This window comes from Burkholderia sp. AW49-1 (assembly GCF_053427845.1).
This window is the reverse complement of the sequence record NZ_JBSAXF010000005.1, coordinates 57,672-283,324: the sequence shown is the minus strand read 5'-3', so window position 1 is coordinate 283,324 and position 225,653 is coordinate 57,672. Positions and strand designations below refer to the sequence as shown.

The 225,653-nt window shown below is 66.0% G+C and carries 217 protein-coding genes, 5 tRNA genes, 3 pseudogenes and 2 riboswitches (2 of these 227 cut by a window edge); of the genes and pseudogenes, 71 read left to right on the top strand and 154 right to left on the bottom strand.

The features are described 5' to 3' along the window. Positions 1–307, top strand: the final stretch of a protein-coding gene (locus tag ACV22W_RS11375) for a chitinase (protein WP_448019218.1). 1,049 nt of this gene lie to the left of the window's left edge; 307 of the gene's 1,356 nt are visible here — the last part of the coding sequence; the start codon falls outside the window, past its left edge; the stop codon is at positions 305–307. Positions 308–414: 107 nt separating this feature from the next. Here ACV22W_RS11375 and ACV22W_RS11370 read toward each other — a convergent pair whose 3' ends face one another. From ACV22W_RS11370 to ACV22W_RS11360, 3 genes are all read right to left on the bottom strand, one after another. Next, positions 415–1,158, bottom strand: coding sequence for an IclR family transcriptional regulator (locus ACV22W_RS11370; protein WP_448019217.1), 744 nt, complete (start codon positions 1,156–1,158; stop codon positions 415–417). Positions 1,159–1,211: 53 nt separating this feature from the next. Then, positions 1,212–2,378: an acyl-CoA dehydrogenase family protein gene (locus ACV22W_RS11365; RefSeq protein WP_448019216.1), complete on the bottom strand. Its 1,167-nt coding sequence runs from the start codon at positions 2,376–2,378 to the stop codon at positions 1,212–1,214. Positions 2,379–2,516: 138 nt separating this feature from the next. Then, positions 2,517–3,671, bottom strand: a complete 1,155-nt coding sequence (locus ACV22W_RS11360) for a CaiB/BaiF CoA transferase family protein (protein WP_448019215.1) — start codon at positions 3,669–3,671, stop codon at positions 2,517–2,519. Positions 3,672–3,943: 272 nt separating this feature from the next. On the opposite strand from ACV22W_RS11360, the gene ACV22W_RS11355 reads away from it, so the two are divergent. Then, complete coding sequence (locus tag ACV22W_RS11355; protein ID WP_448019214.1) at positions 3,944–4,189, top strand: hypothetical protein; 246 nt, start codon at positions 3,944–3,946, stop codon at positions 4,187–4,189. Between the two features lie 168 nt (positions 4,190–4,357). Then, positions 4,358–4,786: an NUDIX hydrolase gene (locus ACV22W_RS11350; protein ID WP_448019213.1), complete on the top strand. Its 429-nt coding sequence runs from the start codon at positions 4,358–4,360 to the stop codon at positions 4,784–4,786. 15 nt (positions 4,787–4,801) lie between these two features. Here the strand turns inward: ACV22W_RS11350 and ACV22W_RS11345 are convergent, their stop codons facing one another. The 8 genes from ACV22W_RS11345 to ACV22W_RS11310 form a co-directional block, all read right to left on the bottom strand. Continuing rightward, a complete protein-coding gene (locus tag ACV22W_RS11345) occupies positions 4,802–5,128 on the bottom strand; it encodes a low molecular weight protein tyrosine phosphatase family protein (protein WP_448019212.1) in 327 nt (108 codons plus the stop codon). Positions 5,129–5,164: 36 nt separating this feature from the next. After that, complete coding sequence (locus tag ACV22W_RS11340; protein WP_448019211.1) at positions 5,165–5,737, bottom strand: DUF1993 domain-containing protein; 573 nt, start codon at positions 5,735–5,737, stop codon at positions 5,165–5,167. A gap of 132 nt (positions 5,738–5,869) precedes the next feature. After that, complete coding sequence (locus tag ACV22W_RS11335) at positions 5,870–6,322, bottom strand: YaiI/YqxD family protein (RefSeq protein ID WP_448019209.1); 453 nt, start codon at positions 6,320–6,322, stop codon at positions 5,870–5,872. A gap of 76 nt (positions 6,323–6,398) precedes the next feature. Beyond that, a complete protein-coding gene (locus tag ACV22W_RS11330) occupies positions 6,399–7,007 on the bottom strand; it encodes a vWA domain-containing protein (RefSeq protein WP_448019207.1) in 609 nt (202 codons plus the stop codon). Positions 7,008–7,075: 68 nt separating this feature from the next. After that, the gene (locus ACV22W_RS11325) at positions 7,076–8,173 is read right to left on the bottom strand and encodes an ATP-binding protein (RefSeq protein WP_448019205.1); all 1,098 of its coding nucleotides are present in this window, start codon (positions 8,171–8,173) and stop codon (positions 7,076–7,078) included. Next, entirely contained in the window at positions 8,170–11,985 is a 3,816-nt protein-coding gene (gene cobN / locus ACV22W_RS11320; RefSeq protein ID WP_448019204.1) for a cobaltochelatase subunit CobN, read from the bottom strand. Before cobN ends, ACV22W_RS11325 begins: the two co-directional genes overlap by 4 nt. Before the next feature lie 6 nt (positions 11,986–11,991). After that, positions 11,992–13,080 (bottom strand): cobalamin biosynthesis protein CobW, encoded by a 1,089-nt coding sequence (gene cobW / locus ACV22W_RS11315; protein ID WP_448019203.1) that lies wholly within the window; start codon positions 13,078–13,080, stop codon positions 11,992–11,994. A gap of 25 nt (positions 13,081–13,105) precedes the next feature. Next, positions 13,106–14,164, bottom strand: coding sequence for a HoxN/HupN/NixA family nickel/cobalt transporter (locus tag ACV22W_RS11310; protein ID WP_448019202.1), 1,059 nt, complete (start codon positions 14,162–14,164; stop codon positions 13,106–13,108). A gap of 187 nt (positions 14,165–14,351) precedes the next feature. After that, a riboswitch (cobalamin riboswitch) is annotated at positions 14,352–14,614 on the bottom strand. 124 nt (positions 14,615–14,738) lie between these two features. Continuing rightward, positions 14,739–14,975: riboswitch (cobalamin riboswitch) on the top strand. 110 nt (positions 14,976–15,085) lie between these two features. On the opposite strand from ACV22W_RS11310, the gene cobA reads away from it, so the two are divergent. The 4 genes from cobA to ACV22W_RS11290 are packed head-to-tail and all read left to right on the top strand — an operon-like array spanning position 15,086 to position 18,214. Beyond that, positions 15,086–15,895: a uroporphyrinogen-III C-methyltransferase gene (gene cobA, locus ACV22W_RS11305; protein WP_448019200.1), complete on the top strand. Its 810-nt coding sequence runs from the start codon at positions 15,086–15,088 to the stop codon at positions 15,893–15,895. After that, positions 15,892–16,269, top strand: a complete 378-nt coding sequence (locus ACV22W_RS11300) for a cobalamin biosynthesis protein (RefSeq protein WP_448019199.1) — start codon at positions 15,892–15,894, stop codon at positions 16,267–16,269. Before cobA ends, ACV22W_RS11300 begins: the two co-directional genes overlap by 4 nt. 34 nt (positions 16,270–16,303) lie before the next feature. Continuing rightward, complete coding sequence (gene cobO / locus ACV22W_RS11295) at positions 16,304–16,906, top strand: cob(I)yrinic acid a,c-diamide adenosyltransferase (RefSeq protein WP_448019198.1); 603 nt, start codon at positions 16,304–16,306, stop codon at positions 16,904–16,906. Between the two features lie 3 nt (positions 16,907–16,909). Next, entirely contained in the window at positions 16,910–18,214 is a 1,305-nt protein-coding gene (locus ACV22W_RS11290; RefSeq protein WP_448019197.1) for a cobyrinate a,c-diamide synthase, read from the top strand. A gap of 24 nt (positions 18,215–18,238) precedes the next feature. Here ACV22W_RS11290 and ACV22W_RS11285 read toward each other — a convergent pair whose 3' ends face one another. Beyond that, positions 18,239–18,367: a hypothetical protein gene (locus tag ACV22W_RS11285; protein ID WP_448019196.1), complete on the bottom strand. Its 129-nt coding sequence runs from the start codon at positions 18,365–18,367 to the stop codon at positions 18,239–18,241. Between the two features lie 39 nt (positions 18,368–18,406). After that, positions 18,407–19,570, bottom strand: a complete 1,164-nt coding sequence (locus tag ACV22W_RS11280; protein ID WP_448019195.1) for a M20 aminoacylase family protein — start codon at positions 19,568–19,570, stop codon at positions 18,407–18,409. Positions 19,571–19,925: 355 nt separating this feature from the next. Here ACV22W_RS11280 and ACV22W_RS11275 point away from each other — a divergent pair, with 355 nt between their 5' ends. Both ACV22W_RS11275 and ACV22W_RS11270 read left to right on the top strand, forming a co-directional pair. Beyond that, the gene (locus ACV22W_RS11275) at positions 19,926–20,993 is read left to right on the top strand and encodes a type IV toxin-antitoxin system AbiEi family antitoxin (protein WP_448019194.1); all 1,068 of its coding nucleotides are present in this window, start codon (positions 19,926–19,928) and stop codon (positions 20,991–20,993) included. Then, positions 20,962–21,867 (top strand): nucleotidyl transferase AbiEii/AbiGii toxin family protein, encoded by a 906-nt coding sequence (locus tag ACV22W_RS11270; protein WP_448019192.1) that lies wholly within the window; start codon positions 20,962–20,964, stop codon positions 21,865–21,867. The genes ACV22W_RS11275 and ACV22W_RS11270 overlap by 32 nt, the downstream gene beginning before the upstream one ends. A 293-nt stretch (positions 21,868–22,160) precedes the next feature. On the opposite strand, the gene ACV22W_RS11265 is transcribed toward ACV22W_RS11270, so the two are convergent. The 7 genes from ACV22W_RS11265 to ACV22W_RS11235 form a co-directional block, all read right to left on the bottom strand. Then, a complete protein-coding gene (locus ACV22W_RS11265; protein ID WP_448019190.1) occupies positions 22,161–23,180 on the bottom strand; it encodes a GNAT family N-acetyltransferase in 1,020 nt (339 codons plus the stop codon). Beyond that, positions 23,180–24,019, bottom strand: a complete 840-nt coding sequence (locus ACV22W_RS11260) for a formyltransferase family protein (protein ID WP_448019188.1) — start codon at positions 24,017–24,019, stop codon at positions 23,180–23,182. The genes ACV22W_RS11265 and ACV22W_RS11260 overlap by 1 nt, the downstream gene beginning before the upstream one ends. A gap of 86 nt (positions 24,020–24,105) precedes the next feature. Next, entirely contained in the window at positions 24,106–26,370 is a 2,265-nt protein-coding gene (locus ACV22W_RS11255; protein WP_448019186.1) for a TonB-dependent siderophore receptor, read from the bottom strand. 46 nt (positions 26,371–26,416) lie between these two features. Next, positions 26,417–27,793 carry a lysine N(6)-hydroxylase/L-ornithine N(5)-oxygenase family protein gene (locus ACV22W_RS11250; RefSeq protein ID WP_448019184.1) on the bottom strand — a complete coding sequence of 459 codons (1,377 nt, stop codon included), beginning with the start codon at positions 27,791–27,793 and terminating at the stop codon, positions 26,417–26,419. A 34-nt stretch (positions 27,794–27,827) separates the two neighbouring features. After that, complete coding sequence (locus ACV22W_RS11245; RefSeq protein WP_448019182.1) at positions 27,828–28,853, bottom strand: GNAT family N-acetyltransferase; 1,026 nt, start codon at positions 28,851–28,853, stop codon at positions 27,828–27,830. Beyond that, positions 28,843–33,837, bottom strand: a complete 4,995-nt coding sequence (locus ACV22W_RS11240) for an amino acid adenylation domain-containing protein (protein WP_448019180.1) — start codon at positions 33,835–33,837, stop codon at positions 28,843–28,845. Before ACV22W_RS11240 ends, ACV22W_RS11245 begins: the two co-directional genes overlap by 11 nt. A gap of 9 nt (positions 33,838–33,846) precedes the next feature. Next, positions 33,847–43,536 (bottom strand): amino acid adenylation domain-containing protein, encoded by a 9,690-nt coding sequence (locus tag ACV22W_RS11235; protein ID WP_448019178.1) that lies wholly within the window; start codon positions 43,534–43,536, stop codon positions 33,847–33,849. 273 nt (positions 43,537–43,809) lie between these two features. Here ACV22W_RS11235 and ACV22W_RS11230 point away from each other — a divergent pair, with 273 nt between their 5' ends. After that, entirely contained in the window at positions 43,810–45,555 is a 1,746-nt protein-coding gene (locus tag ACV22W_RS11230) for a cyclic peptide export ABC transporter (RefSeq protein WP_448019176.1), read from the top strand. Positions 45,556–45,718: 163 nt separating this feature from the next. On the opposite strand, the gene ACV22W_RS11225 is transcribed toward ACV22W_RS11230, so the two are convergent. The 15 genes from ACV22W_RS11225 to ACV22W_RS11155 form a co-directional block, all read right to left on the bottom strand. Then, positions 45,719–46,762: an ABC transporter substrate-binding protein gene (locus tag ACV22W_RS11225; protein ID WP_448019174.1), complete on the bottom strand. Its 1,044-nt coding sequence runs from the start codon at positions 46,760–46,762 to the stop codon at positions 45,719–45,721. Next, a complete protein-coding gene (gene fhuF / locus ACV22W_RS11220; RefSeq protein ID WP_448019173.1) occupies positions 46,759–47,559 on the bottom strand; it encodes a siderophore-iron reductase FhuF in 801 nt (266 codons plus the stop codon). Before fhuF ends, ACV22W_RS11225 begins: the two co-directional genes overlap by 4 nt. Beyond that, on the bottom strand, positions 47,556–49,649 hold the full coding sequence (fhuB, locus tag ACV22W_RS11215) for a Fe(3+)-hydroxamate ABC transporter permease FhuB (protein ID WP_448019172.1): 2,094 nt from the start codon (positions 49,647–49,649) through the stop codon (positions 47,556–47,558). Before fhuB ends, fhuF begins: the two co-directional genes overlap by 4 nt. Beyond that, positions 49,646–50,497, bottom strand: a complete 852-nt coding sequence (locus tag ACV22W_RS11210; RefSeq protein ID WP_448019170.1) for an ABC transporter ATP-binding protein — start codon at positions 50,495–50,497, stop codon at positions 49,646–49,648. The genes fhuB and ACV22W_RS11210 overlap by 4 nt, the downstream gene beginning before the upstream one ends. Then, positions 50,487–51,506: a TauD/TfdA family dioxygenase gene (locus tag ACV22W_RS11205; RefSeq protein ID WP_448019168.1), complete on the bottom strand. Its 1,020-nt coding sequence runs from the start codon at positions 51,504–51,506 to the stop codon at positions 50,487–50,489. The genes ACV22W_RS11210 and ACV22W_RS11205 overlap by 11 nt, the downstream gene beginning before the upstream one ends. Positions 51,507–51,551: 45 nt before the next feature. Next, complete coding sequence (locus ACV22W_RS11200; protein WP_059510746.1) at positions 51,552–51,794, bottom strand: MbtH family protein; 243 nt, start codon at positions 51,792–51,794, stop codon at positions 51,552–51,554. 94 nt (positions 51,795–51,888) lie between these two features. After that, on the bottom strand, positions 51,889–52,557 hold the full coding sequence (locus tag ACV22W_RS11195) for an RNA polymerase factor sigma-70 (protein WP_448019166.1): 669 nt from the start codon (positions 52,555–52,557) through the stop codon (positions 51,889–51,891). A gap of 321 nt (positions 52,558–52,878) precedes the next feature. Continuing rightward, entirely contained in the window at positions 52,879–53,901 is a 1,023-nt protein-coding gene (locus ACV22W_RS11190; RefSeq protein WP_448019165.1) for a fimbrial protein, read from the bottom strand. After that, positions 53,898–54,644: a fimbrial biogenesis chaperone gene (locus ACV22W_RS11185; protein WP_448019163.1), complete on the bottom strand. Its 747-nt coding sequence runs from the start codon at positions 54,642–54,644 to the stop codon at positions 53,898–53,900. The genes ACV22W_RS11190 and ACV22W_RS11185 overlap by 4 nt, the downstream gene beginning before the upstream one ends. Before the next feature lie 17 nt (positions 54,645–54,661). Beyond that, a complete protein-coding gene (locus tag ACV22W_RS11180) occupies positions 54,662–57,112 on the bottom strand; it encodes a fimbria/pilus outer membrane usher protein (protein ID WP_448019303.1) in 2,451 nt (816 codons plus the stop codon). A 122-nt stretch (positions 57,113–57,234) separates the two neighbouring features. Beyond that, positions 57,235–57,747, bottom strand: a complete 513-nt coding sequence (locus ACV22W_RS11175) for a fimbrial protein (protein WP_448019161.1) — start codon at positions 57,745–57,747, stop codon at positions 57,235–57,237. A gap of 223 nt (positions 57,748–57,970) precedes the next feature. Next, positions 57,971–58,132: a hypothetical protein gene (locus ACV22W_RS11170; RefSeq protein WP_448019159.1), complete on the bottom strand. Its 162-nt coding sequence runs from the start codon at positions 58,130–58,132 to the stop codon at positions 57,971–57,973. Between the two features lie 437 nt (positions 58,133–58,569). Continuing rightward, positions 58,570–60,036, bottom strand: coding sequence for an efflux transporter outer membrane subunit (locus ACV22W_RS11165; protein ID WP_448019157.1), 1,467 nt, complete (start codon positions 60,034–60,036; stop codon positions 58,570–58,572). Next, complete coding sequence (locus ACV22W_RS11160; RefSeq protein ID WP_448019156.1) at positions 60,033–63,170, bottom strand: multidrug efflux RND transporter permease subunit; 3,138 nt, start codon at positions 63,168–63,170, stop codon at positions 60,033–60,035. The genes ACV22W_RS11165 and ACV22W_RS11160 overlap by 4 nt, the downstream gene beginning before the upstream one ends. Before the next feature lie 19 nt (positions 63,171–63,189). Continuing rightward, on the bottom strand, positions 63,190–64,377 hold the full coding sequence (locus tag ACV22W_RS11155; protein ID WP_448019154.1) for a MexX/AxyX family multidrug efflux RND transporter periplasmic adaptor subunit: 1,188 nt from the start codon (positions 64,375–64,377) through the stop codon (positions 63,190–63,192). Between the two features lie 150 nt (positions 64,378–64,527). Between ACV22W_RS11155 and ACV22W_RS11150 the strand changes: the two genes are divergently transcribed. Both ACV22W_RS11150 and ACV22W_RS11145 read left to right on the top strand, forming a co-directional pair. Next, on the top strand, positions 64,528–65,175 hold the full coding sequence (locus ACV22W_RS11150) for a TetR family transcriptional regulator (RefSeq protein WP_448019152.1): 648 nt from the start codon (positions 64,528–64,530) through the stop codon (positions 65,173–65,175). Between the two features lie 329 nt (positions 65,176–65,504). Next, complete coding sequence (locus ACV22W_RS11145) at positions 65,505–66,782, top strand: M23 family metallopeptidase (RefSeq protein ID WP_448019150.1); 1,278 nt, start codon at positions 65,505–65,507, stop codon at positions 66,780–66,782. Positions 66,783–66,918: 136 nt separating this feature from the next. On the opposite strand, the gene ACV22W_RS11140 is transcribed toward ACV22W_RS11145, so the two are convergent. The 18 genes from ACV22W_RS11140 to ACV22W_RS11055 all read right to left on the bottom strand — a co-directional run bounded on the left by ACV22W_RS11140 (position 66,919) and on the right by ACV22W_RS11055 (position 89,978). Further along, the gene (locus ACV22W_RS11140) at positions 66,919–67,641 is read right to left on the bottom strand and encodes an amino acid ABC transporter permease (protein ID WP_448019148.1); all 723 of its coding nucleotides are present in this window, start codon (positions 67,639–67,641) and stop codon (positions 66,919–66,921) included. 2 nt (positions 67,642–67,643) lie between these two features. Further along, complete coding sequence (locus tag ACV22W_RS11135; protein ID WP_448019146.1) at positions 67,644–68,366, bottom strand: amino acid ABC transporter permease; 723 nt, start codon at positions 68,364–68,366, stop codon at positions 67,644–67,646. Positions 68,367–68,460: 94 nt separating this feature from the next. After that, the gene (locus tag ACV22W_RS11130) at positions 68,461–69,276 is read right to left on the bottom strand and encodes an ABC transporter substrate-binding protein (RefSeq protein WP_448019144.1); all 816 of its coding nucleotides are present in this window, start codon (positions 69,274–69,276) and stop codon (positions 68,461–68,463) included. 456 nt (positions 69,277–69,732) lie between these two features. Next, positions 69,733–71,037, bottom strand: coding sequence for an MFS family transporter (locus ACV22W_RS11125; RefSeq protein WP_448019142.1), 1,305 nt, complete (start codon positions 71,035–71,037; stop codon positions 69,733–69,735). 232 nt (positions 71,038–71,269) lie between these two features. Continuing rightward, positions 71,270–72,949: a SpoVR family protein gene (locus tag ACV22W_RS11120; RefSeq protein WP_448019140.1), complete on the bottom strand. Its 1,680-nt coding sequence runs from the start codon at positions 72,947–72,949 to the stop codon at positions 71,270–71,272. After that, positions 72,946–74,214: a YeaH/YhbH family protein gene (locus ACV22W_RS11115; protein ID WP_448019138.1), complete on the bottom strand. Its 1,269-nt coding sequence runs from the start codon at positions 74,212–74,214 to the stop codon at positions 72,946–72,948. Before ACV22W_RS11115 ends, ACV22W_RS11120 begins: the two co-directional genes overlap by 4 nt. Positions 74,215–74,339: 125 nt before the next feature. Beyond that, positions 74,340–76,262: a PrkA family serine protein kinase gene (locus tag ACV22W_RS11110; protein ID WP_059606682.1), complete on the bottom strand. Its 1,923-nt coding sequence runs from the start codon at positions 76,260–76,262 to the stop codon at positions 74,340–74,342. 507 nt (positions 76,263–76,769) lie between these two features. After that, positions 76,770–78,530: a methyl-accepting chemotaxis protein gene (locus tag ACV22W_RS11105; protein WP_448019137.1), complete on the bottom strand. Its 1,761-nt coding sequence runs from the start codon at positions 78,528–78,530 to the stop codon at positions 76,770–76,772. 274 nt (positions 78,531–78,804) lie between these two features. Next, positions 78,805–79,734, bottom strand: a complete 930-nt coding sequence (gene rbsK / locus ACV22W_RS11100; RefSeq protein ID WP_448019135.1) for a ribokinase — start codon at positions 79,732–79,734, stop codon at positions 78,805–78,807. Continuing rightward, a complete protein-coding gene (locus ACV22W_RS11095) occupies positions 79,731–80,762 on the bottom strand; it encodes a LacI family DNA-binding transcriptional regulator (protein WP_448019133.1) in 1,032 nt (343 codons plus the stop codon). The genes rbsK and ACV22W_RS11095 overlap by 4 nt, the downstream gene beginning before the upstream one ends. A 38-nt stretch (positions 80,763–80,800) precedes the next feature. Continuing rightward, positions 80,801–81,820: an ABC transporter permease gene (locus ACV22W_RS11090; RefSeq protein ID WP_063549327.1), complete on the bottom strand. Its 1,020-nt coding sequence runs from the start codon at positions 81,818–81,820 to the stop codon at positions 80,801–80,803. After that, the gene (locus tag ACV22W_RS11085; RefSeq protein ID WP_448019132.1) at positions 81,817–83,430 is read right to left on the bottom strand and encodes a sugar ABC transporter ATP-binding protein; all 1,614 of its coding nucleotides are present in this window, start codon (positions 83,428–83,430) and stop codon (positions 81,817–81,819) included. Before ACV22W_RS11085 ends, ACV22W_RS11090 begins: the two co-directional genes overlap by 4 nt. 139 nt (positions 83,431–83,569) lie before the next feature. Continuing rightward, positions 83,570–84,520 carry a sugar ABC transporter substrate-binding protein gene (locus tag ACV22W_RS11080; RefSeq protein ID WP_059818165.1) on the bottom strand — a complete coding sequence of 317 codons (951 nt, stop codon included), beginning with the start codon at positions 84,518–84,520 and terminating at the stop codon, positions 83,570–83,572. 364 nt (positions 84,521–84,884) lie between these two features. Beyond that, positions 84,885–85,811 (bottom strand): CysB family HTH-type transcriptional regulator, encoded by a 927-nt coding sequence (locus ACV22W_RS11075; RefSeq protein ID WP_448019131.1) that lies wholly within the window; start codon positions 85,809–85,811, stop codon positions 84,885–84,887. Between the two features lie 80 nt (positions 85,812–85,891). Continuing rightward, positions 85,892–86,950 carry a sulfate/molybdate ABC transporter ATP-binding protein gene (locus ACV22W_RS11070; protein WP_448019130.1) on the bottom strand — a complete coding sequence of 353 codons (1,059 nt, stop codon included), beginning with the start codon at positions 86,948–86,950 and terminating at the stop codon, positions 85,892–85,894. Between the two features lie 13 nt (positions 86,951–86,963). After that, entirely contained in the window at positions 86,964–87,911 is a 948-nt protein-coding gene (gene cysW, locus ACV22W_RS11065) for a sulfate ABC transporter permease subunit CysW (protein WP_448019128.1), read from the bottom strand. Further along, complete coding sequence (gene cysT / locus ACV22W_RS11060) at positions 87,908–88,804, bottom strand: sulfate ABC transporter permease subunit CysT (protein ID WP_448019127.1); 897 nt, start codon at positions 88,802–88,804, stop codon at positions 87,908–87,910. Before cysT ends, cysW begins: the two co-directional genes overlap by 4 nt. A gap of 136 nt (positions 88,805–88,940) precedes the next feature. After that, positions 88,941–89,978, bottom strand: coding sequence for a sulfate ABC transporter substrate-binding protein (locus ACV22W_RS11055; protein WP_448019125.1), 1,038 nt, complete (start codon positions 89,976–89,978; stop codon positions 88,941–88,943). Between the two features lie 264 nt (positions 89,979–90,242). Here ACV22W_RS11055 and lexA point away from each other — a divergent pair, with 264 nt between their 5' ends. From lexA to ACV22W_RS11040, 3 genes are read left to right on the top strand one after another with little or no spacing between them, the layout of a single operon-like run. Further along, the gene (lexA, locus tag ACV22W_RS11050; protein ID WP_006754655.1) at positions 90,243–90,890 is read left to right on the top strand and encodes a transcriptional repressor LexA; all 648 of its coding nucleotides are present in this window, start codon (positions 90,243–90,245) and stop codon (positions 90,888–90,890) included. 26 nt (positions 90,891–90,916) lie between these two features. Beyond that, positions 90,917–91,255 carry a hypothetical protein gene (locus ACV22W_RS11045; RefSeq protein WP_124906104.1) on the top strand — a complete coding sequence of 113 codons (339 nt, stop codon included), beginning with the start codon at positions 90,917–90,919 and terminating at the stop codon, positions 91,253–91,255. Between the two features lie 29 nt (positions 91,256–91,284). After that, positions 91,285–91,983, top strand: a complete 699-nt coding sequence (locus ACV22W_RS11040; RefSeq protein ID WP_448019124.1) for a DUF2939 domain-containing protein — start codon at positions 91,285–91,287, stop codon at positions 91,981–91,983. Positions 91,984–92,059: 76 nt separating this feature from the next. Here ACV22W_RS11040 and ACV22W_RS11035 read toward each other — a convergent pair whose 3' ends face one another. Next, a complete protein-coding gene (locus ACV22W_RS11035; protein WP_044843612.1) occupies positions 92,060–92,557 on the bottom strand; it encodes a universal stress protein in 498 nt (165 codons plus the stop codon). Positions 92,558–92,884: 327 nt separating this feature from the next. Between ACV22W_RS11035 and nodI the strand changes: the two genes are divergently transcribed. Further along, positions 92,885–93,799 (top strand): nodulation factor ABC transporter ATP-binding protein NodI, encoded by a 915-nt coding sequence (nodI, locus tag ACV22W_RS11030; protein ID WP_448019123.1) that lies wholly within the window; start codon positions 92,885–92,887, stop codon positions 93,797–93,799. 6 nt (positions 93,800–93,805) lie between these two features. Beyond that, positions 93,806–94,639 carry an ABC transporter permease gene (locus ACV22W_RS11025; protein ID WP_448019122.1) on the top strand — a complete coding sequence of 278 codons (834 nt, stop codon included), beginning with the start codon at positions 93,806–93,808 and terminating at the stop codon, positions 94,637–94,639. A gap of 51 nt (positions 94,640–94,690) precedes the next feature. On the opposite strand, the gene ACV22W_RS11020 is transcribed toward ACV22W_RS11025, so the two are convergent. The 4 genes from ACV22W_RS11020 to ACV22W_RS11005 all read right to left on the bottom strand — a co-directional run bounded on the left by ACV22W_RS11020 (position 94,691) and on the right by ACV22W_RS11005 (position 98,513). Continuing rightward, positions 94,691–95,113 (bottom strand): hypothetical protein, encoded by a 423-nt coding sequence (locus ACV22W_RS11020; protein ID WP_448019120.1) that lies wholly within the window; start codon positions 95,111–95,113, stop codon positions 94,691–94,693. A gap of 199 nt (positions 95,114–95,312) precedes the next feature. Then, positions 95,313–96,371 (bottom strand): permease, encoded by a 1,059-nt coding sequence (locus tag ACV22W_RS11015; protein WP_059818156.1) that lies wholly within the window; start codon positions 96,369–96,371, stop codon positions 95,313–95,315. Continuing rightward, positions 96,368–97,495: a tRNA 2-selenouridine(34) synthase MnmH gene (gene mnmH, locus ACV22W_RS11010; protein WP_448019118.1), complete on the bottom strand. Its 1,128-nt coding sequence runs from the start codon at positions 97,493–97,495 to the stop codon at positions 96,368–96,370. Before mnmH ends, ACV22W_RS11015 begins: the two co-directional genes overlap by 4 nt. A 64-nt stretch (positions 97,496–97,559) precedes the next feature. Continuing rightward, positions 97,560–98,513 (bottom strand): LysR substrate-binding domain-containing protein, encoded by a 954-nt coding sequence (locus tag ACV22W_RS11005; RefSeq protein WP_448019117.1) that lies wholly within the window; start codon positions 98,511–98,513, stop codon positions 97,560–97,562. Positions 98,514–98,679: 166 nt separating this feature from the next. Between ACV22W_RS11005 and ACV22W_RS11000 the strand changes: the two genes are divergently transcribed. Beyond that, positions 98,680–100,101 (top strand): M20 family metallopeptidase, encoded by a 1,422-nt coding sequence (locus tag ACV22W_RS11000; protein ID WP_448019116.1) that lies wholly within the window; start codon positions 98,680–98,682, stop codon positions 100,099–100,101. Between the two features lie 35 nt (positions 100,102–100,136). Beyond that, positions 100,137–101,423, top strand: coding sequence for an MFS transporter (locus tag ACV22W_RS10995; protein ID WP_448019115.1), 1,287 nt, complete (start codon positions 100,137–100,139; stop codon positions 101,421–101,423). Positions 101,424–101,487: 64 nt separating this feature from the next. Here the strand turns inward: ACV22W_RS10995 and ACV22W_RS10990 are convergent, their stop codons facing one another. Continuing rightward, positions 101,488–102,540: an NADP(H)-dependent aldo-keto reductase gene (locus ACV22W_RS10990; protein WP_448019113.1), complete on the bottom strand. Its 1,053-nt coding sequence runs from the start codon at positions 102,538–102,540 to the stop codon at positions 101,488–101,490. A gap of 196 nt (positions 102,541–102,736) precedes the next feature. Beyond that, positions 102,737–103,174 carry a PaaI family thioesterase gene (locus ACV22W_RS10985; protein WP_448019112.1) on the bottom strand — a complete coding sequence of 146 codons (438 nt, stop codon included), beginning with the start codon at positions 103,172–103,174 and terminating at the stop codon, positions 102,737–102,739. Positions 103,175–103,343: 169 nt separating this feature from the next. Here ACV22W_RS10985 and ACV22W_RS10980 point away from each other — a divergent pair, with 169 nt between their 5' ends. Both ACV22W_RS10980 and ACV22W_RS10975 read left to right on the top strand, forming a co-directional pair. Then, positions 103,344–103,826: a winged helix-turn-helix transcriptional regulator gene (locus tag ACV22W_RS10980; protein ID WP_448019111.1), complete on the top strand. Its 483-nt coding sequence runs from the start codon at positions 103,344–103,346 to the stop codon at positions 103,824–103,826. A gap of 201 nt (positions 103,827–104,027) precedes the next feature. After that, positions 104,028–104,651 carry a phospholipase D family nuclease gene (locus ACV22W_RS10975; protein WP_448019302.1) on the top strand — a complete coding sequence of 208 codons (624 nt, stop codon included), beginning with the start codon at positions 104,028–104,030 and terminating at the stop codon, positions 104,649–104,651. Positions 104,652–104,833: 182 nt separating this feature from the next. Here ACV22W_RS10975 and ACV22W_RS10970 read toward each other — a convergent pair whose 3' ends face one another. Then, complete coding sequence (locus ACV22W_RS10970; protein WP_448019110.1) at positions 104,834–105,052, bottom strand: hypothetical protein; 219 nt, start codon at positions 105,050–105,052, stop codon at positions 104,834–104,836. Positions 105,053–105,341: 289 nt separating this feature from the next. On the opposite strand from ACV22W_RS10970, the gene ACV22W_RS10965 reads away from it, so the two are divergent. Further along, on the top strand, positions 105,342–106,313 hold the full coding sequence (locus tag ACV22W_RS10965; RefSeq protein ID WP_448019109.1) for a diguanylate cyclase domain-containing protein: 972 nt from the start codon (positions 105,342–105,344) through the stop codon (positions 106,311–106,313). Positions 106,314–106,384: 71 nt separating this feature from the next. Here ACV22W_RS10965 and ACV22W_RS10960 read toward each other — a convergent pair whose 3' ends face one another. Both ACV22W_RS10960 and ACV22W_RS10955 read right to left on the bottom strand, forming a co-directional pair. After that, positions 106,385–106,864 carry a VOC family protein gene (locus ACV22W_RS10960; RefSeq protein ID WP_448019108.1) on the bottom strand — a complete coding sequence of 160 codons (480 nt, stop codon included), beginning with the start codon at positions 106,862–106,864 and terminating at the stop codon, positions 106,385–106,387. A gap of 121 nt (positions 106,865–106,985) precedes the next feature. After that, on the bottom strand, positions 106,986–107,294 hold the full coding sequence (locus ACV22W_RS10955) for a phosphatidylserine/phosphatidylglycerophosphate/cardiolipin synthase (protein WP_448019107.1): 309 nt from the start codon (positions 107,292–107,294) through the stop codon (positions 106,986–106,988). 203 nt (positions 107,295–107,497) lie between these two features. Between ACV22W_RS10955 and ACV22W_RS10950 the strand changes: the two genes are divergently transcribed. Next, positions 107,498–108,241, top strand: a complete 744-nt coding sequence (locus ACV22W_RS10950; RefSeq protein WP_448019106.1) for a DUF695 domain-containing protein — start codon at positions 107,498–107,500, stop codon at positions 108,239–108,241. Between the two features lie 660 nt (positions 108,242–108,901). On the opposite strand, the gene ACV22W_RS10945 is transcribed toward ACV22W_RS10950, so the two are convergent. Continuing rightward, a complete protein-coding gene (locus tag ACV22W_RS10945; protein ID WP_448019104.1) occupies positions 108,902–109,309 on the bottom strand; it encodes a hypothetical protein in 408 nt (135 codons plus the stop codon). 255 nt (positions 109,310–109,564) lie between these two features. On the opposite strand from ACV22W_RS10945, the gene ACV22W_RS10940 reads away from it, so the two are divergent. Further along, a complete protein-coding gene (locus ACV22W_RS10940; protein ID WP_448019103.1) occupies positions 109,565–110,029 on the top strand; it encodes a plasmid fertility inhibition factor family protein in 465 nt (154 codons plus the stop codon). Positions 110,030–110,879: 850 nt separating this feature from the next. Here the strand turns inward: ACV22W_RS10940 and ACV22W_RS10935 are convergent. The 4 genes and pseudogenes from ACV22W_RS10935 to ACV22W_RS10920 form a co-directional block, all read right to left on the bottom strand. Beyond that, positions 110,880–111,617, bottom strand: a complete 738-nt coding sequence (locus tag ACV22W_RS10935; RefSeq protein WP_448019102.1) for a class I SAM-dependent methyltransferase — start codon at positions 111,615–111,617, stop codon at positions 110,880–110,882. Positions 111,618–111,862: 245 nt separating this feature from the next. Continuing rightward, a pseudogene (locus ACV22W_RS10930) lies at positions 111,863–111,958 on the bottom strand (IS3 family transposase); the annotation flags it as partial. Between the two features lie 98 nt (positions 111,959–112,056). Further along, positions 112,057–112,346: pseudogene (locus ACV22W_RS10925) on the bottom strand (transposase); the annotation flags it as partial. A gap of 193 nt (positions 112,347–112,539) precedes the next feature. Beyond that, positions 112,540–112,839, bottom strand: coding sequence for an H-NS histone family protein (locus ACV22W_RS10920; protein ID WP_448019101.1), 300 nt, complete (start codon positions 112,837–112,839; stop codon positions 112,540–112,542). Between the two features lie 493 nt (positions 112,840–113,332). On the opposite strand from ACV22W_RS10920, the gene ACV22W_RS10915 reads away from it, so the two are divergent. Both ACV22W_RS10915 and ACV22W_RS10910 read left to right on the top strand, forming a co-directional pair. Then, positions 113,333–114,673, top strand: coding sequence for a cytochrome C (locus tag ACV22W_RS10915; protein WP_448019100.1), 1,341 nt, complete (start codon positions 113,333–113,335; stop codon positions 114,671–114,673). 54 nt (positions 114,674–114,727) lie between these two features. Continuing rightward, positions 114,728–115,342 carry a c-type cytochrome gene (locus ACV22W_RS10910; protein WP_448019301.1) on the top strand — a complete coding sequence of 205 codons (615 nt, stop codon included), beginning with the start codon at positions 114,728–114,730 and terminating at the stop codon, positions 115,340–115,342. Between the two features lie 109 nt (positions 115,343–115,451). Here ACV22W_RS10910 and ACV22W_RS10905 read toward each other — a convergent pair whose 3' ends face one another. Together ACV22W_RS10905 and ACV22W_RS10900 are read right to left on the bottom strand one after the other, a co-directional pair. Further along, complete coding sequence (locus ACV22W_RS10905) at positions 115,452–115,799, bottom strand: hypothetical protein (protein WP_448019099.1); 348 nt, start codon at positions 115,797–115,799, stop codon at positions 115,452–115,454. An 80-nt stretch (positions 115,800–115,879) separates the two neighbouring features. Then, complete coding sequence (locus ACV22W_RS10900; protein WP_448019098.1) at positions 115,880–116,503, bottom strand: hemerythrin domain-containing protein; 624 nt, start codon at positions 116,501–116,503, stop codon at positions 115,880–115,882. Between the two features lie 562 nt (positions 116,504–117,065). On the opposite strand from ACV22W_RS10900, the gene ACV22W_RS10895 reads away from it, so the two are divergent. From ACV22W_RS10895 to ACV22W_RS10870, 6 genes are all read left to right on the top strand, one after another. Next, on the top strand, positions 117,066–118,634 hold the full coding sequence (locus ACV22W_RS10895; RefSeq protein WP_448019097.1) for a methyl-accepting chemotaxis protein: 1,569 nt from the start codon (positions 117,066–117,068) through the stop codon (positions 118,632–118,634). 303 nt (positions 118,635–118,937) lie between these two features. Continuing rightward, positions 118,938–119,504, top strand: coding sequence for a hypothetical protein (locus ACV22W_RS10890; protein WP_448019096.1), 567 nt, complete (start codon positions 118,938–118,940; stop codon positions 119,502–119,504). A gap of 1 nt (position 119,505) precedes the next feature. Then, the gene (locus ACV22W_RS10885) at positions 119,506–119,931 is read left to right on the top strand and encodes a hypothetical protein (protein WP_448019095.1); all 426 of its coding nucleotides are present in this window, start codon (positions 119,506–119,508) and stop codon (positions 119,929–119,931) included. 267 nt (positions 119,932–120,198) lie between these two features. Continuing rightward, entirely contained in the window at positions 120,199–120,459 is a 261-nt protein-coding gene (locus tag ACV22W_RS10880; RefSeq protein ID WP_448019094.1) for a hypothetical protein, read from the top strand. Positions 120,460–120,464: 5 nt separating this feature from the next. After that, a complete protein-coding gene (locus ACV22W_RS10875; RefSeq protein WP_448019093.1) occupies positions 120,465–120,749 on the top strand; it encodes a hypothetical protein in 285 nt (94 codons plus the stop codon). Further along, positions 120,734–120,988: a hypothetical protein gene (locus tag ACV22W_RS10870; protein WP_448019092.1), complete on the top strand. Its 255-nt coding sequence runs from the start codon at positions 120,734–120,736 to the stop codon at positions 120,986–120,988. The genes ACV22W_RS10875 and ACV22W_RS10870 overlap by 16 nt, the downstream gene beginning before the upstream one ends. Before the next feature lie 981 nt (positions 120,989–121,969). On the opposite strand, the gene ACV22W_RS10865 is transcribed toward ACV22W_RS10870, so the two are convergent. From ACV22W_RS10865 to ACV22W_RS10630, 48 genes are all read right to left on the bottom strand, one after another. Further along, positions 121,970–122,641, bottom strand: a complete 672-nt coding sequence (locus ACV22W_RS10865) for an SOS response-associated peptidase family protein (protein WP_448019090.1) — start codon at positions 122,639–122,641, stop codon at positions 121,970–121,972. Positions 122,642–122,937: 296 nt separating this feature from the next. Further along, a complete protein-coding gene (locus ACV22W_RS10860; protein ID WP_406806020.1) occupies positions 122,938–123,762 on the bottom strand; it encodes a patatin-like phospholipase family protein in 825 nt (274 codons plus the stop codon). Further along, on the bottom strand, positions 123,759–124,205 hold the full coding sequence (locus ACV22W_RS10855) for a hypothetical protein (RefSeq protein WP_406806019.1): 447 nt from the start codon (positions 124,203–124,205) through the stop codon (positions 123,759–123,761). Before ACV22W_RS10855 ends, ACV22W_RS10860 begins: the two co-directional genes overlap by 4 nt. A gap of 9 nt (positions 124,206–124,214) precedes the next feature. Then, positions 124,215–124,547 carry a hypothetical protein gene (locus ACV22W_RS10850; RefSeq protein ID WP_406806018.1) on the bottom strand — a complete coding sequence of 111 codons (333 nt, stop codon included), beginning with the start codon at positions 124,545–124,547 and terminating at the stop codon, positions 124,215–124,217. Continuing rightward, entirely contained in the window at positions 124,544–124,864 is a 321-nt protein-coding gene (locus tag ACV22W_RS10845; protein ID WP_406806017.1) for a hypothetical protein, read from the bottom strand. Before ACV22W_RS10845 ends, ACV22W_RS10850 begins: the two co-directional genes overlap by 4 nt. Positions 124,865–124,901: 37 nt before the next feature. After that, positions 124,902–125,471, bottom strand: coding sequence for a glycoside hydrolase family 19 protein (locus tag ACV22W_RS10840; protein WP_448019089.1), 570 nt, complete (start codon positions 125,469–125,471; stop codon positions 124,902–124,904). Between the two features lie 9 nt (positions 125,472–125,480). Further along, on the bottom strand, positions 125,481–125,663 hold the full coding sequence (locus ACV22W_RS10835) for a hypothetical protein (RefSeq protein WP_406806015.1): 183 nt from the start codon (positions 125,661–125,663) through the stop codon (positions 125,481–125,483). 93 nt (positions 125,664–125,756) lie between these two features. Then, positions 125,757–126,527 carry a methyltransferase domain-containing protein gene (locus ACV22W_RS10830; RefSeq protein WP_406806014.1) on the bottom strand — a complete coding sequence of 257 codons (771 nt, stop codon included), beginning with the start codon at positions 126,525–126,527 and terminating at the stop codon, positions 125,757–125,759. A gap of 69 nt (positions 126,528–126,596) precedes the next feature. After that, entirely contained in the window at positions 126,597–127,808 is a 1,212-nt protein-coding gene (locus ACV22W_RS10825) for a hypothetical protein (protein WP_406806013.1), read from the bottom strand. Positions 127,809–127,816: 8 nt separating this feature from the next. Beyond that, entirely contained in the window at positions 127,817–129,469 is a 1,653-nt protein-coding gene (locus ACV22W_RS10820; RefSeq protein ID WP_448019088.1) for a hypothetical protein, read from the bottom strand. A gap of 91 nt (positions 129,470–129,560) precedes the next feature. After that, positions 129,561–130,214, bottom strand: coding sequence for a C1q-like domain-containing protein (locus tag ACV22W_RS10815; RefSeq protein ID WP_448019086.1), 654 nt, complete (start codon positions 130,212–130,214; stop codon positions 129,561–129,563). Between the two features lie 14 nt (positions 130,215–130,228). After that, on the bottom strand, positions 130,229–130,867 hold the full coding sequence (locus tag ACV22W_RS10810) for a YmfQ family protein (RefSeq protein WP_448019085.1): 639 nt from the start codon (positions 130,865–130,867) through the stop codon (positions 130,229–130,231). 42 nt (positions 130,868–130,909) lie between these two features. Next, positions 130,910–132,070: a baseplate J/gp47 family protein gene (locus tag ACV22W_RS10805; protein ID WP_448019084.1), complete on the bottom strand. Its 1,161-nt coding sequence runs from the start codon at positions 132,068–132,070 to the stop codon at positions 130,910–130,912. Further along, positions 132,070–132,510 (bottom strand): phage GP46 family protein, encoded by a 441-nt coding sequence (locus ACV22W_RS10800; protein WP_226186483.1) that lies wholly within the window; start codon positions 132,508–132,510, stop codon positions 132,070–132,072. The genes ACV22W_RS10805 and ACV22W_RS10800 overlap by 1 nt, the downstream gene beginning before the upstream one ends. Positions 132,511–132,569: 59 nt before the next feature. Beyond that, a complete protein-coding gene (locus ACV22W_RS10795) occupies positions 132,570–133,184 on the bottom strand; it encodes a phage baseplate assembly protein V (RefSeq protein ID WP_448019083.1) in 615 nt (204 codons plus the stop codon). Between the two features lie 5 nt (positions 133,185–133,189). Continuing rightward, entirely contained in the window at positions 133,190–134,344 is a 1,155-nt protein-coding gene (locus ACV22W_RS10790; RefSeq protein WP_448019082.1) for a phage baseplate assembly protein, read from the bottom strand. Continuing rightward, on the bottom strand, positions 134,341–135,771 hold the full coding sequence (locus ACV22W_RS10785) for a DNA circularization protein (protein WP_448019081.1): 1,431 nt from the start codon (positions 135,769–135,771) through the stop codon (positions 134,341–134,343). The genes ACV22W_RS10790 and ACV22W_RS10785 overlap by 4 nt, the downstream gene beginning before the upstream one ends. Positions 135,772–135,782: 11 nt before the next feature. Continuing rightward, entirely contained in the window at positions 135,783–137,678 is a 1,896-nt protein-coding gene (locus ACV22W_RS10780; protein ID WP_301739207.1) for a phage tail tip lysozyme, read from the bottom strand. A gap of 135 nt (positions 137,679–137,813) precedes the next feature. Further along, on the bottom strand, positions 137,814–138,158 hold the full coding sequence (locus ACV22W_RS10775) for a phage tail assembly protein (protein WP_301739204.1): 345 nt from the start codon (positions 138,156–138,158) through the stop codon (positions 137,814–137,816). Between the two features lie 8 nt (positions 138,159–138,166). Beyond that, the gene (locus ACV22W_RS10770; protein WP_301739203.1) at positions 138,167–138,538 is read right to left on the bottom strand and encodes a phage tail tube protein; all 372 of its coding nucleotides are present in this window, start codon (positions 138,536–138,538) and stop codon (positions 138,167–138,169) included. Positions 138,539–138,599: 61 nt separating this feature from the next. After that, positions 138,600–140,084, bottom strand: a complete 1,485-nt coding sequence (locus ACV22W_RS10765) for a phage tail sheath subtilisin-like domain-containing protein (protein ID WP_448019080.1) — start codon at positions 140,082–140,084, stop codon at positions 138,600–138,602. Next, positions 140,081–140,281: a DUF2635 domain-containing protein gene (locus ACV22W_RS10760; RefSeq protein WP_060163162.1), complete on the bottom strand. Its 201-nt coding sequence runs from the start codon at positions 140,279–140,281 to the stop codon at positions 140,081–140,083. The genes ACV22W_RS10765 and ACV22W_RS10760 overlap by 4 nt, the downstream gene beginning before the upstream one ends. 9 nt (positions 140,282–140,290) lie before the next feature. Next, the gene (locus ACV22W_RS10755; protein WP_448019079.1) at positions 140,291–140,854 is read right to left on the bottom strand and encodes a hypothetical protein; all 564 of its coding nucleotides are present in this window, start codon (positions 140,852–140,854) and stop codon (positions 140,291–140,293) included. Next, on the bottom strand, positions 140,851–141,174 hold the full coding sequence (locus tag ACV22W_RS10750) for a head-tail joining protein (protein ID WP_105825446.1): 324 nt from the start codon (positions 141,172–141,174) through the stop codon (positions 140,851–140,853). Before ACV22W_RS10750 ends, ACV22W_RS10755 begins: the two co-directional genes overlap by 4 nt. A 1-nt stretch (position 141,175) precedes the next feature. Next, positions 141,176–141,442, bottom strand: a complete 267-nt coding sequence (locus ACV22W_RS10745; protein ID WP_448019078.1) for a hypothetical protein — start codon at positions 141,440–141,442, stop codon at positions 141,176–141,178. Further along, on the bottom strand, positions 141,442–142,512 hold the full coding sequence (locus tag ACV22W_RS10740; protein WP_060163168.1) for a major capsid protein: 1,071 nt from the start codon (positions 142,510–142,512) through the stop codon (positions 141,442–141,444). The genes ACV22W_RS10745 and ACV22W_RS10740 overlap by 1 nt, the downstream gene beginning before the upstream one ends. An 81-nt stretch (positions 142,513–142,593) precedes the next feature. Continuing rightward, positions 142,594–143,271 (bottom strand): head decoration protein, encoded by a 678-nt coding sequence (locus ACV22W_RS10735; protein WP_060163170.1) that lies wholly within the window; start codon positions 143,269–143,271, stop codon positions 142,594–142,596. Between the two features lie 35 nt (positions 143,272–143,306). Next, positions 143,307–143,927 carry a hypothetical protein gene (locus tag ACV22W_RS10730; protein WP_059486286.1) on the bottom strand — a complete coding sequence of 207 codons (621 nt, stop codon included), beginning with the start codon at positions 143,925–143,927 and terminating at the stop codon, positions 143,307–143,309. Between the two features lie 20 nt (positions 143,928–143,947). Further along, the gene (locus ACV22W_RS10725) at positions 143,948–144,802 is read right to left on the bottom strand and encodes a S49 family peptidase (protein ID WP_448019077.1); all 855 of its coding nucleotides are present in this window, start codon (positions 144,800–144,802) and stop codon (positions 143,948–143,950) included. A gap of 35 nt (positions 144,803–144,837) precedes the next feature. Next, positions 144,838–146,460: a phage portal protein gene (locus tag ACV22W_RS10720; RefSeq protein ID WP_301739197.1), complete on the bottom strand. Its 1,623-nt coding sequence runs from the start codon at positions 146,458–146,460 to the stop codon at positions 144,838–144,840. An 11-nt stretch (positions 146,461–146,471) separates the two neighbouring features. Further along, positions 146,472–146,720 (bottom strand): gpW family head-tail joining protein, encoded by a 249-nt coding sequence (gene gpW, locus ACV22W_RS10715; RefSeq protein WP_017918055.1) that lies wholly within the window; start codon positions 146,718–146,720, stop codon positions 146,472–146,474. A gap of 10 nt (positions 146,721–146,730) precedes the next feature. Then, positions 146,731–148,812: a phage terminase large subunit family protein gene (locus tag ACV22W_RS10710; RefSeq protein ID WP_406805996.1), complete on the bottom strand. Its 2,082-nt coding sequence runs from the start codon at positions 148,810–148,812 to the stop codon at positions 146,731–146,733. A 52-nt stretch (positions 148,813–148,864) separates the two neighbouring features. Next, complete coding sequence (locus ACV22W_RS10705) at positions 148,865–149,542, bottom strand: hypothetical protein (RefSeq protein ID WP_448019076.1); 678 nt, start codon at positions 149,540–149,542, stop codon at positions 148,865–148,867. A 114-nt stretch (positions 149,543–149,656) separates the two neighbouring features. After that, positions 149,657–150,277: a hypothetical protein gene (locus ACV22W_RS10700; RefSeq protein ID WP_301739194.1), complete on the bottom strand. Its 621-nt coding sequence runs from the start codon at positions 150,275–150,277 to the stop codon at positions 149,657–149,659. A 137-nt stretch (positions 150,278–150,414) separates the two neighbouring features. Further along, a complete protein-coding gene (locus tag ACV22W_RS10695; RefSeq protein ID WP_301739193.1) occupies positions 150,415–150,798 on the bottom strand; it encodes a phage protein NinX family protein in 384 nt (127 codons plus the stop codon). Continuing rightward, positions 150,795–151,223: a hypothetical protein gene (locus ACV22W_RS10690; RefSeq protein WP_301739192.1), complete on the bottom strand. Its 429-nt coding sequence runs from the start codon at positions 151,221–151,223 to the stop codon at positions 150,795–150,797. The genes ACV22W_RS10695 and ACV22W_RS10690 overlap by 4 nt, the downstream gene beginning before the upstream one ends. Continuing rightward, entirely contained in the window at positions 151,220–151,480 is a 261-nt protein-coding gene (locus ACV22W_RS10685) for a hypothetical protein (RefSeq protein WP_060163188.1), read from the bottom strand. The genes ACV22W_RS10690 and ACV22W_RS10685 overlap by 4 nt, the downstream gene beginning before the upstream one ends. Beyond that, complete coding sequence (locus ACV22W_RS10680) at positions 151,480–151,719, bottom strand: hypothetical protein (RefSeq protein WP_406805991.1); 240 nt, start codon at positions 151,717–151,719, stop codon at positions 151,480–151,482. Before ACV22W_RS10680 ends, ACV22W_RS10685 begins: the two co-directional genes overlap by 1 nt. Next, a complete protein-coding gene (locus ACV22W_RS10675; RefSeq protein ID WP_448019075.1) occupies positions 151,716–152,204 on the bottom strand; it encodes a hypothetical protein in 489 nt (162 codons plus the stop codon). Before ACV22W_RS10675 ends, ACV22W_RS10680 begins: the two co-directional genes overlap by 4 nt. Then, a complete protein-coding gene (locus ACV22W_RS10670) occupies positions 152,201–152,533 on the bottom strand; it encodes a hypothetical protein (protein ID WP_448019300.1) in 333 nt (110 codons plus the stop codon). The genes ACV22W_RS10675 and ACV22W_RS10670 overlap by 4 nt, the downstream gene beginning before the upstream one ends. A gap of 2 nt (positions 152,534–152,535) precedes the next feature. Then, the gene (locus ACV22W_RS10665) at positions 152,536–152,979 is read right to left on the bottom strand and encodes a nuclease domain-containing protein (protein WP_448019074.1); all 444 of its coding nucleotides are present in this window, start codon (positions 152,977–152,979) and stop codon (positions 152,536–152,538) included. Beyond that, entirely contained in the window at positions 152,976–153,368 is a 393-nt protein-coding gene (locus ACV22W_RS10660) for a winged helix-turn-helix transcriptional regulator (protein ID WP_448019073.1), read from the bottom strand. The genes ACV22W_RS10665 and ACV22W_RS10660 overlap by 4 nt, the downstream gene beginning before the upstream one ends. Continuing rightward, positions 153,368–153,931 (bottom strand): hypothetical protein, encoded by a 564-nt coding sequence (locus tag ACV22W_RS10655; RefSeq protein WP_046548192.1) that lies wholly within the window; start codon positions 153,929–153,931, stop codon positions 153,368–153,370. Before ACV22W_RS10655 ends, ACV22W_RS10660 begins: the two co-directional genes overlap by 1 nt. Continuing rightward, on the bottom strand, positions 153,928–154,935 hold the full coding sequence (locus tag ACV22W_RS10650) for a helix-turn-helix domain-containing protein (protein ID WP_448019072.1): 1,008 nt from the start codon (positions 154,933–154,935) through the stop codon (positions 153,928–153,930). Before ACV22W_RS10650 ends, ACV22W_RS10655 begins: the two co-directional genes overlap by 4 nt. After that, positions 154,932–155,783 carry a ParB/RepB/Spo0J family partition protein gene (locus ACV22W_RS10645; RefSeq protein WP_406805985.1) on the bottom strand — a complete coding sequence of 284 codons (852 nt, stop codon included), beginning with the start codon at positions 155,781–155,783 and terminating at the stop codon, positions 154,932–154,934. The genes ACV22W_RS10650 and ACV22W_RS10645 overlap by 4 nt, the downstream gene beginning before the upstream one ends. Before the next feature lie 62 nt (positions 155,784–155,845). Continuing rightward, positions 155,846–156,145: a hypothetical protein gene (locus ACV22W_RS10640; RefSeq protein WP_448019071.1), complete on the bottom strand. Its 300-nt coding sequence runs from the start codon at positions 156,143–156,145 to the stop codon at positions 155,846–155,848. Positions 156,146–156,241: 96 nt separating this feature from the next. Beyond that, positions 156,242–156,559, bottom strand: a complete 318-nt coding sequence (locus ACV22W_RS10635) for a DNA-binding protein (protein WP_406805983.1) — start codon at positions 156,557–156,559, stop codon at positions 156,242–156,244. 83 nt (positions 156,560–156,642) lie between these two features. Further along, positions 156,643–156,861 (bottom strand): helix-turn-helix transcriptional regulator, encoded by a 219-nt coding sequence (locus ACV22W_RS10630; protein ID WP_406805982.1) that lies wholly within the window; start codon positions 156,859–156,861, stop codon positions 156,643–156,645. Positions 156,862–156,954: 93 nt separating this feature from the next. Between ACV22W_RS10630 and ACV22W_RS10625 the strand changes: the two genes are divergently transcribed. The 14 genes from ACV22W_RS10625 to ACV22W_RS10560 all read left to right on the top strand — a co-directional run bounded on the left by ACV22W_RS10625 (position 156,955) and on the right by ACV22W_RS10560 (position 166,580). Beyond that, the gene (locus ACV22W_RS10625) at positions 156,955–157,386 is read left to right on the top strand and encodes a hypothetical protein (protein ID WP_406805981.1); all 432 of its coding nucleotides are present in this window, start codon (positions 156,955–156,957) and stop codon (positions 157,384–157,386) included. 581 nt (positions 157,387–157,967) lie between these two features. Further along, the gene (locus ACV22W_RS10620) at positions 157,968–158,144 is read left to right on the top strand and encodes a hypothetical protein (protein WP_301739179.1); all 177 of its coding nucleotides are present in this window, start codon (positions 157,968–157,970) and stop codon (positions 158,142–158,144) included. 527 nt (positions 158,145–158,671) lie between these two features. Then, positions 158,672–158,827: a hypothetical protein gene (locus tag ACV22W_RS10615; RefSeq protein ID WP_406805980.1), complete on the top strand. Its 156-nt coding sequence runs from the start codon at positions 158,672–158,674 to the stop codon at positions 158,825–158,827. Next, a complete protein-coding gene (locus tag ACV22W_RS10610; RefSeq protein ID WP_155772598.1) occupies positions 158,824–158,961 on the top strand; it encodes a hypothetical protein in 138 nt (45 codons plus the stop codon). The genes ACV22W_RS10615 and ACV22W_RS10610 overlap by 4 nt, the downstream gene beginning before the upstream one ends. 1 nt (position 158,962) lies before the next feature. Continuing rightward, positions 158,963–159,133, top strand: coding sequence for a hypothetical protein (locus ACV22W_RS10605; protein WP_155772597.1), 171 nt, complete (start codon positions 158,963–158,965; stop codon positions 159,131–159,133). A gap of 118 nt (positions 159,134–159,251) precedes the next feature. After that, positions 159,252–159,473, top strand: a complete 222-nt coding sequence (locus tag ACV22W_RS10600; RefSeq protein ID WP_176332697.1) for a hypothetical protein — start codon at positions 159,252–159,254, stop codon at positions 159,471–159,473. Positions 159,474–159,497: 24 nt separating this feature from the next. Beyond that, complete coding sequence (locus tag ACV22W_RS10595) at positions 159,498–159,842, top strand: hypothetical protein (protein WP_059568110.1); 345 nt, start codon at positions 159,498–159,500, stop codon at positions 159,840–159,842. A gap of 33 nt (positions 159,843–159,875) precedes the next feature. Beyond that, positions 159,876–160,733 (top strand): DUF2303 family protein, encoded by an 858-nt coding sequence (locus tag ACV22W_RS10590; protein WP_069264104.1) that lies wholly within the window; start codon positions 159,876–159,878, stop codon positions 160,731–160,733. A gap of 73 nt (positions 160,734–160,806) precedes the next feature. Then, positions 160,807–162,498 carry a DNA cytosine methyltransferase gene (locus tag ACV22W_RS10585; protein WP_406805979.1) on the top strand — a complete coding sequence of 564 codons (1,692 nt, stop codon included), beginning with the start codon at positions 160,807–160,809 and terminating at the stop codon, positions 162,496–162,498. 14 nt (positions 162,499–162,512) lie between these two features. Then, positions 162,513–162,866 carry a hypothetical protein gene (locus tag ACV22W_RS10580; RefSeq protein WP_448019070.1) on the top strand — a complete coding sequence of 118 codons (354 nt, stop codon included), beginning with the start codon at positions 162,513–162,515 and terminating at the stop codon, positions 162,864–162,866. Continuing rightward, positions 162,863–163,993, top strand: a complete 1,131-nt coding sequence (locus ACV22W_RS10575) for a hypothetical protein (protein ID WP_448019069.1) — start codon at positions 162,863–162,865, stop codon at positions 163,991–163,993. The genes ACV22W_RS10580 and ACV22W_RS10575 overlap by 4 nt, the downstream gene beginning before the upstream one ends. A gap of 516 nt (positions 163,994–164,509) precedes the next feature. Then, complete coding sequence (locus tag ACV22W_RS10570; RefSeq protein WP_448019298.1) at positions 164,510–165,208, top strand: hypothetical protein; 699 nt, start codon at positions 164,510–164,512, stop codon at positions 165,206–165,208. Further along, a complete protein-coding gene (locus ACV22W_RS10565; RefSeq protein ID WP_448019068.1) occupies positions 165,205–165,462 on the top strand; it encodes a DUF4224 domain-containing protein in 258 nt (85 codons plus the stop codon). Before ACV22W_RS10570 ends, ACV22W_RS10565 begins: the two co-directional genes overlap by 4 nt. Beyond that, a complete protein-coding gene (locus ACV22W_RS10560) occupies positions 165,459–166,580 on the top strand; it encodes a hypothetical protein (RefSeq protein WP_448019067.1) in 1,122 nt (373 codons plus the stop codon). The genes ACV22W_RS10565 and ACV22W_RS10560 overlap by 4 nt, the downstream gene beginning before the upstream one ends. Before the next feature lie 39 nt (positions 166,581–166,619). On the opposite strand, the gene ACV22W_RS10555 is transcribed toward ACV22W_RS10560, so the two are convergent. From ACV22W_RS10555 to ssuD, 9 genes are all read right to left on the bottom strand, one after another. Continuing rightward, positions 166,620–167,372 carry a DUF4145 domain-containing protein gene (locus tag ACV22W_RS10555; protein WP_448019066.1) on the bottom strand — a complete coding sequence of 251 codons (753 nt, stop codon included), beginning with the start codon at positions 167,370–167,372 and terminating at the stop codon, positions 166,620–166,622. A 154-nt stretch (positions 167,373–167,526) separates the two neighbouring features. Next, positions 167,527–167,602: transfer RNA gene (locus ACV22W_RS10550), tRNA-His, on the bottom strand. 64 nt (positions 167,603–167,666) lie between these two features. Beyond that, entirely contained in the window at positions 167,667–168,653 is a 987-nt protein-coding gene (gene dusA, locus ACV22W_RS10545) for a tRNA dihydrouridine(20/20a) synthase DusA (protein ID WP_448019065.1), read from the bottom strand. A 126-nt stretch (positions 168,654–168,779) separates the two neighbouring features. Further along, positions 168,780–169,034: a hypothetical protein gene (locus ACV22W_RS10540; protein ID WP_059524526.1), complete on the bottom strand. Its 255-nt coding sequence runs from the start codon at positions 169,032–169,034 to the stop codon at positions 168,780–168,782. 54 nt (positions 169,035–169,088) lie between these two features. Next, entirely contained in the window at positions 169,089–169,286 is a 198-nt protein-coding gene (locus ACV22W_RS10535) for a hypothetical protein (protein WP_059467585.1), read from the bottom strand. A gap of 140 nt (positions 169,287–169,426) precedes the next feature. Next, on the bottom strand, positions 169,427–169,642 hold the full coding sequence (locus ACV22W_RS10530) for a TOBE domain-containing protein (protein ID WP_006400187.1): 216 nt from the start codon (positions 169,640–169,642) through the stop codon (positions 169,427–169,429). Between the two features lie 57 nt (positions 169,643–169,699). Next, positions 169,700–170,659: an ATP-binding cassette domain-containing protein gene (locus ACV22W_RS10525; protein WP_448019064.1), complete on the bottom strand. Its 960-nt coding sequence runs from the start codon at positions 170,657–170,659 to the stop codon at positions 169,700–169,702. Beyond that, a complete protein-coding gene (gene ssuC, locus ACV22W_RS10520) occupies positions 170,656–171,468 on the bottom strand; it encodes an aliphatic sulfonate ABC transporter permease SsuC (RefSeq protein WP_448019063.1) in 813 nt (270 codons plus the stop codon). The genes ACV22W_RS10525 and ssuC overlap by 4 nt, the downstream gene beginning before the upstream one ends. A gap of 16 nt (positions 171,469–171,484) precedes the next feature. Continuing rightward, positions 171,485–172,642 carry an FMNH2-dependent alkanesulfonate monooxygenase gene (ssuD, locus tag ACV22W_RS10515; protein ID WP_448019062.1) on the bottom strand — a complete coding sequence of 386 codons (1,158 nt, stop codon included), beginning with the start codon at positions 172,640–172,642 and terminating at the stop codon, positions 171,485–171,487. Positions 172,643–172,983: 341 nt separating this feature from the next. On the opposite strand from ssuD, the gene ACV22W_RS10510 reads away from it, so the two are divergent. After that, positions 172,984–173,412, top strand: coding sequence for a hypothetical protein (locus ACV22W_RS10510; RefSeq protein WP_448019061.1), 429 nt, complete (start codon positions 172,984–172,986; stop codon positions 173,410–173,412). Positions 173,413–173,537: 125 nt separating this feature from the next. On the opposite strand, the gene ACV22W_RS10505 is transcribed toward ACV22W_RS10510, so the two are convergent. From ACV22W_RS10505 to ACV22W_RS10495, 3 genes are read right to left on the bottom strand one after another with little or no spacing between them, the layout of a single operon-like run. Then, positions 173,538–174,686, bottom strand: coding sequence for an enoyl-CoA hydratase/isomerase family protein (locus ACV22W_RS10505; protein ID WP_448019060.1), 1,149 nt, complete (start codon positions 174,684–174,686; stop codon positions 173,538–173,540). Between the two features lie 31 nt (positions 174,687–174,717). After that, on the bottom strand, positions 174,718–175,056 hold the full coding sequence (locus ACV22W_RS10500) for a DMT family transporter (protein ID WP_034186989.1): 339 nt from the start codon (positions 175,054–175,056) through the stop codon (positions 174,718–174,720). A gap of 3 nt (positions 175,057–175,059) precedes the next feature. Then, a complete protein-coding gene (locus ACV22W_RS10495; RefSeq protein ID WP_448019059.1) occupies positions 175,060–175,557 on the bottom strand; it encodes a heme-degrading domain-containing protein in 498 nt (165 codons plus the stop codon). Between the two features lie 215 nt (positions 175,558–175,772). Between ACV22W_RS10495 and ACV22W_RS10490 the strand changes: the two genes are divergently transcribed. The 7 genes from ACV22W_RS10490 to ACV22W_RS10460 all read left to right on the top strand — a co-directional run bounded on the left by ACV22W_RS10490 (position 175,773) and on the right by ACV22W_RS10460 (position 181,136). Continuing rightward, a tRNA-Met gene (locus ACV22W_RS10490) sits at positions 175,773–175,849 on the top strand. A gap of 172 nt (positions 175,850–176,021) precedes the next feature. Beyond that, positions 176,022–176,567 (top strand): NUDIX hydrolase, encoded by a 546-nt coding sequence (locus tag ACV22W_RS10485; RefSeq protein WP_059447221.1) that lies wholly within the window; start codon positions 176,022–176,024, stop codon positions 176,565–176,567. A gap of 11 nt (positions 176,568–176,578) precedes the next feature. Beyond that, positions 176,579–177,343 (top strand): leucyl/phenylalanyl-tRNA--protein transferase, encoded by a 765-nt coding sequence (gene aat, locus ACV22W_RS10480; protein ID WP_448019058.1) that lies wholly within the window; start codon positions 176,579–176,581, stop codon positions 177,341–177,343. A gap of 33 nt (positions 177,344–177,376) precedes the next feature. After that, complete coding sequence (locus tag ACV22W_RS10475) at positions 177,377–178,207, top strand: arginyltransferase (RefSeq protein ID WP_448019057.1); 831 nt, start codon at positions 177,377–177,379, stop codon at positions 178,205–178,207. A 179-nt stretch (positions 178,208–178,386) separates the two neighbouring features. After that, positions 178,387–179,424 (top strand): quinone-dependent dihydroorotate dehydrogenase, encoded by a 1,038-nt coding sequence (locus ACV22W_RS10470; RefSeq protein ID WP_059532916.1) that lies wholly within the window; start codon positions 178,387–178,389, stop codon positions 179,422–179,424. Positions 179,425–179,526: 102 nt separating this feature from the next. Continuing rightward, a complete protein-coding gene (locus ACV22W_RS10465) occupies positions 179,527–180,321 on the top strand; it encodes a cystine ABC transporter substrate-binding protein (RefSeq protein ID WP_448019056.1) in 795 nt (264 codons plus the stop codon). Between the two features lie 122 nt (positions 180,322–180,443). Further along, positions 180,444–181,136, top strand: coding sequence for an amino acid ABC transporter permease (locus ACV22W_RS10460; RefSeq protein ID WP_059818112.1), 693 nt, complete (start codon positions 180,444–180,446; stop codon positions 181,134–181,136). A gap of 62 nt (positions 181,137–181,198) precedes the next feature. Here ACV22W_RS10460 and ACV22W_RS10455 read toward each other — a convergent pair whose 3' ends face one another. The 6 genes from ACV22W_RS10455 to rnr form a co-directional block, all read right to left on the bottom strand. Then, the gene (locus ACV22W_RS10455) at positions 181,199–182,185 is read right to left on the bottom strand and encodes a Gfo/Idh/MocA family protein (protein WP_448019055.1); all 987 of its coding nucleotides are present in this window, start codon (positions 182,183–182,185) and stop codon (positions 181,199–181,201) included. Positions 182,186–182,285: 100 nt separating this feature from the next. Further along, a complete protein-coding gene (locus ACV22W_RS10450) occupies positions 182,286–183,002 on the bottom strand; it encodes a FadR/GntR family transcriptional regulator (RefSeq protein WP_059691784.1) in 717 nt (238 codons plus the stop codon). A 283-nt stretch (positions 183,003–183,285) separates the two neighbouring features. After that, on the bottom strand, positions 183,286–183,978 hold the full coding sequence (gene rpiA / locus ACV22W_RS10445; RefSeq protein ID WP_448019054.1) for a ribose-5-phosphate isomerase RpiA: 693 nt from the start codon (positions 183,976–183,978) through the stop codon (positions 183,286–183,288). 107 nt (positions 183,979–184,085) lie between these two features. Next, a complete protein-coding gene (locus ACV22W_RS10440) occupies positions 184,086–184,958 on the bottom strand; it encodes an N-acetylmuramoyl-L-alanine amidase (RefSeq protein ID WP_448019053.1) in 873 nt (290 codons plus the stop codon). A 103-nt stretch (positions 184,959–185,061) separates the two neighbouring features. Next, positions 185,062–185,805: a 23S rRNA (guanosine(2251)-2'-O)-methyltransferase RlmB gene (rlmB, locus tag ACV22W_RS10435; protein WP_059818106.1), complete on the bottom strand. Its 744-nt coding sequence runs from the start codon at positions 185,803–185,805 to the stop codon at positions 185,062–185,064. A gap of 151 nt (positions 185,806–185,956) precedes the next feature. After that, a complete protein-coding gene (gene rnr / locus ACV22W_RS10430) occupies positions 185,957–188,419 on the bottom strand; it encodes a ribonuclease R (protein ID WP_448019052.1) in 2,463 nt (820 codons plus the stop codon). A 249-nt stretch (positions 188,420–188,668) separates the two neighbouring features. On the opposite strand from rnr, the gene ACV22W_RS10425 reads away from it, so the two are divergent. The 9 genes and pseudogenes from ACV22W_RS10425 (at position 188,669) to ACV22W_RS10385 (ending at position 196,687) form a co-directional block, all read left to right on the top strand. Then, positions 188,669–188,755, top strand: a tRNA-Leu gene (locus ACV22W_RS10425). Positions 188,756–189,296: 541 nt separating this feature from the next. Next, positions 189,297–189,383: transfer RNA gene (locus ACV22W_RS10420), tRNA-Leu, on the top strand. Between the two features lie 98 nt (positions 189,384–189,481). Continuing rightward, positions 189,482–190,091, top strand: a pseudogene (locus tag ACV22W_RS10415) (IS3 family transposase); the annotation flags it as partial. 199 nt (positions 190,092–190,290) lie between these two features. Continuing rightward, positions 190,291–190,377: transfer RNA gene (locus ACV22W_RS10410), tRNA-Leu, on the top strand. Positions 190,378–190,697: 320 nt separating this feature from the next. Further along, the gene (locus ACV22W_RS10405) at positions 190,698–191,945 is read left to right on the top strand and encodes an ROK family protein (protein ID WP_448019051.1); all 1,248 of its coding nucleotides are present in this window, start codon (positions 190,698–190,700) and stop codon (positions 191,943–191,945) included. Continuing rightward, entirely contained in the window at positions 191,932–193,485 is a 1,554-nt protein-coding gene (locus ACV22W_RS10400) for a sugar ABC transporter ATP-binding protein (protein ID WP_448019050.1), read from the top strand. Before ACV22W_RS10405 ends, ACV22W_RS10400 begins: the two co-directional genes overlap by 14 nt. A gap of 40 nt (positions 193,486–193,525) precedes the next feature. After that, the gene (locus tag ACV22W_RS10395) at positions 193,526–194,563 is read left to right on the top strand and encodes an ABC transporter permease subunit (RefSeq protein ID WP_059532942.1); all 1,038 of its coding nucleotides are present in this window, start codon (positions 193,526–193,528) and stop codon (positions 194,561–194,563) included. A gap of 100 nt (positions 194,564–194,663) precedes the next feature. Next, complete coding sequence (locus ACV22W_RS10390) at positions 194,664–195,608, top strand: ABC transporter substrate-binding protein (RefSeq protein ID WP_448019049.1); 945 nt, start codon at positions 194,664–194,666, stop codon at positions 195,606–195,608. A 128-nt stretch (positions 195,609–195,736) separates the two neighbouring features. Continuing rightward, complete coding sequence (locus ACV22W_RS10385) at positions 195,737–196,687, top strand: carbohydrate kinase family protein (protein ID WP_448019048.1); 951 nt, start codon at positions 195,737–195,739, stop codon at positions 196,685–196,687. 32 nt (positions 196,688–196,719) lie between these two features. Here ACV22W_RS10385 and ACV22W_RS10380 read toward each other — a convergent pair whose 3' ends face one another. The 3 genes from ACV22W_RS10380 to ACV22W_RS10370 form a co-directional block, all read right to left on the bottom strand. After that, on the bottom strand, positions 196,720–198,447 hold the full coding sequence (locus tag ACV22W_RS10380) for a SulP family inorganic anion transporter (RefSeq protein WP_448019047.1): 1,728 nt from the start codon (positions 198,445–198,447) through the stop codon (positions 196,720–196,722). 24 nt (positions 198,448–198,471) lie between these two features. Beyond that, the gene (locus tag ACV22W_RS10375) at positions 198,472–199,098 is read right to left on the bottom strand and encodes a ParB-like protein (RefSeq protein WP_448019046.1); all 627 of its coding nucleotides are present in this window, start codon (positions 199,096–199,098) and stop codon (positions 198,472–198,474) included. 115 nt (positions 199,099–199,213) lie between these two features. Then, the gene (locus ACV22W_RS10370) at positions 199,214–199,756 is read right to left on the bottom strand and encodes a GNAT family N-acetyltransferase (RefSeq protein ID WP_448019045.1); all 543 of its coding nucleotides are present in this window, start codon (positions 199,754–199,756) and stop codon (positions 199,214–199,216) included. Between the two features lie 281 nt (positions 199,757–200,037). Between ACV22W_RS10370 and ACV22W_RS10365 the strand changes: the two genes are divergently transcribed. The 4 genes from ACV22W_RS10365 to ACV22W_RS10350 all read left to right on the top strand — a co-directional run bounded on the left by ACV22W_RS10365 (position 200,038) and on the right by ACV22W_RS10350 (position 205,272). Beyond that, a complete protein-coding gene (locus ACV22W_RS10365; RefSeq protein ID WP_448019044.1) occupies positions 200,038–201,258 on the top strand; it encodes an MFS transporter in 1,221 nt (406 codons plus the stop codon). A gap of 216 nt (positions 201,259–201,474) precedes the next feature. Next, on the top strand, positions 201,475–202,293 hold the full coding sequence (locus ACV22W_RS10360; RefSeq protein WP_448019043.1) for a TetR/AcrR family transcriptional regulator: 819 nt from the start codon (positions 201,475–201,477) through the stop codon (positions 202,291–202,293). A 280-nt stretch (positions 202,294–202,573) separates the two neighbouring features. Continuing rightward, positions 202,574–204,328 (top strand): AMP-binding protein, encoded by a 1,755-nt coding sequence (locus ACV22W_RS10355; protein WP_448019042.1) that lies wholly within the window; start codon positions 202,574–202,576, stop codon positions 204,326–204,328. A gap of 29 nt (positions 204,329–204,357) precedes the next feature. After that, entirely contained in the window at positions 204,358–205,272 is a 915-nt protein-coding gene (locus ACV22W_RS10350; protein ID WP_448019041.1) for a DUF1571 domain-containing protein, read from the top strand. Between the two features lie 27 nt (positions 205,273–205,299). Here the strand turns inward: ACV22W_RS10350 and ACV22W_RS10345 are convergent, their stop codons facing one another. Continuing rightward, positions 205,300–205,581: a PXPV repeat protein gene (locus ACV22W_RS10345; RefSeq protein WP_448019040.1), complete on the bottom strand. Its 282-nt coding sequence runs from the start codon at positions 205,579–205,581 to the stop codon at positions 205,300–205,302. Between the two features lie 293 nt (positions 205,582–205,874). On the opposite strand from ACV22W_RS10345, the gene hfq reads away from it, so the two are divergent. Continuing rightward, positions 205,875–206,468, top strand: coding sequence for an RNA chaperone Hfq (gene hfq, locus ACV22W_RS10340; protein WP_448019296.1), 594 nt, complete (start codon positions 205,875–205,877; stop codon positions 206,466–206,468). Between the two features lie 83 nt (positions 206,469–206,551). On the opposite strand, the gene ACV22W_RS10335 is transcribed toward hfq, so the two are convergent. The 14 genes from ACV22W_RS10335 to ACV22W_RS10270 all read right to left on the bottom strand — a co-directional run bounded on the left by ACV22W_RS10335 (position 206,552) and on the right by ACV22W_RS10270 (position 220,426). After that, positions 206,552–207,259 carry a DUF2968 domain-containing protein gene (locus ACV22W_RS10335; protein ID WP_059701437.1) on the bottom strand — a complete coding sequence of 236 codons (708 nt, stop codon included), beginning with the start codon at positions 207,257–207,259 and terminating at the stop codon, positions 206,552–206,554. A 55-nt stretch (positions 207,260–207,314) separates the two neighbouring features. After that, positions 207,315–208,706 carry a sigma 54-interacting transcriptional regulator gene (locus tag ACV22W_RS10330; RefSeq protein ID WP_059818091.1) on the bottom strand — a complete coding sequence of 464 codons (1,392 nt, stop codon included), beginning with the start codon at positions 208,704–208,706 and terminating at the stop codon, positions 207,315–207,317. A 110-nt stretch (positions 208,707–208,816) separates the two neighbouring features. After that, complete coding sequence (locus tag ACV22W_RS10325; RefSeq protein ID WP_448019039.1) at positions 208,817–210,856, bottom strand: pilus assembly protein TadG-related protein; 2,040 nt, start codon at positions 210,854–210,856, stop codon at positions 208,817–208,819. An 11-nt stretch (positions 210,857–210,867) separates the two neighbouring features. Continuing rightward, positions 210,868–211,194, bottom strand: a complete 327-nt coding sequence (locus tag ACV22W_RS10320) for a DUF3613 domain-containing protein (RefSeq protein ID WP_448019038.1) — start codon at positions 211,192–211,194, stop codon at positions 210,868–210,870. A gap of 25 nt (positions 211,195–211,219) precedes the next feature. After that, positions 211,220–212,062, bottom strand: a complete 843-nt coding sequence (locus ACV22W_RS10315) for a pilus assembly protein (protein WP_448019037.1) — start codon at positions 212,060–212,062, stop codon at positions 211,220–211,222. A gap of 18 nt (positions 212,063–212,080) precedes the next feature. Further along, positions 212,081–213,076 (bottom strand): type II secretion system F family protein, encoded by a 996-nt coding sequence (locus ACV22W_RS10310; protein ID WP_448019036.1) that lies wholly within the window; start codon positions 213,074–213,076, stop codon positions 212,081–212,083. A gap of 4 nt (positions 213,077–213,080) precedes the next feature. Further along, a complete protein-coding gene (locus ACV22W_RS10305; RefSeq protein WP_448019035.1) occupies positions 213,081–214,073 on the bottom strand; it encodes a type II secretion system F family protein in 993 nt (330 codons plus the stop codon). Then, positions 214,066–215,433 carry a CpaF family protein gene (locus ACV22W_RS10300; protein WP_059818084.1) on the bottom strand — a complete coding sequence of 456 codons (1,368 nt, stop codon included), beginning with the start codon at positions 215,431–215,433 and terminating at the stop codon, positions 214,066–214,068. Before ACV22W_RS10300 ends, ACV22W_RS10305 begins: the two co-directional genes overlap by 8 nt. A gap of 3 nt (positions 215,434–215,436) precedes the next feature. Further along, positions 215,437–216,711, bottom strand: coding sequence for a fimbrial protein (locus ACV22W_RS10295; RefSeq protein WP_448019034.1), 1,275 nt, complete (start codon positions 216,709–216,711; stop codon positions 215,437–215,439). Positions 216,712–216,771: 60 nt separating this feature from the next. Further along, entirely contained in the window at positions 216,772–218,103 is a 1,332-nt protein-coding gene (locus tag ACV22W_RS10290) for a type II and III secretion system protein family protein (protein WP_448019033.1), read from the bottom strand. Positions 218,104–218,167: 64 nt separating this feature from the next. Next, on the bottom strand, positions 218,168–219,103 hold the full coding sequence (cpaB, locus tag ACV22W_RS10285; protein WP_448019032.1) for a Flp pilus assembly protein CpaB: 936 nt from the start codon (positions 219,101–219,103) through the stop codon (positions 218,168–218,170). Positions 219,104–219,191: 88 nt separating this feature from the next. Then, positions 219,192–219,635 carry a TadE/TadG family type IV pilus assembly protein gene (locus tag ACV22W_RS10280; RefSeq protein ID WP_448019031.1) on the bottom strand — a complete coding sequence of 148 codons (444 nt, stop codon included), beginning with the start codon at positions 219,633–219,635 and terminating at the stop codon, positions 219,192–219,194. Beyond that, on the bottom strand, positions 219,632–220,132 hold the full coding sequence (locus ACV22W_RS10275) for an A24 family peptidase (protein WP_448019030.1): 501 nt from the start codon (positions 220,130–220,132) through the stop codon (positions 219,632–219,634). Before ACV22W_RS10275 ends, ACV22W_RS10280 begins: the two co-directional genes overlap by 4 nt. 87 nt (positions 220,133–220,219) lie before the next feature. After that, the gene (locus tag ACV22W_RS10270; protein WP_448019029.1) at positions 220,220–220,426 is read right to left on the bottom strand and encodes a Flp family type IVb pilin; all 207 of its coding nucleotides are present in this window, start codon (positions 220,424–220,426) and stop codon (positions 220,220–220,222) included. A 667-nt stretch (positions 220,427–221,093) separates the two neighbouring features. Between ACV22W_RS10270 and ACV22W_RS10265 the strand changes: the two genes are divergently transcribed. The 3 genes from ACV22W_RS10265 to ACV22W_RS10255 form a co-directional block, all read left to right on the top strand. Next, positions 221,094–222,770 (top strand): collagen-like triple helix repeat-containing protein, encoded by a 1,677-nt coding sequence (locus ACV22W_RS10265; RefSeq protein ID WP_448019028.1) that lies wholly within the window; start codon positions 221,094–221,096, stop codon positions 222,768–222,770. Between the two features lie 40 nt (positions 222,771–222,810). Further along, the gene (locus ACV22W_RS10260; protein ID WP_448019027.1) at positions 222,811–224,160 is read left to right on the top strand and encodes a collagen-like triple helix repeat-containing protein; all 1,350 of its coding nucleotides are present in this window, start codon (positions 222,811–222,813) and stop codon (positions 224,158–224,160) included. 144 nt (positions 224,161–224,304) lie between these two features. Continuing rightward, on the top strand, positions 224,305–225,653 hold the 5' portion of the coding sequence (locus ACV22W_RS10255; RefSeq protein ID WP_059818075.1) for a ShlB/FhaC/HecB family hemolysin secretion/activation protein. Its footprint extends 337 nt past the window's final position; 1,349 of the gene's 1,686 nt are visible here — the first part of the coding sequence; its start codon is at positions 224,305–224,307; its stop codon lies beyond the right edge, outside the window.

Below are 225,653 nucleotides of genomic sequence, written 5' to 3'. Positions count from 1 at the left end.
CTACGGCGGCGGCTCGAACGGCGGAACGCCGCAACCCGGCGCGCCCTGGTCGGCCGGCCAGGTCTATACGGCCGGCGCGACGGTGACCTACCAGGGCACGACGTACCAGGCGCAATGGTGGACACAGGGCGACGTGCCCGGCCAGGCAGCGGTATGGAAGCCGGTCGGCGGCGGCACGCCCGTGTGGTCGGCAACGACCGCGTACCAGGGCGGCACGTGCGTCACGTACCAGGGCGCGAAATACTGCGCGAAATGGTGGACGCAGGGCGACAACCCGAGCGCGGGCGGCGTGTGGGTGAAGTCGTGAAGGCGCGGCGCACCGGCGCGTGACGCGCCACGGCCGTTCCCGGATGCCGCCCGGCATCGCGGCGAACGGCCGCCGAGGCAGCCCTCCGCCCTGCTTCGCGCTTCTTGCTAGCCACGCCCCTGCTCGGCCAGCAGCCGCGCCTTGGCGTCGACCAGCAGCGCCGCATGCGTGTCGCGCTGCTGGCGGATCCGCTCGGTCGGCCCGACGACCGACAGCCCGTACCAGTCGCCGTCGAGCGTCAGCGCGACCGCGATCGCCGACAGCTCGGGCGCGCTCTCGCCGAGGTTCTCGGCCCAGCCGAGTTCGCGAAACCGCGCGGTTTGCGCGACGAGCGCCGGCAGGTCGGCCACCGTCGCGTCGGTGAAGCGTTCGAACGACAACTGCGCGCCGAGCGCCTGCTGTGCGTCGCTCGCGAGCGACGCGAAGATCGCCTTGCCGATCGAGTTCGCATGCAGCGGCCGCAGCTCGCCCGGCTGGCGCGTGTAGCGGATCGCCTGCTCGGATTCGACGACGTCGAGATACGTGACCGACGCGCCCTGGATCTTGCCGAGTACGGCCGTCTCGTGGCTCGCGTCGCGCAGCGCGACGAGATGCGGATGCACGATGTCGACGACGGGATCGGTCGCGTCGATCGCGGCGGCGATCGTCTGCAGGCGCCGCGTGGGATAGTAGCCGCCGCGCTTGCGCACCTCGTACAGATAGCCGCGGCTCACGAGCGTGCGCGCCATCGCCAGGCAGCTCGACGCGGGCACGTTGAGCAGGCGCGCGAGTTCGGTGAGCGGCAGCGGCCGCCGTTCGGCGGCGAACAGCTCGAACAGGTCGAGCGTGCGGGCAACGAGTTTGACGTCCATGACGAGCGCTTGATTCGGAACGGGAAACCGCGCGCCGGGCGGGCCGCCGCGCGTCAGTACGACTTCGGCAGCCCGAGCACCTTCTCCGCGATGTAGCACAGGATCAGTTGCGGACTCACGGGCGCGAGCCTCGGAATCATACACTCGCGCAGATAGCGCTCGACGTGGTATTCCTTCGCATAGCCCATCCCGCCGTGCGTCGCGATCGCCGTCTGGCACGCCTGGAACGCGGCTTCCGCGCCGAGGTACTTCGCAGCGTTCGCCTCCGCGCCGCACGGCTGCCCCGCGTCGTAGCGCGTCGCGGCCTTCATCACCATCAGCCACGCGGCTTCGAGCTGCATCCAGGCCTGCGCGAGCGGATGCTGGATCGACTGGTTCTGCCCGATCGGCCGGCCGAATACGACGCGTTCGCACGCATACTGCGTCGCGCGCCGCAGCGCGGCCTGCCCGAGGCCGATCGCCTCGGCGGCGATCAGGATCCGCTCGGGGTTCAGCCCGTGCAGCAGGTAGCGGAAGCCGTCGCCCTCGTTGCCGATCAGGTCGTCGCGCGGCACGCGCAGGTCGTCGATGAACAGCAGGTTCGAATCGACCGCCTTGCGGCCCATTTTCTCGATCTCGCGCACCTCGACGCGCGAACGGTCGAGGTCGGTGTAGAACAGGCTCAAGCCATCGGTCGGCTTCGCGACCCGGTCGAGCGGCGTCGTGCGCGCGATGATCAGCATCTTGTTCGCGACCTGCGCGGTCGAGATCCAGATCTTGCGGCCGCTCAGCACGTAGTGGTCGCCGTCGCGACGCGCCTGCGTAGTGAGGTGCGTCGTGTCGAGGCCGGCATCGGGCTCGGTCACCGCGAAGCAGGCCTTGTCGCGGCCGGCGATCAGCGGCGGCAGGAAGCGCGCTTTCTGCGCATCGTTGCCGAACACCTGTACCGGGTTCAGCCCGAAGATGTTCATGTGGACGGCCGATGCGCCCGACAGGCCCGCGCCCGACGCGCTGATCGTGCGCATCATCAGCGCGGCCTCGGTCATCCCGAGCCCGGCGCCGCCGTGGGCCGGGTCCATCGCGATGCCGAGCCAGCCGGCCTCGGCGAGCGCCGCGTGAAAGTCGGACGGAAACCCGCCCGCGCGGTCGCGTTCCAGCCAGTAGTCGTCGCCGAAGCGTTCGCAGATTTTCTCGATCGCGCTCTCGATCGCGCGCTGGTCGTCGGTCAGGTCGAACTGCATCGATTGCCCTCCAGGAAAACGTGAACGGCCGCGCCGATCCATGCGGGCATGAGGTGTCTGCTCTTGCAGCGGCGCGTGTCGGGTGCGGCGCGGCGTGATGTGCGAAGGGGGCGCGGGCGGCGCCGGCCGCGAGGCGGGTCAGTCGCGACGCGGGACGTCGTCGTCGGCGAACACCTGCGCCGCGTGTTCGTTCAGCGCGGGCGGCGGCCGCCGGTACGTGGCCGGCGTGCGGCCGAGCTTGATCGGCGACGCGATGCCGCGATGCCGGCCCAGTTCGACCTTCATCCGCCGGTGCGCGACGTGCGGATGGTCGAGCGCCGCATCGAGCCCGAGCACGGGCGCGCACGGCACGCCGCGGCGCATCAGCTGCTCGGCGAGTGCCGCGCCGTCGTGCGCAACCAGCGCCGTTTCGAGCAGCGCGCGCAGTGCGGCGCGGTTCGCGCTGCGCGCGCGGTTGTCGATGAAGCGCGGATCGTCGGGCCAGTCGCGCGTGCCGAGCACGTCGCACAGCGCGGCGAACTGCCCGTTGTTGCCGACCGCGAGAAAGATGTCGACGCTCGCGGTCGGAAAGCTGTCGTAAGGCGTGATGTTCGGATGCGCGTTGCCGGTGCGCGCCGGCGCCCTGCCCGAATGGAAGAAGGTCGGCGTATGCGGATGCAGGATCGACAGCGCGCAGTCGAACAGCGTCGATTCGACGAATTGGCCGCGCCCGCTCGCATCGCGTTCGCGCAGCGCCATCAGCACGCCGAGCGCCGCGTTCAGCCCGGTGACGAGATCGACGATCGGCACGCCGACGCGCAGCGGCGCGCCGCCCGCCTCGCCGTTCACGCTCATCAGCCCGGCCAGCGCCTGGACGGCCGCGTCGTAGCCGGGCAGCCCGCCGAGCGGGCCGTCCGCGCCGAAGCCCGACACGCGGCAATGGACGAGACGCGGAAAACGCGCGTGCAGCGTCTCGAAGCCGAGGCCCCAGCGCTCCATCGTGCCGATCTTGAAGTTTTCGACCAGCGCGTCGGCGTGCTCGAGCAGGCCGAGCAGGCGCTCGCGATCCTCCGGCTTCGTCAGGTCGAGCGCGATGCCGAGCTTGTTGCGGTTCACGCCGAGGAAATACGACGCGGTGTCGCCGTCGAACGGCGGCCCCCAGGTGCGCGTCTCGTCGCCCGACGGCGGTTCGACCTTGATGACATCCGCGCCGTGATCGGCGAGGATCTGCGTCGCGTACGGGCCGCCCAGCACCCGCGACAGATCGATGATGCGCAACCCTGCCAACGCACCCTGCTGCTCCAGCTCCGCCATGCGTCTCGCTCCTGCTCCCGGTTGATCGGACCGCCGGTTCCGTCGTGCCGACAGCGGCAACACGGTTTCCCGGGTTCGAATGATAATTCGTGCGTGTGAATTTATATTCACACTCGGGAATTTTGTTGTCAAGGCGGGTATGCCCCGGCATGGCGGGCGGAGAACGCGGTCGCCTGCAAGTGGGGACGACACCGAACGCAGGCCGGTTGCGGCGCCGTGCCGTGGTTCGCTAAGCTGGCGGAAGGTGCTCACTGAACAAAGGCGAACCTTTCATGAAACACATGCTGCTCGCGGCCGTCGTGCTGGCGTCGATGCTGGGCGTCGCCCGCGCGCAAACCCAGACTTTCCAGTTTGGCGAAGGACAATCACAGCCGCGGGCCACCGCGCCGACGGCACGGCCCGCGCCCACGCGCCCGCACGTGACGCCGCCACCCCATCAGCACCGGCGTGCCATCCACAAGCGCCGCCGCGGGCGCTCCGGGAAACCGGCGCGCACGGGGTTCTACACGCACGTGTAACGCAATGCGCGTTGCGCGTTGCGCGCGACAACGCACGGAACTGTCACGAACGCCCGGTATGATCGGCGCGGCGGCTTGCATGCCGTCGTGCCCGACCATCGGGCGACAGGCCGGCAACGCCGGTCGACGACCATTTCCCTCCACGATTCAGCACCTGTTTTGCCGAACATGAACACCGGGCCGGATACCGTCGCCTGCATCAAGGAACGCGCCACGATCGTGTGCCGCCGGCGCAGCAGCGTGCTGCTGGTCGCCCGTACCGCGGCGCGCTGGTCGCTGCCGGGCGGCACGATCCGGCGCGGCGAGACGCCGCTGGAGGCCGCGCAGCGGGAGTTGGCGGAGGAAACGCGGCTGGAGGGGCTCGCGCTCGACTATGCGGTGCAGTTCGGCGGCCTCACGAAACTTCATCACGTATTCGTGGCCGACGTGCCGAAACACCTGACGCCGCGCGCGAGCAACGAGATCGCGCGCTGCAAGTGGTTCGACGTCCAACGGCTCGAGACGCTGCGCGCGAGCGTGCCGACCCGCAAGATCATCGAACTGCTGCACCTCGACCGCTTTCCCGCGCACGCGGACGGGCCGCTCCGCTCGCGCTGATACGGCCCGCGCGGGTCACCTGCGCAACAACGGACCCGCCTTGCGCTCGAGCAGCGCGACCAGTTCGGGCTGCATGTACGCGTAGCGGTCGGGAATGTCGAGGCAGACGATCTTCTTGTGCTTCAGACGGATGCCGAATCGGCCGGACAGCTTCGCCTTGTGCGCCCGCTCCATCACGAACACGATCTCGGCCCATTCGAGTTGCTCGGCGGACAAGCGCGTCTGCGCGTCGGGCGCGAGGCCAGCGGAATCGGTTTCGACTCCCGGCCACGCGGCGAACACCGCCTCGGCCGTCGGGCTGCGCAGCCGGTTGCGGCTGCAGATGAACAGGGCCCGTGTCATGCCGGCGCGCGGCGGCCGGATGGTCCGCTCAACCGTTCAACCCTGCGGAATCGTGCCGGGCCGCACATAGGCCAGCATGTGCGGCACGTAGTCGGCCTTGCCGAGCTCGACGCCGTGATGGCGCAGGATCGCGTACGCGGCGACCGCGTGAAAGTAGAACTGCGGCAGCGCCCAGTCGCGCGCGTACTGTTCGCCCGTCATGTCGAACGCGATGCCGTTCGGCAGTTCGAGCGTGATCGGCAGCGCGGCGCCGCCGTCGAGTGCGTCCGGCGCGAGTTCGCCGAGGAATGCAATCGTGCCGGCGACGATCCCTTGCGCGTCGCTCAGCGTGCCGGGCTGGGCGTCGGCATGCCAGCCGGCTTCCCGCAACGCCAGCAACGCGTCCGGCAGCGGTTCGCCGCGCAGACGGTAGACCGGTTCCATCGCCTGGAAACACGAAAACCGCACCTGGGCGGCGAGCGGATACATGTCGGGCGCCAGCTTCAGCGTCAGCAACGCATCGGGCGCGTCACCCTCGGCCTGCCGATGCGCGGCGGCCTTGTCGAGCCACGCGGACTGCGCGCGCAGCATCTGGGTGAAGGTCGGAACGAGAAGTTGGGTCAGTGACATTCATGCTCTCCGATGAAGCGTTCGCGCCACGATGTCAATGTCGGGGCAGAATCCGTATTCTGCCGCAGCCGACGTTTCGACGCGAAATCGGCGACGTATCGCACGACCGGCGCACCACCGACGCCCGATGTGTCACGGTTTGCCGTGGCGCGCCAGGAACCGATCGAATTGCGACGCGAACGCCTTGCCGTCGCGTGCGCTGAACGGGGCCGGGCCGCCCGTATCGATGCCCGTGCTGCGCAGTTGTTCCATCATCGCGCGCGTCGACAGCCGTTCCTCGATATTCTCGCGGCTGAACCAGTTGCCACGCGGGTCGAGCGCATGCGCGCCCTTGTCGAGAACGGCGGCCGCCAGCGGGATGTCGGCGGTGATCACGAGATCGCCGGCTTCCGCGAGTTCGACGATCCGCGCATCGGCCACGTCGAAGCCGGCCGGCACCTGCAGCGCCTTGATGAACGGCGACGGCGGCGTGCGCAGGAACTGGTTCGCGACCAGCGTCACGCAGATCTCGGCACGACGCGCGGCGCGAAACAGCATGTCCTTGATGACGGCGGGACACGCGTCGGCATCGACGAGTACTTGCATGGCGGGGATTCCGATGGATAGAAACGGCGATCATAGCGCAGCGCCGGCGCGTCGCCACGCGCTGCCGACCACGCGATCAGCGAGCCAGCCCGGGGCACAGCGACGCGGCCGTCATCCATTGCGCGCCCCAGGCATCGGCGAGCCGCCTGCCCTGCCCGATTCGCACGGCCGCGTCGTCGAAGTCGACGAACACGACGTGATCGGCGGCCGCCGGTCTCGTCGGCGTTTCGCGCGTGCGGCCGTCGGACAGCACCCATAACCAGCGCTGCTCGTCCGGCGTACGCCGTGCGGCGCCCGCGAGCAATTGCGCGGCGGCCGCGATGCCGTCGGCAAGCGGCGTGCCGCCGCCGCCGTCCACCGGTTCGAGCCAGCGCGCATTCCACCAGCGCGGCACGGCAGGACCGAAGCGCCGCGCGGCGCCGTTGCCGCCGAAGCAGATCAGCGCGGTTTCCACGCGATCGCGCGCGGCCTGATCGAAGTACGCGACGATCAGGCCTTTCGCGAGCGCGAGCCGATCGTGCGCCAGCATCGACGCCGAACAGTCGAGCGCGAAGCAATGGAGTGCGCGCGGTGTGCCGGCCCGCCTGCGGAAACGCAGATGGTCGGCATGCAGCGGGCCGCCGCGCTTCGCGGCGAGCGTCGCCGGCCAGGCAACGGCCGTGCCGGCACGCACCGTACCCGGCACGCGCGCGACAGCGCCTGGTTGCCATCGAGGACCGCGAACGGCATTCGCGGCGGCGTCGGCTCGATGGCTCAGGTTTTTTTTAGCGGCAGCGGCACCACGCTCTTCACGTCACGCAGTCCGGCCGGCTCGGGCGGCAGGTAGCCCCAGTCGCCTTGCGATGCGGTCGCGTCGTTTCGTGCCGCGCCCGATGGATGGTTGGGCTGCCGGTGTGTGTCCGGCGACGGACGGTCGTCGCGATCGTCGCGGTTGCTGCCGGCCTCCGCATTCGACTGCGTCGCGCCCGACGACGGCGGCGTACTCGCATGGCGCCGATGCCGCAGCACCGCGTCGGCCACGCGTTCGACGTGCGACACCGTCACCGCGCCGGCCTGCTCCAGCGCCGCGAGCGCGCGCGCGGCGCGCAGCATCACGAGGTCGGCGCGCAGGCCGTCGACGGCCGCGTCGATGCACAGTGCGCTGACGCGTGCATGCACCGCGTCGTCGAAATCCAGCGCCGGCAACCGTGCCCGCGCCGCGTGGATCCGCTCGCCGAGTTCGCGCTGTAAGGCCGCGTGACGTGCGCGAAATGCATCCGGGTCGAGATCGAATGCGAGGCGCGCCTTCACGATCTGCTCGCGCTGCGCGGCGTCGAAGCAGTTCTCGAGTTCGACCATCAGGCCGAAGCGGTCGAGCAGTTGCGGTCGCAGTTCGCCTTCTTCGGGATTCATCGTGCCGATCAGCACGAAGCGCGCGTCGTGCGCATGCGACACGCCATCGCGCTCGACCACGTTCACGCCGCTCGCGGCGACGTCGAGCAGCGTATCGACGAGCCCGTCGGCAAGCAGGTTCACCTCGTCGACGTACAGCACGCCGTGATGCGCGCGTGCGAGCAGGCCCGGCCGGAAGCGCACGCCGTTTTCGGCGAGCGCATGGGCGAGATCGAGCGTGCCCGTGACCTGTTCGTCGCTCGCCGACAGCGGCAGCGTGACGAATGCCCCTTCGGGCAGCAGTTCGGCGAGCGCGCGTGCGGCGGTCGATTTCGCGGTGCCGCGCGGCCCGCTGACGAGCACGCCGCCGAGCGACGGGTCGATCGCCGCGAGCAGCAGCGCCTGCTGCAGCGGTTGCTGCGCGACCAGCGCCGCGAACGGAAATATCGCGCGGGCGCGATGCGTCGTCGAATCGGTCATCGCCGTCCTCCTTCCTGACATTGTTCGCTGTCGAGCCAGACCGCTTCGATCCGCTCGCGATAATCGCCCGGCTCCTGCCACAGCCCGCGCTGCATCGCTTCGACGAAGCGTTCGCAGATGCCGTGCAGCGCCTTCGGGTTGTGGCGTTCGAGGAACGCGCGCGTGTCGTCGTCAAACAGGTACGCGTCGGCGACGAGCGCGTACTGGTGGTCCGACAGCACGCGCGCGGTCGCGTCATAGCCGTACAGGTAATCGACGGTCGCGGCCATTTCGGCCGCGCCCTTGTAGCCGTGGCGCTTCACGCCGTCGAGCCATTTCGGATTGACGACGCGCGAACGGATCACGCGCGCGATTTCCTCGCGCAGCGTGCGCATCTTCGGCGCGACCGGGTTCGCATGGTCGCCGTGGTAGATGCTCGGCTGCTGCCCCGACAAGTGCCGCACGGCTGCCGTCATCCCGCCCTGGAACTGGTAGTAGTCGTTCGAATCGAGGATGTCGTGTTCGCGGCTGTCCTGATTCTGCACGACGACGTCGATCGTCGCGAGCCGTTCGCCGAACACGTCGGGCGCCGCGTCGCCTGCGCTGTTCTGCGCGTACGCATGGCCGCCCCACCGGCGGTACGCATCGGCGAGATCGGCGTCGGCCTGCCAGCGGCGCTGGTCGATCAGATCCTGCAGGCCCGCGCCGTAGCTGCCCGGCCGCGCGCCGAACACGCGCCAGCCGGCACGCCGCCGCGCTTCGTCCGGCGCCACGCCCTGTTCGATCCATTTCGCGCGTTCGCGCTCGACGCGCGCGCGGATCGGGTTCAGTGCCTCGGGCTCGTCGAGCGCGGCAACGGCCTGCACGGCCGCGTCGAACAGGTGCATCAGGTTCGGGAACGCGTCGCGGAAGAAGCCCGACACGCGCAGCGTCACGTCGATGCGCGGCCGGTCGAAGATCTCGATCGGCAGGATCTCGAAATCGGTCACGCGATGGCTGCCGTGCGCCCATTTCGGCCGCACGCCGAGGAGCGCGAACGCCTGCGCGATGTCGTCGCCGCCGGTGCGCATCGTGGCCGTCCCCCAGACCGACAGGCCGATCGCGCGCGGATAGTCGCCGTGATCCTGCAGATGGCGTTCGATCAGCTGCTGCGCGGACTTCAGCCCGAGCGTCCACGCGGCCTGCGTCGGCACCGCGCGCGTATCGACCGAATAGAAGTTGCGGCCCGTCGGCAGCACGTCGGGCCTGCCGCGCGACGGCGAGCCGCTCGGCCCCGGCGGCACGAAGCGGCCGTCGAGGCCGCGCAGCAGCTGGCGCAGTTCCTCGCCGCCGCATGCGTCGAGGGCGGGCAGCAGCGTCGAGCGCACGCGCTCGAGCACGGCGAGCGTGCTCGGCCAGTCGCCGGGCGGCGTGGGGGCGGCATCGGCGCCGGTCTTGCCGGAAACAGCCGCGCACAGCCCGTCGAGCCAATGCTGCGCGAGCCGTTCGAGCCGCTCGCGCGTGTCGCCGGCATGGCGCCACGGCGACGCGTCGAGCGCTTGCAGAACGGCCGGCCGCGGGCCCGTCCACGGCGCGGCCCAGTCGGCCGCGAGCGGATCGAAATCGTCGCCGAGCGCGAGATCGCGCGCGAGCGCGCCGATCAGCCCCGCGCGTTCGCCCTTGCCGTCACCGACCGGAAAACGCGCGAGCGCGAGCAGCGTGTCGCGTCGCTGACGGTCGGCGGGCGACACGCCGAACACGTGCAGCCCGTCGCGAATCTGCGCTTCCTTCAGTTCGCACAGCCACGCGTCGACGCGCGTCAGCAGCGCATCCTCGTCGCCCGCATCGCGCGGCGGCGAAACGCTCAGTTCGTCGTGCAGACGGTGTTCGGCGATCGTCGCGAGAATCGTCTTGCGCAGCAGCTTCGCGCGCCGCGCATCGACCATCAGCGCCTCGTAGTATTCGTCGACCTGCCGTTCGAGATCCTGCAGCGGGCCGTAGTTTTCCGCGCGCGTAAGCGGCGGCATCAGGTGATCGACGATCACCGCCTGCGCGCGGCGCTTCGCCTGGCTGCCCTCGCCCGGATCGTTGACGATGAACGGATACAGATGCGGCAGCGGCCCGAGCGTCAGGTCGGGCCAGCACGCGTCGGACAGCGCGACGCTCTTGCCCGGCAGCCATTCGAGGTTGCCGTGCTTGCCGAGGTGGATGACCGCGTCGATGCCGAACGCATCGCGCAGCCAGAAATAGAACGCGAGATACGCGTGCGGCGGCACGAGATCCGCATCGTGGTAGCTCGCATAGTCGTTCTCGCCGCGCGAGCGCGACGGCTGGATGCCGACGAACACGTTGCCCGCGCGCCAGCCGGCGATCGTGAAGCGCCCCTGACGCAGCGTCGGGTCCGCTTCGGGCAGGCCCCAGCGCGCGTTCAGCGCGTCGCGCACCGCGGCCGGCAGCCGCGCGAAATGCGCGACGTAATCGGCCAGCGCGAAGCTCTGGAACGCGGGGCGCAAGGCGCGCACGGCCGGGTCGTTGGTCACGCCTTCGGTGAGTCGCGCGATCAGCGCGTCGCCATCGGCCGGCAGGTCGGCCACGGCATAGCCCGCATCGCGCAGCGCCGCCAGCACGCGCAGTGCGGACGCCGGCGTGTCGAGCCCGACGCCATTGCCGATCCGCCCTTCGCTTTGCGGATAGTTCGCGAGGATCAGCGCGATGCGCTTGTCGGCGTTGTCGAGCGTGCGCAGCCGGCACCAGCCGCGCGCGAGCGCCGCGACGAACGCGACGCGTTCGGCGTCCGGCTGGTAGCGCACGACGTCGACTTCGGTGTGCGGACAACGATACGCCAGCCCCTTGAAGCTCACCGCGCGCGTGACGATGCGCCCGTCGACCTCGGGCAACGCGATGTGCATCGCGATGTCGCGCGCATGCAGCCCCTGGTTGTCGGCCACCCACGCGTCGCGGTTGCCGCCGGACAGGATCACCTGCAGCACCGGCGCATCGCCGGCGAGCACGTCGGGCTCGGGGCTGTCGATCGCGCCGGCCGCGAAGGCGGTGGTGTTCAGCACGAGCGCGACGCCGTGCGTGTCGCACAGCTGCGTGACGACCTCGCGGCTCACCGCATCCTTCAATGACGTGACCGCGATCGGCAGCGGATTGAGCCCCTCGCGCACGAGCGCATCGGCCAGCGCGTCGAACACGGCGGTGTTCGCGGCCTGCCAGTGCGCGCGATAGAACAGGATCGCGACGACGGGCGCGCCGGGCGTCCAGCGCGCACGCCAGTCGTCGACGCTCGCCGGGTCGCGCGCCGGGTGATACAGCGCGGCGGCCGGCAGCGGGCGCGGCAGCTCGGGTTCGTCACCGAAACCGAGCGTATGGAACGCGATGCTGCGCAGCAACGCTTCGGCGTTGTGCATGCCGCCTTCGCGCAGATACCGCCACCACATCCGGCACAGCTCGGGCGCGACCGTGCTCTTCGCGACGAGGTTCGGGTCTTCCTGCAGGTCGCCCGAGAACATCGCGAGCTGCTGCTTCCGTTTCGACGCGAGCGACACGGCCTGCTCGATCCCGTACGGCCAGTATGCTTCGCCGCCCAGATGATCGATCACGACCGTCTTCGCGTGGCGCAGCACGTCGTCGACATAGAAATCGACCGACGCCGGCTGCCGCAGGAACGTGACGTTCGCGAGCCGCACGCTCGGAAAGCCGGCGGGCAGTTTCGGCACGACGCTGGCCAGCAGCGACAGCGTCGTGTCGGCCGAGCTCAGGATCACGATGTCGGCCGGCTGCTGGTCGATCCGCACGACGCCCTGCGTATCGTCGACGAAGCCGCCCGGCGTGGTGCGCAGCAGATGCATCGCGCGTTACGCCTGTTGCAGGTCGGCCGCGCATGCGGCGTCGAACGCGCGCTGCAGCGCGGCCGCGTCGAGATCCTCGCCGATCAGCACGAAGCGGCTCGCCCGCGTTTCGCCGTCCTGCCAGCGACGGTCGAAGTAGCTGTCGAAGCGGCGGCCGACGCCCTGGATCACGAGCCGCATCGGCGCATCGGGCAGCGCGGCGAAGCCTTTCGCGCGGTAGATCGTGTGCGTCTCGACGACACGCTGCAGCGCGGCGATCGTCGCCTCGCGCGTGCCCGCATCGCCCGACACCACCACCGAATCGAAATCGTCGTGATGGTGGTCGTGATCGCCGTCGTCGGCCGAGCCGTGATGGTCGTGCCGCAGGTGGATCGTTTCCTCCGACGCCGATTCGAGTCCAAGCAGCATCGCGACGTCCAGTTCGCCACGCGTCGCGCGAACGATCTTCACCTGCGGCGGGATTTCCTCGCGGATCGCGGCCTCGACCTCGGCGAACCGCGCGTCGGCGACGAGGTCGGCCTTGTTCACGATCACGAGGTCGGCGGACGACAGCTGATCGGCGAACAGTTCGTGCAGCGGCGATTCGTGGTCGAGGTTCGGATCGGCGCGGCGCTGCGCGTCGACGGCCTGCGGGTTCTCGGCGAACTGGCCGCTCGCGGCGGCCGGACCGTCGACCACGGTCACGACCGCGTCGACCGTGAAGCTGTTGCGGATCGTCGGCCAGTTGAAGGCCTGCACGAGCGGCTTGGGCAGCGCGAGGCCCGACGTCTCGATCAGCACGTGATCGATGTCGGCGCGGCGCTCGACGAGCGCTTCCATCACCGGATAGAACTCCTCCTGCACGGTGCAGCACAGGCAGCCGTTCGCGAGTTCGTACAGCTGGCCCGACGCTTCGCCCTGCGCGCTGTCAGCGTCCTCGCAGCCGATGCCGCAGCCCTTGAGGATTTCGCCGTCGATGCCGAGCTCGCCGAATTCATTGACGATCACCGCGATGCGGCGGCCTTCGGCGTGCTGCAGGATGTGGCGCATCAGCGTGGTCTTGCCGCTGCCGAGAAAGCCCGTGACGATCGTGACGGGAAGCTTGCGTAAGGTCATGGTGGATCCTGTGTCGAAAAGGGAGTCAGGCCGAGAGCGTCACGTCGATCTCGTCGTAGCGTTTGAGGCGGTAGATCGCGGCCGACACGATCCAGCACGCAAGGAACAGGCCGATCACGACGTAGCCGAGCATCCCGAAATGCGATGCGACCATCGTCGAGAAATCCCACACGGGCCCCTCCAGCGACAGTTTATCCGCGAGCAGCGCGAGCACCTCGATGCCGCCGATCAGCGCGGCGACCAGCACCGACACGAACGTGATCGTCATGTTGTAGTAGATCTTGCGGATCGGCCGCACGTACGCCCAGCGGTACGCGCCCATCATCAGGATGCCGTCGGTCGTGTCGACGAGCGTCATGCCCGCGGTGAACAGCACCGGCAGCACCATCACCGACCAGAACGACAGGCCGCCCTGCACCTGCGTGGCCGAAATGCCGAACAGCGCGATTTCGGTCGCGGTGTCGAAGCCGAAGCCGAACAGGAAACCGACCGGATACAGGTGCCAGCTGCGCGACACGAGGCGGAACAGCGGCCGGAACAGGCGGGCCAGCACGCCGCGCTGGTTCATCAGCATGTCGAGGTCGGCGTCGACGATCGTCTCGCCGCGGCGGGCCGCGCGAAACGTCCGGTAGACGGAGATCAGGATCAGCAGGTTGGCGGCCGCGAGCACCAGCAGGAAGAACGCCGACACGCTCGTGCTGATCACGCCGCCCCAGGTCTTCATGCTCTCGAAACGCGCGAGCGACGCCGCGGTCAGCGCGACCGCGACCGACATCACGATCACCACCGTCGAATGGCCGAGCGAGAAGAACAGGCCCGCGCCGAGCGGGCTGCGGCCCTCCTGCATCAGCTTGCGCGTGACGTTGTCGATCGCGGCGATATGGTCGGCGTCGACCGCGTGGCGCAGCCCGAACACGTAGGCGAGCAGCGCGGTACCCAGCAGCACGGGCTGGTCGCGAAACGCGACGAAGGCCCAGATCCACGCGCCGACGTTGAAGGCGACGAGCAATGAATAGATCGCGACGATTTTGCCGCGCAGCCCGGATGAGCTGTCGTTGAACAGGCGGAAGAACGAGTCGAGCATGATGCTCCTTTGCGAACGGTCGACATGATGAATGCCAACACGGCCGTCGTCGGCCCCGCCTGCGCCGCCGGCCGTTCTTCGCCCCGGCCCGCGCGCGTGCTGCGGCTGACGGATCGGCAAAGGAAGCGGGCAACGTTCGGGCGTCGGGCGTGCTGCGGCCGTGGACGATGCGCCGCCTCCCCGCGGCGCTGAACCCCACGTTCTGGCCGGTATCCGGGCTGACGAACACGCCGCTTCGCCTTCCCGGATGCGCGGCATCCAGTGGCGGTCGTCCGCATGCGGCAGGCATGCGGCGAAGCGGCGCTGCATCGCGCTGGGCGCGATGCGTTCGCTTACCGTTGCGGGGGCAGCACAGGTTGGCTCGGCTGCGGCGCAGCCAGGCTCCCTGTTTCCCGTTTAACTGCGCGCGCCGGAGGAGCACGCGCGAGCACCAAAACGCGTGCGAGTGTAGGCGGCGGTGCGGGGAGCGTCAAGGCGGAACGGGCCGCCGCGGCGCGTTCGGCACGGCCACTGCATCGTGCCGGGGGCGCTCGCGGCGCCCGCGGGGCGGGTTCGCGCGGGCCGATCGCTGTGCTATCGTATGCGCCGCGTTCGGTGCTCGCATGCGCATTCCGCGCACGCAGTTAAACGGGAAACAGGAGGCGGAAGTCCGCCCGGCCTGTGCTGTCCCCGCAACGGTACGCCGCCCGCGCGCCGCGGTTCCCCCCGCACGCGCCCAGGCCGCCCGCGATGCCACTGCCCTTCAGCGGGCGGGAAGGCTGCGGCCTGGCAAGCGGCCAGCCCGGATACCGGCCGACGCAAGGGGCGAGCCCGCTGCTCGCCGAACGCCCGATCCGCGGGGGACGGATGGGGTGCGCTTCCCGCCCGCGTTCGCGCGGGCTTCGCCCGATCCATCATGCCTTGCCTGTCCGCCGGCCGCCGATGTGCCGTTCGCCGTCCCCTTTCCACTGCCACGACACGGTGTGCGCCGTGCCGCGTCCGATGAGCCGCGCGTGGCTCGTCGGCGCCGGCCCCGGCGACGCCGATCTGCTGACGCTGAAGGCCGTGCGCGCGATCGCCGCGGCCGACGTGCTGCTCGTCGACGACCTCGTGAACCCCGACGTATTGCGCCATGCACGCGCCGACGCGCGCATCGAGCACGTCGGCAAGCGCGGCGGCCATGCGTCGACGCCGCAGGAGGCGATCGTCGCCGCGATGCTCGCGCACCTGCGCGCGGGCCGCAGCGTCGCGCGGCTCAAGGGCGGCGATCCGTTCGTATTCGGCCGGGGCGGCGAGGAGCTGCTCGCGCTCGGCGCGGCGGGTTTCCCGGTCGAGGTCGTGAACGGCATCACGGCCGGTATCGCGGCCCCGTCCGCGCTCGGCATTCCGGTCACGCATCGCGGCGACGCGCAGGGCGTGATCTTCGTCACGGGCCACGGCGCGGGTGCCGACGAGCCCGACTGGCGCGCGCTGGCCGCGACGCGCATGACGATCGTGATCTACATGGGCATACGCCGGCTCGACGCGATCGTGGCCGCGCTGCGCGACGGCGGCGTGCCCGGCGACATGCCGTGCGCGGCGATCGAGAACGCGACGCGTGACGGGCAGCGGCACGTGCTCGCGACGCTCGACGCCGTCGTCGAACGTGTGGGTGCGACCGGTATCGGTTCGCCCGCGATCGTCGTGATCGGCCGCGTCGCGGCGCTTGCCGACGATCCCGCCGTGCGCGCGGCGCTCGGCGGCCGCGCATGATGCGCGTCGCGCTCGGCGTCGGGTTTCGCGCGGACGTGACGGCCGCGCAACTCGATGCTGCGATCCGCGCGGCGCTGAAGCACTACCCTGATGCCGAGCCGGCCGTCGTCGCGACACTCGTCGACAAGGCGCGCGCGCGGCCGCTGCGCATGCTGTGCGCACGCCGCGGCTGGCCGCTCGTCGCGTTCGACGCGGCGCAGCTCGCGCAGTGCCCCGGACCGGCATTGAGCGGCCCGTCGGCGGCCGCGCTCGCGCGTTTCGGCGTCGCGGGCGTGGCCGAGCCGTGCGCGCGGCTCGCGGCGCCGCGTGGCCGGCTGCTCGGCCCCAAATCCATCTTGGGCGGCGTGACGGTCGCGCTCGCCGGCCCGCTCTGAACCCTTTGTTTCGCTTTCGACAGGACGATTCCCGATGAAGACCGATGCCGAATCCCATCAGCGGATGACCGAACGCCGCCGCGCCGGCCATGAAAAGAAGCAGGCCGCCGCCACCCAGGAAAAGGGCCTGCTGATCGTCAACACCGGCAACGGCAAGGGCAAGAGCACGGCCGCGTTCGGCATGGCCGTGCGCGTGCTCGGCCACGGCATGCGGCTCGGCGTCGTGCAGTTCATCAAGGGCGCGCTGCACACGTCCGAGCGCGACTTCCTCGGCGCGGTCGCGCAATGCGACTTCGTGACGATGGGCGACGGCTATACGTGGAACACGCAGAACCGCGACGCCGATATCGCGACCGCGCGCAAGGGCTGGGACGAGGCGCGCCGGATGATCGAAAGTGGCGATTACCGGATGGTGATCCTCGACGAGCTGAACACCGTGCTGAAGTACGAATATCTGCCGCTCGACGAAGTGCTCGCGACGCTCGTCGGGCGGCCGGATTCGGTGCACGTCGTCGTCACGGGCCGGCATGCGCCCGATGCACTGATCGATGCGGCCGACCTCGTCACCGAAATGCGGCTCGTCAAGCATCCGTACAAGGAGCAAGGCGTGAAGGCGCAGCCCGGCGTGGAGTTCTGAGCGATGCCGGCCTGCCCCGCGCTGTTCGTCAGCGCGCCCGCGTCTGGCCAGGGCAAGACGTCGGTGACGGCCGGCCTTGCGCGGCTGCACCGGCGGCTCGGCCGGCGCGTGCGCGTGTTCAAGACCGGGCCGGATTTTCTCGATCCGATGTTGCTCGAACGCGCGAGCGGCTTCCCCGTGCATGCGCTCGACCTCGGCATGGTCGGGGAAACCGGCTGCCGTGCGCTGCTCGCCGATGCCGCGCGCGACGCGGACCTGATCCTGATCGAAGGCGTGATGGGATTGTTCGACGGCACGCCGAGCAGCGCCGATCTCGCGGTCGCGTTCGGCGTGCCGGTCGTCGCGGTGATCGCCGCGAAGTCGATGGCGCAGACGTTCGCGGCGATCGCGTTCGGGCTCGCGCGGTTCCGCCCCGAGGTGCCGTTTCACGGTGTGCTGGCGAACCGCGTCGGGTCGCCGCGGCACGCGGAACTGCTGCGGCAGGCGTTACCCGACGACTTGCGCTGGCTCGGCCACGTGCCGGCCGATGCGGGCATCGCGCTGCCGGAGCGGCATCTCGGCCTGCACCAGCCGGCCGACATCGACGACCTCGATGCGCGGCTCGAGCGCGCGGCCGACGTGCTCGCGCAGACGGCGCTCGCCGAATTGCCGCCCGCCCTTTCGTTCGCGGCACCGGACGTCCGCGCCCCGCTGCCGCGTGCGCTCGCCGGCACGCGGATCGCGATCGCGCGCGATGCGGCGTTCTCGTTCATTTATCCGGCGAATCTGGCGCTGCTCGATGCGCTCGGCGCGCAGCTTCGGTTCTTTTCGCCGCTGGCCGACGAACCCGTGCCCGCCGATTGCGATGCGCTGTTCCTGCCGGGCGGCTATCCGGAACTGCATGCGGCGACGCTTGCGGCGAATGCCGTGACCGCGCGGACGATTCGCGCGCACGCGGCGGCCGGCCGGCCGATCGTCGCGGAATGCGGCGGGATGGTGTATCTGTGCGAATCGCTGACGGACGTGGACGGCGCGACGACGCCGATGCTCGGGCTGCTGTCGGGCCATGCGACGATGCAGCGCCGCTTCGCGGCGCTCGGGATGCAGCAGCTGGACACGCGCACCGGGCCGATGCGCGGTCATACGTTTCATTATTCGCGGCTCGATACGCCGCTGGCGCCGCTGGCGACCGCTGCGCGGCCCGACGGCGCGCCCGGCAGCGGCGAAGCCGTTTATCGCGCGGGCCCGATCGTCGCGACGTACATGCACATGTACTGGCCGTCGAATCCGGAAATGGCGGCCGCGCTGTTCGGCGGCACGGCATTCTGACGCAAACCGTGAAAGGTCGCGATGTCAGTGCTTTTCGCGGCCCGGCGCTTCCGAGCGTGAAGTCCGGATCACGGTGCCGTCGGGCGAGAAATGCGCGTTGAACATCGCGTCGGCCGATACGCCGCCCTCGGCCAGCGCTTTCCAATGGAACATGAGCCTGGGCGGCGGCGCCCGCGTCGATGCGCCGCGGCGTCACACCAGGAACGTCTCGGCCAGCTTGACCCAGTACGATGCGCCGGTCGGCAGCGCGGCGTCGTTGAAGTCGTAGCCGGGGTTGTGCACCATGCAGCCGCCCTCCCCGTCGCCGTTGCCGATGATCAGGTAGCAGCCCGGCCGCTTCTCGAGCAGGAACGCGAAATCCTCGCTGCCGGTGAGCGGCACCATCCCGTCGATCAGGTTCGCCTCGCCGACCCACTCGCGCGCGACGCCGCGTGCGAACTCCGTCATCTGCGCATCGTTGACGAGCACCGGGTAGCGGCGCTGGTAGTCGATCGTCGCGGTCGCGCCGAACACCGCAGCCTGCGCATGAACGACTTCCTTGATGCGCGTCTCGAGCAGGTCGCGCACTTCCGGCTTCAGCGCGCGCACGGACAGGCGCATCTGCGCGCGGTCGGGAATCACGTTCGGCGCCTCGCCCGCGTGAATCGCGCCCACCGTGACGATCGCCATGTCGAGCGGCGACACGTTGCGCGACACGATCGTCTGCAGCGCGACGACGATCTGCGCGCACACGACGACCGGGTCGATCGCCCTGTGCGGCACCGCGCCGTGGCCGCCGCGCCCCTGCACGTCGACGATCACGGTATCCGACGACGCCATGAACGGCCCCGGCAGGAAGCCGAACTTGCCCGTCGGGAAGCCCGGCATGTTGTGCATCGCGAAGATCGCGTCGCACGGAAACTGCTCGAACAGCCCGTCGTCGAGCATTTTCTTCGCGCCGCCGAGCCCTTCCTCGGCCGGCTGGAAAATCAGGTTCAGCGTGCCGGAAAAGCGGCGCTCGCGCGCCAGGTGCTTCGCGGCCGCGAGCAGCATCGCCGTGTGGCCGTCATGGCCGCACGCGTGCATCTTGCCGGGGATCGTGCTCTGGTATGGCAGGCCGGTCGATTCGTGGATCGGCAGCGCGTCCATGTCGGCGCGCAGGCCGAGGCGCTGCGTGCCGTTGCCGACCTTCAGCTGCGCGACGACGCCGGTGCCGCCGAGCCCGCGATGCACCGTGTAGCCCCACGCCTGCAACTGCCCGGCGACGAGGTCGCTCGTCGCGAATTCCTCGAAACCCAGCTCGGGGTGGGCATGAATGCGGTGCCGGATCTCGATCATTTCGTCGGCGAGGCCTGCGGGGATCACGCTGTGCGTCACGGTGTCGTCTCCTGGGTTCCGTGGGGAAGGTGCAGGCAAGGATAGCCGGTCGAGCGGCAACCGGACAGACAGAAAGTCGTCACGGCAGCAACCAGGAGTTGCCTGCCGATCGTCGTGGCGCGCGACGAATCCTGCGACGGAAGGAAACTGGCCATTCGGGCGACTGCCGCCTGCGATCGGGATTCGCGACATTACGTGTTCCGTCTCGATTTTGCAGGTGGGAGGGCGTGTTGATTGCCGCCGGTCATTCCGGAATAATTCCGTCACATCAACGGGTTGAGCATCTTTGTTCATTTTTTGACGGCTGTACATTTTTTGTGTACGCTCGTGAAAAAGTGAACAGGCGATCCGCCCGATGCCCAAGAAAGCCACCCTGCCGATCTCGGAACAGCACGTGCTCGACGAAGCCTGTGCCGCGTTCGGACGCGCGACCCGGCGCTTCAACGCCCGGCCCGTGCGCGTGCCGGCCGCATACAATGCGCATGCCGACGCGATGATCCGCTTCGGCATTGCCGGGCAAACATTCGAGATGCCGGTGGCGGTGAGCGTCGGCGTCGAATCGCTGCACGGCGCGCTCGCCGCGTTACGCCGCCGCGCGCCTCCAACGTCCGTCGAGCGGCCGCTGATGCTGGTCGCGCCGTATTTTTCGGACGACCTGGCCGCCCGCCTGATCGAGCACGACATCCCCTTTATCGATACCGCCGGCAACGCATGCCTGATCCAGCCGGAGGCGACCGTGATGATCTCCGGCCGGCCGAAACCTGCACGCACGCCACGCCGGCAGGCATCGCGCGCGACGACGCCCAAGGGGCTCGCCGTGATGTTCGCGCTCGCGACGCAGCCGAGCCTCGTCACGCAACCGCTCCGGGCGATCGCCGCCGCGTCGGGCGTTGCGCTCGGCACGGTCAATCTCGCGATGGACGATCTGATCGCACGCGGCCTCATCGCGCAGCGGCGCAACGGCGAGCGCGCGTTTACCGACTGGCCGCGCTTCGTGCAGGAATGGGTCGCGCTGTACCCGAGCCGCCTGCGCGCGAAATTGCCGAGCCGGCGGTTTGCCGCGCTCGCGCCCGACTGGTGGCGCGGTTTCGATTTCGCGGCATTCGACGCGCGGCTCGGCGGCGAACCCGCGGCCGACCTGCTGACGCACGACCTGAAGCCGGCCGCGGTCACCGTCTATACGCACGGCGCCGTGTCGAACCGCCTGCTGCTCCGGGCGCGCCTGCGCCCGGACGAGCGCGGCGACGTCGAGCTGCTCGAAGCATTCTGGCCGCCGTCACCGGCGCTCGACTGGCGCGAGCAGGACGTGCCGCTCGTGCCGCCGCTGCTGATCTACGCGGATCTCGTCTCGTCCGGAGACAGCCGCAATCTTGCCGCCGCCGAACACATCCATGACCGATACCTCGCCCACCCGCCCGCTTGAAGTCGATGCGCGCCGGCCGCTCGAACCGGCGGCGGTCGCGTTGCTGCAGGCGGTCCGTACGGCTTGCGCGCAGCTCGACGCGGCATTCGTCGTCGCCGGCGCAACCGCGCGCGACATCCTGATGTGGCATGTCCACGGCATCCGCCCGGTGCGTGCGACGCGGGACGTCGACGTCGCGGTGTGCGCGGTGAGCTGGCCGTTTCACGAACGGCTCGTCGATGCGCTCGTCGCGACGGAGCAATTCGTACGCGCGCCGAAGCATCAGCAGAAACTGCTGTTCGACAATGGGACGCAAGGCTTTCGCACGGAGCTCGATCTCGTGCCGTTCGGGCCGATCGAGGCACCGCCCGGCGAAATCGCGTGGCCACCGGGCGGCGATTTCGTGCTGAACGTGCTGGGCTTTCAGGAGGCGGTCGATACGGCGCTGGTCGTGTCGATCGCGGCCGACATCGCGGTGCCGGTGGCGAACTTGCCGGCCCTTGCGCTGTTGAAGTTGCTCGCGTGGAAGGACCGGCGCGCACGCCAGAACAGCGATGCGTACGACCTGCTGTTCCTGCTCACGCATTTTCACGACGCGGGTAATCGCGAGCGTATCTGGGACGTCGCGCCCGACTTGCTCGAGCAGCACGGTTTCCAGCCTGAGCTGGCCGCGGCCGCGCTGCTGGCGCGCGATGCAAGGCGGATTGCTTCGCCGCAAACGCACGATGCGATCCGCGCGCTGTTATCCGACGCAGCGATCTACGCGACGCTCGGGCAGGATCTGCAGGCCCGCGCGTTCGCGCTGCTGCCGGGCGAATTCAACGATGACGCCGACCGGTATCTCGACGCGTTCCGCGATGCTTTTCTCGCCGATTCGCCCGTTCCCCGGACGTGACGTGCGGCCGCGCGACCGCAACGCCATCGCGCATTCACTGCCCTGGGCCGGGGCCGTCCGGTCTCCGAGCGACAACCCCGCGACGCGGCTGAATTCGCGACCATGGTTCGTGACGAGCACGGCGCCGGCCGCGATTGCATGACCGGCGATCGATGCATCGTTCGCGCCGATCGGCGTCCCGCGTGCGGCAACGTCGCCGCGAATCGCGGCCGTCGCATCGACCGCCGCGGTATCCCGCGACAGCACACCGTCCAGCCGTGCGACAACCGCAGTCACGCGTTCCGCCTGCTTCGTCACGGCAACCGGAACGTGTCGAAGAATGTTTCGCGCTCCATCACGGTGAGCGCCGCGCGCTTGTGCGGGAAGTCGAACTCCTTCAGCGTGTAGAACCCGAGCCGGTGCATGTACGCGATATGCCGCACGTGATCGACGCGCGGCTCGCCGACCAGCCGCTGCGTGCGCGGTTCGTCGACGAACATGTAGTGCAGCACCCCGCTCCACCACGCATGCAGCTTGCCCGCGCTCTGGAAGCGTGAATCGCCGATCAGCAAGTGCAGCCCGCGATCGTGGTCGTGCGCGTCGTAGAACGGCGCGAGGCGATCCTCCTTCGCCCAGTAGAACTCGAAATAGCCGAACGGCGTATCGTCGAAATAGCCGATCATCGGATGCATGTGCGGATCGGCGAGCCGCTCCGCGAGATAAGCGGCGTGCTCGTCGAGCGTGCCGCGCTGGTCCCAGAAATGCGCGACGCGATCGAGGTTCATCCAGTCGCTGAACAACTGCGCATGCGCATCGATGTCGACGGTGCGCAGGCTGAACGTCATCCCGACCTGCGGCATGTGGCGCGCATAGATCTCGCCGGCCGGCGACGGCGGCCGCACCGGATGCCGGTGGCCGTTCGTGATCGTGTAGCGCAGCGGCATCCCGCCCGACGCGGGCGCCTTCAGCCACGGCCGCGGGTTTTGCCAGAACGTCGCGCGCGATGCGGTGAGGCGCAGGCGGTCGCCCACGATCCGTGCGCCGTCGATCACGCCGTCGCGCACCGCGCGCGCGACGTACGACGCGATAGCCGCCGGATCGGCGCCGCCGTGCGGCACCGACACCGTCGCCGCATCGTGCCGCGTGTCCGTATTGAACAGCGCGACGAACTCCGCCAGCAGCGCGGCCGGCGCATCGTCGGGCCGCCACGCGTCGAGCGTGCGCTCGGCGGCGGGCGGCTCCTGCCCGTGCGCGGCGCCGTCGAGTGCCGCGGCCACCTCGCCTTCGACGGCGTCCGCTTCCTTGTCGGCCGGTTTCGTCAGCGTGTCTTCCATCACAGTGCTCCCGCGTCGTGGCGATCGGCGAGGATGTGCAGCCCCCGCTCGAGCGCCGGAAACAGGCTGCGCTGGAAGTTGTTCCAGCGCAGTTCGAGAATCGTGTCGTCCGGCGCGATCGGCGTGTCGAGCACGTCGCAGATCACTTCACCGGAATCGATGCCGTTGTCGACGTAGTGAAACGATGCGCCCGTCATCGTCACGGGTTCGACGTGCGAGGTCGTGCCGCTCGCCCAGTCGACCCGTTCGCCGCGCGCGCCGTGCAGCGCGTCGAGCGTCGCCCACGCGCCGCGCCGCTGGTACGGCGAATCGTCGGCCGTGATGCCGGGGTGGATGTTCGCGATGCGGCGATGAAAGCGCGCGCCGGGACGCACGAGCTCGTCGAGGATCACGAGCAGCCCGTCGAGCACGACCACGTCGGCGTCGAGTTCGAGCAGGCGTTCGAGCAGGCGGCGCTCGAACGCCTGCTTGCCCGTCACGCGCTCGCGCGCATCGCGCGGCAGCCGGCGGTACGTCGACGCAATCGTGCAGAACAGTTCGTCGACCGGCCTGCCCTGCACGGTCAGCCCGTCGGGCAGGATCCACGGGCGGCCGGGCGTGCGTGCGAAGCCGTAGTCGGCGACCTTCGCGCGGTCGGCCGGCGAGCCTTCGTCGTCATCGACGATCACGCCCTGGAGCGCATAGCGTTCGCCGAGCGGCGAGTCGTTCAGACGCTCGACGAGGAATTCGAGCGGCGCCTTCATGTAGCGCGTGCCGCCCTGGTAAGCGACCGGCTGGCCGGCGCGATCGGCCGCGCCGTTGCGCAGCGACTGGATGTAGACGAGATTTTTCTTCGGCATGGAGGCGTCGTGGAAAAAGCGGACGACGGCGCCGCAGCCCGCCCGCGCCGGCCCGAAGGCCGGCCGGCGCGCCACGGCGCGCGGCGTCACCAGTTGTATTTCGCGGTGGCGATCACCGTGCGGTCGGTCCCGAAAACGCAGACGCTCGTCGACTGGCAACCGCTGATGTAGTGGCGGTTGAACAGGTTCGTCCCGTTCACGGCAAAGCGCCAGTTGCGCGTGTCGTAATGCACGCCCGCGTCGAACAGCGTGTAGCTCGATACCGTCAGCGAGTTGTCCGCCGCACCGGCCGACGCACTCTGGTAGCGCACGCCGCCGCCCAGGCCGAAGCCCGTGAGCGGCCCCGTGTGCCACGTCCAGTCCGCCCACAGCGACGCCATCTGGCGCGGCCGCGGAATGTCGACCGGCCAGTTGTTCAGCGACGCGTCGTTGGCCTTCACGTTCTTCACGTCCTGGTAGACGTAGGACGCGATCAGCGACAGGTTCCGCGTGAGCTTGCCGGTCGCGTTCAGCTCGATCCCGCGCGAACGCACTTCACCGGTCTGGACCGACGTCGTGCCGGACGGATCGAGATTGAGCGGCGTCGCCGTGAGCACGTTGGTCTGGTTGATCTGGTAGATCGCCGCGCTCAGCATCAGGTTCTTGCCGGGCGGCTGCCAGCGCAGGCCGGCCTCGATCTGCTTGCCGCGCGTCGACTGCGGCAGCCCGCCGCCGTACAGGTTCACGCCGATCAGCGGGTTGAACGACGTCGCGTAGCTGACGTACGGCGATAGCCCGTAGTCGCCCTGGTACGTGAGGCCCACGCGGCCGGTGAACGCCGTGATGTCGGCCTTCGACTGCGTGCCGCCCGCGCGGTCGTCCATCCGCTGGTTGACCCAGTCCTCGCGGCCGCCGAGCGTCAGCGTCCAGCGGTTCCACTTGACCTGGTCCTGCACGTACAGCCCGAACGTGTTCATCGTCGTGTACGTGTTGGTGCGATACGTGGTGTTCGGCGGCGAGAACACGGACAGCGTCACCGGCGTGTAGACCGGGTTGTAGATGTTCAGCGTCGACGCGGCGGCCAGCCATTCGCTGTCGGTCGCGGTCTGCCGGTTGTACTGGAAACCGAGCAGCAGCGTGTGCACGAGCGGCCCCGTGCCGAAGCGGCCCTGCAGGTTGTTGTCGATGTCGAAGCGGCTGTAGTTCGTCTGGAACACGCCGGCCCAGCGGTTGATGTCGGTCAGGCTGCCGTCGGCGAAGCCCGCGCCGAATACCGACCCGTTGTCGAGCGACAGGTGCATCCAGCGCACGTTCTGGCGGAACGTCCACATCGGGCTCAGGTTCCGCTCGAACTGGTAGCCGAGCGACCACTGCTTCTTGCGGTAGTAGTTGAAGTTCGGGTCGCCGCCGTAGACATCCTTGTCGAGCTGGCCGTTCGGGTTCGGCAGCACCGTGCCTTGCGCCGGCAGGAAGTTCGACGAGATGTCGCCCCAGTCCTGCAGGTACGTGGCGGACAGCGTCAGCGACGTATCCGCGTCCGGGCGCCAGCGGAACGACGGTGCGAGCGCGACGCGCTGGTCGTTGTTCGGGCCGGTCAGCGCGTTGCCGTCGCGGGCGACGCCGACGAACCGGTACGCGTACTTGCCGTCCGCGTCGAGCTTGTCGCCGACGTCGATCATGAACTGCTTGCGCGCGTAGTTGCCGAACTGCACGCCGGCTTCGCGCACGCGCTCGCCGTCGGCCGTCTTGGTCTGCACGTCGATGATCGCGCCCGGGTCGCCGGCGCCGTACAGCACCGACGTCGGCCCGCGCAGCACGGTGATGCTGTCGATCATGTACGGATCGACGCGCCAGCTCGACAGGTTCAGCGTGTTCGGCACCTGCAGGCCGTTCACGTATGCGGTCGGCGTGAAGCCGCGCAGCGCCGCGTACCAGTCGGAGCGGTTGTCCGAGCCGTACGACGAGAAGCCCGGCACGTAGCGCAGCGCCGCGTTCACGTCGGTCGCGCCGGTCATTTCGATCTGCTGCGCGGTGACGACGTTGATCGTCTGCGGAATCTCGTTGAGCGCGGTATCGGTCTTGGTGCCGGTCCTGCTGCGCTTCGCGACGAGCCCGACCGTGCCGTCGCCCTCCGAGCCCGCGTTGACGTTGATCGCCGGCAGCGTGCCGGACGTCGAGCCGTTCTGCGCGCCGGCCGATGCGCTGGCCGATGCGCTGGCCGCCGCACCGTTCTGCGCATTGCCGCCCGACGCCGCGGCGCCTGCGTTCACGGACGGCGCCGTCTGGGCGGTTGCGTGCCCTGCCGCCATCCCGAACGCCACGCTCGCCGCGGCTGCGATCGCACGCACACGCGTGCCTGTTGCCCACTCCATCTTTCTCTGCTCCACTTTTTTGATGCGGTCTCCGACCGCGCCTTTGTCAAAGAGCGAAAGCCATGCGGCCCGCGCTCGCCCCGTCTTGATGTCGTTGTTCATGCAGTGCCCGGGCCGCGCCATCGTCATGGGCGGGCGCGATCCCTTCCTCGAGCGACGCGCAGATCTCGTCCGCGCGGCGCGCCAGGACCGACAGCAGCGTGTCGGACAGGCCGTGGCTGTCTTCGCAGCAGCCTTGCAGGTAGATGCGCGGCGCGAAGTGCGCGGGCGTCGCGAGCAGGTAGTCGCGCGTGACGTCGCCGCGCGTGAGCGCATCGCCCAGATGCGGCGCGAGCCCTTCGAGCAGCGCCGAATGCGTATCGCGCCGGTAGCCGGTCGCGAGCACGAGCGCGTCGAACCGTTCGACGCGCGTCGCGCCGTTCATCCGGTCGCGCAGCGTCAGCTCGATGCGGCCGTCGCCGGCGCACACCGCGGCCTCGATCGCGCTGTTCGCGAGCAGCGCGTGGCGCCGCGTGCCGTCGATGCGCTGCAGGTACAGCATTTCGTAGATCTGCTCGATCAGCGGCCGATCGACCACCGCGTAGTTGGTGTCGCGATAGCGCTCGAGCAGCGCGCGGCGCGCGTCGTGCGGCTGCGCGTAGACGACGTCGGTGAATTCGGGGCTGAAGATCTCGTTGACGAAGGGGCTGTCGTCGGCCGGTTTCAATGCGCCCGCGCGCATCACGAGGCTCGCGTCGACGTGCGGGAAACGGCGCGTGAGGTCGATGAACACCTCGGCCGCGCTCTGCCCCGCGCCGATCACCGCGACGCGGCGGCGCTCGCCGTCCGGCGCGGCGACCAGCCGGTCGATGCCGGTCAGGTAAGACGACGAATGGATCACGCGATCGCGGCCGAGTGCGGCGAACGCATCCGGCACCGCCGGCGTGCCGCCGACGCCGACCGACAGCGCACGCGTCACGCGCTGGCGCTCACGGCCGGCCGCGTCGCGCGACAGCACGCGCAGTGCGTCGATCCGCGCGCCGTCGCCGCGCACGGGCTCGATCGCCGTGACGGTTTCGCTGTAATGGACGTGCCCGTCGAATGCGTCGGCGACCCAGCTCAGGTAGTCGTGGAATTCGACGCGGGTCGGATAGAAGTTCTTCAGGTTGACGAATTCGTTCAGCCGGCCGCGTTCGAACAGGTAGTTGATGAACGTGTAGCGGCTTTTCGGATCGCGCATCGTGACGAGATCCTTCAGAAACGAGATCTGCATCCGGCAGTCGTCGAGCAGCATGCCGCGATGCCAGCCGAATTCCGGCTGGCGTTCGACGAAGCAATGCGCGAACGGACGCGTGCCGTTGCGTTCCGCGAGGCGCACGGCCAGCGCCAGGTTCGACGGCCCGAAGCCGACGCCGATCAGGTCGAATACGGTTTCTCTCTGCATGTCTCTCAGCTCCCTTGTCGGTGAATCCGGCCCGTCAGACGTGACGGCCGGAGAAGAAGGTCTCGCGCAGCGTGCGCATCCACAGCGGCTGCCCGTCGGCGAGCGCCAGGCGGCGCTGCCGCGCGAAGCCGTGCCGCGCGAGGGTGTCGACGACCCGCGCGCGGCCGGCCGGGACCGCGCAGCCGACCGCTTCGGTGCGCGAATCGTCGAGAAACAGGTAATGCACGACCGACGGCAGCCAGCCCGCCACGCAATGCGGGCCGCGCCAGCGCGATACGCCGACCAGCATCCGCAGCCCGCGGTCGTAATCGCGCGCGCCGACGTGCGGCGCGAGCGGGTCTTCCTTCAGCCAGAACGCCTCGACGTACGCGAACGGTTCGCCGTCGAAGCAGCAGACGAGCGGGCTCACGTGCGGATCGGCATCGGGCGCCGTGCCGTCCACGCCGGGTTGCGTGCCCGGCCAGCCGTCGCGCACGCGCGGCTCGTCGAACCAGTGCGCGAGGCGCGCGGCGTCCTCGCCCGGCTGCCAGCCGCGCAGCGTGAAGCGCACGCCGAGTGCAGGCAGGTCGCGCGCATACACGTCGCCGCGCGGCGCGGGCGGCCGGCGCGGATGCCGCCGGCCGTCGGTCAGCATCGGCAGCGTCGCGCATGGCAGCGGCGTGCCGACGCGCCACAGATCGGCCTGCTGCGCCCAGCCTTCGCGCATGCACAGGCCGCCGTCGGCGAGCACGCCGCTCGCGCGCAGCGCGTCGAGCGCGACCGCCGGCCACGCGGCCGGGTCGAGCCGGATCGCTGCACGGCGCGTGTCGTCGGAAAACGCGGCGGCGAGCGCGGCCAGCAACGCGCGGCGCTGGTCGCCGGGCGCCGCACGATGGTTGTACGCGACGAGGCGCAGCGTGCCGTCGTCCGCGAGCTGCGCGCGCAGCAGCTGCGCGCCGATGCCGTCGCCCTGCGCGACGCGGATCTCCGCATCGTCGCGCGCGGCGAACAGGCCGTCCGCGAACGCGAGACGGCACGTGTCCGGCATCGTGAATCCGTCCGGACGCACTTCAGCCAGCATCGCGCACCTCCTGCTCCGTTTCGGCCGACGCATCGAGATGCGCGCCGAGCGCCGCGAGCGTCGGCGACGCGAATACGTCGGCCACCGTCAGCGCGTGCCCGGCGCGGCCGGCCGCGTCGACGAAGCGCACGACGTCGAATGACGTCGCGCCGGCTTCGAACAGATCGGCATCGGGTGCGGGCGCGGCCGCCGCGAACGTGTTCGACCACAGCGCGGCGAGCGCGGCTGCGGCGTCCGGCGCGCGCGATGCCGCCGTGACGCGCGTCGCCGCGCTGCCGGCCGGTGCGACTGCAACCGCCGCCGACGCGGCGAACTGCGCGTCGGGCGCGCCGAGCGCCGCTTCCGGCGCACCGGCGAAACGCGCGACTTCGTCGTGATAGAGGTCGACGAGCGCGTCGACGAAAGCGCCGTCGAGCAGTTCGTCCGCGTACGAGAACGCGGCGCTCACGCGGCCGTCCGGATGCTCGACGACGTCCAGCTCGAGCGTGAACACGACGCGATGACGCACGTCGTCGAACCCGGCGAGCGACAGGCCGGCCCAGTCGCGGGCGGCGACGCCGGCCGGACGCAGGTAGTTGAACATCACCTGGAACAGCGGATTGGCGTTTGCGGCACGCGGCGCGCGCAGCGCGGCGACGACGTCGGCGAACGGCACGTCGGCATGCGCATACGCGGCGAGCGCCGTATCGCGCACCTGCGCGAGCACGTCCGAGCGGCAGGCTGACGTGTCGAGCCGCGTGCGCACGACCACGGAATTGATGAAGAGACCGAGCGCATCGCGCGCGGCATCGCCCGTCAGCTCGCGCGTCGACGCCAGCACGCCGACCGGCTGATCGGCCGCACCGGTCACGCGGAACAGCGCGGTGTTGAGCGCCGCGTGCAGCAGCATCGGCAGCGTCGCGTGCGCGGCGGACGCGGCGGCGCGCGCGGCTCGGATCAGCGATGCATCGAATTCGAACGCGACGCGCGCCGCACGCCATTGCGGGACGGCCGGCGCGTTTGCGCGCTGTGGCAGTATGGGCGGCGGCAGATCGGCCAGCGCGTCGCGCCAGTACGCGACGCGGGCCGGGTGGCACGGCGCGGGCAGCACCAGCGACGTGTCTCGAGGCGGTGTCGATGCCGATTCCGCTTCGCCGCGCACGAACGCGACATAGCCCGCGCGCACCGCGTCGAGCCACAGCTCGATTGATTCGCCATCCGAAACGATGTGATGGATCGTCACCGACAGCACGTGATCGTCCGCGCCGAGCCGCAGCACGCGTGCGCGCCACAGCGGCGCATCGGCCGCGAGATCGAACGGCGCGAGCGCGTCGGCATCGGTCAGCGCCGCCGCGCGAGCGAGCGCGTCGGATTGCGCCGACAGATCGATGACCGGCATTTCGACGAAAACGTCAGCATCGATCCGCTGGCCGGGCAGCATGCCGTCGCGCGCGACGAGCCGCATGCGCAGCGCCGGATGAGCGGCCGCCGCAGCCGAGAACGCCGCGTGCAGTGCATCGACGTCGAGCGGACCGCGCACGCGCAGCGCGACCGGAATGTTGTACGCGGCGCTGTCCGGCTGCGCGCGCCACAGGAACCACAGGCCGAGCTGCGCGGGCGACAGCGGCCATACGCCGTGCGCATCGGGTTTGACCACCGCGACGCCCGGCGCAGCGGCACCGGCGTGCGCGGCGCGCGGCGCGTCGGCCATCTGGCGCGCGTATTGCGCGAGCACTGGCGCTTCGAACAGCGCGCGCACCGGCACGTCGCGGCCGAGCCGCTCGGCCACACGCGTCGCGACGCGCACCGCCGCCAGCGAATGGCCGCCGAGTTCGAAGAAGTGATCGCCGCGACCGACGCGCTCGACGTTCAGCACGTCGCGCCAGATCGCCGCGAGTGCGGCTTCGTCGCCGTCGTGCGGCACTTCGTATGCGCGTTCGACGCGCACCGGCGCCGGCAACCGTGCACGGTCGACCTTGCTGTTCGCGTTGCGCGGCAGCGCGTCGAGCACGATCAGTTGAGCGGGCACCATGTAGTCAGGCAGCGTGCGGCGCAGATGCGCGTCGAGCGTCGCCGCCTCGACCGGTTGCGCGGCCGCCTGCGCGTCGGCGGTCAGTTCGACGTAGGCGACGAGCTGCGCCTGCGCGCCCTGCCCGTGCACGACCGCGCACGCTTCGCGCACCGCGTCGTGCGCGGCCAGCTGCGCCTCGATCTCGCCGAGTTCGATGCGCAGCCCGCGCAGCTTCACTTGATGATCGACACGGCCGATGAAGTCGAACACGCCGTCCGCGCGACGCCGCACGAGGTCGCCCGTGCGGTACAGGCGCGCGCCCGGCGCGCCGTACGGATCGGGCACGAAGCGCTCGGCCGTCAGCGCGGGACGATCGAGGTAGCCGCGCGCGACGCCGATCCCCTCGCCGCCCAGGTACAGCTCGCCGATCACGCCGACCGGCAGCGGATGCAGCCGCGCGTCGAGCACGTGCGCGGTGCGCGCGCCGACCAGCGTGCCGATCGGCAGATACGCGGCGTCGCCCAGCTTCACGAGATCGTCGCCGGGTCGGAACATCCACAGCGTCGGCGTGATCACGGTTTCGGTCGGGCCGTAGCCGTTGACCACGCGCACGTTCGGCATCGCGCGGCGCAGCATCGCGAACGCTTCGCGCGACGTGGCTTCGCCGCCGACGGTCAGCGAGCGCAGCGTCGGCGGCGCGCCGTGCGCGAGCGCCCATTCGGCGAGCTGCGCGGCGCAGCCGGGCGGCACGTAGGTCATCGTCACGCCGTCGCGAATCATCATCGCGCAGGTCTGCGCGGGCGGCCACAGCACGTCGGCCGTCACCGACACGGCGGCGCCCGACAGGTATTGCGAAAACCAGCCTTCGTGCGCGCCGTCGAAGTTGACCGACTGGAACAGCAGGAATACGTCGTTCTCGCCCGCGCCGTAGCGCTCGGCGATCGCCACGCAATGCCGCGCGAACGCCGCGTGATCGACGATCACGCCCTTCGGCTTGCCGGTCGAGCCCGACGTGTAGATCGCGTAGGCCGCATGGCCGGGCAGCACGTCCGGCAGCGCGACGTCCGCGGCTTCGTCGAGTGCGTCGACTTCGTCCGCGCGCCAGACGCGCAGCGCCGGCAGCTCGGGCAGCGATGCGGCGCTCGCGCCGTCGGTCAGCACGTGCGCGATGCCCGCATCGCCGACGATCTGCGCGAGGCGTTCGCGCGGATGGGCCGGATCGAGCGGCACGAACGCGGCGCCCGACTTCAGCACCGCGATCAGCGCGACCAGCAGGTCGACCGAGCGCTGCAGCGCGACGCCGACGCGCATTTCAGGCCGCACGCCGGCCGCGACGAGGTTGCGCGCGATGCGCGCCGCGCGCGCGTCGACCTCGCCGCGCGTCAGCGCGCGATCGACGTCGGCGACACCGCGTGCGTCGGGCCGTGCCCGCGCATGCGCGGCGATGCGTGCGTGCACGGGGACGAACGGTTCGGCTTCGGCCGCACCCGCCGGCGCGTTCCACGCGAACAGTTGCGCGCGTTCGTCGGCAGGCAGCCAGTCGAGATCGCCGACCGGCACGTCGGGGCGCGCGAGCGCATCGGCGAGCAGCGTGACGAAGCGCGCGGCCAGCCGCGCGATCGCGTCGCCGTCGAACAGGTCGAGCGCATGGATGAACGCGGCGTCGAACGTGCCGTCGGGCGTCGCCTCGATGGAAAGCGTCAGGTCGAATTTCGCGGACGGCGTGCCGGACGGCAGCAACGTTGCCGATGCCGCGCCCAGCGCCGGCAGCGCGCGGCGCTCGCCGTACGCGGCCATCACCTGGAACAGCGGATGGTGGCTCGCGCTGCGCGGCACGCCGAGCGCGTCGACGACCTGCTCGAACGGCACGTCCTGGTGCATCTGCGCATCGACGAGCGCGCGCTGCGTGCGTGCGACCAGCGACGAGAAATCGCCGTGCGCGGGCACGTCGACATCGATCGCGAGCGTGTTGACGAAGAAGCCGATCAGGCCCGCCGTTTCCGCGCGTTCGCGGTTCGCGGCCGGCACGCCGACGCAGATCCGCGCATCGCCGGTCGCACGCGCGAGCAGCGCGTCGAGCGCTGCAAGCAACACCGCGAACGGCGTCGCGCCCGACGCGGCCGCGAACGCGCGCAGCCGCGCACCGATGCGCGCGTCGAGCGAAAACACGTGACGTGCACCGCGCGCGCTGCGGCGCGCGGGCCGCGCGGCCGCGCCGGGCAGCGTCAGCACGCCGCGCTGCGGGTCGAGCCGCTCGCGCCAGAACGCCAGCTGCCGATCGCGCTCGCCGGCATCGAGCCAGCGGCGCTGCCACAGCGCATAGTCCGCGTACTGGATCGGCAGCGGCGCGAGCGGCACCGGTTCCCCCGACGCATACGCGCGATAGAACGCCGCGAGTTCGAACAGCATCACGTCCGACGACCAGCCATCCGACACGATGTGATGAACGGTCAGCGCGAGCCAGTGACGCGTCGCGTCGAAGCGGATCAGGTGTGCACGCACGAGCGGTGCCGCGCCGAGATCGAACGCGTCGGCTTCATCGGCCATTGCGACGCTTTCGGCGCGCGCGACGCGCTGCGCGTCGGGCAACGCTTCGAGATCGGTCTCGCGCCACGGGCAGCGCAGCGGCGGATGGATCGTCTGCGCGACGCCGTCCTCCGTTTCGTCGAAGGTCGTGCGCAGCGCTTCATGGCGCGCGATCAGCGCATCGCACGCGAGCCGCAGCGCATGCGCGTCGAGCGGGCCCGTCAGCGCGAGCCGTTCGGTGATGTGATAGGCGTCCGGCGCGTCGATCAAGCGCGCGTGCAGCCACAGCCGCATCTGCGCGAACGATGCCGGCACGCGCTCGGAGCGCGGCGTGCGCGGCGGGATCGGCAGCGTGCGGAAATCGATGCCGGCCGCGCCGAGCTTGTCGATGAACACCGCGCGCTGCGCGTCGGGCAATTGCGCGAAGCGCGTCGCGAGCGCGAGCCAGTCGGGTTGAGCCTTCGTCATCCGTCGTCCTTATTGGGTTTCCAGTTCGCCGAGCAGCGCATCGATCGCGCTCGCCGCGTCGGTCTCGCCGCGTGCCGCGCAGGCCGCGTCGATCGCGTCCGCGCAGCGTGCGAGCGTGCGGGTGTCGAACAGCGTGCGCAGCGGCAGCGCGAGGCCCCAGTGCAGGTTCGCTTGCGCATGCGCTTGCGTCGCGAGCAGCGAGTGGCCGCCGAGCTGGAAGAAATCGTCGTCGCGGCCGATCGCGTCCACGTGCAGCACGCGCTGCCAGATCGCCGCGAGCGCGCGCTGCGTGTCGGTCGCGAGTTCGACGGCCGCGGCCGCTTCGCGCACCGGCGCGGGCAGCGCATGGCGGTCGCACTTGCCGTTCGGCGTGACCGGCAGCGCGTCGAGTTCGATCAACTGCGACGGCACCATGTAGGCCGGCAACTGTGCGCGCAGCGAATCCAGCAAGGCGGCACGGTCGAGCGGCCCCGCGTCGCCACGTGCGACATAGCCGATCAGCTGCGCGTCGCGCACGATCACGACCGCGTCGTGCACGCCGGGCGCCGCGCGCAGCAGCGCCTCGATCTCGCCCGGCTCGATCCGCTGGCCGCGCAGCTTCACCTGCGTATCGACGCGGCCGAGGTAGTCGAGCGCGCCATCTGCGCGATGCCGTGCGAGGTCGCCGGTGCGATACATGCGGGCGCCCGGCACGAACGGATCGGGCACGAAACGCTCGGCCGTCAGCCCCGGGCGGCCGAGATAGCCGCGCGCGAGGCCCGCACCCGCCAGATACAGTTCGCCGGTCGCGCCGGCCGGCACGGGCTGCCAGGCCGCATCGAGCACGTGCAGCTGCAGGTTCGCGATCGGATGGCCGATCGGCACCGCGACGGCGCCGGCGTCGTCCGGGCCGCAGGTCCAGTGCGACACGTCGATGGCGGCTTCCGTCGGCCCGTACAGGTTCACGAGCGTCGCGTTCGGCACGAGGCGCGCGACCTTCGCGACGAGTTCGGGCGCGAGCGCCTCGCCGCTCGCGACGATCAGGCGCACGCTGTCGCATTGCGTGGCGGCCGAAAAGTCGTCGAGATACGCGACGAACGCGGCCAGCATCGACGGCACGAAGTGCTGCACCGTCACGCCGTGCGCGTGGATCGCCGCCGCGAGGCGGGCCGGATCGCGATGGTCGCCGGGCGCGGCGATCGCGAGCTTCGCGCCAATCGCGAGCGGCCACACGAATTCCCACACCGACACGTCGAAGCCGAACGGCGTCTTGTGCAGCACGACGTCGTCGCGCGTCAGCCGGTACGCGTGCTGCATCCACGCGATGCGGTTCGCGAGCGCGCCGTGCGAGTTGCCGGCGCCCTTCGGCTTGCCGGTCGAGCCGGACGTATAGATCAGGTAGGCGAGCTGTGCATCGTCGATGTCGGTAGCAAAGTCGGCGGCGGCGTCCACTTCGCCTGCCTCGTCCGCGAGCAGATCGGTCACCGTCAGCAGTTGCGTCGTCGCGTCGTCGCCGAGCGCGGCCTCGACCTGCTCGCGCAGATGCGCCTGCGTGATCGCGACCGCGGGCCGCGCGTCGCGCAGCAGGTACGCGATGCGCTCGGCCGGATAGTCGGGATCGACCGGCAGGTACGCGGCGCCGGCCTTCAGCACGCCGACGAGCGCCGTCACCATGTCGAACGAACGCTCGACGCACAGCGCAACCGGCGTGTCGGGCCGCACGCCGCGCCGGCGCAATGCGGCGGCGACGCGCGTCGTGTTCAGGTCGAGCTCGCGATAGGTCGCGCGCTGCACGCCACCGTCGGGATCCGCGTATTCGAGCGCGATCGCGTCGGGCGTCGCCCGTGCGGCGGCCGCGAATTGCAGATGCAGCGGCTGCCGTTGCGCATCCGGCCACGTGCGTGCGGTGTCCTGCGCGCGCGCCAGTGCGTCGCGCGTCGCGTCGTCGGCGATCGACAACGTGCCGAGCAGCGCGTCCGGCGTGCGGGCCAGCGCATCGAGCGCGCACGCGAACGCGCGGTGCCAGCGTTCGACCTGGTGCGTATCCACGCGCGCGGTGTCGTAGCCGTAGTCGATCGTCAGTTCGGCGCCGCTCTCGATCACGAGCGTCAGCGCGAAGTCGGTCGACTCGATGCTGCGCACGCCGCTCAGGGCGAGCGCGCGCGGATCGGCATCGTGCGCCGTGTCGTCGACGGGATAGTTCTCGAATACGACCAGCGTGTCGAACAGTGCGCCGCCGGCGCCGCGTGCCCAGCGCTGGATGTCGGCGAGCGGCGTGTGCGCATGCTCGGCCGCAGCCGCGTTTTCGCGCTGCAGCGCCTGCAGCCAGTCGGCCGCGCATTGCTGCGGCGCGGGTGCGGTGATGACGGGCAGCGTGTTGATGAAGAGGCCGAGCACCGTGTCGACGTCCGCGAGCGCATCGGGACGGCCCGCGACGGTCGCGCCGAACGCGACGGCCGGCTGGTGCGTCATGCGCTGCAACGCGAGTGCCCAGGCGCCCTGCACCAGCGTGTTGACGGTCAGCTTCAGCGCACGCGCCGTTTGCGCGACACGCGTCGTCGCAGCCGCGTCGATCGTCGCGCGCCACGTGACCATCTGCGCATCCGCGCGGTCGGCCACGCGCTCGGCGATCAGCGTCGGTGCGTCGAGACGCGCGAGCCGCCCGGTCCAGAAGCGCTCGTCGGCCTCGCGGTCGCGTGTGCCGAGCCACGCGATGAAGTCGCGATAGCGCAGCGCCGGGCGGCTCGCGAATGGCGACACCGCGTCGGGGTCGCGATAGTCGCGCAGCACGTCGGCAAGCAGGCGCGCCGTGCTCCATCCGTCGAGCAGCACGTGGTGGCGCGTCCATACGACGCGCCACGCGTCGTCCGTCACGCGGATCAGCGTGAGGCGCATCAGCGGCGGCTCGCGCCAGTCGAAGCCGCGTGCGCGGTCGGCCGCGAGCCACGCGTCGAAGTCGGTGTCCAGCGTGTCGCCGCGCATGCGCCAGTCGAGCTGTTCGACCGGCATCCGTGCATGGCGATGCACGCATTGCAGCGGTGCGGCCTCGTCGGGCATCACGCTGGTGCGCAGGATGTCGTGGCGTGCGATGGACGCGGCGAACGCGGCCGCGAGCCGGTCGGCATCGAGCGCCGTCGCGGTCGCGACGAGCTGGTTCACGTAGCTTGCATGACCCGGCGCGAACAGCGCATGGAACAGGATCCCCTGCTGCATCGGCGACAGCGGATACACGTCGTCGATCGTGCGCCAGTCGAGCGGCGCGCGCTCGATCGCGGCCTGCGTGAGGCCGGCGGCCCGGGCGAGCGGAAAATCGCCCGGCGTCGCACCGCCGCCGCGATGCGCGACACGCGCTGCGCATGCGTCGGCGAGTTCGCGCAGCGCGGCGGCAAAGCGATCCGCGAATGCGTCGATCGTCGCGCGCGCGAACTGCGGCGCACCGTATACCCAGTGAACCTTCAGCGTGCGTGCGCCGTCGCGGTCGGTATCGAGGTATGCGTGAATCGCGAGCGTGTTGCCGAGCGGCCCTTGCGGGTCGCGCTCGATGCCGGTGCCGCCGAAGCGCGGCACCAGCGTCGCGTCGCGCGGTGCGTCGAACTGGCCGAGATAGTTGAAGGTTACGCGCGGACGCGGCACGGCGGCCAGCGCCGCACGCGTCGCCGCGTCGCCGTAGTGCGCGAGCACGCCGAAGCCGAGCCCTCTGTGCGGCACCGCGCGCAGCGTGTCCTTGACGGCGCACAGCGTGTCGCGCGCGGTGGCTTCGACGGGCAGCGTGACCGGATAGTGGCTCGTCAGCCAGCCGATCGTGCGGCTCGCGTCCGCGTCGTCGAACAGCGCCTCGCGGCCATGCCCCTCGAATTCGACGCGGCACGACGCGGCGCCGGCCAGCGCCAGCGCGAGCGCCGCGCCCAGCAGTTCGATCGTCTGCGTGCGATACGCGGCGTGCGCGTCGGTCAGCGCGGCGCGGGTCAGCGCCGCGTCGATCGTCTGCACGACGACGGCCGCGTCGGCGTTCGTCGCCGGTGCGTCGGGATGATCCGGCACGAGATCGTCGCCCGCTGCCATGCCGGCCCAGTAAGCCGTTTCGGCGGCGAACGGCGACGCCGGCTCCGTCGCGGCACGTGCGAGGCGCGCGGCCCAGGCATCCGCACGCAAGCCCGGCTGGGAAAGGCGAACCGGCGTGCGCTCGCATGCGGCGCGATACGCGGCGTCCAGGTCGTCGAGCAGGATGCGCCACGACACGCCGTCGACGATCGCGTGATGAATCGCCAGATACAGCCGCGTCGCGCCGTCCGGCAGCCGCGCCGCACATGCGCACGCGAGCGGCCCGCGGCCGAGATCGAGGCGGCGCTGCAGCGCGTCGAAGCGTGTCAGCGCGTCGGCTTCGTCGCGCGCGGAGACGTCGACGAACGGAAGCGCGTCGTACGGTTTCGCCGCATCGCTCGCGTGCCAGCGGCCATCCGCGTCGCGTGCGAAGCGCTGGCGGAACGCGTCGTGATGCATCAGCAGCGCGTCGAATGCACGTGCGAACGCATCGGCATCGAACGGGCCGCGCACGTCGAACGCGACCGACTGGTTCCAGTGGCCCGGATGCGGCACGCCGAGCGCGAAGAAGCGCTGCTGTGCCGGCGTCAGGATCGCCGCTGCGGCAGCCGTTGCGGCCTGAGCCGGCGCCGATGTCGATGTCGATGCCGATGCCGACGGCGCGGCGGCAACGTCCCCGGTTTTCGCGATGCGCGCGAGTTCGGCAACCGTCGGGCCGTCGAACAGCTGCTTCGGCGTGAAGCGCACGCCGCGCTTGCGGGCGCGTGCGATCACCTGCAGCACCAGAATCGAATCGCCGCCGAGCTCGAAGAAGTTGTCGTCGCGGCCGACGTGCGGCGCCTTCAACACCGCCTGCCAGACTTCGGCGAGCGCCGTTTCGACCGGGCCCTGCGGCGCGTCGCCGGCTGCAGCCGCCACCGGCGCGGCGGCCAGTTCGCGCAGCGCCGCGCGATCGATCTTGCCGTTCGTGGTCACCGGCAGGCGCGCCAGCGCGACGAATTGCGCGGGCACCATGTAGTCGGGCAGCGTCGCGCCGAGTGCTGCGCGCAGGGCGGGCTCGTCGAATGCCGCGCCGTCGCGCATCACGACGAACGTCGCGAGCCGCAGGCGGGCGTCGTGCTCGATCGCGAGCGTCTCGGCCTGCGCGATCGGGCCGGCCGCGCGTACCGCCGCGCTCACCTCGCCCGGTTCCACGCGATAGCCGCGAATCTTCACCTGGTCGTCGATGCGGCCGAGGAACGCGAGACGGCCGTCCGCGCGCAGGCGCACGCGGTCGCCGGTGCGATACAGGCGCGCACCGGGCGTGAACGGATCGGGCACGAAGCGCTCGGCCGTCTGCGCCGGCCGGTTCAGGTAGCCGCGCGCCACGCCCGGCCCGCCCAGATACAGCTCGCCCGTTGCACCGGCCGGCACGCACGCGCCGAACGCGTCGAGCACCAGCGCGCGCGCATTCGGCAGCGGCAGGCCGAGCGGCACGCCGCTCGCGCGATCGCGCGCATCGGCGCCGATCGACGCGGTGTCGCACGCGATTGCGCCGACGGTCGCTTCGGTCGGCCCGTAGTGGTTGATCACGCGGCAGGCCGGCGCGAGCGCGGCCAGGCGCTCGACGAGCGCCCACGTCAGCGTTTCGCCGCCGGTCACGAGCGCGTGGCGCGGCAGCACGTCGGCCGGCACGCGCGCGTCGAGCAGCGCTTGCAGGTGGCTCGGCACGATCTTCAGCACGCCGACGTCACGGCGGCGCATCTCGTGTGCGAACAGGTCCGGATCGAACGCGCACGCGGCCGGCAGCAGGTGCAGCGTGCGGCCCGCGCACAGCGCGCCGAACAGCGTCGTGTGGCCGAGGTCGGCGGCGACGGTCGACACCATCGCGAACGATGCTTCCGGTGCGAATGCAAGTTCGTCGAGCATCCCCTGCACGTAGTCGGCCAGTGCGCCGTGCGACACGACGACGCCCTTCGGCGTGCCGGTCGAACCCGACGTATAGATCAGATAGGCGCCCTGCCCGGGATGCGGCGCGACGCGTACGCCGGCCGCATGCGCGAGCGTCGCGTCCTGTGCGAGCGCGTCGACATCGAGCGGCTGCGCGTCGTTGCCGGCCGGCCACGCGGCGACATCCCGCCCCTGCGCGACGAGCGCCCAGCGTGCACCGCAATCGGCGGCCGCGGCTGCGACGCGTGCGGCCGGCTGGGCCGGGTCGAGCAGCACGGCCAGCGCGCCGGCCTTCAGCGCGCCGAGCAGGCCGACGACGAAGCGGACGGAACGCTCGATGCAGACGATGACGGGGGCTTCGGCCGTCGCGCCGCGCAGCTTCAGCGCATGCGCGATGCGGTTCGACGCATCGTCGAGTTCGGCGAACGTCAGCAACGCCGACGCATCGGCGAGCGCGATGCGATGCGGATACGCGGCAGCCTGCCGCGCGAAGGCGGCGACGATGTCGGCATGTTCGACGTTCAGCGCACGGCCGTCGCGCGGCTGGCGCGACACCGGCGACGCATCGCACGGCAGCGCGGCCGTCGCGCGGTGCGGTTCATGCGCGGCGGACGCGACGAGCGCCGCATAGCTGTCGAGCCACGCGCGCGCGGTGCCGGCATCGATGCAGTCGGTCGCATAGGCGGCGACCAGTTCGATGCCGTGCGCGTCGTCCGTGAAATCCAGCGCGAAGTCGAAGCGCGCGGCGAGATCGGGCCCCGGCGTCGCAACCGCGGTGGCACCCGGCAGCACGCTGTCGTGCCGTGCATCGAACTGCTGCGCGAATTTCACGCGCAGCCATTCGTCGCCGCGCTTGACGGGCGGCTTCACCGCATCGACGACGCGCTCGAACGGCACGTCCTGGTGCGCGACCGCATCGAGCGCCGCCGTGCGTGCCGCGTCGACCAGCGCGCGGAACGGCAGCGTCGGCGCCACCCGCACGCGCAGCGCGACCGTATTGAGGAAAAGCCCGAGCAGCGCACGCGTTTCCGGGCGCTGGCGATGCGCGACCGGCACCGCGACGACCACGTCGGTCTCGCCGGTCACGCGCGACAGCCATGCGTCGAGCGCGGCCAGCAGCACCGTGAAGACCGTGGCCTGCGCGTCGCGCGCGAGACGCCGGACGTCGGCAGCGACCGCGTCTGGCAGGCGGACCGACACGCGTGCGCCCTGCAGCGTGCGCGCCGCGCCCGGCTGGCGGTCGACCGGCAGTGCGAGCGGGCCCGGCACGTCGCGCAACACGCCGCGCCAGTAGTCGAGCTGACGCTCGCCTTCGCCGCCGGCGAGCAAGTCGCGCTGCCAGTCCGCATAGTCGGCGTACTGGATCGGCAATGCCGGCAACGACGGTTCGCGGCCTTCCGCATACGCGCGGTACGCAGCCGACAGCTCGTCGAATGCGCAGCGCGAGCTCCAGCCGTCGGTGATCGCATGGTGCGCGGTCAGCAGCAGCCGGTGGCGGTCGTCGGCGAGCGCGACGAGCGTCGCGCGCAGCAGCGGCCCGTTCGACAGATCGAACGGCGTGCCGGCGTCGCGCTCGGCGAGGCGCGCGGCTTGCGCGTCGCGCGCGGCCGGCGGCTGGCCGCGCAAGTCGAGCGTCGCGATCGTGACAGGCAAGCGGGCATGGATGCGCTGCATCACGATGCCGTCGTCGTTGTCGACGAGGGTCGTGCGCCATGCGTCGTGCCGCTCGATCACGTGATCGAGCGCGCGCTGCAATGCGGCGCGGTCGAGCACGCCGTCGATCGTCCAGTGCGCGGCGATGTGATACGCGGCGCTGGCGTCGCGCGTTTGCGCGAGCACCCAGAAGCGCTGCTGTGCGAGCGATGCGGCGCGATCGACGTACGGGGCACCCGATGAGGCGGCATCGGCCGGCGCGCGGCGTGCGGCAATCGGGGCCAGCGGCGCGCCCGTTTCGCGTTCCGCGCGATCGACGTGCGCGGCCAGCTCCGCCAGCGCCGGATCGGCGAACAGCGTGTCGAGCCGCAGGTTCACGCGCAACGCGGCGCGGATCGCGGCCTGAAGTTGCATCGCGGCGAGCGAATCGGCGCCCAGCACGAAGAAGCGGTCGTCGCGCGACGGCGTCGCATCGAGTCCGAGCAGCGTTTGCCAGAGGCCGGCGATCTGCTGCTCGGTCGGCGTGCGCGGGGCGTCGCCCGCGGGCCGTTCGGTGTCGCGGGCGGCAGCGATGCGCTCGCGTAGCGCGGCACGGTCGATCTTGCCGTTCAGCGTGTACGGCAGCGCGTCGCAGCGCACGAACCGGTGCGGCTGCCACGCGGCGGGCAACTGCGCGCCCACGTGCGCCTTCAGCGCCGCATCGTCTGCGGCCGCGCGCAGCGCGACGCACGCGATCAGCCGCGTCGGCCCGTTGCCGGTTTCGGCGATCACGGCCGCGTCGGCCACCGCCGGATGCGCGCGCAGGCACGCGGCGATTTCCGCGGGCTCCACACGCACGCCGCGCACCTGGACCTGGTCGTCGAGACGGCCGAGATAATCGAACGCGCCATCGGCGCGCAGACGTGCGAGGTCGCCGGTGCGGTACACGCGGGCACCGGGTTCGCCGTGCGCATCGGGAATGAAGCGTTCGGCCGTCAGCGCCGGGCGGCCGTGATAGCCGCGCGCGAGACATACGCCGCCGATCAGCAGCTCGCCACCCTCGCCCGGTTCGCCGGACTCGCCGCCATCGATGCGCGCGACGCGCGGGCCGATCGCGCGACCGATCGGCAGCGACGCATACGCATCGTCGTCGGCCAGCACCGGCATTTCACCCGGCTCGACCGGCCACAGCATCGGGGAGATCACGGCCTCGGTCGGCCCGTAGCCGTTGATCAGGCGAACCGACGGGAACGTGCGGCGCACGAATTCGAATGCCTGTTGCGGCAGCGCCTCGCCGCCGAACGCGAGCACGCGCAACGCCGGCGGCACGCCGTCGCGCGCGGCGACGGCCGCGAATTCGCGCAGATACGCGGGCGGAAACGCGGCGACACTGATGGATTCGCTCATCATCAGCGCATGGGCGGCGTCCGGCGCGAACGGCTGCGGCGGCGCAATCGCCACGCTCGCGCCGACGGCGAGCGGCGCGAGCCAGCATTCGTGCGCGGCATCGAAATTGACCGACGCGAAATGCAGCAGGCGGTCTCCGCCCTCGATCGGCAGCGTGGCCGCGAGCGCGTCGCAATGCGCGGCGAGCGGACCGTGCTCGACGACCACCGCCTTCGGCGTGCCGGTCGAGCCCGACGTATAGATCATGTAGGCCGCCGCGCGCGGATGCACCGGCACATCCTCGTCGTCGGCGAAGGCGGCTGGCCCCGCATCCGCGGACATCGCGTCGAACGCGTGTTCGAATGGCGCGCCGAGCGCCGCGCGGCCCGCCGCATCGACGATCCCGTGGCGCAATTGCGCATCGCGGACGATCCAGTCCAGACGCGCGGCCGGATGACGCGGATCGAGCGGCACGAATACGCCGCCCGCCTTCAGCACGGCAAGCAGCGCGACGAACAGCTCGCACGAGCGTTCGACGCAGACGCCCACCCGCACTTCCGCGCCGACACCGGCCGCGCGCAACCGGCGGGCAAGGTGCGACGCACGCGCGTCGAGCGCGCCGCGCGACAGGCGCAGGTCGTTCTGGAAAGGCGCGGCGAGCGCGGGCGCGTCGGGCGCACGGCGCGCCAGTTCGCGAATTCGGTGATGCAGCGCAGTCGGGAAACTCGTCATGTGCGTGAAGTCCTTCGGTCCGGCCGCTTCGGCCAAGTCTCGGGGCCGCATGGGGCGGCTTCACTGGTGTGACGAACGGCGCGGCCGATTTTTTACCGTTTTGCGCGTAAAACCCGAACGGATGCATTTTTTGAAGGCACGGCTAAATATTTGCGCGGCCCGTTCGTCTATCAGGGAGGAACGCCGCGACCGGGCCCGTGCCGCGCGCTGCGTTCGCATCGATCTTGCCGTTTTCCGCATGATTTGCCCGCCCTTCATTTACCGACGTTGCCGATGACTGCCGCCCACGAGCCCGCTTCCCCGCCGCCCCTCGACGCCTCCCCCGGCCGCCCCGCGGCCCGCCTCATCCTTGCGCTGCTGCGCGAAAGCCGCGCGTCGCTCGCGCTGGCGCTCGTCGCCTGCGTGCTCAACGGCGTCGCGAGCGTGCTGCTCGTCGCGACGCTGAACCGCGCGCTCGCGACGCCCGGCGCGGCCGACGCGTCGCTCGCGTGGCGCTTCGCGCTGTGCGCGGTGATCGCGCTCGTCACGCGCATCGTGTCGGGCACGCTGTTCGCCCGGCTGTCGCAGGACACGATGGCGCGGCTGCGCGTGCATCTCGCGCGGCGCGTCGGCGCGGCCGAGCTGCGCGACATCGAGCGGATCGGCGCGGCGCCCGTGCAGTCGGTGCTGACCGACGACGCGACCAACGTGTCGATGCTGTTCTTCGCGCTGCCGAACCTGGTGATGCACGGCTCGATCGTGTTCGGCTGCCTCGGCTATCTCGCGTGGCTGTCGTGGCCCGTGTGCCTGCTCGCGCTGACCGCGATCGTCGCGGGCTCGCTCGGCTATCACACCGGCGATCGCCGCGCGATCGCGTCGCTCGAGGCGGCCGGCCAGGCGCAGGATCGCCTGTTCGGCTATCTCGGCTCGCTGTTCTCCGGCGCGAAGGAACTGAAGCTGCACGACGCGCGCGCGCGCCAGTTCGTCGACGGCCAGCTCGGCGCGGCGATCGGCGAGGTGCGCGACCATCGCCGCCGCGCGTTCAGCGCGTATGCGGTCGGCGTCGGCTGGATCATCTTCCTGTTCTACGTGTTCCTCGGCGCGGCCGCGTTCTGGCCGCAGCTCGGCGTGCATGCCGATGCCGGCACGGCGGCCGGCTACGTCGTCGTGTTCCTGTTCATGCTGGTGCCGCTCGACGGGCTGCTGAACAACCTGCCGACCGTCAATGCGGCGCGCGTGTCGCTCGGGCGCATCGAGGGCGTGATGGCCGAGTTCGGCGCGCTGCGCACGGTGCCGCCCGCCAGCGACGCCCCCGACGTGCCGCCGGCCGGCGCCGTCACGCTGCGCGGCGTCACGCACGCGTATTTCCACGAGCGCGACGAACGGATGTTCCGGATCGGGCCGATCGACCTGACGATCCGGCCGGGCGAGCTCGTATTCATCGTCGGCGGCAACGGCAGCGGCAAGACGACGCTCGCGAAGGTCCTGACGGGGCTCTACGAGCCGGAGGAAGGCGCGATCGAGGTCGACGGCCGCACGATCGGCTGGCGCGAGCGTGCGGCGTACCGGCAGCGCTTCAGCGCGGTGTTCAACGACTTCCACCTGTTCGATGCGCTGCTCGGTATCGTCGATCCCGACGATCCGGCGCGTGCGCAGGCCGATGCGCGCGCGAACGCGCTGGTCGCGAAGCTCGCGCTCGATCACAAGGTGAAGGTCGTCGACGGCGCGTTCTCGAACCGCGCGCTGTCGACCGGGCAGCGCAAGCGGCTCGCGCTCGTCGTCGCGTATCTGGAGGACCGGCCGTTCTACCTGTTCGACGAATGGGCGGCCGACCAGGATCCGTCGTTCAAGGCGGTGTTCTACGAGCAGCTGCTGCCCGAACTGCGCGCGCGCGGCAAGGCCGTGATCGTGATCACGCACGACGATCGCTATTTCGATCTCGCCGACCGCCTGCTGAAGCTCGACAACGGACAGATCGTCAGCGACACGACGCCCGCGCGGTCACGCGCACGGGATGGCGCCGATGCGCTCAGCGCGTAAGCACGCGTGAGCACCGGCCGCCTGCGTGCCGCGATTGCGGCACGCAGGCGGCCGGTGTTCGGAAAATATCGTTCGGTGTACTGGTATTGGATCGTTCGGCAAGCGAATGCCTGCGCGACTTTCGTTCACGCGCTGCCCTGCCCGCGAGCGACAAGCCGCGCGTTCAGCGCACGGCCGGCAGCTTCAGCAGCGTATCGGTCATCACGTCGGCCAGCTTCAGCGCCGACATCGGGCCGCCGAACCCCCAGATGTTCCGTTCGACGAGCGCGATCCTGCGTTCACGCAGCGCCGGCACGAAACGCCACACCGGCGAATCGAGTTTCGACGACAGCGGCACGTCCATCCCCGTCGCGGTGACGAACAGCACGGCGAGATCGCGTTGCCGGAGCAGATCGGCGGACGTCACGTAAAGCGTGCCTTCCCGCGTCGGCTTCTTCGGCCACGGGTCGAGCCCGAGCGCGCGCGCGAGGCCCGCCGACGTGCTGTTGCCGGTATACGCCCAGTAGCGATCGGGCAGCCCGAGATCCTGCAGCAGTGCGATACGTTCGCCGCCGCGTCCCGCCGCCCTGAGCCGCGATGCGTTGCGCGCGATCCCCGCGTCGAGTTGTGCTTCGACCGCGTTCGCGCGCGCATCACGCCCGGTCACGGTGCCGATCGTCCGGAAGATCTGGCGCATCCAGTCGAGCTGCGTGACGGGCACGCCGTCTTCCGACACGTTCGGGCTGAACTGGAACAGGATCGTCGGCGCGATCCGGTCGAGCGCGGCAAAGATCGGCGCATGCCGGAAGCCGACGCCGATGATGAGGTCGGGCTTCACCGCGGCGATCGCCTCGAGCCCCGGCTCCTGACGCGAGCCGATGTCGGTCACGTGCGCGAGCCGGTCGCTCTCGTAGCCGAGCCAACCCGGATAGAACGCGGTATCGGCCATGCCGACCGGCACGATGTCGAGCGCGATCGCGCTTTCGGCGAACATGAAGTCGAGCGCGACCACGCGTTGCGGCCGCACCGGCATCGTCGCGCTCGCCTGCGATACGACGGGGTTGCCGGCGAGCGAGCGGCCCGATTGCGAAGGCATGCCGCCCTGCCCGCCGCGCGCGTCGTTCGCGACCGCGGCGGCCGGCGCGGCCAGCGCGCCGCAGCATGCGGCGCCGAGCGCGGCCAGTGCGCCGAGCGCATGGCGACGGCCGGCATGCGGTGCCGGCGTCACCGGATCGCGTCCTGCTCGGCCAGCGTCGCGTCGTCCATCGTCAATAGCAGCGGGCAGCTTCCACACAGTTGCGTTTCTCCAGGAATTTCGTAGCGCAGGCAGCACACGCGTCGCGCGCGAAACGGCGTCGGCAGCAGCGGCGAGCGCGGCACGGCGTCGCGCACCGGCAGGCGCAGCGGATTCGGCTCGCCCTCGACGCAGGACGCGCCGAACAGCCAGTCGGCATCGCGAGCGGGATCGGCCGCGCATGGCAGCGAACGGTACGTGTCGAGCAGATAGTCGAGCAGGTTGCCCGCGTTGCTCCACAGCACGCGCGGCGTAACGCGGCCCATCGCCGCGAGCAGGTCGATCACCGCGCCGAGATGCGCGACGAGCCCCGCATAGCGCGGCGCGGGCGCGACGCACGGCGCGCCGAGCGCGTCCGGCGCGAAATACAGCGCGGCCGGCATCCCGTCGTCGAGCGCGACGAACGTGCGCTCCGGCGCCATGTCGAGCGGCCGGCCCAGCGTCAGCGCGGCGACCACGCCGGCAGGCGCCGCGCGGCCAAAGTAGTACTTGCTCCATTGCGACATCAGCGCGCGCGCGTGCAGCGCCGGATCGCCGCCGTAGTGGCGGACCATCGCGTCGAGCAGCGCATCGCGATGATCGGGCAGCGCGCCGACGGGCACGACGATCCGGCCCGGCGCGTGCGCGTCGTCGGGCATCCCGAGCCGCACCGCGTCGAGATGCTCGGCGAACGGTTCGGGCGCGAACGCGGAAAAGCGCGTGGCGCGTGCACAGTCGAGCGCCGGCGTCATCGCCCCGCGCGCCGGGCGCGGCGCCCCTCGAGGATCAGCAGACCGAGCAGATACGGCGCGCCGATCAGCGCGGTCAGCACGCCGGCGGGCACTTCGCGCGGCGCGACGACCGTGCGGGCGGCCAGGTCGGCGCACCCGAGGATCAGCGCGCCGCATGCGGCCGCGAGCCACAGCCGCGTGCGGTGCCGGCGTGCGCCGAGCATCGTCGCGACGTGCGGCGCCATCAGCCCGATGAAGCCGATCGGCCCGACCGCCGCGACGGCCGCGCAGGCGGCGAGCGTCGCGATCGTCAGCGCGAGCGGCCGCAACGCGGCGACCGGCAGGCCGAGCGCGGCCGCCTGGTCGTCGCCGAGCGCGAGCATGTCGAGCGGCCGCGCGAGCCATGCGAATACGGGGACCGCGAGCACGCACCACGGCAGCAGCATCGACACCTCGCCCCAGCCGCGGCCATAGGTGCCGCCGACGAGCCACACGACGAAGCGCGCGGGCTGCACGCTTTCCTGCGTGATCAGCCATTGCGCAAGCGTCGTCCACAACGCGCCGATCACGATGCCGGTCAGCGCGACCGCGAGCGGTGCGTAACGATGCCGGTGATTCAGCACGAGCGTGATCGCGAGCGACAGTGCACCGCCGGTCAACGCGGCCAAGGCGAGCGTCACGTGCCCCATCAGCGGCCACGTCGACAGCGCGAACAGCGTGACGAGCCCCGCGCCCTGCGTGACGCCGAGCACTTCGGGCCCCGCGAGCGGGTTGCGCACGACGCTCTGCATCGCGACCCCGCTCACGGCCAGCAGCGCACCCGCGAAGAGCGCGCACAGGAGCCGCGGCATGCGCAGGTCGATCAGCATCCGCGCGACGGCATCGTGGCCCGACAGCGCAGCGGACCAGCATGCCGGCGACAGCCATTCGGAACCGGCCGACACGCCGACGAACACGACGAGCACGCCGGCCGCGACGAACAGCACGGTGCGCAGCGGCCAGCCGAGCCGTTCGAGCCAGGCGACCATCCGCGTCGACCCGCCGCCGGCCGCGCGTTCGGCTTGTGCGTGCAGCACGCCCGACCATGCGGCGCCGCGCCGGATCATCGCGAGCATCAGCGGCGTGCCGACGAGCGCGATCGCGACGCCGGTCGACAGCGTCGCGTCGAGGCCCGACGCGAGCACCGCGCTGTCGGTGACGAGCACGAGCGCGCCGCCCGCGAGCGCCGACAGCGGCACCAGCACGCCGAGCCGGGCCGCGCGTGCGCCGCGCACCTGGCGCAGCAGGTTCGGCGCGACGAGCCCGACGTACGACAGCGGGCCGGCGATGCTGACGGCCACGCTCGTGAACGCGACCGCGACGATCGTCGCGGCGAGCCGCGCCGCGTCGACGCGCACGCCGGCCGCGGCCGCCGCCTCGTCGCCGAGCGCGAGCGGATTCAGCGGCCGGATCACGAACGGCAGCGCCAGCAGCGGCACGACGAGCCAGCGCGCGGCGAGCGCGAGCCCGGTCGCGCCGGGTTGATAGAGACTGCCGTTGGTCCACAGCGCCGCGCCCGCGATGTTCTGCTCGAAGAACGCGAGCACGAGCGTCGACAGCGCCGCGAACAGCAGCATGCACACGCTGCCCGCGAGCACGAGCCGCAGCGGTGTCGCGCGCCAGCCGCCCGCCGCGACGATCGCGCACGCGGCGGCGATCAGGCCGCACACGAACAGCAGCGGCACCGACGCGACGCCGGCGAGCGCCGGCACCAGCATCGCTGCGAGCAGGCCGAGCTGGGCGCCGCCCGTCACGCCGAGCAGGTCGGGCGACGCGAGCGGGTTGCGCGTGAGCGACTGGAACAGCGCGCCCGCGATACCGAGGCAGCCGCCCGCGACGAGCGCGGCCGCGACACGCGGCAGGTTGAGGTCGAACAGGAACACGCCCGCGAGCGCGGCGGCGTCGCTGCCCGGCACCGCGTTCCACCACACGCGCAGGTCCGGTGCAACGCGCAGCACGGCCAGCGCCGCGATCAACCCGACGAGGCCGAGCGCGAGCGCGCCGGCACGGCGGCCGGATGCCGCGCCCCGCCCGCTCGCCGCGAGCCGCTTGCGCATCGCGAACGTCGTCATACGGCGATATCCCGTTGAACCGCGCGATCGAACGCGTCCGCCGTGCCGGATGCCGGCGGCCCGTAGGCCGGCACGCACATCGGCGCGCCCGTCTGCGGATGCGCGAGCTTCAGCATGTCGACGCCGAACGCCGCGCGCAGCCGCGCCGGCTCCAGCATCGCGTCGGGCGAGCCCTGCGCGACGAGGCGGCCGGCACGCATCAGCACGATGTCGTCGCTGTACGCGGCCGCCTGGTTCAGGTCGTGCAGAACCCACACGATCGTCAGCCCGCGCGCGCGGTTCAGCGCGCGCAGCGCGTCGAGGATGTCGAGCTGATGATGGATGTCGAGATAGGTCGTCGGCTCGTCGAGCAGCACGATCGGCGCCTGCTGCGCGAGCGCCATCGCGATCCACGCGCGCTGCCGCTCGCCGCCCGACAGGGCGCCGACGTCACGCTCGGCGTCACCGGCGAGGCCGCTCGTGTCGAGTGCCTCGTCGATCGCCGCATGATCGGCGCGCGACAGCCCGCGCAGGAAACCGCCATACGCGTAGCGGCCGTACGCGACCAGTTCGCGCACGGTCAGCCCCGACGGAATCTGGTTGAACTGCGCGAGCATCGTGAGCTCGCGCGCGAGCGCGCGACGGTGAAACGACGCGAGCGGCTTGCCGTTCACGTCGACGTGGCCCGCACGCGCGGGCTGCAGGCCCGCGAGCGTGCGCAGCAGCGTGCTCTTGCCGCAGCCGTTCGGGCCGCACAGCGCCGTCACGCGGCCGGCCGCGATCGACAGGTCCAGCCCGTCGATCACGACATGGTCGCGATAACCCACCGTCAATCCGCGCGCGGCGAGCGCGGCGGGACTACGCGTCATCGGTCCTCCGTTCGGCCGCGCGCGGGACCGTGTAACTTTGCGCCATCGCGACGACCACCTTGCGCGGCCCGTCGAACGGGTCGCGTGCGTGCGCGGTCAGCATGTTGTCGAGCATCAGCACGTCGCCCGTCCGCCACGGGAACACGATGCGCTGGCGATCGAGCACGTCGCGGATTTCCGCGAGCGCGTCGGCCTCGAGCGGCGCGCCGTCGCCGTAATACACGTTGCGCGGCACGTTCTCGAGCCCGACCGCATCGACGAGCGCTTCCTGCATGTCGTCGTCGAGCGCGGACAGGTGAAACAGGTTCGCCTGGTTGAACCACACGCGCTCGCCGGTGCGCGGATGGCGCGAGACGGCCTGGCAGCGTTCGCGCGTGCGCAACAGCAGTTCGCCGTCGTCATCGGTGCGCCATGCGCATTCGATTCCACGCGCCGCGCACATCCGCTCGACCTCGGCCGGCTCGTTCGTGCCGAACGACTGCTGCCACGGCAGGTCGAGCCCCTGGCCGAAATTGCGCACGTACAGCAGCTCGCGCTGCTCGAAGCGCGCGACCAGCGCCGGATCGAGCGCGCGATAGACGGCGCGGCTGTCCGCGATCGGCGTCGCACCGCCTGTCGGCGCCGCGAGCGCGCAATGGAACCAGATCCGCAGCGGCCACTCTCGCGTGTACGACTGCTCGTTGTGCAGAGGAATCGCGCGATGCGGCGGGTATTCGGTCGACGTGTAGACGGCGCCTTCGACCTGGCTGCGCGGCGTCGACGCGTATTCGTAGCCGATCAGCGGATCGCCGAACGACGCCGCGAACTGCTGGAACGCATCGATCGACGGCACGTGAAAGCCCGTGAACAGCACACCGCCCGCCCGTTCGAGCGCGTCGGCCGCGATCGCATGCGCGAGCGGCGCGATCTCGTCGATCGACAAGCCGTCGGCGCTGCGCGGTGACACGACGGTGGGCAGCCCCGGCTCGATACGCAGGTCGTCGAGCGTCGGCAACGAAAGCAGGGTCATGCAACGTCCTCTTCAGGTGGCGCGCCGCGCACGCGGCGCAGCGGGTCACGACGCGCGCGTCGCGCGATCGCCATCCATCGCGCGGCGCAGGCTCGCGGGGCGCATGTCGGTCCAGACGGTCTCGATGTGCGCGAGGCAGTCGGCCTTGGGGCCGCGCACGCCGACCTCGCGCCAGCCGGCCGGCACGGGCCGGAACGTCGGCCAGATCGAATACTGTTCCTCGTCGTTGATGACGACCGTGTAGACGAGGTCGTCGGTGTCTGCGGAAGGCGTCGTGGCTTGCGTCATGATCGAAAAAAGCGGGAGGCGGTTGAGGGAGGCGAAGCGGCGAATCATCGGATCGGCCGCTCCTGTCTTGAAGACGATTGGCCGGCGCGATTTTTTACCGGCGCTGCGCGCGGCCGCCGAGGAACGCCGGGCACGCGTCGCCGCGATGGCACGCGTCGAGGCATTCCGCGCAGTGCCGTTCCGCGTCGCGCACCATGAAATGCACGAGCGTTTGCGACACGTTCAGCGCGCGCGCCGCGGTCTGCAGCGTCTCCTCGCGCAGCCGCACCATCTCGAACGCCGCGCGGCTGCGCGCCGGCAGGTCGTCGAGCGCGGCCCACACGCGGCGCAGCGTGTCGCGCGTCATCAGCGCGGCTTCGGGCGTCGGTTCCGGCGACGGCACGTCGAAGCCGTCGTCCTCTTCCGTGTGATAGACGTTCTCGAGGCTTTGCCGGCGGCATGCGTCGATCGATGCGTTGCGCACCATCCGCGTCACGTACGCGACCGGCTGGCGCACCGCGTCCTGGTTCGGGAATTCGACGAGCTTCACGAACACGTCGTGCACGACGTCCTCGGCGCGGCTCGCACAACCGACGAAGCCGCGCGCGACGTTGACGAGCATCGCGCGATGGGAGATCAGCACGTCGAGCAGCGCGCCCTGCGCATGCGGCTCGGCGGTACGGCGCGCACGCGGCGCGGGGCACGACGGCCGGTCGGGACAACTGCCGAGGAACGGGTTCGCCGTTACCGCTGCCGGTCGTTCGAGCACTTCCGCCATAGCCATCGATCTGCTCCGTCAGATTTCGAGATAGCGCAATTTAACGTAAACGCAAATCATTCTCAATCCGATTACCGAATGCCCCTTCCGGTTATCGGGATTTGTCTGATCAATTGGCGGATTCCGTGTTTTGGCGAACTGGACGGCGGAACGACAGGATTTCGACCAAGACGCGACTGGAATCCCCCGGCCCCGCCGAAGCGCATCCGCATCGGGTGTGCCGCCGAGTGCTTTGAGCAGCGCGTCGCGAGCCTCAAAGAAGCGCCGGCAAGCCGGCGTTTCTTTGAGGTGCGTGCCGTGCGTCGAGCCGCGCTCGCGCGGCTCGCGTCAATAGATGAACAGCCGGATCGTCGCCGTCGCATCGAACCGCCCGATCTTCGGCGGCCCGAACGACTTCAGCACCGCGTCCATCAACACGCTCTGGTTCATGACGTTGGACGGAAACTGCGCGAGGTTGAACTGTTGGTTGAACGGAATGGCCTTGCCCTGGCTGTCCTCGATGCCGATCCCGAAATTGCTGTCCTTCGCCGGCACCAGCAAGCCGTTCTGAACCGGAAAGCTCGTTTCGAAGTATCCGTCGACGCGTACCGCGACGTTGCATTTCTTGGTCAGCGACAACGAGAACCGTTTGCGCGGCACCGCCGGCATGAAGCCATTGCCGACGGCCTGCACCTGTCCGAAATTGACGATGCCGGGTTCAGGCGTCACGAGCACGTCGACGAAGCACGGCGTCGGCTTGAGGTTGCGCAGGCCGCTCAGGCGGTACTGGAAGCTCGGGTTGTACGCATTCAGCCCGAACTCGCCGTCGAACTGGAACACCGTGTAGATATCGCTCGGCGGCTGGACCCAGTTGCCCTTCTTGCGCACGACGACCTGGTAGTCGATGCTGATGCGGGTCTGCTGGCAACGCCCGCGATCGAAGTCGTACCTGCTGCACGGCGGCACCGAATAGCCAGTGAACACCCCGCCGCCGCGGTTGCTCGTCTTGTCGAAGTAGTCGATGCCCTTGTAGCGGATGCCGATTTCCAGCCCCCACGCGGCCGGATTCGTGCGATTCGGGTTCGCGTAGAAATAGATGTTGTCGACGACTTTCAGGCTGCCCGAATCGCCGAGGTCCTTGTAGCAATAACCCGACGTGGTGCGGACCGGCGACACCCAGATCACGTATCCGTCCGGCGCGTCGGTCGGATACGACGCGACGCCGCCGATCGGCTCGGTCAGCGAGGTCGCGCCGCTGTTCGTCAGGCATCGCAATGCCCACGCCGGCTGCGCCGCCGCGACCAGCAATGCGAGCACGAGCCAGCGCAGCCACGCCGCCGGCAACCGTCGTTCGCGCATCGCGCCGCTCATTTCTTCACGCTCTTGCACGCACCGGCGTCGCACGCATACTCGACCGCCACCTGGCCGCCGTAATCGTCGATGTGCGTGACGAACAGCGTCGACGGCGTCGCCGCCTTGAACGCCACGTCGGCCGTGCTCATCGGGCTCACCATCACCGGCTCGATCGGCACCGGCGTCTTCTGCGCGCCCGCCGTCACCTCGACCACGGTCACGTGGTACGGCGTCGGGTTGTCGAACACGAGCTTGTGCGCCCCCGCGTCGACGCGCAGCGTCATCGGCAACGTCCAGTCCTCGTCGCGCGGCGGCTGCACGGCCTTCGGCCGATAGAACAGCTTCATCTGCGTATGCAGCGCGATCTGCAGCGTATTCGGCGTATCGGACTTCGGCGGCACTTCGCGGATGTTCAGGTAGAAGACGGATTCGCGATCGGCCGGCAGCTCGGTGCCCGGCAGCCTGGCGATCCGCAGCACGTTGCGCTCGTTCGCCTCGACGCGCTGCAGCGGCGGCACGACCATCAGCGGCGACGTGATCTTGTTGCCCTTCACGTCCTCCAGCCACGACTGCACGAGATACGGATACGTCGTGCTCTTGTTCGTGATGGTGACGATCGCGGCCTGTTCGCCTTCGTTGAAGATCACGCGTGTGCGGTCCGGCACGATCGCCGCGTGCGCGACACCGGCGACCAGCGCGCCGGCCGCGGCCAGCATGCACGACGCGCGTCGCAGGAAGGAAAGAGAGAAAGCAGGGTTCATCGCTGGATCCGTGAAAATCATCGTTCGGCCCGTGCGGCCGCATGCGACTCGCCGGGCGTCTGGCACGTCACCGGAATCGGCGTGCCTTCGAGTTGAAGCTGGTTGGGCAGTGCGTCCACCGTGCACAGCGTGCGCTCGCCCGCGCGCACCGCGAGCGCGGATTTCGGCTGAACCTGCGTCAGGAACGCCGCGCCGCCCTCGCCGACGATGCCGAGCTCCTTGCCGTTCGCCGCGTCCTGCACCGACGCGCCGAACGGCAGCGGCTTGCCGGCCGCGTCGGTCAGCGTCAGGTACAGGTTGCTGCCGCGCGCGACGGAGAACTTCGCGAAGCCGATCGCGCCGTCGGTCAGCACCATGCGCTGGATCGGGTTCGACACCTGCACTTCGAGCGGAAGCTTCTCGACGTTGACGGTCGCGTCGTACACGTTGTACGGCGAGATCCCGTCGAGCACCGCATAGCCGCGCGAGTCGGTATGCGTGAGCGTGCCGGACAGCGGCACGTCGGGCACGCCGTCGGTCGATACCAGGAGGCGCGTATCGCCGGCGTTGCCGTTCGCGTGCGCGGACACGCCGTACCGGGTCGCGACGAACGAGCCGTCGACTTCGAGCGACGCGGCCGCATACGCGTTGGCGAGCGTCGACGCCTGCGCGGTCAGCTGATACGTCGACGTGCGCTGGCGGAAGCTCGCGTTCGCCGCCGCGCGGCCGTCGGTCGCGCCTGCGTTGACCTGGTAGGTGCGACCGTCCGGGTCGTCGTAGATGTAACCCGCGTTCACGCTCGTGCTGCCGCCGCCCGTCGTCAGGTTCGACGTGACGGTGTGGCGGCCGCCGATCGGCAGCGTCGCGGTCACCGAAAACTGATTGCCGCTCGCGCCCGCGCTCTGCGTGCGGTAGGCCGACACGCTGACGTTCAGGTTGCGCAGCGCGCCGACCGAAAACGCGCGCGTCAGCGTGAGGCCCACGCGCTGCTCGGACGAGCGCGCCCAGTAGGTCGTCTGGTCGTACGAGAAATAGGTCGACGTGTCGCCGAAGCGCTTCGACATCGTCGCCGAGTAGCGCTGCTTGCTGTTGGCGAGGCCGTACGCGGTCGGGTCGCCGGAGAACTGCGCGAAGTTGGTGTACTCGCGCTCGGAGAAGCGATAGCCGAAGAAGCGCACGTCCGCATCGAGCCCGTCGAAGTGCTTCGAATAGTTGATGCGGTACGAGTTGCCGTTGCGCGTCGCGCCATTCCACCACAGCCGCGCGCGCGCGCGCGTGACGTCGGCCGATACCGCCCCGAACGTGCCGAAATCGCGGCCGACGCCGAGCGCGATCGACGTATAGCCCGATGCCGCGATGAAGCCGCCGTACACCGTGACGTCGAGCGGCAGGCCGTACGCGATTTCGCCGAAGCCGAAAAACGGCGTGATGCCTGCGCCGCCGAACTGCCGCGGCTTGCCGACGGCGGCCTTGTAGCGCAGTTGTCCAGTGCGCGCGAGGAACGGCACGGCGGCCGTCGTCACCTGGAAGCGCTGCACGCTGCCGTCCTCTTCCTCGACCGCGACGTCGAGCGTACCCTGCACGCTCGTGTTGATGTTCTGCAGCACGAACGCGCCCGGCGACACGCGCGTCACGTAGAGCACGCGACCCGCCTGCGACACGGTCACGGTCGCATTGGTGCGCGCGACACCCGAGATCAGCGGCGCATAGCCGCGCAGCGAAGGCGGCAGCATGCGGTCGTCGCTGCGGATCGACGCGCCGGTCAGCGCGAACGTGTCGAAGATGTCGGAACTCAGGTAGTCGTCGCCGAACGTCACCGTCGACTGGATCGACGGCAGCGCGCGAAATGCGTAAAGCCGACTGAAGCGGAACGTGCGGTCCGCGTATGCCGTGTTGCCCACGTTCGACTGCGCCTGGTAGTCGCCGCGAAAACGCCACGCATCCCAGTTCGCGCCGATCGTGCCGTAGGCCTGGATCGAATTCGTCTGCGCGCCGCCCGCACCGAAGCTGCGGTTCGTGTTCGCGATCACGCGATAGTCGAGCATCGCGCCCGGAATCCCCTCGGACCAGCGCTCCGGCGGCAGATAGGTCGAATCGGTGAACTCGAGCGCGGCCTGCGGAATCGTGATCTTGAGGCGCCCGTCGCTCTTCAAGTAGCGCACGGTTGCCCCCTCGATCGCGCCGAGATCGACGCAACGGCCGCCCTGGAAGCGCGGCAGATCCTTCGCGAGCGACGGCTTCAGTCCGAACTGCGCGACGAGTTCCGGCGGCAGGCACGGCTTGCCGGCGCCGGACGCATCGAGCGCGATGAACTGGATCGCCTGCAACCCGTAGAACAGGTCGTTGACCTGCACGTCGAGCATGTATTCGCCCGGCAGCGTGAAGTCGGCCTGGGAGAACTGCGACAGGTCGACGTTGTTCGTGCCGTCGATGTCGAGGAACGACGAATTGAATTCCGTCGCATGGCTCTGGCTGCCGACCACCAGCACGGAGACGCAAAGGAAGGAATGTCTGATTCGCACGCGGCGCTACCGGAAGTCCGAGGAAGAAGAAACGGGAAGGAAACGAGGAGGGAGAAAGGATGCGGGCACCCCTTCTCCGGTATGGACGCTTACTGGTAGCGAACCGTGAAGTTCGCCACGCCGTCGGCGGTACCCGGCGTCACGGCGGCTGCCGTTGCTTCGTACATCGCCGCGAAGCGTGCGACGTTCGTGCCGTTCTGCAGCACGGTCGGCGCCTTTTGCTCCGCGCCGTTGTCGAGGTATTCACCCGACGCAGACTGCAGGCGGATGCCGACGTTGGTTGCCGAGCCGATCGTGGCGAGCAGCTTCGGCTGGCCCGCGCTCGACGTGCCCGTGAACGTGAAGTACGCGTTCCGCGCGATGCTCGTGTCGCAGTCGGTCAGCTTGATGTCGAAGTTGGTCGGCGTCGACTTGTCGCCGGCCTGCTTGAACGTGTGGGTCGGCACCTTGCCGAGGTTCACGGTCTGGTTGACCGAGCCCGAATCGATGCCGCATGCGCCTGCGACGATCTCGCCCGTGAAGTTGATCGTGCCGGTGCCCTCTGCGAAAGCCGAGGTGGACAGGGCTGCGAGTGCGACAGCGGTCAGGAGGGATTTTTTCATGACGTTTTCCGTGTGAATTGCAAAGGGAATGGACGACGTGACGGATACAAAAAGCAGCGCGTGGTTGGCTCCCGTCCGTCACGAGGCGGCATTATCGAGATAGGCATGAAAGAATTCTGTAAATCATTGTTAAATCGTCCATGACAATTGACGATTTACACACTTTCAAACGCACTCCTTCCTTGTAATTCTCAATCCGGCGATTTTTCTTCCGAAGTCCTTTTCAATTTTCCGGAACCGACTGAAAACTAAAGACATTTCTTTTTTCGAATTGCCGCCACCCCGCCTCGCCTTGCTGGCCGAGGCTTCCCCACATCACCGACTTCGAAAGACAAAATTCTGTCCAATCCAGCCATCGTTGTCCTGCCGCGACGATGACAGTCATCTATTTTCAACTGACAGGAAATGAACGGTCCATTTTTCGCCGGCTGAAATTTTCACGCAAACGATTGCGCAATCCGCACAAACGTTTTACCGCGACACATTGCCGCCCCGCATTATTCGCAATACTTGAATTAATCGAATCGTCAATCGCGGATTTAAAGCTGTGTCGCATGCCGTGCGCCACCACGATATTTGGCGCACGTGCGCGACGATGCGCACACGACGTTGCAGCGGATTGGTCGGGATCGGAAAGAAGGCAGCCGGGATGCGTGTCGGGTCGAAGGCGGCCCTTCGGCTCGACAGCCAGGAGAAAAACGTGGAAGACGACGCGCGGGTATCACGCGTCGCCGATCTCTGCCGGTACGTCGGCAGAGGCGATGCCAACCGGGGACGACGGCACCTCGCGATGCGTCGTCGCCACCCGGCACGGCCGGGGAATCACACGGCAGCAGCCCCCGCCGATGCCGGCGCCCACCCGCCGCCCAATGCGCGATACAACGCGATCGCATTCGCGAGCCTGCGCTCCTTGAGCCGGATCAGCTCCTGCCCCGACTCGTACGTGCTGCGCTGCGCGTCGAGCAGTTCGAGATACGTCGCGACGCCGCCCGCGTAGCGGCGCTCGGCGAGCTTCAGCCGCGCGCCGTCGGCCGCGTAGACGTCCTGCTGCGCGGCGAGCTGGCGATCGATCCAGTCGCGCGCTGTGAACGCGTCGGCCACCTCGCGGAATGCGGTCTGCACGGTCTTCTCGTATTCGGCGACCGCGATGTGCTTGCGTGCGTTCGCGACGTCGAGATTCGCGCGATTGCGGCCGCCCGCGAAGATCGGCAGCGTGATGCGCGGCGCGAACGCCCACACGCTCGTGCCGCCCGCGAACAGGCTCGAGAACGCATCGCTGACCGAACCGTAATCGGTCGTCAGCGCGATGCGCGGGAAGAACGCCGCGCGCGCGGCGCCGATCTGCGCGTTCGCGGCCTTGAGCCGCGACTCGGCCTGCCGGATGTCCGGCCGCCGTTCGAGCAGCGCGCTCGGCGCGCCGGGCGCCACCGGCGCGATCGCGAGCGTGTCGAACGCGGTGCCATCGGCCGGCACGGTGCGCGCAAAATCGCCGGCGAGCAATTGCAGCGCGCGCACCGACTGCGCGTGTTCGCGCTGCAGCGCGGCCTGCGACGCACGCGCGGACGCGACCAGCATCTCGGCCGAGCGCAACTCGATCGCGTCGCTCGTGCCGGCCGCGTAGCGGCGCTGCGTGAGCGCGGCGATGCGCTCGCGCGCGTCGAGCGTACGCTGCGCCAGCGCCAGTTGCTCGCGCAACGACCGTTCGGAAACGTACGCGCCGGCGACTTCGGCAATCACGCCGATACGCACCGTGCGCTGCGCATCGGCCGTCGCGAAATACTCGGCGAGCGCCGCGTCGGACAGGTTGCGCACGCGGCCGAACAGGTCGAGCTCGTACGCGCTGATGCCGACGCCCGCACGATACAGCCCGCTCACCGCGCTCTGGCGCACGACCGGGTCGTACTGGCGCGTGCGTTCGTAGCCGAGGTTCGCGTCGACCGACGGCATCAGGTCCGCGCGCTGCACGCCGTACAGCGCGCGCGCTTCGTCGAGCCGGCCGGCCGCGATCCGCAGGTCGCGGTTGTTCGCGAGCGCCGCGTCGATCCACGCCTGCAGTGCAGGATCGGTGAAATATGCGCGCCAGTCGTCGAGCAGCGCGGCATCGGCGGACGCAGCCGCCTCGACCGCCTGCGGCGTGTCGCCATCGACCGGCGTATAGCTGGCCGGCACCGGCGCCGCGGGCCGCTCGTAGCGCGGCGCGAGCGAGCAGCCGGCGAGCGCGAACGCGAGTGCGGCGGCCAGCGCGACCCGCGCCCGCGAAGTCGTGCACGCCTTCAGGTAAAACGTCATTGCGAACCCTCCATCGTCGCCGGTTGCGATCCGCCGCGCCGGCGCGGGCCGACGTCGAACAGGCGGCCGACGCTCACGAAAAACAGCGGGACGAGAAACACCGCGAGCACCGTCGCCGTGATCACGCCGCCGAGTACGCCGGTGCCGATCGCCATCTGCGCGCCGGACGCGGCGCCCGATGCGAACGCGAGCGGCAGCACGCCGACGCCGAACGCGAGCGACGTCATCACAATCGGCCGCAGCCGCAGGCGCGCGGCCTCGAGCGCGGCGTCGACGAGCGACATGCGCTGCGCGACCAGATCCTTCGCGACTTCGACGATCAGGATCGCGTTCTTCGCGGACAACCCGATCGTCGCGATCAGTCCCACCTTGAAATAGATGTCGTTCGGCATCGCGCGCAGCGTGACGCCGAGCACCGCGCCGATCACGCCGAGCGGCACGACCAGCATCACCGCGAACGGGATCGACCAGCTTTCGTACAGCGCCGCGAGCGCGAGGAACACGACGAGCACCGACAGCGCGAACAGCATCGGCGCCTGCGTGCCCGACAGCCGCTCCTCGAACGACTGCCCCGACCACGCGTGGCCGATGCCGGCCGGCAGCTTCGCGGCGAGCCGCTCGATCGCGGCCATCGCCTCGCCGCTGCTGTGCCCCGGCGCGGCCGAACCGTTGATCGTGAACGACGGATAGCCGTTGTAGCGCGTGAGCTGCGGCGGCCCGAGCGTCCAGTGCAGCGTCGCGAACGCCGCGAGCGGCACCATCTCGCCGCGCGCGTTGCGCACGCGCAGCTTCTTCACGTCCTCCGGATCGAGCCGGTGCAGCCCGTCGGCCTGCACGATCACGCGGCGCACCTGCGTGCCGTGCATGAAGTCCCCGATATAGTCGGAGCCGAACATCACCGCGAGCGTCGTGTTGATCTCTTCCATCGACACGCCGAGCGCCGACGCCTTCGCGCGATCGATGTCGAGTTTGAGCTGCGGCGCGTCCTGCGTGCCGGCGAACATCAGGTCGGTGAGCGCCGGATCCTTGCCGCCCGCTGCGAGCAGTTGCTCGCGCGCAGCACTGAACGTCGCGTAGTCGAGCCCGCTGCGATTCTGCAGCCGGAAGTCGAAGCCGCTCGTCGAACCGAGATCGGGCAGCGCCGGCGAGTTCATCGCGAACACCGTGGTGTTCGCCGCACCCGCGAAGCGCTCGTTGATGCGCGCGACGATCGCCTGCACGTGATCGCGCCCGGCCTTGCGTTCCTTCCAGTTCTTCAGCGTGACGAAGATCATCCCGCCGTTCGGCCCCTCGCCGTACAGGTTGAAGCCGCCGAGCGCGAACGTGTACGCGGCCGGCTCGTTGTGGCGAACATACGACTCGACCTCGCGCACGCTCTGCATGGTTTCCGCGAGCGGCGTGCCCTGCGGCCGGATCACCATCACCATGAAGTTGCCCTGGTCCTCGTCGGGCAGGAACGCGGTCGGCAATTGCGTGAGCATCAGCGCGGCCGCCGCGGTCAGCGCGCCGTACACGACGAGCCAGCGCACCGGCTTCTTCAGCATCGTGCCGACGCGCGCCGCATAACGCTGCGTCGCGCGTGCGACCAGGCGGTTGAACCAGCCGAAGAAGCCGCGCTTCTCGTGATGGTCGCCGGACACCGGCTTGAGCAGCGTCGCGCACAACGCGGGCGTCAGCGACAGCGCGAGAAACGCCGAGAAGCCGATCGATACCGCGAGCGCGAGCGCGAACTGCCGGTAGATGTTGCCCACCGCGCCGCCGAAGAACGCCATCGGCACGAACACCGACGTCAGCACGACCGTGATGCCGACGATCGCGCCGCTGATCTGCGTCATCGCCTTGACGGTTGCGTCGTACGGCCCGAGCCCCTCCTCGACCATCAGCCGCTCGACGTTCTCGACGACGACGATCGCATCGTCGACGAGAATGCCGATCGCGAGCACCATCCCGAACATCGTCAGCACGTTGATCGAGAAACCGGCCGCATACATCACGCCGAACGTGCCCGCGAGCGCGACCGGCACGACGAGCGTCGGAATCAGCGTCGCGCGCAGGTTCTGCATGAACAGGAACATCACGAGGAACACCAGCACGCCGGCCTCGATCAGCGTCGTGACGACCTTGTTCATCGACACGCGCACGAACGACGACGTCTCGTACGGAATCTGGTATTTCACGCCCGGCGGGAAGTACGCGGACAGCGCGTCCATCGTCGCGCGCACGCGCTTCTCGGTGGCCACCGCGTTCGAGCCCGGCGCGAGCTTGATGCCCATCCCGGTCGCGACCTTGCCGTTCACGTACGACGGATAGTTGTAGTCGTTGCCGCCGAATTCGATGCGCGCGACGTCGCGCAGGTAGAGCGCGGAGCCGTCCGGCAGCGTGCGCAGCGCGATCGCGCCGAAGTCGGCCGGCGTCTTCAGCGGCGCGTCTGCGAACACCGTCGCGGCGATCGGCGCGCTGTTCGGCACCGCGCTGCGGCCGATGTCGCCGATCGTCACGCGTGCGTTGTGCGCGCGCACGGCCGACGAGATATCGGACGCGGTGAGGCCGTGCCCGGCCATCTTCACCGGGTCGGGCCAGATCCGCATCGCATATTCGGCGCCCCAGAACTGCACGCGGCCGACGCCGTCGACGCGTCGCAGCGCCTGCACGACGTTCGCCGACGCGTATTCACCGAGCTGCACGTCGGTCATCCGGCCGTCGTCCGACGTCAGCGATACGACGAGCTGGATGTTGTCGGCGGCCTTCTCGACCTGGATGCCGTCGCGCCGCACGGGTTCGGGCAGCCGCGCCTCGACGGTCTTCAGCCGGTTCTGCACCTCGACGGCCGCGAGATCGGCGTTGACGCCCTGCTTGAACGTCAGGTACAGCGACGCCGCGCCGGCGCTGCTCGTCGCGGACGTATAGAGCAGCCCCGGCGCGCCGTTCATCTCGCGCTCGATCAGCGCGGTCACCGATTCCTCGACGACCTGCGCGGACGCGCCCGGGTACGTCGCATAAATGCTGACGACGGGCGGTGCGATGTCCGGGTACTGCGCGACGGGCAGCGCGCGTATCGCGAACGCGCCGCCGAGCATGATGAAGAGTGCGATCACCCACGCGAAGACGGGGCGATCGATGAAGAAACGTGCCATGTTGGTCTCGGTGAACCGGTCAGGTTTGACGGGCGGCCGCCTGGGACGCGGCCTTCGTCGGCGTTGCCTGCTCGACGGGCTTGACGGCGGTATCGGGCGCGAACTGCGCGGCGTTGTCGACGATCACGCGCTCGCCGCCCGCGAGGCCGCGCGTGATGCGCCAATCGCGTCCGCTCATCCGGTCGGCGACGACCTCGACGTCCTTCACCTTGCCGTTCGCATCGACCACGCGCACCGACGTGCGATCGGCCGTGCGCAGCAGCGCATCGCGCGGCACGAGGATCGCGCGCTGATCGACGGCCGCGTCGAGCGCGATCCGCACGTACGCGCCCGGCAGCAGTTCGCGCTCGGGATTCGGGAACAGCGCGCGCATCGCGACGGTATCGGTGGTCGGGTCGACCGCGAGATCGCTGAACAGCAGCTTGCCCTTCAGCGGATACGCGGTGCCGTCGGCGCGCAGCAGCGTCACCGTGACGTCGTGCTGCGCGATGCCCGTCGCGCGCCCGCTCTTCACCGCGCGGCGCAACGCATCGACGTCGGCCGCCGGCTGCGAGAAATTCACGTAGATCGGATCGAGCTGCTCGACGGTCGTGAGCGGCGTTGCCTGGTCCTGGCCGACGAGCGCGCCTTCGGTGACGAGCGCGCGCCGCGCGCGGCCCGAAATCGGCGCGGTGACGGTCGCGTAGTCGAGCTGCAGTTGCGCGCGGGCGAGCTCGGCCTTCGCCGAAGCGACGCCGGCCTTCGCCTGTGTGTCGTCGGCCACGGCCTCCGTGTGATCGCGCTCGCTGACCGCGCGGTCGCGCACCAGGTCGTCGTAACGGCGCCGCTTGTCGCTCGCCGCGAGCGCGGCGGCCTGCGCCTTCGCGAGCGCGCCCTGTGCGGCGTCGCGCGCGGCCTTCAGCGGCGCGGGGTCGATGCGGAACAGCACCGCGCCCTGCTTCACTTCCTGGCCTTCTTCGTAAGTCCGCGCGGTGACGATGCCCGCGACCCGCGCGCGCACTTGCGCTTGCCGATACGCGTCGAGCCGGCCGGGCAATTCGACGGTCATCGGCACGGCCGTCGGACGCACCGTGACGACGGTCGCGCGCTGAATGGCCTCCGGCGCCTTGTCCTGTTCGCCCTTTCCGCATCCGGTCACGAGCAGCATGGCCGCGAGCGCGAACGGCGCCAGCCGAAGGCGGCGCCCCAGGGAGCGTTTGTTATTCATGTATGACCTCGGATCGTTCGCCGCCGATACAATGCGGCGGCTCAGGGTGGCCGATTATAATCAGTCACGACTGATTAAATACAGGCGGTTGTAATCCGGCCGCCACACTGTCTCAAGAAAACGACAGCGAACTGTAAGGAAATTCACGACATGGCCCGCAAGACCCGGGAAGAATCGCTCGCCATCAAGCACCGGATCCTCGACGCCGCCGAGCTCGTCCTGCTCGAAAAAGGCGTCGCGCAAACCGCGATGGCGGACCTCGCCGAGGCCGCCGGAATGTCGCGGGGCGCCGTGTACGGCCACTACCGCAACAAGATGGAAGTGTGTCTCGCGATGTGCGACCGCGCGTTCGCGCGCACCTCGGAAGGCTTCGACGCGGCCGACAGCCTGCCCGCGTTCGCCACGCTGCGCCGCGCGGCGTCGCACTACCTGCAGCAATGCGGCGAGCCGGGCGCGATGCAGCGCGTGCTCGTGATCCTCTATACGAAGTGCGAGCAGAGTGAAGAGAACGGCGCGCTGCAGCGACGCCGCATGCTGCTCGAGCTGCAGATGCTGCGCATCACCAAGGCTCTGCTGCGCCGCGCGATCGCGGCCGGCGAACTCGCCGCCGATCTCGACGTGCATCTCGCGGCCGTCTATCTCGTGTCGCTGCTCGAAGGCGTGTTCGCGTCGATGATCTGGACCAACCGATTGCGCGGCAATCTGTGGGCCGACGCGGAAGCGATGCTCGACGCGGGCTTCGACGCGGTCCGGACATCAGCCGCGCTGCGCGTGCGCGCGCAAAAATTGCCAGCTTGACGAAAAGCCGCGCAATAAATGCTGATTTAACCCGATTTACCGCACTGCGAAACGAATGAGCTGACCCTCTTTAAAATTTTTAACGTTTCGCGGAACATCGGTAGACTGACGCTGTCATCTTTCTTTAGCGTCTTCGTGATAATCCGGGTTCGACCCGGAAAGTTCACGCCGCCGTTCGAAGCGGGCCTGCCCGCGAGTTGGGTCGAACGGAAACGACACAGGCCCCTGGCGGGGCCTGTTTTGTTGCACGCCCGTCGCCCGCCCCGTCGTCACCCGACGGACATGCCGCCGATGGCTCCCGCCCACACCTCTTTGAACCGATTTCCTGGATGTGGACACCCTTGGTCAAGCCTGCTGCAACCCCTGATGCTTTCGCGCCCGGCCGCGCGCAGCGCCTCGTGCGCGCGCTCGTGCCGACCGCCGTGCTCGGCGCCCTCGCCGCCTTCGGTCTCGCCGCCGCGCTGCCGGCCGTCTCGCAACTGCCGAGCGCTGTCGACTCGGGCACGGCCGCGCTGCCGCAGCGCGTGCTGTCCGACACGCCGTTTCCCACCGCTCAGCATTTCGTGACGAGCGAACTCGCGCGCACGATCGGCGAGCGCAACGAACTCGATGAACGCGGCGAGCGCAGCCTGCAGCCGGGCCTGTTCGCGCCGCTCAGCGCGCACCGCAACGACATGCTCGGCTATACGAACCTGTTCCAGTTCGCGCCGCCCGAACAGCAACACGGGATGCGCGCGGGCGACATCGAACTCACGCTGTCCGATACGCTGAACCGTCTCGACGTGCCGCCCGAGGTGCGCATCCAGCTCGGCGATCTCGTGACCGGCAAGGTCGCGATGCGCGCCAGCGCACAGCGCGGCGACTACTACCGCGTCGCGTACGACACCAACAACGGCACGCCGCACCTCACCGCGCTCGAGCTGCGCGTCGCGGGCCGCACGTTCGGCGCGATCTGGTTCCGCGCGCCCGGCGCCGACCACGGCGCGTACTACACGCTCGACGGCGCGCCGCTCGAAGCAGCCGCGTTCACGATGCCCGTCAAGTGGACGCGCATCAGCTCGTTCTTCGGCGAACGCATCCACCCGCTGTCGCAGGCGATGGCGTTCCATACCGGCGTCGACCTCGCCGCGCCATCCGGCACGCCCGTCAATGCGGCGGCCGACGGCGTCGTGTCGTTCGTCGGCACCGATCCGGGCGGCTATGGCCACTACGTGATCGTCGATCACGCGGACGGTTATTCGACCTACTACGCGCATTTGTCCGCATACGCGCGCGGGCTGAAGACCGGCGAAACCGTGAAGCAGGGCCAGCGCCTCGGCTCGGTCGGGATGACCGGCGCCGCGACCGGCCCGCACCTGCACTTCGAGGTGCGCGTCGCGAACGATCCGGTCGATCCGCTCGTCACGCTCGCCAGCGCGCAGACGGGGCTGTCCGACATGCAGCTCACCGCGTTCCGCCAGGAAGCGGCGCAATGGCGCTTCCGCCTCGCGTCGATCAGTACGAAGCCGTTCGCATTCGCGCAGACCGACGGCCCGCTGTGGGGAGACTTCGCGACCGGTCCGTCGACGCTGCGCGCGGTCTTCGATACGCACTACAGCGCGTCCTGACGCAGGCGCGCCGAAGCACCGGCACCATCACACCCGTCGCCGCTCGAGCAGCGGCGACGGGGCCCGCAGCGGGTGGCCACAGGCGACCACGCGTCATCACCGCGCGTGCGTCGCATTCATCGCATGCGGCCCACCTTCACCGCGCCGGTTCCGTGCGCTCGGCCGCCCGTGCGATGCGCTCCGCGCGCGGACGACGCGACAGCAGCCAGCGCGCCGCGCCGTCGAGCGACGTGCACAACACGAAATAGATTGCCGCGACGAACAGGAAGATCGGCGCCGGATACACCATCAGCCGGTTGTTCACCTGCGTCGCGACGAACGACAGTTCCGGCACGCCGACGATATACGCGAGCGACGTGTCCTTCACGAGCGCGACCCACTGGTTGACGAACGACGGCGTCATGATCCGGATCGCCTGCGGCAGCAGCACGTAGCGCACGGTCTGCCAGCGCGTGAGCCCGAGCGACAGCCCCGCCTGCCACTGCCCGTCGCCGGTCGCGACGATGCCCGCATGCACCGCATGCGCGAGATAGGCACCGCCGATCAGCGCCAGCGCGCACACGACCGTCGCGGGCCCCGGCACGTCCATGTGCAGCAGCATCGGCATCAGGAAATACGTCCAGAAGATCAGCATCAGCACCGGAATCGCGCGGAAGAAGCCGATGAACGCGAGCAGCAGCACGCGCAGCGGGCCGCGCGCGAGCGCCATCGCGACGCCGAGCGCCACGCCCAGCACCGCGGACGCCATCGCCGACGCGATCGCGAGCACGAGCGACAGCGCGGCACCGCCGAGCGGGCCGTCCGGGAACGCGCCGACGAGCAGGTACGGCAGGTTGTCGAGCAGCAGCGAGACGTCCATCGTCAGCGCCCCGCCCCGAGCCGGTCACGCCATTGCGTGGCCGCATATGCGCAGGCCTCGATCGCGGCCACCGCGACCATGTACAGCACGGTCGCGACACCGAACGCAGCGAAGGTCCTGAACGTCTCCGTCTCGACCTGCCGCGACGCATACGACAGCTCGGCGACGCCGATCGCCATCGCGAGCGACGAGTTCTTCACGAGATTCATGTATTGGCCGAACAATGGCGGCAGCGCGATGCGCACGGCCTGCGGCAGCACCACGTAGCGCAGCGACTGCATCGGCGTGAGGCCGAGCGCCGCGGCCGCGTCATGCTGCGCGCGGCGCACGCCGCGCAGCCCGGCTTCGCATTCCTCGGCGACGAACGCGGCCGTGTATGCGCTCAACCCGAACCAGCCCGCGACGAACTCGAACGACGGCCACGCGAGCGTGAGCGGGCTCGCGTTGAGTTGATGGCGCGCGTTCAACCACGCGATCCACGTATCGGGCAGCAACGACGCCACGCCGAAATACCAGAACAACAACTGCACGAGCAGCGGCGTGTTGCGGAACGCGACGACATAACCGGCTGCCAGCGTGCGCGGCACCGTGCCGCGCGCATGCCGCATGACGGCGAGCAGCAGCCCGCCGATGGTCGCGGCGAGCGCCGACGCGGCCGCGAGGCCGAGCGTCAGCAGAAAGCCCTGCCAGAGCCAGGACAAGTATTTGGGAGCCAACCCGAGCATGCCGTGGTGCGGGCGCGAAACGCGCGATCGGAAGAAAACGGAAAGCGCCGCGCGGCCGATGGTCAGGCCGATCGCAGCGCGCGTGCGATGCGACTCAGGTCTTGTCGCCGATGCGGAAGATGCGCGTGAGCGGCGTCTTCGTCGTCGGCCCGAACCACGCGTCATGGATCTGCGTGGCGCGGCCGTTTGCCTCGAGGCCCTTCAGCGTGTCGTTGACGAAGCCGAGCAGGCGCGTCTCGCCCTTCGGCACGCCAACGCCCATGTAGTCGTTCGAGATCGTGAACGCCGGGATCTCGTAGTTCTGCTTGTCTGGCACGTTCGCGAGCAGGCCGATCAGCTTCGGGCCGTCCTGCGTGATCGCCTGCACGTTGCCGGCGCGCAGCGCGGCGAATGCGAACGGCGTGTCGTCGTATGCGACGATCGTCGCCTTCGGAAATTTCTCGCGCAGCGTGATTTCGTTGGTCGTGCCCTTGTCCGCGCCGACGCGCAGGCTGTTCAGCTGGTCGGCCGATTTCAGCACGCCCTTCTTCGCGAGAAACTGCTGGCCCGACGAGAAGTACGGGATGCTGAAGTCGACCTGCTTCGCGCGCTCGTCGGTGATCGTGAAGTTCGCGAGCACGAGGTCGACCTTGCCGGATGTCAGGAACGGAATGCGGTTCGCGGGGTTGGTCGGCTGGAGCTGCAGCGTCACGCCGAGCTTGTCGGCCAGCGCCTTCGCATAGTCGACGTCGAGGCCGACGATGTGATTGCGTTTGCCGTCGACATAGCCGAACGGCGGATTGCTGTCGAAGGTCGCGACGCGCAACACGCCGGCTTTCCTGATGTCGTCGAGGCGGTCCGCGTGCGCGACCGTGCCGGCCGTGACGAGCGCGGCCCCGACGAGCCACGTAGCGAGAGTGTGGAGTTTCATGAGCACGACCTGATTTGTCATGGAGGCCGCCGCGGATCGCGCGACGGCCGGTTCGAGGAACATCGCGACGGAGTGTGTCGTCGCGAAGCCGCTAACGTATCAGCGCGTGCGGAAATTCCGAACCAACAATTGGTGCTTTGCTCTGCGGGTTTCGTGATGACGCTCGAGACGGCGTGTGCCACGGCGCGCTTCGAAAAAAAGACGCCCGCTGCACGCAGCGGGCGCGAATCCCAGTCAAGGAGGTGTCACACGAACTACGGGTTCAGAATAAAAGCATCGCCCTCGGCGGACAACGAAGCGATTCCGATATCGATATCGCGCGTCCCGCGATGCGCTTGCGCGTGTCCATGCGAAGACGGCGCGCATGAAAAAACGGCGCGCCGCCTGTATGGCGGAGCGCCGTCCTGATGCACGTTGCCGGTCGGCGCGGGCAGCCTCGCGAGGCTGCCCCGCCGATCACGGTTCGTGACGCAGATACCCCTCCTTGCTCGGATCGCGCATCCGCCACGACACGATCAGCGAGATCGCGCACAGCACGGTCACGTACCAGTAGAAGGTTTCCTCGCTGCCGACCGACTTGAACCACAGCGCGACGTACTCGGCCGAGCCGCCGAAGATCGCGTTCGCGACCGCATACGACAGGCCGACGCCCATCGCGCGCACTTCGGGCGGGAACATCTCGGCCTTGATGAGGCCGCTGATCGACGTGTAGAAGCTGACGATCGCGAGCGCGACCGTGATCAGCACGAACGCGGCTGTCGGGCTCGTCACGGTCTTCAGCGCGTGCATCAACGGCACCGTGCCGATCACCGCGAACGCGCCGAACAGGATCATCGACGTGCGACGGCCGATCTTGTCGGACAGCGCGCCGAACACCGGCTGCATCAGCATGTAGACGAGCAGCGCGACGGTCATCACGTTGCTGGCCGTCTTCGCATGCATGCCGGCCGTGTTCACCAGGTACTTCTGCATGTACGTGGTGAACGTGTAGAAGATCAGCGAGCCGCCAGCCGTGAAGCCGACCACCGTGAAGAAGGCGCCCTTGTGCTGCCATACGCCGCGGATCGTGCCCGCATCCTTCTTGTCACGCGATGCGCTCGTCGACGTCTCGTCGAGCGATTTGCGCAGGTACAGCGAGATCAGCGCGGCCGCCGCGCCGACCACGAACGGAATACGCCAGCCCCATGCCTTCAGCTCGTCGCCCGACAGCGTCTGCTGCAGAACCACGAGCACGAGCAGCGCGCACAGCTGGCCACCGATCAGCGTCACATACTGGAACGACGCGAAGAAGCCGCGGCGGCCCTTCAGCGCCACCTCGCTCATGTAGGTCGCGCTCGTGCCGTATTCGCCGCCCACCGACAGGCCCTGGAACAGACGCGCGACCAGCAGCAGCGCCGGGGCGAGCGCGCCGATCTGCGCATAGGTCGGCAGCACCGCGATGACGAGTGAACCGCCGCACATCATCAACACCGAAATCATCATCGCGTTACGGCGGCCGTGGCGGTCGGCGATGCGGCCGAAGAGCCAGCCGCCGATCGGACGCATCAGGAAACCGGCCGCGAACACGCCGGCCGTGTTCAGCAGCTGCGTAGTCGTGTTGCCGCTCGGGAAGAACGCCGGTGCGAAATACAGCGCGCAGAACGAGTAGATGTAGAAGTCGAACCACTCGACAAGGTTGCCCGACGAGGCGCCGACGATGGCGAACACGCGCCGCCGGGTGTCATGCGCGGACAGCGCAGCTTGGTCGGTCTGGACGTCCATGGGTTGGTCTGTTCCTTATAGTGCTTTCTGGGCGAGACGGCCGGGGCCGCCGCGTGCGATCGAACGTGGCACCGGTTCCGGCGCACGGCGCTACGGGATTTTAGCGAAATGTAAAGTAACAGGCTCTCCGGGTTCGTCCGGATGTAGAAAATTTTTCTCGCGCCGCACGTTCGTCATATGAAAACGCCAGCCCGCAGGCTGGCGTCGGATGCAAACTTTCCGCAGGCAGTATTCAGATACGTACCTCCGGCGGCACGTAGCGACACTCGTAGCGCTTGCGCACGGTACCGGCCTCGTCGACGCTTTCCAGGAATACGTCGAACTGCCAGAGCCGCGCCATGTGCTTGAGCACCTCCTCGCTGTCGTTCGACAGATGGCGGTTGTCGGTCATGAAGTGGCGCAGCGTGAGGCTGCGGTCGCCGCGCGTGTTCACCGCCCACACCTGGATGTTCGGCTCGCGGTGATGGATGTCGTACTGCCGCGACAGCGCCTGCCGCACGTACTGGTAGCCGGACTCGTCGTGGATCGCCGATACCTCTAGCGAATCGCGCATGTCGTCGTCGAGCACCGAGAACAGCCGCATTTCGCGGATCAGGTTCGGCGACAGGTACTGCGCGATGAAGCTCTCGTCCTTGAAGTTGCGCATCGCGTAGTGCATCGCCGGCAGCCACGGCGTGCCCGCGATCTCCGGAAACCACTTGTAGTCCTCTTCCGTCGGCGCCTCGCAGATCCGCCGGATGTCGCTCATCATCGAGAAGCCGAGCGCATACGGGTTGATCCCGCTGTAGTACGGTTTCGTGACGGGCGGCTGATAGACCACGTTGCTGTGCGAATGCAGGAACTCCATCATGAAGCCGTCTTCCAGCTTGCCCTGGTTGTACAGCGTATTGAGCAACGTGTAGTGCCAGAAGGTCGCCCAGCCTTCATTCATCACCTGCGTCTGCCGCTGCGGATAGAAGTACTGACCGATCTTGCGCACGATGCGGATGACTTCGCGCTCCCACGGCTCGAGCAGCGGCGCGTTCTTCTCCGCGAAATACAGCAGGTTCTCCTGCGGCTCCGGCGGATAGCGTTCCTCCTGCTCCTCCATCTGCTCGGGCTTCTTGCCCGGCAGCGTGCGCCACAGCTCGTTGACCTGCGACTGCAGATACGCCTCGCGCTCGCGCCGCAGCGCGGCCTCCTTCGACAGCGACGGCTTCTGCGGCCGCTTGTAGCGGTCGACGCCGTAGTTCATCAGCGCATGGCACGAATCGAGCAGTTCCTCGACGCGATCGAGGCCGTAGCGCTCCTCGCATTCGGCGACGTAGTTCTTCGCGTACACGAGATAGTCGATGATCGCGTGCGCGTCGGTCCACAGCCGGAACAGGTAGTTGCCCTTGAAGAACGAGTTGTGCCCGTAAGCCGCGTGCGCGATGACGAGCGCCTGCATCGTCATCGTGTTCTCTTCCATCAGATACGCGATGCACGGGTTCGAGTTGATGACGATCTCGTAGGCAAGCCCCATCTGGCCGCGACGATAGCTTTTCTCGGTCGCGAGGAAGTGCTTGCCGAACGACCAGTGGCGATAGTTGACCGGCATCCCGACCGACGCGTACGCATCCATCATCTGCTCGGCGCTGATCAGTTCGAGCTGGATCGGATAGATATCGAGCTCGTACTGCTCGGCGACCTGCGAGATGTGCGTGTCGTATTCCTCGAGCAGTTCGAAGGTCCAGTCGGACGGGCACGGCAGCGGCTTGCGTTCGGCCACGTTCATACGCGCTTCCTTCTGCCCTGCAGCGGGCAAGTCGGCGGCTGGCGCCGCCGGCTCGGTCCGGCCGCTTTGCTGCGATGCGGCAGGGCCGGCCGTGTCGTCGCCGGAAGGGCGCGGCGCGTAGCCGCGCGACTCGTTGTGCAGATGGCGGGTCGTCATGACGTTTCCACCTGCTTTTCGAACAATTCGCGAAACACCGGGTAAATGTCCGCAGCCGATTCGACTTTCTTCATCGCGAGATGCGGTTGCGACAACGCCAGCTGCGCGTACTCCAGCCACAGGTTCTGCTCTTCGGGCGCGACCTGGATATACGCGAAGTAACGCGTCTTGGTGAGGATATCCTCTTCCAGGATTTTGCGACACTTCGGCGAATCGTCGGTCCAGTTGTCGCCGTCGGACGCCTGCGCGCCGTAGATGTTCCATTCCGTCGGCGAGTAGCGCTCGTTCATCACCTTGCGCATCAACTCGAGCGCGCTCGACACGACGGTGCCGCCGCTTTCGGTCGAATGGAAGAAGGTGTCCTCGTCGACCTCCTCGGCACGCGTGTGGTGACGGATGAACACGACCTCGATGCGCTCGTAGTTGCGCTTCAGGAACAGGTACAGGAGGATGAAGAAGCGCTTCGCGAGATCCTTGCGCTGCTCGTCCATCGAGCCCGACACGTCCATCAGGCAGAACATCACGGCCTGGCTCGACGGTTGCGGCTGCTTCACGCGGTTGATGTAGCGCAGATCGAACGGATCGATGAACGGGATCCGCCAGATGCGCCCCTTCAGGTGATGGATCTCGGCCTCGAGCGTCGCGATTTCCGCGCGACGGTCTTCCGGGTCGATCTTCAGCGCCTCGAGCTGCGCCTCCAGTTCGCGCAACTCGTTGACGAGCGGCGAGCCGAGCGCGATGCGCCGGCCGAGCGCACTGCGCAGCGAGCGCACGACGTCGATGTTGTTCGGCGTGCCTTCCGCCGACCAGCCCGCGCGCACGTTCTTCCAGCTCGGCACCGTCAGCAGGTGCGTCTTCACGAGGCGAGGCAGTTCGAGATCGTCGAAGAAATACTGCATGAATTCGTCGCGCGACAGCTCGAACACGAAGTCGTCCTGCCCTTCGCCCTCGTTGCTCGCCTGACTGCCGCCGCCGCCCGAGCCGCCCTGCGGACGCGGAATCTTGTCGCCGCGCACGTAGTCTTCGTTGCCCGGGTGCACGTATTCGCGACGTCCGCCAGGCGCGTGCCGGAAATTCGGCTCGGCGATGTCCTTGCGCGGAATCGTGATGCTTTGCGTGCTCTGGATATCCTTGATGCTACGGTCGCGCACCGCGTCGGACACGGCACGACGAATGTAGTTCTTGACGCGACGCAGAAAGCGTTCGCGGTTGGCGATGCTCTTGTTCTTGCCGGCCAGCCTGCGGTCGATGATTTGATGAAGCACTCCCGGTCTCCCGCTCGAAAGTCGATCTGCCGGGGCACTCGCCGCGCATGCCGTCTGCCGTCATGCGGGCGGCGCCTCTGAAGGTGCCCGTACGGACTCGCCGTACGGGCGCGGTACCGCGCGCGTCATGACGACTTGCGCACGCGCAGGTACCAGTCGCAAAGCAGCCTCACCTGCTTCGGCGTATAGCCCTTCGCGACCATCCGGTTCACAAAGTCCTCATGCTTGCGTTGCTCCTCCGCCGACCCCTTCGCGTTGAACGAAATGACCGGCAACAGTTCCTCGGTATTCGAGAACATCTTCTTCTCGATCACGACGCGCAACTTCTCGTAGCTCGTCCACACCGGGTTCTTCCCGGCGTTCGCCGCCCGCGCGCGCAACACGAAGTTCACGATCTCGTTGCGATAATCCTTCGGATTGCTGATCCCGGCCGGCTTCTCGATCTTCTCCAGTTCCGCATTCAGCGCGGCGCGGTCGAAGCTCTCGCCCGTGTCGTGATCGCGGAATTCCTGATCCTGGATCCAGAAGTCCGCATACGTGACGTAGCGGTCGAAGATGTTCTGCCCGTACTCCGAATACGATTCGAGGTAAGCCGTCTGGATCTCCTTGCCGATGAAGTCCGCGTAGCGCGACGCGAGCACGTCCTTCACGAACGACAGGTATTTCTGCTCGGTCTCCGGCGGGAACTGCTCGCGTTCGATCTGCTGTTCGAGCACGTACATCAGATGCACGGGGTTCGCCGCGACTTCGCTCGAATCGAAGTTGAACACGCGCGACAGGATCTTGAACGCGAAGCGTGTCGACACACCCGTCATTCCTTCGTCCACGCCGGCGTAATCGCGATACTCCTGGTACGACTTCGCCTTCGGATCGGTGTCCTTCAGGTTTTCGCCGTCATACACCTGCATCTTCGAGAACAGGCTCGAATTCTCCGGCTCGTGCAGGCGCGACAGCACCGAGAACTGCGACATCATCTTCAGCGTGCCCGGCGCGCACACGGCTTCGGCCAGCGACGAATTGCGGATCAGCTTCTCGTAGATCTTCGTCTCTTCCGACACGCGCAGGCAGTACGGCACCTTCACGACGAAGATCCGGTCGAGCAGTGCCTCGTTGTTGCGGTTGTTGCGGAAGGCTTTCCACTCCGACTCGTTCGAGTGCGCGAGGATCACGCCGTCGAACGGAATCGCGCCGAATCCTTCGGTGCCCTTGAAGTTGCCTTCCTGCGTCGCGGTCAGGAGCGGATGCAGCACCTTGATCGGCGCCTTGAACATTTCGACGAATTCAAGCAGCCCCTGGTTCGCCAGGCACAGGCCGCCCGAGTAGCTGTACGCATCGGCATCGTCCTGCGCGTACTGTTCGAGCTTGCGGATGTCGACCTTGCCGACGAGCGACGAGATGTCCTGGTTGTTTTCGTCGCCAGGTTCCGTCTTCGCGATGCCGATCTGCCGAAGGATCGACGGATAGCGGCGCACCACCCGGAACTGGCGGATGTCACCGTTGTATTCGTGCAGGCGCTTGACGGCCCACGGACTCAGGATGCTCTTCAGGTAGCGGCGCGGAATGCCGTATTGCTCTTCGAGGATCGGGCCGTCCTCGTCGTAGTCGAACAGCCCGAGTGGCGATTCGTTGACGGGCGAACCCTTCAGCGCATAGAACGGCACGCGCTCCATCAGTTGCTTCAGGCGCTCGGCGATCGACGACTTGCCGCCGCCCACCGGCCCGAGCAGGTAGAGGATCTGCTTCTTTTCTTCGAGCCCTTGCGCAGCGTGGCGGAAGTACGCGACCACCTGCTCGATCACTTCCTCCATTCCGTAGAACTCACGGAACGCGGGATAGACCTTGATAACCTTGTTCGCGAAGATCCGCGACAGGCGCGGGTCGTTGCGGGTATCGACTTGTTCCGGTTCCCCGATTGCAGCCAGCATGCGTTCGCCGGCCGTGGCGTACGCTGACGGATCGTTCTTGCAGAGCGCGAGGTACTCCTCCAGCGAGAACTCTTCCTCTCGCGTTTTTTCGAAGCGGTTCGCGAAGCTGCTGTAAATATCCATGCTACCTCCCTCGCCTGAGTCTGAAGACGTGCCTGCCTTCTATGACTGCGCAGAAGCAAGCGCGTTCGAATTCATCCTAAACCCTTTCTTATTTTTTTTCACGAACTCTTCGTATGAAGTTCGTCATTCTCGACAACACCGCTTGGACAACGCATTTCGACGCTTTACAATCGATCTCCCGAGCCGCAGAAACTACGTCCGCCGCGTCTCGTCGAGCATCGGAACGTCTCGTGCGTTGGATGCCTCCGCCGCCGTCGCCGCACCCTTCACTCTCCCCTTCATCCCTAGACGTTCGAGCAGACGTTTTCGACGACACGCTGCGCGCACCGTTACAAATTTTTTTCGCATCGTCCGGAGATACCCGTAGCACGGCTGCGCACATGCAACGCGTGGCGACGCACGCACGTTCACGCACGCTGTCACATTTCATCGATCGCCGAAACGACGACGCCCGCATGTCGCGGGCGTCGTGTGCTGCCAAATGGGGATAGATGGGCGGCGCGCGCCTCAGAACGTTTCCCAGTCGTCGACGCCGGCAGACGCACCCACCGGTGCGGGTGCAGCGGCCGCGGCGGCCGGCTTGCGAGTCGGTGCCGCGCGCTTCGGCGCAGCGTCGCGCTCGTTGCGCACCGCGGACGGTGCGGGCGGCGAAACCGGCACGACAGCGGGAGCCGCCACCGCGCGCGGCGCCTGACGCGCAACGGCGGCTGCCGGCGCCGCCGCGTCGTCGTCGATCCGGAACACGGACGCCGTTTCGCGCAGGCGCGCGGCCTGCTCGTCGAGCGATTGCGCGGCCGCCGCCGCCTCCTCGACGAGCGCGGCGTTCTGCTGCGTGACCTCGTCCATCTGCGCGACCGCGCGCGCGACCTGGTCGATGCCGCCGCTCTGCTCCTCGGAGGCCGCTGCGATCTCGCCCATGATGTCCGTCACGCGCTGCACCGCACCGATCACGTCGTTCATGGTGCGGCCGGCTTCATCGACCAGCGTCGAGCCCGTCCGGATGCGCTCCACCGACGCGTCGATCAGGGCCTTGATCTCCTTGGCCGCGCTCGACGAACGCTGCGCGAGGCTGCGCACCTCGCCCGCGACGACCGCGAAGCCGCGGCCTTCCTCGCCGGCGCGCGCGGCTTCGACGGCCGCGTTAAGCGCCAGGATGTTGGTCTGGAACGCGATTCCCTCGATGATCGCGATGATGTCCGCGATCTTCGCCGAACTGTCGTTGATCTCGCCCATCGTGCCGACCACCTGGCCGACCACCGTATTCCCCTTGTTTGCAATCTCCGACGCGTTCGCGGCCAGCGAGCTTGCCTGGCGCGCATTGTCCGCGTTCTGCTTCACGGTGCCGGTCAGCTGCTCCATGCTCGACGCGGTTTCCTGCAACGCGGACGCCTGTTCTTCCGTGCGCGACGAAAGGTCGATGTTGCCGGCGGCGATCTGGCGGGCCGCGGTCGCGATCGACTCGCTGCCGCCGCGCACGGTGCGCACCGTGTCGACCAGCCCGCGCTGCATCTTCGCCAGACCGTCGAGAAGCTGGCCCATTTCGTCGCGCCGATGCACCACGATCGAGCGGCGCAGGTCGCCCGCGGCGATCGCGTCGAAATGCGCGAGCACGTCCGCGAGCGGACGGCCGATCGCACGGCTGAGCGTCAACCACGACAGCACCGCGGCAACCAGACCAGCCGCCAGCAGGACGATCGACAGCACGCGCAGCGTGTCGAACGTCGATTCCGAATGATCGAAGCTCGTCTGTGCGGCATTGAACTGGAAATTGCGCAGCGACTCGCTCGCTACCGCGAGATCGTTGTAAAGCACCTGGAGTTGCTTGGCGCCGTCGCCGATCCGGTCGTGGTCGCCGGTCGCGACAACGCTTCCGAACGTGTCGCAACTGCGCTGTAGCGCCTGCCGCTTCACGGCGACGTCCTGCGCGAGTCGGTCCTCCTCCGCATCGCGCGGCAGCGCGAGGTACTTTTTCCACCACGTATCGGACTGCGCGCGCATCGCGCGGCTACGTTCCACCGCGGCAGCCGATTCGGGCGTCCCCGCCAGCAGCGCGGCGCGATCGAGCGCCAGGCGCTCGCGCGCCGCGTACATTTCGGCGGCAGCCACGTCGACCGCGCTCGGCATCTGGTTCGTGAAAATCTCGCGCGTCGCATCGTTCGAACGCGTCATTCCGTACACGCCCAGCACGCCGATCACTCCCAGCAGTACCGCGAGAAACGCCATCGTCAAACCGATGCGTGCACGTATTGTCAGGTTTCCGGTCACCATCATTCTTCCTGTATTGCGTCGTCATGAACGGGCAAGGCCCGTTTTTCGAAACAGTGTTTCGTCCTGATGTATTTACGACCGGATGTTGCGCAGCTTGATGGTGTTTACGCCAATTTTTTCATCAATTCGTTAGTTCATTACGAATTTCTGAACAATAGGGTCGAAGCATCGCGGTCGCCTCGCGAAAGCGCGCGGCAAGTATCGCGATCGGGCAATCGAGGAAGATGACCGGCGCCCGCGTGGCGCACGCGCCGGCTGAGATGCGCGATCCGGCCTATTCGGCCAGTTCGGCGAGGGTGGGAATCGACGGCTGCGCACCTGCACGCGTGACCGACAATGCCGCCGCGCGCTGCGCGAAGCGGATGGCCGTGTCGATGGCCTCGCCTGCCGCGAGCCGCGCGGCAAAACCGCCGATGAAGGTATCGCCGGCCGCGGTCGTGTCGACCGCCTTGACGACGGGTGCCGGAAAATGGCGTGCCGAGCCGTCAGCCGTCAGCGCGAACACGCCGCGCGCGCCGAGCGTGATCAGCACGTTGCGCGCGCCAGCCGCGTGCAGCGCACGCGCCGCGGCTTCCGCCTCGGCCGGATTGCGCACCGGCAGCCCGGTCAGCGCGGCCGCCTCCACTTCGTTCGGGATCAGGTAATCGACCAGCGGCAACCAGCCGTCCGGCAGCGGCGCCACGGCCGGCGCCGGATTCAGCACGACGGTGCGGCCGAGCCGCCGCCCGGCCGAAAGCGCCGCGAACACGGCGTCCGGCGGTGTCTCGAGCTGGCAGATCAGCACGTCGGTCGCGGCGAGCGCGGCCTCGTGCCGTGCCACCGTATCGGTCGTCACTTCGCCGTTGCCGCCCGCGACGATCACGATCGCGTTCTGGCTCGCGTCGTCGACGACGATCAACGCGACACCGGTCGACGCCGTCGCGCTCGTCGCGAGCCGCGAGCAGTCGATGCCCTCGGCCTCGAGGCCGGCCCGCAGCGCTGTACCGTGCGCATCCGCGCCGACGCAGCCGATCATCACGACCTGCGCGCCGAGCCGCGCCGCCGCGACGGCCTGGTTGCCGCCCTTGCCGCCCGCGGCCTGCGCATACGCATGGCCGGCAAGCGTTTCGCCCGGCAGCGGCAGTCGCGGCGCCCGTACGACGAGATCCATGTTGAGGCTGCCGACCACCGTCACGCGGCCGGCGCCCGCCGCACGCGCCGTCATGGGCGACCGCCCGGCGCGGCCGGCTCGCGGTAAACCGCCGTCGATTCGCGCAGCACGAGGCGCGGCGACACGACGCGACGTCGGCTCGGCGCGGCCGTCGAACCGCCGCCGATCCGCTCGATCAGCGTTTGCGCGGCCATTTCGCCGAGCGCGCGCACCGACTGGCCAACCGTCGACAGCGCGGGATACGTGTAGCGGGAGAATTCGATGTCGTCGAAGCCGATGATCGAGCAGTCGTCCGGCACGCGCATGCCGCGCTCGGCCGCCGCGCGCAGCGCGCCGACGCCCATCAGGTCGTTGCCCGCGAAAATCGCGCTGGGATGCACCGACTCGAACAGCCGCGATGCCGCGTGATAACCGCCGAGGCACGAAAAATCGCTCTCCGCGATCGCGCCCGGCACGATGTCGATCCCGCGCTCGGCCATCGCTCGGATGAAACCGTGCACACGCATCGCGCTGACGGCCGTGTCGGTCGGCCCGGTGATGCAGCCGATCTTCGCGTGCCCGAGTTCGAGCAGGTGGCGCGTCGCCAGGTAGGCGCCGCGTTCATGGTCGATCTGCACGAGATCGGCCGCGAGCCCCTCGATGTTGCGGTCGACGACGACGAGCGGCGCATGCGCGTCCGCAAGCGTCTGCGCGAGCACCGCGTCTTCGCCGGCCGACGCGACGATCAGCCCGTCGATGCGCTTTTCCTGCAGCACGCGCAGGTAGTTGCGCTGCTTCACGGGATCGTCGTCCGAGTTGCAGAAGAACACGCAATAGCCGTTGGCCGCGCATTGGTCCTCGATGCCGCGCGCAAGCTCCGCGAAGTACGGATTCGTGCTGTTCGGCACGACGAGGCCGATGGTCGCCGTCGAGCGCGCCTTCAGCGAGCGCGCCACGGCCGATGGCACGTAATTCAGTTCGCGGATCGCACCCTCGACCTTCGCGCGCACATCCGCGGACACCGGCCGCGAATTGTTCACCACATGCGAGACGGTCGTAAACGACACGCCCGCCATGGCTGCCACATCCTTGATCGTCGCCATTTCCCGTTTCTCTCTGGTCTGCTTTCCGTGTAGTAGTTCTACCGCGCGCGCGCGCGCCGGCTGCGATACGTGTCGAGCACGACCGCGACAACGATCACCGCCCCGGTGATGATCCGTTTGGTCGGCTCGTTCGCACCGATCTGCGCCAGCCCCGCGGCCAGCACGGAGATGATCAACACGCCGAAGAACGTGCTGATCACCGAACCGCGCCCGCCCATCAGGCTCGTGCCGCCGATCACGACGGCTGCGATCACCTGCAGCTCGACGCCCGCGCCCGCGTTCGGATCGGCGGCCTCGAGCCGCGAGATCTGGAACAGCGACGCGAGCCCCGCGAGCGCGCCCATCAATGCGAATACGAGGATTTTATACGGACGCGGGTTAACCCCGGCAAGCCGTACCGCCTCTTCGTTCGTGCCGATCCCGACGAGATAGCGTCCGAATACGGTGCGCGTGAGGACGAACTGTGCCGCGACCATCACCGCGACCGCGATCAGGAACGCCGGCGAGATGCCGAGCGCGATCGGATTCGACAGGAAATCGAACGCGTCGCCAATGTAGGCCGTGCGGGAATTCGTCAGTTGGTACGCGACGCCGCGCGCGGCCTCGAGCACGCCGAGCGACACGATGAACGACGGAATCCGCCACCCGACCGTGATCGCGCCCGTCAGCGAGCCCGTCGCGGTCGCGACCGCGATCCCGATCAGCGCGGCCGGCAGCGGCCCCCACTGCCATTTCAGCGCGGCCACGCTGACCATCGACGCGGCCAGCGCGAGCACCGAGCCGACCGACAGGTCGATGCCTGCGATGATCAGCACGAAGGTCATCCCGACCGACATCACGACGAGATCGGGGATCTGGTTCGCGATCGTGCTGAACGTATCGTAGGTCAGGAAATGCGAACTCAGCGCCGAGAAGAGCGCGATCATCGCGGCGAGCGCGCCGGCGAGCCCGAGATAGTTCGATACGCCGAGCCGTGTGCCGGACAGCGTGCGCGCGCGGCGCCCCGTCACTGTCTGCTGCGCGCCTGCGTCGCTCGGGGATACGGGAGGCTGGGTCATTGCTGTTGTCCTGTGGTGGAAGTGCCGGAAGTCGCGCGCGGCGCGCCTTCCGCATCCGGCTGCCGCATGCCGTCCGGCAGCGCTTCGCGGCCGAAGCCGGCGAACGCCGCGGCCAGCAGTGCATCCTGGGTCCAGTTGCCGCGTTCGAACACGGCGGTCATGCGGCCGGCCGACATCACGCCGATCCGGTCGCAGATCAACATCAGCTCGCGCAGGTCGCTCGATACGACCACCAGCGCACGGCCCTCGCGCGCGAGCGCGCCCATCAACGTGTAGATCTCGAACTTGGCGCCGACGTCGATCCCGCGGGTCGGTTCGTCGAACAGCAGCACGCCCATGTCGCGCGCGAGCCAACGGCCGATCACGACCTTCTGCTGGTTGCCGCCCGACAGTTCGCCGACCGCCTGCGCGGCGCCGTGCGTGCGGATCCGCAACGCGTCGATCTGCCGCTCGGCGAGCGTCGTCTCGCGCGTCGTATCGACGATGCCGCCGCGCGCGAGCCGGTCGAGCTGGCCGAGCGACACGTTCGACGTGACCGATTGCGACAGCAGCAGCCCTTCACCCTTGCGGTCCTCGGTGATCAGTGCGATGCCGTGCTTCACCGCGTCGACGGGCGAGCCGATGTGCGCCGGTTTCAGCGGATCGCCGACCGCGACCATCCCGGCGTCCGGCGTATCCGCGCCGTAGATCAGCCGCAGCAGCTCGGTGCGCCCCGCGCCGATCAGCCCGGAGATGCCGAAGATCTCGCCCGCGCGCACTTCGAGCGACACGTCCTGCACGGCCGTGCCACGCGTCATGCCCGATACGACGAGTCGCGGCGCGCCGATATGGCGCGCGCCGAGATCGATGTGCTCGCCGAGCTCGCGACCGACCATCAGCGTGACGAGCCCGTCGGACGTCGTCGCGGCCATGTCGCCGACATGCACGAGACGGCCGTCGCGCAGCACGGCGACGCGCTCGGCGACGCGCGCGAGCTCCTCGAGCCGGTGCGAGATGTAGACGATCGCCACGCCGCGCGCCTTCAACCGGTCGATCTGCTCGAACAGCAGTTCTACCTCGCGCGCGGTCAGCATCGCGGTCGGTTCGTCGAGGATCAGCACGCGGCAGTCGCCGATCAGGTTGCGCGCGATCTCGACCATCTGCTGGTGGCCGATGCCGAGCGCGCCGACCGGCGTATCAGGGTCGACCGCGTCGAGCCCGACCTGTGCCATCGCGGCACGCGCATCGTCGCGCAGCCGCGCGCGATCGATGATGCCGAAGCGCCGCGGCAGACGGTTCAGAAACAGGTTTTCGGCAACCGTCAGCGTCGGCAGCAGGTTCAGCTCCTGCATCACCATGCGCACGCCGAGCGCCTCGGCCTGCGTGCGGCTCGCCGGCGCATAGGCCTGGCCGCCGAGCTGCATCGTGCCGGTCGTCGGGTCGACGAGCCCGCCGATGATCTTCGACAACGTGCTCTTTCCTGCGCCGTTCTCGCCCGTCAGCGCGAGCGCCTCACCCGGCGCGAGCGTCAGCGTGACGTCGGCGAGCACGGGTTCGGCGTAGGTCTTGCCCACGCCGGAGACGGACAGCACGGGAACAGCTGAACGGGAGGGTTGGAAGGTCGGTTCCATCGCGATCCTGGTTGCGGCCGCGCGCACGCGGCGCGCGGGTATGACGCTCACAAGTGCTTGCAGTGGCCGTGATCGCGCTCACTCCGGATAACGGCCGCCGGCCCGGATTCTTGAGCGCGGCGGCAGTGGCGGCGCGGCGTTACTTCGTCACGAGATCCACCGGCGTCTCGACCACGCCGGTCATGTCGGCCTGCTTGCGATGCTCCGCGATCGCCTTGAGCGCCGTGTCGATGCCGAACACGGCCTGCTTCGCCGCGTACTGGTCGGCGGTCGCGATCACGCGCCCGTCCTTCAGCATCGGCTTGATCGCGTTGATGTTGTCGTAGCCGACCACGAGCACCTTGCCCTGCTTGCCCGCCGCCCGCACGGCCGACACGGCGCCGATCGCCATGTTGTCGTTGCCGCACAGCAGTGCCCGCAGGTTCGGATACTCGTTCAGCATCGCGGACGCGACCGCATTGCCCTTGTCGATCTCCCATTCGCCCGACTGCACCGACACGACCTTCATCCCGCCCGCCTTCATCGCATCCTGGAAGCCGGCCGTGCGCTGCTGCGCATTGGTCGTCGTCGACACGCCTTCGATGATGCCGACCTGATCACCCGCCTTCAGCCGTTTCGCGAGGTAGTCGCCGATCTTGCGCGCGCCCTTGCGGTTGTCGGGGCCGACGAACGGCACGTTCAGGTTCTTCGACTTCAGCACGTCGGGATCGAGCCGGTTGTCGATGTTCACGACGATGATGCCCGCGTCGACCGCCTTCTTCACGACCGGCACCAGCGCCTTCGAATCGGCCGGCGCGAGCACGATCGCATCGACCTTCGACACGATCATCTGCTCCACGATGCGGATCTGGTTCGCCGTGTCGGTCTCGTCCTTGATACCGTTCGTGATCAGGTCGAACTGGCCTGCGTTGTGCTTCTGGTATTCCTTCGCGCCGTTTTCCATCGTCAGGAAGAACTCGTTGGCGAGCGACTTCATCACGAGCGCGACCTTCGGCTTGCCTGCCGATTGGGCATGGACGACCGGTGCGGCAACGACCGCGACGGCTGCAAGCGCGGCGGTCAGGAAGCGACGGCGAAAGCGGACATTCATACACATCTCCTGGCGACTGGCCCAAAGGGCCGGACTGTTGTTTTAATGTGAGCAAACGTTTGCGCCACACTACCCGGGCATTGGCCATCGATGCTGCTTGTCGGAACAACGAAATGGAAGCGAGGCAGACGGCCGACTGCCTGGCGCGTGCTGTCGTCGACGCGCCACCGCCGGCGGGGACGCCGGCGGAGTGAAGGCTATGCTGTACCGTTTCGGGTCGACGCGCAACCCGTCAGATCAATATTTAAGGGTTTGTTCGGAGCGCGCGGTTGCCCGCACCGATTGCGGCGCATTACACGGGGTGCGTCGTCGCGGTCGTCCGGCGGGCGCCTGCCGCGCCCCCGAAACATCATGTGCTCGGTGATCAGACCGCTTCGCGCAGCTGACCGGCGATTTCGGCTTCGTTCAGGTGCGGCGCGAACATCTCGATCAGCCGGTATGCATATGCGCGCAGGAACGCGCCCTTGCGCAGCCCGACGCGCGTCGTGCTCGCCTCGAACAGGTGCTGCGTGTCGAGCGCGACGAGCCCGGTGTCGCGCTGCGGATCGAAGGCCATCGCCGCGACGACGCCGATCCCCATCCCGAGCTCGACATAAGTTTTGATCACGTCCGCGTCGATCGCGGTCAGCACGACGTCGGGCACGGCGCCGGCCTGCGCGAATGCCTGGTCGATGTGCGAGCGGCCCGTGAAGTCCTGGTCGTACGTGATGATCGGGTATTCGGCGATTTCGTCGAGCGTCAGGTTCTCGCGGCCGACGAGCGGATGCCCCTTCGGCACGACGACCGTGTGGTGCCACGAATAGCACGGGAACGTGACGATGTCCGGATAGCGGTCGAGCGCCTCGGTCGAGATGCCGAGATCGGCTTCGCCGTTCAGGATCATCTGCGCGATCTGCTGCGGGCTGCCCTGTCGCAGCGCGAGATGCACCTTCGGGAACACGTCGGTGAACTGGCGGATCACCTTCGGCAGCGCGTAGCGCGCCTGCGTGTGCGTCGTCGCGACGACGAGGTGGCCGCTGTCCTGGTCCGCGAACTGGCGCGCGACCCGGCGCAGGTTTTCCGCGTCGAGCAGCATCCGCTCGATCAGCTGGTGCACGGCCTTGCCGGGCTCCGTGAGCCCCGTGAGCCGCTTGCCGCGCCGGATGAAGATGTCCACGCCCAGTTCATCCTCGAGATCCTTGATCTGCTTCGACACGCCCGACTGCGACGTGTACAGCACGTTCGCGACTTCCGTCAGGTTCATGTTCTGGCGCACGGCTTCGCGCACGAAACGCAATTGCTGAAAATTCATGGGTATGCCTCTTGGGCTGTCGTTGTTCGAATGTCGATCCGGAGCGGTATCCGCCCTCTTCTCTTTACCGGGCTCGGGCGTCAGTGTGCGGGAAATACGCGGACCGCGCGCGGCACGGCCGTCGCGCCGTCGCCGACCTGCAGCGCGAGCGCGCGCCACGCGTCGCGGTCGAGTTCCGCTTCGAGTGCGCCGCCCGTGCGGGCCTCGAGCTCGACGCGCACCGAGCCGCCGAGCGGGATCACGCGGCGCACGTCGACGGCGATGCCGTCGCGATGGCCGTCGACGGCTGGCCACAGCTGCAGGTCGTGCGGTCGCACGTACGCATTCGCGGGGCCCGCGAAATCGGCGTCGACCGCGATCGGGGCAGCCGCCCCCTCGGCGACGAAGCCGCGCCCGGCGACCGTGCCCGGCAGCCGGTTCGCCGCGCCGAGAAACTCGTAGACGAATGCGCTTTGAGGATGGTCGTAGACGTCCTGCGGGCTGCCGACCTGCTCCACGTGGCCGCGGTTCAGCACGACGATCCGGTCGGCCACTTCCAGCGCCTCTTCCTGGTCGTGCGTGACGAAGATCGTCGAGATGTGCAGGTCGTCGTGCAGGCGCCGCAACCAGCCACGCAGTTCCTTGCGCACCTTCGCGTCGAGCGCGCCGAACGGCTCGTCGAGCAGCAGCACCTTCGGTTCGACCGCGAGCGCGCGGGCCAGCGCGATCCGCTGGCGCTGGCCGCCCGACAGCTCGGACGGGTAGCGCTGCGCGAGCCAGTCGAGCTGCACGAGCTTCAGCAGCTCGTGCACCTTGTCGCGGATCACGGCTTCCGACGGCCGTTCGCGGCGCGGCTTCACGCGCAGCCCGAACGCGACGTTCTCGAACACGGTCATGTGGCGGAACAGCGCGTAATGCTGGAACACGAAGCCGACCTGGCGATCGCGCGCGCCGACCGACGCGACGTCGAGCCCCTGCAGCACGACCTGGCCGGCATCCGCGTGCTCGAGGCCCGCGATCACGCGCAGCAGCGTGGTCTTGCCGCAGCCCGACGGCCCGAGCAGCGCGACGAGCTCGCCCGGCGGGAAGTCGAGCGACACGTTGTCGAGCGCGGTGAAATCGCCGAAGCGCTTCTGAAGGTGACGGACGGTGATACCCATTCTGGTTGCCTCTTTACGATTTCGACGAAATGGCGGCGACGGGGCCGGCATGAGCGGGAACGTCGTCGCGTGCGCCGGCCAGTTCGGCAGCGAGGTGACGTTCGGCGAGCAGCTTCAGCGCGAGCGTGACGAGCGCGAGCAGCGCCAGCACCGACGCCACCGCGAACGCCGCCGCGAAGTTGTATTCGTTGTACAGGATCTCGACGTGCAGCGGCATCGTGTCGGTCACGCCGCGGATGTGGCCGGACACGACCGACACCGCACCGAACTCGCCCATCGCACGCGCATTGCACAGGATCACGCCGTACAGCAGGCCCCACTTCACGTTCGGCAGCGTCACGCGCCGGAAGATCTGCCAGCCCGATGCGCCGAGCACGCGCGCGGCCTCTTCCTCGTCGGTGCCCTGCGCCTGCATCAGCGGAATCAGCTCGCGCGCGACGAACGGAAACGTGACGAAGATCGTCGCGAGCACGATGCCCGGCACCGCGAAGATGATCTGCACGTCGTGGTCCTGCAGCCACGGCCCGAGCCAGCCCTGCGCGCCGAACAGCAGCACGTAGACGAGGCCCGAGATCACCGGCGACACGGAGAACGGCAGGTCGATCAGCGTGGTCAGCAAGGCCTTGCCGCGGAATTCGAACTTCGCGATCGCCCACGATGCGCACACGCCGAACACGAGGTTCAACGGCACCGCGATCACGGCGACGGTCAACGTCAGCTTGATTGCCGACCATGCGTCGGGATCGGCGAGCGATTCGAGATAGAAGCCGACGCCCTTGCGCAGCGCCTCGAAGAACACCGCGGCGAGCGGCACGACGAGGAAGAATGCAAGGAACGTCAGCGCGACGCCGATCAGCAGCCAGCGCACGGCGCGCGGCTCGCTGACGGGGTCGAGCTGCTTCGCGGCGCGCACGGGCGCGACGGACGGGTCGTTCAGCACGGCGCTGGACTCCTGGGTCATCGCTGGCCTCCTGCTGCTGCGGCAACGGTGACGGTCGCCGGCGCGGGGCCGCTCGCGCCCTTGCTCGTGCGGCGCTGCAGATACCACTGCAGCGAGTTGATCAACAGCAGCATCAGGAACGACACGACCAGCATCACGACCGCCAGCGCGGTCGCGCCCGCATAGTCGTACTGTTCGAGCTTCGTGATGATCAGCAGCGACGTGATCTCGGATTTCATCGGCACGTTGCCCGCGATGAAGATGACCGAGCCGTACTCGCCGAGCGCGCGCGCGAACGCGAGCGCGAAGCCGGTGAGCAACGCCGGCAGCACGGCCGGCAGCACGACGCGGCGGAACGTCAGCCAGCGCGATGCGCCGAGGCACGCGGCGGCCTCTTCCTGCTCGCGCTCGAAATCCTCGAGCACCGGCTGCACGGTGCGCACGACGAACGGCAGCCCGATGAAGGTCAGCGCCACCAGCACGCCGACCGGCGTGAACGCGATCTTGATGCCGAACGGCGCGAGATATTGGCCGACCCAGCCGTTGGTCGCATAGACGGCCGCGAGCGAGATGCCGGCGACCGACGTCGGCAGCGCGAACGGCAGATCGACGATCGCGTCGACGAGGCGCTTGAACGGGAACGTGTAGCGCACCAGCACCCACGCGACGAGAAAGCCGAACACGGCGTTGATCAATGCGCCGCCGAGCGCGGCGGAGAACGTCAGCCGGTACGACGCGAGCACGCGCGGCGACGCGACGGCGGTGACGAACTGGTCCCACGACAGCGTCGCGGTCTTCAGGAACGTGGCGGCGAGCGGAATCAGCACCACGAGGCTCAAATAGGCCACCGTGATGCCGAGCGTCACGCCGAAACCGGGCAGCGCGCTCGGCTTGCGAAAGGTGTACGTCGTCATCGGATGCTCTTGCTGGGTCGTTGCTGCTCATGGGTCCGGCGCAAACGCCGACGCGGAGCGTGCTCTCGCGCCGGCGGCCCGCCGGGGATGCGGCGCACTATCGTGGCGCGCCGCTGTCGTTATGGTGCTGCGTGCGTTACTGCGGCTTGTAGATCGAATCGAACACGCCGCCGTCCGCAAAATGCGTCTTCTGCGCATTCGTCCAGCCGCCGAAGGTGTCGTCGACCGTGTACAGCTTCAGCTTCGGAAACTGTTTCGTCAGCTCCGCCGGCACGTTCTTCGAACGCGGGCGGTAGTAATTGCGCGCCGCGATTTCCTGGCCCCGCGGGCTGTACAGGAAATTCAGGTACGCCTCGGCCAGCTTGCGCGTGCCCTTCTTGTCGACCACCTTGTCGACGACCGCGACGGGCGGTTCGGCCAGGATGCTCACCGACGGCACGACGATCTCGAACTTGTCGGTGCCGAATTCCTTGATCGACAGGAACGCTTCGTTTTCCCATGCGATCAGCACGTCGCCGATCCCGCGCTGCACGAAGCTCGTCGTCGCGCCACGCGCGCCCGAGTCGAGCACGCCCGCGTTCTTGTAGAGCTTCGTCACGAATTCCTTCGCGCTCTGCTCGTTGCCGCCCGGCTTGTGAACGGCATATGCCCATGCGGCCAGGTAGTTCCAGCGCGCGCCGCCCGACGTCTTCGGGTTCGGCGTGACGATCGAGATGCCCGGCCTGGTGAGATCGTCCCAGTCCTTGATCCCTTTCGGGTTGCCCTTGCGCACCAGGAACACGATCGTCGACGTGTACGGCGATGCGTTGTCCGGCAGGCGCTTCTGCCAGTCCTTGTTGACGAGGCCCTTGTTGGCGAGCGCGTCGATGTCGTAGGCGAGCGCCAGCGTCACGACGTCGGCCTGCAGGCCGTCGAGCACCGAGCGCGCCTGCGCGCCCGAGCCGCCGTGCGACTGCTTGAAGTTGACCGTCTCGCCCGTCTTCGCCTTCCACTCCTTGCCGAACGCCTGGTTGAAGTCCTGATACAGCTCGCGCGTCGGGTCGTAGGACACGTTCAGGAAGGTCGTATCGGCCTGGGCGTGCGTCGCCACGCCCAGCGCCGCCGCCGCGCCCAGCGCGAGTGTTGCGATCAGGCGGCCCACTCCGCCCACCAGCCCCGTATTGCGCTTCGCCATCCTTGGTTCTCCAGTGTTGTCGGTATTGCGATGTCGGGCCAGTCTAGCGAACGGCTTACATGATTAAAAATAATCGTTCTTCATTTTTTAATACTCAAAAGTGCTAACGCAGACGGGATGGACGGTTGCGGCGGACGAACCGGCGTCCGGGCGTCGCGAAATCGCGTCGGAACCGCCGCGATCGCAGCGAACCTCAAGTAACACTTGAAATTCGCGAAGTACTGTATAAAAATACAGCTCACTGTCTATCCATACAGTTCAGCCATGACCAAACTCACCGCCCGTCAGCAGCAAGTATTCGACTTGATCCGCCGCGCGATCGAGCGCTCCGGTTTCCCTCCCACGCGCGCCGAGATTGCGGCAGAGCTGGGTTTCAGCTCGCCGAATGCGGCCGAGGAACACCTTCGTGCGCTGGCGCGCAAGGGCGTGATCGAGCTGGCCGCCGGCGCGTCGCGCGGCATCCGCCTGCTCGGCATCGACGACGCGCCGCACCAGTTCACGTTGCCGCACGCCGGCCTGATGCAACTGTCGCTGCCGCTCGTCGGCCGCGTAGCGGCCGGTAGCCCGATCCTCGCGCAAGAGCACATCTCCCAACATTACGCGTGCGATCCCGCGCTGTTCACCAGCAAGCCCGATTACCTGCTGAAGGTGCGCGGCCTGTCGATGCGCGACGCCGGCATTCTCGACGGTGACCTCCTCGCCGTGCAGAAGCGCACGGAAGCGAAGGACGGCCAGATCATCGTCGCGCGCCTCGGCGACGACGTCACGGTCAAGCGCCTGATGCGCCGGCCCGGCGGCCTCGAGCTGATCGCGGAGAACCCGGATTACGAAAACATCTTCGTCAAGGCCGGCAGCGCGGAATTCGCGCTGGAAGGCATCGCCGTCGGGCTGATCCGCTCGGGCGAACTCTGACAATCGGTCTCGCTGAGGAGAACATCATGGAACGCCTTTCCCGTCTGCTGCCTTTCCGTCAATTCGGCCGCCTGCGTCACCTGCGCGGCCGCACGCCCTGCGCGCCGCTGTCCGCCGCGGCGCCCGTGGTGAGCCAAGAAGTCGCAGTTGAACGGCAGGCGTCGCTGCTGCCGTCAGCCCTTCCCGCGTTCGCGCGGGTCTCGCTGAATGGTGGCCTGAATCACGCAGAGCCGGCGCGCCGAGCGCCCGTGCGCGTCTATCACGGTCGGTCGCGCCTGATCATGGTCGGGACGATCGATGCCGTGTGCCGGATGATCGATCGCTGCATCGCAGAGGAACGATCGGCCACGCACGGCGGTCTGTGATTGCGGAACCTGTCCGCACCGGAGGCATCGTGACTGGATCATCGGGCCGCGCATGGCGGCTCAAACCATTGCTGATCGTCGTGCTGGCCATCGCCGTCCTGATGGCGATCGGTTACGCGTACGCATCGCCGTACGTCGCGCTCGGTCGCCTGAAATCGGCGATCGACGCGCGCGATGCGCAAGCGGTCAGCGAGTATGTCGATTTTCCGTCGCTGCGCATCAGCCTGAAGCAGCAGGTCACGGAAGAGTTGATGCGCCGGATCGACGCAGTGAAGAAGGACAATCCGTTCGCGGTGATTGGCGCACTGATCGGATCTGCGTTGATCGGCCCGCTGGTCGATGCCTATGCGACACCGGAAGGTGTAGCGGCACTGATGAGCGGCATTCCCCCGCGCGGCAATCCGGGTGAACGGCCGCCCGAGTGGTCGGGTCCGCCGTCAGACGCTGCAACTGGCAACGCACCAGCCTCGCCGCCTGTCAATCCGGCCAGCGCCCCTGTACCAGCTAGCAATGTCACCGCCTCGGCCGCAACTGCGCCAGCCAACGCATCCGCACCTGGCAGCCCGGGCGAGGCGGGCCATCCGCAGCAAACGAGCGCCGGCTACCGGAATATTGATGAATTTGCCGTGACTTACCAGCGCAGCGCCGACGGCACGCGCTATGCGGCAATCTTCCACCGCTTTGGCTTGTTCTCGTGGAAGTTGTCAGCGATCAACCTTCACGCCTGAGCGGCGGCAATCGGTGTAGATGCCGCAAAACCGGCACGAATCGCGATGCGACCCGGCCGGCCTTACGATCATCGGCTCACTTGCCGCTCGCAGTGGCCGCTTCGCGTTCGCGAGCGATCTCGGCCTTTTGCTCTTCCGCCGACGAACACGCGACCAGGATGCTGCAGTTCACGCGATCGAGCAGTTGCGTGTTGCCCGAGCCCATCCACCATCTCGACAACCCGCTGCGGCACCGATGGCCGACGACGACGAGGTCGGCCTTCAATTCCGTCGCGAGATTCGCGATTTCGTCGATCGGATAGCCGAATGCGAAATGGCCTTCCGCCTGAACGCCGCGCTCGCGCAGCCAGTTCACGCCTTCCTGCAGGATTTCGCGTGCGGTTTCCTCGAAGCGGCCGCACGCGACATCGGTCAGCAGCCCTGCGCTTTGCGCGATGCTCGAGCGCATGTCGACGACCGACAACAAATGCGTTTCCGCCTTCAGGTCCAGCGCGAGATTGGCGCCGCACCGCAGTGCCTTGCGTCCTTCGAGCGTACCGTCGTAGCACAGCAGAATCTTGTTGTAGCTAGCCATGAAACCTCCCTGTCGCGACTCCGTACCCTATGCACTCATCATGGTGCGCCGCAATTCCGGACGCAAGGGATGGAAAACGCTGATTCGCCACGCGGCGCGCGTCGGCGATGATGCGGTGCACGATCCGTGCGCGCATGCACCGTGCCGCGCGGGCCCGCCCTGAAGAGACGCCGCCGATGCACTAGAATGGCCCGTTCGTGCCGTCGACGTGCGTTCGCCTCGGTCATGCCCATGTGACACGCATTCATCCGATCCGTTCGCCAGCCGGTGTGCCCGTCCGACCGGCCGCGAAACGCGGCCGCGTCCGCATACAACGACAACCTGCCCATGTCCGTTGCACCGATCGATTTCCGGAACGTCGAAAAGCGCTATGGCGACAAGCTTGTCGTCGACGACCTGTCCTTCCACGTGCAGGCCGGCGAATGCTATGGCCTGCTCGGGCCGAACGGTGCCGGCAAGACCACGACGCTGAAGATGTTGCTTGGCCTCGCGTATCCCGACGCCGGCACCATTTCACTCTGCGGCGAGCCGGTTCCGTCACGCGCGCGGCATGCGCGCCAGCGCGTCGGCGTCGTCCCGCAGTTCGACAACCTCGACCCCGACTTTACGGTCCGCGAGAACCTGCTCGTGTTCAGCCGCTATTTCGGAATGTCGGCACACGCCGCACGCGCGCTCGTGCAACCGTTGCTCGAATTCGCGAAGCTGGAAAACAAGGCGGATGCGAAGGTTGGCGAATTGTCGGGCGGCATGAAGCGCCGTCTGACGCTCGCACGCGCGCTCGTCAACGATCCCGACGTGCTGGTGCTCGACGAGCCGACGACGGGCCTCGATCCGCAGGCGCGGCACCTGATGTGGGAGCGGTTGCGGTCGCTGCTCGCGCGCGGCAAGACGATCCTGATCACCACGCATTTCATGGAGGAAGCCGAGCGCCTGTGCGACCGGCTGTGCGTGATCGAGGAAGGCCGCAAGATCGCCGAAGGCGCGCCGCACGCGCTGATCGAATCGGAGATCGGCTGCGACGTGATCGAGATCTACGGGCCGGAGCCGATCGCGCTGCGCGACGAACTGGCGCCGTTCGCGAAGCACACCGAGATCAGCGGTGAGACGCTGTTCTGCTACGTGACCGATCCCGAGCCGCTCAGTGCCCGACTCAAGGGTCGCACGGGATTGCGTTATCTGCATCGTCCGGCCAATCTGGAGGACGTGTTCCTGCGGCTCACGGGCCGCGAAATGCAGGACTGATCGATCATGGACGTACGCAACTATTCCGCCGCCGCGCCGTCCGCACCGCCACGCGAATCACGCTTCGCGATCGCGCTGCCCGCGAATGCCACCAACTGGATTGCCGTCTGGCGACGCAACTACCTCGTGTGGCGCAAGCTCGCGCTCGCCTCGCTGTTCGGCAATCTCGCCGATCCGATGATCTACCTGTTCGGGCTGGGGTTCGGGCTCGGCCTGATGCTCGGCCACGTCGACGGCGTGTCGTATATCGCGTTCCTCGCGGCCGGCACGGTCGGTTCGAGCGTGATGATGTCCGCGAGCTTCGAATCGATGTATTCGGGCTTCTCGCGAATGCACGTGCAGCGCACCTGGGAAGCGATCATGCACACGCCGCTCGCGCTGGGCGACATCGTGCTCGGGGAGATTGTCTGGGGGGCGAGCAAGGCGCTGCTCTCCGGCGTCGCGATCATGCTCGTCGCGGGCCTGCTCGGCTATGCGCGGTTTCCGTCGATGCTCGCGGCGCTGCCCGTGATCGCACTCGCCGGCCTCGCGTTCGCGAGCACGGCGATGATCGTCACCGCGCTCGCGCCGTCCTACGACTTCTTCATGTTCTATCAGACGCTCGTGCTGACGCCGATGCTGCTGCTGTCGGGCGTGTTCTTCCCGATCACGCAGTTGCCGCCGGTCGCGCAGCATGCGGCGCACATGCTGCCCCTCGCGAATGCGGTCGAACTGATCCGCCCCGCGATGCTCGGCCGGCCGGCGACGGACGTCGGCCTGCATCTCGCGGTGCTCGCCGGCTATGCGATCGGCGGATTCGTGGTCTCCGCGTGGCTGTTCCGGCGGCGGATGATGCGCTGACGGCCGGCGCGCACGGCGCCCGCGCGATGCTGCGATGAAATGGCGACGACGTTACTCGTCGTCGTCGCTCCACGGAATCTCGACGTCGGTCAGGAATGCGACGGTTGCCAGCGGGCCGCCTTCCTGGCGACCGAGCTTGCCGTCCGCGCGATGCCATTCGACACGGAACTGCGTACCCGGATCGTCGGCGATGAGATAGACCGCGCGCAGCTCTTCCGCGTCGGCCTCGGCGACCGGACCGTCGAACGACACCAGCATTTTCTGCGGCCACAGGCCGTTCACCGGATCGTAAATGCGGTCGCCCTGCGGAATGTCGATGCTGGCCTCGACCCCGATCGTGGCGGAGGCTTCGATGATCATCGTGCCGAGTGCGTTCAGCACGGCAGTCGCCCGCGCGGAATTGGCCTGGCGGATCGCGAGATCGCCGCGCGTCAGCGCCTTTTCGAGTCGAGGATGAATCTTCGGTTGGGTCATGCGTTTTCCTGTTTGCTTCTTGTAAAGGGCACCGCACGCGTGACGCGGCGGCGCCGGATGAATACGACGGTCGCGCGGCGGGATCGGTCGGCGCGCAGCACTGCTGCCATCGCCCAGGTCCGGTCACCGGCAGCCGGGCATGTCGCGCGCCGGACCTGTCCGGCCGTCACGCCCGCTCGCCGCCCCGCCCGCGTGTCCGTCAGAACCCGAACGCGATCGCGAGCAGCCCGCTCACGATCCCGAACACGACGACGAGGCCCGTGACGATCGCCAGCATGTATGGCTTGAACGAGCGCGCGAGCATCGCGAGCGACGGCACGCTGATCGGCGGCAGCGTCATCAGCAGTGCGGCGGCCGGGCCGACGCCCATGCCGAGCGACAGCATCGCCTGGATGATCGGCACCTCGCCGGCCGTCGGGATCACGAACAACGTGCCCGCGACCGCGAACGCGATGATCCAGCCGAGATGGTTGCCGATGTCCGGGCCGATATGCGGGAACAGCCACGCGCGCGCCGCGCCGAGCAGCAGCACGAGCACGATGTATTCGGGCACGAGCCGCACGGCCATGCGTGCGAGCAGCTTCATCCAGCGGACGAACGGATTGCCCGCGGCGGCCTGCTCGGCCACCAGCGCGGCGAGTTGCGCGTCGTCGATGCTGCGGTCCTCGGGACGCGCGATACGGTTCAGCAGATAGCCGATCCCGAACACCATCGCGACGCCGAGTACAAGCCGCAGCGCGCTCCAGTGCCAGCCGAGCACGAAGCCCATGAACACCAGCGCGGCCGGATTCAACACCGTGTTGCCGAGCCAGAACGCGACCGCGCCGCCCGGCGACGCGTGCCGCGCGCGCAGGCCCGCGACGACCGGCGCCGCGCAGCACGTGCACATCATGCCGGGCAGCGACAGCAGGCCGCCCGCGGCGACACTGCCGAAGCCCGTGCGGCCAAGCACACGCGCGACCCAGTGCGCCGGCAGCAGCGCCTGCACCGCCGAACCGAGCAGCAGGCCGAGCACCATGGCCTGCCAGATCGCCTTGCCGTACGCCCACGCGTAGTCGAGCGCCGCCTTCAGCGACGGCTCGGGCGCGCTCGCCGACGTGCCCATCAGGATCGACTGGCCGATCGAATGATGCTCGGCGGCGACGAACGCCTTGTTGTAATACGGGAACCATTTCACGTAGAACAGTCCCGCGACCGCGATCAGCAGGAAGGTCATCCAGCCGAGCGCCGGACTGGGTTGGGTGCGTGTGGTCGTCATCGTGTGGTGATCGTAGGGTTGTTGTCGGTGTCGGCCTGCGCCGACGCGCCGGCGGCGGGCGATGCCGGCAGCCCGGCCTGCGCGAGCGCGTCGAGCAGCGCGCGCGCCTGCTGGCGCACGTCGGCCGCGTTCGGCCGGAAAGTGAACGTCAGTGCGCGGTTCGGCTTGTCGTGCGACGAACGATAGGTTCGTGCATACGCGGGATCGTAATGCTTGTCGATCAGCGTGCGGAACAGTTCGGTGCGCTCGTTCGCGTCGATCAACGCGTTCCAGCGCGCGACCTCTTCCCGGCTGTGCAGGCCGATCAGCCGATCGAGCTGCGCCTTGAACACGGCCGGTTCATCGAACAGATGGGCGTAATCTTCGAGCAGGAAAGCGATGCGTTCGCCGTGCGCCGCCTCGACCTGCACCCACGGCCCTGCGTGAAACGCGTCCAGCAACGCGAGCGGCAGCTGCACGAGCCCGATCTTGCGGCTTTCCGATTCGACGAACACCGGCCATGCGGGGTCGAAACGCTCCAGCGCACCGACGAGCCCCGAATCGAAGGACTTCTGCGTCGGCTGCGGCACACCCGGCAACGCGCCGAGCAGCGAGCCGCGGTGGCATGCGAGCGCCTCGAGATCGAGCGTCTGTGCGCCTTCGTCGCGCAGCGCGTTCAGGAGCCGCGTCTTGCCGCAGCCCGTGTGACCGACGAGCGCGATGTAGCGGAACCGCGTCGGCAGCGTATCGAGCGTCGCGCAGACCGAGCGGCGGTACGACTTGTACCCGCCCTCGAGCTGGCGCGCCTGCCAGCCGATCAGGTTGAACCAGGTCGTCATCGAACCCGAACGCTTGCCGCCGCGCCAGCAGTAGATCAACGGCCGCCAGTTGCGCGGCCGATCGGCGAACGTGGTGTCGAGATGGCGCGCGATGTTGCGCGCGACCATCGCCGCGCCGACGCGCGTCGCCTCGTACGGCGACACCTGGCGGTACATCGTGCCGACGATCACGCGCTCCTCGTTGCTGAGCACGGGCGCGTTCAGCGCGCCGGGAATATGATCCTCGGCGAACTCGAGTGGCGTGCGCACGTCGATGATCTCGTCGAACTCGCCGGCGCGATCGAGGGTGACAATCAGGTTCTTCAATTTGGCGTCGAACAGGGGCGATGCGGCTCGGCGAGCCGCACGGGCGCGGAAGGCGGATTCGCGATTATCTCATGCCCGGGCGTCTCGGGCCGCGCACGGCAACCGGCGGGCGTGACGCGCTGCTCATCACGTCGATCAGATGGTCGCGAAACGCGCGCACCGACGCGGGCAGATCGCGCCCCGCCATGGTCTGCACCTGGATGCTGCGCTCGCGCAACTGGGGATTCGTGACGGGCACGACGACGAAGCCGTCCGCGTCGAAACGGTCCCGCACCGACAGCAGCCCCGTGAACATCACCGCGCCGGTACGCTGCGCGTAGCGGTACATCGCCGCGGTATTGTTGCTGGTCAGCTCCGGCTCGAGCATGAGCCCGTCGAGCACGCACGCGATGTCGATCAGCTGGCGCACCGTCGTGCCGGCCTCAGGCAGCACATGCGGATGCCGCGCGACATCGGCGAGCGACACCGAGTCGCGCGCCGCGAGCGGATGGTCGCGCCGCACGAGCGCGAAGACCGGCGCGCGCTCCGTATGTTCGACACGCACGCCCTTCTCCGGCGCCAGGCTGAACGTCAACCCGATGTCGGCATCGCCGTCGCGCACGCGCCGCGTCGCCTCCGCCGGCGATACGACCCACAACGAGAAATCGACGCCGGGGTGGCGCGCCTTGAAGCCTGCGAGCGCGCCCGGCAGGAAATCGATCGCGAACCCTTCCGAGCAGGCGATCTTCAACAGACTGCCGTGCAACGCCTCCAGCCCGCCGATTTCCTTCATCACGTGTTCTGCCTCCAGCAGGCTGCGCTGCGCGAAACCCAGCAGCCGTTCGCCGGCCTCCGATAAAGCCATCCCGCGCGGCCGGCGCTCGAACAGCGGCGCGCCGAGCTCGCTCTCGAGCTTCGCGATCTGCCGGCTGATCGCCGAGACGGCCACGTGCAGCCTCGTGGATGCGTCGCTGATCGACCCGGTGCGCGCCACTTCGACGAAATACCGCAACGCAAGACCATGCAGGAAAGCCGCCATCGTTCTGTCCCCGGGCCCGTGGTCCAGGCCGCTCCGCTTTGCCTTTTCGGCAAAGAAATGTTCGAAATTCGATCATTGTGACAAAAAAAACGGCTTTCTAGAATCGATCGCACTCCCGGCCGTGCACGCCCCGCACCCGCCGGAAAACCGATACAGGAGACACGTCTTGAGCCGTACCGCCGCCATCCAGCACGCGCTGAACCAGTTCGAATCGGGCGCGTTCTTCACGACCCTGAGACGCCGCGTCGGCCTGCGCACCGAAAGCCAGGACAGCGGCTCGGGCGCCGCGCTGCGCGCCTACCTGACCGACGAGATCGCGCCGGAGGCCACACGCCTGGGTTTCACGTCGCGCATCGTCGAGAACCCCGTCGACGGCGGCGGCCCGTTCCTGCTTGCGTCGCGCCATGAGGACGACGCGCTGCCGACCGTGCTCGTCTATGGTCACGGCGACGTCGTGCGCGGCTACGACGCGCAATGGCGCGCCCCGCTGTCGCCGTGGACGCTGACCGTCGACGGCGATCGCTGGTACGGCCGCGGGAGTGCCGACAACAAGGGCCAGCACACGATCAATCTGGCCGCGCTGGCGAGTGTGCTCGACGCGCGCGGCGGCCGGCTCGGCTTCAACGCGAAACTGTTGATCGAGATGGGCGAGGAAACAGGATCGCCAGGCCTCGACGCACTGTGTCGCCAGGAACGCGACGCGCTCGCGGCCGACGTGCTGATCGCGTCCGACGGGCCGCGCATCACCGCCGAACGGCCGACCGTGTTCCTCGGCTCGCGCGGCTCGGTCAACTTCAAGCTGAGCCTGCGCGCACGCGATGGCGGCCATCACTCGGGCAACTGGGGCGGCCTGCTGCGCAACCCGGCGACCGTGCTCGCAAACGCGCTCGCGAGTCTCGTCGACGCGCGCGGCGCGATCCGCGTCGCCAGCCTGCGCCCGCCGCCGATCCCGGCCGCCGTGCGCGTCGCGCTCGCCGACCTGTCCGTCGGCGGCGGCCCCGGCGATCCGGCGCTCGACGCCGACTGGGGCGAGCCGGGCCTCTCGGCCGCCGAGCGCGTGTTCGGCTGGAATACGTTCGAGATTCTCGCGTTCAAGGCCGGCAACCCCGACCACCCGGTCAATGCGATTCCGCCCCTCGCATACGCGCACTGCCAGTTGCGTTTCGTGGTCGGCACCGACTGGCAAGCGCTGCATGCGCATCTGCGCGCGCATCTCGATGCGCACGGCTTCGCCGACATCGAGATCGACGTCGAACGCGGCGCGCCGGCGACGCGCCTGCCGCCTGACGATCCGTGGGTCCGCTGGGCTGTCGCGTCGCTCGCGCGCACGACCGGCAAGAAGCCCGCGATCCTGCCGAACCTCGGCGGCACGCTGCCGAACGAAGTGTTCGCCGATACGCTGGGGCTGCCGACGCTGTGGGTGCCGCACTCCTATCCGGCGTGCTCGCAGCACGCGCCCGACGAGCACCTGCTCGCGAGCGTCGTGCGCGAGGGACTGCAGATGATGGCCGGCCTCTTCTGGGATCTCGGCGACGCCGCGCCGCCCGTTCGCCGCGCGGCGCCCGCCGCGGCCGGCGCCGCCCTGTAACGCGCTTCGCCCCTTTCTCGGGACCTGCTCACACGATGAATACGACCACCCTGACCTCGCACGACGCCGCGCGATCCAGCGCCGCGAAGATCCGACGCATCATCTTCGCCGCGTCGATCGGCAATGCACTCGAATGGTTCGACTTGATCGTCTACGGCTTTTTCGCGGTGACGATCGCCAAGCTGTTCTTCCCCGCGACGAGCGAGGCGACCTCGCTGCTGCTCACGCTCGGCACGTTCGGGCTGTCCTACCTGATCCGGCCGATCGGCGGTTTCGTGCTCGGCGCCTACGCGGACCGTGCGGGCCGCAAGGCATCGCTGCTGCTGTCGATCGCGATGATGATGGCCGGCACGCTGCTGATCGCGCTGATGCCGACCTATGCATCGATCGGCATTCTCGCGCCGCTCGGGATCATGCTGTCGCGGCTGATGCAGGGCTTTTCCGCCGGTGGCGAATTCGCGAGCTCGACCGCGTTCCTCGTCGAACACGCGCCGCAGCGGCGCGGCTTCATGTCGAGCTGGCAGTTCGCGAGCCAGGGCCTCGCGACGCTGCTCGCATCGGGCTTCGGTGCGCTGCTGACGTCGACGCTGAGCGTCGCGCAACTCGAAAGCTGGGGGTGGCGCGTGCCGTTCCTGTTCGGCCTCGCGATCGGCCCGGTGGGGCTCTACATCCGCCGCTACGTCGACGAGGGGATCGAGTTCAAGACGCAGGCGCGCTCCGAAGCGCCCGTGCGCGAGCTGTTCGCGGACCAGAAGATGCGCGTGCTGCTGTCGATCGGCGTGCTCGTGATCTCCACCGCGATCAACTACATGGTGCTGTACATGCCGACGTATGCGATCAAGCAGCTCGGGCTGCCTGCATCGACGGGCTTCGCGGCGACGCTCGCGACCGGCTTCGTGCTGACGCTCGTCACACCGCTCGTCGGACATCTGTCCGATCGCACCGGGCGGATCCGCGTGATGGCGGCGGCGGCCTTGCTGATGCTCGCCACCGTATGGCCGACGTTCGCGTGGCTCACGCATCACGCGTCGTTCGCGACGATGCTCGCGGCGCTGATCTGGATCGGGCTGCTGAAGGCGACGTATTGCGGCGCGCTGCCGGCGCTGATGTCCGAACTGTTTCCGTCGCAGACCCGCGCGACCGGCCTCGCCGTCAGCTACAACACGGGCGTCACGCTGTTCGGCGGCTTTGCGCCGTTCGTGATCACATGGCTGATCAGCGCGACCGGCAACCGGCTGTCGCCGGCGCTGTACCTGATGGGTTGCGCGGTGCTGAGTCTCGTCGCACTGCTGGTCGCGCGGACACGGCTCGGGATGCGCTGACCCTGAGGCAATGCGCGTGGGGCGCGACCCGTCGCGGCACCGTGCCGCGCGGGCCGCTCGCCGTTTACGGCGCCGGGTTCGGCTGCCGTTCGTGCAGCGCGTCGATCTCGGCGAGGATCTCGTCGGACAGCGTGACGTCGATGCTGCCGATGTTCTCCTTCAGTTGCGCGAGCGACGTCGCTCCGACCAGGTTGCTGCGCACGAACGGCCGGCTGTTGACGAACGCGAGCGCGAGCTGCGCGGGCGACAGCCCGTGCCGGTTCGCGAGCGCGACGTAGCGCGACGTCGCCTCGACGGCCTGCGGCTTGCTATACCGCTGGAAGCGCTCGAACAGCGTGATGCGCGCGCCGGCCGGACGCGCGCCGTTCTCGTACTTGCCGGACAGCCAGCCGAACGCGAGCGGCGAATACGCGAGCAGGCCGATGCCATCGCGATGCGTGAACTCGGACAGGCCGTTCTCGAACGTGCGGTTCAGCAGACTGTACGGATTCTGGATGCTGGCGATGCGCGGCAAGCCGAGCTTTTCGGCCGCGCGCAGGAATTGCGCGACACCCCACGGCGTTTCGTTCGACACGCCAATCGCGCGAACCTTGCCGGCCTTCACGAATTCCGCGAGCACGCCCAGCGTTTCCTCGATCGGCACCGTGTACGCGTCGTCGACCCACGGATACGCGGGGCGGCCGAACGTCGTCGTGCTGCGATCGGGCCAGTGCAACTGATACAGGTCGACATAGTCGGTCTGCAAGCGCTTGAGGCTGCCGTCGAGCGCCTCGGTCAGGTTCTTGCGGTCGAACTGGTTGCCTTCGCCGCGAATATGACGCGGATTGTGCGGCTGTCGCGCCGGGCCCGCGATCTTCGTCGCGAGCACGATTCGGTCGCGCTGCGCCCGATGCTGCGCGAGCCAGGTGCCGATGTACTGCTCCGTGCGTCCTTGCGTATCGGGCTTCGGCGGCACCGGGTACATTTCCGCGGCATCGATCAGCGTGACGCCCTGCCCAAGCGCGTAATCGATCTGCTCATGGGCGTCGCGTTCAGAATTCTGCTCGCCCCACGTCATCGTGCCGAGACCGATCAGGCTGACCTCGATGCCCGAATCGCCGAGTGTGCGGTATTCCATGCTGTTCCTGTCGCGTCAGTGGAAAGCAGGAACGCTATCACATTGAAACGAACGCTTCAGACGGCCGGCGCGTTCGCTTACAGGTCGCCTGCGATGTGCGGTCGACGTCGCTCATTCGGGGTACGGCGGCCTTCGCGGGCGCGGTCCGGATCATGCCGGACGAACCGGGCCGGCGTAACGACGCCGGCCCGCTGCGTCACTGCGGCCGCTGAATGAAGCAGGTTGCCGATGCGTGCGCGACGATCTTGTCGTCCGGCGTCTTCAGCGTGCCTTCCGCGACACCGAGCGAACGCGACAGGTGAATCACGCGCCCCTCCGCGATCAGGTCGACGTCGCGCGGCACGGGACGCAGCATTTTCACGTGGAGGTCGACCGTGCCGTAACCCACGCCCGCGTCGAGCATCGAATGCACGGCGCAGCCCGTGACCGAGTCGAGCACCGTCGCGGCGAACCCGCCGTGCACGCCGCCGAGCGGATTCAGGTGCCGGCCATCCGCACGCGCGGACATCTTCACGTAACCGAGCTCGACGCCCAGCGGCCGCATCGGGATCGTCTCCGAGATCGATGCGAGCGGCAAATCGCCGGACGCCGCCGCGCGCAACAGTTCGAGACCGGACAGGGAAAGCGGATTCATCGGGTTGTCTCCTGATTGAAAGCGCGTCGCCGCGCCAGTGAGTTCTAAATTGGAACTCATTATTGGCAACCGCACAGGGCTTGTCAACGCAGTCACCGCCCGTTGCCACCGAAGGCAAGTTCTATAATCGAACCCGCTCCTTCGCTGAACCGCCGCACGAGACTCGATCATGAAATGGGATGACATCGGCACGCTGAACTGTTCGGTCGCGCGCACGCTCGCCGTGCTCGGCGATCGGTGGACCATGCTGATCCTGCGCAACGCGTTTCTCGGCTGCCGCCGCTTCGATGCGTTCCAGACACAACTGGGCCTCACGCGCCACGTCCTGGCCGAGCGGCTTGCCCGCCTCGTCGACGAAGGCGTGCTGATCAAGCGCGCATATCAGGAGCGCCCGCCTCGCTTCGAGTACCGGTTGACGGAAAAAGGCCTCGACCTCTACCCGGCCCTGCTCGCGCTGATGACATGGGGCGATCGCTGGAAGGACGACGGCCAGGGGCCGCCGGTGCAATTGCGTCATCGCACCTGCGGTCAGCTGATGCATGCGGTCGCGGTGTGCTCGGCATGCGGCGAGCCGCTCGACGCGCACGATGTGCAGCCGGAGCCCGGACCCGGGTGGGTCGCACATGAGGCGGCCGGACCGCTCGATGCCTGACGCGTAGCGCGGAGCGAGTGCCGTGCTTGCATGGCCGCGCCGCCCGACCTCCGAGCAGATGCAGATACCGCTCGATACGATGAACCTCATCACGCCGCCAGACCGTCACACGATGTCGCGCATTCGCATCCGTGCGTGACCGCGCCGCCGTGTCTGCGTTACACTCACGGCCCGCTGTCTCAAAATCATTCGCTGTCCAAGATGTTGTCGCGCCAACGCCTCGCCGCTGCCTGCCTCGCCGCCTCCCTGCTCGCCACGCCCTTCGCCGCCTTCGGCAAGACGCAAAACGAATCGCTGCTGCAGCAGGCGATCGACTTCATCGCGCAACTTTTGCCGGCCCCGACCCATGAGGCGCCCGCCACACAGGTCGTCGAATCTGCGTTCTCGCCCGATGGCGGTGCCGAGGCGCTCGTGCTGAAGGCAATCGGCGCCGCGCGCACCTCGATTCGCGTGGCCGCCTACTCGTTCACGTCGCCGCCCGTCACGCGCGCGCTGCTCGCCGCGAAGCGGCGCGGCGTGAATGTCGCAGTCGTCGTGGACGACAAGGGTAATCGCGCGAAGAGCAGCAAGCAGGCACTGAACCTGCTCGTCAACGCGGGCATTCCGACACGCACCATCGACGCCTATGCGATCCACCACGACAAGTATGTCGTGGTCGATGCCGAACATGTCGAGACTGGCTCGTTCAACTACAGCGCTTCGGCAGCCAGCCGCAACTCCGAAAACGTCATCGTAGTCTGGAACAATCCGCAACTCGCGTCGCGCTACCTTGCGCATTGGCAAAGCCGCTTCGACCAGGGTACGCCGTACCGCTCGTCGTACTGACCGTTCGCGCACGTGCGATCGCCAGGCGCCGTTCGCATGCGGCGCGCCCCACGCGCATCGTTGCGTGCATACGCGCCGTGATGACGTCGATGATCGGTGCGCATTGCATGCCGGTCAACCTGGCCGAACAGCCTGCACACCGGACGCGACGGCGCCGAGATCGGTGAAACCGGTTGGTGAAATCAATGAATGTCGGGCGATCGCTCCGCGATCTGCGTGGTCGCGCCACACAGGCTCGCATGCGCATGCGCATCGCTCGCGGAAGGCTTCGGTCGATCGCGAGCCCCGCCCGGCAGCGCGCCGAGTACGCAATCCGCACTGAAGGTCAGCGGGTTCTGAATCATCGGATAGAGCAGATACAGCGCCAACGCGAGATACCCCGCGTAAAGAATTCGAACCATGGTGCGGTGGATGAGCGATTGATCTTGCCCTGTTTACGGCATCGCACCGGAGAGCTTGAGCCGCCGGGCATCAAATTGCATATCAGCGACGCACGACATGTGAAGCGTTCGCGTCGCATCGACATGGCAACTCCGCACGACACGACGTGCAGCGCAATGGCGAATGCGCGATACTGTCCGGCATGGGCGGCGATATCGGCAAGAATGCACCGATGTGCTTGCGCACGCGCCGAGCGGCATCCAGACGATCGATGACCGGCTCCGCAGCCGGGACCGGAGACAAAAGCCAATGCAGATTGCTTCCAAACCGGTCGACGAGACGGCCCGGCTCGAGACGCTTCATTCACTGTCGATACTCGACACACCGCCGGAAGAACGGTTCGACCGCCTCACGCGCCTCGCGCGCCGGCTGTTCGACGTTCCGATCGCACTCGTCAGCCTCGTCGACGAGAATCGCCAGTGGTTCAAAAGTCATCCGGGTCTCGACGCCACGCAGACCTCGCGCGACGTCTCGTTCTGCGCACATGCGCTGCTCGCGAACGAAACGATGGTGATCCAGGACGCGCGCAACGACGATCGCTTCCACGACAATCCGCTCGTCACCGGCCAGCCCGGCATCCGCTTCTACGCGGGCCGGCCGCTTGCCGCACCGAACGGCGCACCCGTCGGCACGCTGTGCCTGATCGACACGCGGCCGCGCGAACTCTCCGTCGACGAACTCGCGCTGCTCGGAGATCTCGCGCACATGACCGAACGTGAAATCGCGGCGCTGCATCTCGCGACGACCGACGAGCTGACCCAACTGACGAACCGACGCGGTTTCGAGATTCTCGCGCGCCACGTGCTGAGCCTGTGCGAGCGCATGGGCCGGCACGCGGTACTGCTGTTCTTCGACCTGAATGACTTCAAGGCGATCAACGACCGGTTCGGCCATGCCGAAGGCGACCGCGCGCTCAAGGCCTTCGCGGAGACGTTGACCGGTGTGCTGCGCGACAGCGACGTGATCGCCCGACTCGGCGGCGACGAATTCGTCGTGCTGTTGAGCGCCAGCGATCCGGCCGACGTGGGCGAGCCGATCGAACGCGTCACGCAGGCGCTCGCGCTGCGCAACGCGGCCGACGCACGCGGCTATGCGATCCGGTTCAGCGTCGGCTACGTCGCATACGATCCCGCGCGACATCGCGCGGTGGCCGACCTGCTCGAATCGGCCGATCGCCGCATGTACGAGGACAAGCAGCGCGGCAAAGCCACCGGCGCCTGAGCGCGGATGAACCGCTCGCCGATACGCGCCACTGCCGCGGCCGCAAACCGCGTTCGGCCCGATACACGCCGTTAGGTCAGCTTCCCGCACGTCGGCGCACTCGCCATCGCTTCCACGATCTGCTCGGGCGTCAGGTCGCGCTGGTGGGTCGCGATCGACCAGCAATGGCCGAACGGATCCTCCACCTGGCCGTAGCGATCGCCCCAGAACATGTCGGCGGCCGGTATTCTGACGGTCGCGCCGGCCGCGACGGCCTGCGCGATCGCCGCATCGGTGTCCGGCACGAACAGGTGGAGGCAGACCGGCGTGCCGTTCAGCGTCTTCGGCCCGAGTGCGCCGTGCTCCGGCATTTCATCGACGAGCATCAGCGTCGAATCGCCGATTGCGAGGCATGCGTGCGCGAGCCGGCCGTCCGGGGTCGGCAGGCGAAACCGTTCGGTCGCGTTGAACGCACGCTTGTAGAAATCGATGGCGGCGGCTGCGCCAGCGCAGATCAGATGCGGGGTCAGCGTGCGCATCCCTTCCGGGATCGGGTCGACGGACGTGGCCATGGGTGTCGCTCCTTCAGTCGGTTATCGTGTCGAAAATCGGGACGCACGGACGATGCGCACGCCTCCGATGCTACGACGGACGGACTCGACGGAAATCGACACGCCTGCGGATATTTTTTTCTCAGATCTGCGGAAGGTCACGCAGCGTACGCGACTCGCTCGTCGCATCGATGTCGAGTTCGATCCCCTCCGACGCGTCGCGATAGCGCACGCGCTTCAGTCTCGGCCCCACCGCCGTCCCGTCCGCTTCGTCGAATACGGCGCGAACGTCGTTGCCGGCCGCAAGCGCACGCGCAACTTCCGCCACCGACGCCTCGCTCGGCGTCGCCGCCCACGACCGGTCCGCCGGATTGACGGCCGCCCAGCGCACGTGCGTCACACGCGCGCTGAGCACATCGATTCGGACACCATTCACCGCGAACATCGACATCGGGATCTCCTTCGAAACGGTTGAGGCCGGACGAACGCCGGACGAGGGAAACCGGCGATGGCGCGACGGCCCGCGAATTCAACCGCGCCCGGGCCGGCTCGACGCACGATCATCCCCGCACGCGGCTTCGGCCAACGCGATTTTCGATGATACATTGGGACGCTTTGCAACCGTCAACAGACAATCGTGTACGGGAGAAACACATGACCGACGCCTGGGGAACCTTCCCTGCCAGAATGGGCGACCATCAGGCCTTCATCAGCTTCAATCACGGCTTTGCGGAAATTGCCGAAAGCGATCCTCGCACGTCGCTGCTCAGCGTGCGCGTCGCGCTCGAGCATCCGACACCCGACGGCCTGCCGAGCAGCGACGAGTTCGCCGGTCTCACGACAATCGAAGATCTGCTGGACGCCGCAGTGACCGCGAAAAACGGCGTGCAGGTCGGCCGCATCACGGTCGACGGCAACCAGGATTTCCTGTTCTACGTGCCGTTCGACGAGGAAATCGCGGGCGAGATCGTCGACTCGCTGGCCGAGCACACGACCTACGCGCTGCAGTACGCATACCAGGACGATCCCGACAAGGAAACGTACTGGCGCACGCTCTACCCGACCGACGACGACTGGCAACTGATGCGCGACATGCGCGTGCTCGATGCGCTGCGGCAGAAAGGCGACGTGAGCGACGTGAGCCGGCGCGTGATGCACTGGGCTTACTTCCCTGAACCGAGCGATGCGCATCAATTCGCCGACTGGGCCGAGTCGAAAGGCTATCTGGTCGAATCGGTCGCGCCGACCGAAGACGGCAAATCGGCCGTGCGGTTTGCGCACGAAGGCACGATGGCGCTAGCCGACATCACGCACCATACGCTCGAGATCAACCGCGAGGTGCGCTCGCTCGGCGGCGAATACGACGGCTGGGAAACCAGCGTCGAGCAGGTGGGCTGATCCCGCCGACACGCGCGTTGCACGCATGTCGGACCTTGACGGGTTCGATACAAAAGTCATCCCGGCAGCGCGACGGCGCGCCGCCGGGACCAAGGCATCGCCGGCCGTAACCGGCGACGGGCCCAGGCAACCGCCCAGGCACGAGGAAAGCGATTCATGCGGGTCAGGCGAACGGATGCCATGGCGCGAAACGCCGCCCGCCGAACGCCTGTCCGTTTCCGCCAACGCGGCTTGCGTGCGTCGTGCGGGGGAAAAAGCCCCCGCTCCTGCACGAGCGAGCGGGGAAATGGTTGACCGGGCCGGGGTAGAACGGTCAACCGGCCAGATTGTGATCGTGGCCCGTGCGACCGTCTGTGCGGCAACTCACCCTTTCAAGCGGAAAGGTCGTGCCTGGTGCCACGTGCAGCAGACCGTCGATCTGAGACGGCAACGACGATTGCGCCGGCAATCAGCCGCGTTGTGCTTTTCATGTTTCGAGTTCGGATTTTTTCGATTTACATCGGCGATTTTTTAATCGCGCGTCAGTCTCCGGCAACGCGCGTGCATCGTCAAAGTCGCGCCATTCCGCTTTTTCTTGAATCCGGGGATTTCTTTCTGGATTTTCGTGAAACGACGTTTCACGATCGAAATCACTCGCTTCGGACCGGCGCGAGCCCGACGTTACGCCGGGCCGTCCGTGAACCATCCTGCAATCATGTCGATCCAGTCGAGATCGCTGACGATCTCAACGACGACATCACTGACGATTTCCGCGTCTGAAGTATCGCTGTCGATCGCACTGGTTGCAGTACGGGCGGTTGCCGCCTGCGCCGCGGGGATTTCGACGAGCGGCGCGCCCTGCGGGCTGACCAGCTGCTCCAGCCAGTCGACGATATTGGCGCGCGCGTCGTCCTCGTCAGCGAAATCGTTGCGTTTCAGGAAACGGTCGAGCACGACCCACGCGAACGTCTTGCCTCGAGAAATGGAATCCAGTTGCCAGTCGACCACGGCCACCCGCCCCGTTTCCCGCGTTTCAAGTGTCGACGTGAAGCGGTAATCGAGATATTCGATCTCAAGTTCCGGCGACATGATTTTCTCCGGCCAATCCGCCCTCTCGGTTCTTATGATGCGCTGCGCCAGTGCGGCGTCACGCGCTGTGAATCTTGTGTGAATTCGGGGCTGCACGTCAATCCCGCAGGCAGTATCGCGATATTCTCGCGAGCTGTCGATCTCGGCCGAAAATACATGGCAGTCCGTCCGGTAACCGTTGCGCGCCCGATTCCGCGCCGCGGTCGCGCTGCTACACTCCGGCCACAATAATCGCTTGCCCCACCCAAGGAAACAATGTCACTCGCCCGGGCACAACATGATGGCGTCGATGTCTGGATCGTCCAGCTTTCGGGACATGCCGCTTATGCCTCCACGCATCTCAAACGGGTATTCGCCTCCGACGACTCGCGCCATCGCGTCGTGACGGTCGACCTGACGAAACTGCTCGCCTGCGCCGATCGCGACACGACCGATTATGTGCTGCCTTCGGTTGAGTACTGGGCGCCGGGCAAAGCCGCCGGCATCCGCGCTTTCCTCGATCCGGCCGAAGCCCGTATTCCCGAGATGCCCTTCATCACCTTTCACGAGACGAGAACGCGGACACTACTCGGCATTCCTGGTCTTTCGAAAATCGGCGTCGCGTCGTTCCGGAACGGTCAGCATCGCGCGCGCTATCTCGCGTATGCCGGAGCGACGAGCCTGCCGGTCGAGGTGCATGAAACGGAGGCGGATTTGCTCGTGCAGTATTGCGGCGAATAGCGGACGCGACGCCTGATCGTACGCGCGCGAGCGATATGCCCCGCGTCAAGTGACGTCGCGCTGCACAGCGTGACGGATCGGGTTGCCGGCGTGCTCAGATCACTCTCCAATGTGCACTCGAGGCCGGGAAAGCGCAGCAATCGCAGGTCGCACGAGATATCACACGACGGCGATGCAGACAAAAAAATGTCCCGACGCCTTCCGGGTCGTCGGGACCGAACGGCCCTGCAAAGATGAGGGCACGAGGAAGTCGTTACATTACACGAATGTAAGCATGTTAAGCGTTGGTGATTTACGCCAAGTCGCTGGCCTATTCCGCCAATCTGCAGTTCGGTCCAGTTGTCTCGTCGAGCACTGCCCTGATGCAGTTGTTCTCGATACCGACAATGGCGAGTGTCGCGCGCTGGCGCCCTGGACCTCTTACGCTGAAGAAGCGAAGCCGATTTCAGCTTAGTGTCATGTGAGCCGGAATCACCGGCCGACGTTTGAAGAGTCAACACACGATGAGCCGGCGACGGCTTAGTCTCGTCTCAGTTTGCCCTCGGCGCCCTCTTGACGCGTAAGATGGGCCTCCCACTGCCTCAAACTCCAGAGGTGCCAATAGCGCGGATGAAACACCATCGCCCAGAAAGGAATGTTGCGCGGCAACCCGATTTTCCGACAGATTTTTGCCATTTGCTCTGTACGAAAATGATGTGCCAACAATGGTGCTGCGCAGAAAATTATCAGTAATTCAAGCCAGAAGTTCTGAATCATATTTCAACTGAATGTGGCGGACTGGAAGAATCAAGATTCCCGTAGGTGGAACGCAACGCAGTTTGTTCATGGCCTATGTACCGGCGCATCTCGGTCACTGCATTTTTTCGAAGATCAAAATTTGCGATCGACCGAACATCAGCTTGAATCCTGTCAGGAGGCGGCTAAGGCTCACGACGCCCGGGTATGTTCCCGCGGCAGTTCCACCTGTGATTTTCCGGGTCCACAGGATCGAAAAGGGCTTCAGGAGCAGGTAAAACGGCAGCAGCGCGATGCGCTTGCGGCGATCGATGCGGATGTCCTTGAGCGTGCAGCCCATCGCACCAAACACATAGATCAGTTGAAGCGGCGTGAACGGACTCACGTGGCCACGATCGATCGACGCCCCGTGAGTCTGGCGCACACCACGCGCATCGAACTGGAAGAAAGTACCGGTAAAGAGAAACTGCAAGCGCGAATGCAGATTCGAAACGTTCGGCGTTGAAACGATGATGGTGCCATTCTGCCTCGTTATGCGAACCAACTCCGAAATGAGATTCACCGGATTCAGTACGTGCTCCACTCCTTCAAGGCAAGTGACCGCACCAAACTCGTCGTTCTGGAACGGAAGGGGGGCTTCCATGTCGGCTACGACGGACTCGTCGTGGCCATGGATGTCTGCCTGCACTACATCATGGCCAAGCGCATTCAATGATGCGGCGAACACGCCGGATCCCGACGGTATATCGAGGATTCTGGTCTTCCCGTGGCAACGGGTTGCGAAATACTGGAGTACCTGCTTCATGTATTCCGTTTGACCGTTAAGGTAGTAGCTGTAGTCGCGATGTTTCATTTTGTGGTGCCGGCGGCGATAGGTATAAAGCTGTATACCAGCCGGCGACCGCGACTCATATCGGATATGTCTGAAAAGTGATTCGTTTAATAGCGAAATGGGGGCGATCGTACTTTTCTTGATATCGCCGACCGGTGTTGTACTTCAGTGAGCTGCTTTTTCGCTGTCTCGTCGCGTGTAGCAGAGACCGACCGCTGATGCGGCGACGTCGAGCCGCTCAGGCACAGCGCTCCTTTGGCGAAGCAGCCATCACGATTCAACAGCACGTGAATCCGGCGATAGCCGTAGCGTCGCTTCTGCGCGGCGATGGCCATCATCCGGGCAGTCAGCGCTTCGTCGTCAACTCGGCGGCGTGATTCGTAGTGGAACAGCGAGCGCGAAATCCCTACCAGCCCGCAGGCCGGGGTAACACCCATGGCACGTTCGGTTATCGATATCCGGACCGCTTCGCGCTTGGCCTGCGGGCAGGCTACTTTCGAGCCAGCAGGTCCTTCAACGCGACGTCATCGAGCATTGATTCGGCCAACAGGCGCTTGAGCTTGTTGTTCTCCTGCTCCAGTTCCTTCGGGTGCTGCGCTTCGGAGACCGTCATCCCGCCGAACTTCGCTTTCCAGTTGTAGCAGGTCGCTTCCGAGATGCCGTACTTGCGGCACAGCTCCGCCGGCTTAAGGCCAGCCTCGGCTTCCTTCAAGATGCCGATGTTTGTTCTTCGGTGAATCGCTTTTTCATTGCCGTTCCTCTCCGGAACGGACTCTACACCGTCACCGTACGAAACGCGGGAAGCAGGTCAGACTGACGCATTGTTGCAAACAAAAAGGCCCGCTTGCTTTCGCTTGCGGGCTTCGCTTGGGCGCACCTCGCGCCCAACGTCGTCAATATATCGAAACGCGAGCGATTTACAACTCCCAATCTCCAAAGAGATTTACCCCTGGACCAGAAATCGATTCCGATTCTTGGCATCCTTGATCCAAGCCGGCGCGCGACCACGGCCCGACCAGGTTGCGCCAGTCTTCGGATCGCGGTACTTCGCCTCCGCCGGCGCCTTAGTTTGCCTTGCTGACTTGTCACGACGCGCACCGAAGATGTCCTTCTCGGTAATACCGTACTCCGCGACCTTGGCACGGATGTCGTCAATAGCGGATTGAATCTCGGCCATGCGTGCTGCCTCTGCTTTCTCGGCCAAAGCCTCCACTTGGGCTTTCAGTTCCTTGTAGGTCGCCATGCTTTCCTCTTCCTGTTGTGTAGCGCACATGATAGACGTTTTGACTTAAACGAAGGAGAACATCGAGATCCTAAATGTGGGGTTAACCAGCAATTCGTTTCCGCCGGAACGCCGGTTGATTTTCTGCGACTGCATCATTCACCCATCCGCCAGCCCCTGACATCACTGCGCCCTCCAGGCGCCACGCGCCGTGGTCACCCCAAGAGTCAAAGTTCCTTGACCTCGATCAGCTTTCCTCAGGCCGCTGCCCCTACATTTGGATCGTGGTCGGCGAGGTCCGCATCAAGACCATGCAGTAAGGGTCGTAAACACAGACAGAGTCTGACGCGCCCCATACTAGACTGATGTATTCGCTGCATCTTTCAAGTTGACGAAACGGCATTTCCTTATATCCTAAAAAACATCCCAAGAAACACGCCGACGGCAGCATCCCTGCTTCGTTGCAATCAAGCTCAGATGCGGGACCCTCGAGAAGAACGACGCAGAGGACGCTATGGTCAATCGGATCAAAAGGTATTTCGTTGCCTTGTTTCTGCTGGCTGTGGCGACACTGTCGGTTTCCCCCGATGCCATGGCAGTGCCGGCGTTCGCGCGACAAACCGGGCTTGCCTGCGTGGCGTGTCATGTCAGCTTCCCTGAGTTGACGCCCTTTGGCCGCTTCTTCAAGTTGACCGCCTACACGCTTTCCAACAAATGGACGATCCCGCTTGCCGGGATGGTCCAAGTGTCGCAGACCAACACACGCAGCATCAACAACGCCAATTACGACTTCGTTCGTAATCAGGACGTCGTGCTGCAGCAAGCGAGCCTCTTCTATGGCGGACGCATTGCCGGTCCGGTCGGTGCGTTTGCACAATGGACGTATGACGGGATCGCGCACCATAGCGGAATCGACAATACGGATATCCGTGCCGCGGGACATTTCACACGGGACGATATCGATTTCATTTACGGGATCTCAGTCAACAATAACCCGACCGTTTCCGATGTCTGGAATACCACGCCGGCATTTGGCTTTCCGTATGCATCGAGCAGCATCTCCCTGACTCCGACCGCGGGCACGCTTATCGATGGCGGTCTCGCACAACAGGTTGCCGGAATTTCCGCCTACGCCTTCTGGAACCGCACCATCTATGCTGAGTTCGGCTTTTATCGTACAGCCGACCAGATATTTTCGGTGTTTCGGACCGGTCAGGACACCGCAACGCCCGGCGGCGTCAAGCGTCTGAAGGGTGCCAACCCATACTGGCGGCTTGCATACAATCGCGAGTTCGGGCCGCATTCTCTTGAAGTGGGCACCTTCGGCATGGTCGCTGACGTCTATCCGGACAACACCATCCCGACGACCCCAACCGATCGCTTCACCGATTTCGGCGTAGACGCGCAGTACCAATACCTCACGCTGTCACATGCATTCACGACCCAGATCGCGTTCATTCACGAAAAGCAAGACTGGAGCGCGAGTTTCCCGAGCGGTGGGATCGGTGCAGGACCTACACCCACCAATCCAACGGACCACCTGAATACCCTCAAGTTGAAAGCATCGTATTACTACCAGCGCAAGTACGGCGCTTCGCTCGGGTACTTCTCGACGACAGGAAATGCCGATGCGGGTCTGTATGGCGCCGTTCCAGTGACAGGCAGCGCAAACGGCCTGCCCGACACGCGGGGCATCATTCTCGAACTGGACTACCTGCCGCTGCCGCAAGTGAAACTGTCCGTGCAGTACACCTGGTTCCTCAAATTCAATGGAGCACGCTTCAACTATGACGGAAGTGGACGGAACGCCAGCGATAACAACACGTTGTATCTGGTCGCTTGGCTTGTCTTCTGACCCGCGAGGTAACTCATGCGCACTATTTCCTGCAGGTCCAGAGCAACCCTGATGATGTTGCTTCGCCTGCCGAGGTTGCCAGTCTCGGTCCTTGGTGTCCTAGCGATCCTTGTCGGACTATCAACCGCGCACGCCGAAGATGGCGCACGCCTCGCTGCCCAGCTTTGCGCGGCTTGCCACGGCGTACATGGACATAGCGAATCACCGATCTTTCCCCGGCTGAGCGCTCAAACGTCGGAGTATCTGACTGCGCAGCTCAAAGGGTTCCGAGAACACACGCGCGGCGAAACAGATGCCCGGTCGTACATGTGGGCAATCGCGTCTCAACTCGACGACGCGACGATCGCATCGCTGGCCGATTATTATTCGCATCAGGAGCCGGTGCGCGGCGCACCGGGCGATGCGGCATTGATGTCGAAGGGACAAGAAATCTTCGAGCACGGCGTACCTGATCGCGGAACCCCGGCATGCTCGTCGTGCCACGGAGCGGAGGGCCAGGGAATTGGCCAGTTCCCGCGCCTTGCTGGCCAACACAAGGAGTATCTGCTTCGCCAGATCGAAGTATTCAGGAATGGGACACGTGCAAACGCGCCTGTCATGACTGCTGTCGCGCACACTCTGGACTCAGATGAAGCGAAAGCCGTAGCCGAATGGCTCGAGTCCCGCTAATCGTCGATGCTCGTCGTTGTCGGCCAACAATGCACGGACCGCCCATCTCAGCCGGAACGAGATGCTCGCGATTTCGGTCGGCCGCTGGCTAGCCCCGCAGCATTTGCTGCTACAGCGCGTACTGCAATGCCAGGTCGAAACCGATTACGACTAGCGAGCAGCCGAGGCCGGCCAGAAGATTTGCGACCCGATGTTCGAAATCGTGATTGTGACTGATCCAAGCCCCGATCAAGAAGACGCCCTCAAAGATGACCTGAAGCGCAACGAACTCAAGCATCAACAGGAACTCGTAGCCCATGAACCGGAAGCTCGAGAAGTTGATTCCGTATTCGGCGACCCACCTACCCACCCTGAGAACTTCATAGGCCAACAACAGGATCGGAAAGACGTAACTGGCGACATAGGTAGGCACACTTGCGTGCCGCAGTTCCAGGTGAAAGTGGTGAGCGGTTTGCATATTCCCTCCTGTGTCGACTCCTGGCACTCAAATACCTTGTTGAACTCCACGGTCTCAGATCCTGCTGATCTGCAAGTGCCTCAGGTGGCCGGCTGTCCCTCGATCGATGCAACCGAGCAGCCAGCTTCCTGATCTGGGATCGCGTTGACGATCATCGTGAACAATTTTCCCAAATCATCTTCGAGTTTTTCCCCATTGAACGGATCGCGATTTGCTCCAAAGGCGGCGTCGATCTCTGCCCAGTCCTCAAATGTCAATAAACGCGTGGCGGCCGGCAAAATCAACGTCTCTTCCAAGCACCGGTGGTCCGCATAGAACTCCGCATAGTCATCCATTAGCGCGCCCAGCGTACGAAGTGCAGAGGCGCCCCGCTTCAACTCATACCGAGTCAGCGTGTGTTCCAGGTTTCTCAACTTCACGTCGCCTCGATCGTGCTGAGATTCGAGTTCATCCAGAACGCTATCAAACTCATTGGTTCGATCCCTCAATGGCCTGAACAGGTAGCGATCCTCTTTAGGATGGTGTACCTGCTGAGGGTATTCTCGAATGTAGTAAAGCATCGCCCGAAACACCATGAGGTCCGGAACGGGGGCACCAGCGGCCAGCAAATGAACGAAGCGCCGCATGCCCTCGACCACGGTGGACAATTGGTCGTGCTCATGAAGGATGACTGTTATGGCACTACTTGGCCCGAGCGACGGCATCTCAATCTCCGCACCGGAACATGAAACTCGTTTGCGAATCGGCTGACTACCTCACCCCGACAGGAAGTGGGAAGGCCCGTTTCGATACTTCAATGGTGGTCGTCCACTGCCCGAACTCAAAGTGCACCAACACCACGGCGTTGACGGAGATCAACGATCCGAGCGAGCATCGTTCGTGGCCCATAAGGTTGGCGTCGGTCGTCCAACCAAATCGGCTTTGAGACAGAACGCTGACACGATGCCGCGTTATTGGCGCGCGATAGCGGCGTCGACTTTGCCCGTTCCCGACTCTTGAAATGGGGTGCGGTATGAACGGGCAACTGGAGGCATGTGGACCGACGATGCAGTTGCATGCGCCCGGACAAGCAGTGTAGGAAGCCACTGACATGCCGTGCAGCAACGATTACAAGAAGTTCGGCGCGTGCTGATACGAATCCTTGAAACCGCGCTTAATACTGTGACCAGATAAACAGAGAGCTTGTGGCGATGAGGCCAGCTCACGTCGGCCAACCCGTGCAGACGGGGAAGCCAACCAACACCTCAAATCGAACGGTGGGCACAAGTGAATCTGGCAGACTTAAGAATCGGTGTACGTCTGAGCGTGGGGTTTGCGTTCGTCATGTCGCTGATGACCACAATGATTGTCGCGGGATTGGTCTGCTTGAGCAGCATCGGTGAAATCACCGCCGGCATCCTTCGAACGGAATGGATCAAGGCCGATGCCATTCAAATCATCAACGCACGAACCCGGTCCAATACAGCCCTTACAATGCGGCTCTTCATCACGACCGACAAAAATCAAATTTCCGGCATTTATCGGGAGATCGACGACAACAAGGTGGTCATCGATGAGGCGCTCGCGAAGCTCGACCGACTCGCTGTCACGCCGGAGGAAAAATCGCGACTCGGGAACATCAAGGAATCCCGTACTGCGTATGTCGCATCCTTTTCCAAGGTGGGCAAGTTGCTTGCGGCAGGTAGGAAGGACGAAGCCATCGCGGTATTGAACGACGAAACGCGCCCGGCATTAGTTCAACTCCAGGAACACGTCACCGGCATGGTGAAATTGCAGCGGCGCCTGGTAGGAGAACGAGGCGAAGACGCAAAACAAAACATCGACTCAGCGCGCAAACTGTTGATCGGTCTTGGGCTGGCGTCTGTTCTGGTGGGTATCGGCTGCGCCTATGCCATTACGCGTTCGATCACGCGCCCATTGCGTGAAGCCGTGCAGGTCGCACAAACGGTAGCCTCCGGTGACCTGACTAGCCGCATCGACGTGCGATCAAACGACGAAACTGGTCGCCTACTGCATGCGCTCGGTCGCATGAATGAGAACCTCAAGAAGATTGTCTGCGATGTGCGCACAGGCACCGACACGATCGCCACCGCCTCGAGCCAGATCGCGAGCGGCAACTTGGATTTGTCGTCCCGCACCGAGGAACAAGCAAGCTCACTCGAACAGACAGTGGCGGCGATGCAAGAACTGACGAATACGGTCAAGCAGAATACGGACCACGCGTTGATGGGCAATCAGTTGGCCGCATCCGCGTCCGAGGTCGCAATCGAGGGCGGCGCAGTTATCTCGCAAGTCATCGACAGGATGAGCGCGATCAGGGCATCTGCTGACAAGATCGTCGAAATCATCAGTGTCATCGAGAACTTTGCGTTCCAAACCAATATCCTCGCGCTCAACGCAGCGGTGGAAGCCGCACGTGCGGGACAACAAGGCAAAGGCTTCGGGGTGGTCGCGACCGAGGTGCGAACCCTTGCACAGCGGTCCGCTTCGGCCGCGAAGGATATCAGGACAGTGATCCACGATTCGTTCCAGCAGGTCCAATCTGGAAGTGAACTCGTCACGCTGGCCGGTTCCACGATGAGCGATGTTGTCGCGAGCGTCCGGCGCGTCTCCAGCATCATGAGCGAGATTACTGCCGCGAGCCAAGCGCAAAGTACTGGAATCGTACAAATCACTCAAGCGATGACCCAGATGGATCAAGTGACGCAGCAAAATGCAGCGCTCGTGGAAGAAGCGGCTGCGGCAGCCGACTCATTGCAGAATCAGGCCGGTCGTCTTGCACGCCTCGTCGGTACATTCAAGCTCGATGCCATGCATACGGTCAACCCGGCTTGACGGCTTCGTCGCCGAATTGTCAGGTGCATCAGATTGCGGACTTTTCGAGATATTGAAAGCGACGCTGTGTTTCGTACTGGGCAGCATTCCGTGATCACTTACTGCAAAGGCGTCAATCGGAAATTCCGGGTGACCTCCGAGTAAAAGGCATATGGCGCATCAATTTCGTCGGAATCCCTAATTTTCAAAAACCTCCGGCGGCGGCGCCAGCTCGTTTGACGTATATCAAGCGCCGCAGGGTCCCGAGGCGCACGATAAAGACGACGAGTCCAGCGATATCGCGCTCAGACAAGGAGACCAACTATGGAAATCTCGCTACGCGACCTTCTTACGGTGCTACATGGCATGGGATTCGGGGCTTTGTTCATGCTGGCGTTCTCTGGCGCGCTCGCGGAGCTCTACCGGATGTCTGCTCCCGGCGCACCCGCCGTCCCATCTAGGGCCGAGCACAAGCTGCTGATGCTCTATCTTTCGGCAATGGTGGTCCTCGCGTGGGCGGCCGTATTTTCGGGTGCCTACATCGTCTACCCGTGGTACAGGGCAGCCGCTCCGGCAGGAGTAAGTGATCTGACGAACTACCCGCGACAACTTCTTCTTGCCAGCCCGAACACATCAGGGTGGCACAGCCTCGGCATGGAATGGAAAGAGCACGTCGCATGGCTCGCGCCGATCGCCATGACGATGGTCGCATACGTATTTGGCAAGTACGGTCCATCGCTCGTAAAACTGCCGCAGGTTCGAAACGCAGTCCTGGCATTTGCCATCGTCGCATTTGTCGCCACTGGCGTTGCGGGTGCATTCGGTGCCTTCCTCAATAAATACGCCCCCGTTCGCGGCGGCCCGGCCATTCACCTCATGACAGGAGAGTGACATGAACCCGACTGAAACCCGTGACTCTGCACAACGCGCGACCGACAATCGAAATCGCCAAAAGGATATGTCGCCCGAACGTTCGCGTCCGAGCGCGATTGCAAACGAGTCCATCGTCAACGGCCCCGCCGCGGCAGCGATCCTTGCAGCCGGCATCGGCTGTTTCGCTATCGGGTTGTTTGCGCTGGCCGGCGATGCTTCAAAAGCGATTGCACATTTCTTTACGTTCTACACGCCCAGCGGGCCGCTTTCCGGCGTGACGACAAGCGCGATCGTCGTGTGGCTGCTTTCGTGGTTTGTGCTATCCCGCCAGTGGGGCGCGAAGTCGGTTGCGCTCTGGCGCGTCAATCTCGTCGCGTTCATTCTGCTCGCGCTGAGCGTGATGCTCACCTTCCCGCCATTCATGGACTTGCTGCAAGGAAAGTAGTGCTGGCGGCAGCTCTATGTTGAAAGGGCGCCACCCGCGTGGCGCCCTTTTGGCTCTCGCCACTGTAGTAGATCCCGGGCCTCCGCTTCATCTGAAACACCCCCCAACCGCTCTCGCGGCTTCTACCGTAGTCGCGTCGACCGGTTGAATCCACATCCGGTAGCAGCCGGCCATGACCAGGGCAAGCGGTCGAAAGGCGAACTTCGCGCTTGCACACCCGAACTGCGAATGTATGGTGTGTCACAGCAATTACCGATCTCTCCCCTCATGCGCGCCGCCGATATCGACGCTACGCATGTGTCGAAGTACCTGCGCATCGAGCGCGCTACTGCGCCGGCGCATGCGAACCGCGAAGTGGCCCTGCTCTCCCACCTGATCGGCCTTGCGATCGACCGCGGCGAAGCGAAGCACAACCCCTGCCGAGAGGTTCGATGGAACGAGGAACAGCCGCGCACCGATGCGCCGGAGCCGGAAGACTTCAAGGCGTTCGCCACCTGGGTCGCGTCACTCGGCGGCCAAAGGCCGTGATCGGGATGGCTGCCGAATATGCTGCGCTCGCCGGCAATCGGCAGGTGGAGTTTATCGATCTGGCATGGCCGCAGATCGATGAGGCGGCCGGCACGATTCGCATCAAGCGCGCGAATCAGCGTGGGAAGAAGCGCGGCGACGTGATCGAGCAGATCGAGATCACGCCGGCGCTGACGGAGTTGATCGGCCGCCTGCGCGCCGTGCGGAAGGATGACTGCCTGTACGTGTTCTCGAACCGCTTCGCGACGCACTACACGCCGGCGGATTCAAGGCGATGTGGTCGAAGCTGATGACCGAAGCGCTGAAGGAACAGGTAATGGCGAAGCGGTTCACGTTCCACGACCTGCGAGCCTATTACGTCACTCGCTACAAGGCCGAACGGTGCATTGCCGGATCTGCATGCGAATCCGGCGGCGACTGCACGCGTCTACGACTGGACGAAAATCGTAAAGCGCAGAGGCATGTAATGCCCAATTTGGGAATTACAAAACAAAAACGGCACTGTCTTTTTGAACAGTGCCGTTTCTAACTACTTGATACCGCTAGGAATTCTTTGGGGTGGCTGATGGGACTCGAACCCACGACGACAGGAATCACAATCCTTATACATTAACACATAAAATCAACAAGTTACCGCAGAATATTGGAACTTAACGTGCTTGCGCCCCGTTGCATGGCGTACCACAATCGGACCATCTTCCAGAAAAATTCAAGCCGCGCTCAATCGCCGGTCTGCTGGCGGAGCTGACTCGGTAGCCGAATAGTGACTACCTGGCCTGGCGACCAGGTCGGACGATCGTAGCCTTCTTAACCGCCAAATTTGAAGATTGTTTGAGAATTGGATGGCCCCGCGCCGTCATCAGGAACGAGAAAGTTACCCGATTGCCCGCGCTCAACTCTGAAATATGCTGACTGAACCTGTTCTCTACCGAAGCTCGGCCAAGTGTAATAAGCACTAACCTTAAGACGACCGCTCACGGGCATCCGACTTTGAGTGAAACATCCTCGCGACGCGACGCCACCGCTTCGCAAAATCGCAATTGGCACGAGAACTTTCGTATCGGTCCGAAGATCGTCAACAGCGACTGCATCCCCGACAATCTCACACACGAAGTGGACATTATATATAGGGTAATTCCCCTTATTAACCAATACAAACTGCGTCTGAAATTCTTGAGCGGGATCTAGATTTACTCCTGGCTGGATTTCCACGTTCGGCCAAAAGTACAGAAACAGCGATATTACCGTTGAGCACGGTCCGGCCACTCCCCACAAAATATTCCAAATATTCCAAGCCCCCCGAACGCGACTCCATTTTGATTTCGCCTCCGTCAACTTCGCTGTTTCCGACGGTGTGTATTGCGATGACTCTACCTTGACGCGACGTCGGCTTCTTGATTTTCCACGCACCCTGCTCATACCCCTCCCCCGAAAGCATTATCGTAGCGACGCCTAGTCTATTCGGGCCCGCCTCCCTCGGTGGGTTCACACGAATTTAGTGTGTTAATTATCAGTCTGGCTCCGCAGCCATATTATCAGCCGGATAGAGCTGCAGCATCGCGCGCGCGGCCTCGACGTTCGGCGTCGTCAGCCATTCCTCCCAGTCTTCCGGCCGCAGAATCACGACCGATCGCTTCTCGTCGCCTGGCCGGTGCATATGCTTCATGATCGGGTGCTCGTCGCCGTTGACCGTGATCATCGCCATGGTGTGGTGCTCGGTGCCATCCGGACGCTGCAGCGTCCGCCAGATACCCGCGACGCACAGCGGCCGCCAGCCGGCCAAGCCGATCCGGTATCGGATGTGCTTTCCCGTCTCCCAGTTCGGCTCGTAGATCCACTTCGCGGGAATCAGGCAGCGGCGGCCGGCGCGCCACGACGGCGCATACAACGGCGACTTCCCGAGATTGTCGTCGCGCACGTTCATCGTGCTGCGCATGATCGGCGGCTTCTTGCCCTGCTCCTTCGCCTTCTCAACGTTGGCTTTCTGCAGCGCGCGCGGCCAGAAACCAAAGCCGGCGATCAGCGGCTTGAACTGCCCGTCGACGTAGCCGACGATCGGCGCGTCATAGTCCTGGTAGATCTCGGGCTTCCACGGATGCCACCGATAGAGATCGACGAAGCTGTCGATCCGCAACTCGCTCAAGCCCGGGTCTTCGCCGGGCGCCACGTAGTTCGTGCACATCGCCGTCCCCAATTTTCGATCTTGACGACCCCATCTTACCTCGCGCTACACTGTATGCCCATACAGTATTATTGCGGCCGACCATGCTTCGCCAGCCCCTTCCGTCCTTCCAGTCGCCAAGCAATCGAGAATTGCGTGAAATGTGGTGCCGCTACCCGGACGGCCACGAAGTGCGGCGCCTCATCCTCGAAATCGCCCGATGCCGACGTCAGTTCAGAGATGCAGAGGGCCTTCGAAAAACCGTTCAGTCGGTCTGGAACGAGGACGTGGGAGGACACCTTGTGGCCCTTCACCAACTACGCCTGATTCTCCAGGACGAAGCTCGGCTCGCCGAGGGCTAGCTTCGTCGCTGCATAGCCGTCGTCATACAGGCGCTGCCGCGTCGCGACGGACATATGGCGGTCGAACGAACTGGCATAGCCGGTCGGCACGCGCACGAACGTTGCACCGGTGAGTCGGTCGAGCATAAAACGCGCGTTCTCGTTTGAGGCGAGCATGACGTCGATCATCCGCGGAGCAAGCGCCGTGAATCCATGCCTGCCAGGTAGCAGCGGAGAGTCGTCGGACTCGAGAAAGACCCCGACTCGCGGCACGTCGTCGACCGTCAGGTCGCTCACCGGCATGTTGTCGCACATGCCTCCGTCCACGAATAAGCCGTCCGCCACCGCAACCGGAGCGAACACAATCGGGATTGATGCGCTCGCGCGCGCTGCCATCGCGATAGGAACGTCGGGCGTCGACGTGCGGGAGAACTGGAATTCACGCTCGCTGAGAAGATCTGTTGCGATTACCTTCAGGTCGATTTCCAGCTCCGCGAACGTCTTGCCGCTGGTCACTCTGGTCAGATACTCGCGCAGGGCTTCTCCGCTGCACAGAGCCTGCTGACGAATCAGGGTCCACGGCGAAAAGCTCATCATCCGCGACCAGTCCACCTCCATGAGCATTTGCCGCATCACGTCGAGCGGCAGGCCGCTCGCATACAGACTGGCGATAATGGAGCCGCCAGACGTCCCTGCGAGCTCCACGATCGTATAACCGGCCTCCTCGATCGCCTGCAGCGCGCCGAGGTGCGCGCCGAGGCGAAAGCCGCTGCCGCTGAGCGCGACGCGGATGGGTTTCACAGCGAGCTCCCCGCGAGCGGCGTCGATGCGGCCGCCGGCGGCGCTGCGACCGCCTGGTTCATCGAAATCGCCACATTGAACGCGAGGATTGCCGTGTCGATCGCAGCGTCGGCCGCCGCCTTGTTCGGGAGCGACGACGCGTCGACCAGCGCCTTGATCGCGGGCAACGTGGCGTTGACGATCGTCTGCAGGTCCGGCGTAGTGACGGTCGCGCCGACCGCGCACGCCTTGGCGATGGCCGGCTGAACGGTGTCGTTCAGCGTGACGGCCGCGCCGCCGGTGAACACACCGTCAGCCTTCAGGATGGCAATTTCGCCGTTCGCCGCGCCGCACGCGATCGCGAGCTGTTGCGGGAAGGTGAGCGCTGGCGCCGAACTGCAGCCGGCGAGGATGGAAACGGACGCGACAATGCCTGCCGCGAGCAGCATCGAAAAACGCTTCATGGGATTTCCTTACTTGAGGGTCTTGAGCGCCGTCACTGCGGCGGCCGTGGCCGCGCCGACGACATCGGATGCCGCGGACGCGGCGGTTGCTTGCCCTGCGAATGCTTCGACGCCGGTTTCGCGGAGCGAGATGGAATAGCTGTTGTCGGATTGGTGCACAAACGTCGCCTCGACGGTCGCCATCTGCTTACCGTTCCAGACGCGCAGCACGCAGCAGCCGGCCGGCGCGCCGGCAGCGTCGACGAGCGGCGATACCTCGTATCGGGCTATGCCCGCATATCGAAGCGAGTCGCAGCCAGCGAGCGCCAGACACGTGGATAGCGCGATCGCCGCGCGGATCACTGGATCGTCGGCGCCGGGGCCGCCTGCGGCATCGGCGACGCCGATACCGGCACCGCTGCTGCGTCCGCTGAAACGGAGCCAGTCACCGGCTGCGATGCAAACTTCTCCGGTTCGGTCGCGCCGAGTACTGCCGTCCCGGTCAGTCCGGTCACAATCGGCCCGACTGAGCCGGCCGTGGCGTGATAGACGCCGAGGCCGGCCAGCGTATAGCCGATCGCGTCCACCAACGACTGGGGTGGTACGTAATGCAGCAGGACCAGCGCGAGCCAGGCGCCGAACAGCAGGACGGCTGCGATGAACTTCATCCACGGGTTCATGTGGGTTTTCTCCTGAAAATGCCGCGGGCGCGGCGGGTTAAATTGCGATGCCGAGCGCGGCCCTGCAGGAATCCCAGAGCGCCAGGCGGTCGGCCATGCCGTTCGGCGTGCCCCTCGATCGTGGGTTGCCGATGTTGATGGCACGGCTGATCGAGAGGAAGTCGCCGGCATCGGCGAAAGCACTCAACGCGTTGTCGGCCCAGAATTGCGCCGAAACTTCGGCTGCGATGCTGGGCTGCGAAATCTGGTCCGGGTTGGCCTCAAGGTCGACGCAGATCTTCTGGCCCATCACGCGGAAGTTGTAGCGACCGGTGATGCCAATCAGGCCGCCAGCGCGAAACTTGAATCCATCACCGGGCTGCGTATTGCCCAGGGCCGTCGCTTTTGTGGATGGCGGCTCATAGGTGAGCTGTGTCGGCGTCGGCCCCCAGATCTCTCTCAGCCACTGGAAGCGGCCCGATTCATGCCCGCACTGGGCGAGAAAGGCAGCCTGCCGCGCGGGCGAGTCGATCGCATATAGCGCCATCACCGCCGACAGCGGATCGGCCCAAAGCGCCGCGCGAGAGAGCGGTATCTGTAGCGCGCTCGCGAGAATGTCAGGTGTCATCGTGTTGCCTCACGTATCAAGCAGGGCTTTCTTTCCCTTGTTCCTGATCAGGTAGAACGCCTGCAGCCCGATGTATGCGATCGTCGCAACAGCAACCCACCAGTTGATGTCGTGGCTCGTCAGCCACAACCAAAAATTTCCACCGACCGCCGGCGCAGCCTTTGCCGCACTCGTCGCGAGATCGTTCTTCATTCATCCCCCGGAAATGAAAAACCGCCCGTAGGCGGCTCGGCTTATAGGCGAAAAAAAACCGCCTGACGGCGGTTTCTCGCTGATTCAATACTTCTAGAACCTGAACAGTACTCCGTGATAGGAGCCTGGCGAATTCTTATACACATCCTTCGAAATGAAGTACTCGGCACTTCGCGCACCCAGACTCATTCCCATTTGCTTCATGCCCTCAACGCTGAAGTTGGTGATATGCACGTCATTATGCGCGAACACATCAGCGGGGTGCTTTTCGTCAAGCCGATCGGCGTTCCAGAGGAATTTCCACTGGTTCCGTTCAACAAACGGAACGCTGATGTAGATTGCACCGTCTCGATTGAGGTGCCTCCGCATCAGCGAAAAAAGCTCGCGCGGCATTTCAAGGTGCTCGAACACCTGAACCGCTGCAATTAGGTCATATCGCTGATCGTGACTCTCATCAAACATTCCAAGGCGACTATCTACCTTGAGGTGCTCGACGGCGAACTGGTGGCAATGCGGATTCACTTCGAAGCCCGTAGCCGTCAATCCGTAGTCGGCGCAGGCCTTGAGGAAAAATCCCGCTCCGTGGCCGATCTCCAGAACCGTCTGCACCCCCGGCACGAGAGTCGTGAGCTCTAGCACCAGCTGGCTCTGCAGCGCGTAGTGATTTTCCCTATCGGCAAACAGGAATTCGAAGTCTTTGAACTGCTGCCCCGAGTCCTCCACATATCCCGTCCTGTGGAAGAAGCTTCGGCAATCCATGCAGAACCATTGAGGGTAAGCTTTTCTGGTGCGGCGCCCGATGACGTCCTGGACGTGCAGCGTATATGCTGAATCACAAACCGGACAGGGAAAATCGGCTTTCAAGAAGCGCCTCCAAAATAGCTTTTCGGAAGCGCGATATTACCATTTGCTCAACGAGTGGACGCTGAATGCTCAATTCAGCTCATAGACCGCGACGATTCCGCCGCCGCCCGCGCCGCCGGTATTGCCCGAAGCTTGGCTTGCAGCGTTTGCGCACCCACTGCCGCCCGCGCCATACCCGGTTGCAGCCGTCCCCGTGACGGTGGTGGTGGTGACACGCGCCGTCGCGCCGGCTCCGAGGATGCTATACGTCCCCGGAAGTGACGACACAATAGCCGTCGATGCGACTGCCGTGGGCGAGCTTCCCCCTCCTGTGACATTCAGGATACTCCCGCCGGACGCGCTTCCACCCGCAGAACCTGCGACCGAGTACGGGACGCTGCTCGCGGCACCAGCTGCGCCGCCCGACCCGCCATTCGCAGTGACAAGCGAGCCAAACGAAGAGCCTCCCCCGTTACCGCCATTGCTCGATACCGCGCCTGCGGTACCAGCGGACCCTACCGTGACGGTGACGCCACTGTACCCGCTGGTGATGTAGCTTTCGGAATACCCGCCAGCGGCGCCAGGGCCGCCGACGGATGCCTGCGACGAGCTTGTCGGAGAACAGCCGCCTCCACCCCCACCAGCGCCCTGCACACGCACCAAGACCCTCGTCGTGCCAGTGGTCTGCGTGTAGGAGTAGCTACCCGGCGTGCTGAAAACCTGCACATTCAGCAGGCGTCCGGTTGCTGCCGTGATCGAGCTGTTGACGAACGCCGTCGTCGCGAGCTGCGTCGTGTTCGTGCCGGTGATCGCGGTCGGCGCCGTCGGCGTGCCGGTGAGCGACGGCGAGGCGAGCAGAGCATAGGATGCGGCCGCGGTACCACCGAGGCTCGCCGCATTGATGCTCGAGTTGCACGCAAATCCGCTGCCGCTCGCCCATTGCAGCGCGTTTGCCGAACTGCTGCAGCTCGGCATCGTGAATGCGGTCACGTTACCAGTCGAACTCGTCGCATTTGCGAGCACGGAGTTCGCGGCCTGCTGCGCGATCTGGCCGAGCGCAACACCATTCGTCGCAACCGATACGGTGACGTTGCCGGTGGCGCCGCTGACAGCGACCCCGGAGCCGGCCACAACCGAATCGACGATCGAGGACCAGGCCGGCGACGACGACGCCCCCGTCGATACGATCGCCTGACCGCTCGTTGACCCGAGCGGATTCAGCAACTGGACGGGAACGTACGTCGCGGCGGTAGAGGCAACGGAAATTGCCCCGGCAATAAGTGCGATGAGGAATCGTTTCATTTGCGATGTCACGAGATGAGGTTGTTGCTGACGAGCTTGCTACTTCCCGTTCCGCCGTCGAGCAGCGCACCGGTTGTGTTGCCGAGCAGGTTGTTGTCGGTGATCATGTAGGCGTTGCTCGCGCCGCCGATGACACGAGCTCCGTATCCGCCATTTGCACCCCGCCCGGAGCATGGGCCACCACGCGCGCCGATCAGCTGAAACTTCGTCGTGCCGTTGGTGAACCGGTAGCCGTCCAACGCGTTTCCGGCGGCCCACCCGCCATTCACGACGACGTTCATCACGTTCGGGCCCGAGACATCGAGCCCGCATGCCCCGTTGCTCGGAAACTCGCAGTTCGAAAGACCGACACCGTCCACGGTACCGCCTCCCGCGTCGGTGATCAGCAGGCCATCCTGATTGCCCAACCCGAACCAGCAATTGGAGAACTTTGCTCCCCAGACCCCGCCGCCCACCGGAGCTATCTGACCGGATGCCTGTCCGTATGCACTGTCGAAATCACTGTCCGAGAAAACTGCAGAAAAAATGTTCTGCCCGGCACTAGGATCCAGTAGGAGTGCTGCGCCGTGTTTGGTGAAGTTCACCCGCGTGGAAAATAGAGTGTCGCCATTTAGGACGCGCAATCCTCCAAACGGCTGAATCCCCGAAGCCGGGCCTGCGCCGATAACGTCCGCGATGAGCATGTTCCCAAAGTTCGCTGCGATGATTGCGCATCCACCCAGTGTCAATGACGGGTTAAACATGTTCCCGTCAGCTACTTTGGCCCCGACGACTTCCACCGAGGAAGTGCCGGCGATGATGCCGGTGTAATAGTTCGTCATCTGGAAGTCGCTGATCTCAGCGAGGTTGCCCATCAGAAGAACGAGCGCGCCACCGGTCATCGGCGTCGCCGAGCTGACCGTCATTTCACTGAGCTTCGACGAGTTTCCAACCTGAAAAACGCCACCGTTCAGAGTGCCAGTACCAGCGACATTGAGAGTCACCAGCCCCGAGCGATAGCGCCCCCGGCCGTAGATCCGGACACCATCCGGGACGACGAGATTTTTCAACGCGAAAAATCCGCCGGCGCCGAGATCGATTTCTCCGCCTCCGATCGCAGCAACAGCATTAACGAGCCGCTGCAGGTTGAATGTATTGTCGGTCCCGGACACTCCATTCCAGTCTGCGACGCACTCGTAATAGTCAGGCGTAAGTTGCGTGTTTTTGTTGATGTAGAAGATGCGGGATCCGTTCGCGAGCTGCTCATCCCCCACCGCGCCCGCGCCGATCGCGCCAACCGGCACCGTCAACGCTCCCTTGACAGTGATCTTCGAAACGTTCGGGATGCCTCCATTCGGAAAGCCGAGCACATTCCCAGTCAGCGTGCAGTCGAGCTGCGGCGCCCCTTCGGCGAAGACGTCAATGTTGTTGATCGAACCATAGCCATTCGCCAGGGTGATCGACGCGCCGCCAGGAAGAAACGTGCCGGGCGTCACGCCATCACCCGGAATGAACGTCTCAACGTTCTTGTTCTGGATGACCTTACCCTGCATGTAAGTCGCCAGCTGCGCAGCGGTCATCCTCTTCTCGAGGCCAGCCTGCGCCGAGAAGAAGATGTCCGAATCCGATGCGGCCGCCGCTGGGTCGAAATCTTTGAGCTGTTTGCCAACACCCGTCGTCATGGGAGGTCACATCCAAATCGATGGCGCTTGGCGCCGGAAACAAAAAAGCCGCCCGAGTGGGCGGCTCAACGCGAGGGGTCAACGAAAGCCGCTACTTGACCCGAACGCCGGAAAAGTATGTGAGCGTGGCGCCAGTGTCGAGCGTGTCCGCAACTGACGTCGAATAGACGACGCGTACGTTGTCACCAGCAGCAAGCTGCACGGGCCCCGATGAACCTGCGAGCGACGAGCTCAGCACAGACCCGTCAGCCTCCTGCATGCGCACACGTGGAACGTTGTTCACATACAGGTCAAGAATCCGATTCGCGGTTCCGTTGGACGTGCCGTGAATCGACGCATTGAAGCTGTAAAAGCCCGGATTTGTTGCAACGAATAACCCGCTTACGAGGCTGAACTCGCTCAGATCGTCGAACTGTTTGGCCTGAAAGTTAACGGTCGACGGAACGCCGGCGCTGAACGCCTGCGCCGTGAGCTGGTTAACAGAGAAACATGAGACCGCAGTCTGGGGAAGGCACAACTCACGCAAAGCCTGCAAGACCTGGGTGCTCGTTCCCTTGGTCGGAGTAAGACCGGCCGCTTCAACGACATTGATCAACTCCATCATGACTGCGTTGAACCAATCCGGGTCGAGGATAGTCGCGGGCGTCCCCGTCGCCGGATCGCCACCGGTGAAAAAACCGGGAGTCCCGGCCGGAGCGGGCGTCGGCAAAGAAGTCGCGGCGCCGGGGGCATCAATCTGATACATGCTTTACCTCAGGGTTAAGATCCCATAATCACGGAAGACCCATCGCCGAGAACAACAGGGCATTCGTCGTGCGTTACTACGGAGTTATCGAAAATTTCCGTCTGGTATGAGAATTTGAGAATCGTATGGGCAGGGCTCAGCGCATTAAATTCACACTCGAGGACGCGATTACCCCAGGTAGTGAGCGGCTCGCCGGCCGCAGATTGTCCAGCACGCGCGCGTGTGATCGTGTTTGCCGGCACCACAACCAACCATGCATGCGCCCACGCCTCGGAATTACACGGATCGCCGCAACGCGATATGCCTGCACGGGCCGGCGCATTGTTCTCGATTGTGACGCTGTAGCCGAGACTCCTTGCGAAATCGACGAAGTACGCGATCGATTGGCCGCCACTATTCGCGAGACGCGCAACGACTTGAGCGCGTCTTTGCTGCAGTGTCGGCGCCGGGCCAGCGCATGGATCTGGAAGCCCGAGTGTCGCCTCCCACTCGGGAAGCAGTTCAAACGTTGTGGCGGGAAACGCGTCGACGAGAAGGTAATTGTTCGCGGCAACATGGCGCGACCAGACCGGCGACAACGACGCGATCACTTTCCCCATCACCGACTTCGGATCGCGCGGCCACGCCAAACCTCGAGGCATCAGCGCGTTCAACGCCGACTCGAAGTCGGACGCGGAATAGTTCGGCGCTCTCATCTACGGAAGCCATTGGATATTGCCGAGCACCGGCAGCTGACCGGTGGTACCGACGATGTTCTGCAACGGAGACGTGATCACGAAACCTTGCGTGCCGGTGATCGCAGCAATCGCCGAATCGATGTAGGACAGCTCGACCACACCATTCTGGTTCCCCGTGCCGACGGGCGACCCGTACAGCATGAAGATCCCCGAGATCGCGGTCGCGATAGCAGTCTTCTGGGCCGCAGTGAAATTAGCCGCGCCGGAGATCGTGAAATCGATCGGATCGGCGATCGGTGCGCACGAATACACCAGAGCCGTAACCGGTTGCAGCTGATAAATCCAGTTCGCGACCGTGAGCTGATCGCCGGTGGCAGCTACGCCGCGCCTCTCTCCCGCCGCAACACCATCCGAGCCGACCGGAAACCCATTGTTGCCAGACTCAGCCTGGTCGTACATCGAATAGACAACGACCGTGCCTGCCCCGAAGCCGACCGGATTGCACCACGCTCGCGTCACGCCAGGCACATCGCGCGCCCAGCCGACGTAGTCAGATCCTGAGCCACCCTGCGCGGGATTCCGGAACGCGAACAGCATGCGAGAACGCAGGCTGTCGTCCTTCTCGATGTCGGCGCCGCCGGTGAATGCCGCAGATACCTTGCCAGTCGAGTTGATGCCGGCGATCGACACGCCGAGCGTCATCGACGTGCCAACGGCACAATTCCCGAACGCGCCGGTTAAACCGGTCGGATCGGCATTCGCCACGGCGCTTACCGTGACCACGCCGTTCGCAGCGACGCCCTCGGTCGTTGTCGTATAGCCGACCCCGTCGCTCCGGCTGACCGCTGCCCCGACGGGAATCGTGTTCACCGTACCTGGGGCGGCCGTGAACTGGATCTGCCCCGGCGTCGCAGCACCGGCCTGCGTCGCCGGCTCGCGATAGACGCCCTTCAGCGCTGCCCACGCTTCCAGATACTCGTCTTCAGCCGTGAACGGGTTCGACTGCTTCGCAATGTAATCGGTGTAGCCGTACTGCAATTGCGCCAGGCCGCCAAGTGCGCGGCCAATAACACCGAGGCTCGAAAATCGCAGCAGCGGATCGGTTCCCGGCACACCGCTCTGGATGTCGGCCGCTACCTGCGCCTTGAGCTCGGAAAGTGTCGGACGAAGATACGGCATCAGTTATTTCCTTCCCAGGTCCACACATATCGACCGTCATGAAGCACGTCGCCGTTCTTGATGACGACGACCCGCGCGCCGAGCACCCCGCGGCGCACCCATTGCGTCGTGATCTCGATTCGACTGGCGACGCCGTCGTCGATCAACCACTGCAACGCCTCGGCGAGATAGTCGTAAGCCCGCTGAGCGGTCTGCGTGGTCTGCTTCGCTCGCTTCAGCAACCACATCCGCGAGCCGATCGGCACCTCGTCGTCGGCCCACCACCCGCGCCGGTCTGCCGAACCATCCGGAATTACGTCATCGGCGCTCGCCTCGCGGTCGGTGAAGACGCTGATCATCACGGCGCTCGCGAGATCGTCCCCACTGAGCAGATCGGCGCCAGCCAGCACCCAATCGGCGTGATTGGTCGAGCTATCCCATGAAAGCGTCAGGTCGGGCATGTCATGCAGGTAAAAAGAAACCCGCCGGAGCGGGTTGATTGTCTCGACGCGCGGCTGCGCTACATCTGCTGGTTCGGCCGCTGCGAGGTGATCGTCGCATCGCCGCCCTGAACTTCCCGCACGTCGTGCGTGTGCGCGTCGTACAGCTCGCGCATATCCTTCATCGTCTCGCTGTTCGTGCCGGTGTTGTCCAGCATGTCGCCCGTCGACGAAAGCATCGGCGTATCGAACTCGGACCCGCCAGGCGCAATCACGCTGAACTTCCCTCCTGCCACGATCTTGAAATCTCCACTGCAATTCCAGGTGACGTTCGCCGCGTCGTTCACGACGACGTCCTGACCTTTCGCCTCTACGACGATGCTGCCGTTCTTCAGGTAGACGCTCTTCCCATCCTGGCTGTACAGGATCGATTCGCCCGGCTCGAGCCCACGCGGCCGCGATTGCTGGTGATTTGTACCAACCACCGCGCCGGCCGACCTGTCACCGGCGACATGCAGGGCGAGCCCGTCAGAACCGATCGGCGGGTTCGACGAAAAGCCGAACTCCGGCACGCGGTACCGCCCTGCAGGAACCTCAAGGCCGTTCATTCGCAGCTGCACGATCTGCACCGGGCCCGAATCGTCCACGAACGTGATCCGACCGCGCCCGAACAGGCTACGAACGCGATTCAGCATGTCTCTCATTGCGCAACCTGCCTGAAATCCGGGGCGACTGGATTGAGAATGATCGGCTCTTGATAGAACGCTTGCGGCGGCATGATAGTCAGCTCGGCGGACGTCCCCTGCTCGCCCTTCTTGTAGGTCACGTCGGAGATCAACCAACGCTTCTTCGGCAGCTTCAGCGACGGGAGGTCGATGTCAACGAGCACATTCGGCTCATACAACGAGCCAGCCGAGTCACGCCAGGAATCCGTTACGAGTCGTACTTGGTACGAGCGTCCGAGCCGATAGGCCATCTCCCAGTTCGCACGCTGAAGGGCAATATCCTTGCCGCCGGTCACGTTCTCCGAAATTATCGCGCGGTACCGAAACCGCGGCACCGTCGCGTCGTAGACGTGAGCAATGATGTTGCCGCCGTCGCCGATGTCGCGCAGCGTATCGAGGCCCTGATAGGCGGCGTCATATTGCGAGAACCGGCCATCCATCGCCATCATCAGCGCCGCAGATGCGACATTGATTCCTTCCGTGAAGCCGCTCGACGCGACGCGCATGCCGATCGACGTGTTGCTGTTGTTCGCTGTAGGGCCGCCCGACGCAAATAGCAGGCTGCCATCGGGCATGTCGTACAGCAGCAGGCCCCGGAATCGGCACAGCAACTCGAGCACTGCATACGACGTTTCGCCCACCATCACATTGACCTGCTCGATGGGCGCGCCGACGTCGGTACCAGCTGCCACGCTCGACGCTATCCCATACGGTGCGCACAACGCTGCAGCGATCTTGTCGACCGTCATGTTGAGCATCTGGCCGCCGTCGATGAATGCTGCGCAGTCGACCAGATCCTGACACTTGCTCCGGCCGGTGATCCGCACCGTGTGCTGATTGCCACTGTACGACGGCATGTAGCGATCGACGAATCCGGTCAGAACCAGGTCGTCGCCGAGCACGACCTGCACCCAGTCTCCAGGCTGCGCCAGGATGTCGCCAACGCCCGGATATGGTTCCGTATAGCTCACCTCGAAACTTGACGGACAGCGCTCGATGCCGCGCGAGACGCTGACATCCGTCCACCCAGCAATCGAACGAGCATTCGACGTCGTGAAGGTCTCTTGCCCGAGCTTCGCCGATGGGTTGAACGTGCAGGTCGCAACCTTCAGAGTGACGTCATCGTTCATTTCGCAAGCGCTTGAAACGAAATCGGACAAAAAGCGGGGTGGATCGGGTCAACTTGCTGCAGCAGCTGCGGCTCGCGCTTCGAGTCGTTGTAGATGCGCCGCGCGAGCACCAGCGACGGCAACGTCGTGTTAAACGAAAACGTCGCGAGAGGCGCAAGGTCGGCACCACGCGCAGTCAAGTCAGCATAGACAGCTCGCCGCAGCTTTCGCAGCGCGACAAACGTATCGTCGTCACCAGCATCGCCCGCCACGTCAATCTCGGCGTCGTACAGATCGAGCGCGTCGGACAGAACGGTCACTGCATCCTGCTGCGATGACGGCTGATAACCAGAAAGCGTCATCGCGAGCTGCGCCAATGCGTACCGGCGCAGCAAAGCTGCCGTCGCGACCTGTACGACACGCATCGACGCGCCAATCTGGCCCGGCACGACGACATCTTGTGGCGAATACTCCACGAGCCCACTCACCAGCCGCACGGCGTCTGCGGGATCGTTCGCCGATGCGGCGACTGCGGCGACGAACGCATCGACGGCCGAGCCGAGCGTAACGCTGTCTGATGGGTTCGCCGCGGCCGCCTGCATCGCCGCACCGGCGGACGTTACAGCGGCGCGCCCCGCTGCCGACGCTGCAAGCAGATCGGCTGCAGTGGTACTGACCGACGCCTTTGCATTACTCGCCGAATAGCCGGAATTGCCGCCGCCGAACAGCCGGCCAAAATTGCCAGATAGGGTCGACACTGCGCCAATCACGCGCTTAACGTCGTTCACGGCCGTGACGCCCAGCTGGTACCAGGAAACCACCGTCGAAACTGCCTTCTGCACGACGGCCGCACCGTTCCGGATGTCTGCGGCGATGTCATTCGCATAGTCGAGCAGCGATTTCGATTTCAAATCGGCCGCTTGATCCGCACTGTCGTCGGCCGTCGAAACCTGCGTCGTCGGGAATTTCCGAGGCCCGGACTTGATCAGGGTCAGGCGAATTTCGAACACCGGCCCAAGATCGACGCGCTCGACAGTTTCAACGCCGAGGCAAGCGATGCTATCGATCGTGCCGAACGTCGGATGCACGAGCGTCGCCGTGCCCGGGCCTTCGCATACAGCCAGCAGGTTATCCCGCTGCTCAATCACCGAACCGGCGCCCGTCTTGAGATCGTTATCCAACAGGAAGCCGATCACTTCGAACGCGCGCGGCTTCTTGCCGAGCGGCTCGGCCCACCCATCGTCGCGAAATGGGTAAGTATGGACAGACCTGTTCTGGCCGGCTGAAGTGCGAATCTCGAAAACCCCGAACGGCACCCCCCCGAAGCTGGCCGGCTTCAGGTTCGAAGACCAGTCACCGGTCAGCAGTGAACCGAGGTTGTCAGCAGCCGACGCCAGCCCACCGATACTTCCGACAACGCTCAGGACGTCGGTTGTTGTCGATGCCACTGTGATTCCCCTCAGATTCCGTCGAGACGGTACTCGACGCGCGTTGGTAAATAGTTCCCGTCGGCCGTCTTCGCCTCGGCCCGCATACCTTGGGGAACATTCTTCATATCCAGGGTGATATTCATCGACTGCTGCTGCATGCCCCTGACGCGGGCGTCATGCGCATCCGCGGTCGCCCCCTCACCATTCGTCCCATTTGCATCGGGGGCTGCCACTTCTGGAGGCATGACTCCAGCGAGCGCATTCGCGAGCGATCCCCGCTTGTCCATTTCCAGTTCTACGTTCTTCGGACGCTCGTAGAACCTGGAAACCAGACGCCCCGCATCCTGAGCGTTCATCGCTCCATGAAGCCGCTGCCCCGCCGACCAGTACTTGCCGTTTCGCAATTCGTGATTCATAAAGCGAAGCTGTTCTTCCATGGTCGAGCCGCGTATGTCATGTCCCGCCCACGCCTTGAAATCTGCTTGGCGATCCGAATGCCATTGCCCAATCCCATAAGCAGCACCGTTATCGCCAACAACGCCGGGGTTGAGATTGCTCTCAATCCAGAGATTGGCGACCATTCCGGCCGCCTGCGCTTTCGACCACCCCATCGCCTGAAGTGACGCCATTGCGGCGGCCGTCTTTGGATCTTTCGTGGCGGCTTCAGCGACAGCCCGATGCTGTTTACCGACCGGATCTCCATCCCATCCCTCGCCGGCTTTTGCCTGATGCTTCGCGACCTCCGCATCCTCCCCCTCATTGAGGTTCTTCGAATGCAGCAACGCGAGAATCGCGGCCATTACCGGCGCGCTCGCGAGTCCAGCAAGCGCGCCCGCAGCGGCGGGAACAGTCACCGTTGTGAGAGTCACAAGGCTCGAAATGAGGCTCGCGACACTTGCAATGGGGCCGGCAAAGGACAGTGCCGTGATCGCGATCATTGCTCCCTTGATGCCACCCATGCCGTCCCACATTTTCTTGACGCTTTTCGAAACGCCGTCCCAATCGACTTTCGAAATCCAGTCGACGAAGCGCTGAACCGCAGCGGCAAGCTTGTCGGCAATTTCCGCGCGATGGGCGTCGAGCCACGCAGAAAAGTGCTTCACGACCGGTTCGAGAACCGGAATCAGGCTGGCTCCGATGGAATTCCCCAGGCCCGACACCGAGTCCTCTAGATCGTTGACTTCCTCCTTAAATTGCGTGGCCCGAGCTATTTCATCCGGAGTCGGGACCAGGCCCTTGCGAATTGCTCGGGCTTTGTCCTCGTTGTACGTTCCCTGCTGCAGCATCGGCAGCAAACCGCCCATGCCGACGGCGTCGGCCGCTGCGCGCTGCGTGACGGCGCTACGCTGGCCGGCGATCGCCTTCATCAGCTTCTGCTGGGTGGTGTAGTAGTCGACGGTGCCGTCCTTGTTGCGCTGGATCTGGACACCCATCTTCTGCATCAGCACGAGAGCGGCCGGATTTGCACCATTCGCCGCGTCGCGAATCGCCATCTGTGACGACGAAATCGCGGAATCGAATTCACTGGCGGATACGCCGGCACGCTTCGCCGCTACATGCCAAGCGGCGAGGTCCTGAGCATTCATGCCGAGCAACTTCGACGATTTGTTGAGCGCGAAACCGAAATTGCCGAAGCGGTTCGTCAGGCCAACGATCCCGGCCACTGTCCCGGCCGCGCCGAGCGCGGCAAGCCCCGGCACCAGTTCGACAACCTTGTCGACAAGCGTATGGGCAGCTCGGGAAGCCGACTCAAGACCTTTCGTCAACTTCTCGAAACTGCGCGTGCCGACAGCACCGATATTCGCGAAGCGCTTTTGCGCCTTGTCGACCGGCGCCGTCACCTTTCCGAGCGCAGCCTGAATCTTCTTTACCGTGGCCGTAGCAGCATCGTCTGCCCGGATCCGGATGACGAATTCTTCGGACATTGCCTCATTCCTTTTTCTTCTGTATCAGCGCATCGTGGTAGGCGTATTCACACACCTCGCTCCACGTCAGCTCTTTCGTTTCGCTAGGCTGCCAGCCCCACGAGCGCTCAACTACCTTGACCCGGTGCTCCCAATCTACTGGGAGCCACCCTCGTTTCCCTCGGGGTCGTCCTCGTCGGGCGGGGACAGGAAGAACGACAGATATTCCTGCGCCTTGTAGTAATCGCGCGCCGAGATCTTGTCGATTCCCAGGACGGGAATACCGGATTGCTCGCTGATCAGCACCTGAAACGCTTCGAGCGCACCTTTCGTGGGGACCATCTTCACGAACGCTTTGATCTGGCGGAGATTCGGCTCACGCAGATCCAGTTCCGTATGGACCGTGTCGCTGTCCTTCCCGGACAGCGTGATCGGCTCGGAAAGCTCGATCGTGATCGTCGCCGGCTGGATTTTCCGGGGCTTCTTTTCGTTCTCTTCCATCACTGGCCTCAGGCGGTTTGTTCGGTAACTTCCGGGCCTTCGAACGACACTTCGAAGGTCGCTTCTTCAGTGTCGACTTCCTCGGCCTCGACCGTGCCCATGTTGCGACCGGTGACGATCTTGCCGTTCGCCAGCTCCAGCACCACGGTGGAATTGCGCATCGCGTTGAAGTCGGCGATCGACAAGCCGCCCGCATCTCGGAGCGACATCTTGATGGATCCCGCGCGCGGCATTTCCTTGAAGCCGTGCCAGCCATCCTGGCCGAGGAGCGAGTCTCGCTTCACCTTGGCAACGCTGTAGCGCGCCTTGCCCTCGAGCTGGTAGGTAACGCCGTCGATCTTGGCGTTGGTGATCCCGGCGAGCAGTTGACTACCCGACATGTGCTTCTCCTAAAAATGAAAAAGCCACCCGAAGGTGGCGATCTCCGACCGTCGAGCAGCGTTACTGCAGGCGGAACTGAATGAGCGTCGCGAACGTACGCATCTGGTTGACCGGCACGCCGGGCCAGAGGATGTCCACGCGATTCGGGTTGACCGTATTCTTCTGCACCACGAGTGCTGCCGCGAAGGCCGCTTTACCCTGCACGTAGCCCGCGTCGACTCGCTCGTTATAGAGCGCAATGATGTCTGACGCGATCGTGCTCGGCGTAACTAGGTTCGACCCAGCCGCCGGCCGCGAGCCGTCGTCGGCGAGCTTGCAGCGCGCGTATTTCGACGAAAGCATCGCCAGGAGCGTGCGGATTTCCAGCACCAGCTGGTACATCGTTTCGACTTCGAGATAGCTGTCGTCGTCGACGCCCTGCGCGTTCGTCTGGTAGGTCGTGATGATGTTCTCGGTCATCACGGTGCCGTCGTTCGCCACGGTGAACGTCGACATGCCGTCGAACAGCAGCGTGTTGCGCATCGACGGTTGCCAGCGTTTCTCGACCGCCGGCGGCAACACGCCGTTGAGCGGCAGCGATTGCAGCGGCACGCCCGGATCGGCGCGAACGCTCACCGCCGCCTGCCCCGCAAGCGCCGAAGCCCACAGCCACGACGGAGTCGGGCTGCTGTCGGCCGGTAGGATGGTTTCGTGCTGATTGTTTCGCGTATTGCCGAGCGTCGTCGCTTGCGAGTACGTGGCCGCGAGACCGCCGAACGAATGGCCGTAGAGCTGCTCGAGATAGCTCCAACGGCCGTTCTGGTCGTTGAGCAGCGCCTTGACAGCGTCGAGCGAGGTGGCATCGTTGTACGGATTGACGATGAAATCGAACGATTCCGTCCCGAGATTGCCGAGCGCGGTCGCGAGCGACGGATTCGTCGCGCCGCCCGTCATCGCTGTAATCGAATACGCGAGTCCGGCCGGCAGCACTTCTCCGCTCGCGGTACCGCGGTAGTTGAAGCGAATATCGATCTCGTTTCCGCTCAGGCCCTTATGGACGGCAGTGAGGGTTACGACGCCGGCCTCACTCGATGCAGTAACCGGGAGCGTGGAGACGGCATTGATGGCGGCAGCCACCGCCGTCGCCACGTCAGCGACAACCTGCCCGGCCGTCACCGGCACCGTGACCAATTCACCCGCGATGTACAGCGACAGCGTGCCGTTTGCCGAGGGCGCCGCGGTGAAAGTCATGGCGCCAGCGGCAGCCGTTGCACCCGCAGCGTCAGCGATCGGCAAGACCCACAATTCGCCGAACGTATCGTTGAGTCGATACTTGGCGACCATGTTCGCCAGCATCGAGTTCACACCGCCCTTTGCTTGTGCGTCGCCTTTACCGCCGCAGATGACGGGCACGTTCGGCGTCGCGGTGCCGGCCGCCGTAATCTGGCCGATGATCAGCGCGCGCTGCGTCGTTGCGCCGGTGTTCGCCTGCGAATTGTCCAGCTCGAACAGCGCGCCCGGCAGACGGTAGTTTTGCGGGATGACCCGGAACGGAATCGTGCTCATGCATTTTCACCTTCGGTTGCAGCGCGGGCGCTGGTCAGCTTGGCCGTCGCCGGCTGCTCGACGCGCACGACATCGCCGTCGTTGAGGATCCTGTTCCAGACAGGGCTGTCGTCGGGCACGTCGATGCCGTCGTCCGGCAGAAGCTTTTTCGTATGCGGGTCACGCACTTTCAGACCCGGGGCAGGTTTCACGCGCATTCGGCGCTCCTACGAAATGGATGGTGGAAACGGAATCGAAAACGTCGGCTGCACGGTGCCCTCGGGCATCATGATCGAACCGCCGATAGCCTCGAGAGACGGTGAGTTGGATTGCCGGAAGTCGCTCGCGTCCTGCACGAACTCGAGGCCGATCTCGATCTCGACACCACCGACGTGCTCGCCCGCGTCACCGGGGCCCGGCTTGCCTCGGACCTTGAAGAACGCGTATTGCTGGATCTGGCTCATCAGCGGGCCGTAATTGATGACCGCGCGCTTGACCTGGTCGCGCAGTGCCTCGAGCTGGCCGACGAGATCCAGCGCGCCGCCGTCATCCGGGGTCGCCAACGCGCTCGCGCGCGCTTCGACGATCAGGCTGCAGGTCACGGTGAAGGCCGGCGCGCCGTTGCGCCCGAACGACTCTCCGTCCTCGTCGAGCGGCATCGATACGAACAGCACCGGATATTCGTCGTCCCACGTCGACGCGTCGCGCGCGCCGTACACTCGCGCGCCGGCGTCCGTCTGCCCGATCAACCCCTGCATCGCGGCCGCGAGCAAATCGGTTTTCGTGGTCATTTCGCAACCTTGAGGATCAGGTTCAGCCAGCCGATGCCGTCGCTGTGGACGTCGAGCACCATGAAACGGTCACCCGTCTTCAGTCGCGTCAGCACATCGTTCTTCACAGGTTTCGCGGGGAAATCAGCGAGCCGCACGCCGATCGCCGGCGCCGTGGTCGTGTACCCGACCGAGCCGTCGTCCTTGTAGTAAGGCGTTCGGAACGAATCGACGACGACTCCGGTGACGGAAAAGGGCGCGCCGCCGGCGGCCGGCTGGTACGACACCGACTCGCCGAACACGCCGTTGATCGAGGCATTCAGCTGGTCGAAGTCGTACACGTCAGCCTCGCTTGATCTGGACGGTCGATTTCGTCACGACGCGCGGGCCGACCGTGTCGCCATCGTTGCGCGGCACTTCCGGCCCTTTCGGATCAACTAGGAATCCGGTTTTTCGCAGTCGAGCGGCCTCAGACGCAGGCAGCACGACCTCGCCGCCAGCTGCGACGGGCTTGCCGTCGCCATTCATCACCGTATGGCCGCGAGCCACGACAGCGGTTACGGTGCGGGGCGGTTTCCCGCCGGCCTCGGGCCCATTCGGCGTCGACATTACTCGAGCACCGGATCGCAGACGCTCGCGCCGAAGCTTGCGTTCACCCGGCTCGGGATCACGATCGGCGACGATTGCATCATCAGGAAGCGTTGCGCCGGGTCTTCCTTGACCCAGGTCTTCGGCGCATACGGCAGCGCTTCGTAGTTGAAGGCCGGATCCATGATCTGACCGAACGCGCGCGTGCCCATCAGATTCGGGCCGCTCATCGCGATCTCGCCGTCGGGGATCATCGGACGCTCGACGCCGTTCTCGTCGATGAACCAGTCGTTATAGACCCACAGGTCATACTGGCCCCACTTGCCCTTGTAAACCGCGCCCTGCTCGATCTGTGCGCCGGGATTGATCACGTTCCCGCTTTGCGCCAGAGCCGGATAGAGGATCGCGCCCTTGAGCTTCGGATCTGCGCTGAAGCCGGTCCACGCCGACGTGGTGAAGACGATGTCCGTCACCTTGGCGCCGGACTTCTTCAGGATCTGATGCTGCCAGGCCTCGATGTTGTCGCACGGCGTCGCCGTCCCGGCCGCCACGTTCGCCTCGGTCCATTTCTGGGCGCCGGTGAGCGCGACCGTCAACGACGGATCCCGGCCAAAATCGATGTCGACGGTCTCGAAGCCTTCGCCTTCGATACGGACGATCGCTTTGCGCAAGGCATTCGCGGCCATCCATTCGAGACGACGATTGAGCACGTCGACTTGATCCGTCATTTCGGCTTCGAGGTTCGCCATCTCGCGCTGGATGCCTTTCAGGTCGCCGCCGATGCGCTCGCCGATCATCCGACGCACGGGCTTGCGCAGATCCGGCGCGCGCTTGTCCTTGATGTAAGCCGGCTTGAACTCGTTCGTCTGGTAACGGCGTTGCTCGACGAGCTTGCCTTCGACCAGCGGCGAAACGAACGGCGCCATCCGGCGCAGACCGACATCGACGTCGATCGAAACCTTCTCCGAGTCCGCCATGACGACGTTCGGGAAGAATTTGTCGAGCAGGAACTGCTGCGCCAGCTTCAGGTTCGGAACCACCTGAATCAGCGTGTTGGTGTCGTACACCAACGATCCTTGGGGCGTGGTCATCCCTCAATCTCCTTGATACGAATTGGCCCGCTGAAAACAAAAAACCCCGCCGAAGCGGGGTTTCTCGAAGCGGAGTCGGGTTTAAGTCGGGTCGGCAGCGGAGACCGAGGACTTGACGAAAATCGTGTATTGCCGCAGCGCTGCACGCAGCGAGGCGATGTCCCACGACGGATCGAAATTCAGCGCACGCGCATTGACTTCGGCGGCGACGTACGCGCCGGCCGTCACGGGCCCGGCGCTCGCGTCGGCGTAGTCTGCCAGAATGGCCGACGGGACCTGGCTGCCGTCCGACGCCGTCTTCACCGACAGCTTGTAGGTACCGACCGCATCCTCGATTTCGACCGTGAACGTGTCGCCAGCCACGAAGGCCGTCGCACCAGCCGTCAGCGTGAAGCCGATACCGGATTGCGAATACGCGGTCCCGACGGTAGCCGGCGGCAGCGCATTGCCCTCCGGGTCGGTCACCGAGAACGTCGTTGCTGCGGTGGCCGTGAGCACGTAGGCACCGGCCAGCGCGCCGTTTGCGCTGACGCTGCCGATCGTGCCATTGCCGGTGTTCGAGGCGCCCGGCTCGGCGATCGCGTTCAGCGAACTCACCATGCCAAGCACCGAGCCGCGCGGCAGCGTGCCGGAAGCCAGGATGATCGGCTGCGAGACGATTTGCAGCGCGCCCGCGATCAGCTGATCGGGAATGTAGGTTTCGGCCTGGATACCCGGCTGCTGCGGGTTATCGCCGATCGTGTTGACGGGAAGCGTCATGACTTCTCCTTACTCGTGTCAGATTGAACGGCCGATCAAGCTTCGCCGCGACGGATCTTTCCCGCCTGGACGATCTGCTCGGCCAGGTTCGGGGCTTTCGGCGTCGCGCCGCCCGCACCCGCCGCCGGAATGACGGTCGACGCCATGCGGCTCGACAGGCTGGATGCGCGCCGCGGCTGCGCAGGCGCATCTTCGACGCCGGCGTTGAGCGCCGCGATCGCTGCGCGCGAGGACATCTTCGTGTCGAATGCGAAGACGCCAGCTTGGCGCGCCCGACCGAGCTTGATGCCGTGCGCCATGATGCGGGCACAGCGCACGCGCTCGCGCTGACGCGCTGCACTTGCCGTTGCGTCGTCGCCGTCACCGTCGTCGTCCTCGGAGTCGTCGTCGCCTTCTGCCGCGGCGCGCTTCGCGTCCTCTTCCTTCTTGCGTTCTTCCTCGGCGCGGCGAGCGTCTTCCTGCTTGTTGCGCTCCTCTTCCTCGGCGCGTTCCTTCTCGTCGAGCTCTTCCATGCGCTTCGCGTAGTCCTCGTCGGACTCGCCCTCGCGCTGCTTGCGCTCGTCGTCTTCACCGCCGCCGTCTTCGATTCGAGCGCCGGCCGCACGCGGAGCATTGCTCAGAAAGCTGGCGAACGGAGCCAAGATTTTCGATTTCATGTCTTTCCTTTCAATGGTTGTCAGCCAAGCTCTGCGAGCAGGGCGAGAAGCGCCTCATCGGGCGCCATCACGGCATCGGCCAATCCGATGCTCACGCCGGCATCGCCCATGTAGCAGGCGGCCTCCGTCTCGCGGACGACGTCCGCCGACAGGCCGCGATTACGCGCGACCGTCGCGACGAACAGCTCGCCCATCGTATTGATGTCGGTCTGCGCTGCCTGGTAGGCCTCTTTCGAGAGCGGGATCTCCGGGTGGAAATCCGCCTTGCGCTCGCCGTAGGTGATGAACGTCACAGCCATCCCGGCATTCGTCAGCGCCTTCGACCAGTCGACGTGCATCACGATCACGCCAACCGACCCGACGCCGCCGGTCCGCGGCACGATCACGCGGTCAGCCGCACTGGCAATCGCATAACCGGCCGAATACGCCGACTCGGTTAGGATCGACCACATCGGCTTGTTGCCGCGCTGCGCATAGATCATGTCGACAAGGTCAAAACATCCGGCCACCTCGCCGCCGGGCGAATCCACGTCAAGCACGATCGCCTTGACCTTCGGGTCGGAGTGCGCGCGCAAGATCGCCTCGCGCAGACCGTCGTAACCCGTCATCCCGGACCACGGACGCAATGTGCCGAGCTTCTGCACGAGCGTGCCCTGTACCGCGATCAGCGCCACGCCGGTATCGGCGATCATGTCGTAGCCGGGATCCGGTACGCGCCCCTCTCGGGAGAAGCTGTCGTAATCGTCGTCCCAGTCGTCGTAGGCCATCGGCTTCAGCCGGCCGCCTTCGAGGCGCGCGATCTGCGATACGCCAAGCCGATCCATCAGCGCGGCCATGATCACCTCGGCCTTTTCGCGGCGGATCGCGAGCGGCACGTTGAACAGCCGCTGCGCCATGTGCGCGAATTTCATCAGACTTCCTCCGGAATTGCGCTCGCTTCCTTGACGCTGTCGCCGACGAGGGTGGCCGGCGGCCGCAGGCCGAGATTGCGGTAATAGGACTCTTCGACGGCTCGCCGCTGCGCGACTTCGCGCCAATCGGTGCCGCCCGTCTCGGCGCACTCGTCCTCGAGCGACGAAAAGCCGCCCGCGACGCCCATCGACGCGCCTTGCCGCTCCTTGACGATGTCGACCAGACCACGCCCCGGACCGAGCCATTTCGCCCGCGAATATGCGGCGCGCGCTTCGATGAAGTCGGGCACGTCGCCGAGCGGCATCGGGTAATCGTCGACCTCCATCGATTCCTCGAGCCAGCCCGTGTAGATCGGCTGCGTATACGTCGCGGCGAAGCCGAGACGGCGCCGGTGAAACGTCTTCCATGCCTCCAGCATCGCTGATCGGTATGCGCTGTAATTGACCTCGGCCCAGTTCTGGCTGATCTGCTGCGCGGCCAGCCCGGTCGATGCCGAGAAACTGCGCAGGAACGCGCTGTTGAACGCCGCGTAGTTCGCGCTCGGCCGATTCGCCATCACCGAGCCGATCGTCTCGCCCGGGAATAGATGCGTCATCCCGACGTTGCCGAGCCGGGTTTTGCGCTCCGCGTGAAACGCAGCGCGTTCCTCCTGATACTTGTTGAGGCGGTCAGGGCTCTGGAGCGCTTCCTCGACCAGATCTCCATCGAACGGGCTCTGGATGTATGCCGCGAAAAACGCGTTGATGATCGCCGCGTCGAGCTCTGTCTCGTCGTACTTGATGAGCATCTTGAAGCGCTGCAGCACGGGCGTCAGAAAGCCAATGCCACGGTGCTGCGATGCTCGATCATGCTCGTACGAATGGATGATGATCTGGCGGCCCCAGTCCGTCTCGCGGGGAATGCGCTTCCAGCGCACCGACTTCGCTGCGCTGAACCAGTCGCCCTGGTGCGCCTCACGAATGTGATACCAGGTCGGTGCGCCGAACTCGTCGACCTCGACGCCGCCGCGCAACGCCTGTTGGTCGAACTGCAGCTGCGGATTCGACAGGCGATCGGGATCGAGCACCTGTAATGCGGTCGCATAGCGCGCACGGCCGACATCAACTCGCTGCGGCAGGTAGTGAAGCTGGCCCAGTCCGTCACCGTCGACAATCTTGTGCCGGAATGCGACTTGAAACAGCCCGGGCAGCGGCAGCATCCGTTCGACGTCGCAATAGAAGCCGGGATCGTGCGCCCACGCACGATAGTTCGCCTCAACCTGCTGACCGAATTCATCGGCCCAAACGTGATCGAATGCCTTGTTTCCGGTCAGCGCACGCAGCGCAACGTGGTCCGGCTTCGAAATCGGCCGGAAATCCGGGCCGATGACGTTGTCGAGCGTCCGCATCACTGCGGCCGTCGCCCATCCATCGTTTCGGACCAGATCACGCGCGCGGGCAGTGATCCGGTCGTGGTACATGTTGATCTCCCCATCGGGAGACCACAGGTACGGATTCCAGTCCTCGACGTGCGCACCGTACAGGTTCGCAGCGTCGTAGGGGGTCTGGCTCGCTCCGGACAGCATCGACGCACGCCCCTGACGCGGGGGCAACGGCTTGCCGTCCACGCCGAGAATTTGCACGGGATTGTCCATTAGCGATACACGAATCGAATTTGCCTGCGCGCTCGGCGCACGATGCCGAGCTGCTCTTGAAGTTTCGAGATCAGCCCGTCGAGAAGACCGAGATCCGTTTGACGGAAGGTGACCGAGCGCGAGCCGTCGCTCTGCGAGTAGCTCGCGCTCGCGACCGATTGGCCCGCGGCCAACTGATCGTAGGCCTTCAGCAGCGCGGTCAGCTGCGCCTGCAGGTCGGCCCTGCTACGTCCATCGTATGCACCCATCACCACTCCGTTATGCGAGGCGGCTCGCGCGCGATTTGCCGCTGCCGCTCGACGCGCCTACCTTCTTCACCATCGGCCCGCGCGCCACCGCTACGACTGGTGGCGCCGCCGGCTGCTCGATCGCCTCGTCCTGCTCGCCGCCTTCCGCGACGGCCGCGGGCTTCGGTTCGATGTATGGCTTCGCCGTAAACGCTGCCCCGACTTCGTCCGCCAGGCGGTTGAGCTGCAGCCCCTTATGGAACAGCGCGCATAGAGCCGCATATGCATATACGCGGCAGTCGAGCGCCTCGTTATGCTTCCCGTTCGGCAGTTCCCACACCGTGAACCGGCGGTTTGCGATCGTCTTCTGCACACGCCGCTCGGCGGTGAGCTGCGCGTAATAGTTCAGGTCGCGGTCGGCCGGGAAGTGCATATATCCCGGACCCGGCGTTTCGCGCTCAAGGCGCCGGTAGATCACGTCCTTCGCGGTGTTGACGCCGACGATCACCGGGCGATAGTTCGATTTCGTGCGCCGCGTCGGCTTCTTGGTCGGCCAAACCGGCGAGCGTGCGCCGTTCTTCGCCGACTCGCCCTTGATGCCGAAAATGTTCCGACCGAGCCGGGCCTTCGTGAACTCGTAGGCCTTCTGCGTGTTGGAGCCGCCGGTATCGACACACACAGCGTCGATCACGAACTCGCGACCATCAGCGCGACGAAACCTCGACATGAGGTAGGCGTCGAGCGTGGCCCACACTTCGGGCTCGTTCGGATCGCCTTCGAATACGCGATAGTCGATCGACCAGCTTTCCTCGTCGCGTCCCCACCCGACCACTTCCACCTCGAGCCGATCGGGCTGCGTGTCGACGCCGGCAGTGAGCAGCGCGATGCCGGCAGGCACCTGTGCGGGCCAGACCTCCCCGCGCTTCGCAAGCGCTTCGAGGTCGAGGTTCTTCCCCGAATGCGCGCGGTACGGCAGGCCGGCCTGCGTGTTCCACCAGGTCTGTTTCTTCGTCTCGTCCTGCTGCGCGTCGACCCATTTCTTGGCGACCAGGTGCGGCCGGTCCTTCGGCCACGGGCTGTACAGCTTCGACGCCTGGAAACCCGCGTGCTCGTTGTCGATGCCCCAGGTTCCGCATTTCGGGCATTTCGCACGGTAAACGGCGTGCCGGTCCGAACTCCACCAATCCCAAACCGCCGTAACAGCCGCGTCCGGATCACCGGTCTGGCCGCCGTCGCGCCACGCCTGCTCGTACGATTCGAGCGGTAAATGACGCTCGCCACAGCATTCAAAAGGCTTCGTCTGGTGCCAGCGCGCCGTCTGTAGCGCGCGCAAGCGCTCGCCTTCGGACCAGCCGGCACCGCAGCACTCGCAGTAGATCCGGGCGGTCTTCGTGTTGTGCGAGACGACGTTGCCCTGTGCGTCCTTCTTCTTTTCCCACTCAACGTGGCGAAAGAAGTCGAGAAACTGACGGTGGCCGCAGTGCGGGCATTCGACGCTCGCGCGCCGCATGTCCGATTCCTTGTAGCTGTCCTCGATGCGGCTCTCATCCTGCACCGTCGGCGAACAGGCGCGGATCGACAGCCAGTTTCCGAACGTCGCCGTCCGCTCTTCCGCCAGGCTGATCGGATCACCTTCGCGGGTGATCGGATACTTGTCGACCTCGTCGGCGAGGATCACGCGCACCGGCCGGCGCGCGAGGTTGTCCGGGCTGCCGGCGCCAGCGAGCGCGAGAAAGCCGCCCGGGAACGATTTGAACAGCAACGTCTCATCGGCGTTGCGCATCTTCGACGTGCCGACCAGCTCGCGCAGCACCGGGGTCACGCGAATCAGCGGCGCGATGCGTTCCTTGCTGAACTGCTCGGCCGCGTCTTCCTTCGGCTGCAACAGCAGCATCGGACTCGGATCGAGGTGCGCGAAATAGCCGAAGGTGTTTTCGAGCAGCGCGGTCTTCAGCATCTGCGTGCTGACCATCGCTGTGATGATGTGCACGCCCGGCTCAGTCACAGCCAGCATCGGCCCGCGCGCCACCTCCACCGTCGCCGTCGACCAGTCGCCCGATGTGCTGCCGGCCTCCTTCGCCAGCTTGCGGAATTTGTCGGCCCAATCGGGCACGCTGATCCGCGGCGGTGGCGTGAAGCCCTTGCGACCGTTCAGCCGCAGTACATCAGCCTTTCCGCTTGACGAGCTCCGAGTCGTCGGGTTCTCCGAGTTCAGAGAGTTGCTTGTGGACATAGGCGGTCAGCACGTCGGGTAGCCGATCCGATTCGATGCCCAGGTCAGCCGCAATGAGCGGCGCATATTTCACCGGCCAGTTAAGCCACGCGTCGCGCGCGGCACGGAAGACATCGAACATGACCGATTTCGCAAGGTCGAGGTCGATGACCATCTGCGACTTCTGTTCGTATTCGAGCCGATTGAGCAGCGCGAGGTAAACCTCCTTGATGCGCTTCGCTTCCTCGATCGGCATGTTCAGGTCGACGGTCAACCCCGCCGTTAGCCGCTCGGCCGCGTCCTCGGACGACTCGCCGGGCAGCAGCGTGATCACTTCGTCGACGACAATGCGCTCACCTTGGCGATCCGCCTGCGGCTTTTTGCCGGGCGCCTCCGCACCTGAGGTTTCAGTTTCATCGCTGGTTTCAGGTTTCATCTCGGATGAAACCTTGCCGCGCGAGCGCGCAGCGCGCCCGTCGGTCGAATCCCGATATTGCTTCAGCTTCTCGTTCGATGCCTCGACATCGACCTTGGAGCCTTGCAGGACAAGCCATCCAGCCTTTTGCCACTTCGCGACGGCCGTGTGTGAAACGCCGTGCATCCGGGCGAATTCGGCTTTCGAGACGAGCATGGGATGAAACCTAGAAATGAAACCTGAAACCAAATTTCAGGCCTTGTCGCTAGTCGAAACACGCGGCGCGCAATTGCCCGTGACCCTCCCCCCTCCGGAGGGGACCCGTTGGCCTCACCGCGCCGACGCGAGCGCCTTCGTCATCGCTGCGTCCAGTTCCCGCCGGAACACCGCGGCGACGACTCGCTTGCCGACGCCGCGGTAATCGAGGTGCTGGCGCACGTCGTGCGCGTCCTCGAACTTCATCAGCAGCTTCAGGCCGGCAGCTTTGCCGCGCGTCTTCTTCGTGCGATGCCACACGCCATCGACAACGCCGCCTTTCGTCTGCACCTTGCCGATGAAGACGTTCGGCTTTCCCTTGAGTCGAGCCAACGACGAGCGCGGCAGGTTCCCATACTGGTTGACCTTCTGCGCGACCGGCTTGATCAGCGCCCGGCTGTTCAGCTTGTTCTTACCGCCTACCTCGTAGGGCAGCAGGTATTTCACCGCGATCGGCTTCACATATACGAGCGCGACCGGGTTCGACTTCGTGGCCCGCTTGATCGCGATGGCATTCAGCGTGAAGGGCGTCGGCTTGTCGAGCACCTTCTTCCATGTCTCGATCTCTGCGGCACGCACCTGCTCGGCCGTCGCGTTGATCGCCTGAGCTGTCGCGAACGGCAGTTGCTTGCGCGCGAGTGCGTCGAGCCTCTTCGCGAGCGCGCGGACATCAGCCTTCACGGAGAGTGTGAGCATCGCGGACCGGATTCGGAAATGAAAAAGCCCGCGAACCTTTCGGCTTGCGGGCTTTTGGAAGACGCATCTTCCCGGGACTGAAATATACGCAGAAAATTTACGCGCTGCAAGAATAATTTCGTCGGATCCAGTCGGGATCAGTCGGTTTCAGGCAGCGACACGTCGCCCACCTCGTCACCGAACTTCGAAGTGACATAGGCACGCATGGCGGCGATCAGTTGTGTCGGTCCGTCCGCATTGAAGTCGCCATCAAGACCTATCACGGTACCTCGCGCATTGACGTAGGCGGTCCAGCCGCCGGGCGACCCGCGGAAAGCCATCTGCGCAAATCCAATGTTCTCGCGCCCGATGATAGCGCCGCCCTGCGCCCAATCTGTCGACGGGCGAAACGGCAGCGCACCGATCAGGTGTTTTATTTGCTCCATCACTTCGAGCGTCAGTTGCTGCCCCTCAAACTGAGCAAGCAGCGCGCGACAAACCCAGTAGTCGAGCGCCATGTCGGAAAGTTCGGCGACTTTCACGCCACCTCCCCGACCTTGATCAGATCCTTCGCGATGAACATTGGAAGCAATGCTGCCTTCCCCGCCTGGTAGCTCGCGTGCTGATCACCGGCTCGCCCGTTGCTCCAGACGCTGTAGCCGCATTCCTTATTACGCATGCTGACGGAAATCGCCGCGCGCTGCACAACCGGTAACAGGTCAACGCAAAGCTGAACCTGCTCGGCGATCTGGTCATCGACCCAGCCTTCGGCACGTTCGTCGATCTCGACCTCGTTCATTGGCGTTTCGTACTCGCGGCATGTCCGATCGTCTGCGCGGTACCAGTGCGCACGGCGCTCAGCGTCCGATTGCCGTATCTGCCACCGATACCAGGTCAGCAAGAGTTCTTCGATTTGTTGGCTCTGATCGGGCGTCATGGTCATCCTGTCGTCGAATTTGATTTTCACCGCAGACCCGCTGCGGCTCGGTGCTTGGAATACGGCCCACGGATGTACTGATCGAATCGGGATTTCGCGGCGCGGTCGTGATCCAGAAACGCACGACTCTCGACACAGCAGCGCGCCCGGATGAATTCGGCCGCGTCGGCCGGCGTGTTGGCCGGCTGCCCGATCGACTGCATCCATTCGAGGAAAGCCGGCTCGTTGGCCCAGAGGCCAGCGAGTCGCGCCACCGGACCGCCCTTGGGATGTTGTGCCGCCGCCATCACGGCATCACCCGGAAAGGGATGCCCCAGTACAGCATCCAGTCGATAAGCGATTCGCGGAGGTCAACGCCACGGGGAAACGAAAATTCGATTTCCCCGTTGTCGACTTCCCGCCCAACGATCGGGCAGCCGGCGAACGAGACAAAGCGATCGCCGGACGCATCGTCGACCCGCGCCGCCGCGATCGCCCGCAGCGGCACGGGCACCGATGACAGTTCGATGCATGCGATTTCGCTCATGCCAGGCTCTTCAGGATGGATTGGAATTGCCGCAGCTTTTCGAGGCTGGCCGCGTTTTCAGCGTTGCCCTGCTCGATCGTGAGCGCGGCCGTCTCGATGTCCGACGCGAGCATCACGAGCTCCGTTGCGACAGCCCGCGCGCGCTCGGCCAGCTTTGACAGGATCTCGATCGGGAGAATCGATTGCTCGACGGACGCGTTGACCGCCTCTTCGGGTTTCTGGACCGGCACTTTCAATACCTCCCTCTCTCTGACCTCGACACGTTGATAGCGGCCGCGGCTCGGCTCGCGAATCAGTCCTGAATCCTTCAGCCTGCCGAGACACCCGTCGATTACCGCGGCGTCCGGCGAGCTCTTCGTTACCCGCAAGAGATGGCTGGCAATTTCGGAGCGCGACCAAGCCTCCTGAATCGGGACCATCTCGAGGACCTTCTTCGCGATCGCAGATAGCCCGCTCAGGGCGGCTTGATATTTCGCCGGCGTCATCCCTGATCCTCCAAATTGCGCACGAGTTCGCCGCTCTCGATGAATTGCCCGAGCTCGCGCGACTTCTGGTTTCGATAGACGTATGCCCTCGTGCGGAATACCCCTGGCGACACCCACCGGGGATCACCCTTCGGAATGCGCCCACGATGCATTTCCGGAATGAACGCATCGACCTCAACCGCCGTGATCAGCTGGCGCTTGACGGTCGCGATGCGGGCGATTCGAAATACCGTCGCATCGATCTCACGTGTTTGCTCGACGAAGACCGTTCCGCCAGCACCGCGGCGTCTCGGAGCGGCATATACGCCGTCTGGAATCTCAACCCACAATCTCACTGGCAATTTGCCTCTCCCATCTTCCGGGCGCGCACCGGCGCCCATTCCTCGTATGCTCGATCCCAAGCATCGAACTTGACCTGCTTCGGAGTACCGACGCGGTTCTGATCGAGCCACGCATGACACGCGCCGCAGCCCGGAACCGTGAATTCGTTTTTCGCCTTCATCGCGCCGGCCTTCCCATGACGCGCCTGGTTGGAGTGGCACGGCACCACCGTGTCATCGAGCGGATTGAGCCGGCAGACACCTGGCACGCGCAGGTAACACTGCTCGCCGCGGCAGGCCGCCAGATACTTCGCGCCGTCGGCGACTGTCGGCCGCTGTGCTCGACGCTTCATCGCGGTCTTTCGGGGTGCTTGTTCCGGCAGCGGTGAGCTTTTCCGGGACCACGACCCTCGCGACATCGGTTTCTTGCCCGGCTTGAATCCTGATCGCTTCATGCTGCAGCTCGTCCTGCGTCCACCATCGCTCGGATCGCCCTCCCTGCCCACGCAGCTGATTCGGCCAGTCGCTGCTCTCTCTCGATCTGAGCCGTGATCCGCTCTTGGATCAGCTGCGAACGTCTCGAGATGCCACCTTCGTTGAACCCCTCGAAGGGCTTGCCGGTGTATTTGAGCGGCAGAGCCGTGTGAAACAGACCGTGCGGAACACCCTCCACTTCGATTCGGGAGAGGTAGCCATCGGAAATCAGCTTCCGGACGGTCGCACGCATGCCTCCCCCTTGGTTTAGACCCAAGACCCGCGCGACTTGAGCAGCATGGATTCCCGGATTCGCCTGCACGCACTCGATAATTTTTTTCGAAACCGGCCCCACCTTCCCCTCAGCCATCAAAATTCCTCCGTTTGCCAGTCGCCGCCGGTCTTCGCGCGTCCGGCTGTCACTGCAATGAACCGCACCGGATATTGGTCCGCCGCTACCTTGACCTTCACCCGCGCGTCGTCTTGCCAGTGCCCCTTGACTTCGTGCGCTTCGAGCTGGCCATTCGCCAGCATCACGGCGAAGTCGGGCGTGTAGAACGTGTTGTCGGCGAGCCGGAACTTGATGCCCTCGAAGCGATACCAGACGACCTCGCCCTCCTGCTTCCGCGCCTCAAGGTGATCCGCGTACCGCTGCTCGGTCTTGTTCATCTCACCGGTCTTCATGCGCCCGAGCGCTTGCATGCGCGCCTTAGCGTCGGGCTGGCGGTATGCCGGCGTCAGCACTGGCGGCGCATCGATCCCGTCGCTGATTTCGTCGAAACCTGCGTCGACCTGTGGCCGATTGCCGGTCGCATCGAACACGGCCCTCTGCGCAGCGGTCATCTTCGGTCGCGAGTCGTCGCGTACGTGCGCAGTGCCGACCTTCCTAGTACCGGCGTCGACGCGCATCGGCCATGTGGTTCGTTTCGTCATGCATCCACCTGTTGTGCGCCCTGATCTCGTGGAATGTCGTTGAAGTAGGCGTACAGCGCCTCGTAGCGCTCTTCGCTTTCTCGGCTCACCGTACGCAACATGTCCTCCATCCATTCGCCCGGGCCGGCCGCCTTGAAGACTTTCGCCTTGAACCGGTAGAACACTTGTCCGGCCTTTTCTTCGATGCCCAGCTGCTTGCCGCGCTCGCGAATGCCCGGAGCTGATTTCCACCAGTCCGGCGCGACAGTGGTTCCGGCACCCGACGACGTAGCGGTCACGTCGCCTTTCAGCGGAAAGAGGCCTGTCCAGCCCCGCAGCACGGCTTCTTCGATGCAGGTCCTCGGGTCTTGCCCCAGCGATCGCAACTTCGTCAGCTTGCGGATCGAGACGACCGCCGCCGGGCGCGTCCATGGCGCGTCCTTGTGCTTCGCCTCGCGGTGTTCGCACCACATGTCCCAGTCCTCGAACGCCAGCCAGTCCGGCAGTTCGATCGACTGCAGCTCGCCGTGAGCCGCAACTTTCGGCGCACGCCGTGCGCCTTGGTGGTTCTCTGATGGTTCCTGTGGTGGTTCATGGTGAATCGGGTGCAACCCATTGCACCCTTTTGCGAAACCCATTGCACCCTTTTCGTCGTCCGTTGCACCCTTTTTGCTTCTCGTTGCACCCTTTCCGATGGGTGCATCCGTTGCACCCTTTGAGCCAGCGGAAATGGGTGCAATCTCTGCACCGTTTATCCAGGCGGGATTGATGCGGTACTCGCACGCACGACCACGACCGCCGGCCGCATTGGCGACGAGGATCAGCCAACCGCGCTCGACCATGCTCTTGATCTGGTACTGCACGGCCCGCACGGAACGACGCGTCTTTTCGGCCAGCGTTTCGATGCTCGGGAAAATGTGCTCGCCGTTGTCGTCGCAGAAGTCGGCCAGCTTCAACGCGAGCAACAACTCATGGTCCTCGCCCGGAAAGCGGTCCCAGACCATCGTTTGGACCTTGATGCTCATGCTGCCTCGTCAGTCGATGCCTGACGCTGATCGGCATTCGGAGGCGTCTCGCTATCGGCGAGACCCAGAACCCAACGAAGCGCTTCTGCGCGCTCACCGGTAGCGTTCGCCAGTTCGGCCATGATCTGCTTGCGAGTCTTCTGCCGCGGCGCGCCGCCGTCCATCACTGCACGTTGCGCGCGGGAGCGCTCGTGGCCGGTCTTCCCGGCGCCAGCATTCACCAGCTCGCGCACCTTCACGCGCTGCTCGGCCGGCGACAGCTTGGACAGCATCACCGCGTGGGTGACGCTCACCGCGCCGCCCTCCACCGCTTTCTGCACGTCGGCGCAGCAGTCGAGCAGTGCCAGCGTCGAGCGCACCGTGGCCGGGTTGCAGCCGAAGATCGTCGCGAGATCGTCTTCGCTCCGGCCAAACGTCAGCTGCAGCGCCATCTTCTCGGCGCGCGAGATTGGGGTTTCCTGCTGGCGAATGGCGTTCTCGCTCGCCGTCGTTGCCGACAAGATCTGATTGCGGAGCTTCGGCGGCAAACGGCGAACGAAACCCGGCACAAGCCGAATCGGCTCACCACGGTCGCGCCGCCGGCGATTCGCCTCGATTGCGTTCTTCACCCGCTGCCGGCCGGTCACAACCTCGATGGCGCCCGTTTCGGGATTCTTCGTGACTTCGATAGGCTGGATGACGCCCTGGAAGTCGATGTTCCGCACCATTGCCTCGTCGAGCGGGAGGTGCACACGCGAGTCGTAAAGCGGGTGCGTCTTGTCTTCGACGAGCACCAGGTCTTCCGGATCGAACTCCAGCAAGTTGCCCTTGCCTTTCGCTCCGTACGCATCGATGGAATTTTTTGCCACGTTTCCTCCAGGGAGAATTCAAGCCGCTATCTCGATAGGCAGCGGATCGCAATCGGGTCGTGTCAGGCGACCGGCAGGCCGAGCAGCTCTTGCGACTTGCCCGTCGCGGTGCATTCGCGCTTGCCGCGCTTCGCGAGGCGTTCAGCGTCGAGCAGCTCACGCGCTCGACCGCACACACTGGAAAGTTTGAGATTCGTCCGCGCCGAAATGTCCTCGCGGGTGAGCAAGGTCTCGAGCGAATCGAAGCAGTCCATCACCATCTGCTGTTTGGCCGAGAGCTCGGCCACGGGAATGGCGTGGAAACTGTCTTGCTGCGTCTCGGAGACGCGATGGCCCGTACGGGCGCTGAAAAAATCATCCATGCGGCTCTCCTGCGGCCGTCAGCCGCTTAGGACTACGAAACCCAGACAGAAGGACTCTCCGGAGAAAGCGCTTGTGACGGGGTTCCTGCCGCTAGATCACCGGCCGCCGCACTCCCCGAACCCTTCGCGCGCACACCGGCAGTTGCTGCCGATCACGTTCCCCTGCGCGAGATAGTCCATATAGCCCTTGGTCGTGACGACCAGGCCGAGCGAGGTGAAAACGGTATTGAGGTGCTCGAGCGTGATGCCGGCGCCGTTGCTCAGGATCTTGGACGGCATCGAAGCGTCCCAGCCTGTGGCTTCGAGGACTGCGGCCTTTGCCTTCGGATCGGCCATCGCTTCGCGCAAGAGGCGCTCGACGATCGGCGTGGTCCGCGCGCCCGTGAAAGAAATAGGTTGTGCCACTGCGTTCATTGTTGTTCCCCGACATTCAAAAATCCGGGAATGCCCCGGAATACTGCTTTCTCTAGACTGCTTACGTCACAACTGGATGTGGATCACTCGGAAGGTCGGTCAGGTTCCGAGTAGACGTCCTCGAGCTGCCAGACGACGCCCCGTGAGGCCGCATACGAGATCAGCCTGCGTGCGGTCGCTACCAACGGGTCGCAAGCGCCGTTCTCGTAATGAGAAAGCGCCGACTGCGTGATGCCGATGCTCTTGGCCAGTTCGGCTTGGGAAAGCTGAAGGGCAAGACGAAGAGTGCGGACGTTGTTCATGCGCAAATATTAGAACTTCTCTCGTCTGAGGTCAAGAGAAGTTCTAATCACGTCGCACGGCAAATATTAGTGCGGCTATTTACCATTGGACTTATGGCTACCGTCGAGAAACGCCCCCTCACTGAGGAAGAAATTGCCGAGCGCGACCGCCTGGTCGACGCATGGAATCGCTATAAAGCGACACACCCAGGCGCATCTCAGATTTGGCTCGCCGAAGCAACCGGCCTCGGCACGCAAGGACTCATTAGCCAATATCTGCGCGGAATCATTCCACTGAATGTACGCGCCCTTCTCGCGATCTGCGCGCAGATCGGCGCCAATCCAGCAGATGTAAGCCCCCGGCTAGCGAAAGACGTTCAGTCCATCCAGGACTCGGTCGGGTTGGAAGGGGTAAGCGAGGCGGCCCGCAAGGTGATCGACGCCGTGATCCGCGCCGACAAAGCTGGCGAGCCCGCCGAGACGTTCAAATATATCCTGCGACTACTTCCCGCTGAGGGTGAGCAGCTCGGACGCCTGAACAAATAAGCTCCCGCTCACTGTCACGCGCGTCTATCCCTACGAGCGGCTCGAGCGCCCAGTCATCTGCGATGATCGATCGCGCTGCAATAATGCGCGCGCCGTCTTCACTCGGAACAAGTGCCGGCTCCCCCAACAAGTTGATCACCCATTCGCATTCGCTATAGGCCCTTCGCACGAACGCAGAGCGTCCTACCAGAAGGGAATTCCACGATGACTTGATCCGAACCAAGTCTCCCGGCCTGCATCGCAGGCGATTCTTTCCTTCATTTTCCATTGGCCGCCCTCGTCATCATCAGCACCGCAATACTGTACGCATGTACAGTAGTTTAGCGCCGGAACCAGACCGCTTTCAACTGACTTCGGCAACTGCTGACAACTTCCCCGTCAGCAGGACCGCGCTGCTGCCATTCCTTAGTTAGCGCCGGCTGCATGTTCAGCCTATTTCTCGTAGCGGCTCCTCATCAAGCAGAAATATTAGAACTTCTCTTGACACTGAAAAAGAGAACTTCTAATATTCGATCCAACGCAGCACAGATCGCTGCGCCACCGCCCCGCGAAAGGCCAGCCACCAACCCGAAGGAAACGAGATGGGATTCAAGTTCAGTTTGGGCGACGAGGTCACGATCGCCGCCAGCGGCGAAACCGGTGAAGTAATCGGACGCGCCGAATACGCCGACACCTCGAATCAGTATTTCATCCGCTACAAGGCCGGCGACGGCCGAGCAACCGAATCGTGGTGGAGCGAAAGCGCCCTCACCGCGTAACAGGTCGAAACGGCGGGAGGAAGGGGGAGTAACGGCCCGCTGTATGCACGTGATGCGTGCACTGATGATGACCGCGCCATCGGGCGCAACCGCTTCGGCGGACGTTCTTTAACCTGACTGATGGGATAAAAGTTGCCCGGGCTTCGCCCTGTCGCATACATGCCCCGCCCACCCGCCGCATGACAGATTCTCAAAGTGCGGGAGACACAGCTTTCAAGAGCGCGCATTCTGTCGCGGATCCTCCGCATCAACCTACCGACGCAGTGCAAGCACCACACCGAGTGCGCGCCCTTGAGGGTTTCCGACTGCGCTGATCGAAGGGCATTGACCTCCAGTGCCCTTCTTTGAGCGCGGTCCCGGACGTCGCGTTTTCAGTGTTTCTGCACTCATTTAGGAATCCTCACATGGAAAAGATTCTGATCGGCGTGGTAGCCGTCGTCGTCGTGCTTGGTATCGCGCTTGTTCGCGGGATCAAGCGCATGAACGACGACGACCTCCACCGGCACTGACCAACCGCGGAGAACAATATGAACAGCCTCCAGCTTGTATTTCGGAAATACAAACAATCGCCTGTATTTAGCAAAAAGCGCGATTGGGCGCCGCTCGTCGCGCTGGCGGCGTTCTACCTGCTCGCCGGCGCCGTCGCGCCCCCGCTCGAGCGTCTGATGGGGGTGTGGGCATGAAGGGCTTCCTTCTCTACATCGCCAGTTCCGTCGTCGCGCTCGGTGCCGCCATCGTGTTGCTCGCCACAGTGCAGCAGTGGGACGAGGACACGATGCCGGCCGCGCGCGTCGTCACGGCCGCGAGGAGCATCTGACATGGTCCTCTCCTTTGGTTCACGCGGGCAGTTGTTCGTCCTTCAGACCATCCTCGTCGACGATTTCGGCAACAGCATTTCGCTGGTCGACGTTGCCGGTGCAAACGGTGACCGCCTCCTCGAATTGATGGGCGCGACTGACGCGTACATCAAAAGTGGCGAGGTGCACTGACCATGCTGCCGACCCTCTGGCAAATCATCGAAGACCTCGCGAACGGCAGCATCACGCGCCGCCAGGCCTTCGCCATGCTCAAAGCGCGCCTGCGCGCTGCCGCGCGGAGACGCTGATCATGCCCGGCCCGCTTCCCGTCACCGACGCCATGATCGCGCGCGAGTTCCGCCTGCAGCGCTGCCGCGGCTCGGCCGTCGACGCGATCACGAATCCGCTGATCCGCCGCTGCCTCGCGCTCGGCGCGGAAGCGCGTGCCGAGCGCGAGGCGCGCGAAGCGGCCGCCGCCCCGTTCCATCCCATCCGCGACGCGAAGTCTCGCGCCGCCAACGACAACGACTGACCCACCCTCACCTACGGAGATCTCATGAGCGTCAGACCTATCACCGACACGCTGCGCCACATCGGTGGCGGCATCTTCATCGACCAGGCAAGCGACAAGCTCGCGGAGCTGGTGAACGCCGTCGACGCCAGCGGCAAGGCCGGCACGATGACCATCACGATCGCCGTCAAGAAAGCAACGCGCGGCGGCGCCATGCATATCGGCGCCAAGGTCACGTTGAAGAAGCCGGCCGAGGAACCGATGGAAGCGATGCTGTTCGCGACGCCCGAGGGCAACCTCATCGCGGACGATCCCCGCCAACAGAAGCTGGACCTGAAGCGCGTCGACGGCGCTTCGGATGCGCCGCCGTCCGCGCTCAAGACGGCATAACCACCTCCCTCCACCAAGGACTCTGCAGAAACCATGGACGACCTCAATCAGAACCTCGCCGAGACGCTCGCGCGCGAAATGAAGCAGCCGATCGAAATCGGCTCGAACACCTCGGCCGCGGTGCGCCGTCTCGCACTTCCGCCGGACTGGCAGTTCGTCGAGAAGGATGAATCGAAGCTGCTGCCGAAGCCGCTGCGCAAGATCGCCCAGGTGCGCGTGCGCGACGTCGACAGCTTCATCGAATACGTGAAGCGTCACGGCTCGCTGACCGACTGCACGATCTGGTGCCTCGCCAACTACGTGGAGGGCAAGATCTCGTTCACGGGGATCATCAACGACCACGGCGCGGACGAGAATGCGCCGGCCTGGCGCGATCACCGCGCGCTGTTCTCGCCCGAGTTCAGCGAGGAGTGGCGCCGCTGGACGGGCGTCAATCGGAAGCAGATGAGCCAGACGGAATTCGCTGCGTTCATCGAGGACAACCTGAAGGACATCGCGAGCCCGGACGGTGCCGGGCTGCCGAGCGGCTCGGCGATGCTCGAAATGGCCCTGTCGTTCGAAGCGACGCAGGACATGCGGTTCAAGAGCGCGGTCCGTCTGTCGAACGGCGGCGTCAACCTGTCGTTCGTCCAGGACGACGATGCGCAGACGCTGCAGAAGATGTCCGTATTCGAGCGCTTCGCGATCGGCGTGCCGGTGTTCTGGAACGGCGACGCCTACCAGATCGACGCGCGCCTGCGCTACCGCGTGCGCGACGGCAAGCTCGCGTTCTGGTTCGAGTTGATCCGCGCCGACAAGGTGCTCGAGGCGGCCGCCACGACCATCGTCAACACGATCAAGGAAAAAACCGGGAATCCGTTCTTCTTCGGCACGCCGTTCGCCGGCGAGTAAGCCTCCCTACGCGGCGGCCGCGCGCCGCCGCGCCACCGGCCCATGAAGCCTGACCATCAAACGGAGATCTCGCGTGAAGCGTGACCTGATGACTCTGCCGCTCGACCTCGGCAGCGAACTGATCGTCGACAACTTCGCCGGCGGCGGTGGCGCCAGCACCGGCCTTGAACGCGCATTCGGGCGCCCGGTCGACATCGCAATCAACCACGACGCGGAAGCGATCGCAATGCACCTCGCGAACCACCCGCAAACGGCGCACTACTGCGAAAGCGTGTTTGACGTCGATCCCGCGGCGATTACCAGAAACCAGCCGGTCGGCCTCGTTTGGCTGTCGCCGGACTGCAAGCACTTCAGCAAGGCGAAGGGTGGCAAGCCCGTGTCGAAGAAGATCCGCGGGCTCGCGTGGATCGCGTTGCGCTGGGCCGCGACGGTGAAGCCGCGCGTGATCATGCTCGAGAACGTCGAAGAATTCGTGACGTGGGGGCCGCTCGGCACCGACGGCCGGCCATGCCCGAAGAATCGCGGCCGCACGTTCCGTTCGTTCGTGAACGCGCTGGCGCGCCACGGCTACCGCGTCGAACACCGCGAGCTGCGCGCGTGCGACTTCGGCGCGCCGACCATCCGGAAGCGCCTGTTCCTCGTCGCGCGCTGCGATGGGCTGCCGATCGTATGGCCGACGCCAACGCACGGTGACCCGAAAAGTACCGCCGTGCGCGCCGGCGCGTTGCAGCCGTGGCGTACAGCAGGAACGGACGTCATCGACTGGTCGATCCCCTGCCCGTCGATCTTCGAGCGCGAGCGGCCGCTGAAGGATGCGACGCTGCGCCGTATCGCGCGCGGCATCATGAAGTTCGTCGTGAACAGCGCTGACCCTTTCGTGATTCACCTGACGCACCACGGCGCAGACCGCGCGGCCAGCATCAACGCACCGCTCGCCACCGTCACCGGCGCGAACCGCGGCGAACAGGCTCTCGTCGCCGCGCACATCACGAAGTTCCGCGCGAACAGCACCGGGAGCGCCGCAGACACGCCGCTGCATACCGTAACCGCCGGCGGCGACTGCGCGCGCCCGGCTGGCGCTGCGCATGCCATGGGCGTCGTCGCGGCGACGTTGATCCAGACGAGCTACGGCGAGCGGCCCGGCCAAGCGCCCCGCGTTCCTGGCCTCAACAAGCCGCTCGGCACCGTCGTCGCGCAGGGCGTGAAGCATGCCGCGGTGACCGCGTTTCTCGCGAAGCACTACGGCGGCCACGAATCGCCGGGCGCGTCGCTCAATGCGGCGATCAGCACGATCACGACGCAGGACCACCATCACCTGGTGACGTCGAACCTCGTGAAGCTCCGCGGAACGAGCCGCGACGGCCAGCGCACCGACGAGCCGCTGCACACGATCAGCGCCGGCGGCACGCACCACGCCGAGGTGCGAGCGTTCCTGATCAAGTACTACGGCGAGGGCGGTCAGTGGCAGGACGCGCGCGAGCCGTTGCACACGATCCCGACGCGCGACCGCATGGGCCTGGTGACGATCCATGGCGAGGACTACGCCATCGTCGACATCGGTATGCGCATGCTCACGCCGCGCGAGCTCGCGCGCGCGCAGGGCTTCCCGGACAGCTATGTGCTCGACCCGATCGTCAACGGCAAGCCGCTGTCGAAGTCGGCGCAGGTTCGCATGATCGGCAACAGCGTTTGCCCCGACGTCGCGACCGCACTGATCCGCGCGAACTTCTCCCACGAACAGCAGCTCGCGCACGTCGCGGCGTAACCGAGGACCACACCATGACCACTATCGACATCACCACGCTCACGAAGGTCGAGCGCAGCATCATCCTCTATGCGGAATCCTGCAGCGTGGACTACGGCGGCCTGCTCGAAGGCCGGCGCATGAACAACGACGATCTGGTCGCCCTCCGGAAGTTCACAGAGGCCGGCCTGCTGACTTTCGGCCGCATTCCCTCGGAGCTGCTCGCCCCGTTGTCGGACTATGGCCGCGCGCCGACGCACTGGATCACGTTCACAGATGCCGCGTGGCAGCTCGCGCATGCCCTGCGCCGCGAGCGCGCTGCACGCGGATCGGCGTCGCGCACGAAAGTCGATGCGGCGCTCGCCGCGCGCGCGACGGAGGCAGCATGACCACCGAAAATAGCCGCGCTGATGCGCTGACGGACGGCCAGCTTTGCGCCGTTCAATACGCTACTGAAGCGTTGCGCGCGATCGCCGAGCGCCGCGAACAGGTCGACGACGTAATCCGGCCGCTCAACGATATTCGGACGGCGTCCCGACGTGCTGCTGCGGCACTGAAGCGGTTCGAGCCCGTCGCCAACGCTCTACTCGCCGCATCCACAGTCGAGCAGCCCGCAGCAGCGCCGATCGAATACCGCTACGAAGGTGGCACGCACTGGTGCGACCTTGGGCCGGCCGAACGCATGCGACCGGATTTCAAGGGCGTCTATCGCCTTAAGGCTGGCACGTTCCCGGTATGGGCTGGCGAACCCGCACCCTCGCCGGCGGACGAGCGGGCGGCGTTCGAGGCCAATGCAAGAAAACTCGGGATGCCGCTCGATAGCAATGGAGGGCACTACTCCAACATTCGAACGCGCAATCGCTGGCTCGGCTGGCAAGCCCGTGCCGCATCTGCCAACGAGACGGGGGCGGAAGGGGTGCTCGGTTACGCACAACGACTTGCCACGGGCCTGTGGGAGAAGCACTGGCGAGACTCGGCGCCGCAGTGGAAAGTGCTAGACGATACGCTCGGCGTGCTGACGCAGATCGACAACATGGTGTGCGGCCTTTCCCGCTCGCCCGCTATGGCGGCGGAACAGGTGGCGATCCCGGCCGGATGGAAGGCCATGCCGCCGTCAGCAACGACGGCGATGCGGATGGCGATGGCCAAAGCCGCAGCTGACTACATGCAGCATACGGGCGGCAACAGCCCGGATGCGATCTATGAAGCCGCGTTCGCTGCCGCCCCGCAGCCCGCGCAGGCGGACGCTCGGGCCGGGCTGACCGATGCAATCGTGGCCGCCGCGAAGACGGTCGTGCGCGAAGAGCTCGACTCTGTGTCGGTGCATCCATGCGACGAGCACGACGACGAAGTGCGGGCACGCCAGCTACCCGACCACATGCAGAAACTGTACCGCGCCCTTCTCGCGACGCCGCCCGCACCGGAGCCTCATCATGAAAGAGCCGATTCTCAGCGCCGACGAACTTACGCATGCAGCGCGTGCGCTTCTCATGGCGGTTCTCGGTGCTCCCCATGACATCGAACGCGCCTCGGTGACCGTGCATTTCGACGAAAGCAAGCAGGGGCATAACGCGCTCAACCAGATGTCGCGAAGCCAGACCACCCCGACTGGGTCGAATGGAAGCTCACCGACCAGAGCTGGCAGCAATGGCGAAATGAAAACCAAAGCGCTATCGAGAATATGAAGGCGGAGCTATCTGCACATGCAATAGAAAGCCGATGACGCGGATGAATCTCAAAAGTCGGTGCGCATGATGAAGATAGGCGAGGAGGCTCCTGCACGCGCCTTCTGCGTTGCGACTTGCCCAATTTGCGCCAAATTTTCCGATAGCGCCTTTTCATCCCCCTCTCTCGTGCCGTCCGAACCGAACACGTCTCCGAGACATTCGTGGGTAACTTGAACCTGAAAGGTCTTATCGCCGACCAGGTGGTTGAAAACCAAATCATTGTCTCGATGAAGGAATGTCTGACCGAAAGGGTTTGTCATGACAGAGCGCCCCATTTACGCCGAAATTGGCAAAGGAATCCTAGCATGACCGAACGCCCTATCCTTTTCAGCGGCCCGATGGTGCGCGCCATCCTCGAAGGCCGCAAGACGCAGACGCGCCGCATCATCAAACTGCCGCACAACAACCCGCTTGGTGCGTGGGAACCGACGACGGCCGGCGGCGGCTCTGTGAAGTATGCCGGCGGGACGCCTGCGCCGGAACTCGCCGCGATCTGGCACACGCGTACCGGCAACTGCTACGTCTACCCGCATGGCGACGTCGGCGACCGCCTGTGGGTGCGCGAGACGCACGAGGTGCGCCGCATCGGCACCGAGACGTTCGAAGGTGCGCGCCCGACGCGACGCTACGCCGGCATCGCCTACCAGGCCGACGACGGCCGCACCGAAGTCGACATCAACCTCGACACGTTCCAGGCGCTCGACGCCAAGGAATCGCGCGGCTGGACGCCTTCCATCCACATGCCGCGCTGGGCGTCGCGTATCGCGCTCGAGATCACCGGCGTACGCGCCGAGCGACTGCAGTCCATCAGCGAGTCCGACGCGCGCGCCGAAGGCGTGACGATCGAAGAACACCACATGCGCGGTTACTGCGCCGGCGCATACCGGCCGCCCAGCATCCGCGCCTTTCATGACCTGTGGGACAGCCTGAACGCGGCGCGTGGGCATGGCTGGGACACCAATCCCTGGGTCTGGGTCGTTGAATTTCGCAGGATCTCACCATGAGCATCTACCTCACCACGCCAGAGCTGGCCGAGCTGGTGGGCTGCAAGCCGCGCAGCCACGCCTGCATGAAACGCTGGCTCGAGCGCAATCACTGGCCGTTCGCGGTCAACATCGCCGGCGTGCCGCTCGTCGCGCGTGAGTACTACGATGCACGCATGACCGGCACGGCCCCGCCGGCCGCGCCGGCCGCGCACCCGCGCCACTCCCGCGCGGCCGCAGAACAAGAACCGAATTTCGACGCACTCGCAGCATGATCGGACGACGCAAGCGACCGGACGGATTGCCGTTCCGGCTCTACGCCCACTACGGGAAGCACAAGGTCAGCTTCGGCTACAAGCTGCCCAATGGCCGCTGGGCGTTCCGCCTGTCGGCGCCGGCCCACAACAAGGAAGCGCTCGCCGAGATCCGCAAGCAGGCGATCGAGCGCGCGGAGGCGCTCAACGGGAACGCGATCGAACCCGGCACGGTCGAGGCGCTCGTCGCGCGGTACTTCGAATGGCAGGACGGATTGCCGCACACCGACGAGCGCCGCAAGGCACAGTCGACCCTCGATGAGAACCGAGTTGAATCGAAGCGGCTGATCAAGGTCTTCGGAAAGATGGCGCCGGCTGCCATTAAGCCCAAGCACGTGTACGGCTATCTCGACAAGCGCGCGCAGCTCGGAGCGCCGGCGAAGGCGAACAAGGAAATCGCCCTCCTGTCCGCGATCCTGGAATACGGCCGGCGCCGCGGCGAGCTTGAAACGAACCCGTGTCGCGGCATCGAATACAACCCGACGCGGCCGCGCCAGCGGTATGTCACGCAGGACGAGATCGAGCTCGCCGTGGAAGTCGCGCGGTCGCGCCGAAGCGTCGGCGACCAGCATCCGAGTTCCGCGTACCTCATCCTCGCGCTATGCGTGAAGGCCGCCTACCTGACCGTTAGCCGGCCGACGGAGATGCGGGAGTTGCACCGCCAGAGTATCCGGCCAGAAGGCGTCGAGGTGCCGATCAGCAAACGCAAGGCCGGCGAGCAGCAGCGCGCGAAGCTCGTGCTGTGGTCACCGGAGCTGAAGGCGGTGATCGACGAGGTGCTCGCGCTGCAGCGGACCACCAGTGTCCACGTCTTCGGCAACACGGCCGGCCAGGTCTACACGCGCAGCGGATGGAACACGAACTGGTCGCGCCTGATGGGCTATTGCGAAAAGGAAGCGAAGGAGCGCGGCGTGCCGTTCGAGCGGTTCGCGCTGCGCGATATGCGGCCGGCAGCCGTGACCGATCGGCAGGAGGAAGGTGACGATCGGATCATAGACGCGACCGGCCATGCAGATGAGCGCATGATCCGGAAGACATACGACCGTCGCCGTCAGAGGAAAGTCCGCGCCACCAAATAAAAAGGAACGGCGCGGAAACCGCGTGAAATTGTCACGCGCTTACTTCTTTCTCGAAAGCTTGCTGCTGCGTAGGGCCGACGCCTTCTCTGGAATTTCGTACAGGTGTTCGAACATGTGCTCGACAATTTCGATTGCGAGCCGGAGTTCATCGAGCGGTGGCCGGTCCAGATCATGAACGGCGTCATTCCCCATAAACCGTAGTTCATGGAGCGTCGCTGCACTGCCCTGAGTAAGGAAACCCTTTTCGGCGAGGCCGGAGATTTTCCCTTCGAGGTTGTTCTTCCTAACGATCTGAGTGCCCCCGCCCTTGGCAGGCACCTCAACAGGTCCATCTGCGATACCTTGCGCTGCACAGATTCCTTCAACAATTGCCCGTAATCCTGCGGCACACAGTGTGGGGCTTTCATTGTTGAAGGCATCAATCATTTCACGATAGATGCGTCGCAAACTGACCGGCACGTTATAAAAATCGCCTGCGGACAATGTGTTTACGCCACGCTTGGGATACAGCAGCGCGCGATCATCGGGCGTCTCTCCAACGTCATAATCATCTTCGGAGAACCATTGCACATGCCTGAATGAGACGCTCTCACACCCCTTACATTGCACGATCTGATAGTTATCTGCCCAATTTACGCTCCATCCCTCGTCACGATCCCAAGCCTCACCATCCACATCGAACGACGACATGATCGAATGCTTGGTAGCGCGCTTGCATTGCGTGCAGGCTACAGCGATGTCCGCTCCCGCGGTCTTATCCTTCTCAAATTTGGTAGCCGTTTCCGACGCCATAGCGGTCCCCTTTGTCACTTTACTTATTTGAGAAAACGCAAAAAAGCCCGCGCATCCGCACGGGCTTTTTCTCGTCATCTTCCAAATTTTGGAATCTCATCTTCCAAAACTTGCAACACGTCAGCTAGATTCTGCTGCAAGTGCTTGAATTTGTTGGGGTGGCTGATGGGACTCGAACCCACGACAACAGGAATCACAATCCTGGACTCTACCAACTGAGCTACAGCCACCACTGATACCGCTTTGTTTCTTCGCCGTTTCGTTTCGTTTCGTGTTCAGCAGCGAAGAACAAGATTATACGAAGACTTTTCCGTCTTGCAAAGCATTTTTTTCAAAATTTTCGAGAGCATCGTTCAGATGCGTGCGCGCCTCGTCGAACACGGCCAGATCGCCGCGCGCGAGCTTCTTGTTGTCCGACAGCACGCGACGCCAGCCGCGTGCACCCGCCACGCCGCGATACAGCCCGAGTGCGTGCCGGACGATCGCACCGAGATACGTGCCGCGCTTCAGTTCCGCCGCACAGTATTCGATCAGTTTCGCCTCGGCCTCCTCGCGCGTCGGCATCGCCGCAGTCGCCCCATAGAAGCGCGCATCGACACCCGCGAGCACATACGGGTTGTGATACGCCTCGCGGCCGAGCATCACGCCGTCCACATGCTCGAGATGCTGCGCCACTTCGTCGAGCGTCTTGATCCCGCCGTTGATCACGATCTCCAGCGACGGGAAATCGCGCTTCAGCTGATACGCATAGTCGTACTTGAGCGGCGGGATCTCGCGGTTCTCCTTCGGCGACAGCCCCTTCAGGATCGCGTTGCGCGCGTGCACGACGAACGTCTCGCAACCCGCCTCGGCCACCGTGCCGACGAAATCCCGCACGAACGCATAGTCCTCGACCGCGTCGACCCCGATCCGATGCTTGACCGTGACCGGCACCGACACCACATCGCGCATCGCTTTCACGCAATCGGCAACGAGTTGCGGCTCGTTCATCAGGCACGCGCCGAATGCACCGCGCTGCACGCGCTCGGACGGACAGCCGCAATTCAGGTTGATCTCGTCATAGCCCCATTGCTCGCCGAGTTTCGCAGCGCGCGCGAGATCGTCCCGTTCGCTGCCGCCCAACTGCAGCGCGACCGGCGATTCGTTCGGCGTGAACGCGAGATGCCGCTGGGCATCGCCGAACAGCAGCGCGCCCGTCGTGATCATTTCCGTATACAGCCACGTGTCGCGCGTCAGCGTGCGATGAAACGACCGGCAATGACGGTCGGTCCAGTCGAGCATGGGCGCCACGGAAACGCGGCGGGGAGGAAGCGAGGACGAAGCGGACATGGAATTCGGGGCAGCAAGCGGCGCGGGAAACAACCCGGCATTTTACCGCAACGCGACCAGGCCGGCCCGGCAGCCTGACTAGACCGGCCCGCCCTCGCCCAGTTCGGCGTCGACGGCCCGCCGCGCCTCCTCGAGTACGCGCTCGATCACGCGGCGTTCGGTCAGCAGCATACCGTCGACTTTCACGAGCCGCCAGTCAATCCGCACGGCCGCGCCCTGCAGCACGCGGTAGTGCGCATGCTCGCCGTCCCACACCTGCTCGGTCTTCACTTCGATCTCGTAGCCGCGGTACGGCTCGCTGAAATCGCCGAGATCACTGCCTCTCGGTTCCATCGCTCGCTCCGTGGCGACGCACGCCGGGCCGCGCCGGCGGCCGGCGCCGTGCGCTCAGTCGTATTCGTTAGACAAGACGGATTTGCCGTCGGCGGTCAGGTCGACGCGGTCGGCCGCCGCCTGATAGATCAGCCCTTCGTTCAGCAACGCATAGACGACGTCGTCGAACGCGGCAGGGACCGGCCGGGTGTCGCCGAACTGGTCGATCCACTTCAGCGCCTCGATGGCTTCGGGAGAAAGGATGGGGGTCATGCGTTGGCCTCCGGCGTCGGTGTCGTTCCATCCTAGCACTTCGTCCGGATGGCGAATACCGAGGCAAACGCGCGACGAAAATGCCGGGCGCGACGGATGGCTGTATGGCCCGTCCGCGGCGCCCGGCATCGGAGACACGCTCAGAGGCGCGCGATCGACACTTCGGTGGATTTCACGAGCGCGACGACTTCCGCGCCCACCTTCAGTTCAAGTTCGTCGACCGAGCGCGTCGTGATCACCGACGTGACGATGCCGAACGGCGTCTCGACGTCGACCTCGGAGACCACGGGCCCGCGAATGATCTCCTTCACCTTGCCTTTGAACTGGTTACGCACGTTGATTGCAGTGATGCTCATCGGGTTGATCGCTCCGAAGAAAAAAGTCTGAGAGCGGGCGGCCGGTGCCGCCCGGATTTAAACGGCCCAGCGAATTTGCCCGACCGGTCGTACGGGATCGACCTCATGTGCCGCGCCCTGCTCGGCCACACCTTGCCCGCCGGCGAGCACGCGTTGCAGTACGCGATCTTCGAGCGCCGCGAACGCGGCCGACGCGCGTGCACGTGGCCGGTCGAGCGGCACCGGCTGATCGAGAGCGACGCGACCTTGCTCGATCAACAGGATCCGGTCGCCGAGGGCGACGGCCTCCTGCACGTCGTGCGTGACGAGCAGCGCGGTAAACCGGTGCTCGCGCCACAAGCGCTCGATCAGCGCATGCATCTCGATGCGGGTCAGCGCGTCGAGCGCGCCGAGCGGCTCGTCGAGCAGCAGCAGTTGCGGTCGGTGCACGAGCGCTCGGGCGAGCGCGACGCGCTGCCGCTGGCCGCCCGACAACTGCGCGGGCCAGTCGTTCGCGCGCTCGAGGAGCCCGACTTCGTCGAGCACCGCGCGCGCCCGATCGCGCGCCCCGCGCCCCAGGCCCAGCATCACGTTCTGCAGCACGGTCTTCCACGGCAGCAATCGCGCATCCTGGTACATGATTCGCGTGTCGAGCGTGCCGCCCCCCTCGCCGCGCGTCACGAGGGCACCGCTGGTCGGCGCTTCGAGTCCCGCGACGAGGCGCAGCAGCGTGGATTTCCCGCAGCCACTGCGGCCGACGATCGCGACGAAGCTGCCGCGCGCGATGCCGAGTTCGACGTTGTCGAGCACGGTGCGCGTGCCGAAGCGCTTGCTGACGCCCGACAGCGTCACTGCGTCGTCCTGTGACGGGCCGCCCGCGCGCCGCCGCGCAAGCGGAACGACGGATGCGCCGCCGTCCCGATCGACGATCGCCGCATGGCGTGCGTCGTCGTCCGCCACGCGTGCCTGCGCCAGTTCGGCCTCGAGGTCTGCGCCGGCGAGCGGGCCGTAGCCGGCCGCCGAAGTCGTCGCATTCATGCTTTTGCTCCAGATTGATAGGCGGGGTGCCAGCGCAGCGTCACGCGCTCGATCCATTTCGCCAGCACGTCGGCCAGCTTGCCGAGCACCGCATACAGCAGGATGCCGACCACCACCACATCGGTTTGCAGGAATTCGCGTGCGTTCATCGTCATGTAGCCGATGCCCGACTGCGCGGAAATCGTTTCCGCGACGATCAGCATCACCCACATCAGCCCGAGCGCGAAGCGCACGCCGACGAGAATCGACGGCAATGCGCCGGGCAGGATCACGTCGCGATACAGCGCGAAGCCGCGCACGCCGTAACTCTTCGCCATCTCGATCAGGTTCGCGTCGACCGAGCGGATCCCGTGATACGTGTTGATGTAGACCGGAAAGAACACACCGAGCGCGACGAGAAACAGCTTCGCCTTCTCGTCGATGCCGAACCACAGGATCACGAGCGGAATCATCGCGAGCGCGGGGATGTTGCGGATCATCTGGATCGTCGAATCGAGCGCAATCTCCGCTGCTTTCGACAAGCCGGTCGCGAGCCCGAGCGCCAGGCCGACGCCGCCGCCGATCGCGAAGCCGAACAGCGCGCGCCAGGTGCTGACCTTCACGTTCGCCCACATCTCGCCCGACGTCACGAGCGACCACGCGGCACGCACGACCGCCACCGGCTCGGGCAGCACGCGGGTCGACAGCCAGCCGACGCGCGCGCCGACCTCCCATGCGGCCAGCAGCGCGAGCGGCACGAGCCACGGCGCGATGCCGCGCCAGGCGCGGGCGGCCACGGCCGCGCCGGTCGTCGACGTTTTCGTTGTCATCTCAGGCCTCCTTCGTTCAGCTCTGGCTCGCCTTCGGCAGGTAGTTGTTGCCGACGATCTCGCCGAACGGACCCGACAGCGGACCGGACGACCGCACCGCCCCCTTGCCCTTGATCAGCGGGAACACGAGCTCGGCGAAACGGTACGACTCCTCGAGGTGCGGATACCCGGACAGGATGAACGTCTCGATGCCGAGATCCGCGTACTCGCGCATGCGTTCGGCGACCTGTTCGGGGTTGCCGACGAGCGCGGTACCCGCGCCGCCGCGCACGAGACCGACACCGGCCCACAGGTTGGGATACACCTCGAGCGCCTCGCGGCCGCCGCGCTTGCCGCCGTGCAGCGCGGCCATCCGGCGCTGGCCTTCCGAATCCATGTTCGCGAATGCCTTCTGCGCACGCGCGATCGTCTCGTCGTCGAGACGGCTGATCAGGCGCTCGGCATCGCGCCAGGCTTCGTCCTCGGTCTCGCGCACGATCACGTGCAGGCGGATGCCGAACCTGATCTTGCGGCCGCGCGCCTCGGCGCGGGCGCGAATGTCGGCGATCTTCTTCGCGACGGCCTCGGGCGGCTCGCCCCAGGTCAGATAGGTGTCGATGTGATCGGCGGCGATCGCGTGTGCGGCCGGCGACGATCCGCCGAACCACAACGGCGGATGCGGGCGCTGCACGGGCGGATACAGCGCCTTGCCGCCCTTCGATTGAAGGTGCTTGCCGATGTAGTCGAACCCGCCGTTGTCGTGCGATGCGGACAGCAGCCCGCGCCAGATGTTCAGGAAGTCGTCGGTGATTTCATAACGCGTGTCGTGGTCGGCGAACAGTCCGTCGCCTTCGAGCTCGGCGGCATCGCCACCCGTCACGACGTTGATCAGCAGACGCCCGCCCGACAGACGATCGAACGTCGCGGCCATCCGCGCCGCGAGGCCTGGCGATGCGATGCCGGGACGCACGGCGACCAGGAACTTCAGGTGTTGCGTCGCCGGAATCAGGCTCGACGCGACGACCCACGCATCCTCGCAGGAACGGCCGGTCGGCAGCAGCACGCCTTCATAGCCGAGCGTGTCGGCCGCGACGGCGATCTGCTTGAAATAATCGTAATCCGCGGCGCGCGCGCCTTCAGCGGTGCCGAGGTAACGGCTGTCGCCGTGCGTGGGAATAAACCAGAAAACATTCATCTGCTGCTCCTGCTTGACTGTTCTTGCCGGAATCTGGATAACACGAGGCCCTGCTCGCGTCGCGAATGAGCGACGCATGCATGGTGTGCATTCGAATCGGGATGGCTCGCCGGTCAGGCCGTGCCGCGGGCGAGTACGCGATTGCACGGCTGTTTCTGGGAAATCAGTCTATGGATCGCTGCAGGGCTTTGGAACGATTTTTTTTAGCTTAGGTTTTCCGCTTTCGTGATTAGCCCGACGCTCCAGCGAATATCGCGTCAGCCGGGCCCTATAATGACGCACCCATCCGAATAACTTCGCGCGGACGGCCCCGGTCGGCCGCGCCTGCAATGCACTCATCGATGCAGAAAGTCATCCTGCCGTTCCTGTCCGGCTTCCTGGCCGCCCTCTTCTTTCGCGAAGCGACGCTCGCGCTCCTGCATACGGCCGACCTGATCGCCGCCGCCGGCTTCTCCACGCAACCGTTCGCGCCGCTCGGCATTCCTGAATTTGTTGCGAACGCATTGATCAGCGCGTGCTGCGCGATCCCGATGGCGTGGCTGCTGCGCGTGGCGCCGGATCGTGAGGCGCCGTGGATCGGCGCGCTGGTGTTCGGCGGCATCGTGCTGACGGCCGCCCGCGTGTTCGCGATCGATCCGCTGCGCGGGATCTGGCCGTCGGGCAACATGATGCCGGTGCTCGCCGCCGGTTTCGCGGCGAACGCGGTCTGGGGCTTCGGCGCGCTCGTGTTCATGCGCGCGTTCATGTCGGACGACGCCGGCGACGAATAACGCACGTCTTGCCGCGAGGCCCCCGGCCCACTGCCCGCCGAGCCGGATCGGCACCCTCGAATGAAAAGGCCGCCTGCACACAATGCAGGCGGCCTTTTTGCTTTTCGCGTCGAAACCGCGGCGCGTCAGTCCTTCAAATTGCGCAGCGGATGCGTGTCGGGCGTCCACGGGCTGTCGAACATCGCGAGCACGTCGGCGCGGTCGATATCGGCGATCGACTTGAAGCGCCAGGCCGGCTGATGGTCCTTGTCGACGATCAGCGCGCGCACGCCCTCGATCACGTCGCCGTGCGCGAACGTTGAACGCGTGAGGTCGAGGTCACGCCGCAGGCAGTCGGCCATCGTCGCCCCGCGCGCCCGTTCGACGACTTCGAGCGACACGGCCATCGACAGCGGCGACAGCTGGCTGCGCATCGCATGGGTCGCCTTCTCGACCCATCCGTCGACCGCGGCGCAATCCTGCTCGGCGTCGAGCGATGCGAGGATCGCGCCGATATCGGCTTGCGCGAAATGACGATCGATCCCGGCGCGCGCGTCGGCCAGCGCAGACGTGTCGGGCGTCGGCACGACCTTGTGCGACGCGGCCGCGTCGGCCACGCACGCGACGGCCTGCGCGCCGCTGTCGATGCGTGCGCTGCGCAGCGTATCGAGCAGTGCCGGCAGCGCGGCGTCGGGCAGGTACACGTCGGCGAGCTGTGCATACAGTGCGCCGGCCGCGTCGAGCGTCGCGCCGGTCACCGCGAGATAGCGGCCGATCGCACCCGGCACGCGCGCGAGGAACCAGCTCATCCCGACATCGGGGAACAGGCCGATGCGCGTTTCGGGCATCGCCATCTTCGTCGAGTCGGTGACCACGCGCAGGCCGCCCGTATGCCGTGCCGCCTGCGAAATGCCCATGCCGCCACCCATCACGACACCGTGCATCAGCGCGATGTACGGTTTCGGATAGGCGAAGATCGTATGGTTGAGCGTGTATTCCTCGATGAAGAACGTGTCGACCGCATCGCGGTCGCCGCGCTGCCACGCGTCGTGGAAGAAGCGCACGTCGCCGCCCGCGCAGAACGCACGAGGATGAGGGCTGTGCACCACGACGGCGACCACGTCGGCGTCGTCACGCCACGCGTCGAGCGCCTGCTGCATCAGCCGGATCATCCCGACCGACAGCGCATTCAGCGCCTTCGGCCGGTTCAGTTCGAGATAGCCGATGCGGTTCGCGACATACGCGCGGACGTCGGGTTGAGCGGATTCCGCGGAAGCGGAAGTGGAATCGGTCATGTGAGCCATCCGGCGTATCGCGGGCGCACGCTCAGTGCGCCTGCATCTTCGAGAACAGGTTCAGCACCACGACGCCCGAGATGATCAGCCCGAGGCCGATCACGGCCGGCAGGTCCGGCACCTGGCGATAGAGCAACATCGCGACGAGCGTGATCAGCACGATGCCGGCACCCGACCACACGGCATAGATGATGCCGACGGGCATCGTGCGCAACGTGAGGGACAGACAGTAGAACGCGATACCGTAACCGGCCACGACGAGCGCCGACGGCCAGAAGCGCGTGAAACCGTCCGCCGCGCGCAGCGCGGACGTGCCGACAACTTCCGCGACGATAGCGATCGCGAGCCATGCGTAACCCGGAAGCTGCATCGCTCAGCTCCTTGCAAGCGCCAGCACGGCATAGTTCTGCCCGAGCTCGGCGCACAGCGCTTCGACGACGAACTCGTGATCCGCGCGCTGCGGCAGGCCCGATGCGGTGATCGAGCCGATCACGCCGGCCCCCGCGACGGTCAGCGGAAACGCGCCGCCGTGCGGCGAATATTCGGAGATCGGCAGTCCGTGCTTGTCGGCGAGCGTGGCGCCGGCCTGCTGCATGCGCAGGCCGATCGCATACGAGCTGCGGCGGAAATGCGCGACGACGTTGCGCTTGCGGCGCACCCAGTCGGCGTTGTCGGGCGTCGCACCGGCGAGCGCCGCATAGAACAGCGGCTGGCCGAACGTGGCGATGTCGATCGCGATTGCATGGCCGCGCGACGTCGCGAGCGCATGCATCCGGTTGCCGAGCGCCCAGGCGCGAGCCGGGTCGAAATGGGGAAACACGAGCGCCTGTTCCTGCGCGCCGATCGATTGCAGATCGTGAGCGATGTCCATGAATCCGTCGATGCAGTAGTGAGTGTTGCAACGGCACCGACGCAATTCGCGCGCGACTCCGCTGCCGGAATGAACGACACAAGCAAACCGCTCGATTCTAGCGCACGCGCCCGCCGTACCGGCCCTGCAAGCGCCCCGCCGGCGATTGCGGCGTGATTGTCAGAAAGTGCTTGCAAGCGTTTTGAATAGTCCATATAATTCAATTCTTCGACGGACGCGGGGTGGAGCAGTCTGGCAGCTCGTCGGGCTCATAACCCGAAGGTCGTAGGTTCAAATCCTACCCCCGCAACCAACGTCCCGATTCATGCAAGAAGCCCGGCTCAACGCCGGGCTTTTTGTTTTTCGGCGCCCGATTCCGCGCATCGCACGTTGCGCTTCGCGCCGCACGCCGCGCGCATGCGCGCGCGTTCAAGAATGCCCCGCCCCGGTGATACACTCGCATCACCTCGTCCCTTCCACTCGACATGAAATTCTGCTCCGTCTGCGGTCACGAAGTCATCGCGCGCATTCCTCAGGGCGACAACCGTGAGCGCTTCGTCTGCGATCACTGCGGCACGATCCATTACCAGAATCCGCGTAACGTGGTCGGCACGGTGCCGGTCTGGGGCGATCAGGTGCTGCTGTGCCGCCGCGCGATCGAACCGCGCTACGGTTTCTGGACGCTGCCGGCGGGCTTCATGGAGATGGGCGAGACGACGGCCGAGGCCGCCGCGCGCGAAACGCTCGAAGAGGCCGGCGCACGCGTCGAGGTGCAGAACCTGTTCACGCTGCTGAACGTGCCGCACGTGCACCAAGTCCACCTGTTCTATCTGGCGCGGCTCACCGATCCAGCCTACGAGGCCGGCGAGGAAAGCCTCGAAGTCAGGTTGTTCGACGAAGCCGACATTCCGTGGGACGAAATCGCGTTCCCGACCGTCAGCCAGACGCTGCGCTTCTTTTTCGCCGATCGCGCCGCCGGCGACTACGGCGTCCATACCGGCGATATCTTCCGCTCGCTGCGCAACGGCTGAGCCCGCGCCCCATGGTCCCCTGGCTCGGCCCGGACGATCCGTTTCCGCCCATCGAACGCGCGCTCGGTCCGGCGACCGGCGCGCCGGGGCTGCTCGCGGCGAGCGCCGACCTGCTGCCGTCGCGCCTGATCGAAGCCTACCTGCGCGGCATCTTCCCGTGGTATTCGGACGGTCAACCCGTGCTGTGGTGGAGCCCCGACCCGCGGATGGTCCTCGTGCCAACCGAATTCAAGGTGTCCCCGTCGCTGCGCAAGACGCTCAGGCGCGTGCTGCGCGACCCCGCGTGGGAAGTGCGCGTCGACCACGACTTTCCGGGCGTGATGCGCGCGTGCGCGCAGGCGCCGCGTCGCGGGCAGCGCGGCACCTGGATCACGGCCGAAATCATCGACGCATATACATCGCTCTATCGTTCCGGCAACGCGCACAGCATCGAGACGTGGCATGACGGGCGCCGCGTCGGCGGCCTGTACGGCGTCGCGTTCGGACGGATGTTTTTCGGCGAATCGATGTACGCGGACGCCACCGATGCGTCGAAGATCGCACTGGCGACGCTCGTCGCCCATCTTCGCGAGCAGGGGCTGGAGATGATAGACTGCCAGCAGAATACGTCGCATCTAGCGTCGCTCGGCGGCCGCGAGATCGCACGCAAGGCCTTTGTCGCTCACGTGCGCCGCGCGGTGGCCGAACCGCCGATTCCGTGGCAGTTCGACAAGCGCGCGCTCGCCGCGCTGACGGGCCCTGCAGAACCGGCCGCCCCCTCCGGGATCGAGCGCTAGCGCGGCACTCCCTCCCTGCATCGAGAGCTGCCCATGACTCACCCGACTGAGCTGCCGCTTTCACCGCTTTCGGCGCTGCAATTCTATGCAACGGCGCCCTATCCGTGCAGCTATCTGGACGGCCGCGTCGCGCGCTCGCAAGTCGCGACGCCGAGCCACCTGATCAATTCCGACATCTATACCGAGCTCGTGAAGGCCGGCTTCCGGCGCTCGGGCGTGTTCACCTACCGCCCATACTGCGACGGCTGCCGCGCCTGCGTGCCGGTGCGCGTGCCGGTCGGCGCGTTCACACCGTCGCGCACGCAACGCCGGATGTGGAAGCGGCACCGCGCGCTCGTCGCGACGGTCTCGCCGCTGCACTACGACGAGGAGCATTACGCGCTCTACATGCGCTACCAGTCGGCCCGCCACGCCGGCGGCGGCATGGATCGCGACAGCCGCGACCAGTACGAGCAATTCCTGCTGCAGAGCCGGATCAATTCGCGCCTCGTCGAATTCCGCGACCTCGACGCGCCGGGCGGCGAGCCCGGCAAGCTGCGCATGGTCAGCATGATCGACATCCTCGGCGACGGGCTGTCGTCGGTCTACACGTTCTTCGAGCCGGACGACCGGCACACGAGCTACGGCACGTACAACATTCTGTGGCAGATCGAGCAGGCGAAAAGCCTCGGCTTGCCGTACGTGTATCTCGGCTACTGGATCCGCGAGAGCCCGAAGATGGCCTACAAGTCGAACTTCCATCCGCTGGAAGGGTTGCTCGACGGCCGCTGGAAAGTTCTCGATCCGGATCGGGTCGACCTGCCGCCGGTCGACGCGGCACTCGCCCGCGCGCCGCTACCCGGCGGACATTGCGGGTCGGGCTGACGTGAACGTCACCGGCGCGGTTGCTCGCGAGCGGCGAGCGTCCGTCCCAGTCATGAAGCGGCTGATGCGCGGCGCGTCAACCGTCGCCGCGGGCCGCTACGAAGCGAAGCCCGCCCGTGCCGCGCAACTCCCGGTAAAATAGCGGGTTGTCATTCATTCCGGCTGTCCGCCCAATTCACGTGTTCAGTTCCCTCTATCCGCTGGCCCGCGCATCCCTGTTCAAGATGGATGCGGAAGACGCTCACCACCTCACGCTGCGCGCGCTCGGCGCGGCCGGCCGTACGGGCCTCGCCTGCGCGCTGTCGTCCCGCGTGCCCGATGCGCCGCGCACCGTGATGGGGCTCACGTTCCGCAATCCGGTCGGCCTCGCCGCCGGCCTCGACAAGGACGGCGCGGCCATCGACGGCCTCGCGGCGCTCGGCTTCGGCTTCATCGAGGTCGGCACGGTCACGCCGCGCCCGCAGCCGGGCAACCCGCGCCCGCGGATGTTCCGTCTGCCGCAGGCGGAGGCGCTGATCAACCGGATGGGCTTCAACAACCACGGCGTCGACCAGTTCGTGAAGAACGTCCAGGCGGCCCGCTATCGCGGCATCCTCGGCCTGAACATCGGCAAGAATGCCGACACGCCGATCGAACGCGCTGCGGAAGACTATCTCTACTGCCTCGAGCGCGTGTATCCGTTCGCGAGCTACGTGACGATCAACATTTCGTCGCCGAACACGAAGAACCTGCGCCAGTTGCAGGGCGCGGGCGAGCTCGATGCGCTGCTCGCCGCGCTGAAGGACAAGCAGCAGCGCCTTGCCGACCTGCACGGCAAGCTCGTGCCGCTCGCGCTTAAGATCGCGCCCGATCTCGACGACGAGCAGGTCAAGGAAATCGCCGACACGCTGCTGCGCCACAAGATCGAAGCGGTCATCGCCACCAACACGACGTTGTCGCGCGCCGCCGTGCAGGGCCTGCCGCACGCGGACGAGGCCGGCGGCCTGTCGGGCCGCCCGGTGTTCGACGCCTCGAACGAGGTGATCCGCAAGCTGCATGCCGAAGTCGGCAGCGCGGTGCCGATCATCGGCGTCGGCGGCATCTTCTCGGGCGAGGACGCACGCGCGAAGCTCGCGGCCGGCGCGTCGCTCGTCCAGCTGTACACGGGCTTCATCTATCGCGGCCCCGCGCTCGTCGCCGAATGCGTGAAGGCGATCGCGCGCGATCGCGCCGCGTAATATAGCCATAAACAAACGATATTTAGCGGCCGATTGCATTTTTGCTATGATCGGTCTCACATTCAGAATCAAGCGCCCCGCTGGCGCAAGGAAGCCCACACGATGAAAATTTCGCTGCTGAAGAAGCTGCTGGTCGCCGGCCTGATCGGTACGTCGTTCGCTGCCGCCACCGCGCATGCGGCCGACCTCCTCGACCAGGTGAAGCAACGCGGCACGCTGCGCGTCGGCCTCGAAGGTACGTTCCCGCCGTTCAACTCGAAGAACCCGCAAGGCGAACTCGTCGGCTTCGACGTCGACATCGCGAAGGCCGTCGCCGCGAAGCTCGGCGTGAAGGCCGAGTTCGTCACGACCGAATGGAGCGGCATCATCGCGGGCCTGCAGGCCGGCAAGTTCGACGTGATCGCCAACCAGGTCGGCATCACCGACAAGCGCAAGGAAACGCTCGACTTCTCGCCGGCGTACACGTATTCGTCCGCGCAGCTGATCCAGCGCAAGGACGACACGCGCCAGTTCAAGTCGCTCGAGGACCTGAAGGGCAAGAAGCTCGGCGTCGCGCTCGGCACGAACTACATGGACATGGCGAAGTCGGTGCCCGGCGTCGACGTGAAGACGTACCCGGGCGCGCCCGAGTATCTGCGCGACCTCGCGGCCGGCCGTCTCGACGCGGCGCTGAACGACCGCCTGATGCTCGCGTACCTGACGAAGAACTCGCAGTTGCCGCTGCGCCCGGGCGCGAACGTCGGCTCGGCGAACCCGTCGGGCATCCCGTTCAAGAAGGGCAACCCGAAGTTCCAGAAGGCGATCGACGACGCGATGACGCAACTCGAAGCCGACGGCACGTTCACGAAGATCTCGGACAAGTGGTTCGGCATCGACGTGACGAAGCCGATCAAGTAAGCACGCCTCTGTTTTCCGCCTGACGGCGGGCCGGAAAGGGCGGCATCCGAAACGATGCCGCCCTTTGTTTTATCGGTCCGGTTTATGATTGCGCTTTCGCGCACGCATTCGCTTCGTATTCCATGTCGACAACGTCCCTGCTCGTCCAATCGCTGCCGGTGCTCGCCCAGGGTGCCGTGCTGACCGTCAAGTTCGCCGTGCTGTCGATGGTGTTCGGCCTGCTCGGCGCCGTCGTGCTCGCGATGATGGGCATCCGGCAAAGCGAGGCGCTCGAAGGCTTCGAACGCATCTGGGTCAACGCACTCGCGTGGCTCGCGCGCGCATACGTGAGCCTGATGCGCGGCACGCCGCTGCTCGTGCAGATCTTCGTCATCTATTACGGGCTGCCGAGCCTCGGCATCTCGCTCGATCCAACGCCCGCCGGCGTGATCGCCCTGTCCGCGAACGTCGCCGCCTACATGTCGGAAAGCATGCGCGGCGCGATCAACGGGATTGCCCGCGGCCAATGGCTGGCCGCGTACAGCCTCGGGCTGTCGTGGGGGCAGACGCTGCGCTACGTGATCGGCCCGCAGGCACTGCGCATCGCGGTGCCGAGCCTGTCGAACAGCCTGATCAGCCTGATCAAGGACACGTCGCTCGTGTCGGTGATCACCGTGACCGAACTGCTGCGCAGCGCGCAGGAAGTGATCGCGGCGACCTACCAACCGCTGCCGCTGTACCTGGCCGCCGCCGCCGTCTACTGGGTGCTGTGTCAGATCCTCGAATGGGTCCAGCGCTGGTACGAAAAGCGCCTGTCGCTGCCCGCGCGGCACTGAACACGGAATCCCTCGCCGGGCCGCGATCGCGCACCCGGCTCCCGCCTTCTCTTCCTTTCCGCCTACTCGCCCGAATAGCGCACGCCGAGTGCCGCACGTGCGGCGTCGGTCATCGCGATCATTCGGCGCGAGTGGTCGTGCGTCATGATCGGACTCTCGAGCTCGCCGGCGCGCAGCAGGTCGCAGAAATGTGCGGTCTCGTAGTTCAGGCCGCCGCCGTCGGCCGGCGCATGGAGTTCGACCGTGCGTCCGTCCGCATAGCGGATCGTCGCCCGCTCGGGGTTCCACCACTTCTCGTGAATCGTCACGTGCCCGCCTGCGGCGGCGATCAGCGCGTCACCGCGTCCCATCACGTCGAGCCCGCAGAAGAGCTGCGCGATGCCGCCGTTCGCGTGACGGCTGTTCAGGCTCGCGAACACGTCGACACCCGTCGCGCCGATGCGGCCGAGTGTCTGCACGTCGACTGCCGCGCCGAGCCAGTCGACCGCGAGAAACGCTTCGTAGATTCCGATGTCGAGCAGCGCGCCGCCAGCGCGGTCGAGTCGATAGACGGAATGATCGTCCGGCACCGACGAAGACGCGCAGCCCGCGCGCACGAGCCGGATTTCACCGATCGGATCGTCGTGCAGGTGCGCGCGCAACTGACGGTACAGCGGAAAGAACGGTGGCTTCATCGCTTCCATGAAGAGCCGACGGGCAGCGCGTGCCGCATCCAGCACGGCATCAAGTTGCGTTGCGTTCAACGTCGCGGGTTTTTCGCACAGCACGGCCTTGCCGGCGGCGAGCGCCGCTTGCGCGTAGTGCGCGTGACTGTCGTGGAGTGTCGCGATATAGATCGCGTCGATGTCGCTCGCGAGGAGCGCGTCGAGGCTGGCGGCGGGCGTGCCGCCGCAGCTGTCGCAGAAGGCGGTTGCCGCGTCGGCGCGGCGGGCCCATACGCCGCCGAGCGTGGCACCCGGCACGTGAGCGAGGCTTTGTGCGAATCGGCGTGCGATGCTGCCCGCGCCGACGATGCCGAAGCGCACCGGGCGGTTGTCGAGGTCGTTCATCCGGATCTTCCGTGTCGGTCGTATGACGGTGGCCGGCACGCTGCCGGCCGGCCGTCATGATAACGGCTCGCCGGCGCACGGATAAGCGACGCGTGCCGATTCAGGCGCGCACGGGCACGTCGACGGAGAAATCGCGCGAAATCTCGTCGGCGCTGAAATCGATCAACGCCAGCGATGCCGCTTCGGCTTCGCGCGGATCGCGGCGCTCGATCGCGTCGACGACGCGCGCATGCGCCTTCACCGCGACGTCGTGCGCACCGTCCTTTTGCGCGACGCGCGGATTCACGAGACGCACCGCACCGCGCACGATGGCCGCCATCTGCTGGAAGAACTGGTTGCCGCTCGCCTGAACGATCCGCGTGTGCAGCAGCTCGTCCGCCGTGTCGTATCCGGGGTCGCCCGGTTGCAACACCTTGAACGCTTCGAATGCCTCGCGAATGCCTGCAATGTCGACCGCCGTCGCACGAACAGCTGCCTGTGCGGTCGCGCGCGGTTCGATCAGCATCCGGAACTCGATGACGTCGCGCATGAACTGCGGATCCGGCTTCGCGCGGAATCGCCAGCTCACCACGTCTTCATCGATCATGCGCCAGTCGCGCATCGGTCGAACCCGCGTACCGACTTTCGGACGCACGTCGAGCATGTCGCGCGCAAGCAACATCGACAATGCTTCGCGCATCACCGTACGGCTCACGTCGAACTCTTTCGACAGCACATCCTGCGGCGGCAAAATGCCGCCGTACTTGTCCTCGACGATACCCGCGACAAGCCCATCCATCACTTTGGCGACCAGTGACCGGTCTTTGCCCTGCTCCATGACACCTCCCCGTGCGTCGATTTGCGAACACCTGCTCCGCAGTTCCGCCGGCCCTGGTTACGACTGTTCTTATGATCTATAAGTTGATGAGTTCGGGGATATTTCGCTATCTGGTAAACACCTGACAGGGTTATCCCTCTTTTTGACGTGGTGATTTATAAGGCTTCAAAAAAAGCCCGGAAAGCGCGCTGCGCTTGCCGGGCCGGGTTTTCCGTCCAATTCAAACATGCAATCCATTACGGCATCCTGACGCCATTACGGACTGCTTCTCATTCAGTTTCGATTAATCGGGATAAACGATCGTCTCAACGCCGTTTGCCGTGCCTAGCAGACACAGATTCGCGCCGCGCTCGGCGAACAGGCCGACCGTCACGACGCCCGGCCATGCGTTCACCTGCGCTTCGAAACTGCGCGGATCGGCGATCTGCAGCCCCTTCACGTCGATGATTTCGTTGCCGTTGTCGGTGATGAACGGCGTGCCGTCCTTCGTCACGCGCAGCACCGGCACGCCGCCCAGCGCGGTCAAGCGTCGGCCGATCGCCGTGCGCGCCATCGGCACGACTTCGATCGGCAGCGGGAATGCGCCGAGCACCGGCACGCGCTTGCTGCCATCCGCGATGCAGACGAACGTATCGGCCACCGACGCGACGATCTTCTCGCGCGTCAGCGCACCGCCACCGCCCTTGATCATTGCACCGCTTGCATCGATCTCGTCGGCACCGTCGACGTACACCTGCAGCGATTCGACCTCGTTCAGGTCGAACACCTTGATGCCGTGCGACTTGAGGCGTTCGGTCGTCGCGATGGAGCTCGACACGGCGCCGCGGTACCGCGATTTGACGGCCGCGAGCGCGTCGATGAAGCAGTTGGCGGTCGAGCCGGTGCCGACGCCGATCACCGCGCCTTCCGGCACGTTCTGGATCACATAATCAGCGGCTGCCTGGCCGACCAGGCGTTTGAGTTCGTCTTGAGTCATGGGGTGGGAATACAGCGGGATTGCGGAAAACCGGCAGTTTACCGGACTCGGATGACGACCCGGGCTTTTTCCGCGCGTGTTGCAGCGCCTCGCGTGCCGATCGATCGTCAGGGCGCGCCCGTTGCGACTCCGTCCTCCGCCGGCGGCGTGGCGGGGAAATACTTGTCGAGCAGCGCTTGCGCGATCGCATCGGTTCCGGCATCCGGGTTGCCCGCATAGTCGGATGGCCGGAAATGCATCTGAAACGCCGCGAATACGCGCTGCGTGCGCGTGTCGAGCACGCCGTCGGTCGGCACGTCATAGCCGTAGCGTGCAAGCTTCAGCTGCAATTCCCGCACGTCGACGAGCGCGTGCGGATCGCGGCCGCCCAGTCGCGCGGCTACGGTCGCATCGTCCGGCCACGCGCCGACGCCGGCTTGCGCGAGCGCGTGCCACGGAAACAGCGGCCCCGGATCGATCTTGCGTTGTGGCGCGATGTCGCTGTGACCGACCACGCGCGTCGGCGGAATTCCGTAGCGCGCGACGATGTCCTTCGACAGGCGGATCAGCGCATCGACCTGTTCGGGCGGATACGGCTGCCACGTGCGGTCTTGCGGATCGAGCGGGCCACGGTTCACGTTCTCGATGCCGATCGACGCCGCGTTGAGCTCGGTCGTGCCCTGCCATTCGCTGATACCCGCATGCCATGCGCGTTTCGATTCGGGAACGAGCTGGTAGACGACCGGCATCCCGTGTTCGATGCGCGGTTGCGGCGGCACGACGTAGTGCGCGCTGACGGAATCACCCGTCAGCGTGCGCAGCGATTTCGGTTCGTCGCTTTCGGTGTAATGCATCACGAGAAAGCGGATCCGCGAATCGGCGCCGCGCGCGTGCAGGCTCGTATCGGCGTAGTAGGCATCGCGCTCGATCAGCGACGGCGATGTGCAGGCGGCCAGCAGGCCGAGGATGGCGCACGATGCGCCGAGGCGAAACAGGGTCATGGTCCGCGAGTTCCGGGAGCCGCGTGCCGCGCGCAGTCGCGGCACGCGTCGTTCTGGTCGTGACGGCCCGCGCATCGCGCGAGGCCGCGTGCGTCAGCCCGGGTCAGCCCTTCACGCGCCGCTGCCGCACCGCTTCATACAGGCACACGCCGCTCGCAACCGACACGTTCAGGCTTTCGACGCTGCCGGCCATCGGGATGCTCATCACTTCGTCGCAAGTGTCGCGCGTGAGCCGGCGCATACCTTCGCCCTCCGCCCCCATGACGATGGCGACGGGGCCGTCGAGCTTCGTGTCGTACAGCGTCCCCGGCGCCTCGTCCGACGTGCCGATGATCCACACGCCTGCTTCCTTCAGCTCGCGCAGGGCGCGGGCGAGGTTCGTGACCGTGATGTACGGCACCGTGTCGGCCGCGCCGCTCGCGACCTTCGCCGCGGTCGCATTCAGGCCGACCGCGCGGTCACGCGGCGCGATCACCGCATGGGCGCCGGCCGAATCGGCGACGCGCAGGCATGCGCCGAGGTTATGCGGATCGGTGACGCCGTCGAGCACCAGCAGCAGTGCCGGGCCCTGGATGCCGTCGAGCAGCTCGGACAGGTTCTGCGCAAGCGGAACGTCCTCGACGCGCGCAACGACGCCCTGGTGGCGCTCGGTATGCGCGAGGCCCCACAGGCGGGTTTCGTCGGCTGCGATCAGCCGCACGCCGGCTTCCTTCGCGGTGTGCAGGAAGTCCTGCATGCGGCGGTCGCGGCGCGTCTGGTCGTACAGCACCTCCGCAACCGTCGACGCATCGTGCCGCAAACGTGCGGTCACCGCATGAAAACCGTAAAGAACCTTCAGACGAGACATGACTGGAACAACCTTCGTTCAAACGTGCGGCCGCGCGATGAGCGCAGCCGCGATCCATGGAAAAGGAAAGCGCCGCGTTGCCGGCTGGTGTCCGGTAAAACGCGGCGTCTCTCGATACTGCAAGGGCGCGCGCGTGCGCTGCCCCGAACGCTCAATACTTCTTGCGGGCGTGTGCCTTCTTCGCGGCCGTCTTCGCCGCCACGCCGCCCTTCTTCTTCGCGGCACGCGCGGCACGCGCCTCCTTCACCGCGACGGTCGGCGCGCTCGCCGCCTTCTTGCGACGCGGTGCGGCTTCCTCCACCGGCGGCAACGAGCGCACGCGCGGGCCGCCGCGATCGTTACCGTTGCCGTCGACGATCGGCGCCGGTGCCGGACGCGGCGCCTTCACCGGCGTGTCGCGCACGAGACGGAAATCGATCTTGCGCGCGTCGAGATCGACGCGGCTCACCTGCACGCGCACACGATCGGACAGGCGATAGCGGATGCCCGTGCGCTCGCCGCGCAACTCGTTCTTGATCTCGTCGTACTGGAAGTAATCCGAGCCGAGTTCCGTGACGTGCACGAGCCCTTCGATGAACAGCGTATCGAGCTGCACGAAGATGCCGAACGACGTAACGCCGTTCACCATCCCGCCGTACTCCTCGCCGAGCTTGTCGCGCATGAAGTAGCACTTGAGCCAGGCCTCGACGTCGCGCGACGCTTCGTCGGCACGGCGCTCGTTCGCCGAGCAGTGCAGGCCGAGTTCTTCCCAGATCGCGGTGTTCGATCGCGAACGGCCGCGCGCTTCGTCGTCGGCCTGCTGCATCGCGCGGGCGCGCGGCGACAGCGCGGTGTTCAGCTCGAAGCCTTCCGGTGCCTTCGGCACGTACTTCCTGCCCGACAGGATCGAGTAGATCGCGCGGTGCGTGAGCAGGTCGGGATAGCGGCGGATCGGGCTCGTGAAGTGCGCGTACGCCTCATACGCGAGACCGAAGTGACCGATGTTGTCCGGACTGTAGACAGCCTGCTGCATCGAGCGCAGCAGCATCGGCTGCAGCATCTGCGCGTCGGGCCGGTCGCGGATCTGCGCCATCAGCGCGGCGTAGTCACTCGCATGCGGCTTGTCGCCGCCGCCCAGCGACAGGCCCATGCCGCGCAGGAACGCGCGCAGGTTCTCGAGCTTCTCCGGCGTCGGGCCCGCATGCACGCGGTACAGGCCCGGGTGCTTGTTGCGTTTCAGGAAGTCGGCCGCGCAGACGTTCGCGGCCAGCATGCATTCCTCGATCAGCTTGTGCGCATCGTTGCGCTGACGCGGCACGATCTGTTCGATCTTGCCCTGCGAGTTGCAGACGATGTAAGTCTCGGTCGTGTCGAAGTCGATCGCGCCGCGCTTCTGGCGGGCAGCGAACAACGCCTTGTAGACGCCGTACAGATCCTGCAGATGCGGCAACAGGTCCGCGCGGCGCGCGGCCTCCGGCCCCTTCGTGTTCGACAGCACGGCGGCGACTTCGGTGTACGTCAGGCGCGCCGCCGAATGGATCACGGCCGGATAGAACTGGTATGCCTTGATCTCGCCACGCGCGGTAATCACCATGTCGCACGCCAGCACGCAGCGGTCGACCTGCGGATTCAGCGAGCACAGCCCGTTCGACAGCTTCTCCGGCAGCATCGGGATCACGCGGCGCGGGAAATAGACCGACGTGCTGCGTTCCAGTGCGTCGGCATCGAGGCCGTTGCCCGGCTGAACGTAGTGCGACACGTCGGCGATCGCGACGATCAGGCGGAAGCCGTCGCCGCGACCGACCTTGGTCGGCTCGCAGTAGACGGCATCGTCGAAGTCACGGGCATCCTCGCCGTCGATCGTCACGAGCGGCACGTCGCGCAGATCGACGCGGAACCGCAGGTCGGCCGGCCGCACCTTGTCGGGCAGCGCGGCGGCTTCATCGAGCGCCGGCTGGCTGAATTCGTGCGGCACGCCGTACTTGCGCACCGCGATCTCGATTTCCATGCCCGGATCGTCGATGTCGCCGAGCACTTCGACGACGCGGCCGAGCGGTTGCGAATGGCGACTCGGGAAATCGGTCAACTCGACGACGACGACCTGCCCGACCTTTGCCTTCTTCACGTTCTGCGTGATCAGGATGTCGTGGCCGATGCGCTTGTCTTCGGGTGCGACGATCAGCGCGCCGTTCTCATTGAGCAGGCGGCCGATCACGCGCTTGTTCGCGCGCTCGGTGACTTCGACGACATGGCCTTCCGGGCGGCCGCGGCGATCGTAGCCGACGATCCGCGCGAGCACGCGGTCGTTGTGCATGACCTTCTGCATTTCGCCGTTCGGCAGGAACAGGTCGTCCTGGCCGTCGTCGCGGATCACGAACCCGTAGCCGTCGCGGTGCCCCTGCACGCGGCCGGCGACGAAATTCGACGGATGGGTGAGCTGATAGTGGCCGCGCTTGTCGAGGCGGATCTGGCCGTCGCGTTCCATCGCGGCGACACGCCGGAAGAACCCTTCGCGCTCCTGGCGCTTGATCGACAACGCTTCGGCGATGTCGTTGGCTGCCAGCGGCGCGTCGCTCGTACGCAGCACGCCGAGAATTTCTTCACGGCTCGGAATGGGGTACGGATATTTGCTCAAGGGTTTGTCGATGATTGTTCTCGTTGCGTTGACTGATGGTGCACGGCATCAACATAGAAGTGTCCGTCAGACAGTTCTATAGTGACGGCGGCGGATCATTCTATCACCCGCCTGTGTTGCCAAATGACGCGAATGCCGCGTGCGGGCGCCGCAGCGGCCGCTTTGCGGTGCATTGCAAAAAAGTGTTGACACGATTAATTGGGGCGCTATAATTTCGCTTCTTTGCAGCAAGCAGCTACTGCAAAACGTGCCCAGGTGGCGGAATTGGTAGACGCACTAGGTTCAGGTCCTAGCGGTGGCAACATCGTGGAGGTTCGAGTCCTCTCCTGGGCACCATCTGTTTTTGAAAAGGTCGGCTTTATGCCGGCCTTTTTTCATTTCAAGCCTCACATTACGCGAGCTGGCCGCGCCATATGCCCGTCACGCCGATCGATGACAGAGTTGATCGGTTATCGATTGCCCTCCCCGCTGGTACGTCAGCCGCATTGCCTTCAACGAAGCGCGTGTCGTGTCGCGCCGTGAATTCACGAGCGGCTAGCCACTGACGAAGCGCTCGACGTCGGCGCGGCCGATTTCAGCGCCGACACGGTTGCGGTCCTCGCACGAGGCGCGCAGCAAGCGCACGCAAAGCCCGCCCTCGCCGACGCGCAATCCACTACATGACGCCGGCGGACGGCCGCGCGCCGTTCGAGCATGGCAGCGTCGACACAGCCGAAGCGCTGCGCTGGAAGTTCGCGGCAACGCGTATGGATACGATTGGCGCGTGGCACCCCGAACATGCGACACGCGAAATTTTTATGACCATCGCAGGAATTGTATTGACAGTCTCTCGAGACACGCTAGAATAGCGGTCTTCGCATCGCAGCAAGCGAAACGTGCCCAGGTGGCGGAATTGGTAGACGCACTAGGTTCAGGTCCTAGCGGTGGCAACACCGTGGAGGTTCGAGTCCTCTCCTGGGCACCACTTATTTGAGAAAGGCCGGCTTCTAGCCGGCCTTTTTCTTTTTCTTGACCCGTCCTGAAATAGGTTGACACTTTTTCGCCGAGACGAAGAGGTGGCAATTGGAACAAGGGATCAAGCGGACGCAACGGGACTACAGCCTGGCTTTTAAGCTGTCGGTGGTGACCCAAGTCGAAAAAGGCGAGCTGACGCATAAAGAGGCGCAGCGGCGCTACGGCATCCAGGGACGCTCGACCGCGCTGGTATGGTTACGTAAGCACGGCTTGCAGGATTGGGCCGAGCGATCCGGCCGTGCGCGATCGGGTTCCGCCATGGCCAGGCAAGACTCAAAGCGCTCACACCGGAGCACCGCATCAGGGAGTTGGAGACGCAGTTGCGAGAGGCGCGGGAGAAAGCCGCGTTGTTCGAGGCGTGCTCGACGTAATGCGCACGTATATGAACGCCGCGAAAACGCCTTCGAGCAGGTCCTCGCGCAAAGGCGGATCGAAAAGCTGAGCGTCGAGCGTGCCTGCCGCTACATGGGCATCAGCCGGCAGGCGTATTACAAGCGATGTCGCAGCGAGGAACGCCGCGGCACGCAAGCCGAAGCCGTGACGACGCTGGTGCGGGATCTACGGCTGCGCCAGCCGAGACCAGGTCGTGCCGGGTGGGCCCGAACAAGTGTGGGTGGCCGATATCACGTATATGCCCACGGCTGGCCCGTTCGTGTATTCCAGGACTTGACACCCACTCGAACAACGAAGCGGAATCACGGGCGCAAATTTCGAGATTCCCGGCGATCTCGGTGGTCAGCGACGAACCAGGCGTACCCTTTTTCAAGCCCATTCAAACGCTCGCGCAAAAAATCTGTTGACACTCCCTTCAGTCACGCTATAATTGCGGTCTTTCGCGATGCAGCAAAGCGAAACGTGCCCAGGTGGCGGAATTGGTAGACGCACTAGGTTCAGGTCCTAGCGGTGGCAACATCGTGGAGGTTCGAGTCCTCTCCTGGGCACCATCTGTTTTTTTTGAAAAGGTCGGCTTTATGCCGGCCTTTTTTCATTTCTGGCTCCGGAATCTCCGCGGGCGCGCCTGCGCATTCACCGCTTCGCATCCCACCTCACACCAGCCCGTCGACACGCATCGAGTGCCCGCCGCCCTCGCGGCATGGCATGGGGACAATCGCTTCGCCCCCCCCGTGCCGCCCCCTCCACCATCGTCCTCCCGAAAAGAAAACCGGGATTTCCCTAGGCTGACACGCCGCCGCTCACGCGGTTAAATAAATCAACGTGATTTATTTAATGCGTCACAACCGACGCGCCCATGGAAGGAGACGCCATGAGAAGCCCGCACATCGGCCAAGGAAGCAACTCGGCCAACGTGCGCCGTTACAACGAGCGCCTGCTGTTGAAGACGCTGCGCCGTGCGGGTAGCGCATCGAAGGCCGACCTCGCCCGTCTCGCGAACATGACGGGCACGGCGGTCGGCAGCATCATCGCGTCGCTCGCCGATGCGAAGCTGATCGCGTTCGCCGGCCGCACCGAAGGCCAGCGCGGCCAGCCGGCATCGCTGATCCGCCTCGATCCGCGCGGCGCGTTCGGCATCGGCGTCCATCTCGACCGGATGCGCATCGAGACGGCACTCGTCAATTTCGCGGGCGACGTGCTCGGCCGCCGCTCCCACGACACACTACTCCCCCCGCCCGCCGACGTGCTCGACATCGTGCGACGCGACATCGATGCGATGCAGGATCTGCTTCCCGCGCATGAGCGCGCGCGCCTGGCGGGCGTCGGCGTCGCGCAGCCGTACAACCTCGGCGCATGGATGCGCGAACTCGGCCTCGCCGCCGACACGTTCCGCGCATGGGAAGACGTCGACTTCGCGAGCGACCTCGGGCGCACGCTGTCGCTGCCCGTGTTCGGCGAAAACGACGGCAACGCGGCCGCGATCGCCGAACTGTTCTACGGGTACGGCCGGCAGTGCGACGACTTCGTCTACCTGTTCATCGGTCCGGCGATCGGTGGCGGCATCGCGATCGACGGCGACTGCCTGCGCGGCGTGACCGGCAATGCCGGCGACATCGCCGTGATTCCCGTCCCGCCGAGCCGGCTGGCCTCCGCGCCGCCGCCGCGCGGCCCGTGGGACATCCTGCTCGCCCGCGCATCGCTGCATGCGCTCGTGCGCCACCTGCGCCATCACGGCGAGACGGTCGAGAACCGCGCCGACCTCGAGGCGTGCATCGCGCGCGGCCTGCCGGCGGTCGACGAATGGATCGACGACTGCGTCGACGCACTCGCCCCGGCATTGCGCGCGGTGCTGTGCGTCGTCGATGCGCCGGTGGTCGTGCTCGATGCCGATACCGACGCCGGCCTGCTCGATGCACTGACGACCCGCCTGCGCGCGGCGCTCGTCGCCACCGCGCCGGAAGCGCGCGGCACGCCGACGCTCGTGCGCGGCACGTTCGGCGCCGACGCCGGCGCGATCGGCGCCGCGACGCTGCCGATGTTCTTCAACTTCTCCCCGCGGGCCGGCATCCTCAAGGGCGCCCGCACCGAATCGCAGGAGGTCAACCATGTCGCGTTCTGAGTCGCCCCGGCCGCTGCTCGAGATGCGCCGGATCAGCAAGACGTTCCCGGCCGTGCGCGCGCTCGACAACGTCAGCCTGACCGTCTATCCGGGCGAGATCCACTCGCTGATGGGCGAAAACGGGGCGGGCAAATCGACGCTGATGAAGATCCTGTCGGGCGCGTACCGCGCCGACGCCGGCGGCGAAATCCTGATCGACGGCGAGCGCATCGACGTCGACGGCCCGCTCGCCGCGCGCGATGCAGGCGTCGCGGTGATCTACCAGGAGCTGTGCCTCGCGCCGAACCTGACGGTAGCGGAAAACATCTATGTCGGCCGCGAACTGCGCCGCGGCAACCGGCACTGGGGAACCATCGACCGCGCGGCGATGGCGCGCGGCTGCCAGGACGTGCTCACGCGTCTCGGCGCGCCGTTCGGACCCGACACGCTCGTCGGCACGCTGTCGATCGCCGAGCAGCAGCTCGTCGAGATCGCGCGTGCCGTGCACACCCGCGCACGCATCCTCGTGATGGACGAACCGACGACACCGCTGTCGTCGCGCGAGACCGAGCACCTGTTCGGCCTGATCCGCCAGCTGCGCGAGGAAGGTCTCGCGATCATCTACATCAGCCACCGGATGGCCGAGATCTACGAATTGTCCGACCGCGTGTCGGTGCTGCGCGACGGATCGTACGTCGGCACGCTCGAGCGCGAATCGCTGTCGGCCGAGCGGCTCGTCGCGATGATGGTGGGCCGCGACATCTCCGGCTTCTACAAGAAGGAACATGCGCCGTACGACCCCGGCCACCTGCTGCTGTCGGTACGCGACATCGCCGACGGCGACCGCGTGCGCGGCTGCAGCCTCGACCTGCATGCGGGCGAGGTGCTCGGCATCGCCGGGCTCGTCGGCGCGGGCCGCACCGAGCTCGCGCGGCTGATCTTCGGCGCGGAACCGCGCACGCGCGGCGACGTGAAGCTGGGCGATCGTACGTTCGGCGCGCATTCGCCGCGCGACGCGATCGACGCGGGCCTCGTCTATCTCACGGAAGACCGCAAGCGCCAGGGCCTGTTCCTGGACATGAGCGTGCGCGACAACATCAACATCTCCGTGTGCAACCGCGATGCACGGCTCGGCGCGCTCGATCTCGCACGCGGCGCCGAACGCGCGCGCGACGCGATCGCCTCGCTGTCGATCCGCGTGCCGAACGCAAACGTGAACGTCGGCGCGCTGTCGGGCGGCAACCAGCAGAAAGTGCTGCTGTCGCGCCTGCTCGAGACGAAGCCGCGCGTGCTGATCCTCGACGAACCGACACGCGGCGTCGACATCGGCGCGAAATCCGAGATCTACCGGATCATCAACGAACTGGCCCGTGCGGGCGTCGGCGTGATCGTGATCTCGAGCGAACTGCCGGAAATCATCGGTGTCGCCGATCGCGTGCTCGTGATGCGCGAAGGCGAGATCGCCGGCCAACTCGGCGGCCACATGCACACGCCCATCACGCAGGAAGCGATCATCGCGCTCGCCACCGGCTCGCAGGCCGAACTCGCCGACGCGCACTGACCACGGCCCCTTCATCCCCCTCTTACGTCCAGGTACCGACATGATCAACCCGACCAAGCAGCGGAACCTCGCTTCCGCGACGGCCCATCCGGTGGCCAACCGCACGCCGCTGATGCGCGGCGCCGATCATCGCGCGCGCATGCAATCGCTGATGCGCACCGCCGGCATGCTGCCGGTGCTGCTGGTTTTGTGCATCGGCTTCGGATTCCTGACCGACGGCTTCTTCACGCTGCAGAACCTGTCGATCGTCACGCAACAGGCTTCGATCAACATCGTGCTCGCCGCCGGCATGACCTTCGTGATCCTGACGGGCGGCATCGACCTGTCGGTCGGCTCGGTGCTCGCCGCATCGGCCGTCGCCGCGCTGCTCGCGTCGACCATCCCCGGCTGGGGCTGGCTCGGCGTGCCGATCGCGCTCGCCGTCGGCCTCGTGTTCGGCGCGATCAACGGCGGACTGATCTCGTTCCTGCGCCTGCCGCCGTTCATCGTCACGCTCGGCGCGATGACTGCCGTGCGCGGGGTCGCCCGCCTGATCGGCAACGACACGACCGTCTTCAACCCGCAACTGCCGTTCGCGTTCATCGGCAACGGCACGATCCTCGGCGTGCCGTGGCTCGTCGTGATCGCGTGCGCGGTGATCGCGCTGTCCTGGTTCATCCTGCGCCGCACGGTACTCGGGATGCGCATCTACTCGGTCGGTGGCAACCCGGAAGCCGCGCGGCTGTCGGGCATCAACGTGCGGGCGATCCAGCTGTTCGTCTATGCCGCGTCGGGTCTGCTCGCGGGCCTCGGCGCGGTGATGTCGGCCGCGCGGCTCTATGCGGCCAACGGCCTGCAGCTCGGCCAGTCGTACGAACTCGATGCGATCGCCGCGGTGATCCTCGGCGGCACGAGCTTCGTCGGCGGCGTCGGCTCGATCGTCGGCACGCTGATCGGCGCGCTGATCATCGCGGTTCTGACCAACGGTCTCGTGCTGCTCGGCGTGTCCGACATCTGGCAATACATCATCAAGGGGCTCGTGATCATCGGCGCCGTCGCGCTCGATCGCTATCGCCAGCGCGACTCGGCCCGTACCTGACACGCATTCCTCACCGCGCATTTCTCGCCGTTCAACCATCAGGGCGCAGGCAGGTCCTCCTGCGCCCGTCCGCCAACGGACCTTCCGGAGACACAACGACATGTTCAAGCACAAAGCCGCCCTGACCGCCATCGCCTGCGCACTCGCCTTCGGCGCCGCCGCCGCCCACGCCGCCGACAAGCCGCTGAAATCGATCGGCGTCACGGTCGGGTCGCTCGGCAACCCGTACTTCGTCACGATCGTGAAGGGCGCCGAAGCACGCGCCAAGCAGCTCAACCCGAACGCGAAGGTCACCGCGGTTTCTGCCGACTACGACCTGAACAAGCAGTTCACGCAGATCGACAACTTCATCTCCGCGCACGTCGACATGATCCTGCTCAACGCGACCGATCCGAAGGCCATCGAGCCGGCGGTGAAGAAGGCGCAGGCGGCCGGCATCACGGTCGTCGCGGTAGATGTCGCTGCAGCCGGCGCGAACGCGACCGTGCAGACCAACAACGTGAAGGCCGGCGAACTGGCGTGCGACTACCTTGCGAAGAAGCTCGGCGGCAAGGGCAACGTGATCATCGAGAACGGTCCGCAGGTGTCGGCCGTGATCGATCGCGTGAACGGCTGCAAGGCCGTGCTCGCCAAGAACCCGGGCATCAAGCTCCTGTCGAGCGACCAGGACGGCAAGGGCTCGCGCGAAGGCGGGATGAATGCGATGCAGGGCTACCTGACGCGCTTTCCGAAGCTCGACGGCGTGTTCACGATCAACGACCCGCAGGCGATCGGCAGCGATCTCGCGGCGAAGCAGCTGAATCGCCCGAACATCGTGATCACGTCGGTCGACGGCGCGCCGGACATCGAGGTGGCGCTGAAGTCCAACACGCTCGTGCAGGCGTCGTCGAGCCAGGACCCGTGGGCGATGGCGCAGCAGGCCGTCAACGTCGGCTACGGGATCATGAACGGCCAGAAACCGGCCAACCCGATGATCCTGATCGAGCCGACGCTCGTCACGCGCGACAACGTGAAGGGCTACAAGGGCTGGAGCAGCCCGCGCTGATCGCGCGACGCCACCCGCGATCGCGGGCGGTGCCGGGCCGCGTCGGCGCATGCGTCGCGCGGCCCGGTCCGCCCGCTCACCTCAACCGCCGCACCGCCGCGCGACACGCCACGGCACAAGGTTTCGACATGACGACGACGTTCCCCCGCCTGATCGTATTCGGCGAAGCGCTGACCGATTTCATCCGCGACGACGCGCAGCACTGGCGCAGCGTCGCCGGCGGCTCGTGCTGGAACGTGGCGCGCGTCGGCGCACGGCTCGGCGTGCCGACCGCCTTCGCCGGCACGGTCAGCCGCGACATCTTCGGCGACGAATTGATGCGCAGGAGCGCCGATGCCGGGCTCGACCCGCGCTTCATCCGGCAAGTCGATCGCGCGCCGCTGCTCGCGATGGTCGTGTCGAAACAGCCGCCCGACTATTTCTTCATCGGCGAAAACAGCGCCGATCTCGCGTTCGATCCGGCCGACTTGCCCGACGGCGCGCTCGACGCGGCCGAGATCGTGCACGTCGGCTCGCTCGGCGTCGTGCGCGAGCCGCTTGCGTCGCGCCTGATCGACATCGTGCAGGCTGCACGCGCCGCCGGCAAACGAATCTCGTTCGATCCGAACTATCGCGCGCCGATGGCCGCGCCGTCGTATCGCGCCACACTGCGCCGGCTTGCAAGTCTCGCCGACTGGATCAAGGTTTCCGACGAAGATCTGCGCGGCCTGTTCCCCGAACGCGACGAAGCCGCCGCGCTCGCGCAATTGCGCGCGTGGGCGCCCGATGCGAGCGTGCTCGTCACGCGCGGCGCGGCCGGCATGCAGCTCCTGCATCGCGATTCCGCGCTGTTCCAGCCGGCGTTCGCGACCGAGGTCGCCGATACCGTCGGTTGCGGCGACGCCAGCATCGGTGGCTGGCTCGCCAGCCAGCTCGCACACCCCGGCGCACCGGCCGCCGAACATCTGCGCTACGCGGCAGCGTGCGCGGCGGTCGCCTGCGCGCACGCGGGCGCGTATGCGCCGACGGCTGCCGAGGTGGCAGAGGTCATGGCAAATCCCGTGGCTGCCGAAGCGGCCGACGCCGCGCTATCGGACTAGACAGCACCGGAACGCGCTGGACGGCGCGTTCGTCACGCACCGCCGTGCGCGCCCTTTCCGCCATTGCTTCGCGCCTGCAGCGCTTGCAGGCTCTCGTCGACACTCAGTTCGGACATCGCGTCGTCGCGCAGCGTCTCATCTGCCGCACGGCGCAGCGCATGCAGCGCGTGCTCCTTGAGCCGCACGATCGCGAACTGCAGCCCACGGGCCGCGCATTCGGCCGCGAACGTACGCAACGACTCGATCGTCGTGCCGTCCACGTCCGGCGTTTCCTCGAGACTCAGCAGCACGGTACGCGTATCGGGCGCGGCCTTCATCAGCGCACGCACGCGATTGAGCATCCGGTCCGCGTTCGCGAAGAACAGCTGCGCCTCGGGCCGCACGATCAGCACGCCGGGCACCGGCTTCGCATCGGCATGATTCGCGACGTCGACGAAGTCGTGCCCGTCGCGCAACCGGCCGAGCACGCTCACGTTCGGCTCCGACAACTTGCGCAGCGTCAGCAGCAGGCTCACGCCGATGGCCGCGAGCAGTCCGTGCAGCACGCCGAGCACGAGCACCGCGAGCAACGCGGCGATCACGACGAGCCGGTCGCGATGCCAGACCCAGTACGGCCGGAACACCGTCGGATGCAGCGAGTGGCTGACCGCAAAGATCACGATCGCCGCGAGCACGGGCTCCGGCGTGCGCGCAAGCTGCGGCAGCAGCAGCCACACGATCAGCGCGACCACGCCGGCTGCCCACAAGCCCGCGAAACGCGAGCGTGCACCGGCCGCCTCGTTCGCGGACGTCGCCGAATAGCCGGCGCCGACCGGCATCCCGTGCAGCAGCCCGGACACGAGGTTCGCGCAGCCGAGCGCGACGAGGTCGCGGTTCGGCGACACGCTGTCGCCATGCTTCAGCGCGAAGTTGCGAATCGACCCGTACGACTCCGCATACAGGATCAGCATCAGCGCGAAAGCAAGTTCGACCGTTTGCATCCATGCATTGCGGTCGAGATGCGGCAGCCCGAATTCGATATGCCGGAAATCGATGTGCCCGACGACCGCGATCCCGTAGTGCTGCCAGTCGACCATATACCCGGCCGCGATCGACAGCACGATCACGACCAGTGTCGCGGGCACGCGGGAGCGCCGGCCGAGCACGAACAGCAACGCGAGCGCGGTCGCGCCGAGCGCGACGCTCGCAAGGTTCGCATGCGACGCGCCGGTGACGAGCTCGAGCGCGACATGCGGCGCGTCGCCGTGCTGCACGGAGATCGCGAGAATCTTCGGCAACTGCTTCATGACGATCGTCAGCGCCAGACCGAACGTGAAACCGCGCAAGACCGGTCGCGCGACGAAATCCGACATGCCGCCCAGTCGCGCGGCGCCTGCCAGGATGAACAGCACGCCAGTCATCGCGACGAGCGCGGCCGCCAGTGCGAGCTGCGCGGCAAGCGACATCCCGGACTCGGCCAGTACGGTCGCGGCGAGCACCGCCGCCGCCGACGACGTCGACGACACGATCGCAAAGCGACTGCTGCCGGTCAGCGCATAGACGACGAGCCCCGACAGCAGCGCGATGAGCCCGGCCTGCGGCGGCAGGTTGGCGAGACCCGCATACGCGACCGCCTCTGGAATCAGCAACCCGGCGATCGACACGCCGGCCAGCGCATCGAGGCCGATGCGCTGCATGGGCGGCGACGTTGCCGCATCGAGTGCAGCGAAATGTTCGGGATGCTGCGGGCCGGCATCCGGACGGGGCGGGACGGTCGTCATGAAGTGGCAGGCACGAGGCGCGTGTCAGGGTTTGACGGCGATGACACCCGACCAGCCGGGCAGATAGCGCGCATCCTGCTCGTGCGCATGGCGCAGGGAGAGGTCGAGCGCCTTCGAGAAGTTCTTGCGGATCTGGTCGAGCGTCACATGCTGGCGCAGGTAGTCGGCCCACAGGAACTCGCTGAACGGCGTCGCATCCTTCGCGTAGCCGCCCGCCGTACGCAACTCGCCCGCGAGGCTCCGGTACGGGTCGTCCTGGAGCCCCGTCAGCGCCTTCGGCAGAAGTGCGTAGTCGCGACGCGACCCATCGGCGCCGAACGGATGCACCCACTGGTTATGTTCCATCATCCGCCAGAAGATCGTGTCGTCGAGCCAGGACAGGTCCTTCAACAGCATCGCGTTCACGCGCGTCTCCCCCTCCTCGATCAACGCGAGCCCGAGGTGGTGATGGTCGGTGATGTAGTGCAGACCGCCCGGGCCGAGGACGGCCGGAAACCAGTGCGACTCGATCGCGGCCTTGCGCGCACGCTTGTCGAGCGTCTTCCAGTGCTTGCGCTTCGCTTTCACCTCACGATAGCCGACCGTCATTTGCGTCGGACGCAGTGCGTCGAGCCGGACGGGAATGAGATGAACGTCGTTGCCGAGTGCCATGGTCGTACCCCATGTTACGAATTTCCGGCAACGATACTCCTGATCTGGCGAGCCGTTAATACGTCGCGGCCTCGATACGCATGCGCTTGACGGTCTCCGACAACGTGCCGCAACGCTAGGCACGCAGGTCGTCGCGCTCGAGACGGTGGCGCACGTAGGGAATCCCGTCATCAACGACACTCACGCGCCGCATCCCGAGCTTGCGTGCGACGTTCAGCGAACCTGTATTCGCCTCGGCGATGTCGGCAATCACACGCGGCAGCCGCACGGTGTCGAACGCGTGACGCACGACGGCCGCGGCGGCCTCGCATGCGATGCCGCGCCCCCACGCGGCACGCACGAGCCGCCAGCCGATCTCGACGTCGCGCGCGCCGCCTGCATAGTCGGGAATCAGCAGGATCCATCCGATGAACGCGTCGGGCGCGGCCTTCTCGAAGATCGACCAGTAGCCGAGGCCCGGCGGATACGCGCGCGTGATCCGGTGCGTGACGAAGCGGCGATGTTCGTCCGGGTCGTGCCACGGCCCCGCGATGTAGCGCGTGACCTCGGGATCGCGATCCATCTCGATGCTCGCGTCGAGATCGGCCAGCACGCGCGGGCGCAGCCACAGTCGCCCGGTCTCCAGGACGGGCAGCGCGGCAACGGATGGTTCGGTCATCGGGACTCCTGATTCGGTGGCGATGCGCATCGCGCACATTACAAGACTGATACAAAAAGCCTTCCGGAATGATACAGACGCCCGTCGCCTGTCTCGCGCATGCTCGTTTCCGTTTTCTCAACGATCCATTTCATAGGGATTATTCCCGATTCGCGGTTATCGCACCCCACATCGTACGGTGCCGCGACCTACACTCGATCCATGCCCCCGCACCGCGCGCAAGCCGGGCCGGCATCCGCCGGCGGATCGTGAGCGCGCAAGCCTACGAGGAGACCTCGGACATGAGCTGGACCCGCGAACAACGCAACGTCACGATCGCCGCCTACCTGGGCTGGACACTCGACGCGTTCGATTTTTTCCTGATGGTCTTCGTGCTGAAGGACATCGCCGCCGAATTCGCGTCGACGATCCCCGCCGTCGCGTTTGCGCTGACGCTCACCCTCGCGATGCGCCCGATCGGCGCGCTGATCTTCGGCCGGCTCGCCGATCGCTTCGGCCGCCGTCCGACCTTGATGATCAACATCGCGTGCTATTCGCTGCTCGAACTCGCGTCGGGCTTCGCGCCGAGCCTCGCCGCGCTGCTGGCGCTGCGCGCGCTGTTCGGCATCGCGATGGGCGGTGAATGGGGCGTCGGCTCCGCGCTGACGATGGAAACCGTGCCGGCCCAGGCGCGCGGCTTCGTGTCGGGCTTGCTGCAGGCCGGCTATCCGAGCGGCTACCTGCTCGCGTCCGTCGTGTTCGGCCTCTTTTACCAGTACATCGGCTGGCGCGGCATGTTCATGGTCGGCGTGCTGCCCGCGCTGCTAGTCCTGTATGTGCGCACGCACGTGCCCGAATCGCCGGCGTGGAAGCAGATGGAAAAACGACCGCGGCCGAGTCTCGCGGCCACGATCCAGCAGAACTGGAAACTCACGATCTACGCGATCGTGCTGATGACCGCGTTCAACTTCTTCTCGCACGGCACGCAGGACCTCTACCCCACCTTCCTGCGCGAACAGCATCACTTCGATCCGCATACCGTGTCGTGGATCACGATCGTGCTGAACATCGGTGCGATCGTCGGCGGCCTGTCGTTCGGCGCGATCTCGGAGAAAATCGGCCGCCGTCGCGCGATCTTCGTCGCCGCGCTGATCGCGCTGCCGGTGCTGCCGCTGTGGGCGTTCTCGAGCGGCCCGGTCGCGCTCGCCGCCGGCGCGTTCCTGATGCAGATCTCGGTGCAGGGTGCGTGGGGCGTGATCCCCGTCCACCTGAACGAGATCTCGCCCGACGAAATTCGCGCGACCTTCCCCGGCGTCGTCTACCAGCTCGGCAACCTGCTCGCGTCCGGCAACGCGACGATGCAGGCGTCTCTCGCGGTTTCCCAGGGCAACAACTACGGTTTCGCGCTGGCGCTCGTGGCCGGCATCGTGGCCGTCGTGATCGCCGTGCTGATCCTGTTCAGCCGCGAACGGCGCGGCATCGACATGACGCAATCGGTCAATACGCGTACCACCGCCGGCTGAGCGTGCGTATTGCCGCGTCGCACCATCGCGCGTGCCCCGTCCCGCCGGGGCCGCGCGACAGACTTTCCGCATTCGCACATCGAACTAGAGGAATTTGTCCAGATTCCTCGCTTGCCCGCGCCGCCCGCGTTTTTTTATCTTAATAAAAACGGCTGTTTGAATCAGATAATCAAATCACCTGTTCGCGGCCGGGCGACCGGCATTGGGAGGCGGGACATGGCAGTAAGTCAGGAGGGACGACCGTCGCCGGGACGGCCGTCCGGTACGCGGTCATCCGGCAATCGGCAAACCGGCGGGACGAAGGCGCGCATTCTCGATGCGGCCGAGGACCTGTTCATCGAACATGGCTTCGAAGCGATGTCGATGCGGCAGATCACGTCGCGCGCGGCGGTGAACCTCGCCGCGGTCAACTACCACTTCGGCAGCAAGGAAGCGTTGATCCACGCGATGCTGTCGCGTCGGCTCGATCAGCTCAACCAGGAGCGCCTCGGCATCCTCGACCGCTTCGATGCTCAGCTCGGTGCCCACATCACCTGCGAACACGTGCTCGGCGCGATGTTCATTCCCGCGCTGAAGGCGTCGCGCGACCCCGAGCGCGGCGGCCCCGCGTTCCTGCGGCTGATCGGCCGCGCGTACACCGACCCGTCGCCGTTCGTGCGCAACTTCCTGACCGCGCACTACGCGAGCGTCGCGGGCCGCTTCTTCGACGCATTCCAGCGCGCGCTGCCGCACCTGCCGCGCACGGAGCTCGGCTGGCGGCTGCACTTCGCGATCGGCGCGCTGTCCGGCGCGCTGGCCGGAGCCGAAACCGAAAGCCTCATCGACGAATTCTCGCAAGGCCGCACGATGAACGACGTGCAGATGATCGCGCGGTTGTCCTCGCTGATCGTCGCCGCGCTGAAGGCGCCGATGCCCGACGCCGCGCAGCTGTCGATCTTCGCGGCCGTGCTCGACGATGCGGGTGCGAGCGAGGCGTTCGGGCTGTCCTCGAGCGCGCCGGCTGCCGATCCGGCGACGTTGCATTCGGCGAGCTGATCGCACCAGGCCGCTCAGGCGGCGATTCACGATTTTGGCGGCCCGGGCCGGCGTTGATGCGCTGGCCCGGGCCGAACGAATGTCATGCGACGTGGGCCAAGGCTGGCTTGCGCTCGTCGACGAAAAAGCATGGCGAGAATGTCGGGCGGAAACGTCGACGCTCATCACCGCGAAGCATGGGGTGAGAGCAAGCGCTGAAGTGCCAACTCTCACCGACCGCGAAGCATGGGGTGAGAGTAGGCGCTGAAGCGCCAACTCTCACCGACACCGGAGACACATCATGTCCTCATCCGCAGCAACCGCAGCGGCCCAGCTCCCGCCGAACACCGACGGCATCTGGTACGCATCGTATCCGCCCGGCGTGCCGCACGAGATCGACGTCACGCAATACGCATCGCTCGTACAATTCTTCGACGAATGCACCTCGCGCTTCGCCGAACGGGTCGCCTACGTCAGCGCAGGCGCATCGATGACCTACCGCACGCTCGCGCAGAAAGTCGATGCGTTCGCGTCGTATCTGCAAAGCACCGGCGTGAAGCCGGGCGACCGCGTCGCCATCATGCTGCCGAATACGTTCCAGTACCCGGTCGCGCTGTTCGGGACGCTGAAGGCCGGCGCGATCGTCGTCAACGTCAACCCGCTCTATACCGCGCGCGAACTCGCGCACCAGCTGAAGGACAGCGGCGCGCAGACAATCGTCGTATTCGAGAACTTCGCGCGCACGCTGCAGGACGCGTTGCCGGAAACGCAGGTGAAGAACATCGTCGTCACCGCGCTCGGCGACCTGCTCGCCGACGGCTTCAATGCAAAAGGACGCCTGATCAATTTCGTGCTGAAGCACGTGAAGAAGCTCGTGCCGGCCTACAGCCTGCCGCAGGCAATCCGGCTACGCGCCGCCCTCGCGCTCGGCGCACGCGGCAAACCGCAACCGGTGCAGACGACGCGCGACGATCTCGCGTTCCTGCAATACACGGGCGGCACGACCGGCGTCGCGAAAGGCGCGATGCTCACGCACGGCAACCTGATCGCGAACCTGCTGCAGGCCAAGGCGTGGATCGCCGACCAGGTCTCGGGCGACGTCGAGACCGTGCTGACGCCGCTGCCGCTTTATCACATCTATTCGCTGACGGTGAACGCGTTCATCTTCATGGGGCTCGGCGGGCGCAACATCCTGATCGCGAACCCGCGCGACATGAACATGGTGATGAAGATCATCCGCAACGAAACGTTTACCGGAATCACCGGGATCAACACGCTGTACAACGCGTTCCTCGACAACGAGGAATTCCGCAAGCGCGACTTCTCGAAGCTCAAGCTCGCAATGGCGGGCGGCATGGCGATGCAGCGCGCGGTCGCGGAGCGCTTTCACGAGGTCACGGGGCGGCCGGTCGTCGAAGGCTACGGGCTCACCGAATGCTCGCCGATCGTCACGATGAATCCGGTAAACCTGAACGACATGGCCGCGTTCAGCGGCTCGATCGGCCTGCCCGCCCCATCGACGCTCGTGCGCTTCCGGCGCGAGGACGGCACCTGGGCCGCCGTCGGCGAGCCGGGCGAGCTGTGCGTGCACGGTCCGCAAGTGATGCGCGGCTACTGGCAGCGGCCCGACGAAACCGCGAAGGTGATCGATGCCGACGGCTGGCTCGGCACCGGCGACATCGGCGTGATGGACGAACGCGGTTTCATCCGCCTCATCGACCGCAAGAAGGACATGATCCTCGTCTCGGGCTTCAACGTGTATCCGAACGAGATCGAGGAAGTGCTGGTCATGCATCCGGGCATCAGCGAAGCCGCCGCGATCGGCATCCCGGACGAAGTACAGGGCGAACGGATCAAGGTCTTCATCGTGCGCCGCGACCCGACGCTGACGGTCGACGACGTGCTCGCGCATTGCCGCAAGAACCTGACCGGCTACAAGATGCCGAAGCTCGTCGAGTTCCGCGACACGCTACCGCAGACGAACGTCGGCAAGATCCTGCGCCGCGCGCTGCGCGACGAGGAACTCGCCAAGCTCAAGGCCGCGAAGCAAGGCTGAACGATCCATCGCCCCGGGAGACGCTGTCGATGAACGAAGGAACGAAGTGCCGCACGCGGCATGCCGCCGCGGCCGTCGCGTGCATGCTGTCGCTCGCACAAGCCGGCCTGCATGCGCAGGAAACCGCCGCCGCCGCGAGCGCGGTCCAGGAGGCCGCACTGCCGGCGGACCTGGCGAAGGTCACACGCGCGCCGGTCGCGCAGCAGGCGCGCTGGCTGCGTACGGCCGCACAGCGCGGCACGCTCGCACAACTCGACGACGCGACGCTCACGGCGCTGTTCAAGACCCTCGATCCGCTCGCCGTCCCGCTCTATATCCGCGACGGTCCCAACGGCTATCCGTCGTACCAGTTCACGATGGTGCGCCAGGAGCGCATCAGCGGGAAATGGTCCGACACGCCCGACCGCATGCTCGTGAAGACGACCCGCGAACCGTTGCGCGTGTATGCGAAATGGCTGCCTGGCGGCGCGCGTGCCGGACAGGAGACGATCTACGACACGACCCAGCGCAAGGACGAGATGTACGGCCATCTAGGCGGCCTGCTCGGCAAGATTCCGCTGTGGACGGCGCTTGACGGCGCACTCGCACGCGCGCAGTCGAATCATCAGGTGAAGGATCTCGGCACCGAGTTCATCACGAACCTGTACCTGACCGAAGGAAAGAAATACCAGGAAGCCGGCGTGCAGCGGCCGACGCAGGTGGAAGCGAAGACGATCGGCGGCGTGCGCGTCGTCGCGCTCACCTACGAGACGCCGACCGGCCGCCCGCAGTTCTATGCGAAGAAGGAAACCCTCGGACTCGACCTGCACGCACCGTATTTCAGGACCGTCGAATCCTATGACAACGACGGCAAGATCTTCGAACGGATCATCATCGAGAAAATCGCGCCGGCGACACTCGACGAATCCGCGTTCGACCCGAAGAATCCGGATTACGCGTTCTGACCACGACCGACGCCGCGCAGGTCGCCGTCAATCGTCGTCATCGTCGTGGTGCTTGCGCCAATGCTTGTAATAGTGCTTGCGCCATTTCCGGTAACCGTCGTCGTCCTCTTCGCCGTAGTAGCCGTATCCGTAACCCGGATAGGCGACCACCGCCGGCTGCGGCGCCACATAGACCGGCGCCGGCTCGACATAGACCGGTGCGACCGGCACGCCGATGCCCACCGACAAGTCGACGTGTCCCGCCATCGCACTGCCGGAAGCGAGCAGCGCCGCACTCCCGATCCACACCGCCAATCCCCTCTTGTTCATGTTCCCCTTCCCGGATCCGCCGGCCAGCCCGGCATGCGCGTCGAATGTAATCGCGCCGCGCGGCGCCAGGTGCTACGCCGTTGCGAGAGTCGTAACGCGACGTAACGAAACGGCATTAGCCATTCGACCGAATCGCGAAAATGCACGGGAACGTCTATAGTGGGTTACGGTTCGACACAATCGCAACTGCGCACTGGTGGAACGAACAGGGTAAAATCCCGCCAAACACTTGGTGGGCAACCACGCCACACACGCACAACATATTCTCTGACGCAGGCTCCTGCCGCACCTCAATGGCCAATCCCGCAGAATCCCATCCGCAAAACGACTTCATCAATTCGGCGCGCAAGGAACGTAAGCGTGTTGAAATCTATCTCGTCAACGGCATTCGTCTGACGGGGTGTATCGAGTCGTTCGACCAGTACCTGGTGATGCTGCGCACCCCCGTGGGTCTGCAAGGCATCTACAAGCGTGCGATTTCCACGATCCAGCTCGACACGGGCGGCTCGCGCCCGGGCGGCGGCGGCCCCCGCGGCCCGCGTACCGGCGGTCGGCCGGGCGGCCGCGAAGGCGGCGGCCACAGCCCGTACGGCTCGCACGGCGGCGCTCGCGAATCGCGCGGCGACGGCGGCGGCTACGGCTCGCGCGAACCGCGTGAAGGTTACGGTTCCCGTGAACCGCGCGAAGGCTATGGCTCGCGCGAACCGCGCGAGGGTTATGGCGCGCCGCGCGAACCCCGCGAAGGCTACGGCGCCCCCCGAGAAAGCTACGGCGCACCGCGCGACACCGGCGACGCATCGGGCAACACGTCGCCGTCCGACGCACGCGGCGGCAACGGGCCGGTGATCGTCACGCGCCGCCGGCGCATCGTGCCGGACGGCCAGTAAAACGAAAGGGCAAGCCAAACGGCTTGCCCTTTTTTCTGGTGAGGCGGCGCGGCATGTCGCCGCACCGGCCGTGCCGTGATCACTCAGTGCGCCGTCGTCGGCAAGCCTGCGTCGGCCTCGCGCTGCAGCGAACGCACCTGCTGCTGCAATGCACGCAGTTGCGACTGAAGCTGCGCCTGTTGCGCCTGCAATGCCGCCGTTTCGGTGCGAACGCTCTTCTGGCGATCCGCGACCGCTGCCTGCTGCTCGCGCGCGATCGAGATATCCGCCTGCAGACGCCGCGCCCGTTCCTGCGTGACTTCGATCTGCCGGTCCATCTGCGCCTTTTGCGATTCCAGCTTCGCCGCGCGTAGCTCGTTGACGGCCAGCCGTTCCGCCTGACGCGAAAAATCGCGATAGATCGTTTCGGCCCGTGTTTCGTCGTAAGTCTTGATCACCCGCCAGAACGCCTTCTGCTGGAACAGTGCGACGAAATAGGAACCGTCCTTCACGCTGAACAGCAGGCTCGCGCCGTAGCTGCCGTTATAGCTGGTGCGCATTTCCGTCAGCGAATGCGCCTGGATCTGGCGCTGCAGTTCATCGACCGTGCTCTGCCCGGTCGTCTCGCCCGCCTGCGGCTGTACCGACGTCTGAACCTGCTGATCGATCACCGGAATCGCCGCCACCGGCGCCGACGCCTGCTGCACCGCCGGCGATGCATTGCCGGCCAACCCCTGCGCGAACGCGCCCTGCATGCCTCCCATCATGGCGAGCAACACACACGCCCGCCCCAACCCCGTCATATGGCTCATGAATTTCGATTCCCCGCCCGTGTCGTTGTAATTCAGCGCGATTTTATCTCATTAATTATTCGCTTTCGCGAGTCTCGGGCTCTTCGTCGAATATCTGATACTTGCGCATCTTTTCCCACAGGACTTTCCGGCTGATGCCGAGCTGCTGCGCCGTATCCTGACGCCGCCAACCGTTTGCGTCGAGGGCGGCGATCACGCGGCTGCGCTCGTTCATGTCCCACTTGCTGCGGTCGACGAAGACCTCTGCCGCACTCTCCACCGGCACCGGCTGCGCCGAATTGCGCGCATGTGCGACCAGCCGCTGCAGTCGCGCGGCATCCCAGCCGCCCGTTTGCCGCACCGTCACCCCGACGCGCTCCGCAAGGTTGCGCAGCTCGCGCACGTTGCCCGGGAAATAGCTGTCCGCTACTGCGTCCGCGAGCCAGTAAGGCAGGTCGGACAACTGCGCGAGCCGCTCGTCGCCCACCACCTCCGCGACGAACGACTTGAACAACGCGATCTTGTCGACCGCGCCCCGCTCTTCCAGCGACGGAATGCTCAGCTCGATCACCGCGAGCCGATAGTAAAGATCCGCCCGGAACAGGCCTTCCTTCACGAGTTGCGGCAGCTTCTTGTTGCTGGCCGCGACGAGACGGAAATCGACCTTGATCGGCGTCGTCGCGCCGACCCGCAGCACGGCGCCGTCCTCGAGCACGCGCAGCAGCTTGACTTGCTGGTACAGCGGCAGGTCGCCGACTTCGTCGAGGAACAACGTGCCGCCCGCCGCCTGCTCGAAATAGCCTTTATGCGCAACAACCGCGCCGGTGAACGAGCCCTTCGCGTGCCCGAAGAACAGCGATTCGAACAGGCCATCCGGAATCGCGCCGCAGTTGACCGGCACGAATTCGCCGGTCCGGTAGCGCGAATGCTTTTCGTGGAGCAATTGCGCGATACGTTCCTTGCCGACGCCGGTTTCGCCGTGCAGCAGCACGTTGGTGTCGCAATCGGCGAACGTGTCGACCTCGTGCAGCAGCGCCTGCATCGACTCCGAGTGTGCGACGAGTTCGGAAGGTTGCAGCGTATCGGCCGCATGCGCGCGCAGCTGCGTGACGAGCTTGCCAATCATTCCGCGCAGTTCGGCGCAGGTGAAGTCGAGCGGCAGGATATGCGAATAATCGGGCGGATACTGCGACGCGTCGTGGTCGCGCGCCGCACCGACCCAGACGACCGGCATGCCGATGTTGGCCTGCCAGTCGCGCAGGAATGCCGCGCCGGTTTCGATCATCGTCACGCTGATGATCGCGAGCGACGGCCGCAACGCGGCGCGCTCCGGCGAGATTTCCGCATTGTCGGCGCGGATCACTTCGACGTCGAAGCTCGCCATGCAGCGGGCAACGCGGTCGACGATGTCCGCCTTGCCTTCCCAGACGTACAGGTCGAGTTCTGCGATTGCGGAGGTGGTTCTCATGATTCAGGTGCGGCTACGGTTATTGACGAGTGATGCGGCACTGCGGGTCAAACGCGGGGCATGGGCCGAAGCGCTGCCCGCGCTCCCGACGCAAGCGGACGCCCCGGTTTTCATTGCACGAGCATCGGATTGCCGCATTTGATCGAGTCCGGTGTATTTGTGACATAGGCGTTCCCCAGACTCAAGCCGAGCAAGCCGGTGACCGAAGTCAGCAGGGAATCGATCGGTTGCAGGAGGAGCGGAACGAGTGTGCTCGCCAGTGCGGTCAGAAGCGGCCCGGTGATGAGGCTCACCACCGGATTCAATATGCCGGCCAGCAATCCTGCCAGACTGCCCTGTGGGGCAGACAGTGACAGCGTCAGACCACCGTTGGCGATACCCTGAACCGCGGGCGACAGGAACTGATCGGTTCCCACGGAAAGCATGTACGGCGATGCCGGACTCGGCGACGCGGATGATCCAGGCCCAGGATAGGTGAACACCAGCGACGTCGGATTTTGATTGGCGACCGGAACCGTCAACTGGCCGGGCTGCAAATTGACGTTGACCGAGATGTCGTTCACGTTGAGGAGCCCGAGCGTGGCGACGCTGAGCAACGTTGTCAGCGCCGATGTCAAGCCGCCGAGGTTGAGCAGATTCAGCAGGCTCTGCAAGTTGACGGACACCAACGTGATCGGCGATGCGCCGCCGTTCGGAACATAACCGCTGGACGCATTGAGGTTGATCGGCGTATTCGCCGTCCCACCGATATAGACGGCGACCACCCCGGTCTGCGCATTCACCGTCGCGCTCTTCGTGCCGTTCGCGGAACAGGTGACCGAGGCGAGCCCGGCCTTCGCCGGTGCGACATACGCGGTAATCGGCAGTTGGACGGCGGCCAGCGGTGTCGCATTGCCTGACGGGCAGGTGCCCCCCGGATAGACCAGGGATCCGTTGGAGCACGTCGACAGCAGCGATATCGACGTATTCAGGAACACGTTCCCTTGCGCTGTCGACGTATTGGTCAAGCAATTCGACGTCCCGCAATTCGACGGTCCGGGCGGGCCGCTTGCGGTGGCCGGCGGCGTTCCGGCGAGTGATACTGAACCCGACACCGTCGCGTACAGCAGCGGCGCGAGCGCGGTCGGCGTCTGGACCGTGATGCTCGGGATGGCAACAGGATTCGTGCCGTTCGCGACCTGTAGCGCGGTCGACAACAGTCCGAGCGCGTTGACGCTGGCGTCGACTGCAGAGCTTCCGTTGGCCACCGCGGCCGAAACCAGCTGGTTAAGCGCGATCTGCGGCCCGCCGCAGACACTGCCGGAACAAAGCGCAACGACGATCGCGTTCAGAACGTTCAGGTTCGCGCCCACCAGGTTCTGTTGGGTCGCCGCCTGCACCACCGCGTTGGCCAACTGACCAAGGGTCACGGAGCCGTTCAGTACGGCCGTGCTCGAGCCGACCGGCAAATTGGCAAGAATGCCCGCCAGCTTCAAGTTGACCTGCGCCAGCCCCTGGTAATCGACAGCGTTGAGGCTCAACGTATTGGGCGAACCGGTCAGCGTCTGGAGCAATTGATTGGCCAGCCCGCCATTCAACGCGGCGAGCGACGTGGTCAGCGTAAAGGTATCGGTCGGCGTGCTCTTCGCCATGGCCGACGCACTGATCGACTTCACGCCGCGGAAAAAGCCCGTCACCGGTTCGGAAATGCTCACGCACACGGCGTTGGCCGACTGGCCGGTCGTTGATCCGGCCGGCCCTGCCGACAAGCCGCCGCATTGACCGTTCATCGGATCGCCCGCGGTCGGCGTAAACAGCGCGGCACCGCCACTGGTCTGAGGCGCAGTCCACACACCGCACGTCACGGAAATGGTGGCGTTTGCCGGTACGGAATTCGCCGAAGGGCTCGCGACCTGCTGGGCCGCCGTCTTCGCCGCCGAGCAGCTCGTATCCGCGCTGGCTTTCATGACCGAGGACAGCGCGGCCAGATCGGCTGCCGCCTGCATATGGCGTCGTTCGGAATAGAAGCGGCCGATGTCGATGCCGCTGAGCACGATGACGGCAACCGACAGCCAGATCGCCGCCATGATCGCGATGGAGCCGCGCTGACGCAGCCCCGTCGGCTCGCCCGTGACGTGCCGCCGCCCCACCCGTGATTGATCTGCGCGCATCGCCATTTCGCTTACTGCGCACCCTGTCCGCTACCCGACATGCCGCCGGACGAACCGAGCTGCGTGCTCATCGACTCAGGAATCTTGTTCTTGAACGAATCGAGATAGCGCTGGTAGATCAACGACGCGACGTCGCCAAGCAACGGTTGCGTCGGCGCTGCCGCCCGGTTTTCGCCCTGCATCGTGAGCCAGTCCCTGGTCGAGCGCCCCACGTCGGACGCAACCGGTGCCGTATCCTGCTGTGCGGATGCGGTGACGGTTCCCAGTGCCATGCAGGCAATCGCACCCAGGATCATAATCCGCCCTGCACGCATGCTCCGACGATCGTTGTTGTTCATGTCGTTCCCCGCCTGTTTGTTCTGTTCATTGTGCAAACCGTTGCAGCAACGGCACGGTCTGGTCATAGCCGAAATTGTTTGCCATCGGCGTGATCGGCGCGGTCGCGGCGTGCCGTGACACCACCGGCGGCGTCGCGACCGCACGCTGCTGTGCACGCGCCGCGGCCGTAATCTTTGCGGCATCGCCAAGAATGTCCTTGCGGATATCCGCCGGTAGACGCTGCTGATTCATCAGTCGCTGCGCATCCTGCGTGCGCCCGGACGCGAGCAGGTACAGTGCGAGGTTGCTGACGATCTTCGGATTGCGTTGATCCAGCTCCGCTGCCTTCATCAACGGCACCCGCGCGCCGACCACATCGCCGTTACGCAATTTCGCATAAGCGAGATCGGACAGCAGCGACGCGTCGGTCGGCGCAAGCTCCGACGCCTGCGTCAATGCCTGTACAGCCAGGCCGAAATCACCGGCCGCACCGGCGATCAACCCCAGCCCCCTGTAACCACGCGACGCGAGCGGCGTCTTCAGCAACTGCGTATACGCGGCCGCGCCGGCAGCCGGCTGGTCGGTCATCCGGAGCGCGTCCGCGCGCAGCAGAATCGTGTCCGGCGACACGCCGTAGGCCTTGTCGTAAGCGTCGATGTGCGCGAGCGATGCGTAATAGAGGCCCTGCGCCTGCATCCGCTGGATCAGACCGAGATACATGGCAGGCGTATCCGGCACCGCCTGCTTCTGGTCGGCGGCCTGAATCAGCGCCGCGCGCTCTGCCTGAGCGTTCACGCCGTATCCGCCATCCTTGGTCGCACATGCGCCGAGCAGTGCTACCACCGCCACCACGCCAGCATGCCTCGCCATTTCGCTGATCCGCTTCATCGTCTTTCCTTCCGTCCGTCAATGATGATGCGCCGTCAGCGCACGCATCACGGCCAGCAACCCCGGGCCGGCCGTCACGATCAGCAGTGCAGGCAGCAATGTCACCACCATCACACCAGTCATCTTTACGGTGAGCCGACCGATCCGGTCGCGCAACATCGCGCGGCGCGTTTCCCGAAGCCGGTCGCCGAACTGCTTGAGCGGCTCCTGTACCGCGCCGCCGTGCTTGTCGACCTGCACCATCAGCCGCGCAATCGCGCGCAAGTCCTCGTTGTCGAATCCGCTCGATAACCGTTGCATCGACTGCTCGCGTGTGCGGCCCGCTGCGAATTGACGCTGCGCGATCCCGACCTCCGACGACAGCACCGGCATCATCCCGCGGAAATCGTTCGTCACGACCTGCAGGCTTTGATCCAGTGACAATCCGACGCCCTGCAACAAGCGCAGCATGTCGACGAGCAACGGCAGCTCGTCGATGACACTCTGCCGCCGCGCGGCGGCACGACGCTGCAGGTAGAGCTTCGGCAGCATGAAACCGAACCCGAATGCGGCGAACATGCCGATCATCCAGAATCCTCTCGTCGTTCGTCCGCTCGCGAATATCGCGAACAGCAACGGCAATGCGATCCCGCTTGCAATTCGTGCGATCAGGAACAGCCCGCGCGTACGCGCGTCGACGTAACCGCATTGCTCGAGCAGACGACGGTCCTCGTCTGCGACGATGTACTTGCCGAACCCGGTATCGAGCCAGCGCATCCCTGTTGCCGAGAATCGCGCCAGCAAGCGCTCGATGCGCTCGCGCCCGCGCGTGTCCGGTTTCGCCGATGGAACCTCGTCCGCCGCGGTGCGCGCCTTGGCTGCTTCCAGCGCCGCCATGCGCTGATCGAGCGCATCGGCCAACGCACGTTCTGCACGCGACGCGGCGCTCACACGCAACAACGCGATCATTCCAAACAACAGCACGCCCAGCGCGCCAAGTGCCAGTGCGACCGATCCGATCTGAGTTGCTGTCATCGCATCACCTGAGTCGAGCCATTCGATACAGCCATACGCTACCCGCAACCTGCGCCAGGAACGCGAACATGAGGAGCATTTGTCCGCTCGGATCGTTCCACATCCCTTCCAGGTATTTCGGGTTGGTCATCACGACAAAGCTGCCGATCCCGATCGGCAACATCACGAGCACGAATGCCGACAGCCGCGTCTCCGCCGACATCGCCGTCAGCTCGCGCTCCGCTTGCTCGAGGTCGCGCATGAAGACGGCCATCCGCTCCAGCATGACGTCCGCGCGACCGCCGTACTTGACCGACAACCGCAGTACCGAGCCGAGCAATTCGAACTCCTCGGTCCGGTAGATCTTGGCGATGTGAAGCATCGCGCGATCGATCTCGACACCCGAGCGCAGCATCCGGGACACGTGATCGAGACACCCCCGCAGCGGCTCCTCCGTCGTCAGCAGCGCTGCCTGGAATGCGGCCGGCACGCTGTTGCCGAGCGTCACCAGTCGCACGATCCCGTCGAGAAACGACGGGATCTGCCGGACGATTTTCAGTCGCCGCTTCTGGATTCGCGACGTGAGCCAGACACCGAAGATCGCGCCGCCGCACGCAAGCGCCGCGAAACACGCAAGCACGCCGCCGCGGCTACCCGCGATTGCCGCCACCGCGGCGAGAGCGGCCAGCGCGACGATCGCCTTGCCGCGCGCGCCTTCGATCCCCGCACGGTTCACGAGGTTGGTCAGATACTCCGTTGCGAGCGCATACCAGTGCGCCCAGAACGCACGAGACGCGGTATTGTGCGCGCCACCGGACGATGACACGGCCCGCGACGCGGCGGATGCCGCCGATCGCGCAGCCGGTGCCGCCACGCGCATGCCGGGTTCGAGCCGGCTGTCGATGAAGCGCTTCGCATCGGTGCGCACGCGCCGGGTTTCCGCATGTCGCCACAGCATCAGTGCCGATGCCACGCACAGCATCGCGACCGCGAGCACCCAGATCATCGCGCTATACATTGAAGCCCCCGCCGCGGCCGAAACCGCCGCCACCAAAGCCGCCACCGAAACCGCCCCCGCCCATTGCGCTGTTCGTCAGCGTCTGCCGGAAGCGCGCGAGTTTCGGCGAATGCGGATGGATGCCGAGCGATTCCCAGTGATCGATTTCCTCGCCTTCCGGCGTCACGCGCGCTTCGTAGCGATACAGCTCCTGCGTCGCGATGATGTTGTCGGACAGCCCGGTCACCTCGGTGATCGACAGAATCCGGCGGCGCCCATTCGACAGCCGGCCGATCTGCACGATGAAATCGATCGCGTTCGCGATCTGGCGACGCAAGCTCGACTCGGTCCCCTGGAAGCCGGCAAACCCGGCGAGCATCTCGAGACGGTACAGGCACTCGCGCGGCGAACTCGCGTGCACGGTGCCCATCGAGCCGTCATGGCCCGTGTTCATGGCCTGCAGCATTTCGAGCACTTCACCGCCGCGCACTTCGCCGACGATGATCCGGTCCGGACGCATCCGCAACGTGTTGCGCAGCAGGTCGCGAATCGTCACGACACCGCTGCCGTCGAATCCGCCGGGGCGGCTTTCGAGCCGCACGACGTGCGGGTGGTTCAGCGACAGCTCCGCCGTATCCTCGATCGTCACGACACGCTCGGCCTCCGGAATGTGGAATGCGAGCGCGTTGAGCAGCGACGTCTTGCCCGAACTCGTTCCGCCCGACACGAGCACGTTGCAGCGTGCCTCGACAGCCGCCTCGAGCAGCGCGCCGATCTCGTCGTTGTACGTGCCGTTGCCGAGCAGGTCCGAGGGCTTGAGCGGATCCTTGCGGAATTTGCGGATCGACACGATCGGTCCGTCGATCGACAGCGGCTCGATCACGACGTTTACGCGACCGCCATCGGGCAGTCGCGCGTCGACCATCGGGTTCGATTCGTCGAGACGACGCCCGATCGGTGCGAGAATCCGGCGCACGATGCGCAGCAAGTGCGCGTTATCGGTGAAACGCACCGGCAGCTTGGCGAGGATCCCGTGCCGTGACACGTAAACGTCGTTGTAGCCGTTGATCAGGATGTCCTCGACCGCGGGATCCGCGAGCAGGTCCTCGATCGGGCCGAAGCCCGCGAGTTCTTTCGTCAGCGCCTCGGCGATCGCCCGCACCTCGTTCTCGTTGAGCGGAATGCGGCGCAGCCGGACGAAGCTGTCGATTTCGAGGTCGACGAACTGATTGATCGCCTGGCGCGACCATCGGCCGAACTCGGCGCCCAGTTCCTCGATACGCGTCAGCAGGTGTTCGTGCGCCGCATTCTTGATGTCGTGGAATTGCTGCGTCTGGGAGAACGGCGCTGCGCCGTCGGCGAATTGAATGTCGTGTGCCATCGGTTATGACCGCTTGGACAAGGGTTGAATGAAACGTTTGAGCGCCGACAGGCCGGGCGCCGCGCGCGACGCGCCCGCCATGCCCGATACGCCGGGCAGCCGCGCGGCGAGGGATTCGAGTGCGCGCACATACGGATCGCGCTCCGCCGCGTCGACGATGAGCCGCCCCTGGTTTGCCGCATGGCCGATCGCGACGCGACGTGCCGGCAAGGTGCCGACCAGCGACAACCCGAGACGCTCGGCGATCTGTCCGGGCATCAGGTCCAGCGCGGCGTCGTACTGGTTGACCACGAGCTTGACGCGATCGGTATCGACACCCGCATCGCGCAGCCCGGTGAGCAGGTCGGCGGCCGAAACGATCGACGCGACGCCCTGATCGCAAACGAGCCAGGCCTCGTCGGCCGATGCGGCGATCTGCGTGACGAACTCGCGATTCGAGAACCCGCCGAGATCGACGACCTGCTGGTCGAAGAACGCACGGAAACGGTTGAGCAACCCGATGCATGACGCATAGGACACGTCGCGCAATCCGGCGAGGTCCGGCGGCAGCGTCGTCAGTGCGACGCCGCTCTGGTGTCGCGTGAGCGCGGTGTTCACGAACGTGCGATCGATGCGGCGCAGATTCTGCACGGCATCGATGAAGTGGAATTCGCAACGCGTGTTCAGGAACAGCGCGCCGTCGCCGGCGGGTAACCCGAGATCGATCAGCGCAGTCTGGCGACCGGCCGGCACACCGCCGTCCGGGCCGCCCGTCGCACCCGGGCCGAGCGCCCGCTTCTGCAGCCAGACCGCGAGATTCGCGGCGAGCGTGCTGACCCCCATGCCCGCGCGCGCGCCGAGCAACGCGACGACCTTGCCGTGGCGGCTCGTCGGCTCGCCGACGTGGGACAGCAACCCACGCGTCGTTCGCAGCGCGTCCTCGGCCGATGCCGACACGTCGATGAAGTCGCGCACGCCTGCACGCAGTGCTGCGAGCGTGCTCTCCGGCTGGGTGAGCGAGCCGAGCGCGACGATCGGCAACCCCGGGTGCGCCGCGCGTACCGCGGCTGCGGCGACGCTCGCCGCTTCGCTGCGTTCGGAGAAGTCGATGAACACAAGCGCTGGATTGAGCCCGGTGATGCGCTGTGCCAGCACACCCGGTTCCAGCGACGCGGCCTCGACCGCACCGGCCGAAACCAGCGTATCGGCCAACCAGCGCACATGCGCTTCCTTTGTCGACGCACAAACGAAGTAGTCGGTCACGGCGGGTTCACACAATGATTGGGTTCGTGCATTCATGTCGAACACCCCCGATTACGCATGGCGTAGCGATGTGCCGCGACGCGCAATGCTTCAGATTCATTTCGAAAACCCCGGTGCTGCATCCGGCGACGCCGCACCGCCCAGATAGGATCGCCACACCGGCCCGTCACGCTGCTCCGACAACTCGCCGGGCGTCGCAGGCAGTACCGCCCCCTTCGCAATCGGGGCGACGAGATGCGGTGTCACGATGATCAGCAATTCCTTGTCGTTCTGCTGGTAGTTCAGGTTCTTGAAGAACGTGCCGATGATCGGCAGGTCGCCGAGCAGCGGCACCTTGCTCACGTTCGACAATGTCTGCCGATCGATCAGGCCACCGATCACGAAGCTCTCGCCGTCACCGAGTTCGACCGTCGTATCGGCACGACGCGTCGTGATCCCCGGCACGGCGACGCCGCTGATCGTCACGCTGTTCACGAAGTCGAGCTGGCTCGATTCCGGTGCGACCTTCAGCGCGATCCGGTTCGGGCTCAACACCGTCGGGGTCAGCGACAGCCCGACGCCGTATTGCTTCCACTGGATCGCGGTCGAGCCGAGTCCCTGTGGCGCCGGCACCGGAATCTCGCCGCCCGCGAGGAAGCTGGCGCTCTGACCGGACAGCGCGACGAGCGTCGGCTCCGCGAGCACGCGCGCCATGTTGTTCGCTTCGAGCAGCGACAGGTCGGCGAAGATGCCTCGTCCTGCTGCGTTCACGACCAGGTTGAACGCTGACGCAACCGGCGCGCCAAGCGTCGGAATGTATGAGCCCGTGCCCGGGCCCGCTGCGCCGTTATACGATTGCACGCCGCCCGGCGCGAACGAACCGAACGAAAAGCCGTTGCTCTGCTTGAAGAAATTGAAGCCGATTTGCTTCAGCACCGAACGGCTGAATTCCACCACCCGCACATCGACCTGCACGACGTTCTTGCCGGCCAGCGTCGAGCGATCGATCACCGTGCCTTTGGGGCTCATGTTTTTGGCGACCGCCGCGGCCCGTTCGTGAGCATCGAGCGATACCGACGTTCCCCGCAGCACCGACGTCCCACCGTACGCCTTCACCTGCGGCGTCGAGCCGTCGAGTACCGCTTGCGCCGCCGCGTCGACGACTTCCACGCTCCACACCGTCGGCTCGTCGCGACCACGCTCCCACAACATCACGTTCGTCGCGCCCGGCGCTTTCGCGGTCAGCAGCACCGAACCCGAACGACTGCCCTTCATGATCAGCACATCGGCGATTGCCGGATCGCCGACGGCGACCCGCTGCAGCGCGCGGCCCGCGGAAATCTGCCGCTGCGCGCCGACCGCGAGCTCGATGGTGCCGCTCGCGCTTGCAATGGAGGCGAATGTCAGGGTCCAGAGAGCAATCGCGAATGCAATCAGTGTGTTTTTCATTGTTTGTTGGACCGTCGCACGGCCTTTACTTGTCGTCGCCGATATCGATTGCCATCGATGTTGTTCAATACGCGACCGTTTCCGACCGGCCGCCGCGGATCACCTCGATGCTGCCCCCGCCTCCGCTGCCGCCTGGTCGCATCGCCGGCGGCAGGCGCGACGGCAGCGGCGGCACGCTCACGTTGGCCACAGCGGTCCTCGACGTGCCGGACAGCTGTTGCAGCGATACGCCGGCCGCGGCAAGGGCCGACGGCGACAGCTTGTTGTCCGTGCGCACCGCCACCGTCTGCGTCGCAAGCTCGTCGTCGCGCGGGTTTCGCAGCGCGAGCGTCAGCCGGCCGCTCGCCTCGCCGAGTGTCAGCGCATCGACCTGCGCGGTTGGCACCGCGAGTACCGCGATGCGCGTGTTGCTCGGTTGGCCGTTGCTGCCGTTCGTGTTGTTGCCGCTGTCGCGATCCGGCGTCGCGTCGCCGAACGACAGCACGCGAACCTTCGACATCAGGAGCCGTGCCTGCGTCTGCGAGACTTCGCCGTCGAACATCGCGCCGCCCCCTTCCCGCTTCAGGTTCAGGAACACGTCGACGAAATTACCGGGCCGCAGCCGGTTGCCGACCGCATTGGTTTCGTCGACGCGAACCGCGATTGCGCGTTCGCCCGGCTCGACGTCCTCGGCAAGACCCGACACCAGTGCGCCCGAGACGACGGGCGCCGACGCCGGAATGTCGCGCGCCGGCACGCGACCGACCAGTATGGCGGGATCGGAAAACGCTCCTGCCGGCGCTGGTGCGGTCGGCTGAATCTTCAACGCGTCTGCGGCGATCGGTTGACCGACCGACAGCGTGCGCGTCGCGATCACGACCGGCACCGGGGTCGCCGCCGCTGCCGGTTGCGCCGGGACAGGACTAGACGAACTGCGCCCGAGCATCCATGCATAGATTCCGAGCAGAACGGCGATTGCAATCAGCAGCCCCGCGATGATCTTCGTTACGTTATTGGCCATGTTGTCGTATGGATACCGGATAAGGTCCGTGCAAATCTTTTTGTCTGACAATTAGCACGACAAAAACCGCCTCGTCGCGATGCGTAACTCATTGAAGCAACGACTGCGAAATCTGGACGACCGCCGTGCTTGTCAACGGCTGGGTCAAAATGGTGCCCACAAACGGCATGGTCGTTACCCAAGCTTGTGGCGAATAGCTCACCGTTACCGACAAGCAATACAGCGATGCGTCGTATTTGCATGCAGGCGCCTGCACCATGACATTCGGCGCGCTGATATTCAGCCAACTGACGACGTTTATCGCGGTCGCCTGCGCCTTCGCGGTTCGAGTCGTCAAATCCGGGGCGTAATTCAAGCCCGCGCGCGCGCCCTCACTGGCGGCAAACGTCAAACTTTGCTGAATCACGAAAACCATTCCGAAGCAAATGATTCCGTAGCAGATCACGAAGAAAAGCGGAAATATGATTGCGAATTCGACTGCAGTCGCTCCGCGCTGCCGCCCGTATCCGCACCGCTTCCTCTGCCGTTTCATCGCACGCTCCCTCCCGCGACGAGGCAGACGAGCCATACGGCCGCAGGGATTGCGAGGCACGCGCCATAAGGTGTCGCGCGATATCGACCGATCGTCAACGCCGGTGCGCCACGCCGCCACAACGTACCGAGCGGCGTGCGAGACAACAACAGCACGGCAAGTGCGTGAATCCCCGCTACAAGGCTCGCGGCGATCCAGAGCCACAGCAGGCCGTGAATACCGCACCACGCGCCCAGGACGGCAAACACCTTCACGTCGGCCGCGCCCATCACCCCCAGGAAAAAGAACGGGAGGAGGCCCGCCATACCGACGAACATGCCGAGCAGCGCCTGGACACGCACGATGCCGAACGGATTTGCACCGTAAAAGGCGCTTGCGAATGCGGCGACCAACCCGCCGACAACGAGCAAATTCGGAATACGCCGGGAACGAATGTCACTGGCCGTGACGAGCACCGCCCAAGCCAGGAACGCCCCGATAGAAAAGAGATATGCCATCGCGCCAGACCGGTCGCGGATATAAGTCGAGCGGCTCGCCGCAGCAAGCCGCTCGATATCACGCCGAAAGACAATGATTTGGACTGCTTAGCCCAATTTGCACGCCGCGGCTGCGCCCGAGCTACCGACCGTGCTGACGCACGTGCCGATGGTCGAGAACATCGAATTGAGATTGGTGCCGAGCGACGATACACCGGCGATGATGGCGACAGCGACCAGCCCCGCAATCAGACCATATTCGATCGCGGTAACCCCGTCTTCTTCCTTAAGGAAGCGCTTGATGAGTGCTTTCATTTTTTAATTCCTCGTGCCTGTATGTACGTTCTTTGGCCTTTTATACGTTGTGCGTCCCCGTATATCTGGCCCTTGCCTCGAGCCGTTCGTTACACATGTGAAACGACGGCCAAGTGCGCTTTCTTTATATGTCACCCCGAGGGGTGCGTATCACAATTTGATGTAAGTTAACATTCGCGATAGTGACCCTCCTCGAACGTCGTGTACCGACCTGTACATTTCGTTACACCTGCTCCGGATTCTATATCCGATCCTATTTAACTTCCAACCTCTTTTAAGACCCGATCGAAAAAACTTTCCGGGAGCGCAACGTATTTGTACGGCGTTTCGGTACGATTTACACATAGGATTTACGATAGGTTAGATGTGCACACCTAATCCATCAGTAAAACAATCCCCCCGCCCGCCAGCCCTGCCCGCCCCTCACGTTACGCCGCACGCGTAACGCCAATGTTGTGACGTTACGTTACGAAACGGCCGAAACCGTTCTCATTTGACTGCGCTTAAACAGATTCAACAATCTTTCAGTTTGCCTAAATCCCTTTTCCGACAAGGAATTGCCTCGTTTAAAACCAATCATCGAACTGTCGGCCATCGAAATGGCACGACAGTTGCAGAGTAATCCCCGCATCACTCAACACAACATCAGCTTCAATGCGAGGACGAAATGGACATTCAGGTTATCCCTCATGGCACGCTCCGGACGACTATGATCGCGGCCACCGTGGCAGCCATGCTTTCCCTCTCCGCGTGCGGCGGTTCCGGCTCCATCAGCAAGGGGCTCAGCGGTGGCTCCAGCTCCGGCGGTGGCGATTCGATCTCCACGTCGGGCGGCGGCACCTCCGGCGGCACGTCCGGTTCGACGAGCGGCAGCACGTCGGGTAGCACCAGCGGCTCGACCAGCGGCAGCACGAGCGGCTCGACGAGCGGCAGCACCAGCGGCACCACGAGTGGAACGAGCAGCGGCACGAGCGGCACCTCCGGTGTGTCGTCGAACGCGGTGGGAACCGTCCTCGCAAGCAGCAGCAATCTCGTCACGAGTCTCGGCGGCACCGTATCCGGCATCGGCTCCATGATCGCCGGCCAGTCGCTGCCCGGCGTCAACCCGGGCACGACGCAGGCAGCAGGCGGCATCGTGCAGAACGTCGGCGGTGCGGTGACGGCGCTCGGCAACGGCCTCGGTAGCGGCCTCGGCCAGCTCGGCGCGACGAACGACCCGATCGGCGTCACGGTCGCCAGCACCGGCGGCGCGGTGAACCAGCTCGGCGGCGCGGTCACGCAAACAGGCAACCTGGTCACGAGCCTCGGCAGCGGCCCGCTGTCGCCGCTCGCTCCCGTCACCGGCGCCGTCGGCGGCCTCGTGACGCAAGTCGGCAACGCCGTATCGAGCGGCGGCACCACGCTGTCCAACGTGTTGTCGACCGGTCCGATCCAGCAGGTCACGCAAACCGTCAGCTCGGCGATCACGCCGATCACGACGATGGTCGGTCAGACGACGCAGACGATCGGGACGACCACCGGCCTCGGCGCCCCGCTCAACATGCTGCTCGGCACGATCGGCAACGGCCTGAACCAGGGTGGCGCGCTGATCGCATCGACGGGCGGCAACCCCGTCACGACGGGCCTCGGCAACACCGTCTCGTCGACCGGCAACACCGTGAAGGCTGTCGGCGGCCTGTTCACGGGCGGCACCGGCGGCGCAACCAACCCGCTCGCGCCGCTCACGGGCCTCCTCACGACGGTCACCGGCACACTCGGCGGTGCAGCGGGCGGCACCAGCGGCGGCCCGCTTGCCCCGGTGACGGGCCTCGTCTCGACCGTCACCGGCGCACTCGGCGGCGCAACGGGCGGCACCAGCGGCGGCCCGCTCGCCCCGGTGACGGGCATCGTCTCGACCGTCACCGGCGCACTCGGCGGCGCGACGGGCGGCACCAGCGGCGGCCCGCTCGCTCCGGTGACGGGCATCGTCTCGACCGTCACCGGCGCACTCGGCGGCGCGACGGGCGGCACCAGCGGCGGCCCGCTCGCTCCGGTCACCGGCCTTCTCTCCACGGTCACGGGCGCACTTGGCGGCGTAGCCGGCGGCAGCAGCGGTCCGCTTGCCCCGGTCACGGGCCTGGTCTCCACGGTCACCGGTGCGCTCGGCAGCGCAACGGGCGGCGCAGGCACCGGCAACCCGCTCGCCCCCGTAACGGGCGCAGTGTCGTCCGTCACCAGCACGGTCGGCGTGCCGGCACTGAGCGGCACCACGGGCGGCGCCACGAATTCGGGCTCCGGCTCGAACCTGCTCGCGCCTGTCACGTCGCTGATCGGCGGTCTGCTCGGCGGCACGCACGGCAAGTAATCGAACATCCATTCATCGACAAGACAGCGAGGAGTCCATCATGTCCCAGCAACGTTCCATCACGACGGTCGTCCTGCGCCAGTGGCGCGTGCCCCTCACCGCCTTCGCCGCAGCGTGCCTGCTGGCTGCTTGCGGCGGCAACAGCGTCAGCACGCCGCCGACCAGCAGCAACGGCGGCAGCTCCAGCGGCACGAGCGGTACCAGCGGCACGAGCGGCACCAGTGGCTCGTCCACCGGCACCAAGGGCGCCGTCAGCACGATCGGCCAGACCGCAACCGATCTCGGCAGCACGATCGGCAACGTCAGCCTGCCGGGCCTCGGCGACGGCGTGACGAAGGGTGTCGGCAGCACCGTCTCGAGCACCGGCACGATCATCAACGCGGCTGCCGATGCGCTGAGCAACGGGCTCGGACAGACCGGCTCGATCAAGGATCCCGTCGGCACGACGGTCGCCGGCCTCGGGAATGTCGTCGGCGCGACGAGCAATACCGTGTCCGGGCTGAGCTCGACGGTCAAGGCGCTCGGCACGGGTCCGCTCGCACCGCTCGCCCCTGTGACGACGCCGGTCGGCACCGCGCTCGACACGGTCGCCAACGGCCTGTCGGCCGCGGGCACGACGATCGGCTCGACGCTGTCGTCGGGCGCCGTGCAGCAAGTGACGCAGCCGCTCAGTTCGGCCATCACGCCGCTGGTGATCACCGCCGGTCAGGTCACGCAGCAGGTCGGCACGACCACGGGTCTCGGACAACCGGTGTCGGGCCTGCTGGGCCAGATCGGCGGCGCAATCAGCTCGGCGGGCAAGCAGGTCGGCAGCACGTCGAATCAGCCGCTCGTCGGCGACGTCGGCCAGCTCGTCACCGCGGTCGGCAACACCGTGACCAACGCTGGCGGCCTCGTGAACCCGAACGGGCCGAACGGCGCGGCGCCGATCCCCGGCCTGATCACGAGCCTCGTCGGCGGCTCGACGACTACCGTACAAAACGGCTCGTCGTCGGGCTCCGGCTCGACGAACCCGCTCGGCGGCCTGTTGTCCGGTCTCGGTTCGACGCCGCTCGGTTCGCTCACCGGCGCAGTCGGTGGCGCAACGGGCAGCTCGGGCAGCAACCCGCTCGCGCCCGTCACCGGTCTCGTGTCGACGCTCACGGGCACGCTCGGCGGCGCAACGGGTGGCGCAGGCGGTGCAAACCCGCTCGCGCCCGTCACCGGTTTGCTGAATACTGTCACCGGAGCAGTCGGCGGTGCAGCGGGGTCCGGGGCTTCGTCGAATCCGCTCGCACCGGTCACGTCGCTCGTCGGCGGCGTGACGGGAACGGCATCGCCGGGCAGCTCGACGGGACTCCTCGCGCCGGTAACGGGGTTGCTGGGCACGCTGGGTAGCGTTGGCAAGTAAGGAGGACGGTTGCGCCTTTGCAGCCGGAGCATGAGGCGCGGCCGTACAAACACAACCGGCAATGCGGCACGCGGCGCGCGACACCCTGGTGTCGCGCGCCTGCATTAGAAAGAAGACGAAAAGCAAGGCCTACGAGGAAGAACAATGAAATCCAGACTCGACAGATGGATGATGCTGCTCGCCATCGCAGCAGCAGGCACGGCACATGCACAGACACGCGCGGCAGGCAACCCGCTCGACTCCCTCCCGCAGATCAACGCACCAAAGAAAGGCCCGAGCGTCACCGTGCAGGTCGCGCCGCAGGCACCGCAATTACAGGAGTTACTGTCGCGGCACCTGACGCCGACGACGTTCCAGGTGGAAGGCGTGAAGTCGGTGCCTTTCGACGAAATCTCGCGTCGCTTCACCCCCCTCGTCGGCAAGGACATCACGATCGGCGAGCTGATCGAAACCGCGAACGGCGTAACCAAGCTGTATCAGGATCGCGGCTATGCGCTGTCGTTCGCGTTCATTCCCGCGCAGACGTTCGAGAACGGCGTCGTGCGCGTCACGGTTGTCGAGGGCTATGTGTCGGACGTCAAGGTCACCGGCAAGCCCGGCGCGATGGAATCGAAGATTCGCGCGATCGCCGCGCACATCACGGCCGATCGCCCGCTGCGCCGCGCGACGTTCGAACGCTACGTGAACACGTTCGGCCTCCTGCCCGGCGTGACGGTGAAGGCCAACGTGCCGCCCCCGCAAACGACCGACGGCGCCACGACGCTCGAACTGGCCGTCGACCGCAAGGCGTTCAACATCAGCACCGGCATCGACTTCAATCATCCGGGCGTCCAGGGTCTCATCACCGCGACGGAGAACGGCCTCACGTCGTTCGGCGAGCAATTGAGCATTTCCGCGCTGGTGCCGCCTGGACGCGACAAGCAGACCTACGTGGCATTCAGCGGCGCGGTGCCGGTCGGCAGCAGCGGGCTGGTCACGCGCCTCGACGCCAGCACGTATCGCGGCAAGCCGACCGACAACCCGGGCCTGCCGTCGACCGTCGAGCGCACGGTCAAGAACGAGAAACTCGGTCTTTCGGCCTCCTATCCGTTGCTGCTGAACAACCAGCGCAGCCTGCTCGGCACCGTATCGGGCTATGCGTCGCACAACGAGGACCGTTACCAGAACAAGATCTCCGGCAACAGCATCGACACGCGCTCGCAAGTCCGCGTGCTGCAAATGCAGCTCGATTACACGAGCGTGTCGGCCAAGCAGGTACAGAAGCTGAGCGTCAACGTCGCGAAAGGTTTCAACATTCTCGGCGCGTCGAAATCGCAGGACATCACGATCGGCTCGAACACGACATCGGTGGACAGCCCGATCTCGCTGACATTCGTGCGCACCGGCGCAACCTTCACACAGACCAACGAATGGCCGTTCAAGATCGGCACGTCGGTTTCGCTGACCGGCCAGTACAGCCCCGACTCGCTGCCGACGTCGGAACAGATCTCGTT

What these genes read in the sequence shown, in the direction of transcription:
- ACV22W_RS11370 (WP_448019217.1), bottom strand. Translation starts at nt 1,158, where the DNA reads ATGGACGTCAAACTCGTTGCCCGCACGCTCGACCTGTTCGAGCTGTTC.
- ACV22W_RS11365 (WP_448019216.1), bottom strand. Translation starts at nt 2,378, where the DNA reads ATGCAGTTCGACCTGACCGACGACCAGCGCGCGATCGAGAGCGCGATC.
- ACV22W_RS11360 (WP_448019215.1), bottom strand. Translation starts at nt 3,671, where the DNA reads ATGGCGGAGCTGGAGCAGCAGGGTGCGTTGGCAGGGTTGCGCATCATC.
- ACV22W_RS11355 (WP_448019214.1), top strand. Translation starts at nt 3,944, where the DNA reads ATGAAACACATGCTGCTCGCGGCCGTCGTGCTGGCGTCGATGCTGGGC.
- ACV22W_RS11350 (WP_448019213.1), top strand. Translation starts at nt 4,358, where the DNA reads ATGAACACCGGGCCGGATACCGTCGCCTGCATCAAGGAACGCGCCACG.
- ACV22W_RS11345 (WP_448019212.1), bottom strand. Translation starts at nt 5,128, where the DNA reads ATGACACGGGCCCTGTTCATCTGCAGCCGCAACCGGCTGCGCAGCCCG.
- ACV22W_RS11340 (WP_448019211.1), bottom strand. Translation starts at nt 5,737, where the DNA reads ATGTCACTGACCCAACTTCTCGTTCCGACCTTCACCCAGATGCTGCGC.
- ACV22W_RS11335 (WP_448019209.1), bottom strand. Translation starts at nt 6,322, where the DNA reads ATGCAAGTACTCGTCGATGCCGACGCGTGTCCCGCCGTCATCAAGGAC.
- ACV22W_RS11325 (WP_448019205.1), bottom strand. Translation starts at nt 8,173, where the DNA reads ATGACCGATTCGACGACGCATCGCGCCCGCGCGATATTTCCGTTCGCG.
- cobN (WP_448019204.1), bottom strand. Translation starts at nt 11,985, where the DNA reads ATGCATCTGCTGCGCACCACGCCGGGCGGCTTCGTCGACGATACGCAG.
- cobW (WP_448019203.1), bottom strand. Translation starts at nt 13,080, where the DNA reads ATGACCTTACGCAAGCTTCCCGTCACGATCGTCACGGGCTTTCTCGGC.
- ACV22W_RS11310 (WP_448019202.1), bottom strand. Translation starts at nt 14,164, where the DNA reads ATGCTCGACTCGTTCTTCCGCCTGTTCAACGACAGCTCATCCGGGCTG.
- cobA (WP_448019200.1), top strand. Translation starts at nt 15,086, where the DNA reads ATGTGCCGTTCGCCGTCCCCTTTCCACTGCCACGACACGGTGTGCGCC.
- ACV22W_RS11300 (WP_448019199.1), top strand. Translation starts at nt 15,892, where the DNA reads ATGATGCGCGTCGCGCTCGGCGTCGGGTTTCGCGCGGACGTGACGGCC.
- cobO (WP_448019198.1), top strand. Translation starts at nt 16,304, where the DNA reads ATGAAGACCGATGCCGAATCCCATCAGCGGATGACCGAACGCCGCCGC.
- ACV22W_RS11290 (WP_448019197.1), top strand. Translation starts at nt 16,910, where the DNA reads ATGCCGGCCTGCCCCGCGCTGTTCGTCAGCGCGCCCGCGTCTGGCCAG.
- ACV22W_RS11285 (WP_448019196.1), bottom strand. Translation starts at nt 18,367, where the DNA reads ATGTTCCATTGGAAAGCGCTGGCCGAGGGCGGCGTATCGGCCGACGCG.
- ACV22W_RS11275 (WP_448019194.1), top strand. Translation starts at nt 19,926, where the DNA reads ATGCCCAAGAAAGCCACCCTGCCGATCTCGGAACAGCACGTGCTCGAC.
- ACV22W_RS11270 (WP_448019192.1), top strand. Translation starts at nt 20,962, where the DNA reads ATGACCGATACCTCGCCCACCCGCCCGCTTGAAGTCGATGCGCGCCGG.
- ACV22W_RS11265 (WP_448019190.1), bottom strand. Translation starts at nt 23,180, where the DNA reads ATGGAAGACACGCTGACGAAACCGGCCGACAAGGAAGCGGACGCCGTC.
- ACV22W_RS11260 (WP_448019188.1), bottom strand. Translation starts at nt 24,019, where the DNA reads ATGCCGAAGAAAAATCTCGTCTACATCCAGTCGCTGCGCAACGGCGCG.
- ACV22W_RS11255 (WP_448019186.1), bottom strand. Translation starts at nt 26,370, where the DNA reads ATGGAGTGGGCAACAGGCACGCGTGTGCGTGCGATCGCAGCCGCGGCG.
- ACV22W_RS11250 (WP_448019184.1), bottom strand. Translation starts at nt 27,793, where the DNA reads ATGCAGAGAGAAACCGTATTCGACCTGATCGGCGTCGGCTTCGGGCCG.
- ACV22W_RS11245 (WP_448019182.1), bottom strand. Translation starts at nt 28,853, where the DNA reads ATGCTGGCTGAAGTGCGTCCGGACGGATTCACGATGCCGGACACGTGC.
- ACV22W_RS11240 (WP_448019180.1), bottom strand. Translation starts at nt 33,837, where the DNA reads ATGACGAAGGCTCAACCCGACTGGCTCGCGCTCGCGACGCGCTTCGCG.
- ACV22W_RS11235 (WP_448019178.1), bottom strand. Translation starts at nt 43,536, where the DNA reads ATGACGAGTTTCCCGACTGCGCTGCATCACCGAATTCGCGAACTGGCG.
- ACV22W_RS11230 (WP_448019176.1), top strand. Translation starts at nt 43,810, where the DNA reads ATGACTGCCGCCCACGAGCCCGCTTCCCCGCCGCCCCTCGACGCCTCC.
- fhuF (WP_448019173.1), bottom strand. Translation starts at nt 47,559, where the DNA reads ATGACGCCGGCGCTCGACTGTGCACGCGCCACGCGCTTTTCCGCGTTC.
- fhuB (WP_448019172.1), bottom strand. Translation starts at nt 49,649, where the DNA reads ATGACGACGTTCGCGATGCGCAAGCGGCTCGCGGCGAGCGGGCGGGGC.
- ACV22W_RS11210 (WP_448019170.1), bottom strand. Translation starts at nt 50,497, where the DNA reads ATGACGCGTAGTCCCGCCGCGCTCGCCGCGCGCGGATTGACGGTGGGT.
- ACV22W_RS11205 (WP_448019168.1), bottom strand. Translation starts at nt 51,506, where the DNA reads ATGACCCTGCTTTCGTTGCCGACGCTCGACGACCTGCGTATCGAGCCG.
- ACV22W_RS11200 (WP_059510746.1), bottom strand. Translation starts at nt 51,794, where the DNA reads ATGACGCAAGCCACGACGCCTTCCGCAGACACCGACGACCTCGTCTAC.
- ACV22W_RS11195 (WP_448019166.1), bottom strand. Translation starts at nt 52,557, where the DNA reads ATGGCTATGGCGGAAGTGCTCGAACGACCGGCAGCGGTAACGGCGAAC.
- ACV22W_RS11190 (WP_448019165.1), bottom strand. Translation starts at nt 53,901, where the DNA reads ATGAGCGGCGCGATGCGCGAACGACGGTTGCCGGCGGCGTGGCTGCGC.
- ACV22W_RS11185 (WP_448019163.1), bottom strand. Translation starts at nt 54,644, where the DNA reads ATGAACCCTGCTTTCTCTCTTTCCTTCCTGCGACGCGCGTCGTGCATG.
- ACV22W_RS11175 (WP_448019161.1), bottom strand. Translation starts at nt 57,747, where the DNA reads ATGAAAAAATCCCTCCTGACCGCTGTCGCACTCGCAGCCCTGTCCACC.
- ACV22W_RS11170 (WP_448019159.1), bottom strand. Translation starts at nt 58,132, where the DNA reads ATGACTGTCATCGTCGCGGCAGGACAACGATGGCTGGATTGGACAGAA.
- ACV22W_RS11165 (WP_448019157.1), bottom strand. Translation starts at nt 60,036, where the DNA reads ATGACGTTTTACCTGAAGGCGTGCACGACTTCGCGGGCGCGGGTCGCG.
- ACV22W_RS11160 (WP_448019156.1), bottom strand. Translation starts at nt 63,170, where the DNA reads ATGGCACGTTTCTTCATCGATCGCCCCGTCTTCGCGTGGGTGATCGCA.
- ACV22W_RS11155 (WP_448019154.1), bottom strand. Translation starts at nt 64,377, where the DNA reads ATGAATAACAAACGCTCCCTGGGGCGCCGCCTTCGGCTGGCGCCGTTC.
- ACV22W_RS11150 (WP_448019152.1), top strand. Translation starts at nt 64,528, where the DNA reads ATGGCCCGCAAGACCCGGGAAGAATCGCTCGCCATCAAGCACCGGATC.
- ACV22W_RS11145 (WP_448019150.1), top strand. Translation starts at nt 65,505, where the DNA reads ATGTGGACACCCTTGGTCAAGCCTGCTGCAACCCCTGATGCTTTCGCG.
- ACV22W_RS11140 (WP_448019148.1), bottom strand. Translation starts at nt 67,641, where the DNA reads ATGGACGTCTCGCTGCTGCTCGACAACCTGCCGTACCTGCTCGTCGGC.
- ACV22W_RS11135 (WP_448019146.1), bottom strand. Translation starts at nt 68,366, where the DNA reads ATGCTCGGGTTGGCTCCCAAATACTTGTCCTGGCTCTGGCAGGGCTTT.
- ACV22W_RS11130 (WP_448019144.1), bottom strand. Translation starts at nt 69,276, where the DNA reads ATGAAACTCCACACTCTCGCTACGTGGCTCGTCGGGGCCGCGCTCGTC.
- ACV22W_RS11125 (WP_448019142.1), bottom strand. Translation starts at nt 71,037, where the DNA reads ATGGACGTCCAGACCGACCAAGCTGCGCTGTCCGCGCATGACACCCGG.
- ACV22W_RS11120 (WP_448019140.1), bottom strand. Translation starts at nt 72,949, where the DNA reads ATGACGACCCGCCATCTGCACAACGAGTCGCGCGGCTACGCGCCGCGC.
- ACV22W_RS11110 (WP_059606682.1), bottom strand. Translation starts at nt 76,262, where the DNA reads ATGGATATTTACAGCAGCTTCGCGAACCGCTTCGAAAAAACGCGAGAG.
- ACV22W_RS11105 (WP_448019137.1), bottom strand. Translation starts at nt 78,530, where the DNA reads ATGGTGACCGGAAACCTGACAATACGTGCACGCATCGGTTTGACGATG.
- rbsK (WP_448019135.1), bottom strand. Translation starts at nt 79,734, where the DNA reads ATGACGGCGCGTGCGGCGGGCGCCGGCCGCGTGACGGTGGTCGGCAGC.
- ACV22W_RS11095 (WP_448019133.1), bottom strand. Translation starts at nt 80,762, where the DNA reads ATGGCGACGATCAAGGATGTGGCAGCCATGGCGGGCGTGTCGTTTACG.
- ACV22W_RS11090 (WP_063549327.1), bottom strand. Translation starts at nt 81,820, where the DNA reads ATGACCCAGCCTCCCGTATCCCCGAGCGACGCAGGCGCGCAGCAGACA.
- ACV22W_RS11085 (WP_448019132.1), bottom strand. Translation starts at nt 83,430, where the DNA reads ATGGAACCGACCTTCCAACCCTCCCGTTCAGCTGTTCCCGTGCTGTCC.
- ACV22W_RS11080 (WP_059818165.1), bottom strand. Translation starts at nt 84,520, where the DNA reads ATGAATGTCCGCTTTCGCCGTCGCTTCCTGACCGCCGCGCTTGCAGCC.
- ACV22W_RS11075 (WP_448019131.1), bottom strand. Translation starts at nt 85,811, where the DNA reads ATGAATTTTCAGCAATTGCGTTTCGTGCGCGAAGCCGTGCGCCAGAAC.
- ACV22W_RS11070 (WP_448019130.1), bottom strand. Translation starts at nt 86,950, where the DNA reads ATGGGTATCACCGTCCGTCACCTTCAGAAGCGCTTCGGCGATTTCACC.
- cysW (WP_448019128.1), bottom strand. Translation starts at nt 87,911, where the DNA reads ATGACCCAGGAGTCCAGCGCCGTGCTGAACGACCCGTCCGTCGCGCCC.
- cysT (WP_448019127.1), bottom strand. Translation starts at nt 88,804, where the DNA reads ATGACGACGTACACCTTTCGCAAGCCGAGCGCGCTGCCCGGTTTCGGC.
- ACV22W_RS11055 (WP_448019125.1), bottom strand. Translation starts at nt 89,978, where the DNA reads ATGGCGAAGCGCAATACGGGGCTGGTGGGCGGAGTGGGCCGCCTGATC.
- lexA (WP_006754655.1), top strand. Translation starts at nt 90,243, where the DNA reads ATGACCAAACTCACCGCCCGTCAGCAGCAAGTATTCGACTTGATCCGC.
- ACV22W_RS11045 (WP_124906104.1), top strand. Translation starts at nt 90,917, where the DNA reads ATGGAACGCCTTTCCCGTCTGCTGCCTTTCCGTCAATTCGGCCGCCTG.
- ACV22W_RS11035 (WP_044843612.1), bottom strand. Translation starts at nt 92,557, where the DNA reads ATGGCTAGCTACAACAAGATTCTGCTGTGCTACGACGGTACGCTCGAA.
- nodI (WP_448019123.1), top strand. Translation starts at nt 92,885, where the DNA reads ATGTCCGTTGCACCGATCGATTTCCGGAACGTCGAAAAGCGCTATGGC.
- ACV22W_RS11025 (WP_448019122.1), top strand. Translation starts at nt 93,806, where the DNA reads ATGGACGTACGCAACTATTCCGCCGCCGCGCCGTCCGCACCGCCACGC.
- ACV22W_RS11020 (WP_448019120.1), bottom strand. Translation starts at nt 95,113, where the DNA reads ATGACCCAACCGAAGATTCATCCTCGACTCGAAAAGGCGCTGACGCGC.
- ACV22W_RS11015 (WP_059818156.1), bottom strand. Translation starts at nt 96,371, where the DNA reads ATGACGACCACACGCACCCAACCCAGTCCGGCGCTCGGCTGGATGACC.
- ACV22W_RS11005 (WP_448019117.1), bottom strand. Translation starts at nt 98,513, where the DNA reads ATGGCGGCTTTCCTGCATGGTCTTGCGTTGCGGTATTTCGTCGAAGTG.
- ACV22W_RS10995 (WP_448019115.1), top strand. Translation starts at nt 100,137, where the DNA reads ATGAATACGACCACCCTGACCTCGCACGACGCCGCGCGATCCAGCGCC.
- ACV22W_RS10990 (WP_448019113.1), bottom strand. Translation starts at nt 102,540, where the DNA reads ATGGAATACCGCACACTCGGCGATTCGGGCATCGAGGTCAGCCTGATC.
- ACV22W_RS10985 (WP_448019112.1), bottom strand. Translation starts at nt 103,174, where the DNA reads ATGAATCCGCTTTCCCTGTCCGGTCTCGAACTGTTGCGCGCGGCGGCG.
- ACV22W_RS10980 (WP_448019111.1), top strand. Translation starts at nt 103,344, where the DNA reads ATGAAATGGGATGACATCGGCACGCTGAACTGTTCGGTCGCGCGCACG.
- ACV22W_RS10975 (WP_448019302.1), top strand. Translation starts at nt 104,028, where the DNA reads ATGTTGTCGCGCCAACGCCTCGCCGCTGCCTGCCTCGCCGCCTCCCTG.
- ACV22W_RS10970 (WP_448019110.1), bottom strand. Translation starts at nt 105,052, where the DNA reads ATGGTTCGAATTCTTTACGCGGGGTATCTCGCGTTGGCGCTGTATCTG.
- ACV22W_RS10965 (WP_448019109.1), top strand. Translation starts at nt 105,342, where the DNA reads ATGCAGATTGCTTCCAAACCGGTCGACGAGACGGCCCGGCTCGAGACG.
- ACV22W_RS10960 (WP_448019108.1), bottom strand. Translation starts at nt 106,864, where the DNA reads ATGGCCACGTCCGTCGACCCGATCCCGGAAGGGATGCGCACGCTGACC.
- ACV22W_RS10955 (WP_448019107.1), bottom strand. Translation starts at nt 107,294, where the DNA reads ATGTCGATGTTCGCGGTGAATGGTGTCCGAATCGATGTGCTCAGCGCG.
- ACV22W_RS10950 (WP_448019106.1), top strand. Translation starts at nt 107,498, where the DNA reads ATGACCGACGCCTGGGGAACCTTCCCTGCCAGAATGGGCGACCATCAG.
- ACV22W_RS10945 (WP_448019104.1), bottom strand. Translation starts at nt 109,309, where the DNA reads ATGTCGCCGGAACTTGAGATCGAATATCTCGATTACCGCTTCACGTCG.
- ACV22W_RS10940 (WP_448019103.1), top strand. Translation starts at nt 109,565, where the DNA reads ATGTCACTCGCCCGGGCACAACATGATGGCGTCGATGTCTGGATCGTC.
- ACV22W_RS10935 (WP_448019102.1), bottom strand. Translation starts at nt 111,617, where the DNA reads ATGAAACATCGCGACTACAGCTACTACCTTAACGGTCAAACGGAATAC.
- ACV22W_RS10920 (WP_448019101.1), bottom strand. Translation starts at nt 112,839, where the DNA reads ATGGCGACCTACAAGGAACTGAAAGCCCAAGTGGAGGCTTTGGCCGAG.
- ACV22W_RS10915 (WP_448019100.1), top strand. Translation starts at nt 113,333, where the DNA reads ATGGTCAATCGGATCAAAAGGTATTTCGTTGCCTTGTTTCTGCTGGCT.
- ACV22W_RS10910 (WP_448019301.1), top strand. Translation starts at nt 114,728, where the DNA reads ATGTTGCTTCGCCTGCCGAGGTTGCCAGTCTCGGTCCTTGGTGTCCTA.
- ACV22W_RS10905 (WP_448019099.1), bottom strand. Translation starts at nt 115,799, where the DNA reads ATGCAAACCGCTCACCACTTTCACCTGGAACTGCGGCACGCAAGTGTG.
- ACV22W_RS10900 (WP_448019098.1), bottom strand. Translation starts at nt 116,503, where the DNA reads ATGCCGTCGCTCGGGCCAAGTAGTGCCATAACAGTCATCCTTCATGAG.
- ACV22W_RS10890 (WP_448019096.1), top strand. Translation starts at nt 118,938, where the DNA reads ATGGAAATCTCGCTACGCGACCTTCTTACGGTGCTACATGGCATGGGA.
- ACV22W_RS10885 (WP_448019095.1), top strand. Translation starts at nt 119,506, where the DNA reads ATGAACCCGACTGAAACCCGTGACTCTGCACAACGCGCGACCGACAAT.
- ACV22W_RS10880 (WP_448019094.1), top strand. Translation starts at nt 120,199, where the DNA reads ATGCGCGCCGCCGATATCGACGCTACGCATGTGTCGAAGTACCTGCGC.
- ACV22W_RS10875 (WP_448019093.1), top strand. Translation starts at nt 120,465, where the DNA reads ATGGCTGCCGAATATGCTGCGCTCGCCGGCAATCGGCAGGTGGAGTTT.
- ACV22W_RS10870 (WP_448019092.1), top strand. Translation starts at nt 120,734, where the DNA reads ATGTGGTCGAAGCTGATGACCGAAGCGCTGAAGGAACAGGTAATGGCG.
- ACV22W_RS10865 (WP_448019090.1), bottom strand. Translation starts at nt 122,641, where the DNA reads ATGTGCACGAACTACGTGGCGCCCGGCGAAGACCCGGGCTTGAGCGAG.
- ACV22W_RS10855 (WP_406806019.1), bottom strand. Translation starts at nt 124,205, where the DNA reads ATGAAGCGTTTTTCGATGCTGCTCGCGGCAGGCATTGTCGCGTCCGTT.
- ACV22W_RS10845 (WP_406806017.1), bottom strand. Translation starts at nt 124,864, where the DNA reads ATGAACCCGTGGATGAAGTTCATCGCAGCCGTCCTGCTGTTCGGCGCC.
- ACV22W_RS10840 (WP_448019089.1), bottom strand. Translation starts at nt 125,471, where the DNA reads ATGACACCTGACATTCTCGCGAGCGCGCTACAGATACCGCTCTCTCGC.
- ACV22W_RS10835 (WP_406806015.1), bottom strand. Translation starts at nt 125,663, where the DNA reads ATGAAGAACGATCTCGCGACGAGTGCGGCAAAGGCTGCGCCGGCGGTC.
- ACV22W_RS10825 (WP_406806013.1), bottom strand. Translation starts at nt 127,808, where the DNA reads ATGAAACGATTCCTCATCGCACTTATTGCCGGGGCAATTTCCGTTGCC.
- ACV22W_RS10820 (WP_448019088.1), bottom strand. Translation starts at nt 129,469, where the DNA reads ATGACGACGGGTGTTGGCAAACAGCTCAAAGATTTCGACCCAGCGGCG.
- ACV22W_RS10815 (WP_448019086.1), bottom strand. Translation starts at nt 130,214, where the DNA reads ATGTATCAGATTGATGCCCCCGGCGCCGCGACTTCTTTGCCGACGCCC.
- ACV22W_RS10805 (WP_448019084.1), bottom strand. Translation starts at nt 132,070, where the DNA reads ATGCCGTATCTTCGTCCGACACTTTCCGAGCTCAAGGCGCAGGTAGCG.
- ACV22W_RS10800 (WP_226186483.1), bottom strand. Translation starts at nt 132,510, where the DNA reads ATGCCCGACCTGACGCTTTCATGGGATAGCTCGACCAATCACGCCGAT.
- ACV22W_RS10795 (WP_448019083.1), bottom strand. Translation starts at nt 133,184, where the DNA reads ATGCTGAATCGCGTTCGTAGCCTGTTCGGGCGCGGTCGGATCACGTTC.
- ACV22W_RS10790 (WP_448019082.1), bottom strand. Translation starts at nt 134,344, where the DNA reads ATGAACGATGACGTCACTCTGAAGGTTGCGACCTGCACGTTCAACCCA.
- ACV22W_RS10780 (WP_301739207.1), bottom strand. Translation starts at nt 137,678, where the DNA reads ATGTCCGAAGAATTCGTCATCCGGATCCGGGCAGACGATGCTGCTACG.
- ACV22W_RS10775 (WP_301739204.1), bottom strand. Translation starts at nt 138,158, where the DNA reads ATGGAAGAGAACGAAAAGAAGCCCCGGAAAATCCAGCCGGCGACGATC.
- ACV22W_RS10770 (WP_301739203.1), bottom strand. Translation starts at nt 138,538, where the DNA reads ATGTCGGGTAGTCAACTGCTCGCCGGGATCACCAACGCCAAGATCGAC.
- ACV22W_RS10765 (WP_448019080.1), bottom strand. Translation starts at nt 140,084, where the DNA reads ATGAGCACGATTCCGTTCCGGGTCATCCCGCAAAACTACCGTCTGCCG.
- ACV22W_RS10760 (WP_060163162.1), bottom strand. Translation starts at nt 140,281, where the DNA reads ATGCGCGTGAAACCTGCCCCGGGTCTGAAAGTGCGTGACCCGCATACG.
- ACV22W_RS10755 (WP_448019079.1), bottom strand. Translation starts at nt 140,854, where the DNA reads ATGACCACGAAAACCGATTTGCTCGCGGCCGCGATGCAGGGGTTGATC.
- ACV22W_RS10745 (WP_448019078.1), bottom strand. Translation starts at nt 141,442, where the DNA reads ATGTCGACGCCGAATGGGCCCGAGGCCGGCGGGAAACCGCCCCGCACC.
- ACV22W_RS10740 (WP_060163168.1), bottom strand. Translation starts at nt 142,512, where the DNA reads ATGACCACGCCCCAAGGATCGTTGGTGTACGACACCAACACGCTGATT.
- ACV22W_RS10735 (WP_060163170.1), bottom strand. Translation starts at nt 143,271, where the DNA reads ATGACGCTTCCCGTCAACACGATCGGCGATAACCCGCAGCAGCCGGGT.
- ACV22W_RS10730 (WP_059486286.1), bottom strand. Translation starts at nt 143,927, where the DNA reads ATGAAATCGAAAATCTTGGCTCCGTTCGCCAGCTTTCTGAGCAATGCT.
- gpW (WP_017918055.1), bottom strand. Translation starts at nt 146,720, where the DNA reads ATGGGTGCATACGATGGACGTAGCAGGGCCGACCTGCAGGCGCAGCTG.
- ACV22W_RS10705 (WP_448019076.1), bottom strand. Translation starts at nt 149,542, where the DNA reads ATGCTCGTCTCGAAAGCCGAATTCGCCCGGATGCACGGCGTTTCACAC.
- ACV22W_RS10700 (WP_301739194.1), bottom strand. Translation starts at nt 150,277, where the DNA reads ATGCTCACACTCTCCGTGAAGGCTGATGTCCGCGCGCTCGCGAAGAGG.
- ACV22W_RS10685 (WP_060163188.1), bottom strand. Translation starts at nt 151,480, where the DNA reads ATGGCGGCGGCACAACATCCCAAGGGCGGTCCGGTGGCGCGACTCGCT.
- ACV22W_RS10680 (WP_406805991.1), bottom strand. Translation starts at nt 151,719, where the DNA reads ATGAGCGAAATCGCATGCATCGAACTGTCATCGGTGCCCGTGCCGCTG.
- ACV22W_RS10675 (WP_448019075.1), bottom strand. Translation starts at nt 152,204, where the DNA reads ATGACGCCGGCGAAATATCAAGCCGCCCTGAGCGGGCTATCTGCGATC.
- ACV22W_RS10665 (WP_448019074.1), bottom strand. Translation starts at nt 152,979, where the DNA reads ATGAAGCGATCAGGATTCAAGCCGGGCAAGAAACCGATGTCGCGAGGG.
- ACV22W_RS10660 (WP_448019073.1), bottom strand. Translation starts at nt 153,368, where the DNA reads ATGGCTGAGGGGAAGGTGGGGCCGGTTTCGAAAAAAATTATCGAGTGC.
- ACV22W_RS10655 (WP_046548192.1), bottom strand. Translation starts at nt 153,931, where the DNA reads ATGACGAAACGAACCACATGGCCGATGCGCGTCGACGCCGGTACTAGG.
- ACV22W_RS10650 (WP_448019072.1), bottom strand. Translation starts at nt 154,935, where the DNA reads ATGAGCATCAAGGTCCAAACGATGGTCTGGGACCGCTTTCCGGGCGAG.
- ACV22W_RS10640 (WP_448019071.1), bottom strand. Translation starts at nt 156,145, where the DNA reads ATGGATGATTTTTTCAGCGCCCGTACGGGCCATCGCGTCTCCGAGACG.
- ACV22W_RS10635 (WP_406805983.1), bottom strand. Translation starts at nt 156,559, where the DNA reads ATGAACGCAGTGGCACAACCTATTTCTTTCACGGGCGCGCGGACCACG.
- ACV22W_RS10630 (WP_406805982.1), bottom strand. Translation starts at nt 156,861, where the DNA reads ATGAACAACGTCCGCACTCTTCGTCTTGCCCTTCAGCTTTCCCAAGCC.
- ACV22W_RS10625 (WP_406805981.1), top strand. Translation starts at nt 156,955, where the DNA reads ATGGCTACCGTCGAGAAACGCCCCCTCACTGAGGAAGAAATTGCCGAG.
- ACV22W_RS10620 (WP_301739179.1), top strand. Translation starts at nt 157,968, where the DNA reads ATGGGATTCAAGTTCAGTTTGGGCGACGAGGTCACGATCGCCGCCAGC.
- ACV22W_RS10615 (WP_406805980.1), top strand. Translation starts at nt 158,672, where the DNA reads ATGAACAGCCTCCAGCTTGTATTTCGGAAATACAAACAATCGCCTGTA.
- ACV22W_RS10610 (WP_155772598.1), top strand. Translation starts at nt 158,824, where the DNA reads ATGAAGGGCTTCCTTCTCTACATCGCCAGTTCCGTCGTCGCGCTCGGT.
- ACV22W_RS10605 (WP_155772597.1), top strand. Translation starts at nt 158,963, where the DNA reads ATGGTCCTCTCCTTTGGTTCACGCGGGCAGTTGTTCGTCCTTCAGACC.
- ACV22W_RS10600 (WP_176332697.1), top strand. Translation starts at nt 159,252, where the DNA reads ATGCCCGGCCCGCTTCCCGTCACCGACGCCATGATCGCGCGCGAGTTC.
- ACV22W_RS10595 (WP_059568110.1), top strand. Translation starts at nt 159,498, where the DNA reads ATGAGCGTCAGACCTATCACCGACACGCTGCGCCACATCGGTGGCGGC.
- ACV22W_RS10590 (WP_069264104.1), top strand. Translation starts at nt 159,876, where the DNA reads ATGGACGACCTCAATCAGAACCTCGCCGAGACGCTCGCGCGCGAAATG.
- ACV22W_RS10580 (WP_448019070.1), top strand. Translation starts at nt 162,513, where the DNA reads ATGACCACTATCGACATCACCACGCTCACGAAGGTCGAGCGCAGCATC.
- ACV22W_RS10575 (WP_448019069.1), top strand. Translation starts at nt 162,863, where the DNA reads ATGACCACCGAAAATAGCCGCGCTGATGCGCTGACGGACGGCCAGCTT.
- ACV22W_RS10570 (WP_448019298.1), top strand. Translation starts at nt 164,510, where the DNA reads ATGACCGAACGCCCTATCCTTTTCAGCGGCCCGATGGTGCGCGCCATC.
- ACV22W_RS10565 (WP_448019068.1), top strand. Translation starts at nt 165,205, where the DNA reads ATGAGCATCTACCTCACCACGCCAGAGCTGGCCGAGCTGGTGGGCTGC.
- ACV22W_RS10560 (WP_448019067.1), top strand. Translation starts at nt 165,459, where the DNA reads ATGATCGGACGACGCAAGCGACCGGACGGATTGCCGTTCCGGCTCTAC.
- ACV22W_RS10555 (WP_448019066.1), bottom strand. Translation starts at nt 167,372, where the DNA reads ATGGCGTCGGAAACGGCTACCAAATTTGAGAAGGATAAGACCGCGGGA.
- dusA (WP_448019065.1), bottom strand. Translation starts at nt 168,653, where the DNA reads ATGCTCGACTGGACCGACCGTCATTGCCGGTCGTTTCATCGCACGCTG.
- ACV22W_RS10540 (WP_059524526.1), bottom strand. Translation starts at nt 169,034, where the DNA reads ATGGAACCGAGAGGCAGTGATCTCGGCGATTTCAGCGAGCCGTACCGC.
- ACV22W_RS10535 (WP_059467585.1), bottom strand. Translation starts at nt 169,286, where the DNA reads ATGACCCCCATCCTTTCTCCCGAAGCCATCGAGGCGCTGAAGTGGATC.
- ACV22W_RS10530 (WP_006400187.1), bottom strand. Translation starts at nt 169,642, where the DNA reads ATGAGCATCACTGCAATCAACGTGCGTAACCAGTTCAAAGGCAAGGTG.
- ACV22W_RS10525 (WP_448019064.1), bottom strand. Translation starts at nt 170,659, where the DNA reads ATGAATGCGACGACTTCGGCGGCCGGCTACGGCCCGCTCGCCGGCGCA.
- ssuC (WP_448019063.1), bottom strand. Translation starts at nt 171,468, where the DNA reads ATGACAACGAAAACGTCGACGACCGGCGCGGCCGTGGCCGCCCGCGCC.
- ssuD (WP_448019062.1), bottom strand. Translation starts at nt 172,642, where the DNA reads ATGAATGTTTTCTGGTTTATTCCCACGCACGGCGACAGCCGTTACCTC.
- ACV22W_RS10510 (WP_448019061.1), top strand. Translation starts at nt 172,984, where the DNA reads ATGCAGAAAGTCATCCTGCCGTTCCTGTCCGGCTTCCTGGCCGCCCTC.
- ACV22W_RS10505 (WP_448019060.1), bottom strand. Translation starts at nt 174,686, where the DNA reads ATGACCGATTCCACTTCCGCTTCCGCGGAATCCGCTCAACCCGACGTC.
- ACV22W_RS10500 (WP_034186989.1), bottom strand. Translation starts at nt 175,056, where the DNA reads ATGCAGCTTCCGGGTTACGCATGGCTCGCGATCGCTATCGTCGCGGAA.
- ACV22W_RS10495 (WP_448019059.1), bottom strand. Translation starts at nt 175,557, where the DNA reads ATGGACATCGCTCACGATCTGCAATCGATCGGCGCGCAGGAACAGGCG.
- ACV22W_RS10485 (WP_059447221.1), top strand. Translation starts at nt 176,022, where the DNA reads ATGAAATTCTGCTCCGTCTGCGGTCACGAAGTCATCGCGCGCATTCCT.
- aat (WP_448019058.1), top strand. Translation starts at nt 176,579, where the DNA reads ATGGTCCCCTGGCTCGGCCCGGACGATCCGTTTCCGCCCATCGAACGC.
- ACV22W_RS10475 (WP_448019057.1), top strand. Translation starts at nt 177,377, where the DNA reads ATGACTCACCCGACTGAGCTGCCGCTTTCACCGCTTTCGGCGCTGCAA.
- ACV22W_RS10465 (WP_448019056.1), top strand. Translation starts at nt 179,527, where the DNA reads ATGAAAATTTCGCTGCTGAAGAAGCTGCTGGTCGCCGGCCTGATCGGT.
- ACV22W_RS10460 (WP_059818112.1), top strand. Translation starts at nt 180,444, where the DNA reads ATGTCGACAACGTCCCTGCTCGTCCAATCGCTGCCGGTGCTCGCCCAG.
- ACV22W_RS10455 (WP_448019055.1), bottom strand. Translation starts at nt 182,185, where the DNA reads ATGAACGACCTCGACAACCGCCCGGTGCGCTTCGGCATCGTCGGCGCG.
- ACV22W_RS10450 (WP_059691784.1), bottom strand. Translation starts at nt 183,002, where the DNA reads ATGGAGCAGGGCAAAGACCGGTCACTGGTCGCCAAAGTGATGGATGGG.
- rpiA (WP_448019054.1), bottom strand. Translation starts at nt 183,978, where the DNA reads ATGACTCAAGACGAACTCAAACGCCTGGTCGGCCAGGCAGCCGCTGAT.
- ACV22W_RS10440 (WP_448019053.1), bottom strand. Translation starts at nt 184,958, where the DNA reads ATGACCCTGTTTCGCCTCGGCGCATCGTGCGCCATCCTCGGCCTGCTG.
- rlmB (WP_059818106.1), bottom strand. Translation starts at nt 185,805, where the DNA reads ATGTCTCGTCTGAAGGTTCTTTACGGTTTTCATGCGGTGACCGCACGT.
- ACV22W_RS10405 (WP_448019051.1), top strand. Translation starts at nt 190,698, where the DNA reads ATGAGAAGCCCGCACATCGGCCAAGGAAGCAACTCGGCCAACGTGCGC.
- ACV22W_RS10400 (WP_448019050.1), top strand. Translation starts at nt 191,932, where the DNA reads ATGTCGCGTTCTGAGTCGCCCCGGCCGCTGCTCGAGATGCGCCGGATC.
- ACV22W_RS10395 (WP_059532942.1), top strand. Translation starts at nt 193,526, where the DNA reads ATGATCAACCCGACCAAGCAGCGGAACCTCGCTTCCGCGACGGCCCAT.
- ACV22W_RS10390 (WP_448019049.1), top strand. Translation starts at nt 194,664, where the DNA reads ATGTTCAAGCACAAAGCCGCCCTGACCGCCATCGCCTGCGCACTCGCC.
- ACV22W_RS10385 (WP_448019048.1), top strand. Translation starts at nt 195,737, where the DNA reads ATGACGACGACGTTCCCCCGCCTGATCGTATTCGGCGAAGCGCTGACC.
- ACV22W_RS10380 (WP_448019047.1), bottom strand. Translation starts at nt 198,447, where the DNA reads ATGACGACCGTCCCGCCCCGTCCGGATGCCGGCCCGCAGCATCCCGAA.
- ACV22W_RS10375 (WP_448019046.1), bottom strand. Translation starts at nt 199,098, where the DNA reads ATGGCACTCGGCAACGACGTTCATCTCATTCCCGTCCGGCTCGACGCA.
- ACV22W_RS10370 (WP_448019045.1), bottom strand. Translation starts at nt 199,756, where the DNA reads ATGACCGAACCATCCGTTGCCGCGCTGCCCGTCCTGGAGACCGGGCGA.
- ACV22W_RS10365 (WP_448019044.1), top strand. Translation starts at nt 200,038, where the DNA reads ATGAGCTGGACCCGCGAACAACGCAACGTCACGATCGCCGCCTACCTG.
- ACV22W_RS10360 (WP_448019043.1), top strand. Translation starts at nt 201,475, where the DNA reads ATGGCAGTAAGTCAGGAGGGACGACCGTCGCCGGGACGGCCGTCCGGT.
- ACV22W_RS10355 (WP_448019042.1), top strand. Translation starts at nt 202,574, where the DNA reads ATGTCCTCATCCGCAGCAACCGCAGCGGCCCAGCTCCCGCCGAACACC.
- ACV22W_RS10350 (WP_448019041.1), top strand. Translation starts at nt 204,358, where the DNA reads ATGAACGAAGGAACGAAGTGCCGCACGCGGCATGCCGCCGCGGCCGTC.
- ACV22W_RS10345 (WP_448019040.1), bottom strand. Translation starts at nt 205,581, where the DNA reads ATGAACAAGAGGGGATTGGCGGTGTGGATCGGGAGTGCGGCGCTGCTC.
- hfq (WP_448019296.1), top strand. Translation starts at nt 205,875, where the DNA reads ATGGCCAATCCCGCAGAATCCCATCCGCAAAACGACTTCATCAATTCG.
- ACV22W_RS10335 (WP_059701437.1), bottom strand. Translation starts at nt 207,259, where the DNA reads ATGAGCCATATGACGGGGTTGGGGCGGGCGTGTGTGTTGCTCGCCATG.
- ACV22W_RS10330 (WP_059818091.1), bottom strand. Translation starts at nt 208,706, where the DNA reads ATGAGAACCACCTCCGCAATCGCAGAACTCGACCTGTACGTCTGGGAA.
- ACV22W_RS10325 (WP_448019039.1), bottom strand. Translation starts at nt 210,856, where the DNA reads ATGCGCGCAGATCAATCACGGGTGGGGCGGCGGCACGTCACGGGCGAG.
- ACV22W_RS10320 (WP_448019038.1), bottom strand. Translation starts at nt 211,194, where the DNA reads ATGAACAACAACGATCGTCGGAGCATGCGTGCAGGGCGGATTATGATC.
- ACV22W_RS10315 (WP_448019037.1), bottom strand. Translation starts at nt 212,062, where the DNA reads ATGAAGCGGATCAGCGAAATGGCGAGGCATGCTGGCGTGGTGGCGGTG.
- ACV22W_RS10310 (WP_448019036.1), bottom strand. Translation starts at nt 213,076, where the DNA reads ATGACAGCAACTCAGATCGGATCGGTCGCACTGGCACTTGGCGCGCTG.
- ACV22W_RS10305 (WP_448019035.1), bottom strand. Translation starts at nt 214,073, where the DNA reads ATGTATAGCGCGATGATCTGGGTGCTCGCGGTCGCGATGCTGTGCGTG.
- ACV22W_RS10300 (WP_059818084.1), bottom strand. Translation starts at nt 215,433, where the DNA reads ATGGCACACGACATTCAATTCGCCGACGGCGCAGCGCCGTTCTCCCAG.
- ACV22W_RS10295 (WP_448019034.1), bottom strand. Translation starts at nt 216,711, where the DNA reads ATGAATGCACGAACCCAATCATTGTGTGAACCCGCCGTGACCGACTAC.
- ACV22W_RS10290 (WP_448019033.1), bottom strand. Translation starts at nt 218,103, where the DNA reads ATGAAAAACACACTGATTGCATTCGCGATTGCTCTCTGGACCCTGACA.
- cpaB (WP_448019032.1), bottom strand. Translation starts at nt 219,103, where the DNA reads ATGGCCAATAACGTAACGAAGATCATCGCGGGGCTGCTGATTGCAATC.
- ACV22W_RS10280 (WP_448019031.1), bottom strand. Translation starts at nt 219,635, where the DNA reads ATGAAACGGCAGAGGAAGCGGTGCGGATACGGGCGGCAGCGCGGAGCG.
- ACV22W_RS10275 (WP_448019030.1), bottom strand. Translation starts at nt 220,132, where the DNA reads ATGGCATATCTCTTTTCTATCGGGGCGTTCCTGGCTTGGGCGGTGCTC.
- ACV22W_RS10270 (WP_448019029.1), bottom strand. Translation starts at nt 220,426, where the DNA reads ATGAAAGCACTCATCAAGCGCTTCCTTAAGGAAGAAGACGGGGTTACC.
- ACV22W_RS10265 (WP_448019028.1), top strand. Translation starts at nt 221,094, where the DNA reads ATGGACATTCAGGTTATCCCTCATGGCACGCTCCGGACGACTATGATC.
- ACV22W_RS10260 (WP_448019027.1), top strand. Translation starts at nt 222,811, where the DNA reads ATGTCCCAGCAACGTTCCATCACGACGGTCGTCCTGCGCCAGTGGCGC.